Annotated in this window: 185 protein-coding genes, 3 pseudogenes and 1 riboswitch (1 of these 189 cut by a window edge); of the genes and pseudogenes, 117 read left to right on the forward strand and 71 right to left on the reverse strand. The window is 72.0% G+C overall.

Translation table 11 applies throughout. The features are described 5' to 3' along the window. The coding region (locus tag O3X23_RS08410) for an O-antigen ligase family protein (protein ID WP_269270575.1) at positions 1–1,966 on the reverse strand (1,966 nt) is incomplete at its 3' end. 74 nt (positions 1,967–2,040) lie between these two features. On the opposite strand from O3X23_RS08410, the gene O3X23_RS08415 reads away from it, so the two are divergent. Beyond that, positions 2,041–2,724, forward strand: a complete 684-nt coding sequence (locus O3X23_RS08415) for a hypothetical protein (protein WP_269270576.1) — start codon at positions 2,041–2,043, stop codon at positions 2,722–2,724. Positions 2,725–2,756: 32 nt separating this feature from the next. On the opposite strand, the gene O3X23_RS08420 is transcribed toward O3X23_RS08415, so the two are convergent. The 7 genes from O3X23_RS08420 to O3X23_RS08450 all read right to left on the reverse strand — a co-directional run bounded on the left by O3X23_RS08420 (position 2,757) and on the right by O3X23_RS08450 (position 12,664). Next, positions 2,757–3,803 (reverse strand): glycosyltransferase family 2 protein, encoded by a 1,047-nt coding sequence (locus O3X23_RS08420; RefSeq protein WP_269270577.1) that lies wholly within the window; start codon positions 3,801–3,803, stop codon positions 2,757–2,759. A 142-nt stretch (positions 3,804–3,945) separates the two neighbouring features. Beyond that, a complete protein-coding gene (locus O3X23_RS08425; protein WP_269270578.1) occupies positions 3,946–7,278 on the reverse strand; it encodes a DUF4082 domain-containing protein in 3,333 nt (1,110 codons plus the stop codon). A 147-nt stretch (positions 7,279–7,425) separates the two neighbouring features. Beyond that, positions 7,426–8,541 carry a DegT/DnrJ/EryC1/StrS family aminotransferase gene (locus tag O3X23_RS08430; protein ID WP_269270579.1) on the reverse strand — a complete coding sequence of 372 codons (1,116 nt, stop codon included), beginning with the start codon at positions 8,539–8,541 and terminating at the stop codon, positions 7,426–7,428. Next, positions 8,538–9,350 (reverse strand): acetyltransferase, encoded by an 813-nt coding sequence (locus O3X23_RS08435; protein WP_269270580.1) that lies wholly within the window; start codon positions 9,348–9,350, stop codon positions 8,538–8,540. The genes O3X23_RS08430 and O3X23_RS08435 overlap by 4 nt, the downstream gene beginning before the upstream one ends. Further along, on the reverse strand, positions 9,347–10,504 hold the full coding sequence (locus tag O3X23_RS08440; RefSeq protein WP_269270581.1) for a DegT/DnrJ/EryC1/StrS family aminotransferase: 1,158 nt from the start codon (positions 10,502–10,504) through the stop codon (positions 9,347–9,349). The genes O3X23_RS08435 and O3X23_RS08440 overlap by 4 nt, the downstream gene beginning before the upstream one ends. After that, positions 10,501–11,511 (reverse strand): NAD-dependent epimerase/dehydratase family protein, encoded by a 1,011-nt coding sequence (locus O3X23_RS08445; RefSeq protein ID WP_269270582.1) that lies wholly within the window; start codon positions 11,509–11,511, stop codon positions 10,501–10,503. Before O3X23_RS08445 ends, O3X23_RS08440 begins: the two co-directional genes overlap by 4 nt. A gap of 52 nt (positions 11,512–11,563) precedes the next feature. Then, the gene (locus O3X23_RS08450; RefSeq protein ID WP_269270583.1) at positions 11,564–12,664 is read right to left on the reverse strand and encodes a Gfo/Idh/MocA family protein; all 1,101 of its coding nucleotides are present in this window, start codon (positions 12,662–12,664) and stop codon (positions 11,564–11,566) included. A gap of 804 nt (positions 12,665–13,468) precedes the next feature. Between O3X23_RS08450 and O3X23_RS08455 the strand changes: the two genes are divergently transcribed. The 5 genes from O3X23_RS08455 (at position 13,469) to O3X23_RS08475 (ending at position 18,667) form a co-directional block, all read left to right on the forward strand. Next, entirely contained in the window at positions 13,469–14,338 is an 870-nt protein-coding gene (locus O3X23_RS08455) for a glycosyltransferase (RefSeq protein WP_269270584.1), read from the forward strand. Positions 14,339–14,501: 163 nt separating this feature from the next. After that, positions 14,502–15,824, forward strand: coding sequence for an MFS transporter (locus tag O3X23_RS08460; protein ID WP_269270585.1), 1,323 nt, complete (start codon positions 14,502–14,504; stop codon positions 15,822–15,824). Between the two features lie 76 nt (positions 15,825–15,900). Continuing rightward, a complete protein-coding gene (locus O3X23_RS08465; RefSeq protein ID WP_269270586.1) occupies positions 15,901–16,920 on the forward strand; it encodes a TolB family protein in 1,020 nt (339 codons plus the stop codon). Positions 16,921–17,085: 165 nt separating this feature from the next. Next, the gene (locus O3X23_RS08470; protein WP_269270587.1) at positions 17,086–17,535 is read left to right on the forward strand and encodes a hemerythrin domain-containing protein; all 450 of its coding nucleotides are present in this window, start codon (positions 17,086–17,088) and stop codon (positions 17,533–17,535) included. A gap of 175 nt (positions 17,536–17,710) precedes the next feature. After that, the gene (locus O3X23_RS08475; RefSeq protein ID WP_269270588.1) at positions 17,711–18,667 is read left to right on the forward strand and encodes a DUF4352 domain-containing protein; all 957 of its coding nucleotides are present in this window, start codon (positions 17,711–17,713) and stop codon (positions 18,665–18,667) included. Between the two features lie 19 nt (positions 18,668–18,686). Here O3X23_RS08475 and O3X23_RS08480 read toward each other — a convergent pair whose 3' ends face one another. The 4 genes from O3X23_RS08480 to O3X23_RS08495 form a co-directional block, all read right to left on the reverse strand. After that, a complete protein-coding gene (locus tag O3X23_RS08480; protein ID WP_269270589.1) occupies positions 18,687–19,439 on the reverse strand; it encodes a DUF4232 domain-containing protein in 753 nt (250 codons plus the stop codon). A gap of 104 nt (positions 19,440–19,543) precedes the next feature. Continuing rightward, a complete protein-coding gene (locus O3X23_RS08485; RefSeq protein WP_269270590.1) occupies positions 19,544–20,539 on the reverse strand; it encodes an acyl-CoA desaturase in 996 nt (331 codons plus the stop codon). Positions 20,540–20,679: 140 nt separating this feature from the next. After that, a complete protein-coding gene (locus O3X23_RS08490) occupies positions 20,680–21,870 on the reverse strand; it encodes a PucR family transcriptional regulator (protein WP_269270591.1) in 1,191 nt (396 codons plus the stop codon). Between the two features lie 105 nt (positions 21,871–21,975). Next, on the reverse strand, positions 21,976–23,412 hold the full coding sequence (locus O3X23_RS08495) for an MFS transporter (RefSeq protein WP_269270592.1): 1,437 nt from the start codon (positions 23,410–23,412) through the stop codon (positions 21,976–21,978). Positions 23,413–23,639: 227 nt separating this feature from the next. On the opposite strand from O3X23_RS08495, the gene O3X23_RS08500 reads away from it, so the two are divergent. The 4 genes from O3X23_RS08500 to O3X23_RS08515 all read left to right on the forward strand — a co-directional run bounded on the left by O3X23_RS08500 (position 23,640) and on the right by O3X23_RS08515 (position 32,375). After that, a complete protein-coding gene (locus O3X23_RS08500) occupies positions 23,640–25,187 on the forward strand; it encodes an acyl-CoA carboxylase subunit beta (RefSeq protein ID WP_269270593.1) in 1,548 nt (515 codons plus the stop codon). A gap of 87 nt (positions 25,188–25,274) precedes the next feature. Next, complete coding sequence (locus O3X23_RS08505) at positions 25,275–27,035, forward strand: fatty acyl-AMP ligase (protein ID WP_269270594.1); 1,761 nt, start codon at positions 25,275–25,277, stop codon at positions 27,033–27,035. After that, on the forward strand, positions 27,028–31,374 hold the full coding sequence (locus O3X23_RS08510; RefSeq protein ID WP_269270595.1) for a beta-ketoacyl synthase N-terminal-like domain-containing protein: 4,347 nt from the start codon (positions 27,028–27,030) through the stop codon (positions 31,372–31,374). Before O3X23_RS08505 ends, O3X23_RS08510 begins: the two co-directional genes overlap by 8 nt. Then, entirely contained in the window at positions 31,374–32,375 is a 1,002-nt protein-coding gene (locus O3X23_RS08515; protein ID WP_269270596.1) for an alpha/beta hydrolase, read from the forward strand. The genes O3X23_RS08510 and O3X23_RS08515 overlap by 1 nt, the downstream gene beginning before the upstream one ends. Positions 32,376–32,404: 29 nt before the next feature. Here O3X23_RS08515 and O3X23_RS08520 read toward each other — a convergent pair whose 3' ends face one another. Together O3X23_RS08520 and O3X23_RS08525 are read right to left on the reverse strand one after the other, a co-directional pair. Then, a complete protein-coding gene (locus O3X23_RS08520) occupies positions 32,405–33,214 on the reverse strand; it encodes an ABC transporter permease (protein ID WP_269270597.1) in 810 nt (269 codons plus the stop codon). Next, complete coding sequence (locus O3X23_RS08525; RefSeq protein WP_269270598.1) at positions 33,211–34,209, reverse strand: ABC transporter ATP-binding protein; 999 nt, start codon at positions 34,207–34,209, stop codon at positions 33,211–33,213. The genes O3X23_RS08520 and O3X23_RS08525 overlap by 4 nt, the downstream gene beginning before the upstream one ends. Before the next feature lie 281 nt (positions 34,210–34,490). On the opposite strand from O3X23_RS08525, the gene O3X23_RS08530 reads away from it, so the two are divergent. The 9 genes and pseudogenes from O3X23_RS08530 to O3X23_RS08570 all read left to right on the forward strand — a co-directional run bounded on the left by O3X23_RS08530 (position 34,491) and on the right by O3X23_RS08570 (position 48,954). Further along, entirely contained in the window at positions 34,491–34,652 is a 162-nt protein-coding gene (locus O3X23_RS08530; protein ID WP_269270599.1) for a hypothetical protein, read from the forward strand. A 223-nt stretch (positions 34,653–34,875) separates the two neighbouring features. Then, entirely contained in the window at positions 34,876–36,111 is a 1,236-nt protein-coding gene (locus O3X23_RS08535; RefSeq protein WP_269270600.1) for a cytochrome P450, read from the forward strand. A 5-nt stretch (positions 36,112–36,116) separates the two neighbouring features. Further along, positions 36,117–36,983 carry an HlyD family efflux transporter periplasmic adaptor subunit gene (locus tag O3X23_RS08540; RefSeq protein WP_269270601.1) on the forward strand — a complete coding sequence of 289 codons (867 nt, stop codon included), beginning with the start codon at positions 36,117–36,119 and terminating at the stop codon, positions 36,981–36,983. Continuing rightward, positions 36,980–39,031 (forward strand): annotated as a pseudogene (locus O3X23_RS08545) (ATP-binding cassette domain-containing protein); the annotation flags it as partial. The gene O3X23_RS08540 and the pseudogene O3X23_RS08545, both read left to right, overlap by 4 nt. 78 nt (positions 39,032–39,109) lie before the next feature. Further along, a complete protein-coding gene (locus tag O3X23_RS08550) occupies positions 39,110–39,325 on the forward strand; it encodes a hypothetical protein (RefSeq protein ID WP_269270787.1) in 216 nt (71 codons plus the stop codon). After that, positions 39,322–41,577, forward strand: a complete 2,256-nt coding sequence (locus tag O3X23_RS08555) for an ATP-binding cassette domain-containing protein (RefSeq protein WP_269270602.1) — start codon at positions 39,322–39,324, stop codon at positions 41,575–41,577. Before O3X23_RS08550 ends, O3X23_RS08555 begins: the two co-directional genes overlap by 4 nt. Position 41,578: 1 nt before the next feature. Next, positions 41,579–44,986, forward strand: a complete 3,408-nt coding sequence (locus tag O3X23_RS08560) for a type 2 lanthipeptide synthetase LanM (RefSeq protein ID WP_269270603.1) — start codon at positions 41,579–41,581, stop codon at positions 44,984–44,986. 65 nt (positions 44,987–45,051) lie between these two features. Beyond that, positions 45,052–47,376, forward strand: a complete 2,325-nt coding sequence (locus O3X23_RS08565) for a TOMM precursor leader peptide-binding protein (RefSeq protein ID WP_269270604.1) — start codon at positions 45,052–45,054, stop codon at positions 47,374–47,376. Positions 47,377–47,397: 21 nt separating this feature from the next. Next, positions 47,398–48,954: a SagB/ThcOx family dehydrogenase gene (locus tag O3X23_RS08570; RefSeq protein ID WP_269270605.1), complete on the forward strand. Its 1,557-nt coding sequence runs from the start codon at positions 47,398–47,400 to the stop codon at positions 48,952–48,954. 22 nt (positions 48,955–48,976) lie between these two features. On the opposite strand, the gene O3X23_RS08575 is transcribed toward O3X23_RS08570, so the two are convergent. Together O3X23_RS08575 and O3X23_RS08580 are read right to left on the reverse strand one after the other, a co-directional pair. Beyond that, positions 48,977–49,651, reverse strand: a complete 675-nt coding sequence (locus tag O3X23_RS08575) for a response regulator transcription factor (RefSeq protein ID WP_269270606.1) — start codon at positions 49,649–49,651, stop codon at positions 48,977–48,979. 40 nt (positions 49,652–49,691) lie between these two features. Next, positions 49,692–49,913, reverse strand: a complete 222-nt coding sequence (locus O3X23_RS08580; RefSeq protein WP_269270607.1) for a hypothetical protein — start codon at positions 49,911–49,913, stop codon at positions 49,692–49,694. 703 nt (positions 49,914–50,616) lie between these two features. On the opposite strand from O3X23_RS08580, the gene O3X23_RS08585 reads away from it, so the two are divergent. Next, positions 50,617–51,594, forward strand: coding sequence for a LuxR C-terminal-related transcriptional regulator (locus O3X23_RS08585; protein WP_269270608.1), 978 nt, complete (start codon positions 50,617–50,619; stop codon positions 51,592–51,594). Between the two features lie 27 nt (positions 51,595–51,621). On the opposite strand, the gene O3X23_RS08590 is transcribed toward O3X23_RS08585, so the two are convergent. Continuing rightward, positions 51,622–52,194 (reverse strand): histidine phosphatase family protein, encoded by a 573-nt coding sequence (locus O3X23_RS08590; RefSeq protein ID WP_269270609.1) that lies wholly within the window; start codon positions 52,192–52,194, stop codon positions 51,622–51,624. 264 nt (positions 52,195–52,458) lie between these two features. Here O3X23_RS08590 and O3X23_RS08595 point away from each other — a divergent pair, with 264 nt between their 5' ends. The 4 genes from O3X23_RS08595 (at position 52,459) to O3X23_RS08610 (ending at position 56,180) form a co-directional block, all read left to right on the forward strand. Then, positions 52,459–52,680, forward strand: a complete 222-nt coding sequence (locus O3X23_RS08595; protein WP_269270610.1) for a CbtB domain-containing protein — start codon at positions 52,459–52,461, stop codon at positions 52,678–52,680. Positions 52,681–52,695: 15 nt separating this feature from the next. Beyond that, positions 52,696–53,478, forward strand: coding sequence for a CbtA family protein (locus O3X23_RS08600; protein ID WP_269270611.1), 783 nt, complete (start codon positions 52,696–52,698; stop codon positions 53,476–53,478). A gap of 91 nt (positions 53,479–53,569) precedes the next feature. Next, complete coding sequence (locus O3X23_RS08605; RefSeq protein ID WP_269270612.1) at positions 53,570–53,977, forward strand: (2Fe-2S) ferredoxin domain-containing protein; 408 nt, start codon at positions 53,570–53,572, stop codon at positions 53,975–53,977. 118 nt (positions 53,978–54,095) lie between these two features. Beyond that, on the forward strand, positions 54,096–56,180 hold the full coding sequence (locus O3X23_RS08610; protein WP_269270613.1) for an APC family permease: 2,085 nt from the start codon (positions 54,096–54,098) through the stop codon (positions 56,178–56,180). Positions 56,181–56,278: 98 nt separating this feature from the next. On the opposite strand, the gene O3X23_RS08615 is transcribed toward O3X23_RS08610, so the two are convergent. From O3X23_RS08615 to O3X23_RS08625, 3 genes are all read right to left on the reverse strand, one after another. Beyond that, the gene (locus O3X23_RS08615; RefSeq protein WP_269270614.1) at positions 56,279–56,959 is read right to left on the reverse strand and encodes an MAB_1171c family putative transporter; all 681 of its coding nucleotides are present in this window, start codon (positions 56,957–56,959) and stop codon (positions 56,279–56,281) included. Further along, complete coding sequence (locus O3X23_RS08620; RefSeq protein ID WP_269270615.1) at positions 56,956–57,591, reverse strand: ParH-like protein; 636 nt, start codon at positions 57,589–57,591, stop codon at positions 56,956–56,958. Before O3X23_RS08620 ends, O3X23_RS08615 begins: the two co-directional genes overlap by 4 nt. A 98-nt stretch (positions 57,592–57,689) precedes the next feature. Continuing rightward, entirely contained in the window at positions 57,690–58,118 is a 429-nt protein-coding gene (locus O3X23_RS08625) for a helix-turn-helix domain-containing protein (RefSeq protein WP_269270616.1), read from the reverse strand. Between the two features lie 567 nt (positions 58,119–58,685). Here O3X23_RS08625 and O3X23_RS08630 point away from each other — a divergent pair. From O3X23_RS08630 to O3X23_RS08645, 4 genes are all read left to right on the forward strand, one after another. Continuing rightward, positions 58,686–59,891: a hypothetical protein gene (locus tag O3X23_RS08630; RefSeq protein WP_269270617.1), complete on the forward strand. Its 1,206-nt coding sequence runs from the start codon at positions 58,686–58,688 to the stop codon at positions 59,889–59,891. Positions 59,892–59,936: 45 nt separating this feature from the next. Next, positions 59,937–62,024: a tetratricopeptide repeat protein gene (locus O3X23_RS08635; RefSeq protein WP_269270618.1), complete on the forward strand. Its 2,088-nt coding sequence runs from the start codon at positions 59,937–59,939 to the stop codon at positions 62,022–62,024. Further along, positions 62,021–62,539, forward strand: coding sequence for a flavin reductase family protein (locus O3X23_RS08640; protein WP_269270619.1), 519 nt, complete (start codon positions 62,021–62,023; stop codon positions 62,537–62,539). Before O3X23_RS08635 ends, O3X23_RS08640 begins: the two co-directional genes overlap by 4 nt. Before the next feature lie 125 nt (positions 62,540–62,664). Next, positions 62,665–64,728: a restriction endonuclease gene (locus O3X23_RS08645; protein ID WP_269270620.1), complete on the forward strand. Its 2,064-nt coding sequence runs from the start codon at positions 62,665–62,667 to the stop codon at positions 64,726–64,728. Positions 64,729–64,852: 124 nt separating this feature from the next. On the opposite strand, the gene O3X23_RS08650 is transcribed toward O3X23_RS08645, so the two are convergent. After that, on the reverse strand, positions 64,853–65,656 hold the full coding sequence (locus O3X23_RS08650) for a peptidoglycan-binding protein (protein ID WP_269270621.1): 804 nt from the start codon (positions 65,654–65,656) through the stop codon (positions 64,853–64,855). Positions 65,657–65,797: 141 nt separating this feature from the next. Here O3X23_RS08650 and O3X23_RS08655 point away from each other — a divergent pair, with 141 nt between their 5' ends. Continuing rightward, on the forward strand, positions 65,798–66,610 hold the full coding sequence (locus tag O3X23_RS08655; RefSeq protein WP_269270623.1) for an AfsR/SARP family transcriptional regulator: 813 nt from the start codon (positions 65,798–65,800) through the stop codon (positions 66,608–66,610). Between the two features lie 58 nt (positions 66,611–66,668). Here O3X23_RS08655 and O3X23_RS08660 read toward each other — a convergent pair whose 3' ends face one another. Beyond that, on the reverse strand, positions 66,669–68,738 hold the full coding sequence (locus O3X23_RS08660; protein WP_269270624.1) for a phosphocholine-specific phospholipase C: 2,070 nt from the start codon (positions 68,736–68,738) through the stop codon (positions 66,669–66,671). A gap of 299 nt (positions 68,739–69,037) precedes the next feature. Between O3X23_RS08660 and O3X23_RS08665 the strand changes: the two genes are divergently transcribed. The 3 genes from O3X23_RS08665 (at position 69,038) to O3X23_RS08675 (ending at position 71,525) form a co-directional block, all read left to right on the forward strand. Continuing rightward, positions 69,038–69,766 (forward strand): hypothetical protein, encoded by a 729-nt coding sequence (locus tag O3X23_RS08665; protein ID WP_269270625.1) that lies wholly within the window; start codon positions 69,038–69,040, stop codon positions 69,764–69,766. Between the two features lie 269 nt (positions 69,767–70,035). Further along, entirely contained in the window at positions 70,036–70,776 is a 741-nt protein-coding gene (locus O3X23_RS08670; protein WP_269270626.1) for a sigma-70 family RNA polymerase sigma factor, read from the forward strand. Next, on the forward strand, positions 70,773–71,525 hold the full coding sequence (locus tag O3X23_RS08675) for an aspartyl/asparaginyl beta-hydroxylase domain-containing protein (RefSeq protein WP_269270627.1): 753 nt from the start codon (positions 70,773–70,775) through the stop codon (positions 71,523–71,525). Before O3X23_RS08670 ends, O3X23_RS08675 begins: the two co-directional genes overlap by 4 nt. Positions 71,526–71,566: 41 nt before the next feature. On the opposite strand, the gene O3X23_RS08680 is transcribed toward O3X23_RS08675, so the two are convergent. Beyond that, positions 71,567–72,091: a copper chaperone PCu(A)C gene (locus tag O3X23_RS08680; RefSeq protein WP_269270628.1), complete on the reverse strand. Its 525-nt coding sequence runs from the start codon at positions 72,089–72,091 to the stop codon at positions 71,567–71,569. After that, positions 72,088–74,424: a heavy metal translocating P-type ATPase gene (locus O3X23_RS08685; protein WP_269270629.1), complete on the reverse strand. Its 2,337-nt coding sequence runs from the start codon at positions 74,422–74,424 to the stop codon at positions 72,088–72,090. Before O3X23_RS08685 ends, O3X23_RS08680 begins: the two co-directional genes overlap by 4 nt. Before the next feature lie 824 nt (positions 74,425–75,248). Here O3X23_RS08685 and O3X23_RS08695 point away from each other — a divergent pair. The 11 genes and pseudogenes from O3X23_RS08695 to O3X23_RS08745 all read left to right on the forward strand — a co-directional run bounded on the left by O3X23_RS08695 (position 75,249) and on the right by O3X23_RS08745 (position 89,094). Next, positions 75,249–76,667 carry an MFS transporter gene (locus O3X23_RS08695; protein WP_269270632.1) on the forward strand — a complete coding sequence of 473 codons (1,419 nt, stop codon included), beginning with the start codon at positions 75,249–75,251 and terminating at the stop codon, positions 76,665–76,667. 160 nt (positions 76,668–76,827) lie between these two features. After that, positions 76,828–77,862: pseudogene (locus tag O3X23_RS08700) on the forward strand (beta-ketoacyl-ACP synthase III); the annotation flags it as partial. A gap of 42 nt (positions 77,863–77,904) precedes the next feature. Further along, positions 77,905–78,180 (forward strand): acyl carrier protein, encoded by a 276-nt coding sequence (locus tag O3X23_RS08705; RefSeq protein ID WP_269270776.1) that lies wholly within the window; start codon positions 77,905–77,907, stop codon positions 78,178–78,180. A 4-nt stretch (positions 78,181–78,184) separates the two neighbouring features. Then, positions 78,185–79,075: a (3R)-3-[(carboxymethyl)amino]fatty acid oxygenase/decarboxylase gene (scoE, locus tag O3X23_RS08710; protein WP_269270633.1), complete on the forward strand. Its 891-nt coding sequence runs from the start codon at positions 78,185–78,187 to the stop codon at positions 79,073–79,075. A gap of 4 nt (positions 79,076–79,079) precedes the next feature. Then, positions 79,080–79,613 carry a (2E)-enoyl-ACP glycyltransferase gene (scoD, locus tag O3X23_RS08715; protein WP_269270635.1) on the forward strand — a complete coding sequence of 178 codons (534 nt, stop codon included), beginning with the start codon at positions 79,080–79,082 and terminating at the stop codon, positions 79,611–79,613. Positions 79,614–79,681: 68 nt separating this feature from the next. Further along, entirely contained in the window at positions 79,682–81,289 is a 1,608-nt protein-coding gene (locus tag O3X23_RS08720) for a long-chain-fatty-acid--CoA ligase (RefSeq protein WP_269270637.1), read from the forward strand. A gap of 46 nt (positions 81,290–81,335) precedes the next feature. Next, the gene (locus O3X23_RS08725) at positions 81,336–81,626 is read left to right on the forward strand and encodes a phosphopantetheine attachment domain protein (protein WP_269270638.1); all 291 of its coding nucleotides are present in this window, start codon (positions 81,336–81,338) and stop codon (positions 81,624–81,626) included. After that, a complete protein-coding gene (locus tag O3X23_RS08730; protein WP_269270639.1) occupies positions 81,613–86,067 on the forward strand; it encodes an amino acid adenylation domain-containing protein in 4,455 nt (1,484 codons plus the stop codon). The genes O3X23_RS08725 and O3X23_RS08730 overlap by 14 nt, the downstream gene beginning before the upstream one ends. A gap of 102 nt (positions 86,068–86,169) precedes the next feature. Next, positions 86,170–87,234: an ABC transporter substrate-binding protein gene (locus O3X23_RS08735; protein ID WP_269270640.1), complete on the forward strand. Its 1,065-nt coding sequence runs from the start codon at positions 86,170–86,172 to the stop codon at positions 87,232–87,234. Positions 87,235–87,328: 94 nt separating this feature from the next. Then, entirely contained in the window at positions 87,329–88,294 is a 966-nt protein-coding gene (locus O3X23_RS08740; protein WP_269270777.1) for a FecCD family ABC transporter permease, read from the forward strand. Further along, a complete protein-coding gene (locus tag O3X23_RS08745) occupies positions 88,291–89,094 on the forward strand; it encodes an ABC transporter ATP-binding protein (protein ID WP_269270641.1) in 804 nt (267 codons plus the stop codon). The genes O3X23_RS08740 and O3X23_RS08745 overlap by 4 nt, the downstream gene beginning before the upstream one ends. Before the next feature lie 387 nt (positions 89,095–89,481). On the opposite strand, the gene O3X23_RS08750 is transcribed toward O3X23_RS08745, so the two are convergent. Then, positions 89,482–89,727 carry a hypothetical protein gene (locus O3X23_RS08750; RefSeq protein ID WP_269270642.1) on the reverse strand — a complete coding sequence of 82 codons (246 nt, stop codon included), beginning with the start codon at positions 89,725–89,727 and terminating at the stop codon, positions 89,482–89,484. 117 nt (positions 89,728–89,844) lie between these two features. Beyond that, positions 89,845–90,069: a hypothetical protein gene (locus O3X23_RS08755; RefSeq protein ID WP_269270643.1), complete on the reverse strand. Its 225-nt coding sequence runs from the start codon at positions 90,067–90,069 to the stop codon at positions 89,845–89,847. A gap of 386 nt (positions 90,070–90,455) precedes the next feature. On the opposite strand from O3X23_RS08755, the gene O3X23_RS08760 reads away from it, so the two are divergent. The 6 genes from O3X23_RS08760 to O3X23_RS08785 all read left to right on the forward strand — a co-directional run bounded on the left by O3X23_RS08760 (position 90,456) and on the right by O3X23_RS08785 (position 96,529). Next, the gene (locus O3X23_RS08760) at positions 90,456–90,932 is read left to right on the forward strand and encodes a hypothetical protein (RefSeq protein WP_269270645.1); all 477 of its coding nucleotides are present in this window, start codon (positions 90,456–90,458) and stop codon (positions 90,930–90,932) included. 75 nt (positions 90,933–91,007) lie between these two features. Then, positions 91,008–91,166 carry a hypothetical protein gene (locus tag O3X23_RS08765; RefSeq protein ID WP_269270646.1) on the forward strand — a complete coding sequence of 53 codons (159 nt, stop codon included), beginning with the start codon at positions 91,008–91,010 and terminating at the stop codon, positions 91,164–91,166. A 522-nt stretch (positions 91,167–91,688) separates the two neighbouring features. Next, positions 91,689–92,999 (forward strand): ABC transporter substrate-binding protein, encoded by a 1,311-nt coding sequence (locus O3X23_RS08770; protein ID WP_269270648.1) that lies wholly within the window; start codon positions 91,689–91,691, stop codon positions 92,997–92,999. Between the two features lie 147 nt (positions 93,000–93,146). Continuing rightward, the gene (locus O3X23_RS08775) at positions 93,147–94,109 is read left to right on the forward strand and encodes a carbohydrate ABC transporter permease (RefSeq protein WP_269270649.1); all 963 of its coding nucleotides are present in this window, start codon (positions 93,147–93,149) and stop codon (positions 94,107–94,109) included. Beyond that, positions 94,106–95,041 (forward strand): carbohydrate ABC transporter permease, encoded by a 936-nt coding sequence (locus tag O3X23_RS08780; protein ID WP_269270651.1) that lies wholly within the window; start codon positions 94,106–94,108, stop codon positions 95,039–95,041. The genes O3X23_RS08775 and O3X23_RS08780 overlap by 4 nt, the downstream gene beginning before the upstream one ends. A gap of 72 nt (positions 95,042–95,113) precedes the next feature. Beyond that, positions 95,114–96,529, forward strand: coding sequence for a GH1 family beta-glucosidase (locus O3X23_RS08785; protein ID WP_269270652.1), 1,416 nt, complete (start codon positions 95,114–95,116; stop codon positions 96,527–96,529). Between the two features lie 6 nt (positions 96,530–96,535). Here the strand turns inward: O3X23_RS08785 and O3X23_RS08790 are convergent, their stop codons facing one another. Then, positions 96,536–97,792, reverse strand: coding sequence for a phosphodiester glycosidase family protein (locus O3X23_RS08790; RefSeq protein ID WP_269270653.1), 1,257 nt, complete (start codon positions 97,790–97,792; stop codon positions 96,536–96,538). Positions 97,793–97,998: 206 nt separating this feature from the next. Between O3X23_RS08790 and O3X23_RS08795 the strand changes: the two genes are divergently transcribed. Then, positions 97,999–98,778 carry a DUF6227 family protein gene (locus O3X23_RS08795; RefSeq protein ID WP_269270655.1) on the forward strand — a complete coding sequence of 260 codons (780 nt, stop codon included), beginning with the start codon at positions 97,999–98,001 and terminating at the stop codon, positions 98,776–98,778. A gap of 76 nt (positions 98,779–98,854) precedes the next feature. Here O3X23_RS08795 and O3X23_RS08800 read toward each other — a convergent pair whose 3' ends face one another. Further along, positions 98,855–102,865, reverse strand: a complete 4,011-nt coding sequence (locus O3X23_RS08800; protein WP_269270656.1) for a discoidin domain-containing protein — start codon at positions 102,863–102,865, stop codon at positions 98,855–98,857. Positions 102,866–103,204: 339 nt separating this feature from the next. Here O3X23_RS08800 and O3X23_RS08805 point away from each other — a divergent pair, with 339 nt between their 5' ends. The 4 genes from O3X23_RS08805 to O3X23_RS08820 all read left to right on the forward strand — a co-directional run bounded on the left by O3X23_RS08805 (position 103,205) and on the right by O3X23_RS08820 (position 108,693). Beyond that, entirely contained in the window at positions 103,205–104,890 is a 1,686-nt protein-coding gene (locus O3X23_RS08805; protein WP_269270658.1) for a discoidin domain-containing protein, read from the forward strand. A gap of 126 nt (positions 104,891–105,016) precedes the next feature. Continuing rightward, positions 105,017–105,925 carry a LysR family transcriptional regulator gene (locus O3X23_RS08810; protein ID WP_269270659.1) on the forward strand — a complete coding sequence of 303 codons (909 nt, stop codon included), beginning with the start codon at positions 105,017–105,019 and terminating at the stop codon, positions 105,923–105,925. Between the two features lie 106 nt (positions 105,926–106,031). Then, on the forward strand, positions 106,032–108,053 hold the full coding sequence (locus O3X23_RS08815) for an oxidoreductase (RefSeq protein ID WP_269270661.1): 2,022 nt from the start codon (positions 106,032–106,034) through the stop codon (positions 108,051–108,053). An 82-nt stretch (positions 108,054–108,135) separates the two neighbouring features. Further along, complete coding sequence (locus O3X23_RS08820; protein WP_269270663.1) at positions 108,136–108,693, forward strand: PadR family transcriptional regulator; 558 nt, start codon at positions 108,136–108,138, stop codon at positions 108,691–108,693. Between the two features lie 53 nt (positions 108,694–108,746). On the opposite strand, the gene O3X23_RS08825 is transcribed toward O3X23_RS08820, so the two are convergent. Together O3X23_RS08825 and O3X23_RS08830 are read right to left on the reverse strand one after the other, a co-directional pair. After that, positions 108,747–109,988, reverse strand: a complete 1,242-nt coding sequence (locus tag O3X23_RS08825) for a serine hydrolase domain-containing protein (RefSeq protein WP_269270664.1) — start codon at positions 109,986–109,988, stop codon at positions 108,747–108,749. Between the two features lie 336 nt (positions 109,989–110,324). After that, on the reverse strand, positions 110,325–110,585 hold the full coding sequence (locus O3X23_RS08830) for a UBP-type zinc finger domain-containing protein (protein WP_269270666.1): 261 nt from the start codon (positions 110,583–110,585) through the stop codon (positions 110,325–110,327). Between the two features lie 81 nt (positions 110,586–110,666). On the opposite strand from O3X23_RS08830, the gene O3X23_RS08835 reads away from it, so the two are divergent. After that, positions 110,667–112,265, forward strand: coding sequence for a Na+/H+ antiporter (locus tag O3X23_RS08835; protein WP_269270668.1), 1,599 nt, complete (start codon positions 110,667–110,669; stop codon positions 112,263–112,265). Between the two features lie 44 nt (positions 112,266–112,309). On the opposite strand, the gene O3X23_RS08840 is transcribed toward O3X23_RS08835, so the two are convergent. Next, positions 112,310–112,585 (reverse strand): GlsB/YeaQ/YmgE family stress response membrane protein, encoded by a 276-nt coding sequence (locus O3X23_RS08840; RefSeq protein WP_269270670.1) that lies wholly within the window; start codon positions 112,583–112,585, stop codon positions 112,310–112,312. A 165-nt stretch (positions 112,586–112,750) separates the two neighbouring features. On the opposite strand from O3X23_RS08840, the gene O3X23_RS08845 reads away from it, so the two are divergent. Continuing rightward, positions 112,751–113,221 carry an SLATT domain-containing protein gene (locus tag O3X23_RS08845; protein ID WP_269270671.1) on the forward strand — a complete coding sequence of 157 codons (471 nt, stop codon included), beginning with the start codon at positions 112,751–112,753 and terminating at the stop codon, positions 113,219–113,221. After that, entirely contained in the window at positions 113,218–113,742 is a 525-nt protein-coding gene (locus O3X23_RS08850) for an RNA polymerase sigma factor (RefSeq protein ID WP_331283891.1), read from the forward strand. Before O3X23_RS08845 ends, O3X23_RS08850 begins: the two co-directional genes overlap by 4 nt. Here the strand turns inward: O3X23_RS08850 and O3X23_RS08855 are convergent. The 4 genes from O3X23_RS08855 to O3X23_RS08870 form a co-directional block, all read right to left on the reverse strand. Next, positions 113,707–114,231, reverse strand: a complete 525-nt coding sequence (locus O3X23_RS08855; protein ID WP_269270673.1) for an SRPBCC family protein — start codon at positions 114,229–114,231, stop codon at positions 113,707–113,709. The two genes, O3X23_RS08850 and O3X23_RS08855, sit on opposite strands and share 36 nt — an antisense overlap. Before the next feature lie 61 nt (positions 114,232–114,292). Then, on the reverse strand, positions 114,293–115,141 hold the full coding sequence (locus tag O3X23_RS08860; protein ID WP_269270674.1) for an alpha/beta fold hydrolase: 849 nt from the start codon (positions 115,139–115,141) through the stop codon (positions 114,293–114,295). Positions 115,142–115,443: 302 nt separating this feature from the next. Further along, complete coding sequence (locus tag O3X23_RS08865; RefSeq protein WP_269270676.1) at positions 115,444–117,792, reverse strand: AbfB domain-containing protein; 2,349 nt, start codon at positions 117,790–117,792, stop codon at positions 115,444–115,446. A 275-nt stretch (positions 117,793–118,067) separates the two neighbouring features. Further along, positions 118,068–119,309, reverse strand: coding sequence for a glycoside hydrolase family 6 protein (locus tag O3X23_RS08870; RefSeq protein ID WP_269270678.1), 1,242 nt, complete (start codon positions 119,307–119,309; stop codon positions 118,068–118,070). A gap of 330 nt (positions 119,310–119,639) precedes the next feature. Here O3X23_RS08870 and O3X23_RS08875 point away from each other — a divergent pair, with 330 nt between their 5' ends. After that, entirely contained in the window at positions 119,640–121,412 is a 1,773-nt protein-coding gene (locus O3X23_RS08875) for a cellulase family glycosylhydrolase (protein WP_269270779.1), read from the forward strand. Between the two features lie 40 nt (positions 121,413–121,452). On the opposite strand, the gene O3X23_RS08880 is transcribed toward O3X23_RS08875, so the two are convergent. The 7 genes from O3X23_RS08880 to O3X23_RS08910 form a co-directional block, all read right to left on the reverse strand. After that, positions 121,453–122,544, reverse strand: a complete 1,092-nt coding sequence (locus tag O3X23_RS08880; protein WP_269270680.1) for an aldose epimerase family protein — start codon at positions 122,542–122,544, stop codon at positions 121,453–121,455. Between the two features lie 71 nt (positions 122,545–122,615). Next, entirely contained in the window at positions 122,616–123,632 is a 1,017-nt protein-coding gene (locus O3X23_RS08885; protein ID WP_269270681.1) for a LacI family DNA-binding transcriptional regulator, read from the reverse strand. 135 nt (positions 123,633–123,767) lie between these two features. After that, entirely contained in the window at positions 123,768–124,799 is a 1,032-nt protein-coding gene (locus O3X23_RS08890) for an ABC transporter permease (RefSeq protein WP_269270683.1), read from the reverse strand. Continuing rightward, complete coding sequence (locus O3X23_RS08895) at positions 124,796–125,767, reverse strand: ABC transporter permease (RefSeq protein ID WP_269270685.1); 972 nt, start codon at positions 125,765–125,767, stop codon at positions 124,796–124,798. The genes O3X23_RS08890 and O3X23_RS08895 overlap by 4 nt, the downstream gene beginning before the upstream one ends. Next, the gene (locus O3X23_RS08900) at positions 125,764–127,431 is read right to left on the reverse strand and encodes a sugar ABC transporter ATP-binding protein (RefSeq protein WP_269270687.1); all 1,668 of its coding nucleotides are present in this window, start codon (positions 127,429–127,431) and stop codon (positions 125,764–125,766) included. Before O3X23_RS08900 ends, O3X23_RS08895 begins: the two co-directional genes overlap by 4 nt. Before the next feature lie 86 nt (positions 127,432–127,517). Next, entirely contained in the window at positions 127,518–128,600 is a 1,083-nt protein-coding gene (locus tag O3X23_RS08905; protein ID WP_269270688.1) for an ABC transporter substrate-binding protein, read from the reverse strand. A gap of 406 nt (positions 128,601–129,006) precedes the next feature. Further along, a complete protein-coding gene (locus O3X23_RS08910; RefSeq protein WP_269270690.1) occupies positions 129,007–131,151 on the reverse strand; it encodes a discoidin domain-containing protein in 2,145 nt (714 codons plus the stop codon). Positions 131,152–131,348: 197 nt separating this feature from the next. Here O3X23_RS08910 and O3X23_RS08915 point away from each other — a divergent pair, with 197 nt between their 5' ends. The 3 genes from O3X23_RS08915 to O3X23_RS08925 are packed head-to-tail and all read left to right on the forward strand — an operon-like array spanning position 131,349 to position 132,234. Beyond that, on the forward strand, positions 131,349–131,537 hold the full coding sequence (locus tag O3X23_RS08915; RefSeq protein WP_269270692.1) for a hypothetical protein: 189 nt from the start codon (positions 131,349–131,351) through the stop codon (positions 131,535–131,537). A gap of 5 nt (positions 131,538–131,542) precedes the next feature. Beyond that, a complete protein-coding gene (locus O3X23_RS08920) occupies positions 131,543–131,872 on the forward strand; it encodes an ArsR/SmtB family transcription factor (protein WP_269270694.1) in 330 nt (109 codons plus the stop codon). Next, positions 131,869–132,234 (forward strand): hypothetical protein, encoded by a 366-nt coding sequence (locus O3X23_RS08925; protein WP_269270695.1) that lies wholly within the window; start codon positions 131,869–131,871, stop codon positions 132,232–132,234. Before O3X23_RS08920 ends, O3X23_RS08925 begins: the two co-directional genes overlap by 4 nt. A gap of 77 nt (positions 132,235–132,311) precedes the next feature. On the opposite strand, the gene O3X23_RS08930 is transcribed toward O3X23_RS08925, so the two are convergent. Both O3X23_RS08930 and O3X23_RS08935 read right to left on the reverse strand, forming a co-directional pair. Beyond that, positions 132,312–134,915, reverse strand: a complete 2,604-nt coding sequence (locus O3X23_RS08930) for a galactose-binding domain-containing protein (protein ID WP_443047800.1) — start codon at positions 134,913–134,915, stop codon at positions 132,312–132,314. 410 nt (positions 134,916–135,325) lie between these two features. After that, positions 135,326–136,069 (reverse strand): polysaccharide deacetylase family protein, encoded by a 744-nt coding sequence (locus O3X23_RS08935; protein ID WP_443047802.1) that lies wholly within the window; start codon positions 136,067–136,069, stop codon positions 135,326–135,328. A gap of 329 nt (positions 136,070–136,398) precedes the next feature. Between O3X23_RS08935 and panD the strand changes: the two genes are divergently transcribed. From panD to O3X23_RS08955, 4 genes are all read left to right on the forward strand, one after another. After that, positions 136,399–136,824, forward strand: coding sequence for an aspartate 1-decarboxylase (panD, locus tag O3X23_RS08940; protein WP_269270697.1), 426 nt, complete (start codon positions 136,399–136,401; stop codon positions 136,822–136,824). Between the two features lie 135 nt (positions 136,825–136,959). Further along, the gene (locus tag O3X23_RS08945) at positions 136,960–137,937 is read left to right on the forward strand and encodes a helix-turn-helix transcriptional regulator (RefSeq protein ID WP_269270698.1); all 978 of its coding nucleotides are present in this window, start codon (positions 136,960–136,962) and stop codon (positions 137,935–137,937) included. 298 nt (positions 137,938–138,235) lie between these two features. Beyond that, complete coding sequence (locus O3X23_RS08950; RefSeq protein WP_443047803.1) at positions 138,236–142,306, forward strand: carboxypeptidase regulatory-like domain-containing protein; 4,071 nt, start codon at positions 138,236–138,238, stop codon at positions 142,304–142,306. Positions 142,307–142,407: 101 nt separating this feature from the next. Next, positions 142,408–143,259, forward strand: a complete 852-nt coding sequence (locus O3X23_RS08955; RefSeq protein WP_269270699.1) for a hypothetical protein — start codon at positions 142,408–142,410, stop codon at positions 143,257–143,259. 3 nt (positions 143,260–143,262) lie between these two features. Here the strand turns inward: O3X23_RS08955 and O3X23_RS08960 are convergent, their stop codons facing one another. Beyond that, the gene (locus tag O3X23_RS08960) at positions 143,263–144,258 is read right to left on the reverse strand and encodes an ArsR/SmtB family transcription factor (protein ID WP_269270700.1); all 996 of its coding nucleotides are present in this window, start codon (positions 144,256–144,258) and stop codon (positions 143,263–143,265) included. A gap of 278 nt (positions 144,259–144,536) precedes the next feature. On the opposite strand from O3X23_RS08960, the gene O3X23_RS08965 reads away from it, so the two are divergent. Next, complete coding sequence (locus O3X23_RS08965) at positions 144,537–145,127, forward strand: alpha/beta hydrolase (protein WP_269270701.1); 591 nt, start codon at positions 144,537–144,539, stop codon at positions 145,125–145,127. Between the two features lie 84 nt (positions 145,128–145,211). Here O3X23_RS08965 and O3X23_RS08970 read toward each other — a convergent pair whose 3' ends face one another. From O3X23_RS08970 to O3X23_RS08985, 4 genes are all read right to left on the reverse strand, one after another. Next, positions 145,212–145,961 carry an SDR family NAD(P)-dependent oxidoreductase gene (locus O3X23_RS08970; protein WP_269270702.1) on the reverse strand — a complete coding sequence of 250 codons (750 nt, stop codon included), beginning with the start codon at positions 145,959–145,961 and terminating at the stop codon, positions 145,212–145,214. 31 nt (positions 145,962–145,992) lie between these two features. After that, a complete protein-coding gene (locus O3X23_RS08975) occupies positions 145,993–146,796 on the reverse strand; it encodes an SDR family NAD(P)-dependent oxidoreductase (protein WP_269270703.1) in 804 nt (267 codons plus the stop codon). 1 nt (position 146,797) lies between these two features. Then, positions 146,798–148,255, reverse strand: a complete 1,458-nt coding sequence (locus O3X23_RS08980) for an FAD-binding oxidoreductase (protein ID WP_269270704.1) — start codon at positions 148,253–148,255, stop codon at positions 146,798–146,800. 101 nt (positions 148,256–148,356) lie between these two features. Continuing rightward, positions 148,357–148,731 (reverse strand): hypothetical protein, encoded by a 375-nt coding sequence (locus O3X23_RS08985; RefSeq protein WP_269270705.1) that lies wholly within the window; start codon positions 148,729–148,731, stop codon positions 148,357–148,359. A 248-nt stretch (positions 148,732–148,979) separates the two neighbouring features. Here O3X23_RS08985 and O3X23_RS08990 point away from each other — a divergent pair, with 248 nt between their 5' ends. The 6 genes from O3X23_RS08990 to O3X23_RS09015 all read left to right on the forward strand — a co-directional run bounded on the left by O3X23_RS08990 (position 148,980) and on the right by O3X23_RS09015 (position 154,282). After that, a complete protein-coding gene (locus tag O3X23_RS08990; protein WP_269270706.1) occupies positions 148,980–149,753 on the forward strand; it encodes an SDR family NAD(P)-dependent oxidoreductase in 774 nt (257 codons plus the stop codon). 67 nt (positions 149,754–149,820) lie between these two features. After that, positions 149,821–151,044: a cytochrome P450 gene (locus O3X23_RS08995; protein WP_269270707.1), complete on the forward strand. Its 1,224-nt coding sequence runs from the start codon at positions 149,821–149,823 to the stop codon at positions 151,042–151,044. 12 nt (positions 151,045–151,056) lie between these two features. Next, positions 151,057–151,251 (forward strand): ferredoxin, encoded by a 195-nt coding sequence (locus O3X23_RS09000; protein WP_269270708.1) that lies wholly within the window; start codon positions 151,057–151,059, stop codon positions 151,249–151,251. A gap of 111 nt (positions 151,252–151,362) precedes the next feature. Next, complete coding sequence (locus O3X23_RS09005) at positions 151,363–152,325, forward strand: GNAT family N-acetyltransferase (RefSeq protein ID WP_269270709.1); 963 nt, start codon at positions 151,363–151,365, stop codon at positions 152,323–152,325. Between the two features lie 69 nt (positions 152,326–152,394). Continuing rightward, positions 152,395–153,267, forward strand: coding sequence for an ester cyclase family protein (locus O3X23_RS09010; RefSeq protein ID WP_269270710.1), 873 nt, complete (start codon positions 152,395–152,397; stop codon positions 153,265–153,267). 142 nt (positions 153,268–153,409) lie between these two features. Further along, entirely contained in the window at positions 153,410–154,282 is an 873-nt protein-coding gene (locus O3X23_RS09015) for an ester cyclase family protein (RefSeq protein ID WP_269270711.1), read from the forward strand. A 33-nt stretch (positions 154,283–154,315) separates the two neighbouring features. Here the strand turns inward: O3X23_RS09015 and O3X23_RS09020 are convergent, their stop codons facing one another. Beyond that, positions 154,316–154,801: a MarR family winged helix-turn-helix transcriptional regulator gene (locus O3X23_RS09020; RefSeq protein WP_269270712.1), complete on the reverse strand. Its 486-nt coding sequence runs from the start codon at positions 154,799–154,801 to the stop codon at positions 154,316–154,318. 341 nt (positions 154,802–155,142) lie between these two features. Between O3X23_RS09020 and O3X23_RS09025 the strand changes: the two genes are divergently transcribed. The 4 genes from O3X23_RS09025 to O3X23_RS09040 all read left to right on the forward strand — a co-directional run bounded on the left by O3X23_RS09025 (position 155,143) and on the right by O3X23_RS09040 (position 160,191). Continuing rightward, the gene (locus O3X23_RS09025) at positions 155,143–156,120 is read left to right on the forward strand and encodes a quinone oxidoreductase family protein (RefSeq protein ID WP_269270713.1); all 978 of its coding nucleotides are present in this window, start codon (positions 155,143–155,145) and stop codon (positions 156,118–156,120) included. Positions 156,121–156,274: 154 nt separating this feature from the next. Further along, positions 156,275–157,846 (forward strand): MDR family MFS transporter, encoded by a 1,572-nt coding sequence (locus O3X23_RS09030; protein WP_269270714.1) that lies wholly within the window; start codon positions 156,275–156,277, stop codon positions 157,844–157,846. 208 nt (positions 157,847–158,054) lie between these two features. Continuing rightward, positions 158,055–159,308 carry a cytochrome P450 family protein gene (locus O3X23_RS09035; RefSeq protein WP_269270715.1) on the forward strand — a complete coding sequence of 418 codons (1,254 nt, stop codon included), beginning with the start codon at positions 158,055–158,057 and terminating at the stop codon, positions 159,306–159,308. Positions 159,309–159,378: 70 nt separating this feature from the next. Then, positions 159,379–160,191 carry an SAM-dependent methyltransferase gene (locus tag O3X23_RS09040; RefSeq protein WP_269270716.1) on the forward strand — a complete coding sequence of 271 codons (813 nt, stop codon included), beginning with the start codon at positions 159,379–159,381 and terminating at the stop codon, positions 160,189–160,191. A gap of 57 nt (positions 160,192–160,248) precedes the next feature. Here O3X23_RS09040 and O3X23_RS09045 read toward each other — a convergent pair whose 3' ends face one another. Next, a complete protein-coding gene (locus tag O3X23_RS09045) occupies positions 160,249–161,094 on the reverse strand; it encodes a trypsin-like serine peptidase (RefSeq protein WP_269270717.1) in 846 nt (281 codons plus the stop codon). 224 nt (positions 161,095–161,318) lie between these two features. Next, complete coding sequence (locus O3X23_RS09050; RefSeq protein ID WP_269270718.1) at positions 161,319–161,837, reverse strand: DUF309 domain-containing protein; 519 nt, start codon at positions 161,835–161,837, stop codon at positions 161,319–161,321. A gap of 196 nt (positions 161,838–162,033) precedes the next feature. Between O3X23_RS09050 and O3X23_RS09055 the strand changes: the two genes are divergently transcribed. Then, on the forward strand, positions 162,034–162,816 hold the full coding sequence (locus O3X23_RS09055; RefSeq protein WP_443047804.1) for a L,D-transpeptidase family protein: 783 nt from the start codon (positions 162,034–162,036) through the stop codon (positions 162,814–162,816). A gap of 251 nt (positions 162,817–163,067) precedes the next feature. Here the strand turns inward: O3X23_RS09055 and O3X23_RS09060 are convergent, their stop codons facing one another. The 3 genes from O3X23_RS09060 to O3X23_RS09070 all read right to left on the reverse strand — a co-directional run bounded on the left by O3X23_RS09060 (position 163,068) and on the right by O3X23_RS09070 (position 165,903). Continuing rightward, on the reverse strand, positions 163,068–163,289 hold the full coding sequence (locus O3X23_RS09060) for a hypothetical protein (protein WP_138354203.1): 222 nt from the start codon (positions 163,287–163,289) through the stop codon (positions 163,068–163,070). A gap of 458 nt (positions 163,290–163,747) precedes the next feature. Next, positions 163,748–164,752, reverse strand: a complete 1,005-nt coding sequence (locus tag O3X23_RS09065) for an acyl-CoA dehydrogenase family protein (protein ID WP_269270720.1) — start codon at positions 164,750–164,752, stop codon at positions 163,748–163,750. Next, the gene (locus O3X23_RS09070) at positions 164,752–165,903 is read right to left on the reverse strand and encodes an acyl-CoA dehydrogenase family protein (protein WP_269270721.1); all 1,152 of its coding nucleotides are present in this window, start codon (positions 165,901–165,903) and stop codon (positions 164,752–164,754) included. Before O3X23_RS09070 ends, O3X23_RS09065 begins: the two co-directional genes overlap by 1 nt. 105 nt (positions 165,904–166,008) lie before the next feature. Between O3X23_RS09070 and O3X23_RS09075 the strand changes: the two genes are divergently transcribed. From O3X23_RS09075 to add, 4 genes are all read left to right on the forward strand, one after another. Then, positions 166,009–166,806: an SDR family oxidoreductase gene (locus tag O3X23_RS09075; protein WP_269270722.1), complete on the forward strand. Its 798-nt coding sequence runs from the start codon at positions 166,009–166,011 to the stop codon at positions 166,804–166,806. 84 nt (positions 166,807–166,890) lie between these two features. Continuing rightward, positions 166,891–167,478 carry a TetR/AcrR family transcriptional regulator gene (locus O3X23_RS09080; protein WP_269270782.1) on the forward strand — a complete coding sequence of 196 codons (588 nt, stop codon included), beginning with the start codon at positions 166,891–166,893 and terminating at the stop codon, positions 167,476–167,478. 35 nt (positions 167,479–167,513) lie between these two features. Beyond that, a complete protein-coding gene (locus O3X23_RS09085) occupies positions 167,514–168,671 on the forward strand; it encodes an acetyl-CoA C-acetyltransferase (protein ID WP_269270723.1) in 1,158 nt (385 codons plus the stop codon). A 61-nt stretch (positions 168,672–168,732) separates the two neighbouring features. Further along, a complete protein-coding gene (gene add, locus O3X23_RS09090) occupies positions 168,733–169,749 on the forward strand; it encodes an adenosine deaminase (RefSeq protein WP_269270724.1) in 1,017 nt (338 codons plus the stop codon). A 6-nt stretch (positions 169,750–169,755) separates the two neighbouring features. Here add and O3X23_RS09095 read toward each other — a convergent pair whose 3' ends face one another. Genes O3X23_RS09095 through O3X23_RS09110 form a run of 4 tightly spaced genes read right to left on the reverse strand, consistent with a single transcriptional unit; the run spans position 169,756 to position 173,256 of the window. Further along, complete coding sequence (locus tag O3X23_RS09095; RefSeq protein ID WP_269270725.1) at positions 169,756–170,850, reverse strand: NAD(P)H-dependent flavin oxidoreductase; 1,095 nt, start codon at positions 170,848–170,850, stop codon at positions 169,756–169,758. Next, entirely contained in the window at positions 170,847–171,620 is a 774-nt protein-coding gene (locus O3X23_RS09100; protein WP_269270726.1) for a CoA-transferase subunit beta, read from the reverse strand. Before O3X23_RS09100 ends, O3X23_RS09095 begins: the two co-directional genes overlap by 4 nt. After that, complete coding sequence (locus tag O3X23_RS09105) at positions 171,617–172,465, reverse strand: CoA transferase subunit A (protein ID WP_269270783.1); 849 nt, start codon at positions 172,463–172,465, stop codon at positions 171,617–171,619. The genes O3X23_RS09100 and O3X23_RS09105 overlap by 4 nt, the downstream gene beginning before the upstream one ends. Before the next feature lie 14 nt (positions 172,466–172,479). Next, positions 172,480–173,256 carry an enoyl-CoA hydratase family protein gene (locus O3X23_RS09110; RefSeq protein WP_269270727.1) on the reverse strand — a complete coding sequence of 259 codons (777 nt, stop codon included), beginning with the start codon at positions 173,254–173,256 and terminating at the stop codon, positions 172,480–172,482. Between the two features lie 79 nt (positions 173,257–173,335). Here O3X23_RS09110 and O3X23_RS09115 point away from each other — a divergent pair, with 79 nt between their 5' ends. From O3X23_RS09115 to O3X23_RS09125, 3 genes are all read left to right on the forward strand, one after another. Further along, on the forward strand, positions 173,336–174,160 hold the full coding sequence (locus O3X23_RS09115; RefSeq protein WP_269270728.1) for an SDR family oxidoreductase: 825 nt from the start codon (positions 173,336–173,338) through the stop codon (positions 174,158–174,160). Position 174,161: 1 nt separating this feature from the next. Then, positions 174,162–175,076 carry an SDR family oxidoreductase gene (locus tag O3X23_RS09120; RefSeq protein ID WP_269270729.1) on the forward strand — a complete coding sequence of 305 codons (915 nt, stop codon included), beginning with the start codon at positions 174,162–174,164 and terminating at the stop codon, positions 175,074–175,076. Positions 175,077–175,219: 143 nt separating this feature from the next. After that, entirely contained in the window at positions 175,220–176,380 is a 1,161-nt protein-coding gene (locus O3X23_RS09125; protein WP_269270730.1) for a trypsin-like serine peptidase, read from the forward strand. Here the strand turns inward: O3X23_RS09125 and O3X23_RS09130 are convergent. Next, entirely contained in the window at positions 176,377–177,297 is a 921-nt protein-coding gene (locus O3X23_RS09130) for a LysR family transcriptional regulator (protein ID WP_269270731.1), read from the reverse strand. The two genes, O3X23_RS09125 and O3X23_RS09130, sit on opposite strands and share 4 nt — an antisense overlap. A 121-nt stretch (positions 177,298–177,418) precedes the next feature. Here O3X23_RS09130 and O3X23_RS09135 point away from each other — a divergent pair, with 121 nt between their 5' ends. After that, on the forward strand, positions 177,419–177,919 hold the full coding sequence (locus O3X23_RS09135) for a cupin domain-containing protein (protein ID WP_269270732.1): 501 nt from the start codon (positions 177,419–177,421) through the stop codon (positions 177,917–177,919). 89 nt (positions 177,920–178,008) lie between these two features. Here the strand turns inward: O3X23_RS09135 and O3X23_RS09140 are convergent, their stop codons facing one another. Together O3X23_RS09140 and O3X23_RS09145 are read right to left on the reverse strand one after the other, a co-directional pair. Further along, positions 178,009–179,484, reverse strand: coding sequence for a glycine hydroxymethyltransferase (locus O3X23_RS09140; protein ID WP_269270733.1), 1,476 nt, complete (start codon positions 179,482–179,484; stop codon positions 178,009–178,011). Between the two features lie 19 nt (positions 179,485–179,503). After that, a riboswitch (ZMP/ZTP riboswitch) is annotated at positions 179,504–179,598 on the reverse strand. Positions 179,599–179,637: 39 nt separating this feature from the next. Next, positions 179,638–180,321, reverse strand: coding sequence for a TetR/AcrR family transcriptional regulator (locus tag O3X23_RS09145; protein ID WP_269270734.1), 684 nt, complete (start codon positions 180,319–180,321; stop codon positions 179,638–179,640). Positions 180,322–180,455: 134 nt separating this feature from the next. Between O3X23_RS09145 and O3X23_RS09150 the strand changes: the two genes are divergently transcribed. The 3 genes from O3X23_RS09150 (at position 180,456) to O3X23_RS09160 (ending at position 186,019) form a co-directional block, all read left to right on the forward strand. Further along, positions 180,456–181,826 carry a GH1 family beta-glucosidase gene (locus O3X23_RS09150; RefSeq protein ID WP_269270735.1) on the forward strand — a complete coding sequence of 457 codons (1,371 nt, stop codon included), beginning with the start codon at positions 180,456–180,458 and terminating at the stop codon, positions 181,824–181,826. Between the two features lie 437 nt (positions 181,827–182,263). After that, positions 182,264–183,154, forward strand: a complete 891-nt coding sequence (locus O3X23_RS09155) for a PIN domain-containing protein (RefSeq protein ID WP_269270736.1) — start codon at positions 182,264–182,266, stop codon at positions 183,152–183,154. A gap of 603 nt (positions 183,155–183,757) precedes the next feature. Then, entirely contained in the window at positions 183,758–186,019 is a 2,262-nt protein-coding gene (locus O3X23_RS09160; protein WP_269270737.1) for a WD40 repeat domain-containing protein, read from the forward strand. A gap of 1,035 nt (positions 186,020–187,054) precedes the next feature. Here O3X23_RS09160 and O3X23_RS09170 read toward each other — a convergent pair. Beyond that, positions 187,055–188,098, reverse strand: coding sequence for an LAGLIDADG family homing endonuclease (locus O3X23_RS09170; protein ID WP_269270738.1), 1,044 nt, complete (start codon positions 188,096–188,098; stop codon positions 187,055–187,057). A 538-nt stretch (positions 188,099–188,636) separates the two neighbouring features. Here O3X23_RS09170 and O3X23_RS09175 point away from each other — a divergent pair. The 3 genes and pseudogenes from O3X23_RS09175 to O3X23_RS09185 all read left to right on the forward strand — a co-directional run. Next, positions 188,637–188,780, forward strand: a pseudogene (locus O3X23_RS09175) (family 1 glycosylhydrolase); the annotation flags it as partial. 83 nt (positions 188,781–188,863) lie between these two features. Beyond that, complete coding sequence (locus O3X23_RS09180) at positions 188,864–190,117, forward strand: MFS transporter (protein WP_269270739.1); 1,254 nt, start codon at positions 188,864–188,866, stop codon at positions 190,115–190,117. A 77-nt stretch (positions 190,118–190,194) separates the two neighbouring features. Next, positions 190,195–191,205: an enoyl-CoA hydratase/isomerase family protein gene (locus tag O3X23_RS09185; protein WP_269270740.1), complete on the forward strand. Its 1,011-nt coding sequence runs from the start codon at positions 190,195–190,197 to the stop codon at positions 191,203–191,205. Between the two features lie 71 nt (positions 191,206–191,276). Here the strand turns inward: O3X23_RS09185 and O3X23_RS09190 are convergent, their stop codons facing one another. After that, positions 191,277–192,140, reverse strand: coding sequence for a S1 family peptidase (locus O3X23_RS09190; RefSeq protein WP_269270741.1), 864 nt, complete (start codon positions 192,138–192,140; stop codon positions 191,277–191,279). 129 nt (positions 192,141–192,269) lie between these two features. On the opposite strand from O3X23_RS09190, the gene O3X23_RS09195 reads away from it, so the two are divergent. Next, complete coding sequence (locus tag O3X23_RS09195) at positions 192,270–192,983, forward strand: (2Fe-2S)-binding protein (RefSeq protein WP_269270742.1); 714 nt, start codon at positions 192,270–192,272, stop codon at positions 192,981–192,983. Between the two features lie 145 nt (positions 192,984–193,128). On the opposite strand, the gene O3X23_RS09200 is transcribed toward O3X23_RS09195, so the two are convergent. Then, a complete protein-coding gene (locus tag O3X23_RS09200; RefSeq protein ID WP_269270743.1) occupies positions 193,129–193,956 on the reverse strand; it encodes an SDR family oxidoreductase in 828 nt (275 codons plus the stop codon). 206 nt (positions 193,957–194,162) lie between these two features. Here O3X23_RS09200 and O3X23_RS09205 point away from each other — a divergent pair, with 206 nt between their 5' ends. From O3X23_RS09205 to O3X23_RS09250, 10 genes are all read left to right on the forward strand, one after another. After that, the gene (locus O3X23_RS09205) at positions 194,163–196,076 is read left to right on the forward strand and encodes an RICIN domain-containing protein (RefSeq protein ID WP_443047801.1); all 1,914 of its coding nucleotides are present in this window, start codon (positions 194,163–194,165) and stop codon (positions 196,074–196,076) included. Positions 196,077–196,130: 54 nt separating this feature from the next. Continuing rightward, positions 196,131–199,277 carry a DEAD/DEAH box helicase gene (locus tag O3X23_RS09210; RefSeq protein ID WP_269270744.1) on the forward strand — a complete coding sequence of 1,049 codons (3,147 nt, stop codon included), beginning with the start codon at positions 196,131–196,133 and terminating at the stop codon, positions 199,275–199,277. Next, positions 199,274–199,906 (forward strand): SWIM zinc finger family protein, encoded by a 633-nt coding sequence (locus O3X23_RS09215; RefSeq protein WP_269270745.1) that lies wholly within the window; start codon positions 199,274–199,276, stop codon positions 199,904–199,906. The genes O3X23_RS09210 and O3X23_RS09215 overlap by 4 nt, the downstream gene beginning before the upstream one ends. Positions 199,907–199,994: 88 nt before the next feature. Then, positions 199,995–200,750 (forward strand): dienelactone hydrolase family protein, encoded by a 756-nt coding sequence (locus O3X23_RS09220; protein WP_269270746.1) that lies wholly within the window; start codon positions 199,995–199,997, stop codon positions 200,748–200,750. Between the two features lie 307 nt (positions 200,751–201,057). After that, on the forward strand, positions 201,058–203,121 hold the full coding sequence (locus O3X23_RS09225; protein ID WP_269270747.1) for a PQQ-dependent sugar dehydrogenase: 2,064 nt from the start codon (positions 201,058–201,060) through the stop codon (positions 203,119–203,121). 344 nt (positions 203,122–203,465) lie between these two features. Next, positions 203,466–204,446: a lysylphosphatidylglycerol synthase transmembrane domain-containing protein gene (locus O3X23_RS09230; protein ID WP_269270748.1), complete on the forward strand. Its 981-nt coding sequence runs from the start codon at positions 203,466–203,468 to the stop codon at positions 204,444–204,446. Between the two features lie 43 nt (positions 204,447–204,489). After that, positions 204,490–205,212: a response regulator transcription factor gene (locus tag O3X23_RS09235; protein WP_269270749.1), complete on the forward strand. Its 723-nt coding sequence runs from the start codon at positions 204,490–204,492 to the stop codon at positions 205,210–205,212. Continuing rightward, entirely contained in the window at positions 205,209–206,693 is a 1,485-nt protein-coding gene (locus tag O3X23_RS09240; protein ID WP_331283892.1) for a sensor histidine kinase, read from the forward strand. Before O3X23_RS09235 ends, O3X23_RS09240 begins: the two co-directional genes overlap by 4 nt. A 48-nt stretch (positions 206,694–206,741) precedes the next feature. Then, on the forward strand, positions 206,742–207,134 hold the full coding sequence (locus O3X23_RS09245) for a hypothetical protein (protein WP_269270750.1): 393 nt from the start codon (positions 206,742–206,744) through the stop codon (positions 207,132–207,134). Next, the gene (locus O3X23_RS09250; protein WP_269270751.1) at positions 207,131–207,343 is read left to right on the forward strand and encodes a hypothetical protein; all 213 of its coding nucleotides are present in this window, start codon (positions 207,131–207,133) and stop codon (positions 207,341–207,343) included. The genes O3X23_RS09245 and O3X23_RS09250 overlap by 4 nt, the downstream gene beginning before the upstream one ends. 37 nt (positions 207,344–207,380) lie before the next feature. Here the strand turns inward: O3X23_RS09250 and O3X23_RS09255 are convergent, their stop codons facing one another. From O3X23_RS09255 to trxA, 3 genes are all read right to left on the reverse strand, one after another. Beyond that, positions 207,381–209,105, reverse strand: coding sequence for a bifunctional 3'-5' exonuclease/DNA polymerase (locus O3X23_RS09255; RefSeq protein ID WP_269270752.1), 1,725 nt, complete (start codon positions 209,103–209,105; stop codon positions 207,381–207,383). A 52-nt stretch (positions 209,106–209,157) separates the two neighbouring features. Continuing rightward, entirely contained in the window at positions 209,158–210,888 is a 1,731-nt protein-coding gene (locus tag O3X23_RS09260; protein WP_269270753.1) for an AMP-binding protein, read from the reverse strand. Positions 210,889–210,996: 108 nt separating this feature from the next. Beyond that, on the reverse strand, positions 210,997–211,365 hold the full coding sequence (trxA, locus tag O3X23_RS09265) for a thioredoxin (RefSeq protein ID WP_269270754.1): 369 nt from the start codon (positions 211,363–211,365) through the stop codon (positions 210,997–210,999). Between the two features lie 110 nt (positions 211,366–211,475). On the opposite strand from trxA, the gene O3X23_RS09270 reads away from it, so the two are divergent. After that, positions 211,476–211,691, forward strand: a complete 216-nt coding sequence (locus O3X23_RS09270) for a hypothetical protein (protein ID WP_269270755.1) — start codon at positions 211,476–211,478, stop codon at positions 211,689–211,691. A 46-nt stretch (positions 211,692–211,737) separates the two neighbouring features. Here O3X23_RS09270 and O3X23_RS09275 read toward each other — a convergent pair whose 3' ends face one another. Beyond that, complete coding sequence (locus O3X23_RS09275) at positions 211,738–212,604, reverse strand: nuclease (protein WP_269270756.1); 867 nt, start codon at positions 212,602–212,604, stop codon at positions 211,738–211,740. Positions 212,605–212,915: 311 nt separating this feature from the next. Here O3X23_RS09275 and O3X23_RS09280 point away from each other — a divergent pair, with 311 nt between their 5' ends. Genes O3X23_RS09280 through O3X23_RS09330 form a run of 11 tightly spaced genes read left to right on the forward strand, consistent with a single transcriptional unit; the run spans position 212,916 to position 225,820 of the window. Next, a complete protein-coding gene (locus tag O3X23_RS09280) occupies positions 212,916–214,730 on the forward strand; it encodes an acyl-CoA dehydrogenase family protein (protein WP_269270757.1) in 1,815 nt (604 codons plus the stop codon). After that, positions 214,724–216,532, forward strand: a complete 1,809-nt coding sequence (locus O3X23_RS09285; protein ID WP_269270758.1) for an acyl-CoA dehydrogenase — start codon at positions 214,724–214,726, stop codon at positions 216,530–216,532. Before O3X23_RS09280 ends, O3X23_RS09285 begins: the two co-directional genes overlap by 7 nt. A 31-nt stretch (positions 216,533–216,563) precedes the next feature. Further along, the gene (locus tag O3X23_RS43935; protein WP_331283893.1) at positions 216,564–216,971 is read left to right on the forward strand and encodes an acyl carrier protein; all 408 of its coding nucleotides are present in this window, start codon (positions 216,564–216,566) and stop codon (positions 216,969–216,971) included. Beyond that, a complete protein-coding gene (locus tag O3X23_RS09295; protein WP_269270759.1) occupies positions 216,968–219,958 on the forward strand; it encodes a type I polyketide synthase in 2,991 nt (996 codons plus the stop codon). The genes O3X23_RS43935 and O3X23_RS09295 overlap by 4 nt, the downstream gene beginning before the upstream one ends. A 29-nt stretch (positions 219,959–219,987) precedes the next feature. Beyond that, entirely contained in the window at positions 219,988–221,019 is a 1,032-nt protein-coding gene (locus O3X23_RS09300; RefSeq protein ID WP_269270760.1) for a 3-oxoacyl-ACP synthase III family protein, read from the forward strand. 37 nt (positions 221,020–221,056) lie between these two features. After that, the gene (locus O3X23_RS09305; RefSeq protein ID WP_269270761.1) at positions 221,057–221,284 is read left to right on the forward strand and encodes an acyl carrier protein; all 228 of its coding nucleotides are present in this window, start codon (positions 221,057–221,059) and stop codon (positions 221,282–221,284) included. Then, the gene (locus tag O3X23_RS09310) at positions 221,281–222,177 is read left to right on the forward strand and encodes a 2-oxo acid dehydrogenase subunit E2 (protein ID WP_269270762.1); all 897 of its coding nucleotides are present in this window, start codon (positions 221,281–221,283) and stop codon (positions 222,175–222,177) included. Before O3X23_RS09305 ends, O3X23_RS09310 begins: the two co-directional genes overlap by 4 nt. After that, complete coding sequence (locus O3X23_RS09315; protein WP_331283894.1) at positions 222,170–222,997, forward strand: 4'-phosphopantetheinyl transferase family protein; 828 nt, start codon at positions 222,170–222,172, stop codon at positions 222,995–222,997. Before O3X23_RS09310 ends, O3X23_RS09315 begins: the two co-directional genes overlap by 8 nt. Next, a complete protein-coding gene (locus O3X23_RS09320; protein ID WP_269270764.1) occupies positions 222,994–224,265 on the forward strand; it encodes an FAD-dependent monooxygenase in 1,272 nt (423 codons plus the stop codon). Before O3X23_RS09315 ends, O3X23_RS09320 begins: the two co-directional genes overlap by 4 nt. Further along, positions 224,262–225,338: an alpha/beta hydrolase gene (locus O3X23_RS09325; RefSeq protein ID WP_269270765.1), complete on the forward strand. Its 1,077-nt coding sequence runs from the start codon at positions 224,262–224,264 to the stop codon at positions 225,336–225,338. Before O3X23_RS09320 ends, O3X23_RS09325 begins: the two co-directional genes overlap by 4 nt. Further along, a complete protein-coding gene (locus O3X23_RS09330) occupies positions 225,338–225,820 on the forward strand; it encodes a DUF4260 family protein (protein WP_269270766.1) in 483 nt (160 codons plus the stop codon). The genes O3X23_RS09325 and O3X23_RS09330 overlap by 1 nt, the downstream gene beginning before the upstream one ends. On the opposite strand, the gene O3X23_RS09335 is transcribed toward O3X23_RS09330, so the two are convergent. After that, positions 225,810–226,979, reverse strand: coding sequence for a cytochrome P450 (locus tag O3X23_RS09335; protein ID WP_269270767.1), 1,170 nt, complete (start codon positions 226,977–226,979; stop codon positions 225,810–225,812). The genes O3X23_RS09330 and O3X23_RS09335 overlap by 11 nt on opposite strands. A gap of 209 nt (positions 226,980–227,188) precedes the next feature. On the opposite strand from O3X23_RS09335, the gene O3X23_RS09340 reads away from it, so the two are divergent. The 3 genes from O3X23_RS09340 to O3X23_RS09350 all read left to right on the forward strand — a co-directional run bounded on the left by O3X23_RS09340 (position 227,189) and on the right by O3X23_RS09350 (position 230,073). Beyond that, positions 227,189–227,464, forward strand: a complete 276-nt coding sequence (locus tag O3X23_RS09340; RefSeq protein WP_269270768.1) for a DUF6059 family protein — start codon at positions 227,189–227,191, stop codon at positions 227,462–227,464. A gap of 76 nt (positions 227,465–227,540) precedes the next feature. Then, entirely contained in the window at positions 227,541–229,298 is a 1,758-nt protein-coding gene (locus O3X23_RS09345; RefSeq protein ID WP_269270769.1) for a fatty acyl-AMP ligase, read from the forward strand. Between the two features lie 169 nt (positions 229,299–229,467). After that, the gene (locus O3X23_RS09350; RefSeq protein WP_269270770.1) at positions 229,468–230,073 is read left to right on the forward strand and encodes a response regulator transcription factor; all 606 of its coding nucleotides are present in this window, start codon (positions 229,468–229,470) and stop codon (positions 230,071–230,073) included. A gap of 42 nt (positions 230,074–230,115) precedes the next feature. Here O3X23_RS09350 and O3X23_RS09355 read toward each other — a convergent pair whose 3' ends face one another. Then, positions 230,116–230,686, reverse strand: the end of a protein-coding gene (locus O3X23_RS09355; RefSeq protein ID WP_269270771.1) for a sensor histidine kinase. Its footprint extends 587 nt past the window's final position; only the last 571 of its 1,158 coding nucleotides appear in the window; its start codon lies beyond the right edge, outside the window — the gene reads right to left on this strand; it ends in the stop codon at positions 230,116–230,118.

Below are 230,686 nucleotides of genomic sequence, written 5' to 3' on the forward strand. Positions count from 1 at the left end.
CGCCCACGTTCCCGGCCGCGGCGCGCGCCTCGCGCCGGACGAAACCGAGATAGCTGCCGCCGGCGCCGAGCGTCAGGAAGAACATCCCCGCGAACATGGGGAAGCTGAGGGCGTCGAAGGTGGCGCTGATGACCAGGGCGACCACCGCGGAGGCGAAGAACGCCTGCCCCAGCTCGCGGTCGGAGTCGGTACGGGCGAGGCGGCGGATCGCGCCGCCGGTGTGGATCCCGGTGACGAACAGGGTCAGCAGCGCGACCAGCCCCAGGGCGCCCATCTCGGCCAGCGTCAGCATGTACTGGTTGTCGGTGAAGAAGTAGAGGTCGGGGGTGAACGTGCCGAAGCCGCGTCCGAACCAGGGGCGGTCCGAGAGGTACGGGACGATCGCGCTGTACTTCACGGTCCGGGCCTGGGTGCTGCTGTCGGAGTTGTTGAGGAACGTCGCGAACAGGGTGGTGATGGTGCCGATCAGCCCGGGGATGATCACCTTGAAGCAGGCGACCGAACCGATCAGCAGGCCGATCGCGGTCCAGCGGCGCTGCGGCTTCCAGCGCGGCATCATCACCAGGGCGATGAGCAGCGCGCCGATGATGGACGTCCGGGACACCGTCAGCGGCAGGGCGCCGCCCATGATGGCGACGGGTCCCCAGCGGCGGAACGCGCTGAGGTGCTTGCGCGCCGGATCGAACGCTTGCTGGATGGCGAACGGCACGAGGATGGCCAGCATCCCGCCGAACTCCAGGGGTTGGGCGGTGGTGGAGCGGGGCCGGGTGAACGAGCCGCGGTCCAGGGTGGTGATGTGGGCGACACTCGAGCTCAGCCCGGGGATCTGGATCTTGTCCGCGATGTTGGTCGCCGTGAAGAAGTCGTAGTAGCCGATCGCGGCCACCACCGTGCCCATCACGATGACGCGGCGCATCAGCACCTCCAGCCGTCCCCGGTCCTGGATCCCGGCCGAGGCCAGGACCACCAGGGACACCCACACCAGGAGCCCGATGAGCCCCCGGTCGGCGCCCAGCACCTCCTTGTGCGAACTGCTGCGGCTCGCGTTCGCGATGTAGGACAGCAGCACCGCGGCGGCCAGCACGCACATCGCCGCCCGCGGCAGGCGGGTCCCCGGCGCCGGGCGCATCCGGCCGGTGAGCCAGGCCGCGAGGTACCAGAACAGGCCCAGCAGGGCGAAGACGTTGGCCGGGGTGCCGACGCCGCCGAGGCCGGGCAGGGCCAGGTCCGAGGGGATGAGGAGCGCTAGCGCCATGTACCCGGTGAGGATCGCGGTGGCGTCCAGGCGGCGGCCCCACAGCCCCCGGGGCACCTTCTTCGCGGGCCAGGGGTCGATGTCCGACCCGGCGAGCCTGCGGCGGCGGGTCAGCACGGCGCTCTCGGTCACGAAGGAGAGGGCGAACCCGGTCGCGGTGCCCAGGATGACGACGCCCATGACCTGCTGGTACCGGCTCTTGAGCTGCGAGACCGGTACCTGCGGCAGGACGACGGGCGCGGCCTGGACGTAGTACGCGGGGGAGACCTTGGCCGCCTCCTGCAGGGCCCTGAGCTGTTCCCCGGCGAAGAGGGTGATGGTGGTGGTCTCGGCGAGTACCTTGTCCTGGTCGATCCCCGTCACGGTCAGGGTCAGCAGTGGTCCCGAGGTGTTCGCCGCGAAGGCGACCGTGTACGGGTCGGTGACTCCCCGGCTGCGCAGGTCCCGGGCCGCGTCGGTCGAGGCCAGGGTCCTGATCAGCACATCGGCCGTCACGACCAGCGAACCCCCGGCGTTCGAGATGGGATTGCCGAAGGTGGGCGCCAGTTTGGCGACCGCCCGGGAGTCCAGCAGCGCGACGGAGCTCTGCGACTGGTAGGCCACCGGCACCGTCCGGTACAGGTACATGCCCGCGAGGAGACTGAGCAGGGTGACCGGCACCATGAAGTACCAGCGCCTGCGCAGCACCGCGAAGATCTGACTCAGGCTCATGAGGGCACCCCAGGGGATCCGGTAGCGGCTTCCCCGCCGTCCTGCGAGTATCGGTCATGACGGAAGGAAGACCTGTGTCGCCTGGCGAGCTCGTGCGTGTGCTGCTCCGCCGCTGGTACGTCCTGGTACTGGCGGTTCTGCTGACCGCTGTCGGGGCCTATCAGGTGCTCCGGCCGGCCTCGTCGTACCTGAGCACCGCCGTCGTGGTGCTCAAGCCGCCGGTGACCGGGAACCAGCCCAACCAGCTCGCGAACCTGCAGCCGCCGCTCGCCGCGGTCTCGTACGCGATCATCCAGCAGCTGGAGTCGCCCACGGGCGAGGCCGAACTGGCGGCCGCGGGCGTGCGCGGGCAGTACAAGCTGATCCCGCGCAACAGCGGCACCAGCGCCACACCGCGGTATCTGATCCCCTCGCTCCAGGTCCAGGCGGAGCACCCGGAACTGATGGCGGCGGACGCGGCCGTGCGGCAGATCGTCGAGGTCTACGGCAAGCACCTGCAGGACATGCAGTCGGCGCAGAACATCCCGGCGGCGTCCCGGATGAGTGTGGACCTCCTGGTGCCGCCCAGCGCGGCGCCCCAGTCCGGCACCAAGAGCCGGGGACTGGCCGGCGTGGCCCTGCTGGGCACTGTCGGCGGGGTGCTGGCCGCCCTGTGGACCGACCAGTTCCTCAACCGCCGGCGGCAGCGGCGCGCCGCGGACTCCGGCCGGCCGCAACCGGCCGAGGACCGCGTCCGGGCGGTCGCGCTGCCGCACTGAGGCAGCCCGGGTCCACCGGTGTCGGCGTGCCATCAGATGCCCCGGCGCTTCCAGGACTGCCACCACAGCCACTCACGGCCGCGATCGGCCACCGCCGACAGCACCAGTGGTTGCAGATACGGCATCGTCCGCGCGCCGACGCGCTGCCGCAGGCGCAGCGCCCGGTACTCGGGCAGCTTCTCGTAGCCCGGCAGGCACTCGGCGGCGAACGCCACGAGTTCGTCGACGGGGACCACCGCGGTCCGCCCGCGGTCGTAGGCCCGGTAGGCGCGGCGCAGTGCGAAGCGGGCGAGCCGGGTGTGGACCGCGTCGGCCAACTGGTCGGCGCGCGGCAGCAGGTCGGCGCACTTGTCGAGCACCGCGTCGAACGCGACGCGGCGCTGGCGCAGGTCGTCGAGTTGTCCGCCGAAGTCCGTGGTGGACATGTTGTTGCCGTGGACCCGGTAGAAGGCCTGGTCGGCCCCCTGGATGTAGCCGACGTCGGCGTGCGCCGCCAGCCGCATCCACATCTCGATGTCGCCCGCGTGCGGCAGCGCCGGATCGTAGCCGCCCACCTTGCGCTGCAGGCTGGTCCTGACGACAACCTCGGGCGAGGTGATGCAGCCGGTCGCCTCCTGGAAGCGCCGCTCCAGCCACCACCGCCCGGGATAGACGACGGAGCCCGTGCTGTGGGTGCGAGCGGCGGGCAGTGGTCCGCCGTGCTGGAAGCGCAGCGGCCGGCCGTAGCAGAAGCCGGCCTCCGGATGGGCGTCCAGCAGCGCCGCGGCCCGTACCAGCGCCCCGGGCACCAGCCGGTCGTCCGCGGAGAGCAGGACGACGTAGTCGCCGTCGGCCCACTCCAGCAGGCCTTCGTTGTAGGTGGCGATGTGCCCCTGGTTCCGGGCGTGGACCCGGACCTCGATCCGCGGGTCGGCGGCCGCCAGCGCGTGCGCGGCCTGCGCGGAGTCGTCGGGGGAGGCGTCGTCGATGATGAGCACCCGGACGTCGAGGCCCTCCTGCTCGTCCAGCACGCTGCGCACGCAGTCGGCCAGGAAGTGGCCGTACTTGTAGCAGGGGATCACGACGCTGACGGTGCTCATGGTGAGGAAGCCAATCCCCGGTCGGCCTCGGGGGAGGCGGCCCGGACCCACCGGGCCGCCTCCCCCGACCCGGACCGGTGGGTACGGGTGGAAACGTGGTCGGGCGGACCGGTCCGGGGCGCTGCCCCGGACCGGCCGGAACCTACTTGGCGGGTACCACCTCCGTGGACTGGTCCGCCTGGGCCAGGGCCGGCGGCGTCGTGGTGAAGATCGGGCCGACCCAGTAGTTCACGGACCCGAAGGTGCCCGTCGGGAAGGCCGAGGTGGTCCCGTACGCGTAGAGCCCGTTGGACCCGCCGCTGCCGTCGGCCGGTGCGACCAGCGGGTAGGACTGGTGGGCGCCGGTGAAGTAGGCGCCGTCGACCGCGTAGTTGCCGTTCGGCGCGTGGTAGGAGGCCACGTAGTTGGTGCCCGCGGTGATGGGCACCGGGGTGGTGAAGAGCAGTTGCTGCCACCCGGACGTGGTCTCACTGCCGAACGTGCCGGTCGCGAGGAGCGTGCCGGTGGAGGACCACAGGCTGCCGGTGTGGGTGCCGGTGTTTCCCGGACCCTTGTAGAAGGTGACGCCGGTGATGTAGCCGTTCACCGCCGACTGGAACCGGGTGCCCAGCTCAAGGGAGTTGGCGTCCCCGGTCACGTTGACCGTGCTCGGCACCGTGCTGCTGTTCCACAGGGTGCAGGGGCAGTTCACCACCGGTGGCGTGGGACTGGTGGTGAAGTTCCACGTCCTGGGTGCCGTCATGGTGTTGCCCCACAGGTCGGAGGCCTGCACGGACGCCGTGTACGTGGTGTTCAGCGCCAGCTCGGTGGACGGGGTGAACGTCGCGCTGTTCACCGAGGTCAGCACCTTGCTGCCCGGCACGGTGGCGCCGTTCGAGTCCTGCAGCGTGAACACCAGCGTCTCGGCCTCGATGCCCTCGCTGAAGGTGGCCTTCACCGGTGAGGTGATCGGCACCCCGGTCGCCGCGGACTGCGGGGTGGTCACGGTGACCGTGGGCGGAACCGTGCTCGCGGTCGAGGTGTCCAGGACCGCGTCCACCCAGTAGTTGCTGCCCGTCGCGGCCGTGGACGGGAACGCGCTCGTCCCACCGTAGTGGTACACGCCGTTCCCGCCGTCGGTGCCGTTCTGCAGCGCCGTGAACGGCGCCAGCCCCGCGGAGTTCCCGGCGAAGGTGTTGTCGTAGGAGTACCCGCCGCCGGGTGCGAAGTACGACGCCACGTACGTGGTGTTCGCCTTCACCGGCACCGGTGAGGCGAAGTTCAGCTGCTGCCAGCCGGACGCCGTCTCGTTGGTGAAGGTCCCGGTGGCCAGCCGCTGGCCGCCGGCGCTCCACAGGCTGCCGGTGTGCGTGCCGACGTTGGCCGGGGACTTGTAGAACCGGACCGCGGTGATCGCACCGGGCACCGAGGAGCGGATCTTCACGCCGAGTTCCAGCGAACTGCCGTCACCGGCGTTGACGGTGCCGGGCACGGCCGCTGCCGGCCACACGGTGCACGGGCACTGTTGCGGCCCGACCGTCAGCGGAACCGTGGTGGTGGCGCCGATGTTGACGCTGTCGTCCACCGCGCGCACCTTGATCTGTGCCGCGCCGGGGGTGGTCGGCGTCCAGCTGTAGCTCCAGGACGTCAGGCCCGTCGTCGGGTTCCAGGTGCTCCCGCCGTCGGTGGAGACCTCCACCCGGGCCACCACGCCGCCACCCGTGTCGGCGGCGGTCCCGCTGATGGTGATCGGCTTCAGCGCGGGCACCGTGACGTTGGCGGCCGGGCTGGTCACGCTGATGGTCGGGCCGACGGTGTCGGTGGAGGCCGACGCCAGGACCAGGCCGCTCTGCAGGGTCTTGGGCTGCAGGCCCATGTCGGCCAGGATGTTCACCGTGGCCTGCTGCATCCGCTTGTCGGCGGTCACCACGGTGTCGTCCGGATTGCCGGTCGGGATGTTGGTCAGGCCCCACGACCACTGCACGGTTCCGGCGCCGAACACCAGGGCGTGCGAGGTCTGGTCGCGGAAGGCCACCAGGTTGTGGGTCGCGGTCCCGTTGCCGTACGTGTTGCCGTAGTCCAGACGGAACTTGCCGTCGTTGATGTCCACGGTCGTGGACGACATGTTGATCTGCCCCGCCGGCCGGGTGCTGGTCGACAGGTCACTGTCCCACTCGTAACCGAGGGTCCCGGTCGGGAAGGTGGCGGTCTGGGCGGGGGTCAGGTTCGCGACCGTCGTGTTGCGCCACAGCCGCTGCTTGCCGTAGGTGCCGGGCACGGTGATCGCGTCGCTGCGGTAGCCGTTCACGGAGAACAGCGAGCCGGTGAGGATGTTCTGCGGCTGGAAGGGCTGCCCGTTGGCGGTGCTGTTGGGGTCCATCCAGGTCCCGGTCCAGATGCCGCTGGGGTCGGGTATGCCGTCCGGCGCCGCCAGGAACCGCTTGGTCTCCTTGTAGCAGGTCAGCGTGCGGTTGGCGGTGTTGGACCCGTCGTTGCTCGGGGTGAACCGGGTCTTCCAGAAGACCTCGTTGCCGGCGAAGTACGTCTGGTGGACCCCGGCGTGCCGCGCGTTGAGCACGTTCGTGAACTGGTCCTGGGTCCAGTACTCGTCATGGCCCGACGACATGAACATCTTGTGGTTCAGCAGTTGCGAACCCCGGGTCGAGACGTCCAGCCCCGACATGTAGCTGACGTCGTAGCCGTTCTGCTCCAGCCACGAGATCATCTCGTATTCGGATCCGTAGATCCCGTTGTCGCCGCCGATGTCCAGCGGCCGGTTGTAGCTGACCTCGTACGCGCGCCCGTCGGGAGCGGGGCCGGTGCCTCCGTAGAGGTCCTGTCCGCCGTACCCGTTGTACGCCTGCCAGGTCTCGTCATCGGTCTGCACGACGATGTCGGAGTGGCTGGAGTCGTTGCGGACGATGAACGGGTAGGGCATCACGCCTTCGCCGTCGGCCTGGTCGAAGTTGGCGATGTACAGGCCGGAGACCGCGTCGCTCGGCAGCGTCCAGGTGGCGGTGACGGGCCAGTTGCCGCAGTCCACCAGACCGGTGGACGGCTTGGTGACGCACTTGCGCGGCTTTCCGTCCGCCACTCCGTCGACGACCGTGGTGTCGATCGGGGTGTTCGCCGTGCCGTCCTTGGTGAAGTTGGCGGGGTAGGTCACCGCCGCCTGGGCGGGGGTCGACAGCATGCGGGCGCCGTCGCCGCCGTAGTAGCCGAGCCGCAGGACCGAGACGTGGTAGGGCGTCGGCGACTGGACCTTGAACTGGACGGTGTCGCCGGCCTGGTAGCTCTGCTGGGGCGTGTACCCCTGGACGTTGCCGTACGCGTTGGGCGAGAACCAGTCGGACATCGGCGTGCCCGGCTTCGAGTTCTCGCACGCGACGGGGTTGCCGCCCGATCCGCAGGGATCGGCTGCGCTGGCGACCACGGCCAGCGGCAGGACGGCGGTGAGCAAGGCGGTGGCCAGGGTGAACAATCCACCCCGGAGCAATCTGCTCCTTCTGTGCATCTGTACCTCTCAGCGGCAGTGCAGTGACCCGGCTCGGTGAGTCGGGACGAGGCTAGAGCGGGCGAGACGGGAAACGGTGTCTGTTCACACTCGGTGACAGGCGACAGCGAAACGCGCGTACTACGAGCGTCAGCGCAGGGCGGCGGTGAGAGCGTCCACGACCCGTTGCTGCTGCTCGGAGGTGATCTGCGGGAAGAGCGGCAGCGACAGGATCCGGTCCGCCGCCTCCTCCGCGTTCGGGAAGGCACCGCGGCGGTGGCCGAGATGGCCGAAGGCCGGGGTCAGGTGAACCGCGGCCGGATAGTGCACCCCCGCCCCGATGCCTTCGGCGTTGAGCTTGCCCACGACGTCGTCGCGGTCCGCTCCGGCGACCCGCACCACGTACAGGTGCCACACGTGCACGTTGCCGTCGACCGCTGTCGGCAGCACCACGCGCCCGGCGGCCGCCAGGTCGCCGAGCAGCGCGTCGTACCGTGCCGCCGCGGCCCGCCGGGCCGCGTTCCCGTCAGCGAGCCGGGCCAGTTTCGCCCGCAGGACGACGGCCTGCAGCCCGTCCAGCCGGCTGTTGAATCCGGCCACGTCGTGCCGGTACTTGGCGACGCCGCCGTGGTTCGCCAGCGCGCGCACCAGGTCGGCGCGCTCCGGGTCATCGGTCAGCACCGCGCCCGCGTCGCCGTAGGCGCCGAGGTTCTTGCCCGGGTAGAAGCTGGTGGCGGCGATCCCGCCACTGCCCGGGGAGCGGCCGTCCCGCGTCGCGCCCTGGCTCTGCGCCGCGTCCTCGACGACCCGGACGTGCGCGGGCAGCGCCGCGGCCAGTTCGGTCACCGCGGCGCACTGCCCGTACAGATGGACCGGTACCACCGCGCGGGTGGCGGGTGCGACGGCGTCCAGCGCGGCCTGAGGGTCCATCAGGAAGCTCTCGGGCAGGCAGTCCACCAGCACCGGCTTCGCGCCGATCCGCTGGATCGCGCCGGCGGTGGCGATGAAGGTGTTCGCGGGCAGCACCACATCGTCACCGACGCCGACCCCGCTCGCGCGCAGGGCCAGTTCGAGGGCGTCGGTGCCGTTGGCGACACCGACGCAGTGGGCGACGCCGCCGAATTCGGCGTACTCGCGCTCGAACTCCCTGACCTCGTCACCGCCGATGAAGGCGGTGCCGGCCAGGACGCGCTCGAATCCACGGCGGACTTCGTCGGCGACTTCGGCATGTGCCGCTTTGAGATCGACAAGCGGTATCTGGTTCATGTGACTGGACTCCCCATCCGTGTCGCCGGCCCCCTGCCGGCGTCCTGACCCTCGGCACCCCCGGCACTCGCGGCGCGCAGTTCGGCGAGCGCCGGGGCCCCGGCCTCGCGCAACCGCCGCGCCGGGCTGCCGATCCACACCTCGCCCGGCGGTACGTCACCGAGCACCGTGCTCCCCATCCCGATCAGCGACCACGCGCCGACCGTCGTGGCCTCGCGGACCAGGGCCCCCGATCCCACATAGGCGCCCCGCTCCAGCCGCGTCCCCCCGCCGAGCCGGACCCCGGAGGCGATCGTCACGAAGTCGCCGACCACGTCGTCATGGGTCAGGACCACGTGCGGCATCACCGCCACGTGCGCGCCCACCAGCACGGCGGCCGTCAGGACGCTGTGCGCCAGAAGGACCGTGCCGGGCCCGAGGACCGAGGAGTCCGACACCGCCGCGGTGGGGTGCACCACCGTGGCGTAACGGTCCTCCGGCAGCTTCAGGCGGCGCACCAGCCGGGCCCGGGAGGCGTAGTCGCGCGGATTGCCGACACAGACCACCACCCGCGTGCCGGGCAGGTCGTGCACCAGTCCGCTGCCGCCCAGCACCCGCACGCCGTCCACGTCCCGGCCGTGCAGCGCGGGATTCTCGTCCAGGTGGCCGGTCAGCCGCCAGCGCGGGGCGCGGCCCCGGGCCACGTCGTCCGCGTTGGCGGCCCGTACGGCCTGCGCGGTCTCCCGGGCGAACCCGCCCGCGCCGATGATCACGAGGTCGGTGGCGGCGGGCCCGGATCTGGCGGGGTCCGGACCCGCTGCGCCGCTCATCCGCCGGCCTGCTCACGAAGGACCGCCACGACCCGGTCCTGCTGGGCCTCGGTCATGGTGTGGAACAGCGGCAGGATGAGCGAGTCACGGCTGATCCGCTCGGTGACCGGCAGCGGCGCCGACGGGTGCCCCTCGTAGGCGGGCTCCAGGTGCGACGCCATGATCCCGCGCCGGGCCGAGATCCCGGCCGCGGCGAGCGCGGCGAGCAGCGCGTCCCGGCCGACCGGGAAGTCCTCGGCCGGCAGCACCCAGTAGGACTGGAAGTTGCCCTGCCCGTGGGCGGGGTCGCGCACCGGTGACAGGCCGCGAACGTCCCGCAGCAGGGCATCGTAGCGGGCCGCCAGCGCACGCCGGCGGGCCACGATCTCGTCCAGTTTGCCGAGTTGCACCAGGCCGACCGCGGCCTGGATGTCGGTCATCCGGTAGTTGTAGCCGACCTCGAGATAGCTCTCCAGGATCGGTGTGCTGCTCGCGTGCCGCTGGGCGGCGGACGCGTTCATCCCGTGCTCGCGCAACCGGCGCAGCCGCTCGGCCCACTGCGCGTCGTCCGTGGTCAGCATGCCGCCCTCGCCGGTGGTGATCACCTTGCGGGGGTGGAATGACCAGGCGGCGAGCAGCGCGCCGTGGCCGACGGACTTGCCGCCCACGGTCGAGCCGATCGCGCAGGCCGCGTCCTCGACCAGGGCGACGTCCCAGTCGGCGCAGGCGGACCGCAGGGCGTGCACATCGGCCGGCACCCCGCCCTGGTGGACAGCGAGGACCGCCTTGGTGCGCGCGGTCCTGACCGCGTCCACGGTGGCCGCCGTCAGGTTGCCGGTGGCCTCCTCGACATCCGCGAAGACGGGTTCCGCTCCGACGTAGCGCACGGCGTTGGCCGTGGCGATGAACGACAGCGAGGGCACGACGACCTCGTCACCGGCGCCCAGGCCGAGTGCGACCAGCGCCAGGTGCAGGGCGGCGGTGCACGAGCTCACGGCGATGGCGTGCTCGGCGCCCACCCGCTCGGCGAAGGCGCGCTCGAACTCCGCGACCCGGGGGCCCTGGGCGACCCAGCCGGACAGGACCGCCGCGGCGGCCGCGTTCGCCTCCTCCTCGCCCAGCCACGGCATCATCACCGGGACCCGGGCGAGCTCCGGTTCCACCGGGGCGCTCATCGTGCGGCCTGCGTGCCGGAGGCGGCGGCCGCTGCCCTGGCGTCGGCGGCGCGCTCCGACTGCCACCAGTCCACCAGGTCGCGCAGCCCGGTGCGCAGGTCGATCTCCGCCGTGAAACCGAGTCGCTCCGCGGCCTGGGTGGTGTCCGCGAGGCGGCGGGTGACCCCGTTCACCGAGCGGGCGGGACCGTGTTCGGGCTCCAGATCGGCGCCCATCGCGTCGAGCAGGGCGAGCGCGAGGTCGCGCAGGCTCGTCTCGGTGCCGCTCGCGACGTTGAACACCTCGTCGGTGAGGTCCGACTCCGCGGCCAGCAGGTTGGCCCGGGCGATGTCCCGGACGTGGACGAAGTCCATGGTCTGCGTTCCGTCGCCGAGGATCAGCGGCGGCTCCCCGCCGACGATCCGCTCCATCCAGCGGATGAGCACCTCGGTGTACAGGCCGTGGATGTCCATCCGGGGCCCGTACACGTTGAAGTAGCGCAGCGCCACGTAGTCCAGCCCGTACATGGCGTGGAAGCTGCGCAGGACGCCTTCGTTGAAGGCCTTCGCCGCGCCGTAGAAGGTGTCGTTGTTGTACGCGTGGTGGCGTTCGGTCGTCGGGAAGGCCTCGGCCAGACCGTAGACCGAGGCCGATGAGGAGGCGATCACCTTGCCCACCCCCGCCGCGGCGGCCGACTCCAGCACGTTGAACGTGCCGTCGACCATGACCTCGTTGGCCAGCCGGGGCTCCTCCGCGCACTGGGTGATGCGGATCGCCGCCAGGTGGAAGACCAGGTCGGCGCCCTCGGTGACCTTGCGTACGGTCGCCACGTCGCGGATGTCGCCCTCGACGACCTCCACGACACCGCTCGGCAGGGCCTGGGCCAGGTTGGCCATCCGCCCGCGCACGAAGTTGTCGAGCACCACGATCTCGCGTGCCCCGTTGTCGACCAGCAGGTCGACCAGGTTGGAACCGATGGTGCCCGCCCCGCCGGTCACCAGAATCTTCTTGCCTCGTACGGTGCTCAACGCTCTTCCCCCACAGGATCGGTCTTCGTCTGGCGAAAAACAGTCCGTACGCTCACCGGCCGGCGCGCAGCCCGACGACCGCGCCGCGGAACTCCAGGCTCCGGGAGGCCGCCTCGAGGATGTCCAGCACCCGCAGGCCGGCCCGGCCGTCGGTCAGCGGCGCCCGGCGCTCGCGGATCGACGCGGCGAACTCGTCGACCATGCTGCGCAGCGCCTCCTTCTCCCCGATCGCGGGCGCCACCATGTCGCCGGTGCGGTAGGAGATCTGCATGTCCCGGCGCTGGTCGACGCCGATGTCCTGGGGGGTGGACAGCTCGACCCCTCGGTCGAAGACCGCCACGCGCTGCGCGGGGTTGAGGTCGTCCCAGATCAGGGTGCGCTTCGAGCCGCCGACCATGGTGGTCCGCACCTTGGTGGGGGAGAGCCAGTTGACGTGCACGTGCGCGATGGCGCCCGTGTTGAGCTGCAGCGTCAGATAGGCCACGCAGGCCTGGCCGGCGCCTATCGGGTCGGCCCCGTGCGCGGCGACCGCGACCGGCTCGACGTGGTCGGGGAGGATGAAGTCGAGGATCGACAGGTCATGGGGGGCGAGATCCCACATCACGTCGATGTCCTTCTGGACGAGACCGAGGTTGATGCGGACCGAGTCGACGTAGTGGATCTCGCCGAGTGCCCCGGAGCGCACCTGGTCCCGGATGTGACTCACCGCGGGCGTGTAGCAGTAGGTGTGGTCGCACATCAGGGTCAGACCGCGCTCCTCGGCCTCGGCCACCAGTCGCTGGCCGTCCGCGTACGTGGCGGCCAGCGGCTTCTCGACGAGGACGTGCTTGCCCGCGCGCAGCGCCGCCAGCGCGACGTCCAGGTGCGTTCCGGCGGGCGTGGCCACGGCGACGGCGTCCACGGACGGGTCGGCGAGGACCGCCGCGTAGTCCGCGGTCGCCTGGACGGTGGAGTACGTGCCGAGCACCCGGCGGGCCCGCTCCACGTCGAGGTCGCAGAGGTGGCGCAGCCGGAACCCCGGGCTGGACTGGAAGTTGCGGACGAGGTTGGGCCCCCAGTAGCCGGCGCCGACGACCGCGACCCCCAGCGGTTGGTCCGGTCCCGTACCCGGAGCGCCGGTGTCCTTCACAGCGCCCTTCACAGTGTCCGTCACAGTGTTCGTCGTCCCTTCGTGCACGTTGGCTGACGCATCGACAGTTCAGAGGCGTGGGAGGGGTGCGTGGGATCCGCGGGCATGTCGCCGCAGCCGTGCGGCGGCGGCCCGGCGCGGAGCGGGATGCTCCTGGCGCGGTCCGGTGCCCGGCGTACTGTCAGCCGACGGCGGGGCATACGCCCGCCCGGCACGGCGACCGCGGCGGCGAGGCCGTCCGCGACCAGCGGGATGTCCTGGTGTCTCCGAGCCGAACAGCGTCGGCGGATTCCCGGACTCCCGCGTTCCACATCCTGTGACTCATGCGTGACCTGCTCAACGGCCATGCTCCCCCCACCACGGTGCTCTACGTACTCCGCCCGACCGCCGGCGTCCCGCGTTCGTGCCGCCACCCGTGCGGGTGGCGGAAGAGCGGTGCGGACACCGGTGGTTGAACGTGAGTACGTGGGTCTTACACCTGACCGGACGATGACGGATCACCCGCTGCAACGTGCCCCCCGCAGCCGGAGTCCGTGCTGATCTGTTGTGACGGGTACCGCTGTGTCGTCCCCACGACGGAACCCTGACGCGCGTGCGGTGCGACGGGCCCGGTGAAGCACATCCGGGCCCGGTGGAGCCTCTGCTGCACCCAATCCACCCCAAGTTTCCCAGGATTGGCCACAGCATTGCCGGAACCTGTCCGTCCGGGGTCAATTTCCCCGCCCAAACCGGTCCGCCGACGCTCAATCTAGACCACCGGACGCAGCCGGGGGGACAGTTGGACGAAACACTCACCACCGGCCTCGTCCTTGCAGTCATACTGCGCGGGTGACGAGCATCGTGATCCCGGCCCACAACGAGGGCCGGGTCATCGGCCGGCTCCTCGACGCGCTCCTCGCGGAGTCCTGCACCGACGAGTTCGACATCGTGGTGGTGTGCAACGGCTGTACGGACGACACCGCGCAGGTCGCGGCGCACCGGGGCGCCGACGTCCGGGTGGTGGAGATCGCGCAACCCTCCAAGCACGAGGCGCTGCGGGTCGGCGACGAGCACGCGCGCGGCTTTCCCCGGCTGTACGTGGACGCCGATGTGGTGATCACGACCTCGGACGTCCGGGCGCTCATCCAGCCGCTGGACGACTCCTCGGCGATCCTCGCCACCGCTCCCGAGCGCGACCTGCCGCCGGACGGCTGTGCGTGGCGGGTGCGGGCCTACTACCAGGTGTGGCAGCGGCTGCCCGCCGTGCGTCAGGGCCTGTTCGGCAGGGGGGTCATCGCGGTCTCCGAGGCGGGGTACGCCCGGATCGCGGCGCTGCCCCCGCTGATGGCCGACGATCTCGCCGCCTCGCTCGCCTTCGCCCCGGACGAACGGCTCGTGGTCGACACGGCCCGGGTCGTCGTCCATCCACCGCGCACCTGGTCCGATCTGATCAAGCGGCGGATCCGGGCGGCGACCTCGTCCGCGCAACTGGAGCACTACCAGCGGCAGGAGCTGGGCGGGAGGCAGGAGGAGGTTTCGCCGTCGGCGCGGACCGGAAAGGCCGACCTGCTGGCGATCCTGCGGGCGGAGCCGAAGCTGGTCCCCGGCGTCGTGGTCTTCCTCTGGGCGGCCGTCGCGGCCCGGCGGGGATCACGGAGGGCCATCAAGTCCCAGGACTTCGGCACGTGGTTGCGGGACGAGAGCAGCCGGCAGGCCTGACCTGCCGTTAACGCCGGCTCAATACCCCGTTCTCCGGGAAGCACCTCCGGCCTCACATACAACCACTAAAGTGTCATTCGCACGTTCGAGTACAGGGACGGCCTCGGCTGGGCCGGTCGCTCCTCCGCCGATTCGGCCACCACGGCAACGGGAGCTCCTGAGCATGTACCTCGCGGACCGCGCCGCCCCCGCCGAGGGGACCACCGCGCCGGATCGTACGCGCGGACGCCGATTCCCGGGGGTCTCCTCGGTGGTGTTCGCGCTGGGCGCGGTCAGCCTGATCACCGACATCTCCTCGGAGATGGTCACCGCTGTGCTGCCGCTCTACCTCGTCGTCGGGCTCGGTCTCAGCCCGCTGGGTTTCGGCACGCTCGACGGGGTCTACAACGGCGTCAGCGCGCTGGTCCAGCTGACCGGCGGCCACCTCGCCGACCGGGTGCGGAACCACAAACTCATCGCCGGTCTCGGCTACGGACTGTCCGCGGTCTGCAAACCGCTGCTGCTCCTCGTCCACAGCCTGGGACCGCTGAGCGTGGTGCTCGCGCTGGAGCGCACCGGCAAGGGACTGCGCACCGCGCCGCGCGACGCGATGATCTCCCTCTCCACACCGGCCGAGTTCCAGGGCCGCGCCTTCGGCGTGCACCGGGCGATGGACACCACCGGTGCGGTGCTCGGACCCGTCGCCGCCTTCCTGATCCTGCGCGCGGCGACCGACGGTTACGACGCCGTCTTCGGCGTCAGCGCCTGCGTGGCCGTGCTCGGGGTGCTGGTGCTGGTGCTGTTCGTCCCGGGGAAGGCGCGCACGGGAACGGCCGTCCCCGGCTCTCCGGACGCGAAGGACGTAACGGACGGCGCGGGCGGCGCGGCGGCCGGGGATGACGCGGAGAAGCGGCCCGTCGACCTCCGCGAGGCGCTGCGGCTGCTGCGCCTGCCGCGGCTGCGCGGACTCGCCACCTGCGCCGTGCTGCTCGGACTCACCACCGTCAGCGACGCCTTCGTCTACCTGCTGCTGCAGCGCCGCACCGGCATCAGCGAGTACTGGTTCCCGCTGATGCCGCTCGGCACGGCCGCCGTGTTCCTGCTGCTGGCCGTGCCGGTCGGCACCCTGGCCGACCGGGTCGGGCGGCGCGTGGTCTTCCTCGTCGGGCACGCCCTGCTGCTCCTCGCGTACATGCTGCTGCTCTGGGCCCCCGACCTGCCGGCCCTGCCCTACCTCGTGCTCGCACTGCACGGCATGTTCTACGCCGCGACCGACGGTGTGCTGCCGGCCGCGGTCTCCGCCATCGTCCCCGAGCAACTGCGGGCCAGTGGCCTCGCGTTGGTCGGCACCGGTCAGGCGCTGGCCCGGTTCTGCTGCTCGATCGCCTTCGGCGCGGCCTGGACCGTCTGGGGCGACGCCCCGGCACTGGCCGGATCCGCGGTCGGCCTGCTCTGCTGTGCGCTGGTCGCGGGCGTCGTGCTGCGGCCGTCCGGGGGCCGGTCATGATCCCGCGCCGCGCCCCGACGCCGTCCGCGCCCGCCGCTCCGCCACCGCGCCCGACCCGACACCCGCAAGGATCCCGATGACGCCGAAGCGCCGCCTGCTCATACTCGCCACGGCGGTGCTGCTCCTCGCGGGCCTGGGAATCGGGCTCGTGCTGCACGCCGCCGCCAGGGCGGACAGGAAGAACCAGCCACAGGCGGGCGGCCCGTCGGTGAGCGCGGGAAAGGTGGCGCTGACGCAGTCGGGCAAGCTCGCGTTCCTCAACGGCGCGCGGGGCCCGCACCTCACCGATCTCGCCACGGTGCCGGCCACCCACCCCGCGGCGGGCCGGACCGCCTCCGGCGTCAAGTGCCAGCGCTTCTACGCCGCGGCGGGCACCGGCGTCTGCCTCCAGTCCACCCCCGGCGCGCTCGCGCAGAACAACCGGGCCCTGATCCTGGACGCGAACCTGAAGACCGAGCGCAGCTTTCCGCTGGCCGGCACCCCCAGCCGCGCGCGGGTCTCACCCAGCGGCCATCTCGCCGCCTGGACGGTCTTCGTCGGCGGAGAGTCCTACGGCTCCGCGTTCTTCTCCACCCGCACCGCGATCCTGGACACCCGCACCTGGCAGCTCACCACCAACCTGGAGGAGTTCGGCATCCTTCTGGAGGGCCGGAAGTATCACGCCGTGGACGTGAACTTCTGGGGAGTCACCTTCGCGGTGGACGACGACACGTTCTACGCCACGCTGGGAACCGGCGGCAAAACGTACCTCGTCAAGGGGTCCGTCTCCCGCCGCTCGGTCGCCACCGTGACGCAGAACGTCGAATGCCCCTCGCTCTCCCCGGACGGCACCCGCATCGCCTTCAAGAAGCGCGCGCTGCGCGGCGCCGCGCTCTGGCGCGAGTACGTCCTCGACCTGCGGACGCTGCGCGAGACACCGCTCGCCGAGCACCACAGCGTCGACGACCAGGCCACCTGGCTCGACGACCGGACCGTCGCCTACGCCCTGCCCACGGAGGGCGCGGTCGGGACCACCGACCTGTGGAGCGTCCCCGCCGACGGCACCGGCACGCCCCGCCTGCTGATCCCCGGCGCGTCCTCCCCGGCACCGCTGTAGCCACGGCGGACGACGGTTGTTCCGGGGGACGGCCGGCGCGCCCGGTCGGGTGAACCGGTGGGACGCGCCGCCCGGCCTGGGCACCGCACACCGCGACCGGTGCTCCGATGGCGGGGGAGCCGGTCCACGAGGACCCATGGGGGCTCACGAGGGAAGGACCGCGGGGTGTGCCACTACTGCGGCTGCCGTGAGATCCCGCTGATCAGGGACTTCATCGCGGAGCACGAGTCGGTGACCGACCACGCGGGCTCCGTGGTGCGCGCGCTGGACGCCGGTGAACTCTCCGACGCCCGCGCACACCTCGACCGGATGGGCGCCGAGCTGCGTGATCACTGGCGCGGCGAGGAGGACGGCCTGTTCGCGGTGATGGGCCAGGACGAGGAGTACCGCGACTACATCGACGCCCTCAAGGCCGAACACCGGGAACTGGGCGCTCTGCTCGCCGCCGGTGATCTCACCGACCTCCGCTACCAGACGCTCATCCGCGCGGCCGTCCGCGAACTCACCCTGCACATCAGCAAGGAGGAGGAAGGCCTCTTTCCGGCCGCCCTCACCGCGCTCACCGGCGAGCAGTGGAACTTCGCGATGGCGGCCTGGCGCGCGGTGCACACCTGACCGAGGTGCGCGCACCCCTTTTCGCCGCCCTCGCCACCGGCACGCCGGGAACGTGACCCGCCCGGTGCCCGCTCATCTGGTGACGCACGACGCGCGGGGGTGCGTGGAGGAACCTATGGTGAGATAAGGAACGAATTGCGGACCATGCGCAGACGCTTCTCTGGAGGCGGTGACCATGCATCGCGCTCAGCGACTGAGTGCGTCGTCCTGCTTCGGCCTGGTGCTCGCCGTCGTCGTGGCCGTCGGGTGTTCGTCGCCCACGGTCACCACCTCTCCCGCCTCCGGGCGGCCGTCCGACCCCAGCTCATCCGTCCCGGGACCGGCCTCCACCACCTCACCGGCCGACGCGCAGCGGCAGGACGCGCAGGTCGGCGACACCCTGGATCTCACGGGCACCGGTGAGGGGGAACGCATGGCGGTCACGGTCACCCGGGTCGTGGATCCGGCGGCCGCCGGCGTCTTCGGCCCGGATGCGGGAAAGCGTTTCGTGGCCGTGCAGTTCCGGCTGCGCAACACCGGAACGGCCGTGTACGCCGATGCGCCGTCCAACGGAGCTCAGGTGGTCGACACTCTGGGCCAGGCCTTCAACGCCACTGTCCTCGAAACGGCCGCGGGGCCCAGCTTTCCCGGCAGCGTCCGGCTCACCCCTGGCAGCACCGCGCTGGGCTTCATCACGTTCGAGGTCCCGAAGGGGTCCGCGATCGCCAAAGTGCAGTTCACCCTGAATTCCGGCCTCGCCGCCAACACGGGCCAGTGGACCGTGCAGCGCGTGGAGAAGGGCGCACCGGCCACCGGCACGGCCCCGGCGCCCCAGCCGACCGCCTCGACCGCGCCCACCTCCGCCGCCGAGGGGACAAGCCCCCGCCAGGTCGTCGAGAACTACTACGCCGCCATCAACGCGCACGACTACGCGACGGCCTGGGCCCTGGGCGGAAAGAACCTCGACAGCTCCCTGCAGAGCTTCACGGCCGGTTTCGCCGGTACCGCCAACGATGCCGTGACGGTGACCGGGGTCGAGGGCGACACCGTGAGCGTCGTTCTCGACGCCACGCAGCAGGACGGCAGCCACCGCGTCTTCTCCGGGACCTACACGGTGCGCGACGGGACGATCGTCAGCGCGAACATCCACTGAGCCCGCCGGGCCGGCGGGGTCAGGAGCCGACCGGGTTGACGAAAGTGCCTGGGTGGGTGGCGGCGTCCTGGCGGACTATGGAGCCGCCCCAGGGCCATTTCAGGGCGAACTGGGTCTCCTCGTCGGGCGGGGTGATGCGGACGAGGGCGGGTTCGAAGGCTTCGGCGGCGGGGGCCGCGGTGGGGAGGAGGGTGATGGAGAAGCTCGCGGTGTTCGAGGGCTTGAGCAGGATCTTGGTGGGCGACACCGAGGAGCGGGTCAGGGACCAGGTGCCGTCGGTCCCGCGGTCGCCGACTATGTCGACGCCGGGGAAGCCGATCAGCGAGCAGGTGTGGCGGCTGATGTTGGTGAAGTACACGGAGGCACGGGTCTGACGGGTCGAGCTCATGTCCGGCGCCGCGCCGCCGGCGGCGTCGAAGCCCGCTTTGAGGTCGGCGGTGTGGCAGCGGGCGATCGACGTGAGATCGAGGACGGTGGAGGCGCTGGCCGTGGACGTGTCGGCGGTGGACGTGTCGGTGTCCGGCGGGGCGCCGGCGCCCGTCGGCGCGGTGCTGGGTGTCTCGTCGGTGCCGGTCGGGGTGCCGCCGCCGGCGGAGGGGGTGGCTCGCGGGGTGGCCGTGCTGGGGGCCGGGGCGCTCGGGGCGTGGTTGGGGACTCCGCTGGAGCGCGCGCCCTCCACCGAGGTCGCGCACGCCACGGTGCCGGTGCTCAGGGCAGCCATGGCGAGGACCGCGGCCCCGTGGCGGGGCAGACGGTTCAGCAGTGCGGTCATGGGTACCCAGCTCTCTGCGTGCGGCGGCGCGGCGATCTCTGTGGGTGATCACGCGCGGAGCACGGGGCGCGGTTCCAGCGGACCGTCACCTGCCGCCTGTCCGGTCACCCCGCGGGGTCCACCGTGGCCGTCCGCGACGCGAGGCGCCGCTCGTCGGGCCAGTGCACCGCGCGGGCCCAGGAGAGCTTCTCGAAGATCCGGATGAGGCGGGCGCTGGAGTCCAGTTGGCCGCGCAGGACGCCGTGCCGGGCCGAGGTGGGGTCGGCGTGGTGGAGGTTGTGCCAGGACTCGCCGCCGGAGAGCACGGCCAGCCACCAGACGTTGCCCGAACGGTCCCGGGACTTGAAGGGGCGGGCTCCGGCCACGTGGCAGATCGAGTTGACGGACCAGGTGACGTGGTGGAGCAGCCCGATCCGTACCAGGCCGGCCCAGAAGAACGCCGACCACGCGGCTCCGCCGTCCCAGGCGCCGGCCCCCCACAGGCCGCCCGCCACGGCCGGCAGGCCGAACGAGGCCAGCACGATCAGCGGCTGCCAGCGGGCCAGCCGGACCAGGTCCCGGTCGGCGAGCAGGTCGGGGACGTACCGCGCCTGGTTCGTCTTCTCGTTTTTGAACGTCCACCCGACGTGCGCCCACGCCATCCCCTTGAGCAGGGCGCGCACGGACGTGCCGAACCGCCAGGGGGAGTGCGGGTCGCCGGGCAGGTCCGCGAACTGGTGGTGGCGGCGGTGGTCCGCGCACCAGGTGATGACGTCACCCTCGACCGCCATCATGCCCGCGACAGCGAGGGCGATCTTCAGCGGCCGGGCCGCGCGGAACGCCTTGTGGGTGAAGAGCCGGTGGTAGCCGACGGTGACGCCGTGCATGACGACGGCGTACATCACCGCGCCGATCACCACTTCGTGCCAGCCGATGCCCCATCCCCACAGGACGACGACCGAGGCGATCACGGCGACGAAGGGGATGCCGGCGAAGACCCCCACGACCACCCGGTCGGAGGTGCCCATCCGCTCTCCCCACGGCGGTTCGGAAGCTGTGCCGGCGGGGGTGCCGGCGCCGGGGTCGGAATCTGCCTCGGTGCCTGGGTTCGTCCGTGTCATCGGGACCCTCCTTGACGCTGCGCTTCGGGCGCTGTGCGGTCGGGTGGGCGGCACCTTACTGACGAGTAAGCAGCGGTGCTACGCGGTGGCGGCGCAACCGGAAGGAACCGCTCATCACCCGATTGACAACGCGGAAGATGTCAGCGCAACTGCTGGACGCGCAGAGCCAGTTCCATCTCGAAGCGGGCGTCGGGGTCCTGGAGCCGGTCGCCGAACAGCTCGTCGAGCTGGCGCAGCCGGTAGCGGACGGTCTGCGGGTGGATGCCGAGCCGGCCGGCCACCTCGTTGGCGTTGCGGCTGCACTGCAGCCAGCACAGCAGGGTGTCGGCGAGGCGCACCCGGTACGGCGGGCGCATCCGTTCCAGCGGGCCCAGATGGCGTTCCGCGAGGGCGTCCACCAGGGCCTCGTCCTGGAAGAGCAGCATGGTGGCGAGGTTCTCGGAACAGCGCACCACCTCGCCGCCCGGCAGGACGTCGCGGCGTGCGAGGTTCAGCGCGTCCATCGCCCAGCGCAGCGACCGCGCTCCGTCGGTCAGTTGGACGGTCGGGCCGAGGGCGGCGCGGTGGCCCTGGAGCGCCGAGTCGACGGCGCGGGTGCGTCCGGGACCGCCGGGGTCGGGGACGACGATGCAGCCGGGCCGCTGGTCGAAGCGGGCCAGGAAGTCGGGCGGCAGGATCGGGTAGAGGGTGTCCCGTTCCCAGTGGTGGTCCACGACGACCACGGCGAGCGAGGTGGGGACCGGCCAGTGGGCGGCGTGGGCGAGGTCACGGATGGCCTCCTCGGTGGGGGGCTGCTCGGCGATCAGCATGTCGAACAGCCGCAACCGGCGGCGTTGCAACTCGCCCGCCAGGTGCAACTGGGCCTCGGCGTAGCCGGCGGAGGTGGCCGTGGCGATCTCGTCGATGTGGACCAGCGCGGCCTCGCCGAGCAGGCCGAGGACTTCACGCGGCAGGACGTCGGCGTCGGCGAGGCTGACGATGCGGCGCCAGGCGATCCGGGCGGCGATGCGGAGCGCGCCCTGGAAGGAGTCGAGGCTGCGGCCCTCCCGGGCCTCGCCGCGGCCGATGCCGCGGTAGATGCCGATGACCTCCTGCGCGCTGATCCCCGGCGTGGACAGGCGGTCCAGCAGGAGGTTCAGGCCCAGTTCCACGCCGGTGTGGATGGTCTTCGTGTAGGTGTCGTTCGTGGGGCGGTCGTACTCGGGGATCTCGGCCTGGATGGTCGCTACCACCTCCTTCCGGATGGCGTCGAGGAAGGGCCGCAGGTGATCGGCGAGTTGTGGGGGGATCTGGCTGAACGGCTCATCGGCCAGTTCGAGTGTCTGTCGCACCGTGGCGGAGTTCCTTCCGCTTATTGGTTCGAATTCTTGCGACGGTACTCCCCAGTAGCCTCTGCCGCCACGGTGCCTGACGGAGTATCAGTTAATGGCCGATTATCACTTGCGTGACAAGGAGCGCCCGACGCGGCGGTGCGTCCCCATGGCCGATGTCCGGGGGCGCAGCGCCCAGAACGTCACCAGGGCGCCGCACAGCACACAGCCGGCCGCGAGTCGCAGCCCGGACGCGTAACCGTCGAGGAACGCGGTCCGCGGATCGGAACCGGCGGCGATTCCCGCGCGCCGGGTGTGCGTCAGGACGACGCCGACCAGGGCGATGCCGAAGACCCCGGAGATCTCCCGGGCCGCGCTGACCACCCCGGACGCCATGCCGTTGCGGGACGGCGGCACCGCGGCGAGGGAGCGGATCGTCAGCGGTGTGGTGAGCGCGGAGCCCACGCCGATCAGCAACAACCCCGGCTGCAGACCGAGATACGTCGTCCGCAGACCCGTCGCGGACACCTGCACCAGCCCCCACGCCACCAGCACCAGCCCGGCCGATATCACCCGGTGCGCGCCCCAGACCGTGCAGAGCCGCTCCGCGAACGGCGTCAGTGCCAGCAGCGCGAGCGCCAGCGGCAGGAAGGCCAGGCCGGCCTTGGTGGCGGAGAACCCGAGCACCTGCTGGAGGTACAGCGTGGTGAAGAAGAACACGCCGTTGACACCGACGCCCCAGAGCACCTGCGCGGCCGTGCCGCCGCTGAGGAGGCGGTCACGGAAGAGGCCCAGTTCGAGCAGCGGCGACGCCGCACGGACCTCGCGGGCGACGAACAGCCGACCGGTCAGCGCCGCCGCGAACAGACACTGCGGCACCGGCCAGCGGGTGAATCCGTGCGCCCCGCCCTCCAGCAGGCCGTAGGCCAGCAGGTACAGCGCGGCGGCCGACAACACGACCCCGGGCAGATCGAGTCGGCGCAGCGCGGACGGCCCCGGGCGGCGAACGGCGGCCGGCACCGAGCCGGTCAGCAGCAGTCCGAGTGCGCCGAAGGGCACGTTCAGGAAGAACACCCAGCGCCAGCCCCAGTGCTCGGTGATGAACCCGCCGAGCACCGGCCCGAGAGCCAGTGCGACGGCCAGCGCCCCGGTCCACAGCCCGACCGCCAGGGAGCGCCGTGCGACGGGCAGGTGGCCGGTGATCACCGCCAGTGTCGCGGGGATCACCAGGGCGGCCCCTGCCCCCTGCACGGTCCTGGCCAGGATCAGCGTCGCGCCGTCCGCCGCGAGACCGCCCGCCACCGAGGCGACCGTGAAGACCGCCAGTCCCGCGATCAGCACCGAGCGGCAGGCGAGAAGGTCGGCGAGCCGGCCGCCGGCCGGCAGCAGCGCGCCGAAGCTCAGCACGTAGCTGGTGCCCACCCACTCCAGGTCCTGCAGATCGAGGCCCAAGGCCTCCTGCACGGACGGCAGGGCGACGTTGACGACGGTGTTGTCCAGCGTCGTGATGAACCCGGTCACCGCGATCCCCAGCATGATCGGCAGTGTCCTGACCCGGTCCACCGGCGGCTCCTTTCCCGGGGCCGAGGACCGCCGGTCCCGACGGGTCGCGTGCTCGGGGCCGTCCGACCTTAGCCGCCGCGCCCACCGCCCGCCTTGTCATCGGAGTGACAGAACGCGGACGGGCGGCTGTCATGCCCCGCTCTAGTGGCCAGGCACCCGGAAGCGGAACCTGATGCCCCCATGACGCTCAGAATTCCGGATCCCCCCTCCGGTAAGGATGGCCGCGTATGACCCGCTTCGCCGAGTTCGAGTCCCGTCGCGCCCAGCTTCGGCGAGGCGGCTCACCAGCGGCCGTGGAACGTCAGCACGGCCGCGGCCGGCTCACCGCGCGGGAGCGCATCGACCTGCTGCTCGACCCCGGCTCCTTCACCGAGACCGACGCCTTCGTACGGCACCGCTGCACCGCCTACGGGATGGACGCCTCGCGTCCCGACGGCGACGGGGTCGTCACCGGCCACGGCACCGTCGACGACCGTCCGGTCGCGGTGTTCGCGCAGGACGCCACGGTGTTCGGCGGCAGCATGGGGGAGGCCTTCGGCGAGAAGGTCCTCAAGGTCATGGACCATGCGCTGAAGGTCGGCTGCCCCGTCATCGGCCTCAACGACTCGGGCGGTGCGCGCATCCAGGAGGGCGTCGTGGCCCTCGCCCACTACGCGGAACTCGTCCACCGCAACGTCATGGTCTCCGGGGTGATCCCCCAACTGTCCATGATCCTTGGCCCGTGCGCGGGCGGCGCCGCGTACTCGCCGGCGCTCACCGACTTCACGGTCATGGTGAAGGACATCTCCCACATGTTCGTCACCGGTCCCGACGTCATCCACTCGGTGACGGGGGAGGAGACCACCGCCGAGGAACTGGGCGGCGCCCGCACCAGCTCCGTCGTCAGCGGCACCGCCCACTACCTGGCCCACGACGAGGCCGACGCCTTCGACTTCGTCCGCGGACTGCTCTCCTACCTGCCCGCCAACAACCGCGAGGCGCCACCGCGCTACCGGCAGGACTGCGACCCCGGGATCACCGAACGGGACCGGGAACTCGACGAGATCGTCCCCGACAACCTCGGACACGCCTACGACATGCGGGAGATCCTGCGGCGGGTCGTGGACGACGGTGAACTGCTGGAGATCCAGGAGCTGTTCGCGCCGAACATCATCTGCGCCTTCGGCCGCGTAGAGGGCTCGTCGGTGGGCATCGTCGCCAACCAGCCGCTGCACTCCGCCGGCGCCCTGGACATCAACGCCTCGGAGAAGGCCGCCAGGTTCGTACGGTTCTGCGACGCCTTCGGCATCCCGATCCTCTCCTTCGTCGACGTCCCCGGCTACCTCTCCGGCGTCCGGCTGGAGCACGGCGGCATCGTCCGCAGGGGTGCCAAGCTGCTGTACGCGTACGCCGAGGCCACCGTCCCCGCCATCACCGTCGTCGTCCGCAAGGCATACGGCGGCGGGTACGCCGTCATGGGCTCCAAACACCTCGGCGCCGACCTCAACCTGGCGTGGCCGTCCGCGCAGATCGCCGTCATGGGCGCCCAGGGCGCGGTGGCCATCCTGCACCGCAAGGAGCTGCGCGACGCCGAGGACCCGGAGCTGCTGCGCAAGCAGCTGACCACCGAGTACGAGAACGAGTACGCCACCCCGTACCTCGCCGCGGAGCGCGGCTACCTCGACGCCGTCATCCTCCCGCACGAGACCCGCGGCCGGATCACCCGGGGGCTGCGCGCGCTGCACGGGAAGCACCGGCCCGCACCGCAGCGCCAGCACGGCAACATCCCGCTGTGATCCCCATCCGTCCCCCGGCGCCGCGGATCCCCCACCGCCACCCCCTCTGAGAGCGGTCCCCCTCGCGCCCCCACCCTCTGGAGTCCCATGCCCCCCGCGCGTCCCCTTCCGCTGACCGAGTCCCTCCGCCGCTGGTCCACCGAGCGCGGTACCCAGCGGGCCTTCACCTTCGTCGACTTCCCCACCCCCGACTCACCGGGCCGGCACCGCAGCCTGACCTGGAAGCGACTGGACAGCCAGGCCCGCACGATCGCCTGGCGGCTGCGGGCCGACGTGGGCCCCGGTGAGCGGGCCGCGCTGATGCTGCCCCAGGGACTGGGGTACGTGGCGGCCTTCCTCGGCTGCCTCTACGCGGGGGTGATCGCCGTCCCGCTGTTCAGCCCCGACCTGCCGGGGCACGCCGACCGGCTCGCCGCCGTGCTCGACGACTGCGAACCGTCCTGCATCCTGACCGACACCGCGACCGCCCCCGTCCTCGCGGCCTTCGCGTCCGAGCGCGGGATCCCGCACGTGCCGGTCCTGCGCATCGACCGGCCAGCCGGCGCGGAACCCCTCCCGGACCCGGAACGGCCGCTGCCGGTACCGGAACTGGACGACATCGCCTACCTCCAGTACACGTCGGGTTCCACCCGGGTCCCCGCCGGGGTGATGATCAGCCACGGCAACGTCGTCGCCAACGCCCGGCAAGCCGTCACGGCGTTCGACGCGACCGCGGACGGCAACACCAGCGTCGGCTGGCTGCCGCTCTTCCACGACATGGGCCTGGTGCTGAGCGTCGCCGCGCCCGTCCTGGCCGGCCTGCCATCGGTGCTGATGGACCCGGTCTCCTTCCTGGAGCGGCCGGTGCGCTGGCTGCGGCTGCTCGGCGCCTACCCGGGCACCATCAGCGCCGCCCCCAACTTCGCCTACGACTACTGCGCCACCCGAATCGACACGGAGCAGGCCGAACCGCTGCGGCTGGACCGCGTCCACGTCATGATCAACGGCAGTGAACCCGTACGGCCGGGCACCGTCGAGCGCTTCCAGCGCGCCTTCGCCCACGCCGGACTGCCGCCCGAGGCGCACTGCCCCTCCTATGGGCTCGCCGAGGCCACCGTCTTCGTCACCACCGATCCGCCCGCCGACCCGCCGCGGACGCTGGTCTGCGACCGCGAGGCGCTGGCGGCGGGGGAGATCCGGCCGTGCGCGGACGACGACGCCCTGGCCACCGAACTGGTCGGCTGCGGCATGCCGGTGGGACAGGAGCTGCGCATCACGGACCCGGCGACGGGGCTCGTGCTGCCCGAGGACCGGATCGGGGAGATCCGGCTGCGCGGTCCCAACATCGGCCTCGGCTACTGGAAGCGGACCGGCCGTTCGCAGGCGTCCTTCGCCTCCCGCATCCCCGGTGAAGAGGGCGACTGGCTGCGCACCGGCGACCTCGGCGCCCTGCACGAAGGACGGCTCCAGGTCACCGGACGGCTGAAGGACCTGCTGATCGTGGACGGCCGCAACCACTACCCGCAGGATCTGGAGGAGACCGTCCAGTCCTCCCTGGACTGCGTACGCCGCGACCGGCTCGCGCTGTTCACCGTCACCGGCGACGGCCGGTCCGACGAGGTGGTCGCCGTCGCCGAGCACGCCCGCGACCTCGACGTCACCCCGGAGCTGTGCGCCGCGGCGGAGCGGGCCGCCCGCGCCCGGATCTCCGCCCGGCACGGGGTACGGCTGACCCGGCTGCTCCTCGTGCCGCCCGGCGCGGTGCCGCGCACCTCCAGCGGCAAGGTCTCCCGTTCCGCCTGCCGCGAGCGGTACCTGGCGGGCGCGTACGAGGACGCGTACGCGAAGGAGGCAGCGGCCGGTGAGTGACGGCACGGAGGCGGGGGAGTCGGCCGTCGCGGGCGAGCTGCGCCGCACGATCGTCTCGCGGCTCTCCCAGTGGTACGGGCTCGTCCCGGCCGACATCGACGACGACCGGCCGTTCGCGGAACTCGGCATCACCTCACGGGACGCGGTCGCCCTCACCGCCGAACTGCGCGCCCTCACCTCGGTCCAACTGCCCGCGACCCTGCTGTGGGAGGCGCCGACGCTGGGCCGGCTGCTGTCCATGGTCGAGGCCGCGGAGCGGGAGAGCGGCACCGTGGCGCCCGCTCCCCGGATCGCGCCGGCACCGCCGCCCGTGGCCTGGCCGGGTGCGGTCGCCGTCGTCGGTATCGGCTGCCGGCTCCCGGGCGGCATCACCTCCGCGGCCGGTTTCTGGGAGCTGCTGAGCACGGGCGGCAACGCGGTCGGCACGCTGCCCGAAGGGCGGTGGGGTCCGTTCCTCCCCGACGGCGCGCCGCCCGAGGGCATCAGCCGCCACGGCGCCTTCCTGCCCGATGTCGCCGGGTTCGACGCCGAGTTCTTCGGCATCTCCCCGCACGAGGCCACCCTCATGGACCCGCAGCAGCGACTGCTGCTGGAGGTGGCCCGGGAGAGCCTGGACCACGCCGCCATCCCCGCGCCCGGCCTGGCCGGGACCAGCACCGGTGTGTTCATCGGGATCAGCGGCAACGAATACGCCCAGCTCACCACCGCCGACCTGGACGCGGTCGACGCGTGGACCCCGCCGGGCGCCGCCCTGAGCATCGCCGCGAACCGCCTCTCGTACGCGCTGGACCTGCGCGGTCCCAGCCTCGCCGTCGACACCGCCTGCTCCTCGTCGCTGGTCGCGGTGCACCACGCCGTCCGCAGCCTGGTGTCCGGCGAGACCGACACGGCCCTCGCCGGCGGGGTGAACCTGCTGCTGTCGCCCGCGCTGACCCTGGCGTTCCAGCGCGCGGGGGCGCTCGCGCCCGACGGGCGCTGCAAGACCTTCGACGCGGCGGCCGACGGCATGGTGCGCGGCGAGGGCTGCGCGGTCGTCGTCCTCAAGCGGCTGTCCGACGCCGAGCGGGACGGCAACCGCGTCCTCGCCGTCATCCGGTCGACCGCCGTCAACTCCGACGGCCGCTCCAACGGGCTGCTGGCCCCCAACCCCGAGGCCCAGCGCGCCCTGCTGGAGCAGGCGCACGCCGGTGACGGCGGCGAACTGGACTACGTCGAGGCGCACGGCACGGGCACCGCGCTCGGCGACCCCATCGAGGCGCACGCCCTGGGGGCCGTACTCGGCCGGGGCCGTGAACCGGACCAGCCACTGCTCATCGGCTCCGCGAAGACCAACGTCGGCCACCTGGAGGCCGCGGCCGGCATCACCGGGCTGGTCAAGACGGTGCTGGCGCTGCACCACGACGAGCTCCCGCCGCACCGCAACTTCGGCACCCCCAACCCGCTCATCGACTTCGACGCGCTGGGGCTGCGGGTGGTCGACGCCCCGGAGCCCTGGCCGCGGTACTCGGGCCGGGCCACCGCGGGAGTCTCCGCCTTCGGGTTCGGCGGCACCAACGCGCATGTCGTGCTGGAGGAGTACCGTCCCGCGCCGCACCGGGCGCCGCCGCCCGGGGCAGCGCCATCGGTCACCCTCCTGGACGCGCTGTCCGCCGCCCGGCTGCGTGCGGACGCGGCGGGGCTGAGCGACTGGCTGACGTCGTCCGCGGCCCGGGGGGCCACGATCGAGGACGTCGCCCGTACGCTGCACGGCCGCACCGGTCGCGGCCGGTACCGCGCGGCGGTCGTCGCGGGCAGCCGTGAGGACGCCGCGGAGGCGTTCGCCTGCCTCGCCGAGGGCCGGCCCCATCCAGCGGTCGTCACCGGCGGTCCGGCCGTCGAGAGCGCCCGGCCCGTCTGGGTGTTCTCCGGCTACGGCTCCCAGTGGCCGGGCATGGCCCGCCGGCTGCTGACGGCGGAACCCGCGTTCGCCGAGGCCGTGGAGCTGCTGGAACCCCTGCTGCTCGAGCACGCGGGCCTCACGCTGCGCGAACTGCTGGAACCCGGCGCGGAGCTGTCGTCCCCGTCGGTCGTGCAGCCGGTGCTGTACGCGCTCCAGGTCGCCCTGGCCGGGCTCTGGCGCGCGTACGGGATCGAACCGGCGGCCGTCATCGGCCACTCCATGGGCGAGGTCGCCGCCGCCGTGGTCGCCGGAGCTCTCGACGTCGAGACCGGGACCCGCGTCATCGCGACCCGCTCCCGGCTGCTCGACGGTCTGTCGGGCGGGGCGATGGCCGTGGTGGAAATCTCCGCCGCGCAGGTGACCGCGCACGCCGTGGAGTGGCCCAGCCTGCGGGTCGCCGTCCACTCGTCGCCCGGCCAGAGCGTCGTCACCGGTACCGCGGACGACATCGGCGGCCTGATCGCCCGGGTGGAACGGGAGGGCGGGCTCGCCCGTTCGCTCGGGGTCACGGCCGCCGGGCACTCCCCGCAGGTCGATCCGCTCCTCGGCCCACTGGCCGAACAACTCGGCGCGGTGGCGCACACACCGCCCCGCGTTCCCTTCTACGGCACCGTCCTGGACTCGCCCCGCGAGGTGCCGGTCTTCGACACCGGCTACTGGGTGGCGGGTCTGCGCCGACCCGTGCGGTTCGCCCAGGCGGTCGCCGCCGCGGCGGCCGACGGGCACCGGCTGTTCGTCGAGGTCTCCCCGCACCCCACGCAACTGCATCCGCTCGCCGAGACGCTGCGGGCCTCGGACACGGCGGACACAGCGGGCACGGCGCTGTTCGCGACGCTGCGCCGCAACGCCGACGACGCCTTCTCGTTCCGGCACGGCCTGGCGGGGCAGCTGGTGCGCGGGGTGCCCGTCGACGGCGGCGCCCTGCACGGGGGCGGGCGGATCGTGGATGTGCCGAGCGGTGGCTGGCGGCACCGCGACTACTGGGTGAAGGGGCGGCTGGCGGCGCGGCGGCAGGAGCCCGAGTCCCTGCCGGTTCCCGTCGTCGAGGACCCGGTCGCCCGCCCCAGGACCGTCGTCGACCGGCTGCGGGAGCACGTGGCCCAGGTCATGGGGTACGCGCCGGAGCACATCGACCCAGGGACACCGCTCACCGAACTCGGGCTCGACTCCCTGATGGCCGCCCGCATCCTGGCCGCCGTCGCACGGGACTTCGGCACCGTCGTCGAACCGCGGGTGCTGCTGCGGGGCGGCACCGTCGCCGCGCTCGCCGACTGGCTGGAAGCGCCGGACGACGACGGGTCGGAGCCGTCGTCCGGGGACGGGTTCACCGGGGTGCTGCCCCGGGACGCAGCCGAGCGCATGGTCGCCGGCGCCTGGCAGAGCGTCGCCGGCGGCCGGCCGCCCGGCGCCGAGGACGACCTGGGCCTGCAAGAACTGCCCGCGGAGCGGCGGGCGAAGCTGGCCCAGGTGCTGTCCGAGCGCGCCGGCTGGGAGGTGCCGGCAGCGGATCTGCTGCGCGGCCCGGCCACCGTCGCGGGCATCGCCGGACTGCTGCGCCCGCGCCTGGAGGCCCCCGTCAGCGGTCCGCTGCGCGTCCTGCGGGAGGGCGGCAGCCGGCCACCGCTCTTCCTGATCCATCCGGCGGGCGGCTCCACCGCCGTCTACCGCGCCCTCGTCCAGCGGCTCGGCGACGACCAGCCCTGCTACGGGCTGGAGCGGCTGCCCGGCCCCGACGCGGTCCACGAGCGGGCGGCGGCGTACGCGCGGCTGGTCCGGGAGACCCGGCCGCAGGGTCCGTGGCTGCTCGGCGGTTGGTCCTACGGCGGGGTGGTCGCCCAGGAGACGGCGCGGCTGCTGGCCGCCGACGGGAGCGTGCCCGCGCTGATCCTGATCGACAGCGTGCTGCCGCTGCCCGTCCCCGAACTGCCGCCGCTGGAGGAGGCCCGCCGCCGCTTCGCGGACTTCGCCGCGTACGTCGGGCGCACCTACGGCAGCCCGCTGCCGCTGCCCTACGAGGAGCTCGCGACACTCGACGACGCCGGGCAGATCGCGTTGGTGGTCAAGGCGCTGGAGCAGGCGGCGGACCTCCCCGCCGCCGTGCTGGAACACCAGCGCACCTCGTATCTGGACCTGCGCAGCGGCGAACGGCACACCCCGCGCCCCTACGCCGGCCGCACGCTGCTCTACCGGGCCACGCGCAGCGCGCCGCACACCGTCCAGGACGCCCGCTACATCCGTACCGACGAGGCGCTCGGCTGGGACGGGTCCTGCCAGGACCTCTCCGTCACACCGATCGAGGGAGACCACCTGTCCCTGCTCGATCCGCCCGCGGTCGACGACCTCGCCGCACGACTCAACCACGACCTCGGCCTCAACCCGGACACGACAAGAGGGATCTGATGCACACACAGCGCCGCCGCCTTACCTCCCGCGCCGCCGTCACCGCGGCGGCCATCCTCGCGGCGACCGCCGCACTGACCCTCGGCCCCACCGCGCTCGCCCCCGCCGCCACGCCGGCCGCGCCGGCCCGCACCGCCCTGGACGGTGCCTCCATCGTCTCCGAGACGTGGCTCGACAGCCGCACCGTCGACCTGCAGATCAACTCCCCGGCGGTCGGCGGCACCGTCGCGACGCGGCTGCTGGTTCCCGCCGGCTGGTCCGCCCAGGCCACCCGCACCTGGCCGGTGCTCTACCTGCTCCAGGGCGCGCACGACGACTACACCTCCTGGACCCGTGAGACCGACATCAAGCAGTTCACCGCGGACAAGCAGGTCATCGTCGCCATGCCGTCGTCGGGCCCTACCGGTATCCCCAGCACCTGGTGGAACTTCGGCTCCAACAAGCCGGACTACGAGACCTTCCAGGTCACCGAGTTGGTCCAGTTGCTGCAGCAGAACTACCGGGCCGGCACGGCGCGGGCCATCGGCGGTGTGTCCACCGGGGGCTGGGGCGCCATCGCGTTCGCCGCCCGGCACCCCGGGACGTTCAAGGCGGCCGCCTCGTACAGCGGGGTCCTGCACACGACGCTGCCCGGTATGCCGGTCGTCGTGCAGCTCATCGTGGGGCGTGAGGGCCTCCTGCCGTGGGCGCTGTGGGGCTCGCCGATCTTCCAGAGCCCGCTGTGGAACGCCCAGAACCCCTACGCCGTGGCCTCGAAGCTGACCGGCACCAGCCTCTACCTCTCCTCCGGCACCGGCGTCGTCGGCGGGAACGGGGAGCTGAGCGCCGAGGCCCTGGAGACCACCCTGTGGCCCGCCTCCCAGAGCTTCGCCGCCCGGCTCAACCAGCTCGGCATCCCCGCCCAGACCCACTTCTACCTCGGCGGCACCCACAGCTGGACCTACTGGCGCAACGAGTACAAGACGTCCTGGCCGCTCCTCTCCCAGGCCCTGGGACTGTGACCGGCTGAGCGGCCGCACAGGGGCCGGGCTCAGGCGCGCCGCGGCTCCCAGCGGAACAGGCGCCGGGCGGCCAGCAGCACCCCGGCCGTCCACAGAGCGGTGATCAGCAGGGCGGGGACGGCGGACTGCCAGGTGTCCAGGAAGGAGAGACCGGCCAACGGGCCGCCGTTCCAGCTCTCGTGGCCGAAGGTCCGGCCGAACCAGGCGGTGCGCAGCGCCTGTACGACCGGGGTCAGCGGCAGGGCGTGCGCCGGCCCCTGCAGCCAGGACGGCAGGGAGGACAGGGGAGTGGCGACGCCCGCGCCGAACATGCACAGCATGAGGACGGGCGTCGCGACCAGCGGGGACGTCTCGGCGCTCGGCGTCAGCCCGGACAGCGCCACGGCGAGCAGGGCGAACAGCAGATAGCCCGAGGCCAGGGCGAGCAGCAGCAGCGCCGGGTCGGCGGGCGGCGGCGCGTGGAACAGGCCGACGGCGAGGGCGCCCAGGACCACGGTCTGCAGCAGGACGACGATGGCGCTCGCGCCGATCTGCCCGGCGAAGACGGCACTGGGAGGCACTTCCGTGCCGCGCAGCCGCTTGAGCACCAGATCGTCGCGGCGGGCGACGACCGCGTTGAGGAGGTTGACGAAGGAGGTGACGAGCGCCAGCCCGATGAAGCCGACGGTGACGTAGCCAGCCGCGTTGACCCCGCCGATCTCCCTGTCGCGCAGCGGCGCCGCGACGAACAGGTCCAGCAGGACGGGGAGCAGGAAGCCGATGAAGGTGGAGCGGCGGTTGCGCCAGAACACCTTCCAGGACAGCAGGAGCTGGCCGTGGGCGTAGCGGGTCCAGGTCATCGTGCCGCCGCCTTGCTGTGGTGGTCGGGCCGTACGGGGTCGTGGTCGGTCGGAGCTGCCGGAGCTGCCGGAGCTGCCGGAGCCGCCGGCCGGTCGGCCGCCAGGGCGAGGAACACATCCTCCAGCGAGGCCTGCCGCACCTCTATGCCGTCGAGTTCGACGCCGAGCGCGCCGGCCCATTCGTGCAGCACGGCCAGCGCGGGCGCCGTCCGGGCGACGGCGTAGGACACCGCGTCACCCCGTACGGCCAGGTCGGCGCCGGGAAGGCGCGGCAGGTCCGCGGCGGTGGCGCCGAGCGGCAGCGGGAACGTGATCCGGGTGCGCTGCCCGGACAGCACCTCGGCGACGGTGCCGGTGGCCGTGACGCGGCCCGCGTCCATGATGGCGACGCGGTCGGCGAGCTGCTGGGCCTCCTCCAGGTAGTGCGTGGTCAGGACCACGGTGGTGCCGGCCGCGCGCAGCTCCCTGACGAGCTGCCAGGTGGTGCGGCGTGCCTCGGGGTCCATGCCGGTGGTGGGCTCGTCGAGGAAGAGCAGTTCGGGGTCGTTGAGCACGGCGAGCGCGAGGTCCAGCCGGCGGCGCTCACCCCCCGAGAGCTGTCCGACGCGGGTGCCCGCCTTGCTGTCGAGCCCCACCCGGCCGAGGACGTCGGCGGTGGCGCGGGCCCGCCCGGTGAAGCGGCGCCAGGCGTCCACCGTCTCCCGGACGGTCAACTCCTTGAAGAAGCCGCCCTCCTGGAGCATCACCCCGGTCCTGCGGCGGAGCGCGGGCCCGTCCGCGTAGGGATCCAGGCCCAGCACCCGCACGGAGCCCGAGGTGGGCGGCCGGTAACCCTCGACGACTTCGAGGGTCGTGGTCTTGCCGGCCCCGTTGGTTCCCAGCAGCGCGAACAGTTCCCCGCGCCGGACGGTGAACGACACTCCGCGTACCGCCTCGTAGTCCCCGTAGGACTGCCGCAATTCTGCGACTTCTATGACTTCAGGAGTTTCTTTCATAGGCACATGGTGCGCGGTACCAGAGAAGGTCTGCAAGGGGACATGAATTCATTTTACCTTCCTGAGCTGCGGGTTCAGTGAATATGTAGAACGTCATAAGAAAGCGGTATGACATTTTGCAGGCGGTGTTTCTGACATTCTCCACTGATGTGCGGACGGCCCACGGGTGCATATTTCTCTCATCGCCGGAAGCGGCCGGGAAAACCGGAAGCCGAAGGGGACGAGGGAAACGGCGGACCGGCCCACCAGGGTCCGGCGCCGTGAATCGAGAGGAGTCGGCCATGGCTGACGACAAGAACATCACCGAGACCGCCGCTGTCGCCGAGACCGAGCAGTTCGACATCGAGGTCGAGGAGCTGGACACCGTCTCCGGCGGCATCAGCGTCAGCTCGCTGCTCTCCGCGGCCTGCCCGGTCTCGTCCTTCAGCTCGGTCTCCAACTGACCTCACGGTCACGGTTGGCAAGGCCTCCGAGCCTGACGCAGTAGCGGCCGACTGAGGCCGGGCCGGCGGGCGTCACCGCTCCGCCGGCCCGCCACGGCCGCGGGAATCCGCGCCTCGGTGGGACCGACACGGTCCCACCGGGGCGCCCCTCTTCCCGCACCCGGCACCCCACGAAACGAACCCAAAGACCGCCCAACCCACGGACCGACAAGGAGAACCGGGCATGGAAAGCCTCCGCCACCAGCTCACGCGGTTCATCCAGGACCCGGCCGCGCGACGCGACCCCGCCGGGCTCTACCGGCGGCTGCTGACCGAGGCCCCGGTACTGGACCTGGGACGCGTCCACGTCATCTCCGGCTACGAGGAGATCGTCACCGTCCTGATGCACCCCGGAACCGCGGTGGACCCCGCCGCGATCGGGCTCGACCGCCCCGGTTCCTCCGCGCTGGCCCAGGTGATCGCCCGCACCCTGCCGATGCGGGACGGCGCCGACCACACCCGCCTCAAGCGCCTCGCCACCGCCGCGTTCAGCGCCCGCCGGCTCGCCGAGATCCGCGCCAGGATCGAGGCCACCACCGAGGAACTGCTCGCGCCCCTGCTGGCCGCCGGCTCCTTCGACCTGGTCGCCGACCTCGCCGTGCCACTGCCCGTCGCGGTGTCGTGCGCGATCCTCGACGTGCCGCCCGAGGAACGCGAGCGGGTGACCGGCTGGGCCGGACTGGTCGCACGCTCCCTGCTCGACCCCTTCGCCGGCGCGGAGCGGACCGCCGCGCTCGACGCCGAGTTCGAGGGGTTCCGCGACTGGGTCGAGGAGTTGTGCGCCGCCCGGGCGGCGCGCCCCGGCAACGATCTGATCAGCCGCCTCGTCCAGGCCAGGGACGCGGGCCGGCTGGACGACGAGGACCTGCTCGCCTTCGTCGTCATGCTCTTCGCCAACGGACTCGAAACCCTCACCTCCGGCCTCGCGGTCGCCGCCTGGCAACTGCTGAGGAACCCCGGGCTCGCCGCCGGGATCCGCGCGCGACCGGACACCGCCGAGGCTGTCTTCGACGAGTGCCAGCGGCTGGGCAGCCCGGTCCGGGCCAGCGCCCGCGGACTGGGCGGCGACGTACGGGTCGGCGACACCCTGCTGCCCGCGGGACGGGTGGTGCTGCTGCTGTACGCGGCCGCCAACCGCGATCCCCGCCGCTTCCCCGACCCCGATCGATTCGACCCGGCCCGGGCGGAGCGCCGACACCTGGCCTTCGGACACGGGCCGCACCACTGCCTGGGCGCTCCGCTGTCCCTGATGGCCGGCGGAACGGTCCTGGCCCTGCTCGCCGCGGCAGGCGCCGAGCGGGAACTGAGCACTCCGCTCGACGAGAGCACCGCCCGGTGGAGCGAGCAGTTCGTCTTCGGCGGGCTGCGGGAACTGCCCGTCGAGGCCCGGCAGCTCACCGCCCTCGGCGCGGGGGTGTGACGGCGATGACGACCACGGTCCCGACCACCGCGAACACCGCCCCGGCCGTCCCCGACGGAGAACCGCCCGCGCGAGCGGAGCGAACGGGTCCGTCCCCTCAGGCGGTGACGATCGCCGCCGCGGCGGCCGCCGCACAGCTCGAACCGGGCCTCGACCGCCCGGTCCGTGTCATCGGGAGCCGACTCGGCTCCGCGCTCGTCGCACTGGTACTCGCCCTGGGGGCGGGCGGCGCCTGGGCGGGCTGGGGGTCGCTCCCCAACACCCTGTCGCTGCCCGGCGTACTGGCCCACGGGCCCGCACCGGTCCTCGCCCGCGCCGACGTCGCCGGTACGGTGCTCGACCTGCGGGTCCGCCCGGGGGACCCGGTCACCCGCGGACAGCTCCTCGCGCTGCTGCGCACCCCCGGGCCCGGCCAGGGCGGCACCGCCGAGCTCCGCTCCCCGGCGGACGGCACGGTCGCCGCCGTGCTGACCGCGCCCGGCGGCACGCTGACGGCCGGCGCCGCGCTGCTCACCCTCGATCCGGCCGGCGAACCAGCCACGTTGCGGCTCTACACCGGTTCCGCCCGGGACCTGGCACGCCTGCGACCCGGCCAGTCCGTCCTGCTGCCGCTGCCGTCCGGCACGGTGCGCGCCCACATCACCGCCGTGGACCCCTACCCCGCCCGCGCCGACTCGCTCGACGGCGTGCTGCCGCTCGGCGGGGACGACCTGGGGGCGGGCGCGGACCCGGTCTGGACGATCACCGCCGTGCCGGACGGCGGGGCCGCCGCGCTCCCCGCGACGTTCGGCCCGGTGTCCGTGGACGTCTCCGTCGATCTCGGCTCGCGCCGCCCCTACCAGGTCATCCTGGGTACGGGGGCCGGACGATGAGCCTCGACACCCGCACCGCGGAGGAACAGCGGGACCGGCAACCGAAGGCCGCTGCCGTGAGCCCCACTCCTGAGCCGAAAGCCGCCCGCGTGCCGCGCCGGCGCCGCCATCTGCGGACACCCGTCGTCCCGCAGATGGAGGAGCAGGACTGCGGGGCCGCCTGCCTCGCGATCGTCCTGGGCGCGTTCGGCCGCCGCACGACCCTGCACGAGGCGTCACGCTCCTGCGGTGTCTCCCGTGACGGCGTGAGCGCCGCCGCGGTGGCCCGTGCCGCGGGCCGCTACGGCCTGGTGGCACGGGGCCGCCGGGTGGTGCGCGGCGAGGACCGGCTGCTGGGCCTGGAGTCCGTGCCGGTGCCCTCGATGGTGCTCGTCACCGGACCGCACTTCGCGGTCTTCGAAGGCATCAAACGCGGCCGGGTCCGCGTCAACGACCCTTCACTGGGCAGCCATTCGGCGACCCCGGCGGAGTTCTGGGACTCCTTCGCGGGCATCGCGGTCGGCTTCGAACCCGGCCCCGGCTTCGAACGCGGCGGCGCCCGGTTCCCCTTCCTGCGGGGACTGCTGTCGCGAGTGCGGCCCTACGGGTTCGCGCTGTTCGCCGCCGTGCTGGTCGCGGTGGTGCTCACCGTTCCCGCGATGGCCGCGGCGTTCCTGCTCCGGGCCTACCTCACCTCGGTGACGCTCGGCGGAACCGGTGCCTGGGCGACCCCGCTCGTGCTGGCCACCGGCGGTTCGGCCGCCGCGGTGCTGCTCGGCACCTGGCTGCAGCAGAGCGTCGTCAACCGGGTGCTGGCCTCCATGGCGGCCCGCACCTCGACCGGATTCCTGTGGCGCATGCTGCGGCTGCCCGGATCGTTCTTCCACCGCAGGCAGCTCGGCGGCCTGGTCACCAGGGTCCAGATCAACGACGGGCTCTCGGCGCTGCTCTCCTACCGTGCCGCCGGGGCGGCGGCCGCGGCCGCCACCGCTGCCGCGCACCTCACCGCCCTGTTCTGGCTGCAACCCCGGCTGGCCCTGGTGCCGGTGGCGGTGGCCGTCATCGACGTCGCGGCCCTGAAGCTCGCCGACCGGCGGCGCGGCGGGATGCTGCACCAACTCCACTCCGAGCAGCACAAGCGCGACGGGGTGGCCTTCGCCGGGATCTCCGCCATCGAGACGCTGAAGGCCGAAGGCGCCGAGGACTCGTTCTTCCGCTCCTGGTCCGGCTGGCAGGCGCGGGCCATGGACACCGCGCAGAACGTCGCCACCGCCGTCCTCGTACCGCTCTCGCTGCCGACCGCGCTCACCACGGCGGGCACCGCGGCCGTCGTGGTGGCCGGCACCGCGCTGCTGATCGGCGGCAGCGTGAGCGTCGGCACCCTGCTGGCCTTCCTGCTGCTGCTCAACGGGTTCCTCCTGCCGGTCACCCAACTCGTCGGCACCGGCTCCGAGCTGACGATGGCACGGGCGCAGTCCGCGCTCCTCGACGACGTCGAGCTCTCCGAGCCCGACCCCTATCTGACGGCCGTCCTGGACCCCGTGGACGGATCGGCCGGGCCTGTCGCGCTCAGCGGCCTGCTGGAGCTGCGGGACGTGTCCTTCGGGTACGACCCCAACCGGCCGGCCACCCTGGAGGGCATCTCGCTGACCGTGCGGCCGGGGGAGTGGGTCGCGGTCGTCGGATCGAGCGGCAGCGGGAAGTCCACGCTCGCCCGGCTCGCCGCCGGGGTGCTGCGGCCCTGGACCGGCGAGGTACTGCTGGACGGCGTGCCGCGCGAATCACTGCCCCGCGCCGTGGTCACCAGCCAGGTCGCCTACGTGGAGCAGCGGCTGCGGCTCTTCGAGGGCACCATCCGCGACAACCTCACGCTGTGGTAGCCGGCGGCCGACGCGGGCGCCCTGCACCGGGCGCTGGCCGACGCCGAGGCGGCCGATCTGGTCCGCGGACGCGGCGGCCTGGACGCCGGCCGGATCGAGGAGGACGCGCGGAACCTGTCCGGCGGTGAGCGGCAGCGGCTGGAACTGGCCCGCGCGCTGGCCCTCGACCCCCCGCTGCTGGTCCTCGACGAGGCGACCTCCGCGCTGGACGCGCGCACCGAGGCGCTGGTCAACACACACCTCCGCCGGCGCGGCGCGAGCTGCCTGGTGCTCGCCCACCGGCTGAGCACCGTGCGGTCCGCCGACCGGGTGGTGGTCCTGGAGGGCGGCCGCGTCGTCCAGCAGGGCACCCCGGCGGAACTGGCCGCGGTACCGGGCCGCTACCGGACGCTGCTGTCCGAGGCCGGTGCGCCCGCCGAACCGCCCACCGAACCGCCGGCCGACTCGCCGACTCCGAACCGTCCCGTGCAGGAGCAGTCATGACGCCCACTCAGCAGGCGGAGCGCGGCCGGACCGATGCCGCGACGGCCGCACTGAACGCGACGGCGGCGGCCAACCGCGCGACCCTGGCGGCCGCGCTCGACAGCCTGGCCCCGGCCGCCCGCCGGCCGGGCCGGGAGGCCCGCGCGGTCGCCGTCCCGCCGCCGGACCCCGCCGCCCACGCCCGCGCCGTCCTGGCGGCCCTCGGCCCCGCCCTGGGGATCGAGGTGCCGGCCGAACCGCCCGCCGCGGTACGCACGGCCCGCGATCCGCTGGTCGCGCTGCTGCGCCGGCTGGGAGTGCGCTGGCGGCAGGTCACCCTGCCGGCGGGCGCGGACGGTCACGGTGATCCCGGCGGCACCGCCGGTGCGATGATCGCGTTCGCCGCCGCCGACGGCCGCCCGCTGGCCCTCGTGCCGCGCGGCCGCGGCCACCTGCTGTACGACCCGGCGGCCGGGAGCGGCGGCCGGGGACGGCGCCGGCCGGGGCCCGCCTGCTCGCGCCAGGCGCTGCTGCTCTACCGGCCGCTGCCGCCCGGCACCCCGACCCCCGGCTCACTGCTGCGCTTCGCGCTCGGCGCCCCCGGAACCCGGGGCGACCTGGCGGTCCTGGCGGGCACCGGCCTGCTCACCGCCGTCCTGACGCTGCTCGTTCCGCTGAGCGCCGGGCTGCTCATGCCGCGCCTGCTGGCCGCCGACGGCCACCCGCTGCGCTGGCTGGCGCTGCTGCTCGGCGCGGCCTCCGCGGCGGGACTGCTGCTCCTGCTGGTCCGCAACACCGCCGCCGTGCGGCTGACCGGACGCATCCAAGCGGCGCTGGAGCCGGCCGTCTGGGACCGGCTGCTCACCCACGACGCCCGGTTCTTCCGGGACTTCTCCACCGGCGACCTCGTGCACCGGGCCAACGCGGTGGCCGAGGCGCGCCAGGCCCTGTCGGAGGTGCTGGTCTCCGCGGTGCTGGGAGCGTTCTTCTCCCTGTCGGGCCTCCTGCTGCTGCTCACCGTGGACCTGCGGCTCGGCGGGGTGCTGCTGCTCGCCGCGGTCGCCGCCGTCACCGTCCTGCTCCTGCTGGGCCGGCGCAGGCAGCGGTACGAGTCCGAGGTGTACGCGCTGCACGGCCGGCTGCACGGCGTGCTGTACGGGCTGCTGCTCGGCATCGACAAGCTCCAGACGGCGGGCCGCGAGATCCAGGCCTTCGCCCGCTGGGCCGGCCCCTTCGCCCGGCAGAAGCACGCGGACGCCGCTGCCATGCGCGCCGACGCCGCCTCGGGCGCCGTCACCGCCGCGCTGCAGCCGCTGCTGCTCGCCGTGCTGCTGGCGGCTGCCGCCGCCGGAGGCACCGGGAGCGTGTCCGCCGGACACCTGATGGCGGCGGGCATCGCGGCCGGCCAGGTGGCGCTGGCGCTCGGCCAGTTGACCCACGCGGCGGCCACCGCGTACGGCATCGCGCCGGTACTGGACCGGCTGCGGCCGGTGCTCGCGGCGCCCGCCGTCCCCGCCTCGGGACCGCACCGCCGCGACCCCGGCGTGCTGGGCGGCTCGGTCGCCCTCGAAGAGGTGACCTTCCGCTACCCGGGCGCGGCGGTGCCGGCCCTGGACCGGATCAGTCTGCGGGCCGAAGCGGGCGAGTTCGTCGCCGTCGTCGGACCGTCGGGCGCCGGAAAGTCGACCCTGATCCGGCTGATCCTGGGCTTCGACGTCCCCGAGTCCGGCACCGTGCGCCACGACGGGCAGGACCTCGCCGGCCTCGACCTGCGCCTGGTGCGCGGCCAGTTGGGAACCGTCCTGCAGAACGGGCGGACGCTGCGCGGCAATCTGCTGGAGAACCTGGCGGGCACCGACCCCGACGTCACCGAGGACGACGTCTGGGCCGCCGCGGAACAGGCCGGCATCGCGGCCGAACTCCGCTCCCTGCCGCTCGGTTTGGGCACGCGCATCGGTGAGGACGCCCAGGGGTTCTCGGGTGGCCAGATCCAGCGGATCCTGCTCGCCCGCGCGCTGGTCCGGCGCCCCGCCGTGCTGCTGCTCGACGAGGCGACCTCCGCCCTCGACAACGCCACCCAGGCCCACGTCGCCGACGCCGTGGCAGCCCTCGCCACCACCCGCGTCGTCATCGCCCACCGGCTCAGCACCATCCGCCGGGCCGACCGTATCCACGTCCTGGACGCCGGGCGGGTCACCGCCTCGGGGACCTACGACGAACTGCTCGACCACGACCCGCTGTTCACCCGCCTCGTCCGACCCCAGGAGATCTGAGATGACGCTCGACCTGCAGGCCTGGCTCACCACCCCCGCCGTGCCGGGACCGGCCACCGGGTCCCCGGCGGGCGACAGCACGCTCCTGCCCGGCGTGCCCCGCGGCGACGACCGGCTGCGTGCGGTGATCGCCCTGGCCGCCTCCTTCCCCGAACGCGCCGCCGCCTCGGCCACCCTCGTCGAGACACCGGACCACGGCAGCAGACCACCGGTCTTCACCGCCGCCGAGGACGAGCAGCACAGCCGCTCCACGGCCGTCGCGGGCTGGCTGCGGCGCGCGGCGGGTGACCCCGCGGCGGCCGGCGTCCTGCTGGAGCACCTGGCGTCCACCGGCCGCGAACTCGGCGACGGGCTGCGGCCGGTCGCCCTGCGCGACCCGTCCGTCGTCCCGGACTGGGCGCACGCCCTCGTCGGCTTCCTGCGCGCCCAGCCGGCCGCCCCCACCGCCGCGACCACCGCGCCGGGCGCGATCACCGCGTCGTTCCGCACCGCCGCCGGCGCCCTGCTGCCCTGGGACGCCGCGGGGGCCGGGAACACCGCGTCCGTGCTCGGCGTGCAGGTACTCGACTCCGCCCGTGCCGACCTGGCCGAGACCCTGGTGCGACGGCTGACCGAGGCGCTGGACCTGCCGATGCGCTACGAGGTCCAGTCCTCGTCCGCGCACCCCGGCGGCGGCGACTGGGACACGCAGGGTGGCCCCGACGCCTCGCAGGAGGGCTGGCTGGCCCGTCTGGAGCGGCTGCCCGCCCTCGCCTTCCTCGTCGGTACCGCCTGCCGCCACTGGCAGCACGTCTACACCGAGATGTTCGCCCGCCTCGCCTCCGACCGGGACCTGCTGCGCACCCGCATGTGGGGCGGCACGGACCCGGGCGCGCTGGCCGCGGTGCACGGTGACGCGGGCGACCGCCACGCGGGCGGCCGGTCCGTCGCCCTCCTGCACTTCGCCGACGGCCAGGGCCTGGTCTACAAGCCGAAGGACCTGCGGCACGCCACCGCCTACATGGACCTGGTGCGCGACCTCAACGCCGCGGGCCTGTCACCCGAACTCCACGTCCGCACCGTGCTGGTGCGCAGCGACCACAGCGCCCCGGACGACATCGCGGCGACCGGACCGGCCGCCGACCCGGTGACCGAGCACGCGCCCGACCACGGCGACGCCTACGGCTGGGAGGAGCTCGTTCCGGCCCTGCCGTGCACCGACCGCGAGGGCTTCGCCCGCTTCTACCGCCGGCTCGGGATGACCGTCCGGCTGGTGCAGCTCCTCGAAGGCCGCGACCTGTGGTCCGACAACCTGCTGGCGAGCGGCGAGTACCCGGTCATCACGGACCTGGAGTGCCTGCTCTACCCGAGGGTCCAGACCCCGCCGGCGCTGCCCGCCGGGCAGGGCGGGCTGCTGGACGTCCTGGAGTCGACCGTGGTGCGCACGGCCATGGCCGTGCAGCCGTGGGTTCCGTCCAAGGACCGCCCGGTGGTCGACATCGGCTGCCTCTCGCGCGCCGACGACCTGGAGATCGAACCCGGCAAGCCGGCCCTTCCGCTGCCGCCCTACCGGCCGGTGCACGACGGGGAGAAGGCCGACCCGTGGGAGTACACGGACGAGGTCGTCGCAGGCTACCGCGACATGCACCGCACGCTCGCCGGGATGCGGGAGCGGCTGGCGTCCCCCGACGGCCCGCTCGCCGGCTTCAAGGGCGTCTGGGTGCGCTACATCTGGCGGCACACCTGGGACGGGTACAAGATCCTGCGGACCTCGACGAGTCCGCTCGCCCTGTCCGACGGCGCCACCCGCGAGACGGTGATCGCCGGCGCGCTGCGCGGCGCCGTGGCGGCCCGCGCCGGCGACAGCGCACGCGGCGACCTGCTGGAGGTGGTGCTCAGCGAACTCGACTCCTACCGCGTTCTGGACATCCCCTTCTTCCGCTCGCTGACCACGTCGTCCTCGGTGTTCACCGCGCAGGGGCACGAGATCCCCGGCCACTTCCAGAGCACTGCCTGGGACCGGCTGCACGCCCGGATCACCGAACTCGACCGCTTCGACCTGGATCTGCACACCGCGGTCCTGTCCGGCTGCGTCGACGCGGCACGGTCCGGCACGCAGCTCCCCCCGGCCACCACCACCCGCACCCGCACCCCGCTCTCGGTACCGACGTCCGGTGAACTCCTCGACCACGCCGTGCGGCTGGGCGACCAGATGCTGGCCGACCGGCAGCGCACCCCCGCGGGCGGCGGCTGGATCGGACTGAGCTGGTACCCGGCCACCGGGCTGCGCCAGGTCGAGGTGCTCAGCGGCGTGGACCTCGTCACCAGCGGCGTCGGCGTGGCGCTCTTCCTCGCCGAGCTCTGGTCGGCGACCGGTTCGCCGCGCTTCCGGCAGGCGGCGCACGAGACGCTGTGGGCCGCGGCCTCCCTCATCGACCCCCGCCACCCGGCCTCCTTCGGCTTCGCCCGCGACACCCGGCTGGCCTCGGGGGTCCCGGTGCCCGGCGGCCTCGCCGGCCCCGGCTCCCTCATCCACGCCCTGGCCCGCGGGGCCGAGACCCTCGCCGAGCCCGCCTTCCTCGACGTGGCGCGGGCCCTGGTGCCCGGAGCGGCGGCCCTCGCGGCGGCGCCGGCCGGCCGCTCCTCGGCAAGGGACGCCGACCGGCTCCCGTACCAGGACGGCCCGTTGGGAACGGCCGGACTGCTGCTGAACCTGCTGCGGCTGCGCCGCTCCTCGGGCGCCGGCCCGGCGGGCGCGGCCACCGACGCCGACGCGGCCATCCGCGACCTCGCGGAAGCCGCCCGGCAGGCCCTGGCGTCCGACGCCCCGACCGGCCGCCGCACCAGCCCGGCGACCTTCCTCGACCTGGTGCCGACCGGCGCCGACAGCATCGCCGCGGCCCTCGCCCGTACCGTCGCGGAAGCCCCCGGTCTACTGGCCGACCCCGACGCCGCCCGCGCGCTGCTGCGCGCGCACCGGTTCACGACAACCGTCCGCGGCGGACGGCTGGCCTGCCTGGACACCGCCGTCTCGCTGGGCACCGACGCCGTCCACCCCGGTGACCTCGCCGGACTCACCCCGCCCGTCACCGCCGCCGAGATCGCGGCGCTGGGCACCCGCGAACTGGTCGCCGCCGCGGGCGAGGCCCTGACCTCGGCCGAGGCCGGACTGCTGCACACCCTGGACGACGACCTCGGCGGTGCCGCCGCCGGGGCCCTGGTCCCCGGGCCGTTCTTCGACGGCCGGGAAGCGGCCGGCGTCCTCGTCGCCGAACTGCTGCGCCGCCACCGCGCCACCGGCAGCTGGTTCGGGGACCGGGCCGCCGACGACCGCGTCAACCTCGGCGCGCTGGACGGCAGCGCCGCCGTCGGCCTCCTGCTGCTGCGGCTGATCGACCCGGCCACCGCCCCGCTCGCCACCCTGCGCTGACGCCGGCGCCCACCCCGGGGTCGCAGCCCGGCCCGCCCGAACCACCTACGCATCACGGAGTCCTCATGACCAGTACCCGGCCGACGCCCGGCATCGGCTTCAAACGGCACTACACCCCCTACGTCGTCGACGGCGAGGCCGTCTACCTGGTGTCGGAACGTGGCGTCAGCGTCGTCAACGGCGCGCTGGCCGAACGGCTGGCGCCGCTCCTGGACGGCACCAGGAGCGCTGTCGAGATCGGTGCGGAACTCGCGCCCGCGGTGCCCGCCGACCGGGTCGCCACCGCCCTGGACCGGCTCGTCGCCGGAGGTTGGGCCGCCGCGTCCGACCCGGCGACCGACCCCGCCGCCGCCGGATTCTTCGAGATGGCGGGCCGCGACGGCGACACGGCCGTCGCCGCCCTGCGGGACGCCCGGATACGGGTCGAGGTCTACGGGAAGGTGGCACCGGAGCCGTTCGCCGCGGCGCTGCTGGCGGCCGGCGCCGCGCACGTGGAACTGGCACCGGCGTACACCGCCGACGCCACCGGCGCCGACCTCGTGGTCGCGCTGACCGACGACTACCTCAACCCGGGCCTGGCCGCCCGCAACGCGGCCGCCCTCGCCTCCGGCACCCCCTGGATGCTCGCCCGGCCGGTCGGCTCGATCGTCTGGGTGGGACCGGTCTTCGTCCCCGACGCGCCCGCCTCCGCCGGCCCTCCGGCGGCAGCACCCGTCGCGGGAACCGGCTGCTGGGAGTGCCTGGCGCACCGGCTCTCCGCCAACCGGCAGTCGCTCAGCTACCTCCAGCACCGGCTGGGCAGGGACCAGCCGGTACCGACCGTCGGCGCGCACCTGGCGCCGACGGCCGCCCTCGGGGTGCAGTTGGCCGCGCTGGAGGCCGCCAAGTGGGCCGCGGGCGTCCGCCCGGAGAAGGCCCAGGTGCTGACGTTCGACACCGTGCTCGCCGAGGCCGAACGCCACGAGCTGGTCCGCCGCCCGCAGTGCCCCGCGTGCGGCGACGCCGCGACGATGGAGCGCCGCCAACTGGCACCGGTGCGCTTCGAGAGCCGCGCCAAGGCGTTCACCGCCGACGGCGGCCACCGCTCCTCCTCGCCCGAGGACATGCTGCTGAAGTACCGGCCGCAGCTCAGCCCGGTCACCGGCGTGGTCACCACGTTGGTCCCCGCCGAGCGGACCCCCGGCGGCCTGCGGGTCTACGTCGCCGGCCAGAACCTCGCCCGCCAGGTCGGCGACCTGCGTCAGCTCCGCACCGGCCTGCGCAGCATCAGCTGCGGCAAGGGGCGCACGGACTCGCAGGCGCGGGCGAGCGCGATGGGCGAGGCGATGGAGCGCTACTCCGGGGTGTTCCAGGGCGACGAGGCGCGCCGCACCGCCAGTTACGAGCAGCTCGGCGAGCAGGCGGTGCACCCGGAGACCAGCCTGCTCTTCAGCGACCGGCAGTTCCGTGAGCGCGAGCTGTGGAACGCCAAGAAGTCGATGTTCAACACCGTGCCCGAGCGGTTCCGCGAGGACGCCGTCATCGAGTGGTCGCCCGCCTGGTCGCTGACGTCGGAGCGCACCCGCTGGCTGCCGACGATGTCGCTGTACTACGGCTACCGGCACAACGGCCCGTTCTTCGCCATGGGCGACTCCAACGGCGCCGCCGCGGGCACCTCGTTCGAGGACGCGACGCTGCAGGGCTTCCTGGAGCTCGTGGAACGCGACGCGGTCGCCCTGTGGTGGTACAACCGCGTGCAGCGCCCGGCCGTCGACCTGGACTCGTTCGGCGACCCGTACATCGACCGGATGCGCGAGGTCTACGCGGGCCTGAACCGGGAGATGTGGGCCCTGGACCTGACGGCCGACTTCGGGATCCCGGTGGTCGGCGCGTTCTCCCGGCGGACCGACAAGCCGGCCGAGGACATCCTGATCGCCTTCGGCGCGCACCTCGACCCGCACATCGCGCTGACCCGGGCCCTGACCGAGATGAACCAGTTCCTGTCACCGGTGGCCGACGCCGGCCCCGGCGAGACGGCCTACTCCGGCGCCGACCACGAGCAGAAGGCCTGGTGGACGAGTGCGACGCTCGCCAACCAGCCCTACCTCAAGCCCCTCGACGGTCACGCGCCCGCCGCGGCCGGCCGCTGGGACCCGCTGGCCGCCGACGATCTGCGCACGGACCTGGAGACGGTGCAGCGCATCGTGGCGGAGCACGGCATGGAGATGCTGGTGCTGGACCAGACCCGCCCCGACGTGGGCCTGCCCGTCTCCAAGGTGATCGTCCCCGGGATGCGGCACTTCTGGGCCCGCTTCGCACCCGGCCGGCTCTACGACGTTCCCGTGCGGCTGGGGTGGAAGGCCGCGCCCACCGCGGAGGCCGACCTCAACCCCACCGCCATCTTCATCTGACCGCAGGACGGAAGGCGCGCCATGACCATCACAGAACAGCCGCTGACCCCCGCCGCAGCAGAACTGTCGCAGGTGCGACGGATGCTGACGCTCCGCCAGGACGTGAAGGTGGCGGCCGAGGGCGACGACGTGGAACTCACCCACCCCTGGGGCCGCCAGCGCGTCCACGCGCTCGGCGCGCCGACCGTGCACCGGCTGCTGGCGCTCGGCGCCGGCCCGGTCGACGCCGAAGCGCTGGCCGGGGACCGCGAGGCCGCCCGGCTGCTGAGCCTGCTGGGACGCTTCCCCTATCTGGTGACCAGCATCCTCGACGACCCGCTGACCGGGCCGCTGGCCACCGCCGTGCCGATCGCCCGCTCGGCGTCCACGCCCGGCGCGCCGGACCTGGGCGGCACGGCCGTGGTGCTGTCCCGGTTCGCGTACCTGCGCCGGCTGCCCGACGGACCCTCCGACGGCGGCGGGGGCACGATCGGCCAGGGCTGCGTCATGGAGTCCCCGCTGGCGCCCTACCGGGTGACGCTGCACCAGCCCGCCGCGGCGGCGTTCGTCGCGGCGCTGACCACGCCGCGCACCGCGGCGGAGGCCGCCGCGCTGGCCGGGCTGCCCGAGCAGTCGGGCGCCGCGCTGGCGGCCCTGCTGGCGGGGACCGGGTTCATGGAGCCGGCCGCGGTGGGCGCGGCACCGGAGCTGCCGGCGGCGGACCCGCCGCTGTGGGACTTCCACGACCTGCTCTTCCACTCCCGCAGCCGGGCCGGCCGGCACGACTACACCAGCGGCGGCGTCTTCGCCCACCAGGACGTGCCGCACCCGCCGGCCCTGCCGGGCGCGGGCAGCAACGAGGACGGGCCCGGCATCGACCTGCCGGTGCCGGACTGGGACGAGGTGACCGCCCGGGACCCGCGGCTCACCGAGGTGCTGGAGGGGCGGCGGTCGATCCGCACCTACGCGGAGACCCCGGTGACGCTGGAGCAGCTCGCCGAACTGCTCTACCGGGCGGCCCGGGTGCGGCAGGTGATCCCGCGCGACCCGTCGTCCCCGAACTCCTACGACGCGATCGACCGCCCCTACCCGGCCGGCGGCGCCACGGGCGAGCTGGAGATCTACCTGTCGGTCGCCGCCTGCGAGGGGCTGCCCACCGGGGTCTACCGCTACGACGCGGCCGCCCACCGGCTGCAGCCGCGCCGTTGGCACGGCCCGGCTGACGAGGCGGCGTTCAGGGAACTGCTGACGGCCGCCTGGCGGGCGACCAACTGCACGGTGGACCCGCAGGTCCTGCTGACGGTGACCTCGCGGTTCGGGCGGCTGTCGTGGAAGTACAGCCAGATCGCGTACGCGCTGACGCTCAAGCACGTGGGAGTGCTTTACCAGACCCTCTACCTGGTGGCGACGGCGATGGGCCTGGCGCCGTGCGGGCTCGGCTCCGGCGACACCGACGCGGCGGCGCGCGCCCTCGGCCTGGACTGGACGTCGGAGTCCTCGGTGGGGGAGTTCCTGATCGGCAGCCGCCCGGCGTCGGGTTCCGGCAGCCTGCCGCAGGGCTTCTGCGACATCGTCGACACGATGCGGGAGCAGGGCTGAGCGGGGGTCTTCGACGACACGACTACAGCCAGTCGTTCTCGCGGGCGATCCGTATGGCGTCGCACCGGTTCCTGGCGCCGGTCCTGGCGATGGCCGACGAGACGTAGTTGCGCACCGTCCCCGGGGACAGCGACAGCTGGCTCGCGACCTCGCCGATGGTGCTCCCGGCGGCCACCAGGCGCAGCACCGCGAGTTCCCTGCGGGTCGGTGTGCCAGGGCCCGGCCGGATCGCCACCAGGACCAGTTCCGGATCGAAGACCCTTCGTCCCGCGGCGAGTTCGCGGACCGTGCTGATGAGCCGTTCCGGCCGTACGTCCTTGCGGAGCATGCCGTGCACCCCGTCGGCGTAGGCGCGCTGCACCTCGTCGGCGCGGGGCGCCGCACCGAGCAGCAGGACGGCGGTGCGCGGGGAGAGCGACCGGATCAGCTCGGCGGTCCGCAGTCCGCCCGCTCCCGGCACGTCGAGATCGACGACCGCCAGGTCGGGCCGGCCGGCGGCGGCCTGGGCCACGGCGCTGTCCGCGTCGCACGCCTCGGAGCTGACGCTGAGGTCCGGTTCACGGTCGAGCAGGGCGCTCAGACCGGAACGGAAGAGGTGGTGCCCGTCGGCGAGCAGGACGCTGGTGGCCGTGGGCGGCGCGGCCGCTGTGCTCGGGATGGGCGGGAGGTCCTGCGGTCGGTCGAGTGCCGTGGTCATGTGTCCCGTACTCCCTTCGTCCCCGGATGTGAACCGCTGCTCAGCCCCAGCCCCAGGTGTCGGGGTGCGTCGGGTCGGGCGTGACCGGCGGGTGGGTGGGAGCCGGGGTGGGCGTCGGGGCCGGCGTGGGCCCGTCGGCCACGACGCTGACGGAGTGGGCGGGAGCGGTGGCGGGGGACGCGGCGCCCAGGGAGCTCCCCACGGAGACGGACGCACCGAGGATGACAGCGACAGAGGCGATGGATACCGCGAGCTTGCGCATAGGAATGCCCGAGCCTTCCGTTCGTGGGGATCCCGGACTCCCGCCGGGGTCATGGTCGAACCGGTGTGGAACCGGCCGGTGTTGCTGGTGTTTCCCGCTTCGGATGCTCCGGCTGCCGTGCCGTTCTTCCGACACCATGAGAGTGGCCCGCGGGTGGCCCGGCTGTCAGTAGCCGGAGCTGTCACCAAGCTGCACTGGCACTCTCGGGCCAGCCTCGACCGCCGGACGAGCGGCCTGACGCCCCAATCGCCCCTGGGGTAACCATCACCCCACGAACACCACCGGCCCCACCTGGCCACGCCATCGCCCGTACAGCACCCCGTCAATGGCGCATGGCAGGAAGGTGACACCGGCGGGGGGAGGGGGGTGCGGGAGCGGTAGAAGGGGTTCCCTTTACAACCGTCTGAACTGCGTCTTTACCGCGCGCCTGCGGGCGGATCACGATCGATATGTCCGCGCACCCCGTCCGGCCACGCGTTTTCCCCAGAATCCGAGCTTCCGAAGCCCTCACCTAAGGTTGCTGTACGGCTACGCTGACGCCCTGAGTCGTGGTCGAACACCTTCAGCGGGGTGTTCCTCGACGGCGTTTTTGTCACGGGCGGGTGCGTCGAAAGCTGACCACCCAGGGGAGCTCGGGGGGTACCAGTTGAGTGAACGGCTAGTTCTTGACGCGGTTGCCGAGGGGGTCTATCGGACGATGCTCATGCATCCCGAGTTGGATATCCCCGACGTGGCCGACATGTTGGAGCAGTCGGTGGAGGCCATACGCGGTTCGCTGGACCAGCTCGCCGACCTCGCGCTGGTCCGCCCGGCAGGACCGGCCGGGCGCTGGCGCGCGGTCAATCCCGAGCTGGGGCTCGCCGCGATGCTGGCCCGCCAGGAGGCGGAGGCGCAGCGCCGGCAGAACGAGATGGACCGCAGTCGCAACGCGATGGCCAGTCTGATCACCGAGTTCGCGACGACGCGGCCGGCCAGCAGCTCCTCCGGCGTCGAGATCCTGTGCGACCTGGGCGAGGTCCGGGTGCGGCTGGAGGAACTGGCGGCCGACGCGGCGGGGGAGGTGCTCTCCTTCGCTCCCGGCGGTCCGCAGCCCGCGCATGTCATGGAGGCCAGCCGCGACCTGGACCAGGAGACGCTCGACCGGGGCGTACGGATGCGGACCGTCTACCTCGACAGCGTGCGCAACGACCCGGCCACCGTGCAGTACGCCCGCTGGCTGAGCGAGTTGGGCGGCAGCGTCAGGACCACGCCCACCCTGCCGCTGCGCATGATCATCGTCGACGGCCGGACGGCCGTGGTCCCCGTCGATCCCGAGGACCCGCGCAAGGGTGCGGTGCTGCTGCACAGTCCCGGGGTCATCGCGGCGCTGCGGGCCCTGTTCGAGCAGGTGTGGGACCAGGCGCGGGCGCTCGGGGAGACGCCGACCCGGGACCCTTCCGGACTCACCGTCCAGGAGCGCCAGTTGCTGCGACTGCTCGCGTGCGGTCTCACCGACGAGCGTGCCGCGCAGCGGCTGGGCGTCTCGCTGCGCACGATCCGCCGCATGATGGCGGACCTCATGACCCGCGTCGACGCGCGCAGCCGCTTCCAGGCCGGCGTGCAGATCGCCGCGATGGGCTGGCTCGGCGCCCGCGCACCGGCTCCGCTCGGCGTCGACATCAACGCGGTGCCCGTGGAGTGACGGGCGGGGGGGCCGGTGACGCACCGGTCACCGCGTCAGCGGACGCCCGCACCGCAGGTTCCACCGGCCGGCGCGGCCGACCAGCTCGGTGACCGTCAGCGGCGGGACGTCCAGGCGCCAGAACGCCTGCGGCGGCAGGCCGAGGGCATGGACGAGCGCGGCCCGCACGACCGCGGGCTCCACGACCGCCAGCTCTCGCCCGCCGTCCGGCGCCCGGCCGTCCAGCCACCCGCCGACCCGGCCACACAGCTGCGCCAGCGATTCACCGCCGTGCGGGGCCGCGGCGGGGTCCGACAGCCAGCCGGCCACGCCCTCCGGCTCCGCGGCCGAGACCTCATCCAGCCGGAGCCCCAGCCAGCGGCCCAAGTCCCAGTCCCGCAGGGGCGGCTGCTCCTCGGCGGTGACGCCCAGGAGTTCCGCGGTCCGGCGGCAGCGCGCCGACGGGGCGGTCGAGTACCCGCGCGCGCCCGGCAGTTCGGGCGCTCCCGCGCGCGCCCGGAGCTCCCCGGCGCCGGTCAACGGGCTGCTTCCGTCGTCGAACCGCTCCTGCTCGAAGGCCTCGCTCTCCGCCGAAGAGACCAAGAACACACGCACCGTCATCCCCGCCACCCCTCCCTTGGCCCACCAGCCCCGCAATGGAACACATCGTCGCAGGCCGGCGCGTATCGCCTTGCGCACGGCCTTGGCCGCGGGTATCGCTTCACGGTACGGTTCAGCCCGACACGACGACGGTGTGAACGGAAGCCCGGTGAGAATCCGGCACGGTCGCGCCACTGTGAACCCGGCCCAGCCCGGTAAGTCAGACCCGGCACCTTCGTCATCAGCACCACCAAGTGGGACGCGTGTTCCCGAGGAGGCACTGCCATGGCCCAGTCCGCTGCACCCGCGGCCGCCAGTCCGGCCCTACCCATCACCCCGCTGCCGCTGAAGGCGATCCTGCCCTGGGCAGTGTTCTTCGGCATGCTGGCGCTTGTCCTGCTGTACTTCGTCGGTGCGGAGCAGGGCGCCACGTCCCTGGTCGCCGGAACGGACGTTCACGAGTGGGTCCATGACGGACGCCACCTGCTCGGCTTCCCCTGCCACTGATCGGAAGCCGCTCCAATGAACTCCACCACAGTGCGCTCCCTGCTGGTCCGGGGGATGCTCGCCGGCCTCGCCGCGGGCCTGTTGGCCCTCGTCGTCGCCTACTTCCTGGGCGAACCGAGGATCAACGCGGCCATCGCCTTCGAGGACTCCCACTCCCACGAACACGAGATGGAGATCGTCAGCCGCTCCCTGCAGTCCACGGCAGGACTGGCGACCGGCGTGCTGATCTTCGGCGTCTGCCTGGGCGGGATCGCGGCCCTCGCGTTCTGCTTCGCCCTGGGCCGTGTCGGCCGCTTCACCCCGCGGGCGACCGCCGTGCTCATCTCGGGCGCGGCGCTGCTCACCGTCTTCCTGGTGCCGTTCCTGAAGTATCCGGCCAACCCGCCGGCGGTCGGCGACCATGACACGATCGCCAAACGCACCACCCTGTACTTCCTGATGATCGCGCTGAGCGTGCTGCTCGCGGTGGCCGCCGTCATCCTCGGCAAGCGGCTGGCACCGCGGCTGGGCGCCTGGAACGCCAGTGTCGCGGCCGGGGCCGCGTACCTGTTCGCCATCGGGCTGGCCTACGCCTTCCTGCCCGCGATCAATGAAGTGCCCGCGGACTTCCCACCCACGGTGCTCTGGCAGTTCCGGGTGTCCGCCATCGCCGTCCAGCTCACCTTGTGGACCGCCTTCGCCCTGTCGTTCGGCTACCTCGCCGAGCGCGTACTCACTCCCCGGCCCGCCACGAGCGCGGCCGAGGAAGCGAACAGCGAGAGCGACACGGCGGCACGCACCGCCGCGTCCGCCGGCTGACACGACCGACACGACCACAGCCCGCCGGGGCCACCCCGGCGGGCTGCCGTCGCGCCGCGCCCGGAACCGGCACGGCGCCGAAGGAGTCCGCGTGACCGTCCCCCTCTCCCGGCCGTACGGGGCACGACCCTGCACCCTGGTGGTGTGCCGCGGGTGCTGCTGCGGCAACGCGAGCAAGTATCCCCGCGTCGACCACCAGCGGCAGTTGGACCGGCTGAGCGCCGCGGCCTCGGACTCCGGCGGCCGGCTCGCGCTGCGCACCACCGACTGCCTGGGCCCGTGCGACCAGGCGAACATCGTGGTCGTCCAGCCGTCCGCCGAAGGGCGCCGCAAGGGCGGCCGGGCCGTGTGGATCGGCTTCGCCACCGATGACGGTTCCACCGACGACATCCTCGCTTGGGTGGCCTCGGGCGGCCCCGGCGAGACCGAACCGCCCGCCTCCCTCGCCCTGCAGATCGTGAGCCCGCGGCGCGCCACCCCGCTGCGCCGGCGGCGCTGAGCCCCGGCCCGCGGCCGGACACGGCGGCGCGGCGGGCACTGGGCCGCCCGGAGCACACGGGCCGGAGCCGCCGCGCGGCGCTGATCGACTCTCCCGGTCTGCCCCTACGCTCGCCCGCGTGGCGAGAATCGTGGATGCCGTCAAACGGTTGGTGATCGGCCCGGCGCTGCCGAGCGAGGGGCTGCAGGAGACGCTGCTGCCCAAGCGGCTGGCGCTGCCGATCTTCGCGTCGGACCCGCTGTCGTCGGTCGCGTACGCCACGCAGGAGATCCTGCTGGTGCTCACCCTCGGCGGGCTGGCCTATCTGCACCTGACCCCGTGGGTGGCGGTGGCGGTGGTCGGGCTGATGGCCGTCGTGGTGCTGTCCTACCGCCAGGTCGTGCACGCCTACCCGTCCGGCGGCGGTTCGTACGAGGTGGTCGCCGCCAACCTCGGCCCGTCCGCCGGGCTCGTGGTGGCCGCGTCGCTGCTCGTCGACTACGTGATGACCGTCGCGGTGTCGGTCGCCTCCGGCGTCGACAACATCATCTCCGCGGTGCCCTCCGCCAATGAGTACCGGACCGTGATGGCGGTCGCCTTCGTCGCGCTGCTGGCGGCGATCAACCTGCGGGGGACGAGGGAGTCGGGGCGGGCGTTCGCCGCCCCCACCTACCTGTTCATCGCGGGCGTGCTGATCATGTGTGCCACCGGGCTGTTCCGCTGGCTGATGGGCGACGCGCCGGTGGCGGAGTCCGCCGCGTACGGGATCACGCCGGAGCCGGGCGACACCAACCTCGCCGGTCTGGCGCTGCTGATGCTGGGGCTGCGGGCGTTCTCCAGCGGGTGCACCGCGCTCACCGGTGTCGAGGCGATCTCGAACGGGGTGCCCGCGTTCCGCAAGCCCAAGTCCCGCAACGCGGCCTCCACGATGACCGCGATGGGGCTGATCGCGGTCGTGATGTTCTCCGGCATCACCGCCCTCGCGATGATCTCCGACGTCCACATCACCGACGACACCTGCCGGCTGACCGGCGTCCCGGGCGACTGTGCCACCACACCGCAGCGCACGGTCATCGCCCAGCTGGCCGCCGCGATCTTCGGCGGGGAGCACAGCTTCGGGTTCTTCTTCATCCAGGCCGCCACCGCCCTGGTCCTCGTCCTCGCCGCCAACACCGCGTTCAACGGCTTCCCGCTGCTCTCGTCGATCCTGGCGCAGCACCGCTACCTGCCGCGCCAGTTGCACACCCGCGGGGACCGGCTGGCCTACTCCAACGGCATCATCGCCCTGGCCGTCGTCGCCGGCGCCCTGCTGTGGGCTTACCACGCGTCGGTCACGAGCCTCATCCACCTGTACATCCTGGGCGTCTTCACCTCCTTCACGCTCTCCCAGACCGGCATGGTCCGGCACTGGAACCGCGTCCTGCGCACCGAGACCGACCCGGTGCTCCGCCGCCGGCACCGGACGGCCCGGGTGATCAACGGCGTCGGGGCGTTCGTCACCGGCCTGGTGCTGGTGATCGTGCTGATCACCAAGTTCACCGAGGGCGCGTACCTGGCGGTGATCGCCGCGGTGTTCCTGTACGTGAACATGCGCGCCATCCGGCGGCACTACGACAGGACCGCCGTCGAACTGGAGGTGACGCAACCGTCGGAGGAGCTGGCGCTGCCCGTCCGGGTGCACGCCATCGTGCTGGTGTCCAAGATCCACAAACCGACGCTGCGAGCCCTGGCCTACGCGCGCGCCTGCCGCCCCGACACCCTCGAAGCCCTGACCGTCGACGTCGACCGCGACGAGACGAGGACGCTGCAGACCGCGTGGGACACTTTCGACATGCGGGTGCCGCTCAAGACCCTGGCTTCGCCCTACCGGGAGATCACCCGGCCGGTGGTGGGATACGTGCGGTCGCTGAACCGCGCCAGCCCGCGCGACATCGTCAGCGTGTTCATCCCCGAGTACGTCGTCGGGCACTGGTGGGAGAACGGGCTGCACAACCAGTCCGCACTGTGGCTCAAGAGCCGGCTGCTGTTCACCCCCGGCGTCATGGTCATCAGCGTTCCCTGGCAACTCAGTTCATCCCAGCTCCGCCCGCCCCGCCCGTCCCGCCGCGCCCCCGGAGCCGTCCGCCGCGGCGAACCCACCCCGGGGGCGAACCACAACGGTCCCGGGGGAAAGCCGGGGTCCGGACGGCCGGAACAGCGGACGCCCCACGACGGACCGCGCTGACCGGCGGCTCCCGGCTGCGGCTCCGCAGCGGTTCTCGGCTCCGAAGCCGTTCTTTGCACCATGCGATCCGCTCTCGCCGGGCCTCCGTCCGACGGCCGTCAGGAACGGTGGGGCGACGCGGTGTCGGCCGACGGGAACGGGGCCGGGTGCCGGTCGGTCCCGTCGTATCCGGCGTCCAGCCCGGCCCGGACCCGGCGGCGGACCCGTTCGACCGCCGCGGAGCCGACGAAGGCGTCCGAGACCTGCATGAGCCAGGCCGTCTCGGCCTCGACGCTCGCCCGGACCTGGGGCGGGACGTACCCCTCACAGCCGGGCGGGGTGCAGCGGCGTCCCGACCGGGCGGCCTCCAGCGCGGCGGCGATGGTCGCCGCCTCCACGATGGGGGCCAGCCGTTCCGAGGCCGCGTCGAGGCCCGAGCCCTCCGCCTCGGCGGTCCAGGCCGGGACCTCCGGATGGAAGTACGGGCGCAGTGCCAGATGCCCGTCCCGGATCTCGATGATGCGGCGGTACAGCGCGAACCGGGCGCCGAGCGGCAGCATGAAGCCGAGCCGCAGCGCGGGCCCGGTCAGGGCGATCTCCGGCAGCGCGGCGTGCATCGCCGTCCACAGCGGGCCGATCCTCCGGTAGCCGTGCCAGGCGCGCAGCCAGCCGGCAGGGGTGGGCAGCGTCCGTCCGGCGGGCAGCCGTTGCCGCAGCCCGGCGGCCGCGCCGTGCGCCGCGCTCCAGCGTGGGCCGGTCCAGCGGTTGCCGCGCCAGGCGTGCGGCCGGGCGTCGGTCACCTGGCGGTCCCCGGGCCCGGGAACGTCCGGCCGGGGAGCGTCCGCAAGGGGCCGACGACCGCGGTGCTCCGGATCGGGGTGGCGCCGGCTAGCCCGACGATGGGCCCGAGCCGGGCGAACGCGGCGGCGATGTCCAGGTCCGCGTCCGGGGCAAGCCAGGTGTCGCGTGAGCGCCTGACCTTGCGCGCCGGCCGGTGCAGGGCGAGCGAGGCGATGAGTTCCGCCTCCTGCTCCTGGACGTCGGAGTAGACGGTGCGCCCCAGTACCCGCTGGACCAGCTCGCCCGACAGATGGGGCAGCAGCACCCGGGAGGCGGAGGAGCCGAGATGGGCGACGCCGGCGTGGCCGCAGACGAGGTGGCCCACCTCGTGCAGCAGTATGTGCTGCTGGTGCAGGGCGCTGGTGCTGGTGGGATAGCCGATGTAGTCGGCCCGGTCGGTGGTCACGAGCATGCCGCAGGGTGTGCAGGCGTGTGGAGGCAAGGGCACCAGCACCAGCGGTCGTCCCCGCTGTTCCGCCAGCGCGTCGGTGAAGTCGGCGGCGTCGAACGGTCGTGGCAGCGGCAGCTCCGCCACCGTGCGACGACATCGCCGCCATAACGCCTTGTTCTGCTGTTCCGCGTAGTCCCCCATAAGACCCTCCCCGGGCAAGGCACGCACAACGATCAGCATCCGCTCATGAGCGATATGAGCGATGAGCGATCCTATGCCCAGGGGTGGACCAGTGGATATCAGTCCGCGCGGCGCAATCCCGCCTCTCTGCGGGCGATGACCTCGATCATGTCGCTGATGGTGCCGAGCCCTTCGGGCGACAGATTGACCGCGCGCAACGCCACCTCGCGTACTCCCGCGTCCCGCAGTGCCCCGAGGAGCTGGAGCTCCTGCGCGATCTGGGCGCTCTGCTGGTCGTCGAAGAAGTACATCGGGGGCACCTGAAAGAACTGCGCCAGCGCTTCGAGGTGTCTTTTGGTCGGATTGTCTCTTCTGCCCGTGCGCAGTTGCCACAAGTATGTGGCCGAAAAGCTCTCCCCGGTGGCCTCGCGGCACGCCCGCGCCACTTCTTCGTGGGTGTACGGCGTGTGGTCAGGGCCGCGGACGACGTCGAACAGTCGGTCGATCTTGTCCGCCAGCGTCGGGGGGCCGGACGTCGGATCAGGCACCGCATACCTCCCTTGGTCGAGTGCCCTGCGTATCGCCTGTGGTGAGCGCGGGTGGAGTCCGCTCTGCGTCCTCCGCATCCTAGTTGGTGTCGCTCGAGTTCCGACCGCCGCGGCTGTGGAGACCGGGTGCATGTTCGCCGAGCGTAAAGCGTTCACCAAGTGGCCGGATCTGAACGGTTGTTGGCTGGTCAGCGAAGTGGCGTCCTGTCAGATGTACGCCGTGTCCGACTGTTGACGGCCGGGAAGGACGCGTGCCAGCCTGTGAGCGGAGATGAATGGGGGAGTAAATCTCATTCACATCAGTCTCCGTTCCATGTGCCAACCCACGGATAAGGAGCACAACATGAAGAAGATCGTTGTTCGCAAGGCCGGGACCGTTCGCCTGACCTCCGCCGCGGCGTCCTGCTACTGCGGTGGCACGCCCGTCCTCGCCTGACCCTCCCCTTCCGAGCCGCGGCGTGCCGGTGCTGACCGGACCGCCGCGGCTCGTGGAGCTCCTGCCGGTCCGGGCCACGATGTCCGCGGCCCGGACCGGCACCTTCGCGGACCAGTGACAGTGAGGTAGTGATGGACGCCGCGGCAGTGGACCTCGACCGACCCTTGAGGCTGTACCCGCTGACCTTCCTCGAAGAAGGCGACGAGGTCACCGTGGGACGGGCCGACATCGATTCCTACGGCCTCTTCCCCGCCGACGGCGCCGCCCTGCTGCGCCGCCTGGAGACCGGGGAGACCCCGAACGACGCCGCGCGCTGGTACAACACCCAGTACGGCGAGACCGTGGACATGGTCGAATTCCTCGAAGTCCTGGAGGCCTTCGAGCTGCTCGTGCCGGACGGCGAGGAGGTCGTCGAGGCGGGCGCGGTGCGCTGGCAGCGGCTCGGCCGGGCGGTGTTCTCCCCGGTGGCCTGGGTGCTGTACGGGGCGCTGTTCATCGCGGGCATCGTCGCGATGTTCCGCGAACCGGCCGTGGTCCCCACCTACCACAACATCTTCTTCACCACCTCGTCCCTGGTGGCTCTCGCGCTGGGCAACGTCCTCGGCCAGGCGCCGTGGATCCTGCTGCACGAGTCCTACCACGCACTGGCCGGACGCAGACTGGGCCTCAACTCCTCCCTGAGCATCGGCCGGCGCTTCTACTACCTCGTCTTCCTGACCAAGCTGGACGGACTCGTCGCCGTACCCCGGCGCAAGCGCTACCTGCCGATGCTCGCGGGCATGCTCGTCGACGTCCTGGTGGTCGCCGGGCTGACGCTCGCCGCGGTGCCCCTGGCCGCGTCCGACGGATTCGCCGGATTCACCGGCCGCTTCCTGCTCGCGATGGCCTTCGGCACCCTGCTCCGGTTCGCCTGGCAGTTCTACTTCTTCCTGCGCACCGACCTGTACTACCTCGCCATCACCGTCCTGGGCTGCAACGACCTGCAGACCGTCTCCAAGAACATGCTGCAGAACCGGTTCTACGGCCTGATCGGACGCCGCGACAAACTCGTGGACCCGGAGACCTGGACGCCGCGCGACCGCGAGGTCGCCCGCTGGTACGTCTGGCTGATGGTCACCGGCTACGCGATCCTCACCGGGCTGCTGGTCACCGCCGTGATCCCCGCCGCGATCCGGATCACCGAGATGGCCGTCAGGAAGCTCTTCGCCGACATCTCGCCGCTGAACGTCCTGGACGTGACCGTCTTCCTGGTCCTCAACTTCGGCGAGCTGATCCTCGCGGGCATCATCGCCGTCCGCGGCTACCGCCGCCGCGCCATCGCCGTCACCGCCAACTGACCGGACAGAACAGCAGCCCGACAGACCCGCAGAGGAGCAGTCCGCATGAACGAGGTTGTCCCCACTCACCACTGGGTTCGCGGCGGCCTGCGCAGGGACCGTGCAGCCGCCGTCCAGCGGCTCGGCCTGCCGGCAGGACCCGTCACGGTCGTGGACGCGCACCGCCGGCTGCGCGGACCCTACACCGCGGCCGGGACCCTCGTCCGCGCCATGGTCCCCTGCGTCCTGCTCCGCGACAGCAAGCTGGTCGAGCGCTACGACATCGAACTGCTCTCCGCCGCGCCGGACCTCCGCTCCATCGTCCCCGGCTCCCGCGAGACGCTGACCTCCATGGCGCTCCCGGCCGAACGCACCCGCTACTACGCCCGACTGCGCACCACGCGCATCTCCAACGGCCTGGTGGAGTTCGTGCGCGACGGCCTGGCCGCCGACGGGCCGCGTGTCCTCGTCGTGGAGAACACCGACCAGGCCGAAGCCACCGACCTGGAGTTCCTCACCGCCCTGGTACGCCGGATCGACCCCGCGCACCTGACCGTCGTCGTGTGCGGCGGCGCCGCGGGACCCGTCGACGAGGCACTGCTCTCCGTCCTCGCCGCCCGCGCCCAGGTCACCGAGGTCCACGAAGGCGCCCCGGGAGCGGCCGGACCCGACGACGCGCGGGCCTTCGTCGCCTCGGACTGCACCACCGACGAGCCGGCGCCGCACGCGGCCTACGCAGCACTCGACCCCGCCGCGCGCGCCCTGCTGCACGACCGGCGGGCCGCCGAACTGGCCGCACTGGAGGACGAGTCGCTCCGCCTCGGCGCCGTCGCGTACCACCTGGAACACGGCTCCGACCCCGGCGACGCGGGAGTGCGCGCGGTCTTCCACGCCATGGACCACAGCCTGTGCAACGGGTTCTACGAGGCGTGCGCCGACTACGGCCGGCGCGGGCTGGCGCTCGTGGACCCCAGGACGGAACACGACCGCTGGTGGGCCTTCACCAAGGGCGTGACGCTGTGCCTCTCCATCCTCGGCCGCACCTACGAGGCCGAGAAGCTGGACGACCAGGCCCGGCTGAACTCCGTCAAGCCCGCCGTCCACATGGCCGCCGCGTACAACACGGCCATGCTCTACACCCGGCACAACGACCCCGAGGACCGCGACGAGTTCAAGGCCAAGGCCTGGCTGAACTCCGCCATAGCCACCGCCTCGCTGATCGAGAACCGCAGCGACCGGGCCTTCCAGAGCGCCTTCTACAAGAACGGCCTGGCGCTGGTGGAGGTCAACCTCGGCGAGCCGGCCGAGGCGCTGCGCCTGGTCGACGAGGCGATCAGCAGCCTCGACGAACTGCTCGGCCCGGACGAGCACGTCCTGCACCGCTCGGTGCTGAAGAACAACCGCGCCCGGGTCTACCTCAGCCTGGGCCGGATCCAGGACGCCCTCGCGGACTACGCGATCGTCATCCGGGAGGACCCCAACCACGCCGAGCACTACCTGGAACGCGGCAACATCCTGCGCCGCCTGGGCCGCCCCGAGGAGGCGCTCGAGGACTACGCGCGGGCCATGCGGCTCTCCCCGCCGTTCCCGGAGATCTACTACAACCGCGGCGACCTGCGGCTCAACGAGGGCGACACCGAGGGAGCGCTCGCCGACTTCGGCTACGTGATCGAACTCGTCCCGGAATTCGTCGACGCGTACGTCAACCGGGCCGGTCTGCTGCTGGAGGCCGGTGAACTGGACGCGGCCGAGCAGGACGCGAACACCGGCCTCGGCCACGAGCCCGACAACCCCTACCTGCACGCGGTCCTGGGCCAGGTGCACGCCGAGCGTGAGGAGTTCGCGGCCTCCAGGGCCGCCTTCGACCGTGCGCTCGCCGTCGACCCGGACATGATCACGGCACTGTCCGGGCGTGCCGCCCTCGCGTACGACATGGGCGAGCTCGACACCGCCGCCGTCGACCTCGGCCACGCCGTGGAACTGCAGCCGGACGACCCCGCGCTGCGCTACAACCGGGCCTTCGTCCACCAGGACACCGGCCACTGGGACGAGGCCCTCGCCGACCTGGAGATCGCCGCCGGACTGGCGCCCGAGGACCCCGAGATCACCGAGGCGCTGGACACCTGCCGGCGCAAGGCGGCAGCCGCACGATGAGCGCCGACGGTGCGGTGACGACGGATGGGGCGGTGCGCGAACAGCAGCGGCCGCTGCGGTCGGTGCTCGGCCGCTTCGCCACCGGCGTGGCGGTCGTCACCGCCGTCCGCCGGGGGCGCCCTGCCGGACTGACGGTGAACTCCTTCACCTCGCTGTCACTCGACCCGCCGCTGATCCTGTGGTGCCTCGACCGCGCCTCCACCCACCGGGCGGCCTTCACCGCCGCCCCGCACTTCGCGGTCCACCTGCTCAGCGCCGACCAGCGCGAACTGGCGACCCGCTTCGCGGGCCCCGGCGACCGCTTCGACCGGCTCACCACCCGGCCGGGACCGCACGGGGTACCCCTCCTCGACGGCACGATCGGCACCCTGATCTGCCGCCGCGACCGTATCGTCCCGGCCGGGGACCATCTCGTCCTCATCGGTGAAGTACTCGACCACCACGCGGAGCCGGGCGCACCGCTGCTCTTCCTGGACGGCCGCTTCCATCGCGGCCCGGCCCCCGAAACGACGTGAACAGGTAGCAACCGGCCGGGCGCCGACTAGAGTCGGATCACCGCGAAACGTCGTATTGCTGGTGGGTGAGCCAGTGCACAGTTCCGGGTCCGTGAGGCGACCCGGAAGGAGGGGTGCGTGCTCGGATGAGTAGTAGCTCCAACCGGTCCATGGGGGCGTGGGCCGAGGCAGAGCGGCAGCGGCAGCGCCAGTTGGAGGCGTACCAGCGGCAACAGCGCGCCGCCGAGCGGGAGCTCGCCCGCAGCAATCGCGAACAGCAGGTGGCATACCGGCAGCGCCGCGAGGCGGAGGCGATCCGGCTCACCGGGGAACTGGAAGCACGGGTCGAGTCGCTGAGCCGGCTGCTCGCGGCAGGCTGCCGGGCGCCGGCGTTCCGCACGAACGCCCTTTTGCGGAGCGAGCAGTTGGAGCCGTTCACCGCGGGCCGGCTCGCCGTACCGGTGCCGATGCCGAACCCGGGCGCCTACCACCCGGAGTCGAGTTGGGGGTTCGGCTCGGGGCGGCGGGCGCAGGAGGAGGCGAGGTCCCGGTACGAGCGCGACCTGTCCGCGGCCAGGACCGCGGAGGAGCGGCGGCAGCAGCAACTGACGGCGTACGGCCGGCAGTACGACGAGTGGCGGGCCGCGCAACTGGCGGAGATCCGGCGGCACAACGCCGGCATCGCGGAGCACGTGGCCGGGCTGCGCCGCGGTGACCCCGACACGGTCGTGGAGTACTTCTCCGCGGCGCTGTACGCGTCCACGGCGTGGCCGGAGGGGTTCCCGCGGCAGGTGTCGTGCGCGTACGACCCGGCCGCCCGCCGGCTCGTCCTGAACTGGGAGCTGCCGGGGTACGACATCGTGCCCGCTGCCCGGTACGTGCGGTACCTGCCCTCCGTCGACCAGGACAAGGAGACGGCCAGGCCCGTGGGACAGCGCAGGTCCCTCTACCGGGACGTGCTGGCGCAGTCCGTTCTGCTGGCACTGCGCGAGCTGTTCGCGGCGGACGAGTTCGGCACCCTGGACTCGGTCACCCTGAACGGCTTCGTGGACGACCACGACCCCTCGACCGGCCTGCGGGCCCAGCTCTTCCTCGCCACGGTCGCGGCGGACCGCCAGGTCTTCGACCGGCTGAACCTGGTCCAGGTCAGCGCCGTGGACTGCCTCGTCGACGGCCTCGGCGGCAAGCTGTCCGCGCGCCCCGACCAGCGCACGGTGGTGCGGCCCGGCACGGTCCCGGGGGATCTGGGCCGGGCGACGGTCTCGCACGGGGGAGGCGAGGACCCGGACCTGTTCGAGATGGACCCCGTCGAGTTCGAGTCGCTGGTCGCGGAGTTGTTCCGGGCCCGGGGGATGCAGGCCGTCATGACGCAGCGCTCCAACGACGGCGGCGTCGATGTGGAGGCGCTGGACCCGGATCCCATCAGCGGCGGCACGATCATCGTCCAGGTGAAGCGCTACCGCCACACCGTGCCGCCCACCGCCGTGCGCGACCTGTTCGGCACGGTGCAGGGGGCGGGCGCGAACAAGGGCGTCCTCGTGACCACCTCGGGTTTCGGACCCGGTTCCTACACGTTCGCCAACGGCAAGCCGCTGACGCTGATCTCCGGTACCGAGCTCGTCGAGCTGCTGAGACACCACGGGCTGCGTGGCCGGCTCGGCGGCGGCCCGGCGACGGTGCCCGCCCAGCGGACCGTCCCGCCGGCTTCGGCGTCCGCTCCGGAACCCGAGTACAACCTGCTGGGGATGAACTGGTCGGGGAGCGTGGCGCTGGACGTGTGCGCGCTGGTCTGCCGGGGGAACCGCGCGTTGAGCGACGACCACTTCGTCTTCTTCAACAACGCGCGGACTCCCGACGGGGCGGTGCGCGCGGTGTCCCGTCCCGCACGGGACAAGGCTGCCGTCCGGGTCGCGTTCGACGCCCTGCCGGCGAGCGCGGACCGGCTCGTGCTGGCGGTGTCGATCGACCCGGAGATCAATCCGAACGCGGACCTCGCCGGCTTCACCGACTCGTTCATCCGGCTGTCGGACGGATCGGGAGCCGAACTCGACCGGTTGGAGGTCTCGGACGGCCGGGCCGGGGAGACCGCGCTGATCCTCGGCTCCTTCCGCCGCCGGAGCAGTGGCGACTGGGAGTTCGTCATCGGCGGTAAAGGCTATGAGGGCGGACTGGAAGCGCTGGTTCGGGAATACGGCATCGACGTCGGATGAATCCTGTCGCGCCGATCGCCGCCGCGGTGCGCCATTTTCCGGACGGCAATCTCCGACGCGCCGCAGGAAATGCGAACGCATGTACGCGGGACGGAAATTCGACGGAGTAATTCACGGCAAAGGGTCAGCTGTTGGGAACGCGCAGCTTCGCCCAGGAGACGGGACCGGGCCAGCCGTTCGCGTCCGGTCCCCGATAGCCGATCTTGTGCTGGAACCTCGCATACGAGCGCCGGTCGGTATCGGTCCACTGCGGGCCGGGCCCCCGGCTGTACAACGCCACTCCCTCGGCGACCAGCCGGCGCCCCATCGCCGTGATGATCGGGCTGTGCGGTGCGGTGCGGAACCACTGCGCGCCCGGGAACGGCTCCAGGGCGGACGGGCCGGGGGCGGGGACCGGACGGGGCCAGGCCGGGTCGGCGGAGTCGATGCCGCCCGCGTACTTCGGGTACCCGTAGCCGTACACCCGGGGCGAGGTGCGATCCCGCACCCGCCGGTAGACCCCGTCACCCTCCGCGGAGCCGTTGACGTTGGTGTTTCCCTCGATGGTGTAGATGTGCGCGGCGTCGAACCGCTCCACCACACCGGTGTGTTCCGAGCCGCCGGCGCCGTAGAAGACCTGGGCGCCCACCGCCGGATACTCCGAGAACCGCCGGCGCTCCTTGAACCATCCGACGCCGGTGGCGCACGACGCGGTGCGCGGGAAGAGGGCGCCGGCGCCGGCGCGCAGCGCCACCCAGGAGACGAAGGTCGCGCACCAGGGCTGGCCCTGCGACCACTCCAGACCGGGGACCTCGTCGCTGTACCGCTGGATGTTGTTCCAGTCCCCGTTCTCACGGCCCTCATGGACGCCGACCTGTCCTGCCGCGGCCTCCGTGACCGCGTCGGGATCCCCTTGCACCGTCTGGACCAAGAGCGGATCTGCTGACATGCCCATCACCCCCGCGGGCTCCACTGTGGAGCCCGTAAAGTCATGTTCCTCGGGCCGCCTTGCGGAATTCGTGCAATCCGCGTGCAACGTGATTACCAGGTCCACTTCTCATCCATGAGATCCGCGTGTTAAACAATGAACGTGAAAGACGCACCATCGGTCTGGGGGGAGGCGATGGAGTTCCGCCTGCTCGGACCGGTCACCATCGCCGACGAAAACCGTTCGATCAGCCCGGGAGGGCGCAGACAACAGGCTGTCGTGGCGGCCCTGCTGATGCACCGCAACACCTTCGTTCCGGTGCCCCGGCTCATCGACTACGTGTGGGGCGACGACGCGCCGCCCAGCGCGGTCAACAGTCTGCAGAGCTACGTCTCGCGCTTCAGGAAGCTCCTGGAACCGGTCCCGGCCGCCGGATCGGCGAGCCCGGTGCGCAGCGTGCCCGGCGCGTACTCCCTGCACGCCCCGGACGAACAGGTCGACGGAGCCCGGTTCGCGCGGCTCGTGTCGGACGGCCGTTCGCTGCTGGAGGCGGGCCGCGCGATGGAGGCGTACCGCCGCCTGAACCGGGCGCTGCGGCTGTGGCGCGGGCCGGCGATGGCCGGCCTCGCCGATCACGAGCCGCTCGCCGCGGAGATCACGAGGCTGGAGGAGCTGCGGACGTCCGCGACCGAGTACCAGGCGACGGCGGCCCTGGCACTGGGCAGGAACGAGGAGGCCGTCGCCCTGCTCAGGGGCGTCATCCGGGAATGCCCGCTGCGGGAGGGGCCGCGCGCCGGCCTCATGCTGGCGCTCTACCGCTCCGGCCGGCAGGCGGAGGCACTCGCCCTGTTCAGGACGACCCGAAGGATGCTCATCGACGAGCTGGGGGTGGAGCCGGGCCATGAACTGGCCCGGCTCCAGCAGTCGATCCTCCGCCAGGACCCGGCGCTCGCCAGGTCGATCCTGGCCGTCTGACCGACCCTCAGCGTCCGGAGCGGCCGAAGAACCAGGAGGGAACGGAGGGGGAGGCCGGTCAGCGGGTGGCGATGGCCGGGTCGCTCGTACCGGGCCGGCCCGTCTCGACGTGGCCCGCCAGACGGCGCAGGAAACCGCCGTCCTGGTCGGAGGCGACCGTCAGGTCGTACCAGTCGTGGCTGCGGCGCGGGTGCGCGGTGTGGAGGGCGCGGGCGCCGGGCCGCAACCGGTAGACCGCCGGCCGCTCCTTTCCGTAGCCGTCCTTGACGGTGAGCTTGACGGTCGTCGTGCCCGGGTTGCTGAGCACCAGGCGCACCTGGCCGTCGCCCCCGTCATGGGTCGCGGTGACCTCGGGGCCCCGGCTGCCGGCGTGGCCCGCGAACTGCCGCAGGAAGCCGTTGGGGCCGTGCACCGTGAAGTCGTAGGCGCCGCGCCCCGCCGGGGCGACGGCCAGGTGGTCCGACAGCCGCCGTCCCGCCTCGACGGTGTACGTCCACGGGCCGTCCGTGCCGGTCGCGGAGGTCACGTACAACTGTGCCCCGGCCTTGCCGTGGTTGGCGAAGTCGACGCGCAGCCGGTGCTCCTCGACGTCGACCGCCGCATCCGCGGCCAGGTCGTAGGGCAGCGCACGGGCCGGCCGCAGTCCGGGTTCCTGCTTCGGCAGCACCGGGTTGGCCGGGGGCACCGGCACGTAGTCGGGGTGCCGGTCGCGGTCCGGCGGCAGGTAGCCGGCGGTGTCGGGCAGCGCCGGGACCCGGGTGTCGGCCCGGCCGAACTGGAACGCGGTGGTGAGGTCGCCGCAGACCGCCCGGCGCCAGGGCGAGATGTTGGGCTCGTGCACGCCGAAGCGCCGCTCCATGAACCGGATGATCGAGGTGTGGTCGAACACCTGGGAGTTGACCCAGCCGCCCTTGCTCCACGGGGACACGACGAGCATCGGGACGCGCTGCCCCAGGCCGTAGGCGCCGGGGACGCTGTGGTCCGTGCCGGCGGGCGTGAAGAGCTCGTCCGTGATGTCCACGGTCGACCGGCCCTGCGCCGGGGACGACGGCGGGTACGGCGGCACGACGTGGTCGAAGAAGCCATCGTTCTCGTCGTAGGTGATGAAGACGGCGGTCTTGCTCCACACCTCGGGATTGGAGGTCAGCGCGTCCAGCACCTGGGAGATGTACCAGGCGCCGTAGTTGACCGGCCAGTTCGGGTGCTCGGTGAAGGCCTCGGGCGCCGCGATCCAGGAGACCGCGGGCAGCCGGTCGGCCGCCACGTCGGCCTTGAGGATGTCGAAGAAGCCCTCGCCCGCCTTGGCGTCGGTGCCCGTGCGGGCCTTGTCGTACAGCGGGTCGCCCGGCTTCGCGTTGCGGTACTGGTTGAAGTAGAGCAGCGAGTTGTCGCCGTAGTTGCCCCGGTAGGCGTCCTCGATCCAGCCCCAGCCGCCCGCGGCGTCGAGCCCGTCGCCCACGTCCTGGTAGATCTTCCAGGAGACCCCGGCCTTCTCCAGGCGCTCGGGGTACGTCGTCCAGGAGTAGCCGGCCTCGGCGTTGGTGATGACGGGCCCGCCGCCGGTGCCGTCGTTGCCGGTGAACCCGGACCACATGTAGTAGCGGTTGGGGTCCGTCGGGCCGATCAGCGAGCAGTGGTAGGCGTCGCAGATGGTGAAGGTGTCGGCCAGCGCGTAGTGGAAGGGGATGTCCTCACGCGTCAGGTAGGCCATCGTCGTCGCGGTCTTGGCCGGTACCCAGCGGTCGTACTTGCCCTGGTTGAAGGCGGCGTGGCCGCCGTTCCAGTCGTGGTTGAGGTCCTGGAGGAACTGCAGTCCCAGGTTGTCCGCCTCCGGGTGGAAGGGCAGGACGTCCTTCGTGCCGTCGGACTGGTGCCACACCGACTTGCCGCTGGGCAGGACCACCGGGCGGGGGTCGCCGAAGCCGCGGGCGCCGCGCAGGGTGCCGAAGTAGTGGTCGAAGGAGCGGTTCTCCTGCATCAGGACGACGATGTGCTCGACGTCGCGCAGGGAGCCGGTGCGGCGGTTCGCCGGGATCTCCGCCGCTCGGGCGATGCTGTCCGACAGCAGGGAGGCGGCGGCGGTGCCACCGGCCAGCTGCATGAATCGTCGGCGGTCGATGGCGGTCATGAGAAGCCGGCCTCCAGGGTCGTCCATGGCAGTGCGGGTGCGCTGACAGTCTCCTCAGGCGGTGGAGAACCCCCTGCGACCGACGGATGGAGCGACGGTGAACACTCCGCCAACCACGATCACTCGCGGGCGAGCGACATGCTCGCACCGACCGGTACCGAATCCAAGAGGACGTCCCGGCCCGGTGAGGCCGCCGGCCGCGTCGCCGAACCCCGTACCGGCGCATCGTGTGCGTCACAAACAGTCAGGTCCGGGCTATATCGCTCCCACCCGGGGGGCCGGGGTGGCACGATGGCGGCATGACCACCGGGCCGGCGTCCCGCACCGCACGAGCCGCGATGTTCGCGGCCGTCTGCGTGGTGCTGGCAGCGCTCGGACACGCCTGGGCCTCCGGCGCCCCCGTTCCGTGGTGGTCGCTCTGCGCGGCCTTCTCCGGTACGGCCTCGGCCGCCTGGTGGCTGGCGGGGCGGGAACGCGGCGTCCTGGTCGTCACCGGATCCACGGTCATGGCCCAACTCGGCCTGCACGCCCTGTTCGGGCTCGCCCAACCGCCCGGCCCGGGAACGGCCGGCCCCATGGCCCACGACATGCCGGGCATGCCGGGCATGCACGGCGCCGCCGGCCTGTCCGGAGTCATGCCGACCGGCGATCCGCACATGAGCATGGATATGTACGGTTCCGCCGGTCGGCCGATCACCGCCGCCGACCTCATGGGCATGTCGTCCGGCGGCCACGACTCCACCATGATGTTCCTCGCCCACCTGCTGGCCGCCGTGGTCTGCGGGCTGTGGCTCCGGCGCGGTGAGGCGGCCGCCTTCCGGCTCGGACGAGCCCTGTCGGCCCTGATGGCCGCCCCGTTGCGACGCGTCTGGCGCGTGCTGTGCCGCTCCTTCCGCACGGTGCGGGACAACGGCCGACCGAGCCCGCGCCGCACCGCCGACGACGCCCCCGCGCACGCGCTGCGCGGGGTCCTGCTCCACCATGTCCTGTCCCGCAGGGGCCCACCAGTCATCGCCCGGCACTGCTGAAGCCGCTCGATCCCGGGCGCCCGGCCGGTAGGCCGCGCGCCCGGGTGACGGGCGGAGTGCCCGCCTGCCCGTACGCCGCCGCGCTCTCGGCGGGCGACGTCGCGCAGGCCGGTCCCTGACCACGCGGCTCTCTTCCGCCCACCCGCCGACCGCGGGCGGGGGACAGGACCCAGGCCGTCCGTACGGACACCGCCGGTCCCGAGACGCCGTTCGCCGACGGCCGCGTCACGCCGTGGTGCGGCCGTGCAGCACGAGAAGGACCTTTTGCGATGACTCATGCCCTGGTGAGGGGCGCCCCGAGGGCGTCGGCTCGCAAGGACGACGAACAGGTCACCGAGTGGGCGCTCGCCGCGCGCGGCGGTGATCCAGCGGCGGTCGCACGTTTCGTGGAGGCCACCTACGGCGACGTCTGGCGGTTCACCGCCCACCTCAGCGGCGATGTGAACGGCGCCGACGACCTGACGCAGGACACGTTCCTGCGGGCCCTCGGCGGCCTGCCACGGTTCGCCGGCCGTTCCGGCGCCCGGACCTGGTTGCTGTCGATCGCCCGCCGGGCCGTCATCGACCGCTACCGGCACGCGGCCGCCCGGCCCCGCATCTCCGACGCCGTCGACTGGCGCAGCGCCGCCGAGGGGACCCAGCCCGTCGGGGTGCCGGGCTTCGAGGAGGGCGTGGCGATGCTCGAACTGCTCGACACCCTGCAGGCGCCACGCCGTGAGGCGTTCGTCCTCACCCAGCTGCTCGGGCTCTCCTACGCCGAGGCGGCCTCGGCGACCGGCTGCCCGATCGGCACCATACGGTCGCGCGTCGCCCGCGCCCGCGACGACCTGGTCGTCCTGTTGAAGGCGGCGGAAACGGCGCCGCGCCGGGAAGCCGTCACCGGGCGACCCGAGCACCCCGAGTGCCGGGAACACCCCGCGCCGCCCGTGCTCCGCCGCGACGGGCGGCGGAGCGGCACGTACCGCATCCGGCAGAACCGCCTCTCCCAGCCCGTTTGGAGCCCGGCATGACCCCTGAGATCGAAAAGGCCTTCGCCGAACTGCGGGACCAGTACGGAGCGGGGTCCATCGTGCGCGTCGAGCAGATGCTGGACGCGGGGCGGCGGGACCGCCACCCGTTGCAGAAGGGCGCGAAGTGGATCATGCCAGGGATCTCGCAGCGCCCATGGCACGACCCGTACGAGCATCAGGAGCCGGCGCCCGTGGTGCGTGCCCTCGAGGCCGCGCACCCGGCCATCAAGGACGAGCTGGCGGAGGCCTGGTCGGAGCGGCGTGCCGCGTTCTCCGACTACGAGCACTACCTGACACGCCAGGAGAACTGGCAGGCACTGTACCTGTACCGCCGCGGCGGTCTGGTGCGGGAGTCGGCGGACGTCGTGCCGACGGCGTTCAGGGTGCTCGAGGAGTACGCGGTCGACACCGGGACGATCTGCCCGCTCCTGGAGAGCCACTTCTCCACGCTGCTGCCCGGCGCGTCGATCGCTCCGCACCACGACCTGTGGAACTTCAGCATCAACCTGCACCTCGCCGTGGACATCCCGGAGGGATGCGGCATCACGGTCGCCGGTGAGACCAGGAGCTGGGAGGAGGGGAAGTGCCTGCTGTTCGACTACTCCTTCGAGCACGAGGCGTGGAACCGCGGCAACCGGCCGCGCACCGCCCTGCTGATCGACCTCTGGCACCCGGACACCACGATCCCGGAGCGCGCGGCGCTCGTCGCCCTCATCACCGAGATCCGCAAGCTGATGGGGGAGGAGTGACGGCGGACGACGAGGGGTGACGGGACGTCGTCCGCCCGGGATCAGGCTCCCGGGCGGACGACCACGGCCTCGACACGCACCTCGCCGCTGTTGCGGAAGCGCAGGACGAACGGGATCCGCTCGCCCAGCGGCAGCCGCGGCGGACGCTGGATCATGACGTCGAGCCCGGCCGGGTCCATGGTCACGGCGCCGTGCGCGGGAACGGCGACCGGCCCGGCGGGCGTCATCCGGCCGGCTCCGTCGCGGACGACCGTCCGGGTGAGCATCCCCGGCCCCAGGACCGGGGAGTCCACCGACAGCAGGGTGTCGGCCGTACCGCCGGAATTCTGCACGGTGAAGAGGGCCGCGGTCGCCTCGGTGTTGGCGGGCCGGAAGACCCGCGCGTCGGTGACGGTGATCCTGGCCGGGCTCTCACCGGCCGCGCCCGTCGCCGTGTAGGCCGTGAGCAGCGCCAGCACGGCCACGCAGGTGGCCACCGGGAGCAGGGCGGCGCGCAGCGGCCCCGGTACCTCGAGGATGACGCCGGCGGCGGGCCGGTCGGGGCCGTCGTCGAGCTGGGGACTCATCGCGCACCCGCCAGGGACCGTTCGCCGTCCGGGCGCCCGGGCCGTCGACCGGACCGCCGTGGGCCGGACCCGGAACCGGGCCCGGTGTCGTGCGAAGGGGCGCACAGCCGCAGGCTGTTGCCGACGACCAGCACCGAGCTGGCCGACATCGCCAGCGCCGCGAACATCGGGTCGAGCCAACCGGTCGCCGCGAGCGGCAGCGTGAGGACGTTGTACGCGAACGCCCAGCCGAGGTTGACGCGGATCGTGCGCAGGGTGCGGCGGGTGAGGCGGACCGCCTGCACGACCGCCTCCATGTCCTCGCGGACGAGGGTGATGTCCGCCGCGCCGATCGCGGCGTCGGTTCCCGTGCCCATCGCGATCCCGAGGTCGGCGACGGCCAGCGCCGCGGCGTCGTTGACCCCGTCGCCGACCATGGCCACCCGCCTCCCGGACGCCCGCAGTTCGGCGATGATCTCCGCCTTGCCCTGGGGGGCGACGCCGGCGTGCACCCGGGTGATGCCGACCTGCTCGGCGACCGCCGCTGCTGCGGCGGGACCGTCGCCGGTCAGCAGGACCGACTCGATGCCCAGCTCCCGCAGATGGCGCACGGCACGGTAGCCGGAAGGCCGTACGGTGTCACCGACGGCCAGCACGGCGACGGCCCGGCCGTCCATTTCCACGACGACGGCGGTGTGCGCGGCGTGTTCCGCCCGGTCGAGTGCCCGGCGCAGGACCTCGGGGAGGCCCGATCGGTCGCGGGGGGCGATCACCCGGACCTCGTGACCCTCGACCCGGCCGGTCACGCCCACCCCGGGCAGCGCCCGGAAGTCCTCGGCGCCGGGCGGGGCGGCGCCCTCCTCGGCGCGGCGGCGTGCGGCGGCGGCCACCGCCCGTCCGATGGGGTGCTCCGAGCCGTGCTCCACCGCACCCGCGAGCCGCAGCACCTCGGAAGCGGTCGGCCCGTCGGGGACGGTCTCGGTCGCGACGAGGGTCATCCGGCCGCTGGTGAGTGTGCCGGTCTTGTCGAACACGACGGTGTCGACCCGGCGCAGCCGCTCCAGTGCCCCGGGTTCGCGGATGAGGATGCCCAGTTGCGCGCCGCGTCCGGTGGCCGCGAGGAAAGCGGTGGGAGTGGCGAGTCCGAGCGCACAGGGACAGGCGACGACGAGGACGGCGACGGCCGCGGTCACGGCGGCCTCGGCGCCCGCCCCCGCTCCCAGCCAGAAGCCGAGCACGGTGCAGGCGACCGTGACGACGGCGGGGACGAACACGCCGGCGACGGAGTCCGCGAGCCGCTGGATCCGGGCCTTGCCCGCCTGGGCGTCGGTCACCAGGCGGGTGATCCGCTCGAGTTGGGTGTCGGCGCCGACAGCGGTCGCCCGCACCACCAGCAGACCGCCGGAGTTGACGGCCGCACCGACGACCGTGGCGCCGGGGCCGACCTCCACCGGTGTGCTCTCGCCGGTGACGAGGGAGAGATCGAGCGCGGAACTGCCCTCCACCACGACGCCGTCGGTGGCGACCTTCTCACCGGGCCGGACGAGGAACTCCTGGCCGACCCGCAGCTCCGCGATGGGCATCCGCCGGCCGCCCTCGCCGTTCCGGCCCCGCAACTCGACGTCCTTCGCGCCGAGTTCGGCCAGCGCCCGGAGCGCGGAGCCGGTGCCCCGCCGGGCGCGCGCCTCCAGGTAGCGCCCGGTCAGCACGAACAGCGGAACACCGACCGCCGCCTCCAGATACACGTGCGCGACCCCGTCACCCGCCGACGGCAGCCAGCTGAACGGCATCCGCATGTTCTGCTCGCCGGCCCCGCCGACGAACAGCGCGTACACGGACCAGAGGAAGGAGGCGCTCACCCCCACCGACACCAGCGTGTCCATCGTGGCCGCCGAGTGCCGCAGCCCCCGCAGGGCCTGCCGGTGGAACGGCCAGGCGCCCCAGGTGGCCACGGGCGCGGCGAGGGTGAAGCACAGCCACTGCCAGTGGTTGAACTGCCAGGCCGGGACCATGGACAGCAGCATGACGGGCAGCGCGAGCGCCGCGGTGCCGAGGAGGCGGTCCCGGTCGGCGGCGCGGGCGGCACCGTCGGTCGCGTCGGTGACGGTTTCCGTGCCGGCCCGTGCGGGCGGGGGCGGGAGTTCGGCGGTGTAGCCGGCCTGCTCGACGGCGGAGATCAGCCGCTCGGCGGGTAGCTCCGCGGGGTGGGTGACGCGGGCCCGGCCGGTGGCCAGATTCACGCTGGCGGTCACGTCCGGAATCCGCGCGAGCTTCTTCTCCACGCGTCCGACACAGGCAGCGCACGTCATACCGCTGACGACCAGGTCCGTGGTGACCACGGAGGGGGCCGTCATCGTCCGGCCGCCGGAATCTCGGGCCCCTGCGATCCCATACCGCCCATGCCCGGCATCCCCCCGCCGTCGGAGCCCGGGTCCGATCCCGGGTCCGATCCCGGCGAGGAATCTCCCGGGGCCGGATCTTCCGGTGCCGGCGCGTCATTTCCCGTCCGGTGGATTCCGGGGGATACGGGACCGGCCGCCCGGCCCACCGCGAATGAGGCCGCCGTGAGCATCACCAACAACAGCAGGAATCCGAGCAGGGCCGGTGGTGGCGCGGCCCTGGATATACGCCAGGAGTTGGCGGAACGCGAAGGAGTACGGGTTTCTGCCACGGGAGTCGATGCCACTCCCTAATGTTTGCATGCTGTACGGGGCTGGTAGGGCGATCCGCAACCCAGTAAGGTGTGATGAAAAATATCGGAGACGTCGGGAACTGAACGGCTCCGTCATCCGACTACTAGAAAACACCTGTTGAGAGCCGGTTCGGCGGCAACGAGGCGGATTCACGGAAGTTGCGGTCAGAATTCGCCATCTCCTGCGCCCCGCAGTGCTCCGGGAATGGCCAAAAATAGCAGGTTTGATCACCGGCCGGGTTGACAAGGTCCCCGCCGATGCCTATTTGTTTGGCCGGTTTCCGGCGGCACATCCGCCTTGCTCCGCAGCGGCGGCACCGCCGGATCACAACAATTCCGTATGCGCAACGCCATGGTGAGCCAGTCCAAATCGAATGCCTGGTGTTTGCCGCGTTCCGGAGCCTCGGTAAGGATCCAGAACGGGCCGCGCTCCCGGCGTATGACGGACATACGACCAGGGGCGCATCCAAGGGGGAACGTCCGAGCATGTCTGCACTGAAGGCACCACCCGCTCCAACGCGCCAACGTCTTGGACTGTCCTTGTTCGTTCTGGCCACCGCTCAGCTCGTCATCGCTCTCGACTTCAACGTCGTCTACGTCGCGCTCCCGAGCATCGGCAGCGGCCTCGGCTTCTCGGCCCAGGACCTGCAGTGGGTGGTGAGCGCCTACGTCGTCGCCACCGCCGGGTTCCTGCTGCTGGGGGGCCGGGCGACCGACCTGCTCGGCCGCCGGCGGATCTTCACCGTCGCCGCGCTGCTGTACGCCGGCTCCTCGCTCGTCGGAGGACTGGCCGGATCCGCCGCCGTCCTGGTGGCCGTCCGCGCCGTCCAGGGCATCGGCGGGGCACTGCTGTTTCCCGCCACTCTCTCTTTGATCAATACGCTGTTCAGTGAGGGACCCGCCCGCAACCGGGCGCTCGCCGTCTGGGGCGCCGCGGGCGCGGGCGGACTGTGCTTCGGCTCGCTGCTCGGCGGTGTCCTCGTCGACGCGTTCGGCTGGCCGTCGGTCTTCTTCGTCAACGTGCCGCTGGCCGCGCTGATAGCCGTCGCGGGGTGGATGCTCTTCCCCGCCGACGAAGTGCGCGACCGGCGGCGGGCGTTCGACGTGGCCGGCGCGCTCGCGGCGACCGGCGGTATCACCCTGCTGGTCTTCGTGCTGGTGCACGCGCCCGAGGCCGGCTGGGCGAGCGCCTCCGTCCTCGGCTGCTCGGCGGCCTCCGTCGCCCTGCTCGTGGCCTTCGTGGTCATCGAGACCCGTACCCGGGACCCGCTCACCCCGGCCCGGCTGTTCGCCCACCGCAGCCTGGTGGCCGCGATGGCCCTGACCGCGGTCTTCAGCGCCACCTTCAGCTCACTGCCGTACTTCCTGACGCTGTACTTCCAGACGGTGCGCGGCTACAGCGCCCTGCAGACCGGGCTCGCCTTCCTCGTCCCGGCGCTCGTGGTGGCGGCCGGCACCAAAGCCGGCGAGCTGGCGGTCGGCGCGATCGGGATGACGAAGACCCTGCTGGGGTCCCTGCTACTGGGTGCCGCCGGCGTCGCCCTGCTCGCGCCGGGGCTGACCGCCGACGGCTCGTACGGGCGGGTGCTGCCCGGGATCGTGCTGCTCAGCGCCGGGCAGGGCGCCGGGTGGACCGCGATGTGGATCGCGGCGGCCACCGGCGTCGCGCCCGGCGACCAGGGCGTCGCGTCGGGACTCGCGTCCACCACCCTGCAGATCGGCGGCGCGGTCGGCCTCGCGGTGCTGGTGGCCGTCGCCGACACCGGACGCCACGGCGCCCTGCACGGCGCCGCGCTGCGCCTCGCCCTGCTGGGCGACATCCGCACGGCCGTCTACGTGATCGCGGCGGGCATCTGTCTGGGCACGGTGGTGCTGCTGGCCTTCCGCAGAGTGCCGACGTCCTGACCCCGGATTCCTGACCCGGCCCTGACTCCGCCCGCCCGGCCTGTCGCCGACTGCCGTCCTGCCGTCCGCCGCCGCTCCCGCTTCCCTCCCGGCCCCTCGCGGCCGCGCAAGTGCACGCATACCGAGGAGATCCGCCGTGCTCAGCCCGAACATCCCGGTCCTGCCGAACACCCTCACCGATCCGACCCACCCGGACCACCGGCCCGCAGGGTCCGGGCCCGTCGCCGTCGTCTGCGGACTCGGCGGATGGCTGCCGCCCCGGGTCGTCACCAACGACGACCTGTCGCAGCGACTGGACACCACCGACGCGTGGATCAGAACCCGCACCGGCATCGGCCGACGGCACTTCGTGGAACCCGGGCAGGCCACCTCCGACCTGGCGGTCGAGGCGGGCCGCCGGGCACTGGAGTCGGCCGGCGCCGCGTCGGTGGACGCGGTGATCGTCGCCACCACCACGCCGGACCGCTCCTGCCCCGCCACCGCGCCCGTCGTCGCGGACCGGCTCGGGCTGAACGGCGCGGCCGCGTTCGACGTCAGCGCCGTGTGCACCGGATTCGTGTACGGACTGGCCTCGGCTGCCGGGCTCATCGCGGCCGGTGTCGCCCGCCGGGTGCTGCTGATCGGCGCGGACACGTACTCGGCCATCGTCGACCCCGACGACCGGGCGAACGCGATCATCTTCGGTGACGGTGCGGGAGCGGTGGTGCTGCGCGCCGGGCACGCCGACGAGCTCGGCGCGGTGACCCACTTCGACCTGGGCAGTGACGGTGCGAACGAGGAACTCATCATCGTCGCCGCCGGCGGCTCCCGGCAGCGTGCCGACGACGCCCCGCGCGAGGACCGGCACTTCGCGATGCGCGGCCGGGAGGTCTACCGGCACGCCGTGACCCACCTGGCCGACTCGGCGCGCGCGGTGCTGGAGCGCGCCGACTGGAAGGTCGAGGACGTCGACCACTTCGTGCCCCACCAGGCCAATCTGCGGATCCTGCACTCGGTGGCCGACGAGCTCGGGCTCGCCAGGACCGCCTGTGTGTCCAACATCGAGTCCGTCGGCAACACCGGCGCCGCCTCGATCCCGCTCGCCCTCGCCGACGCCGCCGCCCGGCAGGTCGTCCGGCCGGGCCAGCGGATCCTGCTCGCCGCCTTCGGAGGCGGCCTCACCTGGGGCTCCTGCGTACTGCGGTGGCCCGACCTCAGCACTTCCGGCACCCGAAGGACAACGGAGGAGACAACCGATATGAGCACCACCTATGAGCAGTTGATCGCGATCGTCGCGAAGCTGCACGACGCGGACCCGGAACGGGTCCGCCCGGAGGCGACGTTCGCCGAACTCGACGTCGACTCGCTGACGATGGTCGAGATCAGCATGCGCCTGGAGCGTGACCTCGGCATCGAGGTCGCGGACAACGAACTGCGCGGCGGCATGACCCTCGACGAGACCGTACGACTGATCGACGCCAAGCTCGACGGCCCCGTGGGCACGTCGGCGACCACCCACCACACGAAGGGCTGACCCCATGAAGATCACTCCGCAGGCGGACAAGACTCTCGGTGCGAGCGTCGAGGGTTTCGACTACGCCGCCGCCACCGACGAGGACATCGCCACACTCAAGCAGACGGTCTACACGCGCAAGATCGCGGTGCTGAAGGGCCAGGACCTGTCGCCCAAACAGTTCCTCGAACTGGGCAAGCGGCTGGGCCGTCCCGAGACGTACTACGAACCCATGTACCAGCACCCCGAGGTCGAGGAGATATTCGTCTCCTCGAACGTCCCCAAGGACGGGAAGCAGATCGGTGTGCCGAAGACCGGAAAGTTCTGGCACGCCGACTACATGTTCATGCCGGACCCGTTCGGACTCACCCTCATCTATCCGCAGGTGATTCCGCAGAAGAGCCGCGGCACCTATTTCATCGACATGGGCCGGGCGTACGAGGCGCTGCCCGAGGACCTGAAGCGGGACATCGACGGCACGTACGCGCGGCATTCCGTACGGAAGTACTTCAAGATCCGGCCGCACGACGTGTACCGGCCCATCTCCGAGATCCTGGAGGAGGTCGAGACGAAGACCCCGCCGGTGGTGAAGCCCACCACCTTCACCCACCCGTTCACCGGCGAGACCGTCCTCTACCTGAGCGAGGGCTTCACCGTCGGACTGGAGGACGCGGACGGCCGTCCGCTCGACGAGGCGCTGCTGCGCCGGCTGTTCGAGGCCTCCGGGCAGCTCGACGAGGAGTTCACCCACCCCGGCATCCACCTGCAGACCTTCGAGCAGGGCGACCTGCTGGTCTGGGACAACCGCAGCCTGATCCACCGGGCCCTGCACACCGCCGCGCCGGAGCCGACCGTCTCGTTCCGCGTCACGGTGCACGACGAGCGCAAGCTCTACGACGAGATCCCGGCGGCGTAGGGCGATGACGGTCTTCGATACCGACACCGACCTCCTGCCGCTGGTACTGCGGCCCTACAAAGCGCATTGCAAGTACCTCACGTCCGCCGTGGTCACGGCGGAGGACGGCCGGGTCTCGGCCGAGTGCGAGTTCTCCATCGCCGAGTCGTGCTACATCGACGACACCGGCCATCTCAACGCGGTGGAAGTGAACATCAGTTACAACCAGATGATGTATTACGTGGTCGCCAAATCCGTCAAGGAAGGGCTGCTGCCGGAATTCGGCTCCTGGACGCTGGAGGACTACTGGCGGCACCAGCTGCCCGACATCCTCATCGCGCGGTTCGGCGGGAGTTTCCGCCGTCCCATCAACGCCCGCGCCTTCTCCGGCGGATTCGAGATCCGCACCGTGGACCGGCGCACCCCCGGCGGCGGTGATCCGCTGATCATCGCGGACACCTCCTACCGGTACTGGGACGCGGCGGGCGGCCGCTGCGACGGCGAGGTGAAGCTCGCCTTCGTCAACGCCTTCGACGAAGCGGTCGCCGGTACGTCGTGAGGCTCCCACAACCGCCGCGCGCCGCCGCCCGTTCAGCGGCGGCGCGCGGCCCGGAAAGGACAGTGGCTGTGAGCACCGTGGGTCGTCCGCAGGACGACGAACAACCGTATTACCCGTTCCTGCGGACGCTGTGGGAGACCGTGGCGTTCCACGCCGCCCAGCGGCCGGGGACCGTGGCCGTCCGCTGCGAGGACCGCACGCTCACCTACGAGGACCTGCACCGGGAGAGCAACCGCGTCGCCCACGCGATCCGGGCGGCGGGTCTCGCGCCGGGAGCGCGGGTCGCCTACCTCGGCCGGGAGTCCGAGCACTACTACGTGATCCTCTTCGCGTGCGCCAAGAGCGGGACGGTGCTGGTGCCGGTCAACTGGCGTCTCACCGCTCCTGAGGTGAGTCACATCCTTGAGGACTCGGCGAGTGAACTGCTGTTCCTGGAGGACGAGTTCACCCGGGTCGTCGACCGGATGCCGACCGACCCGCCGGGCACGGTGGTCCTTCTCGACGCTGTTTCCACCGAGGACCGGCCGGCCTACCAGGCCTGGAAGGACGGCCGCCCGGACACCGACCCGCACCCCGCGTCGGGCCCCGACGACGCCATAGCCCAGCTCTACACCAGCGGAACCACCGGGCTGCCCAAGGGCGTCGTCCTCGCGCACCGCAGCTTCTTCGCCGTGCGGGACGCTCTCGCCCGGGAGGATCTGGACTGGATCGACTGGCGGACCGGCGACATCGCCCTCGTCGGCATCCCCGGCTTCCACATCGGCGGCCTGTGGTGGGCCACCCAGAACTTCAACGCCGGGGTGACGGTGGTGGCGATGCGCGCCTTCTCCGCCCCCGACGCCGTCGCCCTCATCCGCGACCTCGGCATCACCACCGCCTGCGTGGTGCCCGCGATGCTGCGCATGATCCTCGCCGAACCCGGAGTGCGGCCGGCGGACTTCGGCACCCTGCGGAAGATCGTCTACGGCGGTTCGCCGATCTCCGAGACGCTGCTGGAACAGAGTCTGGCGATGTTCGGCAGCGACTTCGCCCAGATCTACGGCCTGACCGAGACCGGCAACACGGCGGTGTGCCTGCCGCCCGCCGCGCACGTACCCGGCGGGGCGCGGATGAAGGCCGCCGGACGGCCGTACCCGGGCATCGGCTGCAAGGTGATCGACGACCGGGGCGAACCGCTGCCGCCCGGCACCGTCGGCGAGGTGTGCCTGGCCACCCCGGCCCGGATGCTGGAGTACTGGGGCCTGCCCGACAAGACCCGCGAGACGCTCGTCGACGGCTGGGTGCACACAGGGGACGCCGGGTACCTGGACGACGAGGGCTACGTCTTCATCAGCGACCGCATCAAGGACGCCGTGATCGTGGCCGGCGAGAACGTCTACCCGGCCGAGATCGAGTCGGCGCTGGAAGCACACCCGGGTGTCGCGGAGGCCGTCGTCGTCGGAGCGCCGGACGAGCGCTGGGGCGAGAGCGTCCGGGCCTTCGTCGTCGCCGTCCCGGGCCAGGAGCCGCCCAGGCCCCGGGACCTGCACCGCTTCCTGGTGGAACGGCTGGCCGCGTTCAAGCTGCCCGCCACCTACGAGTTCATCGACCACGTGCCCCGCAATCCGAGCGGCAAGATCCTGCGCCGGGAGCTGCGCGACCGTTTCTGGGACGACGCCCGGCGCAAGGTCAACTGACCCCGGCGCCTCCGCTGCGTCCCGCGTGACCTTCGAGAGAGACCACATGACTGTGCCTGAGCCCCTGACGCCCTCACCGTCCCCGACGCCCCTGACCCTCGCGGACTTCCGCGCGGACCTGGCCGAGTTCCTCCACCAGCGGCCCGAGGAGGTCGACCTGGAGGAGAACCCGCTCTACGCCGGCCTGGACTCGCTGCGCATCGTCACCCTCGCCGAGCGCTGGCGCGCGGCCGGATCCGAGGTCAGCTTCGTCGAGCTGGCGGAACGCACCTCCTTCGCCCAGTGGTGGCAGCTGCTGGCGGACCGGCAGTCCGGAGGCGCACATGCCGACGCCTGACACCCGCAGCGCGCCCGGGGGCCGGCGGGCCCTGCTCACCGGGCAGGAGGGCATCTGGACCGGCCATCAGCTCGACGGGGAGAGCCCCGCCTACAACACCGCCGAATACGTGCAGATCCACGGGCCGGTCGACGTGGCGGCGTTCGACAAGGCCCTGCACCACGTCGTCGGCGAGGTCGAGGCGCTGAACGTGCGGTTCACCGAGGTCGACGGCCGGCCGTGGGAGATCGCGGTGCCGGCCGTGGACTGGCGGCTGCACACCGCCGACCTCACCGCCGAGCCGGACCCGCGGGCCGCCGCCGCCGACTGGATGCGGCACGATCTGGCGCGCCCGGTGGACCTCGCGCACGACCCCGTCTTCGGGCACGCGCTGCTGCAGACCGGTCCCGCGGAGTTCCTCTGGTACCACCGCGTCCACCACATCGCGCTCGACGGGTTCGGCCTGTCGCTCGTCGCCCGCCGGGTCGCGCAGGTCTACACGGCGCTGGCCGAGGGCACCCCGCTGGGGGAGAGCGGCTTCGGTACCCTGGAATCGGTCTTCGAGGAGGACCGGGCCTATCTCGCGTCGAAGCGGCGGGAGACCGACGGGGCGTACTGGACCGGGCGCTTCGCGGACCGCCCGACGGTACCCAGCCTCGCCGACCGGTCCGCGCTGCCCGCCCGTACCTTCCTGCGGAGGATGACCGACCTCGGCGCGCCGGAGACCGAAACGCTGCGCGCGGTCGCCCGCGAGCTCTCCGTCACCTGGTCCGACGTGGTGCTCGCGGTCACCGCCGGGTACCTCGGCCAGGTGTCGGGCGAGCCCGAAGTGGTCCTGAGCCTGCCCGTGATGGGCCGGCTCGGCTCGGTGTCGCTGCGGGTGCCCTGCATGGTCCGCAACGTCCTGCCGCTGCGGATCGCGGTCGGCCCGGGCGACACGCTGCGCGAGCTGGCCACCCGCGTCTCGGCGGAGCTGCGCGCCGGGCTGCCGCACCAGCGCTACCGGTACGAGCACCTGCGCCGGGAACTGCGCCTGGTCGGCGGCAGGCGCCGGCTGTCGGGCCCCGGCGTCAACATCATGCCCTTCGAGTACGACCTGCGCTTCGCCGGGCACCGCAGCACCGTCCACAACGTGTCGGCGGGACCGGTCGACGACCTGTCCGTCAACGTCTACGACCGGGCCGAGGGCGAGGGCCTGCGGTTCGCCTTCGACGCGCACCCGGAGCTGTACGACGAGGCCGCACTCGCCCGGCACCAGCACGCGGTGCTGGCCCTGCTGAACGACGCGACGGCCGCACCGGACCGTCCGCTCGGCGAGCTGGGCACCCGCCCGGCCGCCCCGCGGCCCGCCAGGACCGCCGTCACCCTCGACGGGGGACCACTGCCGCGTCCCGCGCGTTCCGTCGTCGACCTGATCACCGCGCACGCCGCCACCCGCGGGGACGCGACGGCCGTCGCGTTCGACGGCGCCACGCTCAGCTACGCGGAACTGCTGGCGGCCGCGGGCGGCGTGGCCGGCCGGCTGGCCGGCCACGGCACCGGGCCCGGGGACACGGTGATCGTCGCGCTGCCGCGTGGCACCGAGGCGGTCGCCGCCATCCTCGGCGTCCTCCTCGCGGGCGCCGCCTACTGCCCGGTGGACCCCGGCGCCCCGGCCGCCCGGATCGACACGCTGTGCGCCGAGTCCGGAGCGGGGGCCGTCATCACCACGGCCGGGTACACCGAGCGGTTCGCGGGCAGCGGTCTGCCCCGGCTCCTGCTGGAGGGAGGGAAGTCCCTGGACGTCGTGGGGCCGCCGCCCTCCCCGGCGGAGCCGGACCCGGACCGCCTCGCGTACGTCATCCACACCTCCGGATCCACCGGCCGGCCCAAGGGCGTCGAGATCAGCCATGCCGCGCTGGCGCACTTCGTCGCGGGGGCGAGCGACCGGTACGGGATCGGCCCGGACGACCGCGTCCTGCAGTTCGCGCCGCTGCACTTCGACGCCAGCGTGGAGGAGATCTTCCTGACCCTCTGCGCCGGCGCCGCGCTCGTGGTGCGCACCGACGCGATGACCGAGTCCGTCCCGGTCCTGCTGCGGTCCTGCGAGCGGTTGGGGATCACCGTCCTCGACCTGCCGACGGCGTACTGGCACGAGCTGGCCTACGCGGTCTCGACCGGCGCCGCGGCGCTGCCGCCGAAGCTGCGGACCGTGATCATCGGCGGTGAGGCGGCGCTGCCGGAGCGGGTGGACCGCTGGCGGGACGCCGTCGGGACCTCGGTGCGGCTGTTCAACACCTACGGGCCGACGGAGGCGACCGTGGTGGCCACCACGGCGGAGCTGCAGGTGCCGGAACTTGCGCGCGGGGACGTCCCGATCGGCCGCCCGCTGGCCGGTACCCGGGCCGTCGTCGTCACACCGTCCGCGGACGACGCCGGCGCGGACTCCGCCGTCGGCGAGCTGTATCTCGTCGGCGACGCGCTCGCCCGGGGCTACCGCGGCGGCGCGGGCGGCGACAGCGCGCGGTTCCAGCCGCTGCCCGAGCTGGCGGACCGGCCGCGCGCGTACCGGACCGGGGACCTCGTACGGCTCGGAGCGGACGGACAGCTCCGGTTCGTGGGCCGCGCCGACGCCGAGTTCAAGATCAGCGGGCACCGGGTACAGCCGGCGGAGGTGGAGACCGTCCTGCTCACCCATGACGCGATACGGGAGGCGGCCGTCGTCGGGCAGGTGCTGGCGGACGGTACGCGCCGCCTCGTCGCGCACGTCGTCGCCGACCCGCCGGCGCCGTCGGCCGCCGAGGTGCGCGAGCACCTGCGAGCCACGCTGCCCGCCGCGATGATCCCGTCCGCCGTCGTCCTCACCGGCCGGCTGCCCCGCACGAGCGCCGGCAAGATCGACCGCAACGCGCTGGCGGCACCGGCGGTGGCAGCGCCCCCCGTGCCGTCCGACGAGGAGGCCGCGGGCGGCGACAACCGTACGGAACAGGTCGTCATCGCCGCCTGGGCCCGGATCCTGGGCACCGCGGACATCAACCCGCAGGACGACTTCTTCGACCTCGGAGCGCAGTCGCTGCAGGCGATCCAGGTCGCCAACCGGCTCGGGGTGGAGCTGGAGACCGACGTACGCGTCGCCTGGCTCTTCCAGTACCCGACGGCCGCCGAACTCGCCCGTCATCTGGACGACCAGCACGGCCCGGCCGTACCCGGAGCCGTGCACCGCGGCGCGGTGCCGGACGCCGTCCTCGCCGACGCGGTCCTCGACGACGACATCACCGTCCGTCCCCCCGGACGCACCGCACCCGCGTCTCCGCCGCGCCGGGTACTGCTGACCGGGGCGACCGGCTTCGTCGGCGCCCACCTGCTCACCGAGTTGCTGACGGCCACCGACGCGGAAGTGGTCTGCCTGGTGCGGGCCGAGGACCGGGCAGCGGCGGAGGGCCGGATCCAGCGGGCGCTCGCCGCGCAGGAACTGACCCTGCCGCCCGGATCCGAGCACCGTGTCGTCGCCGAACCGGGCGACCTCGCCCGCCCGCTGCTCGGACTCACCGAGGGGCGCTACGCGGAACTCGCGTCCGGCTGCGACGCGATCTACCACAACGCGGCGACCGTCAGCATCATGCGCGAGTACGCCAGCCTGCGCGGGCCCAACGTGGAGTCCACCCGGCAACTGCTGCGGATGGCGGCGGCCCGCTCGCTGCCGTTCCACCTCGTCTCCACCCTGTCCGTCGCGCCGCCCGCCGGAGCGAGCCCCGAGGTCGCGGAGACGTTCCTGCCCCCGCATCCGGGCCTTGCCTACGGCTATCAGCAGTCCAAGTGGGCCGCGGAGCGGCTGGTGGAACAGGCGGCGGAGCGCGGGCTGCCCGTCACGGTGCACCGGCTCGGCCGGGTCGTCGGCGCGGCCGGCACCGGCTACGTCAACGAGCGCGACTTCCTGTGGAGCGTGCTGCGCGCCGGCATCCCGGCCGGCATCGTGCCCGACCTGTTCGAGGCCGAGGTGTGGACGCCGGTCGACTACGTGGCGCAGGCCGTCGTACGGCTGTCCGCCGAGGTGACGGCGGCGGCTCCGGCCGAACGGCCGGTGTACAACCACGCTCCGGTGCCGACCGTCCGGCTGGCCGATCTCTACGCCTGGATAAGAGAGTTCGGGTACCCCGTGGAGTGCATGCCCCTCGCGCGGTGGCGGGCGGAACTGCCGCGCGCCGCCGATGTCGCCACCACCACGCTGGCGTTCTTCGACACCTGGACCGGCGACGACTCCGTTGCTGACGAGACGGCCGGCGGAGCCGTCGCCGAACCCGTGCTGGGGCTGGGCCGGGTCGTCGCCGACAACCTGCTGCGCGGGCTCGACGGCAGCGGCATCTCCTGCCCGCCCGTCGACCGGGAGTTGGTCTTCCGGTACCTGGAGCGCTGCGTGGCGACGGGGGCGCTGCCGCCGCCCGCCCGGCGGGGTCCCCGCGTCCCCCGACAGGCCCGCCGCTGATCCGTCGCCGATCCGGAAGATCTGGTTCACGACATCCGGGAACCCGGGCGGACTCCGCTCCGACTACTGAAGCGGAGTCCGCACCCCCCCCGAGGAGCCCGCATGTCATGGAAACGGCCAACCGCCGCATTCGCGGTCGGAGCGCTCTGTCTGGCCACCGCCGCCTGCGGCTTCTCGTCGAGGACGGCGGCCTCCGCGGGCGAAGCGGAACCACCGGGGCCCGGCTACCCGGTCACCGTCACCGACTGCGGGCAGACCACCACCTACACCAAGGCGCCCGGCCGTGTCGTCGTCATGAACGGCGCGTCCGTCGCCGAGGTGTCCTCGATGCTCGCCCTCGGGCTCGGTGACCGCATCGTCGCCAACGCCCAGTCCTACGGCATGTCGGAGGTGCCGGGACGGGTCCAGGAGATCGCGAAGCTGCCCACCGGGGGAGTGAAGCTCAACGACATCCAGGACATCCCGCGCGAGGCGATGCTCAACCTCCGCCCGGACTTTGTGCTGTCCACGACCGGGTTCGGCTTCGACCCGAAGAACGGCTACGCCACCCGCAAGGACCTCGCGACGATCGGTGCGCACACCTACATGCCGGTCAAGGGCTGCGACGACGCGAGCTCCGTCAAGGGCCCGCCGTCCATCGACGACAGCTACTCGATGCTGCGCGACCTCGGCAGGATCTTCGGCGTCAGCGCCCGCGCCGAGAAGCTGATCGCGGACTCCCGCGCGCGCGTCGCCGCCATCAGCGCCAAGGTCGACGCCAAGCTCAGGACGGCGGCCGGCACCGCTCCGCCGTCGAAGGTGATGGTGATCTTCTCCAACATGTCCATGGGCGCCAACGAGTTCAGCTCGATCGCGGGTGTCGGGATCTGGAACGACATCCTCGCGAAGGCCGGGGGAGTCAACGCGTTCGCCTCCGTCACGAGCAACTCCTTCGCCGACCTCAGCAAGGAGAAGGTCGCCGCCGCGCAGGTCGACGCGCTCGTCGTCGTCAGCTACCACGACCCGGATGCCGCCGGCTACGCGCGCAAATTGTTCGCGCAGTTCCCGCAGTGGAACGCCGCCCGGGACAAGCGGTTCACGGTCCTGTCCGACTCCATCTATCTCGGGCCGAGCAACGACGTCGCCGTCGAGCGCGTCGCCCGGATGCTGCACCCCGAAGCCCTCTGACGTGCCGCGGATGACCCCACGCGCGATCGGCCCCCGCTCCCCGCTGTCCGTCCTGGTGCTGCTGCCCGTCCTCCTCGCCCTGCTCGTCCTGGTGATGATGGTCGCTGTCGGCATCGGGGCCGTGAACGTCCCCCTCGGGGACATCTGGCACATCGTCCTCGCCCACCTGGGCGGCGGCACCTTCGCCGGCGACCCCGTCCAGGACCAGATCGTCTGGAACTTCCGCATCCCCCGGGTGCTGCTCGCCGCGCTCGCGGGTGGCGGTCTGGCGGTCGCCGGGGTGGTGCTGCAGGCGGTCGTCGCCAACCCGCTGGCGGACCCCTACGTCCTGGGCGTCTCGTCGGGGGCGTCGCTCGGCGCCGTGCTGGTCATGACGCTGACCACCGGCGCACTCGGCGGCCTGGGCGTCTCCTCGGCGGCGTTCGCCGGCGCTGTCGCGGCCGTCGCGCTCGTCTTCCTCCTCGGGCGGCGCGGCGGCCGGCTGGCCCCCACCCGGCTGGTCCTGTCCGGAGTCGCCATCGGCTACCTGTTCCTCGCGGCCACCAGCTATCTGCAACTGCGGGCCACCCCCAACGAGCTGCGCTCGGTGATGTTCTGGATGCTCGGCAGCGTCGCCGGGGCGCAGTGGAGCCAGCTGCCGCTGGTGAGCGGCGCGGTACTCGGGACGACGGTCCTGCTCGCGCTGTACGGGCGGCGGCTGAACGCGCTGCTGGCCGGGGACGAGTCCGCGACGGCGCTCGGGGTCGAGGTGCACCGGCTGCGGGCCGCGCTGCTGGTGCTGTCCTCACTGCTGACCGGCACCATCATCGCGGTCGCGGGCGGCATCGGCTTCGTCGGCCTGATGATCCCGCACCTGGTGAGGCTCGCCGTCGGTGCCGACCACCGCAGGCTGCTGCCGCTCGCCGCGGTGACCGGCGCGATCTACCTCGTCGTCGTCGACCTCCTGTCCCGCACCGTGGACCGGCCCAACGAACTGCCGCTCGGCATCCTCACCGCCCTCTTCGGCGCGCCGTTCTTCCTGTGGCTGCTGCGCCGCAACAAGAGCTTGGATTCCGTATGAGACTCAGCGTCGACCAGCTCGACATCACCCTGGACCGCCGGCCGATCCTGCGGGACGTGTGCCTGGAGGTGGGGTCCGGGGAGATCGTCGGGCTCGTCGGACCCAACGGCAGCGGCAAGTCCACGCTGCTGCGCGCCGTCTACCGCTCGCTGCGGCCGGAAGGCGGGGCGGTGCGTGTCGGCGGGGACGACATCTGGACGATCCCCGCCCGCGCCGCCGCCCGCCGCACCGCGGCCGTGCTGCAGGACGTCGGCCACGCGACCGGGTTGTGCGTCCGGGAGATCGTGGCGCTGGGGCGCACCCCGCACCACGGCCTGCTCGGCCGGGACGGCCCCGAGGACCACGAGGCGGTCGACCGGGCACTGGACCAGTGCGGTGCCCGCCCGCTGGCCGAGCGGGACTTCGCCTCGCTCTCGGGAGGGGAGCGGCAACGGGTGCTCCTGGCCCGGGCGCTGGCCCAGCGCCCGCACCTCCTCGTGCTGGACGAGCTCACCAACCACCTCGACATCCGCGCGCGCTTCGAGCTGCTCTCGCTGATCCGGGCCATCGGCACCACCACGCTGGCCGTCCTGCACGACCTGGACCTCGCCGTGCGGCTCTGCGACCACCTCGTCGTCCTCCACCACGGCGGGGTCGTCGCGGCAGGGCCGGTGCTGGACGTGCTCACCCCGGCGGTGCTGCGCGACGTCTTCGGCGTCGCGGCGACCGCCGACCGGCACGCCGACGGAGTCGTGCGGATCGTCTACGCCGCCGACCCGCTCGCCCTGCACCTGGCCGAACGGGCCACCGCGGCCGGGTGACGCGGCGCGCGGTCCAGACCGGGCCGATCCCGGGAGGGGTTTGCCGATCTGGGGAGGGTTTTCGGGCGACGCGCCAGAGACCCCGTCGATCGACAGGAATGATCAGGGGTCGGGTGGGCAGGCGTGAGGGGGAGAGGCCGGGTTGAGCAGGAGGTGCTCCCGGCGTCACCATAGAACTGCGCGGTCCGCACCGGGATTCGGTGGTCTCCCCCGTCTGCCGAATCACCTCGGGCGGGCCGCGCGCAGACCAGCAGTGCCCGACTGGTTCCCGGGCGTGCCCCGCCGGACGGCGTTGTGAGGACGCCGACCGGCCCCGTCGGCCCCGCGCTCACCCCCCTCGGGTGCGGGGCCTACGCATGCCCACGGGTGCTCCCGGAGACACACCGCTCACCGGTGGCGACTGCGGTCGGCGTCGGGCAGGTTGCACCACAGGTCGATCTTGGCGGACAGCTCCCGGGCCTGGGTGTCCGTACGGCGCTCGGCCTCCGCCGACGCCTCGGCGGCGGCGTCGAGCGAGCCGAAACCCCGTACGAGGCCGATGAGATCCTCGACGAGGTCCGGGTCCTCACCTACGGCGCGGGCGTGTGCGTGCAGGGCTTGCAGGATGGCGAGTTCGTCGTCTGCGGCGTCCATGTGCACAGTCTGCCGCGTGGGTCTGACACTCCGTAGGCCGTGCGTGCGCGCGGGGCGCGGCGCGCCACGGGTCCGGGCCCGGAAGGGCCGGGTGGACGGCAGGATTCCGCGCGTCGGCTATCGCCTGGCGGCAGGTCGCGACGTGCGCCGGGACCGTGCCTGCGCCGGCGGCGCCGGGGGAGCGGCCTCGCCGGCATCGAGGTCCTCGAGGTCCTCGTCGTCGTATCGCTCGTCCGCCGCGTCGCCCAGGTCGGCCTGGTGGAAGGGGTCGGTCGACGGGACCGGCGAGGTGTGCGCCGCGACCGGCGTGGAGGGATCAGGGTTGGAGAAAAGCGTGGTCATGGCACCTTCGTCAGGTTTCACAGAACGGGGCCACCCGGAACGGACCAGACGGTGGCGATCGCCGCCTCAAGGGCGGCCGTCACTTCCCAGCATCCCACGTGGAGCGTTCCGCGCGGGTACCCGGTAGGTCCCTGGCCCGTCACACCGGGTGTGGGCGGACTCGCCGATTCGGATGAAACCGCAGGCCAAGCGGGGGACGCGCGCCACCGACAGGTGATCGCAGGACGCGATGCGGATAGGACCAGTGACCAGGAGGTCCGATCCATGGATGCCGTTTCGCCGTGCCGCCGTGCCGGAGCCAGTCCTCGCAGTGGCGGCTTCCGCCCGGAGGCGTCCGGTGGGTGCGATCGCACGGCGGAGGGTCGTCCCGGTACTGGAGTACCGGGGTGATCCCGACACCAGGGGGCGCCCCCGGCGGTGGCCGGAGGAGGGCGTGCGGGCCGGGCGTCGCCGGCTGGGCGCGCCTCCCGGCGGTAGCGGGGGGAGCGGCTCCGGCGACGGGCTCCGGGCGCCGCAGCCGTCGCGATGCCGTCCTGGACGCCCTGCTGGCCCTCTTCGCCCTGCTCGTGCTGGTGGGCGGGGCGCTGTCACCGGAGCTGATGGCCGACCGGGGCGCGCAGCCTCTGACGGTGGTGTCGGAGCCGCTGTCCGCCGCGGCCGACGAGCACCCCGACGAGGCCGGCACCGCGGTACGGGGGGTCCGGCCCCACCGGGCCGCCGAGTCGTCGCGGGCGGTACGCCACGCGGCCCGTGCCGGTACCGGTCCTTCCCCGGCCGTCCCGCCGCGCGGTGTCCCGACGCCGGGCGGCCAACGGCCGGGCGCCGGGCTCCTGGGGCTGAGCTGTGTGGTTCTGCGCTGCTGACCGGTCCAGGGGCCGCCTTCCCGGCCCCGTTCCGCTCCGCACGCCGACCCCGCATCCCGACCCCGGAGGACCTTCATGCCCATCGACCCTTTCGCGGCCCTGAACGCCATGCTGCGTGCCGAAGTCGCCCGCGCCTCCGTCCCGGAGAGCGAGCCCGGCCGGCCCGCCGCCCATGACGCGGAGGACATTCCCGAACGCCCGTCCGCGACGCGCGCCCAGAACGACGGCATCTGACCCCAGCCGTCGCCCCGCACCCGGCCGGAGCGCAACCCGGCCGGGTGCCGCCGCGCGGGACACGAGCCGGGTCGCCAACCCGGCCGGGTTCCGTCGTATCGGGCAAGAGATGGACGGGATTGCTGCCCGGAGCGCGATAGCGGTTCAGTAGCTGAACGCCGGCCCGGCGGCCGGGTGCCTGTCGGAGGCACTCGTCGGCGCCGCGAGTGCGCCGACGAGTGCGCTGACCTTGCCACGCCTGGAGGAGAGCGCTCTCCTTCCCGCATCGGCAAGACCGCCGGAACCAGCACGGCGGCGCCCCCGTGACCCGTCCCGGCGGTCGCGTACCGGCCCGGCGCCGGCCGCCGCCCGCGATGCCTCCGGCATGGCTCTTCGGCGGAGCGCCGTTCCCTCCGCTCATGCCGCCGTAAGGCATTTCCGCTTCAACTCTTGACGCCGACCCGATGTCCGGGCACGCTCCTGGCCATCGCTTGAGAGCGCTCTCAAGAACTCGCGTCCGTCCTGAAGCCATGGGAGGCTTCCATGCCCGTTGCCCGAGCCGCCAGACACGTCGCCATCAGATTCGGGGCGGTCGCACTGGCCGGGGCACTCCTCGCCGCCTGTGGATCCAGCTCTTCGGGGAGCGGCTCCACGGACAGTGCCGACGGGGGCAAGATCACGCTCACCGTCGACCTCTTCGGCACCTTCGGTTACAAGGAGGCCGGCCTCTACGCCGAGTACCAGAAGCTCCACCCGAACGTGACGATCAAGGAGAGCGACACCGAGAACGAGGCCGACTACTGGAAGGCGCTGCAGACCCGCCTCGCCGGCGGTGGCGGCCTCGCCGACGTGCAGGGGGTCGAGGTCGGCCGCATTGCCTCGGTGACCCGGCAGCAGGCCGACAAGTTCGAGGATCTTGGCGCGCTGGGCGCCAAGGAGCTGCAGGCGCAGTTCTCGCAGTCCAAGTGGTCGGCCGCGACCGCGCCCGACGGGCGCGTGCTGGGCCTGGGCACCGACACCGGGCCCGAGGCGCTCTGCTACCGCTCGGACCTGTTCAAGGCCGCCGGGCTGCCCACCGACCGGGTCGAGCTCGCCAAGCAGTGGTCGACGTGGGACGGCTACCTCGCCCTGGGCAAGCAGTACGCCGCCAAGGCGCCGGCCAAGAGCCACTGGATGGACAGCATCGCCAGCCTCTACTCGGTGATGGTCGGACAGCAGAAGGAGCGTTACTACGACGCGTCCGGCAAACTGATCTACGACTCCAACCCCGCCGTGAAGGCGGCCTGGAACGCTTCGGTGAAGGCCGCGCAGGACGGTCTCACCGCCAAGCTCGCCCAGTGGGCCCCCGACTGGAACCAGGCCTTCAGCAGCGGCTCCTTCGCCACCATCGCCTGCCCCGCCTGGATGCTGGGCTACATCAAGGGCCAGGCCGCCGACGCGGGCAAGGGCAAGTGGGACGTCGCGGCCCTGCCGGGCGGCGCGGGGAACTGGGGCGGCTCGTACCTGTCCATCCCCAAGGGCGCCAAGCACACCAAGGACGCCTTCGAGTTCATCAAGTGGATCACCGCCAAGGAGCAGCAGGCCAAGCTCTTCACCAAGCAGGGCAGCTTCCCCTCCAACCTCGGTGCGATCGACCTGGTGAAGGACGTGAAGGACCCCTACTTCAGCAACGCCCCGATCGGCACCGTCTTCGGCACGGCCGCCGAGCAGGCGCCCGTCCAGGTACCGGGACTGCGCGACAACGACGTCAACACCCAGATCACCAACGCCCTGGGCGAGGTCGAGCGCAAGGGCACCTCGCCCGACGAGGCCTGGAGCCACGCGCAGAAGGGCGTGAAGAACGTCCTCGGCTGACCCGGGCCGGCCTGACTGTGCCGGGTCCGGACCGCATCCATCTCCCCACCGCGCCCGGACCCGGCGCACCACCCGCCCCACCGTCACCCGCGCTCCGCTCCCGTTCCCGGTACGTCAGCACCGGTCCCCGATACGAAGGCCTGGCACATGACCGTGTCCGTCACCACGCCACCCGCCCGGACGGCGCCCCCGCCACGGCCCCGCGCCGAGCGCCGCACCCGGCTGCTGCGCCGGGTGTCGCCGTACGCCTACATAGCCCCGTTCTTCACGCTCTTCGCCGCGTTCGGGCTCTTCCCGCTGATCTACACCGCGTATGTCTCGCTGTACCGGGTCGAGCTGCAGACCCCGGACCAGATGGAGTGGCGCGGCCTCGACAACTACACCGCGCTGCTGAGCGACAGCTACTTCTGGACGGCGCTGCGCAACACGTTCAGCATCGGTGTCCTGTCCACCGTGCCGCAGTTGCTGATGGCCCTCGGCCTGGCGCATCTGCTCAACTACAAGCTGCGCGGCCGGACGTTCCTGCGGGTCGCGGTGCTGCTGCCGTACGCGACCTCCGTCGCGGCGGCCACGCTGGTCTTCGCCCAGCTCTTCGGCCGTGACTTCGGCCTGATCAACTGGGTTCTCGGGCTGGTCGGCTTCTCGCCGGTGGACTGGCAGTCCGGCACGGTGGCCTCGCAGATCGCGGTCTCCACGATCGTCACCTGGCGCTGGACCGGCTACAACGCGCTCATCTACCTCGCCGGCATGCAGTCCATCCCCGGCGAGCTGTACGAGGCCGCGCAGATCGACGGGGCGTCGCGCTGGCGGCAGTTCCTGCATGTGACGCTGCCGGGCCTGCGTCCGACCATCCTGTTCACCGTCGTCGTCTCGACGATCGGCGCGACGCAGCTGTTCGGTGAGCCGCTGCTGTTCGAGGGCAGCATCTCCGGCGGCATCTCGCACCAGTACCAGACATTGGGCCTCTACATGTACGAGCAGGGCTGGGGCTACTTCCACCTCGGCCGCGCCGCCGCCATCGCCTGGATCATGTTCGTCCTCATCGTGCTGCTGGTCGGCGTCAACACCGCCGTCGCCCGTCGGCGTACCCGCAAGGAGGCCGTTCGATGACCTCGCTCACCACGTCCGCGCACCGCCCGGACACCGGGGACGACCAGGACCGCCCGGCCGCCGGACGGCACGGGAAGGTGCGGAAGGTACGCCGGCGGGTTACCGGCGCCGGCCGCCAGCACCACGCGGGCCGGCTCGCCTACGCGATCCTCATCGTCGCCGCGCTGCTGTCGGCGTTCCCCTTCTACTGGACCATCGTCGCGGCGACCCGGTCCAACGCCGAACTGGCGCAGAGCCCGCCGTCGCTGCTGCCGGGCCCCAACCTGATGCACAACTTCCAGCAGGTGCTGGAGCAGGCGGACATCGGCAAGGCCCTGCTGAACTCCTTCATCGTGTCGGGCTCGGTGACCGTCGGTACCGTGCTGTGCTCCACGCTCGCCGGATTCGCCTTCGCCAAGCTGCGCTTCCGGGGCCGCAACCCGCTGCTCGCGATCACCGTCGGCACGATGATGATCCCGCCGCAGCTGGGCGTCATCCCGCTGTTCATGCTGATCGCCAAGCTGCACTGGATCAATCAGCTGCAGGCGGTGATCCTGCCCGGCCTCGTCTCCGCCTTCGGGGTGTTCTTCATGCGGCAGTACCTGGTGCAGGCGCTGCCGGACGAGCTCATCGAGGCGGGAAGGGTGGACGGCGCGTCCACCGCGCGGATCTTCTGGAGCATTGTCGTGCCCATCGCCCGGCCCGGGATGGCGGTGCTCGGCATGCTGACCTTCATGGCCTCCTGGAACGAGTTCTTCTGGCCGGTCATCGCCCTCACCTCCCAGGAGCCCACCGTGCAGGTCGCGCTGCGCCAACTGGGCGGCGGATACGTGCACGACCAGTCGGTGATCATGGCCGGCACGCTGCTGGGCACCCTCCCCGTCCTGCTGGTCTTCGGACTCCTGGGCCGGCAGATCGTCGGCGGCATCATGCACGGCGCCGTCAAGGGCTGAACCGCCCCGGCCCTCTCCGACCCACCGCGCCACCCCTTCGAATCCTCACGACCGTGTTGGGAGCCTTTCCTGATGACCGCCATCGACGCGTGCCCGGAAGCCGCCACCGCACTCACCTTCCCTCCGGGCTTCCGCTGGGGCGCGGCCACCGCCGCCTACCAGATCGAGGGCGCCGCCCGGGAGGACGGCCGTACCCCGTCCATCTGGGACACCTTCAGCCACACCCCCGGCAAGGTCCGCAACGGCGACACCGGTGACATCGCCGCCGACCACTTCCACCGGATGCCCGAGGACGTCGCCCTGATGTCCGGACTCGGCCTGACCGACTACCGGCTGTCGGTGTCCTGGCCGCGCGTCCAGCCCACCGGGCGCGGCCCCGCCCTGCAGAAGGGCCTGGACTTCTACCGCTCGCTCGTCGACGAGCTGCTGAACAGGGGGATCCGGCCCGTCCTGACCCTCTACCACTGGGACCTGCCGCAGGAGCTGGAGGACGCCGGCGGCTGGCCGGTCCGCGAGACCGCCGACCGGTTCGCCGACTACGCCGCGATCGTCGCCGGCGCCCTCGGCGACCGGGTGCCGACCTGGACGACGCTCAACGAGCCGTGGTGCAGCGCCTTCCTGGGGTACGCGGAGGGCGTGCACGCGCCCGGCCGCGCCGAGCCCACCGCGGCACTGCGCGCCGCGCACCATCTGAACCTCGCCCACGGCCGGGCCGTCGGAGTGCTGCGCGACCTGCTGCCGTCGACGGCGGAGGTCTCCCTCACGCTGAACCTCGCGGCGGTCCGGCCGCTGACCCGGTCGGCGGCCGACCTGGACGCCGCGCGCCGCATCGACGCGCTCGCCAACCGGGTCTTCCTCGACCCGGTGTTCCACGGCCGGTACCCGCAGGACCTGATCGACGACACCTCGGCGCTCACCGACTGGCACTTCGTGCGCGACGGCGACCTCGCCGCGATCTCCCGTCCGCTCGACTCGCTCGGCCTGAACTACTACACCCCCACCGTCGTGGCCGCCGGGACCAGCGCCATTCCGTCGGCCTGGCCGGGGGCCGAGCAGCACGCCCGGTTCGTGGCCGCCCCCGGCCCGCGGACCGCCATGGACTGGCCGGTGGACGCGAGCGGGCTGCACGAGATCCTCACCCGGCTGCGGGCCGAACTGCCCGACGTGCCGCTGCTCATCACGGAGAACGGCGCCGCGTACGACGACTACCGCGACCCGTCGGGCGACGTCCACGACCCCGAGCGCATCTCCTACCTGAGCACCCACCTCGCCGCCGTCCACCGGGCCATCGCGGAGGGCGCGGACGTCCGCGGCTTCTTCCTCTGGTCCTTGCTGGACAACTTCGAGTGGGCGTACGGGTACAGCAAGCGGTTCGGCATGATCCATGTCGACTTCGCCAGCCAGCAGCGCACCCTGAAGGACAGCGCGCGATGGTACGCCGACGTCATCCGCGCCGGCGGGCTGCCGGCCGGAAGCCCGCCGCTGTAGGCGCGGCTACCTGCCGTAGACGGCTACGAAGTCGCGCGTCGCCTTGACGTAGTAGCGGTCCGCCGGGTTCTCGAAGTCGAGGAGATTGGTGGGAGTGGGGTTGGCGGGGTCGCGGCTGCCGTCATAGGCCATGAAGGAGGGCCAGGCGCGGTTCATGTCGAGCGGCATGGCACGGACCGCGCCGGCGCGCTGCATCAGGTCGGCCAGCGTGCGGGCGGTGAGCGCCTGCCCGACGACCATGATGATGTCGCCCGAGGCGGTGACCCCGACACCGGAGCGCTCCACGTACATCTTGCTCTGGTCGGTGACGCCCCATTTGGCGTCGTTGCCGATGTCGGGCACGACGCTGCCGCCGTCGACCATCAGCTCCAGGCACTGCCGGACGCCGACGACGTCCGGAGTCATGGAGACGTCGCGGCCCCACACGCCGATCGCGATGGACCCGTCGCGGTAGAAGACCTCGGAGGCGGCGCCGGACCGCAGCTCACCGGCGGTCCGGCCGTTGAGGTAGAAGCCGCCGTTCGACCCGCCGTCGGTGACCCGGAAGCCGCCGTTCCAGGTCGCGACGAGCCCGGTCCGATGATCCGGGGGAATGGTCGGCGGCACGGAGAAGGTACCGCCCGGCTCGCGGAAGCCCGGGTGGAGCTGGAAGCGCGAGTGCTTCGCACTGATCCAGGCGATCGCCGCCTGGTAGGAGGTGTGCTCGCTGTCGGGACGCACGTACGTCGCCTGCACGATCGGCAGGCCGTGGGAGTCGGCCACCGCACGCCAGACGCCCTCGCCCGGCAGGCCGGGGCTGACGACGGGCTCCATCGGCTCGCGCAGCGGCACTTCCGACTGGTGGACGGCGGCAGCGGCGGTGGTGGCCTTCATCCGGTCCAGCGCGTCGGGCGGCAGGGTGCCGCCCACCTGCGGCGGGTCGAGCTGGTACTCCAGGTCCTCCAGCTTGTCGACCACCACGCCGAGCCGGTGGTCGCGGCTCCATTCGGCGAGCCGTGCCAGCACGCTGTCCTTGCCGGGATAGGTGAGCGCCTGCCCCACCGACCAGCCCACCGTGCCGACGCACACCAGTCCGACGGCCAGGGTGCCCCGGGTGAGGACCTGTCTCCGGCGCAGCTGGGCCGGTGTCAGGTCCCGCCGGTGCTTCCACGGCAGCAGACGCCGCCGCCGGGTGCCGTTCTCGGCCAGGTCGTCGCCGACAGTGCCGCCGTGCTCCGCCGACTCGTGAACGTCCGTGATCTGTCCGCCCGCCCCATGCGTCATGGCGCTCCCTCTCTCATGGGTAATTTAATCCGCTTTATCCCCTCGTCTGTCGGCCTAATCGCATCGGTGGGAGAACCACCCGCGCGCCCGCCGCGCACCACGATCGGCCCAGCCGAACGAACCTCGGAGAACCACTGGCACAGAGCGTGCATGGACCACTACTCTGAGCGCCTGAACGGCCGGGACGTGATCATCAAGAGGGCCACATGACGTACACGGAACCCACCAGGTCGCGAGACGACTTCAACGACCGGACCTCGTCCGACCACCTCGACGGGTTGCTGGCCCGTGCGGGCCGGCCGGCACCGATCTCCGCGGCACTGCTCGCGCGGCTGCGCACCGCCATCGTGCACCGCGCCGAACCGGTCTCGAACCGCTACAGCACGGAGCCCGGCCGGATGCTCGGCCGCCGCACCCTGCGCCATGTCTTCCTGCTGCCGGACGGCACGACTCCGGTCCTCTGGGAACTGGAGCACGACACCGGCCCCCACGCACGACTCGTGCACGAGCTCTTCGCGGACGAGCCGGCCCTGCTGGCGGCCGAACTGGAGGTGGACCTCCGCTTCCGCGACCTGGAACACAGCGCCGCGCTCGGGGACCTGCCGGAGAACCGGCAGGACCTGCACTTCACCCTCTCGGCCACGGGCCGGCGCCACAGGTACCAGGCGGCCGATTCCGCCGACCACGCCATGCGGCTGCTGCGCCGGGCGGTCAACCCCGACCTCCCCGGCGAAACGGTCCGCCTGCGGGTGCTCTCCGCCGTCGGCCACGACATAGCCTTCGCCGGCAGCAACAGCAGGGCGGTCGGCGAGCGCTGCGCCGGGTGGACCCTGTACGAGCACGCGTTCCTGCTCCCCGGCGGCGAGGAGATCAGCCTCTGGGAGGTGGACCACTCCATGACCCCGGACCGCCACCCCGTCTGCGAGGTCTACGACCGCGAGGACACGGCCCGCGACGCGGCGGAGCGACTTCTCGAAGCGCTGTAGGAACGCGAACGCGAGTGCCGCCGGGAGGGTCAGGTCTCCCGGCGGCACTCGCGTCGGTCAGGTGGCTGCGCGCTCCTTACGGGTTCTGGACGATGGTGAAGGTCGAGGTGTTGTTCTTGATGTTCTGGAAGTTGTTGCTCATCCGGAGGTTGTTGAACGTGACCGTGCCGACCGCCGGGCCCTGGCCGGGCTCGGGGAGTTCGTTGGCCCAGATGCCGTAGCCGGACTTGGCGTCGAAGGCGTCACCGCTCTTCTGGGCACCGGTGATGGAGATGTTGGTGAAGATGGTGTCCTTCACCGGGAACTGCGGCTGTTGGCCGACGTAGTTGGTCTGGAACATGATGCCGCTGTACGTCGGATCCACGATGTCGACATCGCTGACGCGGATGCCCTGGAAGATCTTCGAGGCCGAGAAGACCCAGATGGCCGGGAAGACCTGACTGCCCCAGAAGTGCCCGCCGGCCCGCACGATCGAGATGTTCTGCAGGTTGGTCGGATCGGTGCCGAAGCCGTTCATCGGGTACCCGAAGTCCAGCGAGCTGATCGTGATGCCCGAGTAGACCAGGGTGTCGGCGATGTAGATGTTCCGGAAGGTGTTCGCGAAGCCGCCGTAGACCGCGACACCGGCGGCGCGCCAGGTCAGGATCGACGTCAGGTTCTCGAAGACGTTGTTCTTCTCGTCCGCCCCGCCGGCGTCGATGGCGGAGAAGAGCGCGAAGCTGTCGTCGCCGGTGGACCGCGCCTCGATGTTGTTGAGGTGGTTGTCCGTGGAGCCGTTCGTCATGTTGATGCCGTCGGCGAACGTGTCACGGATGCGGGAGTTGGTGATGGTGATGTTGTCGGTGTTGGCGCCCCAGTAGAGGCAGACCGTGTGCTCGTTCCAGACGTTGTCGATGGTGATGTTGGCGACGTTGGAGAAGTCGAAGACCTTGCCGGGGCCGTCGATCCGCGACGTGTAGTTGCCGAAGTAGGCGAACCCGGAGAACGAGGAGCCGTTCGCGGACGCCTCGGCCCGGAAGCCGTTGTCGGTGTTGGCCTGGGTCGAGGGCGCGTTGAAGCGGGTGAACCAGGGACCGGCTCCGACCACCTTGACGGCCTTGCCGTACACCTGGAACTTGCTCGCCGTCTGGTACTCGCCCGGGGGCAGGTAGACGCCGACCAGGGTGCCCGTGGTGTCCATCCGGACCCTGTCGAGCGCGTTCTGCACGTCCTGGTGCGTGACACCGGCCGGAACCGTGTACTTGGCCGGGTCCGGGTTGGCGATCACCGTCGCCTGCTCCAGGTTGATGAAGTCGATCGCGTACTGCGTGGTGTTGGCGGCGTCCTTCTGCAGCTTGATCTTCGATCCGGCCGGGACGGTCGTCCCGAGCAGGATGTTGGCCTCGTCGTAGATGTGACGCGGTCCGCCGGCGCCGGGCGAGTTGCCCGGACCGGTCTCGTTCCCGTACAGCCAGGCGTACTTGGACGTCAGGTCGATCGCCTTGAGGAAGGTGCCGTTGACGTAGATGTTCAGGGTGGAGTTGATGCCGTCGCCGCCCGCGGCATCCGGGATGGAGAAGCGGGTGACCAGCGTGTTGGTGCTGGCCTTGGCGGTGAACTCGACGGAGGAGCCGGTCGAGTTCAGCGTGACGGCCTTGCGGCCCGACGCCTCGCCCGCCACGTCGCCCACGGTCCGGTTCGGCCCGACGACGGCCGCGCCGCCACCGAGGACGCCGTCCTCGGCCTCATACATGTCGTACGGCATGTTGGCGCCGCGCCCGACGAACAGCGGCTGGGTGCTGGTGTTGTTGGCCTGCTTGACCGGCAGTTCGTTGGCGTCGTTGGCCAGGACGGTCTTGACGCTGTACTTGCCGTTGCCGGCCGTCCAGGTGCCCAGGTTGACCGGGGCGGCGGTGGCGCCGGCCGCGATCGTCCCGTTGTAGGCGCCGGTCAGGGTCTTCACGACGGAGCCGGACGTGGTGTCCGTGACCGTGAGGGTGATGCCGTGGGCGCCGCTCGCGGAGGCAATGGTGCCCTGGTTCTTGATGGCCACCGAGAACGTCACCGTGTTGCCGGTCGCCGGGTTGCCCGGGGTCCAGCTGACGGGCGAGGCGATCAGGTCGGAGCTGGCCACCGGGGTGACGACCAGCGGGCTCGGGCTGGTGAAGGCGTTGTTCGCCTCGTTCTGCTCGATGACGGCGTTGGCCTCGTCGACCTTGGCGCTCAGCGGGTAGGAGCCCGCGGTGCGCACGCCGATGCTGGCGGAGACGGTGGCCGACGCCCCGGCCGCGAGGGCGGCGACCGGCGCGGTGCCGGCGAGCGTGGTGCCGAGGTAGAGGTTGACGCTGGTCGCGCCGGCGGCCGCGGGGCCGATGTTCCTGACCGTCGCGGAGAGCGTGATCGCGTCGGTCTCGACCGGCGTGGCGGGCGAGGCGGTGAGCGCGGACACCGTCAGGTCCGGGTTGGGTGCCGGCGTGCCGACCACCTGGAACTCGGCGACCTGGCCACCGCCCGCGCCGGAGTTCGACGTGATCTTGAGCTGGACGTCCGCGAACCGCCCGGCGACCGGGATCGTCGCTGTGTTCCCCGTGGCCGGGTTGAACGTGTAGACGGTCGGTGAGGTCAGGCTGGTGAAGGACGAGGAGGCCTGCTCACGCCCGAGGACCTGGATGGTCTGGGTGCGGGTCGCCCAGGCGCCGTCCGGGTTGAGCTTCACCACGACCGAGTTGACGTCGGCGTTGGAGCCCAGGGCGACGGTCAGCGTGTTGGGGTAGCCGCTGCCGCCCTCCCAGTAGGTCGCCACGTTGTTGTCGTTCGCGTTCGCGGCGACGAAGTTCTGCGTGGTGGACGAGGCGGTGATGGCCTTGCCGACCGCCAGGTTCGAGCCGCCGCCACCGGTGCCCGTACGGGTGACGGTGTTGCTGTTGACCGACTCGTTGCCGGCCGCGTCCTTGGCCTTGACGTAGTAGGCGACGGTCGCCGTGTCGGGCTGGCTGTCGGTGTACGTGAGGACGTTTCCGGCCACGCTGGTGCGCAGCACGTTGTTGGCGTACACGTCATAGCCGGTGACGCCGACGTTGTCCGTCGACGCGTTCCACGTCAGCTTGATCTGGCCCGACGCCGGCTGGGTGTAGGCCAGGCTCGCCGGTGCGGTGGGCGCCTGCGTGTCGCCCGTCGTCGGTCCGTAGAGCTCGAACTCGGACAGCTGGGCCGCGGGCCAGGCGGTGTTGGCGGTGACGTTCAGCCGGACGTACCGGGTGTTGATCGTGTTGAAGTTCACCGTCACCGTGTTGCCGGTGGACGGATTGAAGACATAGCCCTTGGAGGCGGCGATGTCGGTGAAGGCCGAGCCGTTGGTGCTGCCCTGTACCGACAGCGTCTGCGTCCTGGTCTCCCACCCGGTCGGCAGCTTCAGCACCAGCTGGTTCACCCCGACGGTGGCTCCCAGGTCGGCCTGGATCCACTGCGGGAAGGCGCTGTTGTTGCTCTCCCAGTAGCTGGCCTGGTTGCTGTCGTTGGCGTTGCCCGGCACGTAGGGGGAGTTGGAGCTGCTCGCCGTGATGGTCTTGGCGATGGCGAGGTTGTCGGTCGAGGCCACTGCCTCGGAGACCTGCAGTTCGGAGATCTGGGCGGCCGCCTTGGCGGTGTTGGCCGTCACGGCGACCCGGACGAAACGGGTGTTGGCCGCCGGGAACCTGATCTTCACGGCGTTGCCGGAGCCGGGAGCGAAGACGTACTTGGCGGAGCCGACGATCGTCTCGTAGCTCGTGCCGTCGGCGCTGCCCTGCACGGCGAGCGTCTGGGTGCGGCTCGACCAGCCGGCGGGAACCTTCAGGGTGACCTGGTCGATGGTCCTGCTGCGCCCGAGGTCGACCTGGGCCCACTGCGGGAGGGCGGTGCCGCTGCCCTCCCAGTAGGTGGACTGGTCGCCGTCGTTCAGGTGTCCGGCCGTGCTGCCGCCGCTGGACGCGCTGGCCGTGGCCGACTTCCCCGTCGCCGCGTTGGGGGCGGACTCGGCCGCCGCGGCCCGGAGCACCGGCCCGCCGAGAAGCAACAGACTGGTCGCGAGCGAGCCCGCGACCAGCTTGGGTATCCGCTTCGATCTCACTGCGTTCCTCTGTCTCTCGTCCGGAGTGTCAGGAGTGGGGGGCGAGTGAGGCCTCGGCCTCGCTCTCGCCGACGAAGTTGCGGAGAACGGTGAAGAATGAACGTCACTCTGCAATAAATTTGCATTGAGTTAGCAGAGTGTTACAGACGTGCTACGACGGCGTCTACGCCCGTGCAAGATCGGCTTGGGGTGTCCGAAACCGGGTGTGGGACGTATTTTCAGTGCCATCTGCATAATTTGCTGGCTTCGCGCGATCTATTGCGCCGGTGTTTTGTCCTGGCTACGATCTGCCGCTGACCGGTCAACGGCGCGCAACCGTGTACAACGGGAGGAGTCCACATGGGGATCTCACGCCGGGTGTTCATCGGATCGGTGACGGCGGGAGTCGCCCTCGGCGCCCTGCCGGCCACCGGTGCGCTAGGAGGGGCGGCCGTTGCCGCGAGCCCGCCCGGAGACGTGGTCGGGAAGATCACCGTCGGCTACCAGGGCTGGTTCGCCGCGCCCGGCGACGGAGCGCCCATCAACGGCTGGTGGCACTGGAGCCAGAACTGGTCCCAGCCGCCGTCCCCGGCCAACAACGCGATCCGGGCCTGGCCCGACATGCGGGAGTACACCGGTGCCTACCGGACCGCGTACGGCAACCTCGGCAACGGGCAGCCCGCGACGCTCTTCTCCTCCTACGACCAGCAGACGGTCAACGCCCACTTCCTGTCGATGCGGCAGAACGGCTGCGACACCGCCGCCCTGCAGCGGTTCAACCCCAACGGTGGCGAAGGCGCCACCCGCGACGCGATGGCCGTGAAGGTCAGGACCGCGGCGGAAGCCAACGACCGCAAGTTCTACGTCATGTACGACGTCAGCGGCTGGGCGAACATGCAACCGGAGATCAAGGCCGACTGGACCGCCAAGATGGCAGCCCTGACCTCCTCCCCGGCGTACGCGCGGCAGAACGGCAAGCCGGTCGTGGGCGTCTGGGGCTTCGGTTTCGCCGACGACAACCACCCCTGGTCGCCCGCGGCCTGCCTCGACGTCGTCAACTGGTTCAAGAACCAGGGCTGTTACGTCATGGGCGGTGTGCCGACGTACTGGCGCACCGGGATCAACGACTCACGTCCCGGGTACCTCGACGTCTACCGCGCCTTCCACATGCTCTCCCCGTGGATGGTCGGCCGCATCGGCAACGCGGGGGACTCCGACCACTTCTACGACCTGTGCACCGTTCCGGACCAGGCCGACTGCAACGCCCACGGCATCGACTACCAGCCGTGCGTGCTCCCCGGCGACGTGACCGCACGCCAGCGGGCGCACGGCGACTTCATGTGGCGGCAGTTCTACAACGTGGTGCGGGCGGGCGCCCAGGGCATCTACATCTCGATGTTCGACGAGTACAACGAGGGCAACCAGATCGCCAGGACCGCCGAGAACGCGTCGGCCATCCCAGTGGGCTCCGGCCTGCTGGGGCTGGACGAGGACGGGACGGCCTGCTCCGCCGACTACTACCTGCGGCTGACGGCCGACGGCGGCAGAATGCTCAAGGGCCAGCTCGCGCTGACCCCGGTACGCCCGACTGTTCCGGTCCTCGGCGGCGGCCCCCCGCCCGTCGACTCGAACCTCGCGCTGCGCCGGCCGACGTCGGAGAGCGGCCACACGCAGGGCTACGGTGCGGGCAACGCCGTCGACGGCGACGCCAACAGCTACTGGGAGAGCGCCAACAACGCGTTCCCGCAGTGGCTGCAGGTCGACCTCGGCTCGGCGGTCGCCACGAAGCGGATCGTTCTGTCCGTGCCGCCGGCCGCCGCCTGGGGGGCCAGGACCCAGACGCTCTCCGTCCTGGGCAGTACGGACGGCGCGAACTTCACCACCGTGGCCGGTGCGGCCGGCCGCACCTTCGATCCGGCCACCGGCAACCGCGCCACCATCACCTTCCCGGCCACCGCGACCGTCCGGTACCTGCGGCTGCAGTTCACCGCCAACACGGGCTGGCCGGCGGGGCAGGTCGCCGAATTCCAGGTCTTCGCGTCCTGAAGGCCGTTCCGCACGCCCGGTTCGGCGTCGGCGTCCTGGCCGATGCCGAACCGGTGCACCATGGGTCAGCCCACCGCGGCCCATAAGCCCTGGTGATGGATGGCTCGACTGCTAGCGTTATCGGTTATGGAACTGCGCCAGCTCGAATACCTCGTGACGGTCGCCGAAGAGGCCAGCTTCACCAAGGCCGCAGCCAGACTCCATGTGGCACAGCCCGGGGTCAGCGCCCAGATCCGCCTCCTGGAACGGGAGCTGGGCCAGGACCTGCTGGACCGCTCCGGGCGCACGGTCCGGCCCACCGATGTGGGCGCCGCCGTGCTGCCGTACGCGCGGGCGGCGCTGGCCGCGGTCGCCGGCGCCCGGCAGGCCGTCGAGGAGCTGACCGGACTGGTCCGCGGGCATGTCGCGGTCGGTACCGTGACCTCGCTCGGGCAGGCCGTGGACCTGGCCGGACTGCTCGCCGACTTCCACCACCGCCATCCGGCGGTGGAGATCGGCCTCATCGAGGACACCTCGGACCACCTGCTCCAGGCGCTGCTCGCCGGGCGGCTGGATGTGGCGGTCGTCAGTCTGGCGGACGAGCCCCCGCCGGGAATCGGGGTGCAGGTCGTCGTGGACGAGCCGTTCGTCGTCGCCGTCGCCACCGGCGATCCGCTGGCGGGCCGGACCTCGATCGCCGTCGACGCCCTCGGCGGCCTTCCGCTGATGTGCCTGCCGCGGGGCACCGGACTGCGCACCGTCGTCGACCGGGCCTGCGCCGCGGCGGGCTTCCGGCCGCGGATCGCGTTCGAGGCGGCCGATCCCACCGTCCTCGCGCAGTTCGCGGCGCGGGGTCTGGGAGTGGCGATCCTGCCCGAATCCCTCGCCCGTTCCTATCCCGGCGAACTGCACCCCGTGCGGCTTACCGGGCCGGAACTGCGCGGGCGCCTGGCGCTCGCCTGGCGCGCGGAGGGCCCGGCCGGTCCGGCAGCCCGCGCCCTGATCCGGCGGGCTCGCGCGATGCTGCCGGAACGGGCGGAGGAAGCTCCCGCCTGAGCGCCGCGAGCTCATGACCCGCAGCGTGACCTCTATGCAACTTGTTGCATAATCGACTCGACTCGTCTAGAACTTGCCCTACGAGTCCGCGCGAGGAGGCCCCCTGATGAGCGACTACCCCCACCTGCTGAGCCCTCTCGACCTGGGCTTCACCACCCTGCCCAACCGGGTGCTGATGGGTTCGATGCACGTCGGTCTGGAGGAGGCGCCCCGCGGCTTCGAGCGGATGGCCGAGTTCTACGCCACCCGCGCCCGCGGCGGTGTGGGGCTCATGGTCACTGGCGGGATCGCCCCCAACGACGCGGGGCGCCCGTACGAGGGCGGTGCGAAGCTGACGACGGAGGCCGAGGCCGAGCAGCACACCGCGGTCACCGCGGCCGTGCACCGCGAGGGCGCGAAGATCGCGATGCAGATCCTGCACTTCGGCCGGTACGCGCACCACGCCGACCTCGTCGCGCCCAGCGCCCTCCAGGCGCCCATCAGCCGCTTCACCCCCCACGCGCTGACCGAGGACGAGGTCGAGCAGACCGTCGAGGACTTCGTCCGGGCGGCCGGGCTCGCGCAGCTCGCCGGCTACGACGGCGTCGAGATCATGGGATCCGAGGGATACCTGCTCAACGAGTTCATCGCGGCGCCCACCAACCAGCGGCAGGACCGCTGGGGCGGCGAGTACCGGAACCGCATCCGGTTCCCGGTCGAGATCGTGCGGCGGGTCCGCGAGCGCGTCGGGCCGGACTTCATCCTCATCTACCGGCTCTCGATGCTCGACCTCATACCGGGCGGATCCACCCTCGACGAAGTGATCACCCTCGCACGGGAGATCGAGGCGGCCGGCGCGACGATCATCAACACCGGCATCGGATGGCACGAGGCGCGCATCCCGACCATCGCGACCTCCGTCCCGCGCGGCGCCTTCACGTGGGTGACGAAGAAGGTCATGGGGTCCGTGGGCATCCCCCTGGTGACCAGCAACCGGATCAACACCCCCGAACTGGCCGAGCAGCTGCTCGCCGAGGGCCGCGCCGACATGGTGTCGCTGGCCCGGCCGCTGCTGGCCGACCCGGACTTCGTCGCCAAGGCCCGGCGCGGACAGTCCGCCGCCATCAACACCTGCATCGGGTGCAACCAGGCCTGCCTGGACCACACGTTCAGCGGGCAGATCACGTCCTGCCTCGTCAACCCCCGCGCCTGCAACGAGACCGAGCTGGTCCTTCGGCCCACCCGCCGCCGCAAGCGTCTCGGGGTGGTCGGCGCGGGGCCGGCCGGACTGGCCTTCGCGGTCTCGGCGGCCGAACGCGGGCACGCGGTCACCCTCTTCGACGGCGCGACCGAGATCGGCGGACAGCTCAACATCGCCCGCAAGGTCCCCGGCAAGGAGGAGTTCAACGAGACGCTGCGCTACTACCGCGAGCAGCTCGACCTCCACGGCGTCGACGTACGGCTGAAGACCACCGTCACTGTCGACACCCTCACCGCGGAGGGGTTCGACGACATCGTCCTCGCCACCGGCGTCGTCCCGCGCAGCCCGGCCATCGAGGGAGTAGACCACCCCAGCGTCCTCAGCTACCTGGACGTGCTGCGCGACGGAGCCCACGTCGGGCACTCCGTCGCGATCCTCGGCGCCGGCGGCATCGGCTTCGACGTGGCGGAGTTCCTCAGCGACGGCGGCGACTCGGCTAGCCTGGACCCCGAGGCGTTCTTCCGCCAGTGGGGGGTCGACCCCGGCTACGAGGCCGGGGGCGGGGTGCGGAAGCCGCAGCGGGGCACCTCACCGCGCAGCCTGCACCTGCTGCAGCGCAAGGAGAGCAAGGTCGGCGCGGGACTGGGAAAGACGACCGGCTGGATCCACCGCACCGAACTGCGGCACCGCGGGGTCACGATGGTCGCCGGCGCCACCTATCACCGCATCGACGACGCGGGTCTGCATGTGACGGTCGACGGCCGGCGCGAGGTGCTCGCCGTCGACACCGTCGTGCTCTGCACCGGCCAGGAGCCGCGCCGCGACCTGTACGAGGCGCTGCGCGACGCGGGGCACCCGGCGCACCTCATCGGCGGCGCCGACGTCGCCGCCGAACTCGACGCGAAGCGCGCCATCCGCCAGGGCACCGAACTGGCGGCGGCACTCTGACCCCGGGCCGGCGCACACCGCCCCGGCGCACGCCGGGCCGGTGTGCGTCGGGGCGGGATTCCGGGGCCGCTACGTTGGGACCATGTCGCTGCCGCACGCCATCCTCACCGCCCTGCTGGAGAAACCGTCCTCTGGGCTGGAGCTGACGCGCCGGTTCGACCGCTCGATCGGCTTCTTCTGGTCCGCCACCCACCAGCAGATCTACCGCGAGCTGGGAAAGCTGGAGCAGGCCGACCTCATCCACGCGCTGGCCCAGTCGCCGTCCCGGGGCCGGAAGCGCGAGTACGAGGTGCTGCCCGCGGGCCGCGCGGAGCTGACCGCCTGGGTGGGCGCCGGCCAGGATCCCAAACCGATCCGCGACGCCCTGCTGCTGCGCCTGCGCGCGGCGGCGGTCGTCGGGCGGGACGGCCTCGAACCCGAACTGGAACGCCATCTGCTCGCCCACCGGCGGCAATTGGCCGAGTACCTCACGATCGAGGAGCGCGACTTCGGCGCCGCGGACCTCGGCGGCGAGGACCGGCTGCGCCATCTGGTGCTGCGCGCCGGCATCGGGCTGGAGACCTTCTGGATCGAGTGGCTCACCGAGTCCCTGGCGGAGTTCCGCGGACCGGACGCGGCGGCCGGCGCCCACCCGGGCTGATGCAGGGCGCGGCCCCGGCCCCGGTCACACCAGGGCCGGGGCCGGGCGTGGTGTCAGAAGGCCGAGGTGCGGGCCGGGGCGGTCGGGAGCGCCGTGACGGGCGAGGACGGGCAGTACTCCGCCGGGACGGGAGACGGGCCGTCGACCCAGTCCGCGTTGGCGTTGGAGGACAGGCTGTGCCGGCCGTCGCGGGTGGTGACGGCGGCCGACACGGAGCCGAATATCCCGCCGTCGTGGCCCCAGACGGTCACCCCGCAGGGTAGCCGCACGGACATCAGGGCCAGGCCGTACCCGTACTCGGGGGAGTCCGGGCCGGTCGGCACTGTGGTGAGCATCTCGGCGAGCTGGCGTGCCGGGAGCAGCCGGCCGCGCAGGAGGGCGCTGTAGAAGCGGTTCAGGTCGGCGGTGGTGGAGATCATCTCCCCTGCCGATCCGGCGATCGACGGGTTGAACCCGGTGACGTCGTAGACCTTGCCGGGGGTCTGCGCGAAGAGCTGGGAGTAGGCGCGGCCGTGGCGCCCGGGAAGGGTGGGCGAGGTACCGGGCACGCTGGTCGAGCGCAGTCCCACCGGCCGCAGGATCCGCCGTTCGATCTCCTGGGCGTAGGAATGGCCGGTCACCTTCGCCACGACCATGCCGGCGACGATGTAGTTGGTGTTGGAGTAGCTCCAGGACGTGCCAGGAGTGAAGTTCGGCCGGTGGGTGAGAGCGACCGCGACGAGCTGCTCCGGCCGGTAGGTGTCGTATCGGTGGTCGAGGAACCCCTGACCGGTCATCTTCGCGAGAATCCCCGCGTCCTCCGTGTAGTTGAAGAGGCCGCTGGTGTGGTTGAGCAGTTGGCGGAGGGTGATGTGCCGGCCGTCGTTGCCGTTGCCGCGGACCACGCCCGGCAGCAGCCGGTCGACCGTGTCGTCCAGGCTGAGCTTCCGCTCGGCCTCCAACTGCAGCAGCACCGTCGCGACGAACGTCTTGGTGATGCTGCCGATCCGGAACTGGTCACCGGGGCGGAACGGACGGCCGGACGCGAGATCGGCGGTGCCCGCCGTACCGAACCAGGTGTCCCCGCCCGTCTGCGCCTGGGCCTGTATGCCCGGAACGCCCGCCGCGACGGTGCTGTCGAGCGCGGCCTGAGTGGCGGCATGACCGGTGTGGAGCCCCGGCGCCGCGCGGGGTGCGGGCGAGGGGGGTGCGGGTGAGGGGGCGGCCGCGGTCGCGGGCCCGGCCAGGAGGGTCGCGCCTACCGCGAGCGCTGCCGTCAGGCCCAGTACGCCCCGGCCGAGGTGGAGTTTCGACATGGAGTTCCTCTCCATCGATACGGAATCCCTGGCTGTGCGCGGCTTGTGTGCCACGTGAGCCAGGACGCCGTCGACGGCTCCATTCGTTGACAGCCCGGAACCTGTCGGCGCTATTCGGCCAACGGGTTGGCGGGGACCTTTCGGCAGGCGATCCGTTCGATTCAGGCGTGCCTGCGCCGTGTCGTGTATCCGCAGCACGGGTTGCGGGCGAGGCGTCGTCATTTCGTGCGCGGTCTCGCTACCGTTGTTCCACAGGCCCGGCAGGCCGCCACCCCCGTGCGAACCTGCCGGGCCTGCTGCTGTCCCGGGGCGGGTCGTCCTCAGCGCGGACGGGGATCAGACCAGGCGCAGGTCGACGAAGCACCAGCTCCAGCTCTCGCCCGGCTCGAAGCTCCGCATCACCGGATGCCCGGTCTCCTCGAAATGGCCCGTGGCATGCCGGTACGGCGACGAGTCGCAGCAGCCGACGTGGCCGCAGACGAGACACAGCCTGAGCTGCACCGGATGGCTGCCCACGGCCAGGCATTCCGGACATGTGGCGCTCAGCGGAGCCGGCTCGGGGCGCGGCAGGTCGGGAACATGCGGGCACTCACTCATGATTGCCAGGTTAGATCGGGTCGACGGTAATCGAAGAGCACGACCCAGGAACGAGAACCAGATGGGAACAGGCAAACGCTGATGGATGTCATGCCACTGCTGTTGTTGATCGCGGGCAGCGCCGCGGTCGCGGGCGCGGCCCGTCGCACGCCGGTGCCCGCGCCGCTGCTGCTGGTCGCCGCCGGGCTGTTCGCGTCGTACGTGCCGGGCATGCCCGACTACACGCTGGACCCGGAGATCGTGCTGCCGCTGCTGCTGCCGCCGCTCCTGCACACCGCCGCGCTGGAGAGCTCCTACCTCGATCTGCGGGCCAACGCGCGCCCGGTCGCACTGCTATCCGTCGGCTATGTCCTGTTCGCGACGATCACGGTCGGATACGTCGCCTATCTGGTGGTGCCCGACCTGTCGCTGACCGTCGCCCTGGTCCTGGGCGCGGTGATCGCCCCGCCCGACGCGGTCGCCGCCACCGCCATCGCGCGGCGCCTCAAACTGCCCAACCGGATCACCACCATCCTCCAGGGCGAGTCCCTGGTGAACGACGCGACCGCGATCACCGCGTACAAGGTCGCCCTGGCCGCCGTCGTGGGCGAGGGGGCCAGCTGGGGCGAGGGAATCAAGGAGTTCACCGTCGCCGCGGCGGGCGGCGTCGTCGTCGGCCTCATCCTCATGGTGCCGCTGCACTGGCTGCGCACCCACCTGAAGGAGCCGCTGCTGCAGAACACCCTGTCCCTGCTCATCCCGTTCGTGGCCTATGCCGCGGCCGAGCGGGTCGGGGCCTCGGGGGTGCTCGCCGTCGTGGTCGTCGGCCTCTATCTGGGGCACCGCTCCTGGCAGGTCGACTTCGCCACCCGACTCCAGGAGGCGGCGGTGTGGAAGATGGTCGGTTTCATCCTGGAGTCGACGGTCTTCGCCCTCATCGGACTGCAGTTGCGCGTGGTGCTCGGCGGACTCGGCGCATACGGGGTGGCGGAGTCCGTCTGGTACGCCTTCGCGGTCTTCGTCGTCGTGGTGGCCGCCCGCTTCGCCTGGGTCTTCCCCGCGACCTTCCTGCCCCGCGTGCTGTCGTCCCGCATCCGGGAGCGCGAACCCGACACCAACTGGACGGGGCCCGTCATCGTCGGCTGGGCCGGGATGCGCGGCGTGGTCTCGCTCGCCATCGCGTTCTCGATCCCGCTGACCCTGGACGACGGGGAGCCCTTCCCGGCCCGCAACCTGGTGCTCTTCCTGACGTTCACCACCGTGATCGGGACCCTCGTCGTGCAGGGCCTCACGCTGCCGCCGCTGATCCGCCGGCTGAAGATCCCGTCCCGTGACGTGCGCGCCGAGACGCTCGCCGAGGCGCAGGCCCAGAGCGAGGCGTCGGCGGCCGCGGAACGCCTGCTCACCGAACTCCTCGCCGAGGGGCGCAACGACCTTCCGCAACCGCTCGCCGACCGGCTGCGCACGGTGATGGACCGGCGGCGCAACGCCGTGTGGGAACGGCTGGGCACCGTCAACGAGACCACCGGGGAGTCGGCGGACGGCACCTACCGGCGCCTCGCCCGGCAGATGATCGGCGCCGAGCGCGAGGTGTTCGTGGAACTGCGCGACGCCCGGCGCATCGACGACGAGATGCTCCGGACGCTGCTGCGCCGACTGGACCTGGAGGAGGCCGCCGCCTACCGCGAGGAGTCGGCCTGACGGCGGCGCCCCTTCACCCCCAAGAGATCAGCACCCCCGGGAGATCAGCGCCGGGCGGCGCGTGAGTCGCCGAAGAAGATCCGGTAGATGATCAGCAGCACCAGCGAACCGCCGATGGCCGCGCCCCACGTGGCCAGGTCGAAGAACTGGTGGCCGACGGGCTTGTCGAGGAGCCGCGCGGACAGCCAGCCGCCGACGAACGCCCCCGCTATGCCGATCAGCGTGGTGATGATGATGCCGCCGGGGTCACGTCCGGGCAGCAGGACCTTGGCGATGACCCCGGCGATGAGTCCGAGAACGATCCAGGCGAGAATGCCCATGGTGCGTGCCTTCCTTTCGACGTACCGCTTCCGCGAGATCCACCCGCGGCCCCTCCCGCACTGAGAGGGACGCGGTCCCGGAGCGAGCGGTTCCGGGGTGGCACCGCGGACCACGGTCTTCCCTGATGTGCTCCGTCTTCCCCGCGCGCGAGGCAACATGTTCGCGTGCTCCTACGCAGACCCGCCCCCGTCGCGCCCCCGGCCCCCGACGACCCGGTACTGGCCTATGCCCTCCGGGACTTGGACTGGTACGCCCACACCCGCGACCGTGCCCGCAGATGGCACTGGGCCACCGAACTGGGCGCGCTGCTGGCGGGCGCGGCCACCGTGGTTGCGGCCGGCATCCAGGCGCCCGCCGCCGTCACCGCGACCGTGGCGGGAGTCGCCGTCTTCATCGGCGGGTTCCGCCAGGTCTTCAACCACACCGAGCGCTACGTGCTGGCCGCGGAGTCCTGGTCGCGGCTGCGCCCGGCCGTCGAGCGGTACCGGCTGCTGCCGGAGGAGGAGCGGGACGCCGAGGCCCGCCGGGTGCTGGTGGAGGCGATCGAGGCGGTCTCCGCGGCGGAGATGCAGAACTGGGCCGTCCACCGGCGCGGAACGCGGGCGGGTTCGGACGCGGGCCCGGGAACCGTGTGAGCACCGGCCGTTCGGATCCCGCCGCGTTGGCCCGGCTGGTCGCGGGCGCGCAGCGGGGCGACCGGCTGGCGATGGACGAACTGCTCACCGTCCTCGCCCCGTACGTGGGCCGCATCTGCGGCCCGGTGGCCCTCCAGGACGGGGACGACGCGGCGCAGGAGGCACTGATCGCGGTCTTCCGCCACATCCGGCAGGTGAGGGAGCCGGCGGCGCTCTTCGGCTGGGTACGCGTGATCGCCGTCCGCGAGGCGGTCCGGCTCGCCGAGCAGCGGCAGCGGACGGTCCCCGCGGAGCTCTCCGAGGTGCCGGCGCCGGGCGATCCGGAACTCGCCCAGGACATCGGGGACGTGCTGCGGAGGCTGTCGCCGGAACACCGCGCCGTCCTGGTGCTCCGTCACGTCGAGGGGCTGGACGAGCAGGAGGTGGCACGGGTCCTCGCGGTGCCGCTGGGGACCGTCAGATCCCGGCTGTTCCGCGCCAGAACGTCATTCCGCCGCGCCTGGGGCGGCGCCGGGAGATGACCTGGCGTCGATCCGCCGCTGCAGGGCCGCCATCAGGGCGGCACCGCGGGCCCGCGCCCCGGGCCGGCGCAGCCACTGCAGGGCGGCGCCGCCCGGGAAGCGGTACGCGCTGAAGAAGGCGAACCGGGTGCCCGTTCCCTCGGGCACCGCGGCCATGCCACCGGCCAGCAGCCGGCTCTGCATCAGGCACCAGCCCGGTCGCAGAACGACTTCGAAACGCTCCCGGTGGCCCACGGCGCTCACCGCCCGGAAGGACGACCGCTCCCCGTCGGGCCGCCCGTCCCCGATCCCCTCCGGAGTGAACGAGCGCAGCCCGGGGATGAGGTGCGGAAGTTCGCCCTCGAGGTCGGCGGCTACCTCCCACACCTGGTCGGGAGCGGCCTCGAAGTGGTGCTCCACGTACAGGGCGTGCCGCGCGGCCCCCGCGACCACCCGCAGACGCCGCAGCTGATCCAGGTCGGCCCGCGGCCAGCCGGCGTCGTCACTCATCGGGCCTCGCTCATTGGATCGGCTCCCCTTCGCACGGTCTGCGGGAGAGCGTCGCATCAACTCAGCTCGCGAACAATCGCCTGGCCGCCGCCACGACCCGCTCGGGCCGCTCGTGCTGCGGGCAGTGTCCGCAACCGGAAAGCACCTCGACCGTCTGCGCGTCGGAGAAGGGCTCACCGCCCGGCAGGAGACCGGGCGGGACGACGACGTCGCGCTCTCCCGCCAGGATCACGGTCGGGACGGTCAGCCGCAGGGAGTGGAACTCCTTGCGGCGCAGGGCCGCGATGTCGTGGGCCACGAACGCGCGGTGGATCCCCTCACCGGCTCGCGCGCTGTGCGGCCGCCGGGCCGCGGTGCTGAACTCCTCGATCTCGCCCGCCCGCCAGGCCGCCCGGTCGGCCACCCCGCGCCGCAGCAGGTAGCGGGTGAAGGCCGGCCAGTGCCGCAGGACCCGGCGGCCGAGCGGCGGCCACTCCAGCAGCACGGTGTACCAGAAGCGCCAGGCGTGCCGGAGGGTGTTCCGGCGGGTGGGCCAGGGATGGACCATGCTCAGCGCGAGGAAGTGGCTGAAGCGTTCGGGCCACCGGGCGCAGGCGAAGAAGCCCGCCCAGGCGCCCCAGTCATGGGCCAGCAGCCGCACCCGCTCCAGCCCGAGCGCGTCCAGCACCGCGACGAGGTCCGCCGCCCGCCGCTCCGTGCCGTAGCCGCCGGGCGACTCCTGCGACCAGCCGAAGCCGGGCATGTCCAGGCAGATCAGCCGGTACTCGCCGGCCAGTCCCGGCAGTACGTGCCGCCAGGTGTACCAGTGCTGGGGGAAGCCGTGGACGAGCAGCACCGGCGGTGCGTCCGGGTCGCCGGCCTCGGCGTAGTGCAACCGCACGCCGCCGACCGTGACGTGGTGGTGGCGCACTCCCGGCACGGGAGGGAAGGGCCGGGGTGACGCCGTTCCCTCGTCAGGGTCCTGCGGTGCCGCCTGATGTGGTGTGCGGGTTCCGGGTGTCCTGTCGACCGGCATGGGACCGCCTTCCGTGTCTCGTCCCTTGTCCTTGTGCCGGGGGAGAGGGCGGAGGCGGCCGGTGCAATCCCCGGGCCGCCCGGATGCGCGTATGCGGTACGTCACATCCGGGGGCCCCGGGTGGCGGCTGGAGGGGCGAGGAGGGAGCTGAGTCCCCTCCAGCCGCCGGTCAGGGTGTTCCCGGGGCCGTGATCAGCTCACGGTGCCCAGGGCGGGTCCACGGACCAGGTGGTGTCCTCGGTGAAGGTGGCCGGGTTGTCCCAGGTGTGGCCGCCGCCCGGAGTGGCCAGCCAGACCTCGGAGTTGATGTGCCGGATGTAGCTACCGGGGAGGTTGGAGGCGGAGAACCGGACGCCGCCGTTGCCCTGCACGGCACAGAAGGTGGCGTCGGCCTTGAAGAGCGCCGAGCCGTCGCCGGCAGCCCGCCGGACCCGGAAGTCCTGGTGGCGCAGGTACTCCCCGGGGTAGTTGCGCGACTCGAAGGAGTAGCAGGCGCTGTTGGCGAGACCGGCGACGATCTTCCAGGTCGCGTCGCTCTTGAGCAGCGCGCTGCTGTTGCCGTCGACGACCTCGGTGTACGCCAGCGCGTTGGCGTGGCGCAGGTACTTGTTGGTGTGGCCCGGCGTGGTGACCCGCAGGGACTTGTACTGGCCGACGGGCAGGACGACCGGTGGCGGCGGGTTGAGGGAGGCGTTGATCAGGGCCTGGTTGGCGGCCTTCACCCGGGCCGCGTCGACCTTGACGACCTGGCGGTCGTAGGTGAGGAGCCCGTTGACCTCGTTCTCGACGTCGGTGATCTCGGTGTAGACCGACGCGGAGAGTCCGGCGGGCAGTTGATTGAGGCGGAGGGCGTCGAGCAGTCCGACGAACCGGTTGTTGAGGGCAGTCAGGTTCGGCTGGTCCTCGTAGCTGAAGCCGCCGCCCGGATACCACTCGTGGCCCGCCACCTTGAAGCCGAGCCCGCCGTATTCGCCCAGCACCGCGGCCCGGGTCGCGCTGGGGGCGGTGTTGCCCGGTCCGACGTAGTTGTGGTTGTCGACGACGTCCCCGTTGCCGCCGTCGACGGAGCCGCAGCAGTTGACGCCGCTCATGTTGTCGACGAGGCGGGACGGGTCGTAGGCCTTGACGTCATTGGCGATCCGGGCCTGGTCGTACTGGCCCCAGCCCTCGTTCTGGTCCACCCACAGGATCAGGGAGGGGGAGCTGCGGTGCTGGTCGATGACGGCGTGGAACTCGGTCTCCCACTGCGCGCGGGCCGCGGTGTCCGGAGACTTGCCGGTGTCCATGGCGGGCATGTCCTGCCACACCAGCAGCCCGAGCCGGTCGGCCCAGTAGAACCAGCGCTGCGGCTCGACCTTGATGTGCTTGCGGACCATGTTGAAGCCCAGGTCCTTATGCGCCTGCAGATCGGATCGGAGAGCGGCGTCGGTCGGCGCGGTGTAGATGCCGTCGGGCCAGTACCCCTGGTCGAGGGTGCCGGTCTGGAAGACGAACTTCCCGTTCAGGACCGGCCGCATGACGTTGTCGACCTTGGCGAGGGCGATCGACCGCATGCCGGCGTAGCTGCCGGCCGAGTCGACGGTGGTGGTGCCGCTGGTGAGGTCGGCGCGCACGTCGTACAGGAACGGGTCGTCCGGGCTCCACCGGTGCGCGTTGGGCACGGGCACGGAGAACTCCGTGCCGACGGATCCGGTCGCGGTGCCGACCGTGGCGCCTCCGGTGGAGACGGTGACCCGCGCGCCCTGGCCGCTGATGCCGTCGCCCCTGACGGTGACGCGCAGGGTGTTGTTCGCCAGGTTCGGGGTCAGGTCCACGCGGGTGATGTGCGCGGTGGCCACGGGCTCCAGCCAGACGGTCTGCCAGATCCCGGAGGCGGCGGTGTAGAAGATCCCGCCGCCCGGGTGCGTGGCGACGTCGTTGATCCGCTGTTTGCCGACGGCCCCGCCGCCGGTCTGGGTCGGGTCGTAGACCGAGACCACGATGGTGTTGGAACCGCTGGTCAGCAGGGAGGTGATGTCATAGGCGAAGGCGTCGTAGCCGCCCTTGTGCACCGACCCGGCCTGCTGGCCGTTGACCCACACCGTCGTCTGCCAGTCGGAGGCGCCGAAGTTGAGCTGGACGCGGCGGCCGTTCCAGGTCGACGGCACGGTGAAGGTCCGCTTGTACCAGAGCTTGTCGTTCTCGGTGATCTTGCGCTTGATGCCCGACAGCGCGGACTCGGCGGCGAACGGGACACGGATCTGCTCGGTGAACGCCGCGGGCTGACCGGCGTCCCGGCCGGTGACGGCGAAGTCCCAGATGCCGTTGAGATTGGCCCAGTCGGGGCGGGTGAGCTGGGGGCGGGGGTACTCCGGCAGCGGGTTGTCGACCGGGACCTGGTTGGTCCAGGGGGTGGTCATCGGGGAGGGCTTCGGCGTCCAGGCGGCGGCGCTGGCCGGCGCGGGGCCGAGGGCGGCCAGCGCGCCGGCGGCGAGCGCGAGCACCGCGAACGCGGAGACGAGGCGGCGCCGCCAGGGCGGGTGCCCGGCGTCAGGGGAACGTTTCATCAGAGCGGCTCCTTCGTGGGGGCGGGCCGTGCTGTGACGCAGGTCTTCTAACGTTGGAAATCGATTGTCCAGCGGAATGACAGCACGCCGCCAAGTCACTGTCCAGACCTCCGGCAGCAATTGGGCGGGTTGACATTTAACGATGTAAACAAAGCGCCATCCCGCTCGCACCGAACCGCGGAGGTCCGGTCGAACGGGGTGGCGCGGGATGTGCTGGAGGTACGCGGTGCGGCCCGGTCAGGTGCGCCGCACCGCGTACCGGCTGGGGATGCGACCTACGGCCGGCCGAGGTTCCAGGTCAGGGCCGGGAGCGCGCGGGCGGCGAGTCCGTGGGCCTGGTCGGGCCACCAGGCGCCGGCGGCCGGGTCGGTGATGCCGTACTCGGGATCGGTGGGACCGGCGGTGCCGCGCGTGCAACTGCCGTCGGACTCACCGGGGACCTTGATCCACAGATACGCGTCGAGCAGGGGGACTCCGGTGGCGGCGGTGGGCCGGGTGCCCAGCCCGCGTCCCGGAGGGTTGCACCAGGTCTGCGGGTCGCTGTACTCGGCGGTCGGGGTCCACGGACCCTGCCCGTTGCGGCTGCTGTCGATCACGAAGTGCGGCAGCGCGGCCCCCGCGGGGACGTGGCTCGCGTACCAGGCGTCCGCGTCGGCGGGCGGCCAGTACTGGTTCGCGCAGTCGCCGGCCGCCGCGCCGGGAACGTTGCGCAGGTACCAGGTGCACTGGGCGACCTGGGTGCCGTAGCGGACCAGGTCCGCGTCGGTCTGGTAGTTGGAGACGTTCAGGAAGAAGCCCTGGGCCTGCCCGATGCCCCCGTCGACCAGCAACTGGGCCATCGTGCCCACGTTCTGCCAGGCGCTGTGCCCGGCGTCCAGGTAGACGACCGCGCCGGGCTGCCGCTCCAGCCGCTGCACGGCGCCGCTGATCTCGGCGATACGATCCGCCTGCTGGGCGGCGGTGCCGCCGCAGAAGGACGGGCTCAGCGCCAGGCCGTCCGGCTCCAGGACGACGACGGTGCGGCGGTTGCCGATGCCGCGGGCCAGGGCGTCGATCCACGCGGCGTACTCGGCGGAGTTCGACGCGCCGCCCGCCGAGTACTGCGAGCAGTCGCGGCCCGGCACGTTGTAGGCCACCGCAACCGGCACCTGGTGCCGGCGCGCGGCCTTGGCCTGCAACGCCGCCATGTCGCTGGTGGTCTGCTGGGGGGTGCTCGTCCCGTTGAACCACTGCGCCACCGGCCAGGAGGCCAGCTTGGCCATGGACAGGGCGCCGGCGACGTCATGCGCCTTGAGGTCGGCCACCGCTTGGTGCGCCGCTTTGCTGTCGAGGTCGGTGTAGAAGCGGGTGGTCGCCGGGAGCGAGTGGTCGGAGGCCTCGGCTCCGGAGGTGGTGGCGGCACTCGCGGCAGGGGTCGGCAGGACGCAGAGGACGGTTGCGGCGGCGGCCGCAGTCGCCGTGAGGAGCGTCGTCCAGCGGCGTGTATGTGGGAGCGCTCCCACATGTGTTCGGTTCATCTCGCCCATTTCTCTTCGATTCGAATCCGGAAAAAGCGTTCAAGAGATGAACGCTGCTCGGCACCTTGACGCCGTCTACGGGCATCGCTTCTATGGCACGGGCCTCGCTGGTTGATCCTGACTATGGAAACTGAAGGAATCGTGCCGCAGATCCCTTCTTCTGACCAGCCCTAGAACACGCATTGCAGAGGTGATGTTCCGAGAAATGTGGAAGCGCTCCCACGCACAGTCGATCAGAGTCGCACCATCCGAGCTGAACCGTCAGAGAGGAACAGGGACGTGCTCCATCTCTCGCGCAGACTGCGCACGGCCGGTACCGCCGTCGCGGTCATGGCCGCGCTGCTCATCCCGCTCACCGGATCCCAGGGCGCTCAAGCAGCCGACAACGCCTCACCCACCCGTGCGGAGCCGGCCGCCGCGGCCGCCGGTGCGGGCTACTGGCACACCAGCGGACGGCAGATCCTGGACGCCGCCGGTCAGCCGGTCCGGATCGCCGGAATCAACTGGTTCGGGTTCGAGACCGCCAACTACGTGCCGCACGGCCTCTGGTCACGCGACTACAAGAGCATGATCGACCAGATGAAGTCGACGGGCTACAACACGATCCGGCTTCCGTACAGCGACGACATCTTCAAGGGCACCGTGCCGACCGGCATCAGCACCTCCGGTGGCATGAACGCCGATCTCCCGGGCCTGACGTCGCTCCAGATCATGGACAAGCTCGTCAACTACGCCGGGACGATCGGCCTCAAGGTCATCCTGGACCGGCACCGTCCCGACTCCAGCGCCCAGTCGGCCCTCTGGTACACCGCCGCCGTCCCCGAGTCGACCTGGATCAGCAACCTCACCGCCCTGGCGACCCGCTACCGGGGCAACCCCGCCATGATCGGCATCGATCTGCACAACGAGCCGCACGACCCGGCCTGCTGGGGCTGCGGCGACACCTCCACCGACTGGCGGCTGGCGGCCGAACGCGGCGGGAACGCGGTACTGGCGGCCAACCCGTCCCTCCTCGTCTTCGTCGAGGGCGTCCAGACCTTCAACGGCAGTTCGTACTGGTGGGGCGGGAACCTGCAGGGCGCCGGCCAGTACCCGGTCCGGCTGAGCGTCGCCAACCGGCTGGTGTACTCCGCACACGACTACGCGACCAGCGTCGCCTCCCAGCCCTGGTTCACCGACCCCGCGTTCCCCGGCAACATGGCAGGGATCTGGACCAAGAACTGGGGCTACCTCTTCCAGCAGAACACCGCCCCGGTCTGGGTGGGGGAGTTCGGCACCACCCTGCAGGCCTCCGTGGACCAGACCTGGCTCAGGACGCTCGTGCAGTACCTGCGCCCCACCGCCCAGTACGGCGCCGACAGCTTCCAGTGGACGTTCTGGTCCTGGAACCCCAACTCCGGTGACACCGGAGGGATCCTCAATGACGACTGGACCACCGTCAACACCGCCAAGGACGCCTATCTCAGCAGCATCAAGGCGCCCTCGTTCGGCTCCGGCGGCGGAGGCGGCGACACCCAGGCGCCGACCGCCCCCACGAACGTCGCGGTCACCGGGACCACGAGCACCACCGCTTCGCTGACCTGGAGCGCCGCCACCGACGACGTCGGCGTCACCGGCTACGACGTCTACCGCGGTGCCACGCTCGCCGGCAGCGGCACCGGGACCTCCTACACCGACACGGGCCTGACCCCGTCGACCGCGTACGCCTACACCGTCAGGGCCCATGACGCGGCGGGCAACACCTCACCCGCGTCCGGTGCCGTCACCGCCACCACCGCTCCCGGCGGGGGCGGCGGGGGTTCGGGATGCACGGCGGGCTGGCACGTCGACAGCCAGTGGACCCCGGGCTTCAACGCCACCGTCACCGTCACCAACTCGGGAACCGCCCCCACCAACGGCTGGACCGTCAGCTGGACCTGGCTCAACGGGCAGCACCTGTCCAGCGCCTGGAACGCGACCGTCCAGCAGTCCGGTACGGGGGTGAGCGCGGTCAACCTCGCGTACAACGGCCGACTCGCCGCCGGCGCGTCGACCGCGTTCGGCCTCCAGGGCACCTGGAGCGGCACCAACCCGCCGCCCACGCTGACCTGCACCGCGTCCTGACCGGCTGCTGTGGGGCGGCAGCCGGCCGCCCCACAGGGCCTCACCGCAGATGGGTGGAGCGGAACTCCGTGCGGCTGCGGAAGACACTGCCGGGGCGCAGCACGGTGGTCGGGTACCCGGGCCGGTTCGGCGCGTCCGGGAAGTGCTGGGTCTCCAGGCAGACGGCGCTGTGCCGCTCGTGGCGGTTGCCCGCACCGTCGGTGAGGGTGCCGTCGAGATGGTTGGACGTGTAGACCTGGATTCCGGGCTCGGTCGTCCAGACCTCGAGCTCCCGGCCGGACGCGGGGTCGCGCAGCAGCGCGGCGGCCCGCAGGCCGTCGGGGCCTTCCGCCGGGCGCAGCACCCAGCAGTGGTCGAACCCGTCCGCGTCCTTCAGCTGGGGATCGTCCGCCGCCAGGCAGTCGCCCAGCCGGCGCGGCTCGGTGAGGTCGAAGGGCGTGCCGGCCACCTCCTGGACCGGTCCGAGCGGGATCGCGTCCGCCGACACCGGCAGGTAGCCGTCCGCGCCGACGCTGAGCCAGTGGTCCAGCACGGCCCCCGGCTCGGCTCCGGCCCCCGGCTCCGCCGCCCCCGCCAGGTTGAAGTACGCGTGGTTGGTGAGGTTGACGACGGTGGCCCGGTCGGTGACGGCCTCGAAGGTGACGGAGAGCGTGCCCCGGTCGTCGAGTGCGTAGACCGCTGTCACCGTCAGTTCGCCGGGAAAGCCCATGTCGCCGTCGGGGCTGCGCAGCGTCAGCCGCACGGCCGCGTCGTCGCCGACCGCTTCCGCGTCCCAGACCCGGCTGTCGAAGCCGTCGGGCCCGCCGTGCAGCGCGTGCCCGTGGTCGTTGGCCGGTACGTGGTGCTCCCGCCCGTCCAGGGTGAAGCGGCCGTCCGCGATGCGGTTGGCGTAGCGGCCGACCAGGGCGCCGAAGTAGGGGCTGGGCCCGGTGTAGCTCTCCAGGTCGGGCAGTGCCAGGACGATGGAGCGGCTCCGGCCCGCGTGGTCCGGGACCGTGAGGGCGTGCAGGACGCCTCCGTAGGTGAGGACCTCGGCGGTGACTCCGGCCGGGGACCGCAGGGTCCAGCGGTCCACGGCCCGGCCGTCCGGGGTGGTGCCGAAGGGTTCGCGGTGCGCTGCGGGTCGGGGCATGGTCAGTCCTCAGGAAGGGTGCGGTGCTGGGACGGTTGCGCGGCGGGCGGCGCCCGGGACACGGAACCGGATCAGCCGGGTCGGCGCGCGGTGGACTCCCTGGCCACCAGGGTGTAGCCGGGCTGGATCCGCTCCGGCACCAGGTCGGGGGCGCCCGCGAGCCGGGCCACCACCCGTTCGACCGCCAGCCGGGCAATGGCCTGCTTGTCGGGGGAGACCGTGGTGAGGGCGATGGTCGAGAACCGCCCCTCCTCGATGTCGTCGAAGCCGACGACGGCGACGTCGTCCGGCACCCGCAGCCCGCGGTCGGTCAGGGCGCGCATCGCGCCGATCGCGATCAGGTCGTTGTACGCGAAGACGGCGTCGGGCCGTTCCCCGCGGTCCAGCAGGGCGTTCATGGCGGCGGCGCCGTCGACCCGGCCGTAGCCGTCGGTCGCGGCCACCAGGGAGTCGTCGCAGGGCAGTCCGACCGCGCCCAGCTCCTCGCGCCAGCCGCGCAGCCGCAAGTGCGCGGGCTGCCGGGCGCTCTCCCTGCGGGCGCCGAGGAAGGCGATCCGCCGGTGCCCGAGCCCGGTGAGATGGCGTACGGCGGTGCGCGCGGCGGAGATGTTGTCGATGGCGATCTGGTCGTAGGGGGCGTCGTACTCGCGCTCACCGAGCAGCACCAGCGGCGCGTCGTCGGTCCGGCCCAGCAGGTCGGCGGCCTCCAACTCGATCGGGCTGAGGATGAGCCCGTCGATGACGTGGGCGCGGAAGCCCTGCGAGACCAGGATCTCCTTCTGCCGTTCGCCCCCGGTGTGGTCGAGCAGGACGGTGTAGTCGTGCCGGGCGGCGGCGTCGACGACGGCGCCCGCGAGTTCGGCGAAGTACGGGTTGCCCAGTTCGGGGACGGCGAGCGCGATGATCCCGGTCCGGCCCTTGCGCAGATGACGGGCGGTCAGGTTGGGGCGGTAGCCGAGCTCGTCGATGGCCCGCTGCACCTTCGCCCGCATTCCGGGGGTGACGTGCGGATAATTGTTGACCACGTTCGAGACGGTCTTGATGGAAACGCCCGCCAGCTGCGCGACGTCCTTGAGGCTGGCGCCCACGAATGTCCTTCCTTCGGCCGGGCTGCGGAGCTCCGGGCCGTTGTGATCCGGGTGGTTGAGACCCGGCGGTGTCCGGCCCCAGTGTGATGCGTCCGGCTCCGCCCGGTCCACGACCGACGGCGGAGCCGGACGGGTTCAGGTGCCGCGGCGGGCCGTGGACAGGTAGCGCTGGGCGACCACCACGAGGATCAGGAAGCCGCCGCTGACCACCGACTGGTAGGAGGAGTTCAGGGAGCCGATCTGGTTGATCAGGTTCTGGATCACCGCGAGCAGCAGCACCCCCCACAGGGTGCCGGAGACCGAGCCCGCGCCGCCGACCAGCAGCGTGCCGCCGATCACGACGGCGGCGATGGCGTCGAGCTCCATCCCCACCCCGATGATGGTGACGCCCGAGGAGAGCCGGGCCGCGTTGAGCGCGCCGGCGAGCCCGGCCAGCAGCCCGCTCAGCAGGTACACCAGGATCTTCGTCCTGGCCACCGGCAGGCCCATCAGGGTGGCGGCGTCACTGCTGCCGCCGACCGCGAACAGGGCCTGGCCGAACGAGGTGCGCTGCAGCACCAGGCCGCCGACCGCGAACAGCGCCAGCGCGATGAACACCGGGTACCCGAAGCCGCCGATGCTGCCGCCGCCCAGCTCGGCGAATGCCGAGTCGCGCGGCACCAGGTAGGTGGTGGCGCCTTCATGGGTGAGGGCGAGCAGCAGTCCGCGTGCGGCGAGCAGGGAGGCGAGCGTGACGATGAACGGTGCCATGCCGGCCCGTGCGACGAGCAGGCCGTTGATCGCTCCGATCGCCCCGCAGACGGCGAGCGGCACCAGGAGCGCGGGCAGGATGCCCCACTGCGAGGCCCAGGCCGCGAGCACTCCGCCGAGCGCGAAGACGGAGCCCACGGACAGGTCGATCCCACCGGTGATGATCACCAGCGTCATCCCGAGGGCGACGATCGACAGGAAGGACGCCTGGACGGTCACACCGCGCGCGTTGTCCAGGCTCGCGAAGGAGTCGAAGACGAACGAGGAGATGAGGATGACCAGCAGCAGGACCGCGAGGACGCCCTGGCGCTGGAGCAGTTCGGCCGCGCGCTGCCGGCCGGCGGGCCGGGCGGTGGCCGCCAGGTCCGCCGGCGGCACGAAGGCGGGTGCGGAGGTGGCTTTCACGAGGGCTTTCATCGGGATCGACGCTCCCGGGCGACATAGACGGCGACGAGGATGATGGCCGCCTGGGCCATCTGGGCTGTGGAGTCGTGCAGGTTGTGGGTGACCAGGGTGGCGTGCAGCAACTGCATCAGCAGGGCGCCCGTCACCGTGCCCAGGACCCGGACCGAGCCGCCGGTCAGCGGGGTGCCGCCGACGACCACGGCGGTGATGGCGGACAGCTCCATCAGGTTGCCGAGCGCGGAGGGGTCGCTGGCGGTCAGCCGCGCGGTGGCGAGGACACCGGCCAGCGCCGCCAGGACACCGCACAGCACGTACACGCCGATCAGCACCCGCTTGACGGGGAGGCCGGCCAGCGCGGCGGCTGCCCGGTTGCCGCCGACCGCGACCAGTTGCCGCCCGAAGGTGGTGCGCTGGACGAGGAACGCGATGGCGACGGCGAGCACCCCGGCGATCAGGACGACCACCGGGACGCCCAGCGCGCTGTCGGTGCCCAGCCCCAGCAGGTCCTTGTTCTCGATCTGCTTGAGCTGCCCGTCCGCGATGACCAGCGCCAGACCCCGGCCGCCCACGAACAGGGCGAGGGTGGCGACGATGGGCTGCAGTCCCACGAGCGAGACCAGGGAGCCGTTCACCAGGCCGACCACCACCCCCGCGAACAACGCGAGCAGCAGTGCGGGGGCCAGGCCGTAGCCGAGGTAGAGCGGCAGGAGCGCGCTGGCGAGCGCCATGGTGGAGCCGACCGACAGGTCGACGCCCTCGGTGCCGATGACCAGGGCCATGCCGAGCGCGACGATGACGATGGGGGAGACCTGGACGAGTTGGGTGCGCAGGTTGTCGACAGTCAGGAAGTGGTCGGTGAAGACCGCGTTGAACAGCAGGAGCGCGGCGACGGCGCCGTAGACGCCGTACCGCTGGAGCAGCGCCGTGACACGGGCTCGGTCCAGCCCGCGGGGGGCGAGGGTGATCGGGACGTCGGTCATCGCCGGTCCTCCTTCTTCAGGGCCGCGGGTTCGACGGTCGGGACGTCGGCCGGAACGTCGTCGGCGTCCGGGGCGTCCGGGGCGTCCGGGGCGTCCGGTGCGTCGGCCAGGACGGCGAGCAGTTCGCTCTCCTCGACCCGGTCGCCGGTCAGTTCGCCCGCCACCGCCCCGCCCCGCAGGACGAGGATGCGGTCGGAGCCCTCGATGAGCTCCTCGATGTCGGAGGAGATCAGCAGCACGGCCAGGCCCTCCTGCGCGAGGTCGTCGATCAGTGCCTGCACCTCGGCCTTGGCGCCGACGTCGATGCCCCGGGTGGGCTCGTCGAGCAGCAGGACCTTGGGCTCCAGGCAGAGCCAGCGGGCCAGCAGCACCTTCTGCTGGTTGCCGCCGGACAGTTCGCCGACCTTCTGCTCGGGGCTGGACGCCTTGATCCGCAGCCGTTTCATGAACACCTCGACGATGCGGTCCTGCTTCGCGCGCGAGACGATCCCGGCGCGCGAGAGCCGGGGCAGCGCGGCGAGCACGATGTTCTCCCGGACCGACAGGCCGGGGACGATGCCCTCGGCCTTGCGGTCCTCGGGCAGCAGGCTGATCCCGGCCCGGATCGCCGCGGCGGGGCTGAGCCGGCGCAGCGTGCGGCCGCCGACGCTGATCTCGCCGCTGTCCAGCGCCAGCGCGCCGGCGACGGCCTTGGCGGTCTCGCTGCGACCGGAGCCCAGCAGCCCACCCAGACCGAGCACCTCGCCCGGATGCAGTTCCAGGCCGACGTCGTGCAGCACCTGCCCGCTGGTCAGGCCGGTGGCGGTGAGCACGGGCTGCCGCTCGGCCCGGTGGCCCTCACCGAAGCTGGTGGTGCCGTGCCGGCGGACCTCCGCGATCTCGCGGCCGAGCATCATCGACACCAGCCGCATCCGGTCGAGGTCACGCAGCTCGCCGGTGTGCACGTGCTTGCCGTCCCGCAGGACGGTGACGCGGTCGCAGATGCGGTACAGCTCGTCCATGCGGTGGCTGACGTAGAGGATCGCGATGCCCCGCTCGTGCAGGTCGTCGATCACCCGGAAGAGCGTCTCCACCTCACGGGGTTCGAGTGAGGACGTGGGCTCGTCCATCACGACCACCTTGGCCCGCACGGACACCGCCCGTGCCAGGGCCACCATCTGCTGGGTGCCGACCCCCAGTGTGTGCAGCGGCCGGCGCGGGTCGGCGTGGACCCCGAAGCCGGTCAGCAGCTCGGCCGCCTCGCGGTGCATGCGGGGGAAGTCGATCAGACCGAAGCGGTTCTTGGGCTCGCGGCCGAGGAAGATGTTGCGGGCCACGCTCATCAGGGGGACGAGGTTGACCTCCTGGTAGATCGTGGAGATCCCGGCCTGCTGCGCCTCGTAGGGACGGTGGAACGAGACCGGCGCGCCGCCGAGCCGCAGCTCCCCGCCGTCCGGGCGGTAGACGCCGGTGAGCAGCTTGATAAGCGTCGACTTGCCGGCGCCGTTCTCCCCGACCAGTGCGTGGATCTCACCGGCCCGCAGGGTGAAGGACACATCGTCGAGCGCCACCACGCCGGGGAAGCGTTTGCTGACGCCGACGGCCTCCAACACGGCCTGCGTGCCGGGTGGTTCCGCAGTGCCGGCGGGCACGGATGCCGCCTCGACGGCTTCGGATGGTGCCATGGTCGTGGCCTTCCGGGGAGAGCTGGTGGAGGGTGCGGGCCGCCCGCGCCGGTGCGGGGGCGGCCCGTCGCACGGCTGGACCGGGGTCAGTACGCCCCGCCCAGCGACGCCTTGGCGTTGCTGTCGTCGTACGCCCGGTCGGAGATGATCACGTTCTCCGGGATGGACTCGCCGCCGAAGAACTTCTGGGCGGTGGCGAAGGCGAGCGGACCGAAGCGCGGGTTGGACTCGATGACGGCGTTGTAGTCGCCGTTGACCAGTGCCTGGACGGCGTTGCGGGTGCCGTCGATCGACACGATCTTGATGTCCTTGCCGGGCTTCTTGTTGGCGCCCTTGAGCGCGGTGACCGCGCCGAGGCCCATCTCGTCGTTCTCGGCGTAGACGGCGGTGATCTCCGGCTTGGACTGGATGAGCTGCTCCATGACCTGCTGGCCCTTGTCACGGGCGAACTCACCGGTCTGCTGCGCGACGATCTCCAGCCCGGGGGCCTGGGCCTTGAGCTGGTCCACGAAGCCCTTGGTGCGGTCGGTGGTGACGTTGTTCCCGGACGCGCCGAGCAGGATCGCGACCTTGCCCTTGCCGCCGGTCACCTTGATCATCGCGTCGGCCGCGCGCTTGCCCTGCTCGACGAAGTTGGAGCCGAGGAAGGCGACGTAGTCCTTGCAGGCGGTCGCGTTGAGCTTGCGGTCGATGGTGATGACCGGCACGTGCTTGGCCGCGGCGGCCTGTAGCGCCGGCTGCAGCCCGTCGGAGTTGAGCGGAGCGATGATGAGCAGTTGCGCGCCCTGCGCGAGCATGTCCTGGATGTCGCTGATCTGCTTGGGCAGCTGCGACTGCGCGTTGGTGGTGAGCAGCTTCTTCACGCCGAGCTTGGCGGCCTCGTCCTTGATGGACTGGGTCTCCGCGATGCGGAAGGGGTTGGCCTCCTTCTCGGACTGGGAGAAGCCGACCACCGCGTTCTTCAGGTCCAGCTTGGTGGCGCCGTAACTCTGCAGCGTGCAGCCCGCACCGGCGGCTGCGGTGGTGGGCGCGACGGTCTGTGCCCCCGCGCCGGTGTCGCCCGTGGCCTTGTCCGTCGTCTCCGACTTCGAGCAGCCGGTGGCGGCCAGGGTGGCCGTCACGACGAGTACACAGGCGGCGGCGAGGGTGCGGGATCTCTTGGTGGTCATGCTCACGACACTCCTTGGGTACGACGGCGGTGCCGCCGAGCAGTACGTGGTCCGGTCCTGGAGTTTCTGGGGAGCGCACGCCGACGGGCCTCCGCGCAGGGGAGCGCGGCACCCGGACAGCACTGTGACGTGCGCCGATACCGGTGGTCCGGCGGCTGAGGAGGCTCTCCCGCCGCTCGGCTTTACAACGTTATATACGCGCCGCGCGGCCGCCCACAAGCGTTCGACTCCCGCATTTCCAAAATGTGTCCAGCCTGGAACGCGCCATCCGGGACACATCGTTGATTTACCCCGCCGACCTTCTTTCCAACGATGCATGCCGAAGTGCCGGTCGGGCCCCCTCCACGGGACCGACGGGGCCCGACCGGCACCGGGGGTGGCGCGGTCCAGCAGGAGGGGCTGCCGCCTACTGGGAGACGCGCACGTAGTCGATCTGCATCTTCTGCGGCAGCACGGTCGTGGCGTCGGGTGCCCCGGGCCAGTCACCGCCGACGGCGTTGTTGAGGATGAGGTAGAAGGGGTGGTCGTAGACCCACGGACCCCTCGTCGACTCCACCACCGCCTTGTCCGCGGTGAAGAAGGCGTGGCCGTCGACCGAGAACGTCATGTGGGTGGAGTCCCAGTCCACGGCGTAGACGTGGAAGGCCGAGGCGAAGTCGCTGCCCGCGAGGGTGTACGGCGAGCCGTAGCCGTTTCCGCCGTTGTAGGCCGGGGCGTGCAGCGTGGAGTAGACCGAGTCCGCGACCTTGCCGACATGCTCCATGATGTCGATCTCACCGGAGTTCGGCCACGGCGTGCCGGTCTTGAAGTTGGACCCGAGCATCCAGAACGCGGGCCACAGGCCCTGCGTGCCGCTCACCTTGATCCGCGCCTCGACGTGGCCGTAGGTGAAGTTGAAGTGGTCCGAGGTGTTGATCCGGCCGGAGGTGTACTGGCCACTGGCCTCCTTGCGCGCTTCGATGACGAGGTTGCCCGCGCCGTCCATGGCCGTGTTGTCACCGTTGGTGTAGTACTCCAGCTCGCCGTTCTGGCCGTTGCCGACGTCCTGGGTCCACTTGCCGGTGTCCGGCCTGGTGCCCGCGGCGCCGTTGAACTCGTCGCTCCACACCAGGTGCGTGGGGTTGCCGGGGTTCGGCGGCAGGGCGGGCGGCGCGGTGGGGCTGCCGCCGGTGCCGTAGACGTCGAAGGTCCACAGCGAGTAGCCGTAGGCGCTGCTGCGGGCGGTGCCGTACATCCGCACATAACGGCCGGTGCCGTCGACGGTCACGGTCTCCTTGAAGCCCTTGCCGGTGGTGGTGGAGTAGACGCTCGTCCAGTTGGCGCCGTCGGGCGAGGTCTGGATCTGGTACCCGGTGGCGTAGGCCGGGTCCCACTGGAGCACGACCTTGGTGATGTGCGCGGTCGCGCCCAGGTCGACGGCGATCCAGCCGGGGTCCACCCAGCCGTTGGTGTCGCTGGTCGCCCAGCGGGTGGCCGGGTCCTCGTCGAAGGCCCTGGCCGGGGTGCAGCCGGTGCAGCTGTTGGCGTTCTGGTAGGTGGAGGCGGTGGCCGGCTTGTTGTACGAGAGCAGCACCGCGCCGTCCTGGGGCGGCTGGGTGGCGCCGCCGGTGGTGAAGACCTGGAACTCCCACAGCGAGTACCCGTACGCGGTGGCGCGCTGCGTGCCGTACACGCGGACGTAGCGGCCGGTACCCGACAGCGTGATCAGTTCCGTCGCGCCGGGACCGGTGGTCGTGGAGTGAACGGTGGTCCAGTTGGTGCCGTCCGCCGAGGTCTGGATCTGGTACGCCTTGGCGTAGGCGGCCTCCCAGCTCAGTTGCACTCCGCAGATGCCCTGGCTGGTGCCGAGGTCGACGCGCAGCCACTGCGGGTCGGCGGCGGTGCTGGACCAGCGGGTCCCGGCGTTGCCGTCGACGGCCGCCGACGCGGGGGTGCCGGCGTTCTCGGTGGAGGACGCGGTCACCGGCTGGTTCAGGGCGGCGTTGGCGGTACCGCAGGTGGGGGTGGTGGGGCCGGTGGTCCCGTAGACCTGGAACTCCCACAGGGAGTAGCCGTACTGGGTGTGCCGGACGGTCCCGTTGATCCGCACGTACCGGCCGCTGCCGGTGACGTTCAGGGTCTCGGTGCCGCCCGCGCCGGTGGTGGTCGTGTACACCGTGGTCCAGGTGGCGCCGTCCGCCGAGGTCTGGAGCTGGTACGCGGAGCCGTACGCGGTCTCCCAGTTCAGCACGATCTTGCTGATGGTGGCGGTCGCCCCGAGGTCGACGCGCAGCCACTGCGGATCGGCGGCGGCGCTGGACCAGCGGGTCCCGGCGTTGCCGTCGACGGCCGCCGACGCGGGGGAGCCGGCGTTCTCCGTCGAGGACGCCGTCGCCGGCTTCCCCTGCGACAGCAGCGCGTCGGCCGCTTGCGCGGGCGCTCCGGCCGCGGTCAGGGAGAGAGCTGCCACCAGTGCGGCGACGAGCGTCAGGACGAGTGATCGCCAGGGGTGTTGTGGGGGCTGGGCCGGACGGGGCCGGACGGTGCTGGAGGTGCTGGAGGTGCCTTGCATGATGTCTCCCATCGGTGAGGGCGCTCGCGGTGTGCGGGGACGGGTGAGGCGGGAGCCGTCAGTACGTCGAAGAGGGGGGAGAGCGCTCCAACGCGGTGCGCGCGAGCCGGTGGGGACCGAGGGGGCCGGGCGAATTGAAGAAATCTTCACTTCCATACATCATGTCCTCATCAAGAGGTCGGCTTCCGGGAGGTGCGATGACGGAGATGACACCTGATGCGGTCCGTGGGCAGGTGACCGAAGCCCGTGCCGCCCTGGCGGCAGCGGTGGACAGCGGCGAGTACGGGGCCATCTCCGGGGCACTCGACGCACTGGAGGAATCGCTGGGGCTCGCCAGGCTGCACGGCGTGGAGCTCCCTGCGACGGGCGGGAGCGAGAGGACGTGAGGACCGTGCCGGTTCCGCTGTACCAGGCGAAGGCGGAGCTCTTCCGGATGCTGGGGCACCCGGTCCGCATCCGGGTCCTGGAGCTGCTGCAGGACGGCCCGATGCCGGTCCGCGAACTGCTGGCCGCGATCGAGGTGGAGCGCTCCAACCTCTCGCAGCAGCTGGCGATCCTGCGCCGGTCGGGCATCGTCACCTCGAGCCGTGAGAAGGACACCGTGGTCTACTCCCTGTCTGCCGATGTCGCCGATCTGATGCGGGCGTCCCGACGGGTCCTGAGCGGACTGGTCGGTGAAGTGACCGCGGGCCACGTCCCAGGCCCTAGGCTCAGCCCGTGACGACAACCGGCGATGAAGAACTCGACGATCAGCAGTTCGGACAGCGATGGCAGGACGCGACCCCGCGTGAACGGCTCGCCCTGATCCGCGACGTCCGCCAACAGCCGCTGACCCCCCGGCAGGCGCGCCGGATACGCATCGCCGTCGCCGCGTTCTTCATGGCCGTCGCGGCGGCCGTGCTGGTGGTGCGCCTCGGGGACCAGCCGTCGGTCCTGGTCGTGGGGGTGTACGGGGCCGCGCTGATCGTGTGCGGCGTCGTCATCGAGCTGAGCCGCAAGGGCCGGACGCGAGTGGCCATGTGGCTGCTGGGAGCCGGCCTGATCGCGGTCGCGCTCGCGGAGCAACTGCTGCGGAGCCTGTGACCGGCCGCTGAGCTTGCCGGGTGTGGGGCGGTCCGCTTCCGGACCGCCCCACACGCCGTTCTCACACCGTCAGCGGGTTACGGGTAGGACGTCACCGTGGACGGGGTGGTCGAGGTGCCCGACGTCGGCGACCCGACGTCGTTGATGACATGCGCGTACTGGCCCATGCCACCGAGCGACACCACCAGCAGGTCGTGGAACTTCACTCCCGGTTTGTTCGGTGCCTCGAATCCGTGCTCCTGCACGATCGTCGGATCCGCCGTGAAGTTGCAGTAACTGCCGAGGCCCCAGCCCTCATGGGTCGTGACGTTGTCATCGACCTTGTAGGCGGCGTACCCCCTGATGCTGCCGTTCTGGATGGCGGCCTGGTTCGGCGGGTCGTAGGCGATCTCGTTCTGGAAGAAGATCGTCCTGCCGTTCTCGCCGCTCCACTGCACGTTGTACTTCTTGAAGTGCTCGACGAACAGGCCGGTGGCCAGCACATTGGCGCCGTTGACCTTCAGACCGGTGTCCGACGGGTTGGTGTTCCAGCCGACGCCCGCGCCGTGGTCGGCACGCCACAGCCAGGTGTGGTCGATGAGCGTGTCGTTGCTGTTCACCTCGACGGCGGTGGTCGCCGAGCCGGGGCCCGCGCCGCCGATCCGCACGAACACGTCCTGCATGGACGTGGGGTTGACGGAGTGGTTGCCGGACGATCCGGCCGGGCCGAGCTGCAGCAGCACCGGCGAGTTGACCGCACCGGCGTCGATCAGGAAGCCGGCCAGCTTGACGCCGTCGACGTCGGCGACCTTGACCGCCGCCACGCCGTTGTCCGGAACGATGGTGGCCAGGCCCAGACCGAGGACGACGGTGTTGGCACGGGTCACGTTGATCGACTGGTCGACGTGGTAGACGCCCGGGGTGAAGAGCAGGTGGAGACCCTGCGCGAGCGCCGCGTTGATGGTCGCCGCGGAGACCCCCGGCTTCGCCACGTAGAACTGGCTCAGCGGGAGCGAGGTGCCCGGCGTGTTCGGCCAGGACGTGCCGACGGCGTTGACGCGCTTGTTGGGGACAAAGACCTTGTACTCGTTGCCGTCCAGGTACATGTACGGCTTCTCGCGCGACACCGGGGTGGTGGCGAGCGTCGTGTACACGGGGTTCGGGAAGCCCTGCGCCGGAGCGCCCTGGACACCCGAGAAGACCATGTTCCAGACGCCGTTGGTCCAGCCGCCGACCGAGCTGTCGCGGGTGTACCACTGCTGCTGCGAGTACGGGCCGACGGTGCCGTCGATCTTGCTGTCGGCGATGTAGCCGCCGCTCGCCCAGCCGTAGCTGGCGGGCGCCAGGTTCAGACCGCCCTTGACGTGGACCCGGCGGAATGGCGCGGCCTGCGCGACGGCCCACCGGTCGGTGCCGCTGACCGGCGTGATCGCCAGGTTCTCCGCGGAGCGCCAGAAGTTCTGGGTGGCGTTGCCCGCCATCCAGCCGGCGTCGACGGTGATGTCACCGTTGATCTGGGTGTCGTCGGGGTTGAGGCCGAGACCCGAGATCGAGGTGTAGAAGCCGATCTGCGCGTTCAGGCCGCTGTACGTGCCCGGCTTGAAGAACAGCTGGTAGCGGCCGCTGCCGAACTGCGCCGACTCCTGCTGGGTGAAGATCTGGTCCAGGGTCCCCTGGATGTTCGGGGTGGACGGGTCGAAGACCTTCACGTTGGGACCGAGATCGCCGCCGCCCTCGATCGGGCCGCCGGGATCGGTGGGGCCGCCCCCGGTGCCGTACACCTGGAACTCCCAGAGGGAGTAGCCGTATACGGTCGCGCGGACGGTGCCGTAGACCCGGACGTAGCGCCCGGTGCCGGTCACGGCGAGCGTCTGGTTGCCGCCGGCGCCCGTGGTGGTGGAGTAGACGTCGGTCCACGTCGAGGCGTTGTCGGACGTCTGGATCTTGAAGGCCTTGGCGTACGCGGCCTCCCAGTTGAGGGTGACGGAGCTGATGGTCGCGGTGGCGCCGAGGTCGACCTGCAGCCACTGCGGGTCACTGGCGGCGCTGGCCCAGCGGGAGCCGGCGTTGCCGTCGACCGCGGAGGCGGCGGGCGTGCCGCCGTTCTCGGTGGAGGACGCCGTCGCGGGCTTCCCCTGCGAGAGCAGCGTGCCTCCGGTGGGGGGAGTGGTGCCGCCCGTGGTGCCGTAGACCTGGAACTCCCAGAGGGAGTAGCCGTAGCCGGTGGTGCGGACGGTGCCGTACATCCGGACATAGCGCCCGGAAGCGTTTACGGAAAGCGTCTGCACGCCGCCGGGGCCCGTCGTGGTGGAGTACGCGTCGGTCCACGTCGTGCCGTTGGCCGAGACCTGGATCTTGAAGGCCTTGGCGGACGCCGTCTCCCAGTTGAGACCTATCTGGCTGATGGTCGCGGTGGCGCCGAGGTCGACCTGCAGCCACTGCGGGTCGGCGGCGGCGCTGGCCCACCGGGTCCCGGTGTTCCCGTCGACCGCGGAAGCGGCGGCCGTGCCGCCGTTCTCGGTGGAGGACGCCGTCGCGGCCTTGCCCTGCGACAGGAGGGAGTCGGCCGCGTGCGCGGAGTGCGAGGGAACGAAGAGCAGCAACGAGGCGATCAGCGCCGTGATGACCGCCACGGCCGTGGTGCGCGGATTCACCGATGCCGTGGGTCTTGGCGCTGGTGGACCGGTGGGGGGTGCGAGCATGAGCGACTCTCCTGTTTCACGTGCGAGGGCAGGACTCGGCAGCCGTCCGGCCGTGGAGCGGCCGGACGGCGACGCGGGCAGCGACAGAGCGGGTGCGCCTCCACGGGTGTGAGAGAGCGCTCTCCCGGTACACCGCGATGGTTCTCCTTGTGTTTCATGCATGTCAAGAGTTGTGCACGCAGTGCGAAGCGCGACCGGAAGAAGCTCCACCAATAACGATAAATGGCGCGGGAATTTCGACAGATGTTGAAGCTGTGGCGGTGACCAGCGCGTATGGCCGAAAATATCCGCCGCGTCGCTCCTGGCGGCCGCCGCACCTCCACCGCGCGTGATCCGGGCGGTAGCGGCGCGCGACCGGGCTCGGTCTGCCTTCAGGTCATGAACACCAACGGGACGCCGCCGGGCAGGTGTCAGGGCCGGTAGACGCCGCCCGCTTCGGGTGTGGCCGGTGACATCAGTTGAGAGACCGTCACAAAGGTGTAGCCCCGTGCGCGGAGCTCGGGTATGAGGGCCTCGACGGCGGGGATGGTTCCGGCGTAGCGCTCGTGGAGCAGGATGATCCCGTCGCGTTCGGTCTGGTCGAGGACGCGGCTCTTGATCAGGGCGGAGTCGGTGGTGTCGTAGTCCTTCGCGGTGACGCTCCAGAGGATCTGCGAGAGGCCCAGTTCCTTCATGGTCTCGGAGACGGCGTCATTGGTCGCACCGCCCGGCGGCCGCATGATGGTGGGAGCGTGGCCGGTGGCCTTCTCGATGTCTCTCTGGACGGGTTCGATCTCGCTGCGGATCTCGGCCGGGCTGAGTTCGGTGAGGTTCTTGTGCGACCAGGTGTGGTTCCCTATCTCGTGCCCCTCCTTCGCCATGCGGCGCACGGTTTCGGGATAGGTGTCGGTGTGGCCCTCCCCTTGGAGGAAGAAAGTCGCCGGCACCTTTTCGCGCTTCAGGACGTCCAGCAGTTTCGGTGTCGGGGCGCTGGGGCCGCCGTCGAAGGTGAGCGCGATACAGGTGGAAACGCGGCACATCGGCGCGGCCGCCTGCCCGTTCGCGGGAGCGGCGTGATCGCGGGCCGCGGCCGGTGAGGTGACCCCGGTGAGCGTGCTGCAGGAGGTGATAGCCGGAAGGGCGAGGGCGAGCAGGAGCGGCGCCGCCGCTCTCATGATCCGGGTGGTGCGCTTCGTGGCGGGAATGCCGGCCGCCGGTGCCTGCCGCCGTGCAAAGAGGGCGCGGGCCGTGGGTGCCGGGGCAGCGGCCAGGGGGCGGAGAATGCGGGAGGCCCGGTTCGTCATGTGGTGATATCCATCATCTGGCTGGAGTGGCGAATTGATAAGTCACATCGAGGGATGGCCCTGCGAACGGAATACGGACAGACCCCGCCAGGCGGGCTGGTGTCGTCCGAGTATGCCAATCGTTGTAGGCTGCGGAGACGGCCCTGACCGCCCTTGACCTGCGGAAGCAGGCAGGGAGCAGACATTTCGGGAGTTTCTCCGTGTTGCGTACCATGTTCAAGTCCAAGATCCATCGTGCCCGGGTGACCGAGGCCGACCTGCACTACGTGGGATCGGTCACGATCGACGTCGACCTCATGGAGGCGGCCGACCTCCTGCCGGGCGAGCTGGTGCACATCGTCGACATCGACAACGGCGCCCGGCTGGAGACGTACGTCATCGAGGGCGAGCGCGGCTCCGGCGTGATCGGGATCAACGGTGCCGCGGCGCACCTGGTGCACCCCGGTGATCTGGTCATCCTGATCAGCTACGCCCAGGTCGACGACGCCGAGGCGCGCGCCCTGAAGCCGAGGATCGTGCACGTCGGCGAGGGCAACAGGATCGTCGCGCTGGGCGCGGACCCCTCCGAGCCGGTGCCCGGCAGCGCGACCGTCCGTGGTCCGCACGCCCTGAGTTCCGCCGAGTAGTCCGGGGCTGCCCGTCGTACCGTCCGTAAGTGGTGGCTCTCCGTGGGCGCCCCTACACGTCACGCTACGTATCATCTCTGTGACATACCCGCGTTCCGGGGGAGCCGCACCCCGACTCGGACTAGTGTCCCGATCATGACCGAACGTCCGTTTGAGGCCCTGGGGTTGAGCGCCGATGCGGATCGCGCCTACCGGTTACTGGTGGCCACCCGCGGTGTCGCGGTCGGCGGGCTCGCCCGGGACCTCGGGGTGCCGGTGACGCGGGCGGAGGCCGTCTGCGCCGAGCTCGGAGCGCGCGGGCTGGCGCGGTCCAGTGGTGACGGGCGCTGGTATCCGGCGCCGCCGCGGGTCGGACTGCTGCCGCTGGTGGCCCGGACGCAGGAACAGCTGCGGCAGGGACGGGAGCTACTGGACCGGCTCGCCGTCGAGTACCAGCGGGTGCACGAGGGGTACCGGTCCGAGGAGATCGTCCAGGTCGTGGAGGGCTACGGCGCGGCCGGGCTGTGGGCCGAGCAACTGCGGCGCTCCGCGCGGACCGAGGTCGCCGCGTTCGTGCGCGGGCCCTTTCCCGCGGAAGGGGAGTGGCACGACCCGCTGGACACGGCGGAGCGGCTCGACGAGGGAGTCCGCCACCGGGTGGTGCGCGACCGGACGGCGCTGGAGACCCCCGGCGCCCTCGGCGCGGCGGGGGAGAAGCGGGCCTGCGAGGAGGTCCGGGTGGCGCGGAGCCTGCCGATGCGGCTGTGCATCGCCGACCGGTCGCTGGCCCTGCTGCCGCTGGCCCCCGAGGCCGAAGTGCCGGGCCCGGCGATGCTGTTGGTGCGTCCCAGCGGTCTGCTGGACGCGCTCGTCGCGCTCTTCGAGGCGGTGTGGGCGTCGAGTACGCCGTTGCGGCAGCGGGACTCGGGCGGGCGCAGCGCCGTCCAGTTGCGCATCCTGGCGATGCTGGTGAACGGGAGCACCGACCAGGCGATGGCCCGCGCGCTGGGGGTCGCCGTCCGTACGGTGCAGCGCCATCTCGCGGTGATGGAGCGTGCGGCGGGGGTGGAGAACCGCGTCCAACTGGTTTGGCACGCGGCGCGGCACGGCTGGCTGGACGAGTCGGGGGAGTGATCGGCGGGACCGCGGCCGGGCCCCGGCCCGGAGTCGGGGCGTCCGATTGACAGGAACGCGACGCCGAATGCCGGGTCAAGGACTGTCAGGTATCCGACAACCTTGTCACGTTCCGCTGGTACGGCTGAGGCGTAGGTATACGCAAGCGGTCCTTAGGACTCGCCGTCGGCCGGTCGACCCGTGCACCGGCCGGCTCCGGTCAGATTCCAGGAGTCCTGCTTTGCGTATACCCATACAGCGGCGGCCCGGAAGACGCAGAGGCGTGGCGTCGGTGATCGCCGCCGCCGCATCCGCCACCGTGGCCCTGCTCGGCCTGCAACTGCCCGCCGCCGCGACGGCGTCGGCCGCCCCCGCCGCCCCCGTCGCCCGGCCCGACGTCACGGCCCAGTGCGGCGCCGCCAAACCCGGGCAGTTCAGCTGCTTCGCTCTGCGCCGCACCGACCTGAAGGGCACCGTCGGCATCCACGCGGCGACCCCGAACGGCTTCGGTCCCAGTGACCTGCAGAGCGCCTACGCGCTGCCCGCCGACGGCGGGGCCGGCCAGACCGTGGCCATCGTCGACGCCTACGACAACCCCACCGCCGAGGCCGACCTCGCGGTCTACCGGGCGCAGTACGGACTCCCGGCCTGCACCACCGCCAACGGCTGCTTCAAGAAGGTCAGCCAGCGCGGCGGGACCGACTACCCGGCCCCCGACACCGGCTGGGCGGGTGAGATCTCGCTGGACGTCGACATGGTGTCCGCGGCCGCTCCCAACGCCCACATCCTGCTGGTCGAGGCCGACGACCCCAGCTTCGAGAACCTCGGCGCGGCGGTGGACCAGGCGGTCGCGCTCGGCGCCAAGTACGTCTCCAACTCGTACGGCACCGCCTACAGTTCCACGCCCGGCAGCGGCGAGGACCCGTCGGAGACGACGGCGATGGACCCGTACTACAACCACCCGGGCGTGGCCATCGTGGCCTCCTCGGGCGACAGCGACTACGGCGTCAGCTACCCCGCGGCCTCGCAGTACGTGACCGCCGTCGGCGGCACCGCGCTGGCCAGGGACGCCGGCAGCGGGCGCGGCTGGACGGAGTCGGTCTGGCACAACGCGTACGGCGGCCCCGGTTCCGGCTGCTCACTCTACGAGCCCAAGCCGGCCTTCCAGACGGACTCGCCCTGCGCCAAGCGCGCGGTGGCCGACGTCTCCGCGGTCTCCGACCCCCTGACGGGCGTCGCGGTCTACCAGACCTACGGAGCCTCCGGCTGGTCGGTGTACGGCGGAACCAGCGCCGCCTCGCCGATCATCGCGGGCGTCTACGCGGCGGCCGGCACCCCCGGCGCCGGCACCTACCCGAACGCGTACCCGTACGCGAAGCCCGGTGCGCTCAACGACGTGACCTCGGGTATCAACGGCACCTGCACGCCCGCCTACCTGTGCACCGCGGGAACCGGCTACGACGGCCCGACCGGCCTCGGCACCCCCAACGGCCTCGACGCCTTCCGCAGCGGCCCGCACGGCGTGATCTCCGGGACGGTCACCGACCACACCACGGGCGCGCCACTGGCCGGAGCGCAGGTCAAGGCAGGCGACCACAGCGCGGTCAGCGACGCGGCCGGCGCGTACCAGCTCGACATCCCGCCCGGCAGCTACGACGTGTCGGCGAGCGCCTACGGCTACGCCACGAAGACCGTCGCCTCCGTCGTCCTCACCGACGGCGGTACGGTCACCCAGTCGTTCGCGCTGGACGCCGTGCCCCGCCAGACCGTCTCCGGCAAGGTCGCCGACGGATCCGGCCACGGATGGCCGCTCTACGCGAAGATCACCGTGGACGGCGTACCGGGCGGCCCGGTGTTCACCGACCCGGTCACCGGCGCCTACCAGCTGACGCTTCCACAGGGCGTCTCGTACACCCTGCACGTCACCGCGGCCTACACGGGCTACCAGCCGGTGGACAAGGCCGTCGCGGTCGGCACCGCCGACCAGACCGTCAACGTCGCCGTCCCGGTCGACGCGATCGCCGCGCAGGCTCCGGGCTATGCCGTCCACCTGAACGGCCCGACCGAGCCGTTCGACTCCACCAGCGGCGCGCCCGCGGGCTGGAGCGTGGCCAACGCCGACGGCACGACCGGCGGCTGGGGCTTCGACGACTCCGGCAAGCGCACCAACAAGACCGGTGGCACCGGCGGCTTCGCCATCATCGACAGCGACCACATCGGCAGCGGCAAGCACCAGGACAGCCAGCTGCTCTCCCCGTCGTTCGACCTCACCGGGAAGACCAGCCCGGTGGTCGGCTTCGACACCGAGTACAAGGGCTACTCCAACTCGACCGCCGACGTGGACGTCAGCGCCGACGGCGGGACCACCTGGACCACGCTGTGGCACCAGACGACCGCCTCGGTCCTGGGCCCCCGGCACGTGGACCTGCCGCTGACCGCCTACGCGGGCAAGAGCGACGTCCGGCTGCGCTTCCACTACTCCGGCACCTGGGCCTACTGGTGGGAGCTGGACAACGTCTTCGTCGGCCAGCGCTCCTACGACCCGGTCCCCGGTGGCCTGGTGGTCGGCAACGTGACGGACGCCAACACCCACACCGGCGTCAACGGGGCGACGGTCTCCAGCGTCGACGCCCCGGCGGAGAAGACCACCACCGCGGCGACCCCGGACGACGCGGCGCTCGGTGACGGCTTCTACTGGCTGTTCTCGCACCTGACGGGCAAGCACCCCTTCGCGGCCGCGGCGGCCGGCTACTCCAAGGCCTCCGCCACCGCGAACGTGCCGCCGGACGGCACCGTCGAGGCGAACCTCGCCCTGAAGGCGGGCCGGCTGCAGGTCACCCCCGGCGCCATCAACAAGACGGCCGCCTGGGGCGGCACCGCCACCCAGAAGGTGACGGTGAAGAACACCGGCACCGCTCCCGCCACCCTGAAGGTCGGCGAGACCGCGGGCGACTTCGTCATCGCGAAGACCGGCGGAGCCCCGCTGAACGTCGTGAAGAGCGGCACCACCAAGCTCTCCCTGAAGTCGGACAAGTCCGGGCGGACCGCCCCCGCCGCGCAGAACGCGGCCGGCACCGCCTGGCAGACGATCGCCGACCTGCCGGTGTCGACGGGCGACAACGTCGTCGGCGTCGTCAACGGCACCGTCTACTCCGGCTTCGGCTTCACCGGGGCCGCGGACACCCGCGACCTGTACGCCTACGACACGACCGCGGGGACCTGGACCAAGAAGGCGTCCGCGGCCGACACCCGTGAGGCGCCCGCCCACGGAGTCATCGGCGGCAAGTTCTACGTCGCGGGCGGCTGGGGAGCCTCCGGCGCCCCCGACGCCAAGCTGGAGGTCTACGACCCCGCGACCGACGCCTGGTCCACCGGCGCGGCGACTCCCAAGCCGTACGCCGGCTCGGGCAGTGCCGTCGTCAACGGCAAGCTGTACGTCGTCGGCGGCTGCACCGCGACCGTCTGCGGCAGCACCGACGTGTCGGTCTACAACGCGGCGTCCGACAGCTGGTCCGCCGCGGCCGCCTACCCGGAGTCCATCTCCTGGGAGGCGTGCGGCGCCATCAGCGGCAAGCTGTACTGCTCCGGCGGGACCACCGACGCGGGCACCGTCAAGGGCGGCTACGTCTACGACCCGGCGACCGACGCCTGGTCGCCGATCGCCGACCAGCCCACCGACCAGTGGGGCACGTCGTACACCTCCGCCAACGGCCTGCTGCTGATCGCCGGCGGCGCCATCAACAGCGGTGCGGCCATCACCAACCAGGCGTGGGCCTACAACCCGGCCGACAACACCTGGAGCGCACTGCCCAACGCCAACGCGTCGGTCTACCGCGGTGGCGCGGGACCGGGCTTCTACGCGATCGGCGGCCTGGCGGGCCAGACGCCCGTCAAGACGGCCGAGCTGCTGCCCGGCTACGACCAGGCGGACAGCGCCGACGTCAGCTGGCTGAGCGAGAGCACGGACACGCTGACCGTGGCGGCCGGCGCGACGGTCTCCTTCACCGTCACGCTGGACGCGTCGGTCCCGGAGGTCACCCAGCCGGGCACGTTCCACGCCTCGCTGGCGCTGACCAGCGACACCCCCTACCGGCTGGACCCGATAGGCGTCACCTTCACCGTCAAGCCCCCGGCCACCTGGGGCAAGATCACCGGCACGGTGACCGGAGCCGGCACGCCGCTGGCGGGCGCGACCGTCCAGATCAACACCTGGGCGACGCACTACACGCTCAAGACGGGCACGGACGGCACGTACGCCCTGTGGCTCGACGTCCGCAACAACCCGCTCACCCTGATCATCGCCAAGGACGGCTACCAGCCGGCCACGACCACCGTGAAGATCAAGAAGGGAGCGGTCATCACCAGCAACTTCAACCTCCTGAAGAGTTGACGAAAGGTGAGCTGAACCGCTGAGATCCGTGGAGGGGACCGGGCGCAACCGGTCCCCTCCACGCGGGCGGCGGCAGCGCCGCCCCAAGGGAAGGCCGCCGCATGAACACCGCTTGGTCCGGACTGATCGACGACGCCGCGCTGTTCCCGCCGGGGGACGTGCCGCTGCCGCGGGCGCTGCCCGCCCACCTGGGCTACCGGTCGGCGTGGTTCTCGGACCTCGTCGGCCCCTTCGTCTTCCCGGCCCCCCGGCTCGGCGAGCTCGCCGCCGCCCTCGCGGCGCTCCCCGGCGACGACGTCATCCCCATCGGCCTGACCGTGCCCGGCGGCACCCAGGCCCTGCTCCCCGCCCTGGACCTGCTGGCGAAAGTGCCCGCCACCCGGCTCGCGGCCGTGGAGATCGCGCTGCCCGACGGCGCCGCGACCGGCGAGGCGCTCGCCGTCCTGGACCGCGAGCTCCCCGAGGACATCACCGCCCACGTCGAGGTACCGCGCGGCGCCCTCGGCCCGGACGTGGCCGACGCCCTCGCCGCCGGCCGCCACCACGCCAAGCTCCGCACCGGCGGCACCGCCGCCGCGGCGTTCCCCGGCGAAGCGGAACTGGCGGGGGCGATCCTCACCTGCGCGAGCCGCGGACTGCCCTTCAAGTGCACCGCGGGACTGCACCACGCGCTGCGCCACACCGACCCCGCGACCGGCTTCGAGCACCACGGCTTCCTCAACGTCCTGCTGGCCACCGAAGCGGCCCTGGACGGCGCCGGCAGCGACACGGTGGCGGCGCTGCTCGCCGAGCGGACGGCCGCAACGATCCGCGACCGCGTCGAGCGGCTGGGCGCCGAGGGCGTCACGCGGGTCCGCTCCGCCTTCACCTCCGTCGGCTCCTGCAGCGTCCACGAGCCCGTCGACGACCTGACCGCCCTGGGCCTGCTGACCGCACCGGCCGAGCAGGGCTGAGCGCTACCCCGGCGGGGAGGACAGCAGCCGCCCGCCCTGCGGGGTGCGCAGGTACAGCACCTCCCGGCCCGACCGCGTGCTGCTGACCAGCCCTGCCCGGCGCAGTACACCCAGGTGGTACGAGACCGTCGCGGGGCTGAGGAAGCGGGTGGAGGCCAGCGCCGTGGTGGTCGCCGGCCGGTCGAGCGAAGCGAGCAGATCGGCGCGGGTCGGGCCCAGCAGCCGGGCCAGTTCCGCGCTGGGCGGCGCCCCGGCCGCGGCCGGCGGCCGCGCCGGGTAGATCAGCGCCGGCGGCCGGAGCGGCACCCCCCGGACCGGGTCGATGGAGACGCCGATCGCGTAGGCCACCAGGGACGGCACGAGCAGCACCATCGGCACGGGCAGGGCCACCTCGAAGCGGCTGTCGACGCGGAGGGTTCCGCCGTCCCAGCGGATCGCAGGATGCAGCGAGTCGAAGAGGCGGGCGGCGCCGTAGCGGGCCAGGGTCAGGGCCCGCTGGTCGACCTCGGCCTCCAGCACCGCCCGGGCCTGCGGCCAGTGGGCCGCGAAGCCGCTCTCCCAGTAGCGGCCCAACTCGTCCGCGGCACGCTCGGCCAGATACCGGCCGCCGCGGTCCAGCGTCTCGCGCACCACGTCCGGCAGTTCCCGTCCCGCCAGCCCGTTCGCGGGGCGGCCGACGCGCACTGCCTCCATTTCGGCAACGATCCGCTCCGGCGGGGTGGTGCGCACCTGCTCCAGCTCGTCGGCGACATCGGGGGAGGGGACACCCGGATACGGAGTCAGGAAGTCCGGCAGATAGCCGGCCCGGTCCACCGCGAGCGCCGTCAGCAGTGGCAGGTCCTCCCGGCGCAGCAGCCGCCGGGCCCGGTGGACCCAGGGATCCGCGCTCAGCGGTCCCGGCACCCCCCACGGCATCAGGGTGCCGGCCGCCTCGAGCAGCGGTGAGACGGCGAACCTGGACCTGGCCAGCCCGGTGGAGTCCACTGCCAGTCGGATCATGCTCTCCCCCGGGGCCCCGCGGCTCTCGCACCCTTTGAACCTCATCGAATCCTGGCACAAACGCTCGCGGTACGGCGGGGCACGTAGCAGCCTGTGCGGTGCGGGGGCGCACCGTCGGACGGACGGGGGAGTCCGGGCGGCGCGCCCCCGTTCGGCCGGACAACCACGGCGGAACAACGGGGATGGGGGACGGGTCCATGGTCGCAGTGCGGTTCCGCGAACGGGCGGGCGACGGCCACCGCGCCCCAGCGCACGGGTCATCTCATCGGGCAGGCGCCGTGCCCGGGGCCGTCCTGGACATGCTCACCACCTACGAGTTCGTCGACCCGGACTACAAGGGCGTCCCCGAGGCGCTGCACCTGGCGGCGGCGGGCCGGCCGCAGACCCTGCAGGGGTACATCGACGGCACCCGGGAAGGGTCGGCGGCCACGGCCGAGCAACTCAGCCAAGGTCTGCACGCCAGCACGCTGTGCGCCGACTACCGCTACCCGTGGGGCACCTCCGACACGCCGGTCGAGGGCCGGGCCGCGGCTCTGGACCGGGTCGAGCGCAAGCTCGCCCCGGCCCGGACCTGGCCCTTCGACGCGGCCACCGCCACCCGTAACGGCTTCCTCCTGAGCTGCCTGGACTGGCCGCGGGAACCCGTGCCGCAGGCCCCGCCCCGTCACCGGAAGCTGCCCCGGGTGCCGGTGCTGCTGCTCGGCGGCGACCGGGACGTGTCCACCCCGGTGGAATGGCTCCGCCAGGAGGCGAAGATGGCGCCGCTCGGTCAGGTCGTGATCGTGCCCGGCGCGGCGCACTCCGTGCAGACCCGGGCCGCCAGTGACGCCGGACGCCGGGCGGTCTACGACTTCCTGCTGCACGGCTGACGGCGGCCCGTCGAACGCGAGGCCCCCGCCGGCCCCCTTCCCCGGGCACCGGCAGGGGCCTCGTCGGCTGTGCGGCGTCCGCGGTCAGATGCCGCCGTCGACGTTGAGGGTCTCGCCGGTGAGGTACGAGGAGATGTCGCTGAGCAGGAAGAGCACCGGGCCCGCGAGTTCCGGGACGGTGCCCAGGCGGCCGAGTGCGGTCTTCTTGGAGTACATCTGCCGCATCCCGTCGGCGCGTTCCTGCGGCATCGCCGCGAAGGCCTCGGTCTCGATGATGCCGGGGGCCACGACGTTGACGCGGATGCCGCGCGGACCCAGTTCCACGGCCAGCGAGCGTGACAGCCCGATCATCGCGGCCTTCGCCGCCGTGTAGTGCGCCCGCAGCGGGATGCCGGCCGCGGCCCCGCGCGCGCCGATGTTGACCACGGAGGCGCCTTCGCCGAACAGCGGCAGCGACTGCTGGATCACCCGGTACGCCGCCGTCACATGGGAGTCCAGGACCCGGGACCACTCCTCGGCGGGGAGTTCACCGAAGGGGACGTGACTGATGACACCGGCGTTGTTGACGACGCCGTCGAGCCGGCCGAAGCGCTCCTTGGCCTCGCCGACCAGCCCGTCGATCTCGGCGATCTCGAGCACGTCCGCCCGCACCACATGGTGGTCGCCGCCGGTCTCGGCCAGTGCCTTGACCAGGGATTCGACCGCTTCCCCCTCCTGCCGGTAGCAGGTGATCACATCGGCCCCGGCCGCCGCGGCCGCCAGCACGATGCCGCGGCCGATGCCCCGGCTGCCACCGGTGACCAGGATCTTCTTGCCTGTCAGCGTGATTCCCACGTTCCCTGTCCCTCCGCAGTGCCGACGGGGCTCACACGCAGCCGTCGACGTGGATGTTCTGACCCGTGATGTACGTCGAGAGGTCGCTCAGCAGGAACAGCACCGATCCGGCGATCTCCTCGACGCTGCCGAGCCGGCCGAGCGCGGTGAAGGAGGAGAACATCTTGCGCTGGAACGCGGCGACCTGCGGGGGGAGGTCGTCCATCGCCTCGGTGTCGATCCGGCCGGGCGACAGGGTGTTGACCCGGATGCCCCGGGGCCCGAGTTCACGGGCCAGGGAGCGGGTCATGCCGACCAGGGCCGCCTTGACGGCGGTGTAGTGCACTCCGCCGTCGATGCCGATGAACGCCACTGTGGACCCGATGTTGACGATCGAGGAGCCGGGAGCCAGCAGGTCGAGCGAGCGGTGGATGACGAGGTGTGCCGCGGTGAGGTTGCCGTCCACCGTGGCGGCCCACTGAGCCGCGTCCAGCTCCGCGTACGGCGTCGGGACGTAGGTGCCGGCGTTGTTGACGATCGCGTCGAGGCCGCCGAAGCGGGCCTCGCAGGCGTCGGCGATCTCCTCGATGTCCGCCGCCTTGGTGGCGTCGGCGCGCAGCACGAGGTGCTTGCCGCCGGTGGCCGCGAGCTCCGCCTCCAGCGTGGTGACCGCGTCACCGGGCTGCCGGTAGCAGGTGGCGACCTGCGCTCCGGCCCGCGCCGCGGCGAGCACGATGCCGCGCCCGATGCCGCGCGAGCCGCCGGTGACGAGGATGCGCTTGCCCTGCAGGTCCCAGCTGCTGGGGCTCTGCGGGGTCGTGTCGGGGTCGACGGTGTGGTCGTGGTCCAGGGTCATCTCAGCTCCCGATGCTCTGCGAATGCCGGAAGAAGTTGTCCGGGTCGTACTGCCGCTTGATGTCGAGCAGCCGGGGGTGGTTCTCGCCGTAGTACGCGGCGCCCCAGTCCTCCGGAGTGCGGGAACTGGGGAAGTTGATGTACGAGCCGCTGGCGATCGGGGCGAGCGCCGCAGTGGCCCCGTCGGCCCAGGCGGTGATGTCCGCGACGGTCTCCGGCGCCGGTACGTCCTCGCGCACCGCCATCTGGTAGCCCGTCAGGAACTGCGCGTCGCGGTGCACGTACGCGGTGTCGGCCCTGCCGACCTCGTTGGCCACCCCGCCCAGGGCGATGCACAGCAGGTACCGCTCGTTGTCCCGCCGGGGGTCCCACGCGTCGAGCAGCCGGCTCGCCTCGTCCCGGGTCACCGGGCGGTTCGTGAGGGCGTAGCTCTGCCGGGTGAAGGGGTGGCGGTGGCCGATCGCCAGCGGGTTGTGGCCGGTGCGGTGGCACTGGGCGACGGACTTGTCGTCGCACAGCCGCTCGTGCATGACCTCGCTGTACGGCAGGGGTTCGCCCACGGTCCGCTTGACCGGCCGGACGCCCACCCGCTCCGCCAACTCGTCGAGCAGCGTCTCCAGTTCGCCCTTCGGCCCGTGGTAGGCGCCCCAGACGTTGATGATCGGCGCATCGTGCGGGCTGAACATCTGCGGCAGCACGACGAGGGAGGATCCCAGGTCGTTCGGGGCGCTCGCGCACCACTCCTGCCAGGCGGTCAGGACGTCCGCGGCCTGGCCGAAGTCCCACATGGTGTCGTAGCCGACCAGCAGTGGCGCGTCGATCGGGCGGACGTCGAAGTCCACCACGATCCCGAAGTTGCCGCCCCCGCCGCCGCGCACCGCCCAGTACAGGTCCGGGTCGTGGGTGTCGGAGCAGCGGATCACCCGGCCGTCGGCCAGCAGCACCCGCGCCGAGACGACCCGGTCGCTGCCGACGCCGAACTTGCGGGTCTGCCAGCCGAGGCCGCCACCGGACAGGAAGCCGCCGGCGCTCACCGTGGGGAAGGTGCCGGTGACGAGCTGGGTGCCCGTCGACTTCAGGGTGTCCAGCGCGTCCACCGACTGGGTGCCCGCGCCGAGCCGCACCGAGCCGTTGCAGACCAGCACATGGTTGATCCGGGACAGGTCGACGACCAGCCCCGGACCCGTGGACCAGCCGTTGAAGCTGTGCCCGCCGCTGCGGGTGTGCAGCGGCAGGTCGTGCTCCCGGGCGAAGCGCACGCAGGCGCGCAGATCGTACGGCGATTCGCAGTAGGCGACGGCCTGCGGATCGATGACGTCGTACTCCTTGTTCTGCAACTGCCGCGCGTGGTCGTAGCCCGTGTCGGAGGGGAGGACGACGTCGCCGCGGAGCAGGGAGCGCAGTCCTTCCCATACGGCGGAGCCGGGGGCGGCGCGGAGCAGAGTCTGTTCGGTGGCCAAAGTTCGTTCCTCCCGGGAACTGTTCAGGGAGACAGCGGACCGCTCGGCGCCGCGCGCGCCGGTGCTCGCACGGGACAGGGGCTGAGCCGGGCCGGTTCCGGCTACTTGTCGATGCCGTACTTCACGGCGACGACCTTCGAACCGCCGTGGCCGCGCTGCCGGTTGCCCTGCGGGTCGTAGAACGACGCGCCGCCGAGCCCCTCCCAGCGCGTGTCGGAGACGAACTCGCCCTCGACGTTGATGTGCGCCTCGCCGACGAGCTTGCCCGCCTCGTCGGTCGCGAGGATGTGGAAGTTGTACTCGAAGGTGTCCTCACCGGTGAGCGCCCAGTTGCCCAGGCCGATGTTCTTGGTGTTCGTCTGGGTGGAGGTGACCCCGCCGTCGGCGGAGAAGGAGACCAGCCCGAAGGTGGCCTCGCCGTCGTTGTCGAGTTCGGTCGTCCAGGTACCGACCAGTCGTCCGCTCGCTTCACTCATCGCAGCTGTCCTCCATCAGTTCGGCCGGGCCCGGTCAGGGCTCCGCTCCACCCCGCGGGCGGTCGGACAGGACGCTGACAGGACGGTCTTGAGGAGTGGTCGAACCGTCGTGCAGCCCGCCGGCACCGCCCCGCCCGCAGTTGACCGTGATTCGAGCCGCAGGCCTGATGCTCGGGCTCGAGCGCCACTCGCGGGACGCGCTGCCATACGAACGCCGTTGCCCTGACCACGAAAGCGGGTTGTCCCGGATGAAGACGGATCTGCGCGACAAGGTAGTGCTGGTGACCGGGGCCTCCTCGGGGATCGGACGTGCCACGGCGCGGGCCTTCGGCGCCGAGGGCGCCCGGGTCGCGATCACCTACTACTCGAACCTGGCCGGTGCCGAGGAGACGGCGGCGCAGGTCACCGCCGAGGGCGGCACCCCGCTGATCGTCCGCTACGACCTCAACGAGGAGCGGGTGATCCGGGAGGCCGTCGACCAGGTGGTGTCCGCCTGGGGCGGCATCGACGTGCTGGTGAACAACGCCGTCGTGTGGGGGGAGGCCATCCCCCGCCCCGGCCGGCCCATGCCCGCGTTCGAGGACGTCCCCGTCAAGCAGTGGCAGGAGGTCCTGCGGACCTCCGTCGACGCCGTCTACCACACGCTGCAGGCCGCGCTGCCCGCGATGCGCGGCCGCGAATGGGGCCGGGTGGTGATGCTCGGCGCGGGTCTGGCCGAGGCCGGCATGGTCGGCGGCGGGGCCTACGGCGCTGCCAAGTCCGGTCTGTACGGGCTGCTGCGCAGCCTGGCCTGGGACCTGGGGCCGGAGAACATCCTGGTCAACATGGTCGTCCCGGGCCAGACCCTCACCGACACCGTTCTGCGCAACGCCCCCGCCCCGATGCTGGAGGCGAAGGCCAAGACCCTCGCCTCCCAGCACCTGTCCACGCCGGAGGACGTCGCCAACACGATCGTGTTCCTCGGCTCGGCCGCCAACGGCAACATCAACGGCCAGGCCGTCAGGGTCACCGGCGGATCCTGAGCCGCAAAGGGCCTGCCGCCTATCAGTTCGCATTCGGCCACCAGGCCCCACACACAGGAGGTAGACCATGGCGGAAGCCGACACCCGGCAGACCGAGCCGGAGGCCCCCGCTTACCCGATGCAGCGCACCTGCCCCTACCAGCCGCCGCAGGGCTACGAGCAGTTGCGGGAACAGGGGTCGCTGGCCCGCGTGACGCTGTTCGACGGGCGTACGGCCTGGGTCGTGGCGGGGAACACCGAGGGCCGGGCGCTGCTGCCGGACCCCCGGCTGTCCGTCGACGTCCGCAACCCCGACTTCCCGCTCATGGCGCCGCGCATCGAGGCGCAGCGCCAGCGGGCGACGCCGCTGATCGGCGTGGACGACCCGGAGCACGCCCGGCAGCGGCGGATGTCCATCCCGGGCTTCGGCATCCGGCGGATCAACGCGCTGCGACCGGAGATCGAGAAGATCGCGGACACCCTGATCGACAACATGACCGCGCAGGGCTCCTCCGCCGATCTGGTGGCGGAGTTCGCGCTGCCGCTGCCGTCGAAGGCGATCTGCCTGCTGCTGGGCATCCCGTACGAGGACCACGACTACTTCGCGGAGCGCTCGCGGCACGTGCTCTCCTCGTCGGGTGAGGAGCAGGCCGCGCAGGCCCAGCAGGCCTTCGGGGAGATCCTGCAGTACCTGTACGACCTGATCGGCGAGCGGGAGGCCGATCCGCGGGACGGGCTGCTGGACGAGCTGATCACCCAGCGGCTGCTCGAAGGAGCGGTGGACCGCAACGAGTTGGCGATGATCGCCACGGTGCTGCTGGTGTCGGGCCACGAGACGACCGCGAACATGATCGGCATCAGTGTGCTCACACTGCTGGAACACCCCGAGCAACTGGCCGCGCTGCGCGCGGATCCCCAGCTGTTGCCGGGCGCGGTCGACGAGCTGTTCCGCTTCACGTCCATCGGCGACACCCTGCCCCGGGTGGCGACGGAGGACATCGAGGTGGGCGGGCAGCTCATCAAGGCGGGTGACGGCGTCATCGTCTCCAACATGCTGATGAACCGCGACCCGTCGGCGTTCGAGAACCCCGACCAGCTGGACATCCGGCGGGCGGCCGGACGGCATGTCGCGTTCGGCTTCGGCATCCACCAGTGCATCGGGCAGAACCTGGCGCGGGCCGAGATGGAGATCGCCCTGAACCGGCTCTTCTCGCGGCTGCCGAACCTGCGGCTGGCGATCCCCGCGAGCGAGGTGCGGGGCAAGCCCGCCTTCGTCCTGCAAGGAGTGGAAGAACTTCCGGTGACCTGGTGAGGGAGGCATGCCATGCGTGTCAGCGTCGACAGTGAGCGGTGCGTGGGAGCGGCTCTGTGCACCATGACCGCCCCCAGCGTCTTCGAGCAGGACGACGAAGGCGTCAGCGCGGTCATCGCGGGCAGCGAGGACGGCGCCGGGGACCCGCGGGTGCACGAAGCGGTACGGGTCTGCCCGGTGCAGGCCATCTCCGTGGCGGTGGAGTGAGCGAGTCCACCGTGGTGCGGTGAGGCGAGTGGGGTCCGGAATCCCGGACCCCACTTCGCGTTCGAGCGGTCCTCGATCGGAACGATGGAAGTGCCTGGGTAAATAATTGGTATGGAAATCCGCAGCTTGGACGGGGACGACCCGGCCACCATCACCGCTCTCCTCCCCGGTTTCCGGGAGACGATGAGCCACGAACTTCCCGATGATCCACCGGTCACCGAGGCGTTGCTGGCCCGTCTCATGCAGCGCAGACATGGCACGGACCGGGTGGTGCTGGCGGCCTTCGACGGCGGAACGGCCGCGGGCTCGCTCAAACTCGGCCTGGACCTGGCGGAGTCCGCCGACGCAGGGCACGGATCCCTGTGGGTCTTCCCCGGATTCCGGCGCCGCGGCGCGGGCCGGCTGCTCATCGAGGCGGCTCGCAGCGAACTCGCCGACCGCGGTCGCAGCCTGCTGCTGCTGGACGCCCCGCACACCAACGCCTCGGAGAGCTTCGCCGCCGCGATCGGTGCCCGGTGCACCGTCACCAATCTCCGCAACCGGCTGCGGCTCGACGAGGAGGTCCGGGCGCGGCTGGACGGGTACGCCGACGGGAAGGTGCCCGGCTACCACCTCGCGTTCTGGCTCGGCGGCTGCCCCGACAACCTCGTGGACTCCTACGCGCTGGCCTGGGGCGAGCTGGACGTCCAGGTCAACGGGCAGGCCAGGATCGTGGCGCCGACCGCGGCCGATGTGCGCGCCCGGGAGGAGGAGGCGGCCCGTACCGGCCACCGCCAGTACACGGCCGCGGCCGTCGAGAACGGCACCGGAGCGGTCGTCGCGTACAGCACCCTCTACGTCCGCGACAGTCCGATGGCCGACGCCGGGGAGGTGCTGGTCCTCCCGGACCACCGCCGCCGCGGACTCGGCACGCTGACCAAGGCGTTCGCGACGGCCTGGGCGGCGCGGGAGAACCCGCGGCTCGCGCTGGTCCAGGCATGGAACGAGACGGAGAACGCGGCGATCGCCGCGCTCAACGGGAAGCTGGGTTTCGCAGCCGACTCGTCCTGGTCCACCTACGAGCTGAAGACCTGACCAGCTGAACAGCGCAACACCTGAACACAACCATCATGTTCCACCGGTTACGGGGGAGGCAGGGAAATCATGACAGTCGGATACATAGTCGGCGCGACGCCGACAAGGGTAGGTAACGCCGAAGTGGTCCGGGAGCTCTTCGAGGAGCTGCTGGCCGGGCACCGGTTCGAGGAGGCGGCGGAGCGGATCCACCCCGGCTACGTCGAGCACGACCCGCTGATCAGGTCACTGGGCGGAGGGCTGGTCGGCTTCTGGCGGACGATCGCCGCCGAGTTCGACGACCTGGAGGTGTCGGTCGAGAACCTGGTGCCGGACAACGACCGGGTGATGCTCTTCGTGACCTGGCGGGGACGCACCCGCGCCGGGGCGACGCAGGAGCTGCACACCGCTGAGCTCTTCCGTCTGGAGAGCGGCAAGGTGGCCGAGCACTGGGACGTGGTGGACCAGTCGGTGCTCGTACCGCTGGGGATCGGGCCCGTGGAGGGCGGCCAGCCGGCCGGCCCCGGCCTGGTCGGGCCGCACACCGATCTGGAGGAGGCCAACGCGGCGCTGGTGCTGGGCGCGTACCGCCAGGTGTTCAGCGAGCACCGGCTGGACCTGGCCGAGACGTATTACCACCAGAACTACGCCCATCACAATCTCAAGACGGACCAGGTTCCGGCCGGACTCGACGCCTTCAAGGCGTATTTCGCGGACAACATCGCCGCGTTCCCCGACCTGACGACGACGGTCGAGCACATCGTCGCCGACGGCGACCGCGTCATGGTCTTCGTGGTGTGGCGCGGCACGCTCACCGGCGCCTGGAGCGGCGGCGGGCCCTCGGACCAGGTACTGGAGATGCGCACCTGCGACCAGTTCCGTATCGCGGGCGGCAAGGTGGCGGAGCACTGGGAGGTCGTCGACTATCTGGCGCTGGAACAGGCCGGGCTGCCGACTCCGTGACGGGACGGGCCCGCCGGTCTGCCGGCGGGCCCGTTACCGGGCCGGGGGGCCCGGAGCGATATCCGCAAACCGTCCGCACCATGCACAGGACCAAGCGAGATCAGGCATGACCGAGCACGACCAAGGGGGAGGCGGGGGAATCATGACGTCCGGATACATCGTCGGAGCGACGCGGGAACGCGTGGGAAACGCCGAGGCAGTGCGGGAGCTGTTCGAGGAAATGGTGGGCCGGCACCGTTTCGACGAGATCGCGGGGCGGATCTTTCCCGGCTACGTGGAGCACGATCCGCTGATCAGCTCCCTGCCCGGTGGGCTGGTGGACTTCTGGCGGACCGTCGCGGCCGAGTTCGAGGACCTGGAAGTGAGGGTCGAGAACCTGGTGCCGGACAACGACCGGGTCATGCTCTTCGTGACCTGGCGGGGCCGCACCCGCTCCGGGGTGGCCGGGGCGCTGCACACCGCCGAGCTCTTCCGCCTCGAAGACGGTCTGGTGGCCGAGCACTGGGACGTGGTGGACAGGTCGGCGCTCGTCCCGCTGGGTATCGGGCCGGGGGAGGGTGCCCAGCCGGCCGGTCCTGGCCTCGTGGGTCCGCACAGCGACCTGGAGGTGGCCAACGCGGAGCTGGTACTGGGCGCGTACCGGGAGGTGTTCACCGAGCACCGGCTGGACATCGCCGACGAGTACTACCACCGCAACTACACGCACCACAACCTGAAGACGGACACCGTCCCGTCCGGACTCGACGCCTGCAAGGCGTTCGTCGCGGACAACATCGCCATGTTCCCGGACCTGACGGCCACGGTCGAACACATCGTGGCGGACGGCGACCGTGTGATGGTCTTCGTGCTGTGGCGCGGGACGCTGACCGGTAGGTGGAGCGGCGGCGAGCCCTCGGGCCGGGAACTGGTGATGCGCACCTGCGACCACTTCCGTATCGCGGGCCGCAAGGTGGCCGAACTCTGCGAGGTCGTCGACTATCTGCCCCTCCAGCAGGCCGGGTTGCCGACTCCGTGACGGGACGGGCCCGCCGCTCTGCCGGCGGGCCCGCTACCGGGCCGGCGGGCGCAGGTCGGCGACGGCGTCCACGTACTTGATCAGCAGTCGGGCGAAGTGCAGCCGCTCGTGCTCGCTCCACTCGCGCGTGATGTGTTCGAACGCCTCGCGCTGGTGCCGGCGGAAGCGGGCCAGCATCTCGATGCCCTCCGGAGTGAGCTCCAGGATCGTGCGGCGGCCGTCGCGTTGGGAGGCGGCCCGGACCAGGTACCCGGACGTGATGCAGTCGGACACCATCCGGCTGGCGACCGACGGGTCCACCGCGAGGCGTTCGGCGACGACCCCGACGGTGGTCTCCTGGCCGGGGACGTCGGCCGGGTCCTCCACGAGGGCGAGCACCAGGGTTCGGGTCATGTCCTTGCGGGAGACCGGGTTCTCGACGTCCAGCAGCGCGGTGCGCCGCAACCGGGAGAAGGCCGGACCCACGGCGTCCAGCAGCGCCCCGGCCTGCGCCTTCTCGGTTCCGCTCTCGGAAGTCATCCCTCCATGCTAGGCGCTGATCAACCGTGCGGGACCGCATCTGCCTGTCCGAAAGCACGTGTATGGCGTCACGTATGCCGGGCCGGGTTCCGGGCCGCCGCGGTCCAGGCCCGGTCCAGGTGAATTCAAGGCGCGGGTGAAACCGTTGGGTACGCGCGACCCGTGCGCCGCGGCGGCGGGGATCGGCTCCAGGAGAAGGGGGCCGGGTGATTCCGCGCTGTCGTGCATTTCTTGTGGACATGCATACATGTGCATGAGAGCATGTAGTTGCACCCCGTTTCCTGGGCGGAGTCGCCGGCAGACGCCGTGACTCGTCAAGACTTCCTAGTTGGGAGAACACCATGCGAATCGTCCGCCACTACGAACACGGAGCCCCCAAGGTGCTGCGTGTCGAAGAGGCCGATAAGCCGCAGCCCGGCCCGGGAGAGGTGCTCATCCGCGCCGAGGCCATCGGCGTCACCTTCGCCGAGGTCCAGCGTCGGCAGGGCGTGCCGATCGGCGGCCACGCCGAGCTTCCCGGAGCCCCCGGCGGCGACGTCGCCGGCACGGTCGAGGCGCTCGGCGAGGGCGTCACCCATGTGAAGATCGGCGACCGCGTGGTCGGCGATGTCGACACCGGTGCCTACGCCGACTTCTGCACCACCCGGGCCGACTGGCTCATCAAGATCCCGGACAGCATGGACGCCGCCGAGGCGACCGCGCTGCCGAGCCCCGCCCAGACCGCGTACCACGCGCTCAAGGAGGCCGGCCAGCTCAAGCCCGGCGAGACCGTCCTGATCGACGCCGCCGCCGGCGGCGTCGGCCACCTCGCGGTGCAGATCGCCAAGGCGATGGGCGCCGGCAAGGTCATCGCCACCGCCAGCAGCCAGGCCAAGCTGGACTTCGTCCGCGAGCTGGGCGCCGACGTCACCATCAACTACACCGACGACGACTGGGACGAGCAGGTCAAGGCCGCCACCGACGGCAAGGGCGCCGACGTCGTCATGGAGACGGTCGGCGGCGACATCCTCCTCAAGAGCGTCCGGCTGACCGCCACCTTCGGCCGGCTGGTCTTCTACGGATCGGCGGCGGGCAACGTCCCGGAGATCAACATCCTGGCGCTGAGCCGGATGAAGACCATCGCGGGCTTCGCCCTGTACGCGCTGCTCTACTACAAGCCCGAGGTCATCGCAGCGGGCCAGCGCGACCTGCTCGAAATGATCAGCTCCGGCAAGGTCAAGCCCATCATCCACGAGCGCCTGCCCCTCGAGGAGGCCGTGCGCGCGCACGAGCTCATGGAGGCCCGCTCGCAGTTGGGCAAGGTCGTCCTCATCCCGTAACTCTCGTCCCGCGACACTCTTGAAGCTCCCCGACCGGTGTCCCGCCCCAGCCCCCGGCTGCCGCGGGACTCCGGGCCGGGAGTCCGGCGGCCGGCCCGACCTCCCCCGTGGAAGGGCCGGCCCCCGGGGCCACGCCCCAGGAAAGGGCACTCCCGTGAACGACACCGCGAACGAGTCCGGCCCCCCGCCGGCCGGTACCTCCGGTCCGCCTCCCCGCACCGGCCTCATCATGATCGGCTGCCTGACCGCGGTCTTCCTGGCCCTGTTGGACGCCCAGATCATGGCCACGGCGCTGCCCCGCGTCGTCGGAGACCTCGGCGGCCTCAACGTCTTCGCCTGGGTGGCGACGGCGTACATCATCGCCAGCAGCGTCACCACGCCCCTCTACGGCAAACTCGGCGACCTGTTCGGCCGCAAGGGCGTGTTCCTCGTCGCGATCGGCATCTTCCTCGTGGGCTCCGCAGCCTGCGGCTGGGCCCAGTCGATCGAGCAACTGCTCGCCTTCCGCGTCCTGCAGGGCATCGGCGCCGGCGGCCTGTTCGTCTCCGTGCTCTCCGTCATCGGCGAACTCTTCAGCCCGCGCGAAGGAGCCCGCTACTACGGCTACTTCTCCATCGCGTTCGCCGGCGCCGCGCTCGCCGGCCCGCCCATCGGCGGCGTGCTGACCGACGCACTCGGCTGGCGCTGGGTCTTCTACATCAACCTGCCGGTCGGAGCCGCGGCCTTCCTCCTGGTCGCCGTCTTCCTTCGGCTGCCGGTCCGGCCGCGCCGGCCACAGATCGACTACACCGGCTTCCTGCTGCTCAGCGCCGCCATCGTCGCCCTCACCCTGCTCACCAGCTGGGCCGGAGTGCGCTACGCCTGGGGCTCCACGACGATCCTCGGCCTGGCCGTCGTGATCGTCGTCGCCGCGGCACTGTTCGTCCTCGTCGAGAAACGGGCCGCCGAACCCGTCATCCCGCTCCACCTGTTCCAGGACTCGACGTTCAGCATCGCCGCCGTCGTCAGCATCGTCGCCGGCTTCGTCTTCGTCGGCTCGGTGAACTTCCTCGCGCTCTTCCTCCAGGTCGTCACCGGCGCCAGCGCGACCATGTCCGGGGTGATCCTGCTGCCCATGATGCTGGGCCTGGTCGCCTCCTCGATGGTCAGCGCTCGCATCATCCACCGCACCGGCAACTACAAGTGGTACCCGGCGGGGAGCATGGCCATCGGCATCGTCTCCGCGCTGCTGCTCGCCACCATGGACGCGGACACCTCGCGCGTTCTCGCCACCGGCTACATGCTGCTGCTCGGCATCGCCGCCGGCCTCAACATGTCGGTGCTCACCATGGCCGCCCAGAACACCGCTCCGCGCGACGACATCGGAGCGGTCTCGGCGACCGTCTCGTTCAGCCGGATGCTCGGCGCCTCGCTCGGCATCTCCGTCTTCGCGGCGATGTTCTACAACCGCCTCACCGACGAACTCGCCCAGCGCGTCCCGGCCGGCGCACTCGGCACCACCGACAACAACTCGCTGTCGGACGCGGACGTCCTGAGCGAACTCGGCGCCCCGGTGCGGCGGGCGGTGGAGCAGGCGTACGCCGCCTCCCTCACCCCGGTCTTCATCACCGCGGCCGTGGTGCTCGCGGTGGGGCTCGCGTTCTCCGTACTGCTGAAGAACATCCCCCTGCGCACCTGGAACAGCGACGCCGCCGTCGAACAGAAGGAAGGCGCCGAACAGCACTGAACCACCGCTCCGCACGATCCGAGTGCCCTGCCTCCCGCGGCCACGGGAGGCAGGGCACTCCCGCGTCCCGGGAGGCGCCCGCCCGCTACAGCCCGGCGCGAGCGGCGCTCGAAACCGACCCCTGATGGTGGAGCCAGGCCGACGAGCCCCCACCGGGCCGTCACGCCCACGTCAGGAACGCCGACGAGCCGAAGAGGGGAACCGCGCCGTGGATCGGACGGACTCACCGACCAGCGTGATCGAACTGTTCACGCCGGGCTTCTTCCAGGAGCCGCACACCGCGCTCGCCGATCTGCGCGGGCAGGCCCCGGCGCAACCCGTGGCCACCCCGAACGGACTGCGGACGTGGCTGGTCACCCGCTACGAGGACGCCAGGGCGCTGCTCGCCGACCCCCGGCTGAGCAAGGACATGCGCAAGGGCCAGGAACTCATCCCGCGCAACTTCATCGACGACGAGAAGCGCCAGGAGTTCCTCAAGGAGGCCGGCTCGCGCCGGCAGTTCGCCCATGAACTGAGCGAGCACATGCTCGACAGCGACCAGCCCGACCACACCAGGTTGCGCCGCCTGGTGGGTCGGGCCTTCACCACCCGCCGCGTCGAGGCGCTGACCCCGCGGATCGAGGAACTCGTCGACGAACTCCTGGACGCCATCGCGCTCCAGGACCGCACCGACCTCATGGACGCGCTCGCCTTCCCCGTCCCGTTCACCGTGATCTGCTGGCTGCTGGGAGTACCGCCGGACGACCGCGCGGAGTTCCGGCGCTGGTCCAACCTGCTGGTCTCCGGAGTCGGCACCGACGAGGTCCGCGACGCAAGCGTCGCGATGGTCGACTACCTGCGGGCGCTGATCGCCGACAAGCGGGCCAACCCGGCGGACGACATGCTCACCGACCTGGTGAACGCCAGCGAGGGCGACGACCGGCTCAACGAGAACGAGCTGATGGCCATGGCGTTCCTGCTGCTGGTCGCCGGCCACGAGACCACCGTCAACCTCATCGGCAACGGAACGTACGCCCTGCTCACCCACCCCGACCAGCGGGCGAAACTGGCCGCCGACAACTCCCTGTGGCCGAACGCCATCGAGGAACTCCTGCGGTTCGAGGGGCCGGTCACCAACGCGACCTGGCGCTACACCACGGAACCCGTGGACGTCGGCGGAGTCGTCATCCCCGAAGGGGAGTTCGTGACGATCTCGATCGGCGCCGCCGGCCGCGACCCCTCGCACTACGAGGAGCCCGACGAGCTCGACATCACCCGCCGCGCCACCGCGGGCCTGGCCTTCGGCCACGGGATCCACCACTGCCTCGGCGCCCCGCTGGCCCGGCTCGAAGGGAACATCGTCCTGAGCAGGCTCTTCGCCCGCTTCCCCGACCTGAGCCTCGCCGTCGAACCCGGCGAACTGCGCTGGCGCTTCAGCCTGATGATGCGCGGGCTCGAGGAACTGCCCGTGCTGCACGGCTGAGACCTCGCGCCGACCGATCCAACGCCTCACCCGACAGACCGCCCCCGACACAACGGAAAGAGGAAGCGACGTGGAGCGACCGAGCTGGGCACCGGCCGACGTGGACATCGAGACACCGAGCATCGCGCGGGTCTACGACTACTGGGTCGGCGGCACCCACAACTTCGAGGTCGACCGCGCTGTCGCCCGCCAGGTGGAGGAGGCCAACCCCGCTCTCCCCAAGACCTTCCGGGCCAACAGGGCGTTCCTTCGCAGGGCGGGCCGAGAGCTGGCCGGCCTCGGCATCCGGCAGTTCCTGGACGTCGGATCCGGCATCCCCGCCGAGCACAACGTGCACGACGCCGTCTTCGCGGCCGCGCCCGACAGCAAGGTGGTCTACACCGACATCGACCCCGTCGCCGTCGCCCACGGCCGGGCGATCCTCGCCGACGAACCGCGCGCCGCCATCTTCCAGGGCGACCTGTACAAGCCGAAGGACATCTTCGAGGCGCCCGACACCGTGCGGCTCATCGACTTCGACCAGCCGGTGGGACTGATCCTCGGCGCCGTACTGCACTTCGTGCCGGAGCAGAACGACCCGCTCGCGCTCATCCGGCAGTTCACCGACCGCCTGGCGCCCGGCAGCTACCTGGTCCTCTCGCACGCGGGTGCGGACGAGGTGCCGCAGGCCGCGCCGAACGTCGCCAAGTCCTACGGCGGCGCGGTCAGTGAGGTCATCTGGCGCAGCACCGAGCAGTTCACCGCGCTCTTCGAGGGCTTCCAGCTGATCGATCCCGGTGTCACGCCGGTGACCGTGTGGCGGCCCGACGCGGATGCGGACATCGACGGGCTGGGCGCCGGCGCCCCCATGCTGGCGGGCGCTGCCCTCAAGCCCGCCGTCTGACAGCGTGGGCTCCGGGACCCGTGACCAGCTCCGGGTCCCGGAGCCGACGTTCACCACCTACCGGGAATCCGCGACGGCTTCTTCGTAGAGAGCGCCGATCGCACTGTCGAAGGCCGGGCTGTACGACACGTCCGCGGTGTCGCCGCCCTCCTCGTACCCGCCGATCACCCCGATGACGGTTCCGGCACCGGTCTCCGGATCCAGGCCGGTGACCCAGGGGCTTCCGCTGGTCCCGCCGCTGTAGTCGGTACAGGCGATCCGCAGTTGGTCCGCGGTGTACTCCGTGGCGTCGTTGTAGCACGTCAAGGGAGCGTCCGCGGTGGACGGGTAACCGGTGAGCCGCACGGTGGCCGCCGTTGTCCCGTCGCTCCCACTGCTTCCGAACGTGTAGCCGCCGACCACGTCCTGGACCTCGCGCCCGTTCACCGGCGCCACCTCGGCGAACGCCACGTCGAGGTCCTGGTCCGCGCCACTGGTCCAGCCCGGGGCGAGTGTCACGCCCTTCAGCGGCCAGACGCCGTAGGGCGCTTCGCCGTCGTGGTAACCCGGGACGAACACGGTGCCGGCGGTGCCGCCGCTGAGGCAGTGCGCCGCGGTCACCACGACGTTCTTCCCTGCGCTCCGCACCACGCTCGCCGTGCAGTAGTGGCCGCCGGACAGCCCGCCGTCGAAGAGCGCGCCGACCTGCTTGATACCCGCGGTCGCGTGCACGGTGTTCGAGACTCCGGGAACCCCCGCGAACACCCCGGGGCCGCTCACCCCCTCGGAGGCGTCGAACTGCGACCCGCCCGTCGCGACGACCACTCCGGTCCCCGCGACCGTGACGGTCAGCCACGCCACGACCAGGACACCGGTCCTGCCCAGCCGACGGGACAGGGTGCGACGAATCGTTTCACCGCGCATGGGCCGCGGACGTCTCTCCATACGGCGTGCCCTCTCTCGTCGTCCCCGCGACCAAGAGCATTCCCGGCCGGCATGAGAGTCCTGTGAGAGCGCTGTGTGAGCGTTCTGAGAAGAGGCCGGCAGTACGGCCTGGTGGCGGTATCGAATGCTCCACTGGCACGGACGACTCCTTGAACAGACGAGCGATGCCTTACGTCTGTCCTTGGGCGGCGCGGCCAAAACCGTTACGCGCCTCCCTCCACCACCAGCCGCGGAGCCGCGCCGTCCTGCGCGGCGCCGGGATGGTCCGCCAGTTCGCGGGCCCAGCCGACGAGGCCCGCGATGTCGATCCCGTACGGCGCGGCGTCCCGGTAGGGGTCGATGCCCTCCGCCCCCCTGCGCAGCAGGGTCGCCGCGCCCGAGGCGTTGCCGCGCAGCGCGTGGGTGAGCCCCACGGCGAGCTGGGCCAGAGCGCGCCACAGGGCGCGCTGCGGCTCGTCGGCGCCCTTCCACGCGTCCTCCAGCACCTCATGGGCGTGGAACGGCATCCGGGCGTCGAGCAGCCGCTGGGCCTCGGTCAGCGACTCCTCGGGGGAGCGCGGCACCCCCTCGGGCTGCCTCTCCACGCCGGGTGCCCCGTACGGCAGCGGCCGGCCGAGCCCGTCGCGCGGCCGGGCACTGCGGGCCCGCCCGGCGGGGTCGCGGTCGCGGTCGTCGGGGGCACTGTCGTGCTGCGGGGTCTCGTCCATCGTGCGATTGTTCATCAGTTCGCGTCCCGTCGGTGTGCGGGACGAATCAAAACATCTGGGACGGATGTCGGCCGCGGGCCCCCACAGGCCCCGGACTTTGCGAGTATGGCTCGCTGTGAGGCCTGTCACAGTGCCCGAACCACGAACCGGCCATGGCCGCCACCGAGCCACGCACCGATCCCGGCGTCGCGCTCGGGGCCGGACGGCCGCCCTGGCCGGGGTGACGACGGTGTTGTCGCTGGCCACCGCCGCCGCCTGGTTCGGGATCGGTTCCATCGGGCCGGTCGGCCCGGTCATCGGCCCCCGGTCGCAGCACCGGACGGACTCCGTCCCCGCCATCATCGAGGGCGACTCCCGGGCCCCGGCGACCGTGGCGGACGCGGCCCAGGACAACGCACCCGTCCAGCAGCGCATTGCCGGGCTGGGCCCGGCCACCCTGGCCTCGATCCCCACCGGCTCGCGCCAGGTGCTGCTGGCCTCAGGACGGGCGAAGGACTCGTCCGACTCCACCGTCACCCTGTGGACCCGGTCCGCCGACGGCCGGTGGCGGGCCGGCGCCGCCTGGCCCGCGCACAACGCCCTGCGCGGCTGGACCGGCACGCACCACGAGGGCGATCTGCACAGCCCCGTGGGGATCTTCACGCTCAGCGACGCCGGTGGTTTCCAGCCCGACCCGGGCAGCGGGCTGCCCTACCACCGCTCCCGCGGCTTCACCGCGGGCGGCACCGGCTTCCGCGGCGAGGCGCTGGGCGGGTCCTTCGACTACGTCATCGCCATCGACTACAACCGGGTGCCGGGCGCGTCACCGCTGGACGGCAGACAGCCGCTGGGCAGTGCCCGCGGCGGCGGCATCTGGATCCACGTCGACCACGGCGGCCCGACGCACGGCTGCGTCAGCCTCTCCGCGGCACACATGGTCGACCTGCTGCGCGCGCTCGACCCGCGGAGTCACCCGGTGATCGCCATGGGCGACAAGGCCTCACTGGCACGCTGAACCTGTCCCGGGACGGCGCACAGCGAAAAAAATCGTGCCGGGTCCGGGGAACTTCACGACCCTGGAACACGTCTGAACGGTGGGGAGTTGAGGCATGAAGAGCTCGTGCGGCGGCACGGTGGTGCAAGGCCGGTATGCCATGGCGGGCATGCCGGAATTCAAGCCGTCCCTGAGGTCTGAGGTCTCGTGACATCAGGGCGGCAGGCGGAGAGAATCCTGGCCGCGTCCTTGCGGGGGCGCGGCCAGGAGCCTCAGAGCTTGGTCACCTTCGAGTACGGCTTGATGATCCGTACCTGGCGGGAACCGAAGTCGGCGAGCACGGCGACCTCGTCCTCGACACCGATGATTCGGCCGAGTCCGTAGACGTCGTGCGTTACCCGGTCACCCACCTCGAAATTCTCGACGGGAGGGGCGACCGGAATCCGGAAGGGGCTGGCGGGCAGGTGGCGGCGGGTCACGGCTGATTTCGTCATTACCCCCAGTATGGCCCCTCGAAGGCCCCTACGGTCCTCCCAACCGGTGGCCTTTCTTCCGGGCGGCCGTCGCGGAGTACCGCCCGGTAGGCGGCCGATGGTGTCCCGAAGGGCTATCTGCTGAGTTCATCGCGGCATCCGTCACCGAGCGTCATCTTCGGTTACACCCTCGGCGCCGCCGTCCACTCCGAAGATTTCCCCCCGCACGACATCGGTTTACCGCCCAAACGCTCCTGTACAGCGCCCTGTCGGCTACCGTCGGTACCACGTGATCACCTTCGGTAACCAGCCTGGCTGCACGATCCGTTGGAGGTGGCCACTGCCCACCGGTCACCAGTCACGTGACGTGGAGAGCGGCGGGGGAGCCGGGCGCGGGGGCCGCGGCCCATGGGTACCGCGGTCCATAGCCGGGCTGCGGACCGCGGGCGAGCGGCCCAGCCTTGCCCCCACGCACCGCGCTACCGGGAAACCACCCGGGCCCGGCACGACGACGGCGTCCCCCAAGCCGTCCGCAGCGCCCGTGCCTTCCCGATCCACAGCGACAGGTCGTACTCCGCGGTGTAACCGATCGCGCCATGCAGCTGCAGAGCCGTGCGGGCCGCCGCGTACGCCGCTTCGCCGCAGGCGACCTTCGCCGCCGCGATCTCGCGGCCCGCATCCACCGGGCCCCCTGCCGGGGACAGCGCCACCGCCGCGCCGTAGAGAAGCGGCCGGGCGAACTCCAGGCCGACCAGCGCGTCAGCGAGCCGGTGCTTGACCGCCTGGAAGCCGCCGATGGCCGTACCGAACTGGGTCCGCTCCTTCGCGTAGGCCACCGTCCGCTCCACCAGGGCGAGGCCGACGCCCAGGGCTTGGGCAGCGGTGGCGAAAGCCGCCCAGTCGGCCGCCGCGCGCATCGCGTCCCGCGCGGCCGCACCGGCGACGAACACCTCACCCCCGACGGGCCGGGCGAGCCGTCGCGCGGGGTCGAGCGAGGCGCGAACCGGCCCGTGGCCGTCCGCGACAGCGAGACCGACGGCGGCAGCGGGACCGTCCGACCGGACATGGAAGACCGCGTCGGCGATGTCCGCATCGAGGGCGTACGAGCCCGCCGGCGCCAGTGAAACCACCGCCTCACCGGAAGCGATCCGAGGCAGCCACTCCTTCGCCGCCCCCCGGTCGCCGGCCCCCCGCAGCAGCGCGCAGACGGCGACGGTCTCCGCCAGCGGCCCCGGTGCCGCGTGCCGGCCGAGCTCCACGAAGGCGGCGGCGAGTTCCACGGGGAGCGGCCCGAGGCCGTCGTACTCCTCCGGCACGGCCAGGGCGAAGACCCCGGCCGCGGCGAGACGTTCCCACAGGGCGCGGCCCGGTGTGTGGTCGCCCGCCGACCAGGCGCGGACGGTGGCCGGGGTGTCCGCCGCGGTGAGCAGCCGGTCCAGGGTGCGGACGAACTCGGTCTGCTCGGCGTCGAGGAGGAACCGCATCACCGGCGTCCCTTCGGCAGGCCGAGCAGCCGCTCGGCGATGATGTCGCGCTGGATCTCGTTGGTGCCCGCGTAGATCGGCCCGCCGAGGGAGAAGACGTACCCCTCCGCCCAGCCGTCGGCGCCGTCGGCGAGCTCACAGTCGGCGCCGAGCAGGTCGAGGGCGGTCTCGTGCAGCCGGATGTCGAGTTCCGACCAGAAGACCTTGTTGAGGCTGGACTCGGCGCCGAGATCTTCGCCCTCGGCGAGGCGGGACGCGTTGGCGAAGGTGAAGAGCTGGTAGGCGCGGGCGCCGATCACCGCGTCGGCGACCCGGTCGCGCAGCGCCGTGTCGTGGGGGTCCGCCCGTTCCTGCCACAGGGCGGTCAGCCGGTCGGCGGCGGCCAGGAAGCGGCCGGGGCTGCGCAGGGTGAGGCCCCGCTCGTTGCCCGCCGTGCTCATCGCGACCCGCCAGCCCTGTCCCGGGGCGCCGATGACGTCCTCGTCGGGTACGAAGACGTCGTCCAGGAAGAGTTCGGCGAAGGCGGGCTTGCCGTCGAGGCGTCCGATTGGCCGTACCGTCACACCCGGCGCGTCCAGGGCGAACATCAGGTACGTCAGACCGCGGTGTGGCCGGTCGGCCGCCGGGTCGCTGCGGAAGAGGCCGAACGCGCGGTCGGCGAAGGCGGCACGGGACGACCAGGTCTTCTGGCCGTTCAGCAGCCAGCCGCCGTCGGCGCGGGTGGCGGTGGAGCGCAGTGCGGCCAGGTCGCTGCCGGCGTCCGGTTCCGACCACGCCTGCGCCCAGATGGTCGCGCCGCTCGCCATGGCGGGCAGGACGCGGGCGCGCTGCTCGTCGGTGCCGTGTTCGAAGAGGGTCGGGGCGAGCAGGTTGATGCCGTTCTGGCTGACGCGGCCGGGCGCGTCAGCCGCGTAGTACTCCTCCTCGAACACCAGCCAGCGCAGGATCGAGGCGCCCCGGCCGCCGTACTCCTCCGGCCAGGACACCACCGACCAGCGGGCACCGGCGAGTTCGCGTTCCCACGCGCGGTGGGCGGCGAAGCCCTCGGCGGTCTCCAGTGAGGGCAGCGGCGTGGAGGGGACGTGCGCGGCGAGCCAGGCGCGGGCCTCGGCCCGGAACGCGTCCTCGCCGGGCGTGAAGTCGAGGTCCATCGGATTCCGTCCTCCCCTGACGATCCTTCCCTAACAAGTGTTTGGTAGATTAACCTACGCCCCGTCAGCCGTCGAGGAGGAAGCCGCCGAGGAGGAGTCCCGCGTATGACCGTGAACCTGGGTGTCCCGCCCCCGTACCCGCAGGGGCACGACCTCCTGGCCGGCCGCACCGCCGTCGTCACCGCGGCGGCGGGCGCCGGTATCGGCGGCGCCACCGCGCGCCGGCTGCTGGAGGAGGGCGCGAGCGTCGTCATCGGCGACGCGCACCCCCGCCGCGTCAAGGAGTCCGCCGAGGCGCTGGCGGCGGAGTTCGGCGCCGACCAGGTGGCCGGCCTGGCCTGCGACGTGACCTCCGAGGACGACGTCGCCGCGCTGTTCGACCTCGCCGAGGAGCGGCACGGAGGGCTGGACGTCCTCGTCAACAACGCGGGGCTCGGCGGCACCGCCGCCCTCGTCGACATGACGGACGAGCAGTGGTCGAAGGTCCTCGACGTCACCCTCGGCGGCACGTTCCGCTGCACCCGCGCCGCGCTGCGCCGCATGAAGGCGGCCGGCACCGGCGGCGTCATCGTCAACAACGCCTCCGTCGTGGGCTGGCGCGCCCAGGCGGGACAGGCGCACTACGCCGCCGCCAAGGCGGGCGTCATGGCGCTCACCCGCTGCGCCGCCGTGGAGGCGGCCGCGTACGGGGTCCGGGTCAACGCGGTGTCGCCGAGCCTGGCGATGCACCCGCACCTGGTGAAGGTCACCACCCCCGACCTGCTCGCCGAGCTGACCGAGCGGGAGGCGTACGGGCGGTACGCCGAGCCGTGGGAGATCGCCAACGTGATCGTCTTCCTCGCCAGCGGCTACTCCTCGTACCTGACCGGCGAGACCGTGTCGGCCAGCAGCCAGCACGCGTGAGGCGAGAATGACCAGGTGCAGAAAAGCAGCGAGAGCAGCCAGGGCAGCAGCAAGAGCAGCAACAGGAGCAGCCGGAAGACGACGATGAGTGCCGCCCCCGAGCGCCGCGGCGAGCTCCTGGCGACCGCGGCCGAGGTGTTCGCCGCGCAGGGTTACAACGCGACGACCGTCCGGCGGATCGCTGACGAGGCGGGCATGCTCGCGGGCAGCCTCTACTACCACTTCGACTCCAAGGAATCGATGGTCGACGAGATCCTCTCGACCTTCCTCAACGAGCTGTGGGCCGGGTACGACGAGGTGCTGGCCGCCGGCCTCGGGCCCAGGGAGACGATCGAGGCCCTGGTCACGCAGTCCTTCAAGGAGATCGACCGGCACCGCGCGGCCGTGGCGATCTACCAGAAGGAGGCCAGGCACCTGGCCGCCCAGCCGCGGTTCGGCTACCTCGCCGACTCGCAGGTGAAGTTCGAACGGGCCTGGCTGGGGACGCTGGAGCGCGGGGTGGCCGCCGGGGTCTTCCGCGCCGACCTCGACGTCCGGCTCACCTACCGGTTCGTCCGCGACACCGTATGGGTCGCAGCCTCCTGGTACCGGCCGGGCGGACAGCACAGCCCGGAGGAGATCGCCCGGCAGTACCTGTCGATGGTGCTGGACGGCGTGGCCGTCCGAAGTTGACATAGACAAAGCGACAATCACCGTGAGGAGTGGTCATGGCCGAGGCCTACATCGTCGAAGCGCTCCGCACCCCGGTCGGCAGGCGCAAAGGCGGACTGTCCGCCGTGCACCCGGCCGACCTCGGGGCGCATGTCCTCAAGGCGCTCATGGAGCGTTCGGGCGTCGACCCGGCGGCCGTCGAGGACGTGGTGTTCGGCTGCCTGGACACCGTCGGCCCGCAGGCGGGCGACATCGCCCGGACGGCCTGGCTGGCGGCCGGCCTTCCCGAGGAGGTGCCGGGGGTGACCGTGGACCGGCAGTGCGGCTCCTCACAACAGGCCGTGCACTTCGCCGCCCAGGCGGTGCTCTCCGGCACCAGCGACCTGGTGGTGGCGGGCGGTACGCAGAACATGTCGATGATCCCCATCGCCTTCGCCAGCCGCCAGGCCGCCGAACCGCTGGGCCTCACCGAGGGCCCGTTCGCCGGCTCGGAGGGGTGGCGGGCCCGCTACGGCGACCAGCCCGTCAACCAGTTCCACGGCGCCGAGCTGATCGCCGACAAGTGGGGCATCACCCGGGAGGCGATGGAGGAGCTGGCGCTGCGCTCTCATCAGCGGGCGCTGCGCGCCATCGACGAAGGGCGGTTCGACCGTGAACTTGTCGCGTACGGCGAGGTGACGACCGACGAGGGACCGCGCCGGGACACCACCCTGGAGAGGATGGCGGCCCTCAAACCCGTGGTCGAGGGCGGCAGGATCACCGCCGCGGTCTCCTCGCAGGTCTCCGACGGCGCCTCGGCGATGCTGATCGCCTCCGAGCGCGCGGTCGCCGAGCACGGCCTGACCCCGCGCGCCCGTATCCACCACCTGTCCTGCCGCGGCGAGGACCCGATCAGGATGCTGTCCGCGCCCATCCCCGCGACGGCGTACGCGCTGAAGAAGACCGGGCTGTCCATGGACGACATCGACCTGGTGGAGATCAACGAGGCGTTCGCCCCCGTCGTGCTCGCCTGGCTCAAGGAGACCGGCACCGACCCCGGGAAGGTCAACGCCAACGGCGGCGCCATCGCGCTGGGCCACCCCCTCGGCGCCACCGGCACCAAGCTGATGACGACGCTGCTGCACGAACTGGAGCGCACCGGCGGCCGGTACGGGCTGCAGACCATGTGCGAGGGCGGCGGGCAGGCGAACGTCACCATCATCGAGCGCCTGTAGGGCCGGGCCCGGGCGGCAATTCGTTCGACGCCCCCGCACCCCCGGTGGCAGGCTTCCCGGTATGACGTCGACGACCGCCACGGCGCGTGACCTGCGCACGCTTCCCAAAGCGCACCTGCACGTCCATCTGGAGAGCACCGTGCGGTGGTCGACCCTGGCGGAGATCGGCGCCGCCAACGGCGTGCGGATCCCGGCGCATCTGGTGGGCGGCGGGCACGCCTTCGCGAGCTTCGCGGACTTCTTCGCCCAGAACGACCTGGTCCGCTCCTGCCTGCGCCGGCCGGCGGACTTCCACCGCATCGCCTACGAGTTCTGCGAGGACGAGGCGGCCAACGGCACCCGCTACGCGGAGGTCTCCTTCACCGCCGCCGGTCACGGGGAGCGGCTCGGTGATCTCGACATGCCGCTGGTGAGTGTGCTGGAAGGACTGGCGGCGGGCCAGGAGGCGTTCGGCATCGAGTGCCGGGTCCTGCTCGACCACTCCCGCCGCCGCTCCGTGGAGCGCGCCTGGCGGACCGTGGAGCTCGCCGAACGCCACGCCGGGGGAGGGGTGGTGGGCGTCGGGGTCGCGGGTGACGAGGAGCACCCCGTCGAACCGTTCGCGGAGGTCTTCGCCGCCGCGCGCGAGGCGGGGCTGCACATCGTGCACCACGCGGGGGAGGCCTGCGGCCCGGAGAGCATCCGCGCGGCCCTGGACATCGGAGGAGCCGAGCGGATCGGCCACGGCATCCGGATCCTGGATGACGAGGCACTCGTCGCCGAGGTGCGGGAGCGGCGGATCCCGCTGGAGGTGTGCCCGTCGTCGAACGTCGCGCTCGGCTTCGCGGCGTCGCTGCGCGCGCACCCGCTGGAGCGGATGCGCGCGGCCGGGCTGTTCGTCACGCTCAGCACCGACATCCCGTCGATGATCAACGTGTCCCTGGCGCGCGAGTACGAGCTCGTCAGGGACGCCTTCGGCTACGGGGACGAGGCCCTGGCCGAACTGTCCCGCGCGGGGGTGGACGCCTCCTTCGCACCGGACGGGACCAAGGCGCGGCTGCGCGAGGCGATCGACGACTGGCTCACCGCCGGCCCTTGAGGTGTCTCAACGCACCGGCGCCCGCGCCGCGGGCAGCGAGCCGAGCGCCGTCCGGGCCTCCGCCATGATCCGGCCGACGAGTTCCGCGCACGACGGCAGGTCCTCGATCAGGCCCGCGACCTGGCCGGACGCCATCACGCCGAGGTCGGTGCGGCCCTCGACCATCGACGCCTTGAGCATCATCGGGGTGTTGGCGGCCAGCAGCACCTGGCTCCAGGTCAGCTCCTTGCCGTGCTTCATCGCGAGGCCGTCGCGGACCATCTGCCGCCAGCCGAGCCCGGAATCGCGCTTGAACCCGGCCGCGTGCCGCAGGGCACGCAGCAGGGCGGCGGGCCGCCCGGAGCGCTCCAGGGCGTCGACCAGCTCCGAGCGCAGCATCCGGTGCGGCAGACCGTCGACCTTGGTGGTGACGGTGACGTCCTGGACCGACGCCGCCAGATAGCGCGCCTTGACCGCGTCGGGGACCGTGCTGTCGGAGGTGAGCAGGAAGCGGGTGCCCATCGCGATCCCGGCCGCCCCGTACGCCAGGGCGGCCACGAGCCCGCGGCCGTCGAAGAAGCCCCCGGCGGCGATGACGGGGATGCCGACGGCGTCCACGACCTGCGGGAGGAGCACCGTCGTCGCGACGTTCCCGGTGTGGCCGCCGCCCTCGCCGCCCTGCACCAGGACGGCGTCGGCGCCCCACGCCTCGACCTTCTCGGCGTGGCGGCGGGCGCCGATCGACGGGATGACGACCACCCCCGCGTCCTTGAGGCGGGAGATCAGCTCCCGGGACGGCGCCAGGGCGAAGGACGCCACCCGCACCCCCTCCTCGATCAGGATCCCGACCCGCTCCGGGGCGTCACCCGCGTCCGCCCGCAGATTGACGCCGAACGGCGCGTCGGTCCGCGACCTGACCTCCCTTACGGCGGAACGCAGTTGCCGCGGCGTCATGGTGGCGGAGGCGAGGATGCCCAGTGCTCCCGCGTTCGCGGTGGCGGAGACCAGCCGGGGGCCGGCCACCCAGCCCATGCCGGTCTGCACGATGGGGTACCGCACCCCGACCAGTTCGGTCAGCGGGGTCGCGAACGCGGCCGGGGCCTCGTCGGGCGGCCCGCTCATGCCCGCACCTCCCGGTCCCGCAGGGCGCGGGGGTCGATCACCTCGCGGATCAGCCGCAGTTCGTCGTCCGTCGGCTCGCGGGTGACCGGGACGTCGTCGGGGATCACGAGCGGGAAGCCGGTGGCGTCCCGCACCTGCTGGGCGCTCACGCCCGGGTGCAGGGAGCGGATCCGCATCGACCGGTCCGGGGTGTCGAAGTCGAGGACCGCGAGGTCGGAGACGACCCGGCGGATCTCGTGGAACCGGGTCGCGGTCTTCCCGGCCGCCGCCGCCCGGTCGTAGCCGACCCCGCTGACCATGTCGACGTGCGCGACGAAGACCCGGGTGGAATGCCTCGGCACCCAGTAACTGGTCGGATTGTTCAGGGTGTTGACGGGTGCCCCACGGGAGCCCAGGAGCTGGCGCTTAGGCTGTTCCCAATCGCCGATGCACGAGATGTTCTGGTTGCCGAACCGGTCCACCTGGCTGGCGCCCATCATCACGTGCCGCTTGCCTCCGGTGACCATCGCCAGGTGCTGGCGGTACGGCAGCCACCCCTCGATCAGCTCCGACGCGCTCCCGACCGCCGGGACATCGCCGATCAGCATCGCCTCGCCGTCGGTGAGCAGCAGATCGGGCGAGAAGGTGAGCTTCGCCAGCCGGGCGCCGATCGCCGGCACGGTGCCCATCGGGCTGGCGAGGATCTCGCCGTCACCGCGCCACGCCTCGGCGCACGCCACCACGCAGTACTCGGCGCGGGTCACGCCCGCCGCCTTCGCCGGCCCCGTCATGCGCCCTCCTTCGCGAACGCCGCCACCGCGGCCTGGTAGGTGTCCTCGTCGCCGGACAGGAAGCGTTCGGTGAACTCCCGCCATGCCGTCGGGTCGGCGGCGGCCTTGGCGTACGCGCTCTGGAAGGCCTCGTCCCGGTCGTAGTCCGGGGCACAGGAGGTGAAGTGCGCGCCGTTCGGGGTCTCCACGACGCCGGTGACCGCGTACCGCTTGACCAGGAGCGTCTGCGGGGCGCCGGCCCGCAGCAGCTCGGCGCTCCCGACGATGCGTTCGCAGCTGACGTACGCGGCGTCGGCCGCCTCGCAGAACAGGTCGTCGAAGTACGGGTCGGGGCCCAGGTACTGGCCGTTGCCGAACGCGTCGGCCCGGTTGAGGTGCACCAGCGCGGCGTCGAGCCGCAGCGCGGGCACGGCCACCAACTCCTCGCCGTCCTCGTACGGGGAGACGACCGTCTTCAGGCCGGGGTTGACCCGCATCAGGTCGGATCCGAGGCCGGCCCGGATCGGCAGGAAGGGCAGCCGGTGCACGGCCGCGGTCAGCCCCCACATGAACATCGCCTCGTCCAGCTCCGTCATCTCGAAGGCGGCGCTCTCGCGGGCGGCCCTGAAGTGCGGTTCCAGCGGGATCGAGTCCAGGGTGGTGAAGGCCGCGACCAGTTTGCGGATCTTTCCGGCGGCGGCCAGCAGTCCGACGTCGGGGCCGCCGTAGGAGACCACGGTGAGGTCCGTGACGTCCGAGCGGAGCAGCGCCCGGATCAGCGCCATCGGCTTGCGGCGCGAGCCCCAGCCGCCGATGCCCAGCGTCATCCCGCTCTCCAGCCGGCCGACGACCTCCTCGGCCGTCATGGTCTTGTCCGTGCTCACCGCTCCTCCTTCACGGGGGCTGATGATGTCGGCGTCCCGGACACGAAGGCGTCCCGGTGCCGGTCGGCGAGGCCGCTGAGGTTGGCCTCGAAGGTGAAGCCCTGCTCGTAGCGGTAGCTGCGACGGACGTCCACCGGGTCGATGCCGTTGATCGCCGCCTTGGCCAGGCGCAGCAACTCGCCGTCCTTGGCCGCGATCTCGCGGGCCAGCGCGAGCGCGGCGTCGAGCACCTTCGCGCGCGGCACGACCTCCCACACCGAGCCGTGCCGGTGGAGCTCCTGGGCGGTGGCGGTGCGGGAGGTGAAGTACAGGGCGCGCATGAGGTGCTGGGGGACGAGCCGGGACAGGTGCGTGGCGGCCCCGAGCGCTCCCCGGTCCAGCTCCGGCAGTCCGAACGTCGCGTCGTCGCTCGCCACGATGGCGTCGGCGTTGCCCACCAGTCCGATGCCGCCGCCCAGGCAGAAGCCGTGCACGGCGGCGACGACCGGCACCTCGCAGTCGTAGACCGCGCCGAACGCCTCGGCGCAGCCGTGGTTGGCACCGATCAGCGCCTGGTGTCCGGGGGTGCGCTGCATCTCCTTGATGTCGACGCCCGCGTTGAAGCCGCGGCCCGCGGCGGTGAGCACGACGCAGCGGACGGCCGGATCGGCGCCGGCCGCGCGCAGCGCGTGGGCCAGGTCGAACCACCCTTGTACGGGAAGGGCGTTGACGGGTGGGAAGTCGACGGTGATGACGGTGATTCCGTCTTGCGGGGCCGAGGTGGAGACACCCATGATGAGGATCAGCTACCTTTCCACCAAACATTTGTTAGGTAGAAGGTAGCAGCGGAACGAGCGCCGCGGGAGGTGCCAGTTGACGGTCACCGTCGATCTGTCCGGACGTGTCGCCGTCGTCACCGGCGGCACGCGAGGCGTCGGCGCGGGGATCGCCCGCGCCTTCCTGGAGGCGGGCGCCGAGGTGGTGGTCTGCGCCCGCCGCCCCCCTGAGGAGCGGATCGAGGTGGAGGGCCGCACGGCCCGGTTCCTCCCCCTCGACCTGCGGGACCCGGACGCCGTCGACACTTTTGTCACGCGGGTGAAGAGCGAGCACGGGCGGCTGGACACCCTGGTCAACAACGCCGGCGGAACGCCCTTCCGGCTGCTCGCCGACGGCGGCGCCGCCCGGCACGCGCGCGTCCTCGAACTCAACCTCACGACCCCGCTCACCGCGTCACTGGCCGCCTACGGGGTGATGCGCGATCAGGAGCGCGGCGGCTCGATCCTCATGATCGGCAGCGTCAGCGGCGGCCGGCCGTCACCCGGCACCGCCGCCTACGGGGCCGCCAAGGCGGGCCTGGACAGCCTCGCGCGCTCCATGGCTGTCGAGTGGGCGCCCAGGGTGCGCGTCAACACCCTGGTCCTCGGCATGGTCCGCACGGAGCTGTCCCACCTGCACTACGGGGACGACGCCGGCATCGCGGCCGTCGGCCGGACCGTGCCCGCCGGGCGACTGGCCGAGCCCGCGGACGTCGGCGACGCCTGCGTCTTCCTCGCCTCGGACCGCGCCGCGTACATCACCGGGGCGAGCCTGCTCGTGCACGGCGGCGGCGAGCGTCCCGCCTTCCTCGACGCCGCCACCGTCAACCGGGACGCACCACCGCCACCGCCCCGTCCGGAAACCGCGAACAAGGAGAGCTGACATGACCGAAGCCGGAATCTGCGCGGGCCGGGTCGCCGTCGTCACCGGCGCCGGCCGCGGCCTCGGCCGCGCCCACGCCCTCGCCTTCGCGGCCGAGGGCGCGCGCGTCGTCGTCAACGACCTCGGAGTCGGCCTCGACGGCGCCGGGAGCTCAAGTGGCCCGGCGCAGCGGGTCGTCGACGAGATCCGCGCACTGGGCGGCGAGGCGGTCGCCAACAGGGACGACATCGCGACGGCGGCCGGGGCCGCCGCCCTCGTCGCCACCGCGCTCGACGCGTTCGGCCGACTCGACACCCTCGTCAACAACGCCGGATTCCTGCGCGACCGGATGCTCGTCAACCTCGACGAGGACGATTGGGACGCCGTGCTGCGCGTCCACCTCAAGGGCCACTTCCTGCCGCTCAAGCACGCCGCCGCGCACTGGCGGGCCGAGGCCAAGGCGGGACGCACCCCCGACGCCCGGGTGGTCAACACCAGCTCGGGGGCGGGACTGCTGGGCAGCGTCGGGCAGGGCAACTACTCGGCGGCCAAGGCCGGGATCATCGGGCTGACGCTCGTCGCCGCCGCCGAGATGGCCCGCTACGGCGTCCGCGTCAACGCCATCGCACCCGCTGCCCGCACCCGGATGACCGAGCGGACGTTCGCCGAGACCATGGCCGCGCCCGGCGGCGACGCCTTCGACGCCATGGCACCGGAGAACGTCTCCCCGCTGGTCGTCTGGCTCGGCTCCGCGGCCTCGGCCGGCGTCACCGGACGGGTCTTCGAGACGGAGGCGGGCCGGATCACCGTCATGGAGGGCTGGCGGCCGGGACCGACGGCCGACAAGGGCGCGCGCCGGACCCCGGCGGAAGCCGGCGAGACCGCATTGAAGCTGCTCGCCGACTCCGCGTCGCCGCAGCCGGTCTATGGGGCGTGACGATTGCGGGGGCCGTGAAACGGTTCTGTGACAACGCGGGCCCACTGATCGAATCGGGTCGGTGGAACGGCATAGTGGGGCCCGCCCCCGGTGGGGGCATGACAAGAGACGCACGAAATGCACGTACATGGGGGAACAACTCAATGCCATCCATACGACGGTCCGCCCGCGTCGCGGCGGCGGTGACCGCGCTGCTCGCGCTCACCGCCACCGCCTGTGGCCCGGACGACAGCGACGCGGCGGCGAAGCCGACCGCGGCTGCCGGCACCTCGGCCACCACGGACTCCGGTTCCGCCGCCAAACTTCCCAAGGGCCTGCCCACCAGCATCAAGGACCTGGAGAAGTGGAAGCAGGGCGACTGGAAGAACTGGGACAAGTGGGCGCGTGACGCGGCCGACTTCGCCAACCCGGTCATCAAGGACCTGTGGAAGCCGTCCCGGATGTCCGGGGCGAAGGACAACGAGAACACCGTCCAGACGAACTTCGGCTCGGACCAGGGGACCACCGACCCCGCTCCGCGCCCGGTGGCGGCCAAGGAGGTCGCCCGCCCGTACCACCAGCACGCGGCACCGGTCGGCAAGATCTTCTTCGACAGCCCCAGCGGCCCGAAGGTCTGCTCCGCCACCGTCGTCGACGACCCGGCGCACCCGGGCAAGTCGAACCTGGTCTGGACGGCCGGCCACTGCGTCCACAGCGGCTCCACGGGCGGCTGGTACCGCAACATCATCTTCGTCCCGTCGTACAACGACAACGGTCTGTCGGCCTCCCGGGTCGACAGCTCCCCGCAGCGCAACCGCACTCCGTACGGCGCCTGGTGGGCCGACTGGGTGCAGACCTCCTCGCAGTGGATCGCCACCGGCACCCACTCCGGTGGCGGCGGCTCGCCCTACGACTTCGCGGTGTTGCACGTGAGTCCGGAGAGCGGCGGCAAGTCCCTGCAGGAGACCGTCGGCGCCTCCCTGCCGGTGTGGTTCGGTGCCCCGTCGCCGACGCTGTTCAGCGGCATCGGCGCCTGGGGCTACCCGCAGGCGGCCCCGTACGACGGCGCGCGGATGTTCGACTGCATCGGCAAGCCCGGCCGGCTGTCGATGGGCGCGAGCATGCCGACCGAGTACCGGATCGGCTGCACGATGACCGGCGGCTCCTCGGGCGGTGGCTGGTTCGCCACCATGCCGAACGGAAGGACCGCCCTGGTGTCGAACACGTCGATCGGCCCGGCCAACAACACCTGGCTGGCCGGCCCGCACCTGGGCCCCGAGGCGCAGGGCGTCTACAACGCGATCAGCCGGAAGTTCGCCCGCTAGCGGGCAGGGCCACCGGGATCAGTGAGCGGCCCGGCCGGGGACCCGGTCTCGGGCTCGGCCAGGGCGTGGAGCAGGTGTCGCAGGGCGGGCGTCGGCGGTCCCGGTGGTACCGCCAGCGAGGTGGTCATGGCGGGGGCGGTCAGCGGGCGCAGGGCTGCCCGGCGGACCGGCGGCAGGCCCGTCACGTCGTAGAAGACCGTCCAGGACGGCGGACCGGTCCCGATCGCCAGGAGCGTCTCCTGGAAGCCGGTGAACGGTGGCCCCAGGAGCGGTTCGGCCCCGGCCGCGCGCAGGGCGCCGGTGACCAGATCGTGGAACGGCGGATTGTTCTCCCGTGGCGCGAGCCGCAGCGGCAGGTGCGCCAACTGCTCCAGACGCAGGGCCGACTCGGCCGCGAGCGGATGGTCGCCGGGCAGGGCCACGTACAGCGGATCGCTCCAGACCGGGAGGAGTTCCAGCTCCGGAGCGGCGGAAAGGGCCCGCACCAGGGCGGCGTCCAGTTCGCCGGAGCGCACCGCCGCCAATCGCTCGGCGAGGGCCAGGTGCCGCAGTCGGACGTGCAGCCGGGGGGCCGCGGCCGCCAGCCGGTCCACCAGGCGGTAGATCCGGTCGCCCGGACCCCGCACGGTGCCGAGCCGCAGCATCCCGTCGTCCCCCGCGACGATATCGGCCGCCACCTGCCGGGTGCGGTCCACGGCCGTGAGGACGGCGCGCGCTTCGGGCAGCAGCCGTTCACCGGCACCGGACAGGCGCACCTGCCGGGTGGAGCGGGTGAACAGGGGCGACCCGAGCTCGCGTTCCAGGCGGCGGATCTGCTGGCTGACCGCCGACTGGACGATGCCGAGCCGCTCGGCGGCACGGCCGAAGCCGCCCTCCTCGGCGACGGCCACGAAGTACTGCAGCTGCCGCAGTTCCATGGGTCCCTCCGATTGATCACGATCGGTGATGTCTGTGGGGGACAACTGCTCCTGGTTCGCGGGTTCTTCCCCGGCTGGAATGGGACCCGCCCCCAGAACTCGGCAGACAGGAGCCAAGAAGATGATCCGGGACGCCGGCGACACCGCGGACGCACTGGTCGTGCGGTCCGAGGAAGCCGAGCACGTACCTCTGCCGCACGGCGGAGGCTTCCGGTTGCTGGCGGACGCCGGCGCGACCGGTGGCGCGCTGGGCGCCAGCCGCCTGACCCTCGGCGAGGGCGCGGACGGCGCCCGGCCGCACTGTCACGCGCGGTCGTCAGAGCTGTTCTACGTTCTCCAGGGCACGGTGGAGTTCCTCCTGGACGACGCGATGACCTCCGTGGAGGCGGGCGGGCTGGTCGTCGTCCCGCCGGGGATGCCGCACGCCTTCGGTGCCGCCGCCGGTTCCACCGCCGACCTGCTCGCGGTGCTGACGCCGGGCGTCGACCGCTTCGGGTACTTCCGCGCCCTGGGGCGCATCGCGCGCGGCCTGGACTCCTTCGACAGCCTCAAGGGCGCGCAGGACCGCTACGACGTGCACTTCCTCGACCTTCCGGCCTGGCAGGCGGCACGGACGCGCTGACGATCGTGGACGGGCCGGCGGTCGGCGACCGCCGGCCCGTCCACGTCAGCCCTGGCTGCGCGCCGGGTCGGCCCTGACTCCGTCCGGACTCAGCCCTGGCTCAGGTCGACGCCCGGGTAGAGCGGGAATCCGGCCAGCAGGTCGGCGGAACGCGCGGCGACCTGGTCCGCCACGGACGCGTCGATCACATGGCTCGCCTTGGACGGGGTTCCGTTGGCGGTCGTGCCGGGGCGGGTGCTGGTCAGCACCGTGTCGATCAGGCCCGCGATCTCGTCCATCTCCGCCACACCGAGCCCGCGCGTGGTGAGCGCCGGAGTGCCGATGCGGACACCGGACGTGTACCAGGCGCCGTTCCGGTCCTGCGGGACGGAGTTGCGGTTGGTGACGATGCCCGCGTCCAGCAGCGCGGCCTCGGCCTGGCGGCCGGTGAGTCCGTAGCCGGAGACGTCGGCGAGCACCAGGTGGTTGTCGGTACCGCCGGTCACCAGTGAGGCGCCGCGCCGCAGCAGTCCTTCGGCCAGCGCGGAGGCGTTGTCGACGATGCGCCGGGCGTAGTCCTGGAAGTCGGGCCGGCGCGCCTCGGCGAGCGCCACCGCCTTGGCGGCCATCACGTGCGGCAGCGGACCGCCGAGCACCATGGGGCAGCCGCGGTCCACGTGCTCGGCCAGCTCGGCGTCGCACAGGACCATGCCGCCCCGCGGTCCGCGCAGTGACTTGTGTGTGGTGGTCGTGACGATGTTGGCGTGCGGCACCGGGTCGAAGTCGCCGGTGAGCACCTTGCCCGCGACCAGGCCGGCGAAGTGCGCCATGTCGACCATCAGCGTGGCGCCGACCTCCTCGGCGATCTCCCGCATGATGCGGAAGTTGACCAGTCGCGGATAGGCGGAGTAGCCGGCGACGAGGATGAGCGGGCGGAACTCGCGTGCGGTCTCGCGCAGCGCGTCGTAGTCCAGCAGCCCGGTCTCCGGGTCGGTGCCGTAGCTGCGCTGGTCGAACATCTTGCCCGAGATGTTGGGGCGGAAGCCGTGGGTGAGGTGGCCGCCCGCGTCGAGCGCCATGCCGAGCATCCGCTGGTCCCCGAGCTCGCGGCGCAGCGCCGCCCAGTCCTGCTCGCTCAGGTCGTTGACGTGCCGGACCTTGGCCCGCTCGAGCGCCGGGCTCTCCACCCGCTGGGCGAGCACGGACCAGAAGGCGACCAGGTTGGCGTCGATGCCGGAGTGCGGCTGTACGTAGGCGTGGGACGCGCCGAACAGTTCGCGGGCGTGCTCGGCCGCGAGCGCCTCGACGGTGTCGACGTTGCGGCAGCCCGCGTAGAAGCGCCGGCCGATGGTGCCTTCGGCGTACTTGTCGCTGAACCAGTTGCCCATGGTCAACAGGACGGCGGGGGAGGCGTAGTTCTCGCTGGCGATGAGCTTGAGCTGGGCGCGCTGGTCCTCGACCTCGGCGCCGATGGCGTCGGCCACGCGGGGCTCGACGGCCCGGATGACGTCCAGCGCGCTGCGGAAGGCGGTGGATTCGGTGGATTCGCCGGGCTTGATGCTGAAGGACGACGGTTCTGCGGCCATGCGGGCCTCCTGGACGAGAAGGGGCGGCCCAGGCGCGCGGCATCACATCGTCATAGGAGACGGAGCCGCTCCCCGATGGTCGGTCCCATCCAAGCGCCAGTCACGGCTCACGCCGACCCTAGCAGCGCGGCCCGCGCCGTGCGCGGTCCCGGCTCACACCGTCCGACCGGTGAGATAGCGGCGCAGCACCCGCTTGCACTCGGCGATCAGCGCGGGGTCGCCGTCCGGGTCGGTGCGGAAGGCGAGCCGCAGGACGGCGTCGGCGCACTCCAGGGCGACGCGGCCGGCCAGCCGGGAGGCGGCGGGGTCCAGCAGGCCGTCGGTGAGGGCCCACAGCCGGTCGGCGACGGCGGTGTTGTTGTCGATCTCGGTGTCGAGCAGATGCCTGCCGGCGGGGTCCTCGCGGCCGACGGCGCCGAAGTCGACGACCCCGAATCCCGGCACCGCGCGCCGCATCGCGACGAACTCCTCGACGGCCAGGTCCACCAGGGCGGCGACGTCCCGGGGGGACTCGGCCGCCATCCGGCGTGACAGGCGGTCGGTGTACCGCTCCAGGTTGCGGGTGGCGAGCGCGCCGAGCAGCCCGTCCTTGCCGGGGAAGAACTGGTAGAGGGTGCCGATCGGCACCTCGGCCCGGCGCGCCACCTCCTTGGTGGTCAGCGCGGTGTAGCCGACCTCGTCCAGCAGGGCGGCGCACGCGCCGAGGATGCGCTCGACCCGTTCGGCGCTGCGGCGCTGCACCGGGCTGCGGCGAACGCCGGCGGCTCCCGCGACGAGGGCGGGGACTGCGACGAGGTCGGGGACGCCGGGGTCGGCGGTCGGGGGGAGTTCGTGCATGAGCCCACTCTGCCGGATCGGCCGGCCGATCGACGACCAGCTATCGTGAGCATTGCTCATGTTCTACGCCGGCGCGTCGCCATGGCGTGCCTGCTCGCGCGTCACCTCGTTTCTTCCCGCCAAGGAGTGAGCCAGTGCCGGACCCGTCGACACCGCAGCGCCCGCAGCTTCCCGAATCCTTCGTCTGGGGTGTCTCCACCGCCGCCTACCAGGTCGAGGGGGCCGTCACCGAGGGGGGCAGGGGGCCCTCGATCTGGGACACGTTCACCGCGCGCGCCGGGACGGTCCGCGACGGCCACACCGGAGCGGTGGCCTGCGACCACTACCACCGCTACCCGCAGGACGTCGCGCTGATGAAGGACCTCGGATTGGACGCGTACCGCTTCTCCGTCGCCTGGCCGCGTGTCCAGCCGTCGGGCAAGGGCCCGGCGAACGCGGCGGGGCTGGACTTCTACGACCGGCTCGTCGACGAACTGCTCGCCGCCGGCATCGCGCCCACCCCCACCCTGTTCCACTGGGACCTGCCGCAGGCCCTGGAGGACGAGGGCGGCTGGCTCGCGCGCGCCACCGCCGAACGGTTCGCCGAGTACGCGGGGCTGGTGGCCGACCGGCTCGGCGACCGGGTCAGCCGCTGGATCACCCTCAACGAACCCTTCGTGCACATGGTGTTCGGCTACGCCCTGGGTGTCCACGCGCCCGGCCGGGCCCTGATGCTGGACGCCCTGCCGGCCGCCCACCACCAGCTGCTCGGCCACGGGCTGGCGGTCGCCGCGCTGCGCGAGCGCGGCGCCGCCCAGGTCCTCATCGCCAACAACTGCACTCCGGTGCGCGTCGTGGGCGGCTCCGCCGCCGACCACGACGCGGCGGCGGCCTACGACGCGCTGCACAACGGCCTCTTCAACGACCCGCTGTTCCTCGGCCGCTACCCGGACCTGTCGGCGTACGGCGTCGGCCCCGACCTCGGCGGCGCGGTCCTGGACGGAGACCTGGAGATCATCGCGGCCCCGCTCGACGGCCTGGGCGTCAACTACTACAACCCCACCTGGATCCAGGCCCCGGCGGACGACTCCGCCCTGCCCTTCGCGGAGGCCCGGGTCGAGGGCTTCGAGCGGACCGCCTTCGACTGGCCGGTCGTCCCGGACGGCCTCACCGAGCTCCTCTCCGGCCTGAAGGAACGCTACGGCGCCGCCCTGCCGCCGGTGTACATCACCGAGAACGGCTGCTCCCAGACCGACGAGATCGTGGACGGCCGGATCGCGGACACCGCGCGGATCACCTATCTGGAGGGCCACATCGGTGCGGTGGCCGCCGCGGTGGCCCTCGGGGTGGACGTACGCGGGTACTTCACCTGGTCGCTGATCGACAACTTCGAGTGGGCGGAAGGGTTCAGTCAGCGCTTCGGCCTGGTTCACGTCGACTTCGAGACGCAGCACCGCACGCCGAAGGCTTCGTACGCCTGGTACCGCGACACGATCGCCACCCATCGGGCTTACTGGGCCGCGTAGTTGGGGTCTGCGGTGCCCGCAGTATTCGACAGGATCGACCCAGGTTCGTGGGCGCCGTGGAACAGGGTGCTCATAGCCGTGCAACGCAGTCGGGGCGTGAAGACAGGGTGTTCGACAGTTGCGGAGGCCATCCCCAGCGGTTCGGCACGTCTCGACTGGGTGAAAGTTTGGTCCTGACCCGCCAGACGACCCGCCCTAAGACAGGCGAGGGTTCCGAGAGGGCGGCGAGGACCACTCGGCAGAGTCGCAGCCGAGGCTGACCTTCAAGAGTCGGACCCGCCTTCGTAGCCGTTCGCTCACACGTCTCATTGCCAGGCTCTATGCAGCCCAACTCCAGCAGTTCTAGACCAGCGAAAGTTCCGTTTCCTTTGACGCTGATGGTCCCTACCGCTCTCCTGGCCGGCCACAGTGTCGGTGGCGTGCGTCATCATCGGGAGATGTCGCAGAAGAAGCCAGTGCCGCCGACCTACAAGGATCGCCTCCTGGAGCAACTCGCCCTGATAGAGCAGGATTACGTCACAGTCGTGGAATCTTCACAAATCCGCTACGTGAACCCGAACCGGCGGGGCAGCAACGTCTTCGTCGTCGGCGCTGCGAATTGGGGATGGGAGCCGAGCGGGCCGGAAATGGAGGCCCAGCGCATGGATCTGCTGGGGCATCTGCGGGACTGGAAGCCGCGCTTCTGCCTCCTGTTTCCGCACCCCACGCCCGAGGTGAAGAAGAAGCTGAATCGTAGCCTCAAACACATGGAGAACTGGCTGGTCCGCCCCAACAAATGGGATCAATCCATCCCGCAGTACGTTCCCGAAGCCGTTCGGCTCCTGCGCGCCTCGGTTGAGCAACTACGCGAACTCACCGCCCTGCTGCCTGCGGATCCGTGGCCAGTGCGTCTGGTCGTCGACACCAATGTACTGATCGACGACCCCGATCTTGCGATCTTCACGGACCAAATCGGTTCCCGTTACATGGCCCACCTCTTGCCGGTTGTACTGCGCGAACTGGACGATCACAAACGCGCCGGCCGTAACGAGACGCTGCGCGAAGCCGCTAGAAAGGCTGATCGTCGCCTCAAGGGCCTGCGCACCGGAGGTGATGTCACCCGAGGCGTGCGTGTCTCTGGCGACGTCCACGTTGTCTTCGAGCACATCGAGCCCAAATCCAAGTCCTTGCCCGACTGGCTCGACCTGGCCGTTCCCGACGACCGCTTCGTCGCCTCCGCACTTCTCCTGCAGTCCCGGCATCCCGGATCCGCCATGTTCGTTGCCACCAGCGACATTAACCTGCAGACCAAGCTGTCAGCCATCGCGCTGCCCTTCATCGAGCCGTAGACGATCCACAGCTGGACCTGAACGCTGTCTCTCCGGAAGGAGCGCAGCCACGGGGGCCAACGCCGATCTGGTCCAGGAGATCGGAGACCACCAACCACCACCAACCAGGGGCGTTCGAGGGGTACCTCTGCCCCGGGACCGTCGATCGGGCGCGTCCGCCGCGATGGTGGACTCAGCGGGGTGTGCGACCGATGAGGGTACGAAGGACCGGCACGCTGGGACCAGCGCCAGCCAGCCCGGCCAGAACGGCACCGGCGGCCGGGACGCCTGTGAGCGCTGTAAGCCCACCCGTAACGAGCCCGATCACAAGGGCGGTCAACAGAACCACCGTTGTGTGCAAGGTCAGGAAAGGCGGATCGGGGACGAAACCCCCGGGGCTGCTGTGGTGGTTTGGCGGCATCATCTGGGTCATGTGTTCACCCTGACCGTCAGCACTGCTGTGACCTGCACGGATCAGCCAACTCAGCCGGAGCGCGATCACAGTAGGGGCGACATCGAACTTTGCCGTCCAGCCCGTAAGTTTCGTGCAGTTCAGTAGAGTTCGACACTGTTTCACAACCTCGGCTCTACTCTGCTACCGACAGTACGAACGGGGGCAGCAGGATGAAGGATGAGACACCCACAGGCGGCTCGTACGAGGACGCCTTGAGAGACTTGGGCCAGGCTCTCAGTGCTCTACGCGCCGAGCGGGGCGGCCAGTCATACGACCGCATCCGCGCCCGTGGATTGAAGATCCTCGAGAACTCCGCCCAGAGCGCATGCTCCAAGGCCACCATGAGCAAGGTGTTCGGGGGCGAGCAGTACATCTCCCTGGACAAACTGATGTGGCTGGTGCGCGCCGTCATGTCCTGGGACGACTGCGCCGACGAATGTGACCCGCCGGGCCGTCGCGACCCTGAGCTCACCCCGTGGAGGGAGAGGTGGCAAGGTCTCAGCTCGAAACGCGCTGCAGCTCGCCGGCCGCCGACTGCCCGAGAGATCCCGACTCCCTTTGATCTACCCAGCCCACGAACTGTTGCACCTGTCGCGGAGGAGGACGGGAGAAGCCGCCCACTCCTGTCAGTCGGATCACCGGATCTGGCCGGAGTGAAGACAATGGCCTTCTCTCCAACGGGACGGCAGTTTGCCATCGTCAACGCGAGTGGCACTGCGCAGCTGTGGGACAAGGTGACTCACGAACTTCTCGGAGACTTAAGGCCCGACGAAGAACATCCGCACGGCCCTGTCGTCTCGTTAGCCTACTCACCCGACGGGAACCAACTCGCCACCGCGGACGAGGAAGGCCGCGTGCTGCTCTGGAACCAGGCAACCTTGCTTCCGTCTGGTCCCCCGTCAGATGGCGGGGATGTCGTCGAGGCCGTCGCCTACTCACCCGATCAACGGACTCTCGCCACAGTGAGCTCGAACGGTATCGCCCGTTTGCGAGACTCCAAGGACCTCACGACCCGGGCCGTTTTCCACCCGCGGGAGCACCGGCGCTTCATGTCTGTCGCCTTTTCCCCGGACGGGCAACTGCTTGCTCTCGGCTGCGAGACCGGAGAGGTCGTGTTGCACGACCTCGCACAGGACAAGGAGGCAATCTCCCTGGTTCTTGAGCGTGGTCCGGTTGTCTCCGTCGCGTTCTCGCCAGACGGACGTCTCGCAGTAGTAGTAGACGACGGTGCCTTGTTCGTGCTGGCCAGGTCGTTCCGCGACGTCGACGCAGAGCTTCCGCCCGGTGGTGACACGTCTCCCGTCATATCAGTGACGTACTCGCCAGACGGACAGCTAGCCACAATTGGGGCCGACGGAGTTGTCCGCATGTGGCAACAGCCTGCGGATGAGCCCCCTCTGTCCGGGGATGGGGGCCCTCCGGCAGCGATGCCGCTAGCAGCGCGCGCTGTGGTGAACGGCGTCTACCTAGGCCGGCCGGTAGCTCTTGACCCGCCCCTCCACTGCCTTCGAGATGTTCTGTCCGTCGCGTTCGCTCCCTTCGGCGAGTTCGTGGCGGCTGGTGATGCGGTCGGGAATCTGAGGGTGTGGGATGCGGTGTCGCGCGACATCGAGGCCAGTCCCGACCGTGAAACCGGGACGGAACCCGCGGGGATCACATCGCTCGTCTTTTCTCCTCAAGGACACTCCCTCATCACCACAGCTGCGGACGGACGCGTGCTCGCCTGGTCTGCAGACGCTTCCGCGGGAGTTGTGGGGATCGGCCAAGAAGAGCCTCTCGTGCTGGCCTCCGGCACGGGGGTAGCAACCCAGGTCCAACACGGCCACGCCCCTACGTCTACACCAGGCGCTGCGTTCTCCCCAGATGGAACCATTTTCGCCTTCACTGACGAGCACGAAGCGGTAGCCATTCGTACTCGTGGGCACAACGGGACGGCAACACATCCCCTTCACGGATTGGTCAGCAAGGGAGCTTTGGCCTTCTCTCCAGATGGCATGGCGTTTGCCACTGTTGGGGACGGACTTGTGCATTTATGGAACGTCTCGACCGCCAGGGAAATCGCCTACCTGGAACACGACCAGGTGACGTCGCTGGCTTTCTCTCCGACCGGCCGACGGCTCGCCATCACTACAGCAGACGGCAGCGTGTATTTCGCTGAGAGCGTGCATCTCGCTGACGGGGCGACCCGCTCGAGAGCCACTACCAGAATCTGCAGTGAAGGCTCAGGCGCGATCGCCTTCTCACCCGATGAACGAGTTCTGGTAGTTGGCCTGGCCGACGGAAGTGTCGAGATCTACGATGCCGAGACTGGCCGCTCCCTGAGTAGCACTCTCCGCGTCGGAGCGCGGGCACCTGTCGCCGCACTGGCATTCTCCCCGGACTCCTCTGTCCTGGCTGTAGCAAAGGACTTGCACGTACACCTAATCGCATAGGTGCCCCGCATCAGCGAGTCCGAGGCAGTCTCAGGCGTTCTGAGGCATCAGCTCCGACTGCCCCAGAAAGCCTGAGACAGGTACAAGCCGCTGTCATCCAATCAAGGCGTTTGCCAGTGAAGCAGCCGTTCGGGCTCGAAGTAGCAGCACGGAAGACTCGATGAGCGCTGCGCCCGACTGACAGCCTGCGCGGGGCCGTATCGCCGGGAATCCCGGAGCGATGTGGTGCTCTTCGGCGGCGTGCTGCCCTCTTCGCCTCACGGCGGAGTCACCCCGCGGGGGTACTTCATGGACCAGCAGACCGCCGGTCAGTTCCCGGCCGACGCCGAACGCCGCGCCAAGGGCCTTCAATGGAGCCATTGCGCTCGTAGAACGCGACGAGTTCGCTCCAGTCGCCCGCCCAGCAGTCGACCTGCAGCAGCCGCACGGGAGCCCGCCGTGTCTCCTTGGCCGCGTGAGCCAGCAGGGCCGCTCCTGTGCCCCGGCCCGTGTGGCGTCGGTCGGCCACTACCTCTGACGTCGTGAGCTGAGGAGTCTGGGCACCTGTGCGTGGGGGTATCGGCACCATGTTCTGCAAGAGCCGCTGAACGTATGTCGAGTGCGCCGGCTGACGTTCTGCGACTCCCAACGTCTCAACCGCTTACTGCAGCTGCGCCGGGTCGTCGAGCCCGTCGCGTTGCCCTGGTCCGGGTCGCCATCGGTGTCCCGTTGCGACCTCGTCTCGAACTCACCCAAGCCCTGCAGATCTTCGTGCTCGCCGGCACCATAGAGCACTCGCTGCCTGCAACGGGTGGTCTCCGATCAGAGCGGCGCGCCGCTCTAGAACCCGGCGAGTAGCGGTCGCCTCAGGAGCTGCCGATACGGTTCGGAAGGTCGACACCATGCGAGATCACAGCGTCGTAGGTGATGAACAGCTGAGAAGGAGCGGACACCCGGATACTCTGAACCTTCATAGCACCGACGTGCTCCACGCTCATGACCCTACGGGAATAGGCGTCACTCTTCGATGAGTAGGCAAATGACTTTGCTTTGCGTTCACAGCCAGAATGGGTTCGTTGTTAGCCCGCATACTCCATTGAACTGGTAGGCATCCTTTGCTATGCGCATTTCGCCTTGGTATTTGTATGTCTTGGAAATTAAAGATATTTTTGCACGTCCTCCAAGGGACCAGGCGAGCTCTCGAATGCCGAGGGCTAGTTCTTCCGATGCGGTGGAATAGCGTATATTGCCGTCCTTCTTGATTGAACCGTCCCCGTCCATGAGGCCCCGAAGCAGTTCAAGGCGGTTCTCCGTGTCCGCCCGTAGGTAAATCTCCGGAATGAATTTCGTGTCCGACCTAGTTCCCCAGAGCCTCAAGGCTCTGAGCGCGGAGATAATGACATTTCGCCCAGTGGTGTTACGGCCGATCTGCGCCCCGCCCCAGTTCCCGACACTGATTCGAAATTTGATGTTATCTGGCTTGGGATTGGAAGGCTTGACGGTCACGCCTTCCGGTAAGATGGATGCAACACGTTGGACGATGGCTGAGTCACCACTTGCGAAGGTGAGAGTTTCGTCGGACAGGCTGCCCTCGGCGAGCAAGATTCCCATGAGGTAGGGGTGAATGGGAAGTTCGCTAGCAGCATCGTACGTAAACGAAACCGGCTTCGGTAAAAGAACTTGCCAATATTTCTTGTCGACTCTTTTCTTCATCTCCAGCGTAGAGACGATCTCAGTCTTCCGTCGGTTGTTAGAGTCCCGCGCCGATATCTCCCAGGCCTGGCCCAGGCTGGCCAACGCCTCGGTATCGTCCTGAAGTCGGATGCGGTAGATGTCGTTGACACCTCCTCGGTAGAGGGCCACGACCGTGGAGTCCTGGCCACAGGGGTCGATTAGCCGGTCGCCGATCGCGAGGTCCCGGTTGGCCACCCAGCCATGCGTGCTGAGAATCGGCGCCTCCAAGGGCAACCCCGCGGAATCCCGGTGCCTCTGTCGCGCGAGGGTGGCATCAACGGCCGGGCACGGGTTTGGACTGGGGGCGGGGGTGGTGAAGAGTGCCAGCTCCATCTGCCCAGATGCAACCTGTGTTGTTCTTGCCACGCTATCTCCTTGAAGTTGTGCAGCCGGTCAAGTGCGCCAGCCTGATGATGGAACAGGTTCCTCCTCATCTGGCCAGGTGGCCTAAGGTTTCATGATTGTTGTTCGCTCCCATCCGCCATAAGAAGATCACCAGTTGGCTGGCTGGTCGCCGGGTCGGGCAGATCCGGGTACCGGGCCAGGCCTCGGCCTCCACGTCCCGCCGACTTCGAGTGAGGTCGGTGTTTAGTGCGGTGAGGATCGCGGTGGGGCTGAAGTCGGTGAGGTGCTCGGTGATCGAGCAAGCTTGGCCGGGATGCCAATCGGTTGCGACGTGGGGCAGAGGCCAGCAGCCCGCTGGCGGCGTCGACGGTGACCTCGACGGAGGGCGCCGCACCCCGATCATCCGCAGCGGCGTGAACGCCGGAGATCGCTGCCCCTCCACGCTAAAGGCCGTACGTGAAGCCCTCCCCTCCCGAGGGCCTGGTCGACTTCAGCGCCATCGCGGACTGTCCCCTGTTGCGGATCTTGAAGGTGGGCAAGGTGACAGGGTGTTTGACACGCTGAGGGCTACCACCAGCGGTTCGGGCTGGTGCACGTGGACCACGACACCCAGGTCCGCACCCCCAAGGCCTCCTACGCCTGGTACCGCGACCTGATCGCCGCCCACCGGGCGGGCGGTGCGGGCTCCGGCGGCGGCGGGTGAGAACCCTTGGCGGCGCGCGGTGGCGTGGTTACACTCGCGCCAACATGAGCAGTACTCATGTTCTGCTGAACTGAGGAGAACTCATGGGCGCCGTGACCGCACGTCCGCCGGCCGCGCTCGAGGAACCCACGGTCCGGGTGCGGGCCGGCTGGACCGGCGCGCTGAGTCTGGCGAGCCTCGCGGTGTTCATGGCCTTCTTCACCCCGATCCAGATCCTGCTGCCGCTGCAACTGGAACACCTCGACGAGGCGCACAAGGGGGCGAACCTCGCGTGGGTGACCGGCGCCGGCGCGCTCGTCGCCGTGGTCGCGAATCCGCTGGCCGGTGCGCTGTCGGACCGTACGACCGGGCGCTGGGGCCGCCGCCGGCCGTGGATCGTCGGCGGCGCCCTCGTGGGCGCCGCCGGGCTGCTGGTCACCTCGGCGCAGCACACCCTGCCCGGCATCGTCGCCGGCTGGTGTCTGGCGCAGAGCGGTCTGAACGCGATGCTCGCCGGGGTCACGGCGCCGGTGGCCGACCAGGTACCGGTGGGGCAGCGCGCCGTGGTCTCCGGCTGGACGGGCATCATGCAGTCCTTCGGCCTGGTGCTGGGCGCGGTGCTGGTGACCACGGCCGTCTCCGGCGTCGGGCCCGGCTATCTGCTCACGGCGCTGCTGGCCGTCGCGCTGGCCCTGCCGTACGTGCTCTGCTTCCGGGAACCGGTCCTGCCGCGTGCCCTGCGTCCCGCCTTCCGCCTCCGGACACTGGTGGCCGGACTGTGGGTGGATCCGCGCGCGCACCCGGACTTCGGCTGGGCCTGGCTCAGCCGGTTCCTGATCAACCTCGGCAACGCCCTGGGCACGCTCTACCTGCTCTTCTACCTCACCGACGAGGTGCACCACCCGGACCCGGACACCGGCGTGCTGGTGCTGACCGTCATCTACACCGTCTCCGCCACCCTCACCGCGATCCCCGCGGGCATCGCGTCGGACCGCATCGGCCGGCGCAAGGTGTTCGTGGTCGTGTGCAGCGTGATCATGGCGGTGGCCGCCCTGCTGCTGGCCGCCGCCCACACCTGGACGGCGGTGATGGTCGCCGCCGCCGTGCTGGGGGCCGGGTTCGGCGTCTACCTCGCAGTCGACCAGGCACTGATCACCCAGGTGCTGCCGTCCGCCGCCGACCGGGCCAAGGACCTCGGCGTCATCAACATCGCCAACTCGGGCCCGCAGGTGCTGGCTCCCGCCGTCGCCGCGCCGATCGTCGCCCACCTCGGCGGCTATCCGGGCCTGTACGTCGCCACCGCCCTGGTGACCCTGCTCGGCGGTGCGCTGGTGCTGCGTATTGTCGGGGTGGACTGAGGATCACCGACGAACGCCAGAGACCGGACGCGGGCGCAGCGACGCGGCCGCGGAGAACCCCACGGAGCACCAGCACCATGTACCTCCCCGTACAGACGCACGTCGCCAACGGCACGGGCGTCATCGCCCTGGACCGGCCCGAGGCGCTCAACGCGCTCGACCTGACCATGGTCCGGGCGATGACCGAGGCCCTTGAGGCGTGGCGGCAGGACGACGGGATCCGGTCGGTCGTCGTCCGCAGCACCTCGCCGAAGGCGTTCTGCGCGGGCGGAGACATCCGGACGATCCGGGAGGCGAGCCTGCGCGGCGACCACGCGGCCGTGCGGCAGTACTTCGCCGCGGAGTACGGGCTCAACGCGCTGATCGCCGGCTACCCCAAGCCGTACACCGCGGTCATCGACGGGTTCGCGCTCGGCGGCGGGCTGGGGATCTCCGTGCACGGCACGGCGCGCGTGGTGACGGAGCGGGCGGCGCTGGCCATGCCCGAGACGGCCATCGGGTTCTTCCCCGACATCGGGGCGAGCTACTTCCTGCCCCGGCTGCCCGGCTCGGTCGGCCGGTACCTGGGGCTGACGGGCGCGCGGATCTCGGGCGCGGCCGCGGTGGGCTGCTCACTCGCCACGCACTACGCGCACTCCTCCGAACTGCCCGCGCTGGAGGAAGCGCTGACCGGCGGGGATGAGCCGGCCGCCGTGCTCGACCGGTTCGCGGTGGCGGCGCCCGCCTCCGAACTCAGCGCGCACCTCGGCGCCATCGACCGCTGCTTCTCCGCCCCTGAACCGGCGGAGGTCCTCGAGCGGCTGGCGGCGGAGGGCGGCGACTGGGCGGCCGAGACGCTGGCCGGACTGCGGCGCATGTCACCGACGAGCCTGTTCATCACCTTCGAGCTGCTGCGGCGCGGCGCCGGCTCCGACCTCGGCGCGTGCCTGGACAGGGAGCTGCGGCTGGCCTGCCGTACCGCCCGCGCCCATGACTTCACCGAGGGCGTGCGGGCCGCGCTGGTCGACAAGGACCGCGATCCGCGCTGGTCGCCGGAGCCGCTGACGGCCGTGGACCGCGCCGGGCTGCTGGACTGGTTCGACGCTTAGGCCCTGGGGCCGTCACCGCTCCCCGGATCCCAGGTCCGGGGAGCGGCGCTGTGTGCCGGGGTTGCCTCAGGTCACGGCTTGGGCAGGGTGCATCCCGGCAGGCTCAGGTTGATCTTGTTTCCGGCGGCGACGCAGTGGGTGATCTGGTATGTCTCCTCGGCGTAGTTGATGCCCTGGTGGACGGTGATGTTGCCGTTCTGGTCCACCTCGCACGGGTTGTCGAGGGTGCAGCGTCCGCCGTCCTCGTTGCCCGTGTTGTTGATGGCGACGACCTTGCCGGTCGCGGCGTCGACCACCGGGGAGCCCGAGGTGCCGCCGATGGTATTGCACGCCGCGGTGTAGCGGACAGAGTCCTTCCAGACCCAGCTGTCCTCGTGCAGCCGGTAGACGAAGGCGTCGACGTTGCAGCTGTAGATCCGCTTCCAGTAGCCGGACACCACCTTGATGGCGGTCCCGGCGACGGGGTGGGTCGCGGAGAGTTCGAGCGCTGCGATGCCGTAGCTCGACTGGATCTGCGCGTACGTGGTGTTCAGCTGGTACAGCGAGATGTCGGTGTCGGTCATGGTCGCGTAGGCGATCTTGGTGGCCCGCAGGGTGGCGACCTTGGTCCCGGCCGCGTTGAGCAGGCTGAACGTCCGGCTGGACGCGACGTTGACGATGGACTCGCCCGGATCCAGGAAGCCGCCGGACAGGCAGTGCCCGTTCGACATGACGATCGCGGGGTCGGTCGCCGCGGAGGCCGGCATCTTGATGAGTGAGCCCGAACAGTTGCTGAGTGCCACGGTGCCCGCGAAGTTGACCGCGACGGCCGCCTTCGCGGTGTGTGCGGGCGCCGCATCCCGGCTTGTGGCCGATGCGGACGCCGCACCGGTGCCTGTCAGCGCCGCACCGCTGAGCAGCAGGGCGGCCAAGACACCGACGAGAGGTCGTTTCATGTGGGGGTCCTCTCCAGACCGAAGTTCTTTCGGCATTGTCATGAGCATTGTCGGGACTGCTGATGGCCCGGGCAATAGGGCCTTGGGACCGGCCCGTTCGCGGTACGGCGGGTGCGTCATCATCGGTCCATGGACAGGACGCTGCGGGATGTCGCGGAAGTGGGGCCGTTCTTCGCCGTCAGGGCCGGGCCCGGAGAACCGCACGCACTCGGCTACCGGCCGCTCGCCGAGCTCTACGCGACGGATGCCGCGGACGCGCCGGACCCCGTACGGGAGCGGGCCGCGGACGTCGCCGCGCGGCTGGGTACGCCGGAGCTCCGGGTGGGCGCCTCGCTCGCCTTCCAGGGCCTGGCCGCCCGGCTGTGGTCGGTGGCGCTGGGCGCGGCCGTCCTGGCGGGCCGGGTTCCCGACCTGGCCGCCGACCGCCTGTGGTGGAATCCCGCCCTCACCGCCCCCGACGACCTCTGGCTGCCGGACCCTTCGGCCCTCCCCGGCCCCGTCGACCTCGCGGGGCAACTCGCCGACACGGTGCTGGCCGGCCATCTGGTCCCGCTGCACCGCGCGACCCGGGAGGCCTGTCCGATCGCCGACGGCCTGCTGTGGGGGAACGCCGGCTCCGCGCTGGCCGGCTCCGTGCGCGTGCTGCACACCTGGTGCGTCGCGCAGGGCCGGACCGCGCAGGCGCGCAGCGCCCTGAACCTCGCCGCGCGTCTCCTCCGGGAGCCGCCGCTGAACGGCACCGGGACGCTGGACCCCGCGAACGTCGGCTTTGTGCGGCGCAGTTGCTGCCTCTACTACCGGATCCCGGGCGGCGGACTGTGCGGGGACTGCGTGCTGCGCTGACCGGAGGAGGGCAGCCGGGCGGGGACGTCACCCCGCCGCCGATCGCGCGTACGGCGGCGGCGCCGGCCGTGACCGGCGCTCGGGCGGGTCGCCACCGGGGAGCGATCCGTCTTCGCTCGAACCGTACGCCTGGGCGATCCCCTGGTCAGCCGCCGTGCGCGCGCAGTCGTTCGTGGACGGTGCGGTCGGCGCCGGACCCGGCGCGCGCGCCGCGTACGCGGGTGCCGCCGTCGACCACCAGGTCCGTTCCGGTGACCCAGCAGGCGTCGTCGGAGACCAGCCACAGGACGGCGCGCGCGACGTCCTCCGGCTCGCCGATCCGGCCCATGGGCAGACCGGCGGCGATCTGCGGCTCGGCGTCCTCCCAGACGAAACGGGCCATCTCCGTGCGGATCAGGCCGGGGGAGACCGCGTTGACCCTCACGGTCGGGGCGAGTTCGCCGGCGAGCTGGCGGGTGAGGTGGAGCAGGGCGGCCTTGCTGGTGCCGTAGGCGCCGATGTTGGGGCCGACACCGTGTGCCCCCTCGGTACAGACGTTCACCACCGTGCCGCCGTGCTCGCGCATCCAGGCGCGCCACGCGCACTGGACCAGCCGCAGGGGACCGTCCACATTGACGGCGAAGGCCTCCCGCCAGGCGTCCGGATCGAGGTCGACGAGCGGGCCGAAGGGGGTGTTGGCCCCGGCGTTGTTGACCAGGATGTCCACCCCGCCGAACTCCTGGACCGCGAGCGTGACACACGCTTCCAGGTGCGCGGGGTCGCCCACCGACCCCGCCAGGCCGGCGGCCCGGCCGCCGCGTTCCCGTACCTCGGTGACGGCGGCGCGCAGGCCGTCCGGGTCGCGGGCGGTCAGGAGCACCGCCGCCCCGGCCTGGGCCAGGGCGTGCGCGACGGCCAGCCCGATACCGCGGGAGGCGCCCGTGACGAGCGCGGTCCTGCCGCCCAGCGGGGGAGCGGTGGCCTGTGAGGTCATGGTGCACCGTCTCATGACGGTACGTCAGTTCGGAAGCCGTCGGCACGGCCGCCCGGCCGGGACCGTGGCGCGGAAGCGGCCGTTCCTGTGCGAAGTCTTGACGTGCTCAAGGCGCCCGAGTTAACTCACGCCTCGAACTAAGCGCTAAATCAAGTTCTGAATTAAGTCACGCACCAGGGCAAGTGCCGAAGAAAGGCAACCGACCCATGCGCTCACACACCCGTCCCCACACGGGCAGCACCAAGCTTCTCCGTACCGGGCTCGCCCGCGCCGCCACCGTTCTGCTGGCATCGGCCGTCGCTGTCGTCACCCCCATGCTGGCCACTCCGCTCACCGCGCACGCGGCGGGCGAGAGCGTCCAGGTGTGGCTGACCACCACCTCCGACTCCGGCGGCCGCAACGTCGTCAAGGGGCTCGAACAGCAGGCGCCGATCGCCTTCTCCGCCGGCAGCGGTTCCGGCCAGTCCGTCACCGTCGACGAGAACACCCGCTACCAGCAGTTCGAGGGCGGGGGCGCGTCGTTCACCGACACCGCCGCCTGGCTGATGAACTCCAGCGGGGCACTGACGGCCACCACCCGCGACGCGGTGATGAAGAAGCTCTTCGACCCGGTGGACGGCATCGGCGTCGGCTTCCTGCGCAACCCCATGGGCGCCTCCGACCTGGCGCGCTCGAACTACACCTACGACGACATGCCCAGCGGGCAGACCGACGCGAGCCTGGCGCACTTCTCCATAGCCCACGACCTGGCCGACGTCCTGCCCCTCACCAAGCAGGCCCGCCAGCTCAACCCCGCCGTCAAGGTGATGGGCGTGCCCTGGAGCGCGCCGGCCTGGATGAAGGACAACGGCAGCATGAGCCTGGGCTGGCTGCAGGCCCAGTACTACTCCGCCTACGCGCAGTACTTCACGAAGTACCTCCAGGCGTACCAGGCGAACGGGGTGCCGGTCGACTACATCTCGGCGCAGAACGAGCCCACCTGCTGCGGAGGCTACCCGTCCATGCAGTGGAACGGCTCCGGCCTGGCGTCCTTCACCAAGAACAACCTGCTGCCCGCGCTGCACACCGCCGGGCTCCCCACCAAGGTCCTGGCCCTGGACTGGAACTGGGACCAGTACGACGCCTTCGCCGCCCCGACCCTCGACGACGCGGCGATCCGCAACGACCCCAACTTCGGCGGCATGGCCTGGCACGGCTACGGCGGCGACGTCGCCCAGCAGACCACCGTGCACAACAGGTACCCGGGCGTGAAGGCCTTCGACACCGAGCACTCCGGCGGCACCTGGATCGCCAACCAGCAGAAGGAGGACATGCACAACCTGATCGACTACACCCGCAACTGGGGACAGAGCTGGATCAAGTGGAGCCTGGCCGTCGACCAGAACATGGGACCGCACAACGGAGGCTGCGGCACCTGCACCGGCCTGGTCACCGTGCACAACGGCGACGGCCGCAGCGGACAGGTCGACTACACCGTCGAGTACTACACGATGGGCCACCTCACCAAGTTCGTGAAGCCCGGCGCCTACCGGATCGCCTCGACCGCCAACACCTCGGTGCCCAACGTCGTCTGGCGCAACCCGGACGGCTCGAAGGCGCTCATCGCCTACAACGACACGGGCAGCGCCCAGCCCGTCCGCGTCAACTGGGGCAACCAGTCCTTCGCGTACACCCTGCCCGCCGGTGCCTCGGCGACCTTCACCTGGACCGGGACCCCGGGCTCCGGGGGCGGCGGTTCCACCGGCGCGATCACCGGCATCGGCGGCAAGTGCGCCGACGTCGCCTCGGGCAGCAGCGCCAACGGTACCGCCGTCCAGCTCTGGGACTGCAACGGCAGCGCCGCCCAGCAGTGGACCGCCTCCGCCGGCACCTACCAGGCACTCGGCAAGTGCCTGGACCTGGCAGCCGGCGGCACCGCCAACGGCACCAAGGCCCAGCTGTACGACTGCAACGGCACCGGCGCCCAGCAGTGGCGGCCCGGCAGCGGTGGAACGCTGGTCAACCCGGTGTCCGGCAGATGCCTGGACGCCACCGGGGTGAGCTCCGCCAACGGGACCCGGCTGCAGATCTGGGACTGCGCCGGCGGCACCAACCAGCAGTGGACCGTCCCCGCGGCCTGACCTGCACGTAGGCTTCCGGGTGTCACCACAAGCCCAGCAGGAAGAGGCCGCACCGTGTTCGCTCTGCACGCGCAGTGGAGAGCGGATCAGCGGCTCGCCCTGTGGGCCGAGGACTCCCGGCAGCCGCCGGTCCCCGCGCCGGGCCACCCGTACGCCGTCCCCGGATCCGCCGTCGCCGAGCTGCTCGGCGACGGCGGACCCGCGCTCGGCTGGCTCGCCGGACGGGCCGGTGCGGGCGCCACCGGTCTGCTGCTCCCCACCCGTGACGGCGCGCCGCTGCCCTCGCCGGAGCTCGGCGGGCCCACCGCCGTCCAGGGCGTGCCCCTCGCACCGTGGACCGTTCCCTGCCTGCTCTTCGAGCCCGCGGACGCCGCTCTGCTGCTGGGCGAGCTGTCCGCCGCGGGACTGCCCGAAGCGCCCTACGGCGCCTCGCTGCGCTGGCTGATCGCCGCCCACGACCTGGCCTGGCGCACCGTCGGACGGGGCAGACTGCTGCCCGTGCTGGCCGACGAGGCCGGAGCGCCGTACGCCCGCTGGCGCCCGGTCCGCGACGACGCCGGCTGGCAGGAGGCCGGCGAGCTCGCCGCCGCCGCTCCGCGGGAGTGCCACGCCGGGCACCACGACGGCCGGCCCGACGGCCGCACCGCCGCCACGATCCTCACCGACCTGCTCGACGTCCTCACCGACCGCGAGGCCCGCGCGGTCCTCGACGACGAACCCGAGCTGCTGCGCACCGCACGCGGCCGGCGGCCGGCCATGACCGCCACCGAGCTGTGGCTGCGGGCCCTCACCTCACCGACCGGCCGGATCGAGGGCGCCGACCCCGCCGAGCTGGCCGAACTGGCGGATCAGCTCACGGCCTGGCACCGCTCCGAGCCGCCCGTCCACGGCCCGCTGCGGGTCTGCTTCCGGCTCGTCGAACCGGTGGGACCCGACCCGGCGGACCCGCGCGGACACCCGTCCGACGACAACTGGCGGCTGGACTTCCTGCTGCAGGCGGCCGACGAGCCGTCGCTGATGGTCCACGCCGACGACGTCTGGAGCGAGGGCCCCGCCCTCAGCGCCCTGGAGCGCAAGACCGCCCGCCCCCAGGAGGCCCTGCTGTCCGGCCTGGACCGGGCCGGGCGCGCGTACCCCGAGCTGCACCGGGCGCTGCGCGGCAACCGGCCCGCCGGGCTGCCGCTGGACCGGGTCGGCGCCCTCGGCTTCCTGCGGGACGCCGCCCCCGCACTGACCGACGCGGGCTTCGGCGTCCTGCTGCCCACCTGGTGGCAGCGCCCGCAGAAGCTCGGCATGGCCCTGACCGTGCGCACCCCGCAGCCCGGCGCCGTCGACATCGGCAGCCTGGCCGACCAGGACGCCATCGTCGCCTTCCGCTGGCAGGCCGCGCTCGGTGACCAGCCGCTGACCGCCGCGGAACTCACCGAGCTGGCCGCCGCCAAGCAGCCCCTGATCCGGATCAGGGGCCAGTGGACCGAGGTCGACCCGGACCGGATCGCCGCCGCCCTCGCCTTCCTCGAACGCGACGGCAGCGGCGCGACGGACTCCGGGAGGATCCTGCGGATCGCGCTCGACCCGGACGCCACGGCGGGCGGCCTGCCCGTCGCCTCCGTCAGCGCCGACGGCCGGCTCGGAGAACTGCTCTCCGGCACCGCGGACCAGCGGCTGCGCCCGGTCGCCGTGCCCGAGGGGTTCGGCTCGACGCTGCGCCCGTACCAGGAGCGGGGGCTGGCCTGGCTCAGGTTCCTGTCGGAGCTGGGGATCGGCGCGGTCCTCGCCGACGACATGGGGCTCGGCAAGACCGCCCAGGCGCTGGCGCTGCTCGCGGTGGAGCACGCCGAGCGGTCCGAACGCGCTGAGCGGGCCGAACGCGTCGAGCAGGCGGGACGTGCCGAGGGACGTGCCGAGCCCACGGCGCGGGTCCGGCCGACGCTGCTGGTCTGCCCGATGTCGCTGGTCGGCAACTGGCGACGCGAGACCGCCCGGTTCGCCCCGATGCTGCGGGTCTACGTCCACCACGGCGCCGGCCGGCTGTCCGGCCCCGAGCTGCGGGAAGCGGTCGCCGACGCCGATCTGGTGATCACCACGTACGGGCTGGTGCAGCGCGACACCGAGGCGCTCACGCAGACCGCGTGGCGGCGCGTCATCATCGACGAGGCGCAGCACGTCAAGAACTCCGCCACCCGTCAGTACCGGGCGGTCCGCGAACTGACCGCCGACCACCGCATCGCACTCACCGGCACCCCGGTGGAGAACCGCTTGGCCGAACTGCACGCCATCCTGGACTTCGCCAACCCCGGGCTGTTCGGCTCGGCGATCCGTTTCAAGGAGCGGTACGCCGTCCCCATCGAGCGCGACGGCAGCGAGGCCGCCGCGCAGGCGCTGCGCAAGCGCACCCGGCCGTTCGTCCTGCGGCGGCTCAAGAGCGATCCGGCCATCTCGCGGGAGCTGCCCGCCAAGCAGGAGATGACGGTGCTGTGCAATCTCACCGCCGAACAGGCGGCGCTGTACCAGGCGGTCGTGACGGACCTGCTGCAGCAGATCAAGGAGAGCCGTGGCATCGAGCGCAAGGGCCTGGTGCTGGCGTCGCTGAGCAAGCTCAAGCAGGTGTGCAACCACCCCGCGCAGTTCGCGCACGACGGCTCGCCCCTGGCGGGTCGCTCGGGGAAGGTGGCCCGGCTGGAGGAGACGCTGGAGGAGGCGCTCGCCGAGGGCGACAAGACGCTGTGCTTCACGCAGTTCGCCGAGTTCGGCTCCCTGCTGCAGGGCCACCTGGCCGAGCGGCTGGACACCGACGTCCTGTTCCTGCACGGCGGTGTGCCCCAGCGGGCCCGCGACGAGATGATCGAACGCTTCCAGGACCGGGACGGCCCCTCGGTGTTCCTGCTCTCCCTGAAGGCCGGCGGCACCGGCCTGAACCTGACGGCGGCCAACCAGGTCATCCACGTCGACCGGTGGTGGAACCCGGCGGTCGAGGAGCAGGCCACCGACCGGGCCTTCCGGATCGGTCAGCGCCGCGACGTCCAGGTCCGCAAGTTCGTGTGCGTGGGCACCGTGGAGGAGCGCATCGACGCGATGATCGAGGCGAAGCGGACCGTGGCCAGAGCGGCGGTCGGCTCCGGTGAGGGCTGGCTGACGGAGCTGTCGACCGAGGCGCTGTACGACCTGGTCGGTCTCGGCGCCGACGCGGTGAGCGAGTGACGGCGCGGCCGGGGCTTCCCGGCAGGACGCGTTCGTGGTCCGGACGGTTCGCCGAGCGGCTGGAGGCCATCGGCACCACCGTGCCGTCGGGTCCGCCCGCCGCCGGAGTGACCGAGCTGGAAGTGGAGGCCGGCGCCGCGACCGCCCGGGTCAGGGAGCGGCAGGCGCGTTACGACGTGCGGATCGCGCTGGCGGAGTTCACTCCCGCGCAGTGGACCCGCGCCGCGCGGGCCATGTCCGCCGACCCGGACTGCCGGGCGCGGCTGCTCGACAACGAACTGGCCCCCGACGCGGAGGACCTCTTCGCACGGGCCGGCCTGCGGCTCTTCCCCGCGCGGACCCCGGACCTCGTGATGGAGTGCTCGTGCCCCGACTGGGCGCTGCCCTGCGCCCATCTCAGCGCGGTCCTGCGGAGCCTGGCCGACGCGTTCGACGCCGATCCGTATCTTGTCCTGACCTGGCGCGGGCGTACCCGCGAGGAACTGCTGAAGGAGCTGCCGCCCGCGGTGCCGCGGCGCGAGCCGGCGGACTCCGCGCTGCTGCTGCTCGGCCGGCCCGGGATCACCGTCCGCGGCCGCAACCTGACCGAGGTATTGGGTCCGGCCTATGAGGCGTTCACCGGCTGGTGACGCGCGCACGGAAGGGATCGGATATCCGATGTCCCGCTGTGACCGCGGCTATTGGTCGTGGTTCGCGCGCCCGTTCTAGGCTCCGATCATGGCATTCGAGATCGTCAAGGAAAGCATCACCCTTCCGTCGGACGACGGTTCCCTGGCCGCCCACCTGGTCCGTCCGCGGACCCCCGGCGACTACCCGGGCGTGGTCGTCGCCTTCGAGATCTTCGGTCTGACCGCGCACATCCGTGACGTCGCGGAGCGGATCGCCCGGCTTGGATACCGCGTCGTCGTGCCGGACTTCTACCACCGGGCCGGAACGGGCATCGATCTCACCGACGACCCGGACGGCCGTCGCAAGGGCCTGGAACTCAGCGGCCGGCTCACGCGTGAGGAGGCCGTGGAGGACATCGGCGCGGCCGTTCACCACCTGCGGGCCGCAGGTGCCCCGTCCGTCGGGATGATCGGCTTCAGTTTCGGCGGCCACCTCGCCTATCTGGGCGCCACACGGTTCGACCTCGCCGCGGCCGCGGTCTTCTACGCGGGATGGCTGGGCAGCGACGCCATCGGGCTCGGCCGGCCGGAGCCGACCCTCGGCCTCACCGAGGGCATCGCCGAGCACGGCGGCCGGCTGGCGTTCTTCGTCGGCGACGAGGACCACGCGGTCCCCGCCGCGGACCGCGCCGCGATCGCCGCCCGGCTGGCGGAGGCGGGCGTCCGGCACGAGTTCACCGTCTACCCCGGGGTACCGCACGGCTTCTTCTGCGACGTCCGCGACACCTATCGCGAGGAGGCCGCGGACGACGCGTGGCTCCGCGTCCAGCAGCTCTTCGCGGCGGAACTCCCGCGACCCGCGTAGCGCCCCCGCAGCGCCGGCCGGCTGCCGGTGCCCGGGACGTCGTCCCCGAACTCCGGCAGCAGCCATGCCACTTGAGGTCGGATGTGTCCTCACGCCGGCCCCCACGTGTAACGAACTCCCCACCTTCCGTCGAACAATCGGGCTCAACCGGTCCGATCTCTTGACGCAATTGGAAGGTTTCTTTACCGTCCATGGCGGTAGAGGTTCGGCCCATCCGCCGTGGTCCACTCGGTGCTTTGTCATGGCCTGGTTTGTCATGTCTTGATCAAGGACTGGGCCGAGCACGGATCCCGTAGGAGGACGCGCAATGCCGAGGCACCCCACCCCTCGCCGCTTCACCCCGAGAGCCCTGATCGCCGCAGGAGCGGTCACGGCCACCGCTGCCGGACTGCTCGTGGCCGTCGCCGGAACGGGCAGTGCCGCACCCGTACTGCTCAGCCAGGGCAAGCCCGCCACCTCGTCGTCCGACGGCGGCACCGGATACGCCGCGAAACTCGCGTTCGACGGCGACACCGCGACGCGCTGGGCGAGTGTCAAGAACGTCGACCCCCAGTGGATCAGAGTCGATCTGGGCGCGACCGCCGCGATCAGCTCGGTCAAGCTGATCTGGGACCTGTCCTGCGCCACCGCGTACAAGGTCGAGTTCTCGACGGACGGCACCACCTGGAAGAGCGTCTATTCGACCAGTGCGGGCGACGGCGGCACCGACGACCTCGCGGTCACCGGCACCGCCCGCTACGTCCGGACCACCGGCACGGCGCGCTGCCGCTCCACGATGGGCTACTCGCTGCAGGAGTTCCAGGTCTTCGGCGGCGGCAGCGCCGATACCCAGCCGCCCACCACCCCGGGCAGCCTGCACTCCACCGGTACGACGCCGACCAGCGCCGCGCTCGCCTGGAACGCCTCGACGGACGACACGGCCGTCACGGCGTACGACATCTACAACGACGGCAACAAGATCGCGGAGGCGGCCGGCAGCGCCACCACCAAGAACGTCACCGGGCTGACCCCCAACACCGCCTACCGCTTCACCGTCTTCGCACGTGACGCCGCGGGCAATGTCTCCCAGGCCAGCAACCTGGCCACCGTCAGCACCCCGCCCAGCTCCGACACGCAGCCGCCCACCGCGCCCACCGGACTCGCCGTCACCGGGACGACCTCCGGCAGCGCCTCCCTCAAGTGGGCGGCCGCGACCGACGACACGGGCGTGACCGGCTACGACATCTACAACGGCACGGACGTCATCCTGCCCGGCGTCACCGGCACCACCGCAACGGTCTCCGGACTCGCGGCCGACACTTCGTACACCTTCACCGTGAAGGCCAAGGACGCGGCGGGCAATGTCTCGCCGGCCAGCAACCAGGTCACGGCGAAGACCCTGCCCGACAGTGGCAGCGACAAGACCCCGTCCAGCATCAAGACCGTCTCCACCGGCTGGACGATCCCCTGGGGCATGAGCTGGCTGCCCGACGGCTCCGCGCTCATCACCGAGCGCGACTCGTTCAAGGTCTTCAAGCTCACCCAGGCCGGAGCGAAGACCCAGATCGGCACCGTGCCGAACGCCGTCACCACCGGTGGCGAGGGCGGCCTGCTCGGTATCGCGGTCTCGCCAAACTGGAGCAGCGACCACTACGTCTACATCATGCACAGCGCCTCGGAAGGCAACCGGATCGTCCGGATGACCTATGACGGCTCGACGCTGAACGGCTACACCCAGCTGGTCGGCGGCATCAAGAAGAACAAGTACCACAACGGCGGGCGCCTCAAGTTCGGCCCCGACGGCTACCTCTACGCCACCACGGGCGAGGCCCAGACCCCGGACCTCGCGCAGGACAAGAACTCCCTCAACGGCAAGATCCTGCGGATGACCACCGCGGGCAAGGCCGCCCCCGGCAACCCGTTCGGGACCCTCATCTACTCCTACGGTCACCGCAACCCGCAGGGCATCACCTGGGACCCGCAGGGCCGCCTTTGGGAGGCCGAGTTCGGCAATTCCACGTATGACGAACTGAATCTGATCACTCCGGGCGCCAACTACGGCTGGCCCACCTGCGAAGGCAAGTGCTCCACTTCCGGAATGACCAACCCCAAGGTCCAGTGGCCGGTCACCCAGGCGTCGCCCAGTGCCATCGCCTACTCCGACGGCGCCATCTACATGGCGGCGCTCAAGGGCCAGCGGCTGTGGCGCGTCCCGGTCAGCGGGACCACCGCGGGCACCCCGGCCGCGTACTACGTCAACCAGTACGGCCGGCTGCGGACCGTCGAGAAGATCCCCGGCAAGAGCGCGCTGTGGCTCTCCACGACCAACTGCGACAACAACGGCAACGCCGCGGACGGCGCGGACAAGGTCTTCCAGATCGAGCTGAAGTAGCGCGCACGCGCCAACCGGGCCGGGGCCGTGAGGCGCCCGGCCGCAGACCGCCGGGCGGGGAGCAGGGGGCCCCGCCCGGCTTCGCGTTTCCCCGGGCGCGGCGGGCGCGTCACCCCTTTGGCGGTCGGACCGGGTGAACTCCTTCACGGACTGTTCGACCCGCGGGCCCCCGCACTTTCCGCGCACTGGGCATGAATTGAGGCAGTGGCGGGAACGCGCACACCCCGCGCGGCAGCCGGTCGTGCGGGAGACCGGGTGCCGGGACACGCTTACGCTGGGCGGACCGTCGCATCGCCGTTACCCGGTCGTTGCCGTATCGAGACCATCTGCACCGAGGAGGGGCCATGTCACTTGCCCAGGTCGAACGGGTCAAGTGGCAGCCGGGGTGGCAGCGGACCTCGGTACGGTCCATCGCCGTCCTGATCCCGCTGCTCGCCCTCGCGGTCCTCGCGGGCCGCAAGTGGTCCCTCATCGGCTCCAGCGCCGACCAGCTCGGTGCCGCCGACCGCCAGTGGCTGGCCGTCGCGGCGGCCGCCGCCGTCATGACCTGGATCTGCTCGGCCACCGCCCAGCAGGGCGCGGTGGTGGAGTCGCTGCCTCCCGGACGGCTGCTCGCCACCCAGTTCGCCGCGTCCGCCGCCAACCACCTGCTGCCGGCCGGGGTCGGCGGCAACGCCGTCAACCTGCGGTTCCTGCTCCGCCGCGGACTGCCGCCCGGCCGCTCGGCCGCCGCGCTCGCGGTGCGCGCCGTGGCCGCCGCGGTGGTGCGCGTCGCCATGCTCCTGATACTGCTCGCCGTCTTCCCGCACGCCCTCAAGGTCGACCGGGTCGCGCCGACCGGCCCCGCCCACCCCTTCCTCATCGTCTCGGTGGTGGCGGGCTGCGCCCTGGGCGCCGCCGTGCTGCTGCTCCTTGCGCGCCGGGTCCGGCAGCGCGTGCGCGCCTTCTTCGGCACCGTGGCGGTCGACGTGCGGGCGCTGCACTGCAAGTCCGCGCGGGTCGCGGCCCTGTGGGGCGGATCGCTGGCCTTCCCGGTGATGCACGCCGCCGTGCTGGTGGCGGTGATCCAGGCGCTGAACGCTCCCGTGCCGGTCAGCGGAGTCGTCCTCGCGTACCTCTTCGCGAGCACCGCCGCCGCCTGGCTGCCCGCCCCCGGCGGCCTCGGTTCCCTCGACGCCGCCCTCGCCTTCACCCTGGTGACCGCCGGCGCCTCCGCCGTCATGGCCACGTCGGCCGTCCTCGGCTACCGGCTCGTGACGGTCTGGCTGCCCCTGATCCCCGGCGTCCTGGTACTCGCCGCGCTGGTACGGCGCCGCGTGCTCTGAGCCCCTGCGGGGCCGGGGACGGCCGGGAGTAGGGTGCCTCCTCATGGGGGAAGCACGGGGCGACGCGGCAGGCCGGGGGCGGGTCCTCGTCGTCGACGACGACGCGGCGATCCGCCGTTCGCTCGGCCGCGGACTGCGCCTGGACGGCTTCCGCGTCACCGAGGCGGACGGCGGGCGGGCGGCGCTCGCCGGGGTGCGGGACGACCCGCCGGACGTGGTGGTGCTGGACATCTCCCTGCCGGACATCAGCGGCATCGAGGTGTGCCGGACGCTGCGCGAGGACGGCAGCGACCTGCCCGTGCTGATGCTGTCGGCGCTGGACGAGGTGGCCGACCGGGTCGCCGGGCTGCAGGCGGGCGGCGACGACTACCTCGTCAAGCCGTTCGCCCTCGACGAGCTGGTGCTGCGGCTGCACGCGCTGCTGCGCCGCCGCCCGCCCCGGCCCGCCGACACCGTGCGCGCCGGCGGGCTGCTTCTCGACCCGGCGGCCCGCACCGCGCACCTGGACGGCGCCGAGCTGCACCTCACCCGCCGTGAGTTCGAGCTGTTGGAGATCCTGGCCCGCAACGCGGGGATCGTGCTCACCCGCGACCAGCTGCTCGACCGGGTCTGGGGGTACGACTTCGAGGTGCGGACCGACGCCGTCGACACCTTCGTCAGCTATCTGCGCCGCAAACTGGAGGCCGGCGGCCGGTCGAGGATCCTGCACACCGTGCGCGGTGTCGGCTTCGTGCTGCGCGACAGCCCGGCGGACGGCCGGCGATGACCCTGCGGCTCTCGACGCGGATCGCGATAGCCGTCGGCGTGCTCGTTCCGCTCCTCGTGCTCGCGTCGGGCTGGCTGCTGGTGCGGCTGGTCGCGAACGACCTGCACGCCCAGGCCGACGCCCATCTGCGGGAGCGCGCGGCGGCGATGGCGCAGGACGCCCGCAACCTGCTGCGCGTCACCGCGGCGGACCGGTCGGCCGCCGCCGAGCAGGCCAAGGAGAAGCGGCTGTTCACCTCGGCGCTGGACGTCGGCATCCGGCTCGTCGGCCCGGACGGCACCGTGTCCGGCGGCCCGCAGCCCGGCCCGTCCTTCACGCTGCCCGCCGACGCTTCCCGTCCCGCCACGGTCCGCGACGGGCAGCGCGGCTGGCGGGTGCTGTCGGTGCCGGTGGTCTCCAAGCGCCCGGCGGCGACCGGCACCCTCTGGGTCTTCTCGCCGGACACCGCGAGCCAGTCGCAGATCCAGCTCGTGCGGCGGCGGGTGGTGACGGTGGCCCTGCTCGGCGCACCCCTGGCCGCGGCCGTCACCTGGCTCGCCGCCACCGCCGCCGTCCGCCCGCTGCGCCGGCTCCAACGGCGGGCCGCGGGGCTCGACCCGGACACCAGCGCGGTCCGGCTCGACCACGAACCATCCCGGATCACGGAGGTCGACGACCTGGCGCGGACGCTGCGGACGGTGCTGTCCCGCTACGACGAACAGGCCGCGCGCACCGCCGAGGCGCTCGCCACGGCCCGTTCCTTCTCCGCCGCGGCCTCGCACGAACTGCGGACCCCGCTGATGAGCATGCGCATCGACCTGGACGTCCTGGGCGGCCATCCGGATCTCGACCCCGCCGAGCGCGCCGAGATCGTGGCCGACCTCAGCCGGGAGCACGCCCGGCTGCTCGACCTGCTGGTGATGCTCCGGGCGCTGGCCCAGGGCGACCTGGTGGAGGCCGACGCGTTCGGTCCCGTCGACCTCGCCGAGGTGGTGGAGTCCGCTGCCGCGGCGCTGCGCGGCAGCCGGTCGGGAACGGCGCCGACCGTGCGGAGCGGGCCCGGGCTCGTGGTCCACGGATGGGAGCCGGGGCTCCGCTCGGCCGTCGACAACCTGCTGGTGAACGCGTTGACGCACGGGGGCGGCGCCGTCGACGTGACGCTGCGCGCCGAACGGGAGGCGGTGGTGCTCACCGTGGACGACGACGGGCCCGGCGTGCCGCCGGAGTCCCGCCAGCGGGTCTTCGAGCGCTTCCGGCGCGGACCCGACAGCCCCGGGTCCGGCCTCGGTCTGACCCTCGTCGCCCAGCAGATCGCCCTGCACCGGGGCACGATCCGCGTCGTGGACCGGCCGGGCGGCTCCGGCGGGGCCCGCTTCGAGGTGCGGCTCCCGCTGACCGTGGCCGGCCGGCCCGGCTCCGGACTCCCGTCGCGCAGGGACTGGTTGACGGCGGAACCGGCGGACCTTCGGGGTCCACAAGGTTTCCACAAAGACCGCTCCTAGCGTCGTCCCGCGGCCGGGCACCCTGCCCGGCCCGTCGAGGAGGACACCATGCGCACCACTCGTACCACCCGGACGGCGATCGCCGCGTGCGCGGCCGTCGCCGCGCTGCTCGGCGCCGCGGGAAGCGCGGCCGCCACCCCGTCCGGGCCCCCGACCGGTGACGGCGCCGAAGCGGTCTGCAAGCGCGCCCCCAAGGCCGAGGCGCGGATCGACAAGGCGCTCGCCCGGCTCAACGGGAACGCGAGCACGAAGGGATCCGTCGCCCGGCTCACCCAGCGCGTCGCCAACGCCAAGTCGGCGGGCCACACCGAGATCGAGACCTACCTCAACAACCGGCTGACCTTCCGGAAGTCGCTGGTGCCGACGCTCCAGCAGCGCCAGAAGGACCTGAAGCCGGTCCTCACCTGGTGCCAGGCGAACCACAACGGAACCGCGAAGTGACCACGAGGCCACGCGCGGCGGCGTTCGCCGCGACCGTCCTGCTCTGCGCCGCGCTCGCCACCGGCTGCGGAGGCAAGGACGGCGCCGCCGACGGCCCGGCCACCACCCCCGCGCCGTCCGGATCGCAGCTCTCGCACCTCGACCGGGTGGTCGGCGACGCGGAATCAGCGGCGAACGCGGCGGAGTCCGACGCCGCGTCCGACAACTGACCGGCGGCGGACGGCTGACGTCATCGGGCGGCGGCCGCTACTTGGCGTCGGCGTAGCACCGCACGACGTTCGTCTCCAGCGGGAAGCGCACCGGGGTGTTGCCGAAGACCAGGTGGCGGGCCTCCTCGCCGGCTGCCGCGATGGCGGCCTCGACGGGGCCCGCGAGGTCGGTCGGGGTGTGCACGATGATCTCGTCGTGCTGGAAGAAGACGAGCTGTGGTGCGGGGCCGATCGCGGCGAGCCGGCGCCGGGTGGCGGCGAGCATCGCCAGGGCCCAGTCCGAGGCGCTGGCCTGGATGACGAAGTTGCGGGTGAAGCGGCCCCAGGAGCGGGCGGCCCGCCGGTCCGGCGAGGAGCCGTCGTCGGAGCCCGATCCGGAAGGCGAGCTCGCGGCCGGGTCGGTGTACTCCGCGTCCAGCCACCCGGAGGACGGTGTCGGAGAGGTCCGGCCCAGCCGGGAGCGGACCACGCCGCCGCCCTCACCGATGCGGGCGGCGGATTCGACCAGGCCCATCGCGTCGGGGAACCGGCGGCGGAGCACCGCGAGGAGCTGCCCCGCCTCGCCGCTGGTCTGTCCGTACATGGCGGCCAGCAGCCCGATCTTGGCGCGGCCGCGGTCGCCGCCGAAGGCGGTGCGCGCGATGCCCGCGTAGAGATCGCCCTCGGCCGCCGCGGCGGCCAGGCCCGTGTCGGCCGACATCGCGGCGAGCACCCGCGGCTCCAACTGCCCGGCGTCGGCGACCACCAGCCGGTGGCCGGGGTCCGCGACCACGGCGGAGCGCAGCAGCCGGGGGATCTGCAGGGCGCCGCCGCCACGGGTCGCCCAGCGGCCGGAGACCACACCGCCGACGACGTACTCGGCGCGGAACCTGCCGCCGCGCACCCACGACTCCCGCCAGGCCCAGCCGTGGGCGGCGTGGATCCTGGACAGCTCCTTGTAGCGCAGCAGCAGGGCCGCGGCCGGATGCCCGACCTCGCGCAGCACGTACGAGCGGGTCGACGGCAGCTGGACGCCGACCCGCGCGAAGGCGGGCAGGACCTGGGCGGGGGAGTCCGGGTTGACCGGGCTGCCGAGCGCTTCCTGGACCTGCGCGGCGAGCTCGCCCAGGAGTTTGGGGCGGGCGCCGCCCGCCGGGCGGGGGCCGAGCAGACCGATCAGCAGCTCGTCGTGCACGGCGGCGCTCCACGGCAGCCCGCCGCGGCCCATCTCGGCGGCGGCCAGCGAGCCGGCGGACTCGGCGGCGCACAGCAGCCGCATCCGCCCCGGGTGCTCGCCCTCCTGGAGCCGGCGCTGCTGCTCGGCGTGCACGGCGACGACGGCCGTCAGCGGATCGGCGTCCTGCGGCAGGTGGTGACGGTCGGCCGCGAAGAGCACCGGCTGGTCGTCGGCCGCGCCCTCCCGGGCGTCCTCGGGAACCGGCAGGTCCTTGAGCCGTGCCCAGGCGGCGCCCAGGGAGCGCGGCTGGCCGTGCCGGCCGTCGCGGCCGAGCAGCAGCGACTCGACGAGCTTCAGGTCGTGGCAGCGGGCCGGCCGCACCGGCAGCCGGTCGAGCAGCCGGGGATACAGGTCCTCGGTCGCCGCCCACACCCAGCGGGGACCGCCCGACGCCTCGCGGGCGGCGATGGCCGCGGCGAGGTCGCCCACCCGCTCGGCGGAGCCGGCCGGTACGCCCTCCTCGTCCAGCGCCAGCAGCCGCCCGCCGTGCCCCACGGGATCGGGTGCGACGGCGACGCGTGGCGCGGAGGAGGCGGGAGTGGTCACGTGTCGAGCCTAGAGCGGGACACTGACATCGCACGCTCGGCGGCGCCGCCGGTCAGCGGTCCAGGAGGGCCGCGCGGTCCTGGGCGCGGTACTGGTCGAGCAGCGCCGTCCGGTCCGCGGCAGTGAAGGGCCGGTACACCGTGCCGCACGGGCCCGCGTCCGGCGGGGACCACCAGACGGGGTCGGCGCACCGGAAGCCTGTGCGGCGCAGGCCGACCCGGTGGACCTTGTTGGTGGCGGTGACCGGCATCCCCGGGGTGACGCGGACGAAGCGCGGCGGCATCTTCGTCCCCAGGTCCGGCTGGGCGGCGAGGAAGGCGGCGAACGCGTTCGGGTCGAAGGCGGCGCCGTCGTGCAGGGCGAGGGTCGCCATGACCTGGTCGCCCGCGACCGGGTCGGGGACGGCGTAGACGGCGGCCGAGGCCGCGTCGGGGAACCGGGCCAGGATGTTCTCGATGACGGCGGCGGCCAGGTTCTCGCTGTCGACGCGCAGCCGGTCGTCACTGCGCCCGGCGAAGTGGAAGAACCCCTCGGCGTCGCGGAAGAACAGGTCGCCGGTCCAGTACCAGTCGCCGCGCAGCCGGGCGGCGACGGCCTCCTCGTTCTTCCAGTACCCCTCGAAGGTGCTCCGGGCGCGGTTGACGAGCTCGCCGATCGCCTCGTCGCCGTTGAGCAGCCGGCCATCGGCGTCGAAGCGGGCGGGCGGGCGTTCCCGTCCGGTGCCGGGGTCCACGACGGCGAGGTCCGCGCCGGGCGCGGCGCGGCCGATGGCGCCGGGCGGGGTGCCGGGGGAGCGCTGGATGGCGGCCCCGCCCTCTGAGGAGCCGTACCCCTCGATGAGGGGGGCGCCGAATCGGGCCGCGAAGCGGGTGGCGTCGACGGCCCCGGCCTCGGTGCCGAAGCCGTGCCGCAGCGGGTGGTCGCGGTCGTCGGGACGCTCGGGGGTCGCGAGCAGGAACTGCACGGCGCGCCCCACGTAAGTGAAGTAGGTGGCTCCGTAGGCCCGGATGTCGGGCAGGAATCCGGACGCGGAGAATTTGCGGCGCAGCGCGACGGCGGCGCCCCCGGCCAGTGCCGGGGCCCAGTTGGCCATGACGGCGTTGCCGTGGAACAGCGGCATGCAGATGTAGTGGACGTCCTCGGGCACCACGTCCAGGAAGTCGACCAGGGCCCGGCCGGCGTGGGCGAGGCGGCCCTGCGAGCAGATGACGGCTTTGGGGGCGCCGGTCGAGCCGGAGGTGAAGTAGAGCAGCATCCGGGTCCCGGGCGTGACGTCCGGGGCGGGTTCCGGCTCGGCGCCCGCGTAGGGGGCGAGCAGCGCGTCGTACGCGGGGTCGTCGACGACCAGGACGCGGTCGCGGGAGAGCGAAGGACCCCAGTCGAGGCCGTCGAGCAGCGGGAGGTGGGCGCGTTCGGTGACCAGCAGGGCGCACTCGGTGTGGGCGATGTCGCGGGCCAGCTCGGGACCGCGCCGGGTCGGGTTGACGCCGACCACGGTGGCTCCGGCGAGGGCGGCGGCGCCCAGCCACAGCGGGTACTCCGGGACGTTGTCCAGCAGGACGCCGACGTGCGGCTGCGCTCCGGGCGGGAGCAGGTCGCGCAGCAGTGCGGCGCGGGCCGCCGACGCGGCGGCGGTCTCGTGGTGGGTGAGGACCAGGTCGCGGTACTTCAGGCCCGGCCGGTGGTCCTTCCAGCGCGCGCGCACCAGCTCGGCGACCGTGGTGCCGGCCGCTGACGCGGTCTGCGGGGTGTGTGCGGCCCCCGCCGTGTCCCTGCTCCCCATCGCCGCTCCCGTCCGTTGGACAGCAAGCGGCACCATAACTGACTGGTCGTCAGATGTGGAGGGGGCGGTCGGCGACGGGGGCCGGGGCGGGCCGTCGGGGTCGGTCGGTCAGGAACCCTGCTGGGACTCCTCGACGGACTTGCGGACCTCGTCCATGTCCAGGGCGCGGGCCTGGCCGATCACGTCCTCCAGGGCGGCGGCCGGCAGGGCGCCCGGCTGCGCGAAGACCGCGACGCGGTCGCGGACGATCATCAGCGTCGGGATCGACTGGATGTCGAACGACGCCGCCAACTCGGGCTGCGCCTCCGTGTCCACCTTGGCGAAGACCAGGTCCGGGTTGGTCTCGGCGGCCTTCTCGTAAACCGGCGCGAACGCCCGGCACGGCCCGCACCAAGCGGCCCAGAAGTCGATGAGGACGAAATCGTTCTTGGTCACGACCTCGTCGAAGTTGTCCTTGGTCAGCTCGACAGTGCTCATGGTGCGCATAACGGGGTGTGCCGAGCGGATATTCCAGCTCCTTCACTCATCCGGGTGATGACGTGACCGGGTGCAGTGGCGATCACCGGGTGGGTCTCGTTGGTCCTGTCATGGGAACGACGGAATGGACCCGGGACAGCGGCAGCGCGGACGGCGGAACGGTACGGCGTCCGGCACGGGGCGCAGCGGGTTCGCACCGCTCCGACGTCCCGGTGTACGCCGCCCTGGCCGACCAGTGGCGGTCGGCCGGGCGGATGGTACCCGGGCAGATCGATGCGGAGTGGGCCGAGCTGGTCGGACGGATCCCGCGGTTGACGGGGGTGTGACGGCCGGGGCGGAACCCAGGGCCCGGGGCCGGGGCCCGGGGACGCCTCAGCCCTCGTCGAAGACCAGGTCTTCGGGCGGACGGTTCATTCGCACCGTCTGCCCGGACACCTCCACCACCGTCTCGAAGCCGGTGTACTGGCCGCGCGACACGATCAGCACCCGATCGCCCCGCTGCTCCAGGAACGCGGCGAAACCGGCCAGTGACGGGTCGTCGGCGCCCAGCGTCAGGTAGTCGGCCAGCCGCCGGAAGAGCTTCGGCATGATCACCGACTCCGTGGTGATCGACTCCAGGCCGGTGATCGGCGCCCCCGACTGGGTGACGTCCCGTGACCACAGCCCGGCGCCCTTGCCCTTGGCCCCCTCCGCCGCCGAGGTCAGCGCCCGGCGCAGATCCACGTACAGGTTCCGGTAGTACGTCGGATGGGCCAGCCCCTCCGCGAGCTGGTGGAAGTTGGCCGTCTCCTCCAGCAGCCCGGTCTCCACCCGGATCCGCTCCCCGCTGGTGCCCGGCGCCGCGCCCTTGCCGACCAGGGCCACGCACCGCCCGTACAGGTCGGCGCCGCGGGTGAGGAGGTAGCCGGGCAGCCGCGCCGGCTCCGCCGCGCTCACGGTGCCGTGCCCGTCCCGGGTGACACCGGAGAAACCCAGCCACGACAGCAGTTCCGCGGCGGCCAGATCGGCGTACGGCGCCGGCTGGTGCAGCTCGCGGCCGTGCGCCGGTATGTAATGCGTCTCCAGCGCGTCGATGGCGTCCAGCCGCAGTTGCGCGCCGCCCGACGCGTTGCGCTGCACCCGGTGCTTGCCCCCGACCAGGTTCCACTGGGCGGGATCGGTGGGGTAGAAGCGGATGGAGTCCCCGTCGGGACGGGCTCCGTTGATCCGGTACGTGCCTTCGATGACGAGCATGGGCATGGCGACGCCTCCTCAGCGTGTCCCCGTCTCCGCCCGGCGGCGCGGCCGGCTGTCCGCCGGGGGGCCGCCCGCGGATCCTCGGTGAGCGTTCCGCGCGATCGCGTTGGCCCCAGCGTGACGCAGAATCTCCGGCGGCACCGGGGTCCGGCCGGTATCGGCGGGCTGAATTCTTCTCATCGCGCCCGCGCGTGGACGCCCCCTTGAGCTGGATTCGAGGGCCCGTGCACATCCTCGGACGCATCGCCCGGAGTGACCCGAAAGGAACCTGCTGTGAACGTACGCGCGACGTTCCTCGAGCCGGGACGGCGGCCATGGTGACGGTCCTGCGGCGCGCCGGTGCCGGGAAGAGCGCCCCAGAGGTCCCGCAACCGCGCCATCCGTCCTGGGAGCTGGCGGCCCGCCTCGACCGGGAGCTGGGGGACCCGCGCGACCCGGCCACCGTCTTCTCCTACCGCGAGGCGGTCCGGCTGGACGACGCCGAGGAGTTTCCCGACGAGGCGTGTGCCGCCCTCGATGCCTGGGGCCTCGCCGACTACTACGTGCCCGCCGACTACGGCGGGGTGCTCACCGGCTTCGAAGACCTGCAGCAGCTCATCCGGATGCTGGCCCGGCGCGACCTGACGGTCGCCGTCGGACACGGCAAGACCTTCCTCGGCTCGGTGTCGGTGTGGGTCTCCGGCGACCACGCGGCCGCGACGCGGCTCGGCGCGCTGGTCAAGGGCGGTGCCCGCGTCTCGCTCGGCCTCACCGAGCGCACCCACGGCAGCGACATCATGGCGGGCGAGCTCACCGCGGAACCGCTCGGCCCCGGCTACCGCGTCAACGGCGAGAAGTGGCTGATCAACAACGCCACCCGCGGCCGGCTGCTCAGCCTGCTGGCCCGTACGTCGCCGGTCGGCGGCCCGCGCGGCTTCACCCTGCTGCTCCTCGACAAGGAGGAGCTGCCGGAGGAGACCTACCGCTGCCTGCCCAAGGTGCCCACCCACGGCATCCGCGGCGCGGACATCAGCGGCGTCGTCATCCAGGACGCCGTGGTGGGCCCGGAGGCGGTGGTCGGCGGGGCCGGCGGCGGTGCGGAACTGCTCCTCAAGTCCCTCCAGCTCACCCGCACGCTCTGCCCGTCGCTGTCGCTCGGCGCGGCGGACCACGCGCTGCGGCTGGCCGTGGAGTTCGCCGAGGAGCGGGTGCTGTACGGCCGGAGGCTGACCGAACTCCCGCTGACCCGGCGCACCCTGGCCGAGGCCTACGCCGACCTGCTGGTCTGCGAGGCGCTCAGCACGGTGGCGACCCGCAGCATCCACGCCCTGCCGAGCGAGCTGAGCGTCACCTCCGCCGTCGCCAAGTACCTGGTGCCGACCATCATCGACGGGCAGGTCGCCTCCCTGGGATCGCTGTTGGGGGCGCGGTCCTTCCTGTCGGGCGAGTTCGCGCACGGCAGCTTCCAGAAGGTGGCCCGCGACCACCGCATCGTCGGCATCTTCGACGGCAACACCCTGGTCAACCAGTACTCGCTGGTGGCGCAGTTCCGGTCGCTGGCCCGCAACTACCTCGGGCCGCTGGACCACCGCCCGCGGCTGGGCACCCTGTTCAACCTGAGCCGTCCGCTGCCGCAGTTCGACCCCGAGCGGCTCACCCTGCTCTCCCGCTACGGCAGCAGCGTCCTGGGGACCCTGCCCGCCTCGGTGACACGGCTGGCGGACGCGGCGCTGCTCAACCCCGCACTGGGCGGAGCCGCCGGGTGCGCCGCGGAACTGCGGGTGGCGGCCGACGCGCTGCACCGCAGGATCGCCCGCCGGATGGAGACCGTGGCGGCCGCGTCACCCGAGAGCTTCACGGACGCACGCAAGTACGCGCTCTGCTTCGCCGGAGCCGCCTGCCTGGGCCTGTGGCTGCACAGCCACCGCGAGGCGGAGGCGGGCGGGACCGGCGGGCTCTGGCAGGACGGCCTGTGGCTCGAAGCCGTCCTGAACCGGCTGCTGGCCCGCCTGGAAGCACGTCCGACCGCGGCCGCCGCGGACGACCCGCTGTTCGAGCGGCTCTACACCCAGCTCACCCAGCAGTACCAGGGCGGCAGTCTCTTCTCGTTGCTGCCCTGCCCGATAGCCGAGGGACCGCCATCATGCTGAAGGACAACACCTCCCGCCCGCAGCCGGGTCTCGACCCGGACGCCGCGCCGGCGCAGCCGGCCGGGCTCCGGTCGGTTGATCCGGCGGAAGTCGCCATCCAGGCCAGGGTCTCCGAACTGGAGCGACTGCTCGGCGACCCCCGCGACCCGGACAACCCCTTCGGGCACGACGCGCTGCTCGCCGCCGACGACCGCAGCGAGCTCCTTCCCTCGGCTGAGGACGCGCTCACCGGCTTCGGACTCAACCACGAGTTCGTGCCCCTGGAGCTCGGCGGGCGGCTCGCCCGGGTGGACACCCTCGCCCGGGTGCTGCGCCCGGTCTTCCGCCGGGACGCCTCGCTCGCGCTGGGGTACGGCGTGACCTCGTTCCTCGCCGCCGTCGCGGTGTGGGCGGCCGGCACACCGGAGCAGCGCCGCTGGACCGCCGACCTGCTGATGGGCGGCGGCCGGCTGGCCATCGCCTACCACGAGCTGGCCCACGGCAACGACTTCGTCCGCAACGAGTTCACGGCGCTGCCCGACGGCGCCGGCTTCCGCCTCGACGGCCGCAAGGAAGTGATCAACAACGCCGGGCGGGCCGAGGGGCTCGTCCTGTTCAGCCGCACCGCGAAGGAGGCCGGCGCCCGCAGCCACTCCGTGCTGCTCGTCGACAAGAGCGTGCTGCCCGCCGACCGGTTCGAGCACCTGCCGCGCTACCGCACGGTCGGGGTGAAGGGCTGCGAGATCGGCGGATTCCACTTCCACGACTGCCCGCTGCCCGGCGAAGCGCTCGTCGGCGGCCTCGGCGAAGGCGTGGAGATCGCCCTGCGCTCCTTCCAGATCACCCGCAGCGCCATCCCCGCGATGGTGCTGGCCGGCGCAGACACGGCGCTGCGCACCGTGGTCGGCTTCGCCGTCGACCGGCAGCTGTACGGCCGTTCCGTGCTGGAGATCCCGCACGCCCGGTCCACCGTGGCCGGGGCCTTCACCGACCTGCTGATCTGCGACTCCCTCGCGCTGGCCGCTACCCGGGCGGTCCATCTGCTGCCCGGCCAGACCAGCGTGTACGCGGCGGTGGTGAAGTACCTCGTGCCCAAGTTCCTGCAGGACGCCACCTACGACCTGTCGATCGTGCTGGGCGCCAACTTCTACGTGCGCAACGGCGAGTACGGCATCTTCCAGAAGCACGTGCGCGACCTGCCGATGACCAGCCTCGGACACGCCGGGACCGCCGCGTGCCAGGCCACGATCATCCCGCAACTGCCGCGGCTGGCCCGCAAGTCGTGGTTCGCGGGCGAGCCCGCGCCGGCGTCGCTCTTCCGCAGCTGGGAGGGGTTGCCGCCGCTCGACACGAGCCGGCTGACCCTCGCGGCGGAGGGCGACGCCCTCGCCGCCTCCCTGGTGGCGGGGTACGACTGGCTGCGGGCCACCGGCAGCGGTGGCACGGACGCGGCCGCGCTGATCGAACTCGTCCGCTCGCTCGTCGAGGAACTGCGCGAACTGCAGGGCGAGTGCACGGAGATGCCGCCCGAGGACCGCACCGTACTGGCCAGCCCGCACGCCTACGCGCTCGCCGACCGGTACGCCCTGGTGCTCGCGGGATCCGCCGTGCTCAACGTATGGCGTGAGCAGTCGGGGGGCGGATCGCCCTTCCTGGCCGACCCGGCCTGGCCGACGGCCGCGCTCGCCCGGATCGCCCGGCGGCTGGGCCTGCCCGTACCGGAACGCACCCGGGACGAGGTGGACTGGCTGCTCGGCGAGGTCCTCGACCGCTACCACGGCGAACGCAGCTACGACCTCTACGACAGTCCCCTGGCCGGTTGAGCGGCACCGAGACACACAAGAGGAGTCGGACATGGTGGTTCCCGGCAGCGGTGTCCAGGAGCGGGAGTTCCGCGGATGGCTCCTGGAGAAGCTCGGCCAGTACCTGCGACGGCCCGCGGCGGACATCGACATCAGCGTGCCCTTCGCGGAGTACGGCATCGACTCGGTGGCCGCGCTGAGCATCTTCGGTGACATCGAGGACGGATTCGGGCTCTACCTGGAGCCGACGGTGGCGTGGGACCACCCCACGGTGCAGTCCCTCGCCCGCTATCTGGCCTCCGAGTCCGCCCGCACCGCCACCGGCCCGCTGACGCAGGCCCCCTACGGCGAACCGACCGGCGGCAACCGGGCGGGCGGCGATCCGACCGACCCGCGCGACAACCCCGGCCCCGGCACGGCCGGCTGGACCCGGAACACGCCAGGAGGTGGACCGCGGTGAACCCGATCGCCGTTCTCGGCCTGGACTGCCGCTTCCCAGGAGCCCCCGACCCGGGGGCTTACTGGGACCTGCTCGCCGCCGGAGCCGACGGCGTGGGGCCGAGACCCGCCTCCCGCCGGGTCGGGGACACCCGACGGGCGAACGGACCCGTGGCACGGCCCGACGGTGGATTCATCGACGACGCCGACGCGTTCGACCACGCCTTCTTCGGCATCGGCCGCGCCGAGGCCGCCGCCATGGACCCGCAGCAGCGGCTGCTGCTGCAGACCGCCTGGCGCGCCCTTGAGGACGCCGGCATCAACCCCAGGAGCCTGGCCGGCAGCGGCACCGGCATCTACGTGGGCGCCATGGCCGACGACTGGTCCCGGCTGCGGCTGGCCGACGACGCGGCGATCACCCCGCGCACCGGCACCGGAGCCGGCCGGGCGATCCTGGCCAACCGGCTCTCGTACCAGCTGGACCTGCGCGGCCCCAGCCTCACCGTCGACTCCGCCTGCTCCTCCGCGCTGATCGCCGTGCACCTGGCGATGGGCGCGCTGCTGTCCGGCGAATGCGACATCGCCCTGGCCTGCGGGGTCAACCTGGTGATGTCCGACGTCCTGGACGAGATCTACGGACAGTCGGGACTCGCCGCCCCGGACGGCCGCTGCAAACCCTTCGGCGCGCAGGCCGACGGCATCGGCCGCGCCGAGGGCGTCGGCGCCGTCGTGCTGCAGCGGCTGGCGGGCGCCCGTGCGGAGGGCCGTCCGGTCCGGGCGCTGCTGCTGGGCAGCGCCGTCAACCAGGACGGTCGCAGCAACGGCATCATGGCCCCGTCCCGGCGCGCCCAGCGCGAGGTGATCCAGGCCGCCTGCCGGCGCGCCGGGGTCGAACCGCAGCGGGTCGGCTGGGTCGAGGCGCACGGCACCGGCACCCCGGTCGGCGACCTCATCGAGGCCCGCGCGCTCGGCGACGTGTACGGCGGAATGCGCCCGGAGCCCTGCGCGATCAGCTCGGTGAAGGGCAACATCGGCCACGCCGAGGGCGCGTCGGGCATCGCGGGCCTGATCAAGGTCGTGCTGGCGCTGGAGCACCGGCTGGTCCCGCCGGTCAGGACCGCAGGGGGCGAGCACCCGGGACTCGACCTGTCCTCGCACGGCCTGCGGCTGCTGACCGACCCGCTGCCGCTGTCCGAGGGCGAGATGCTCGCGGCCGTCTCCAGCTTCGGCATGGGCGGCAGCAACGCCCATGTGGTGCTGTCCTCCGTGCCCCGCCCGGCCCCCGCGACCGTGCGGAACGGCGACGCCGAGGACGCCAAGGACGCCGAGGACAGCGAGAGCGGCGAGAGCGGCGAGAGCGGAGAGCACCCCGGCGTGTTCACCCTGACCGCGCCCAGCGCCGAGGCGCTGCGCCGCAACCTCGTGGTCCAGGCCCGGTCGCTCGCCGCCCGCGCCCAGGAGCCCGTCACCCCGCTGTGCTGGACCAGCAACCTGACCCGTACCGGTATGGCGCACCGGATCGCGATCCCCGCCGAGGACACCGCCGGACTGGCCGCCGCCCTGGACGCCGCCGCGGAGGCGGGGGAGGGCGTGCAGGAACCGCCGGAACCCCCGGTCGTGGCGTTCCTCTACACCGGCCAGGGCGCCCAGTACCCGGGGATGACCGGACGGCTGTACCGCGAGTCGCCGCTCTACCGGCACTACCTCGACGAGGCCTCCCGCGCCCTGGAACCGCACCTCGGCGAATCGATCACCGAACTGCTGCTCGGCCGCGACGAGCGGGTGCACCGCACCGGCTGGACCCAGCCGGCCGTCTTCGCCGTGCAGTACGCCCTGACCGGATATTTGCAGGAGCTGGGCGTGCGGCCCGGCGCCGTACTGGGGCACAGCATCGGCGAGTTCGCGGCGGCGGTGGCCGCCGGTGCGCTCGGTCTGCGGGACGCGGCGGCGCTCGTCGCGGCCCGCGGAGCCGCGATGGAGGCACTGCCGGAGGGCGGTGGGATGCTCGCGGTGCGGGCACACCCCGACGACCTGCGCGAACTCCTGGCGGGCGAACCGCTGGTGGGCCTGGGAGCCGCCAACGGCGCCGCCGCGTCGGTGCTCTCCGGCGACCTGACGGCGCTGGCCCGGATCCGCGAGCAGCTCGCGGCGCGCGGGGTGGGCTGCACCCCGCTGAAGGTCTCGCACGCCTTCCACTCGGTCCTGATGGACCCAGTGCTGCCCGGCTTCCGCAGGACGGCCGACCGGATCACCGCGGGGGAACCGCGGCTGCCGTTCTTCTCGACCGTCCGCGGCGCGCTGCTCGCCGGCCGGCCGCTCGACGCCGACTACTGGTGCGAGCACATCACCGGCACGGTCCGCTTCGCCGACGCCGCCACCGCGCTGCTGGGCTCCGAGGCCACCCACCTCGTCGAGATCGGCCCCAAGCCCGTCCTGCTGCCGCTGGCCCGGCGGCTGCCCGGCGGCAGCGGGCTGTCCGGGATCTCGGTGGTCCGCGACGCCCACAGCGGTGCGCTGGCCGCGGCCGAGGCGGCGGCCGCGCTCTACACGGCCGGGGTCGACATCCGCTGGGAGCGGCTCTACCGCCGTGAGGACAAGGTCCACGCCCGGCTGGCGCCGCAGAGTTTCGACACGACGGCCCGGTTCTGGCACGAGCCCCCCAGGCCCGCGGCGGCGCCGGCCGGTGAGCCGGGGAGCCCGGTCCTTTCGCTGGTGCGTGCGGAGCCCGGCTCACGGGCACCCCGGCGCGACGGCGGCGGGCTCGCCGAGGCGGTGCGCGGGACGGTCGCCGGCATCACCGGCGCCGAGGAGGGCACCCTGCGCGACGACGACCGGTTCTACGACGACCTGGGCTTCGACTCGGTGATGTTCATGGAGCTCAAGTACCGGCTGGAGGAGGCCGTACCGGCACTGGGCGAACTGTCGATCCCGGAGATGATGTCGAGCCTGGTCTCGGTGACGACCCTCATCGGCTATCTGCGCGAGCAGCTCGCCCGGGTCCCCGCCTGATGGCCGGGCGCCCGCCCGTGGAGCCCGGCATGCACCTGCTCGCGGCGGCCACCGCGCTGCCCGGCCCGGCGATCGGCAACGAGGTGCTGGCCGGGCGGCTCGGGCTGTCCGCCGAGTGGGTGGAGATGTTCATCGGCACCCGGACCCGGCACTTCGCCCGGGACCTCGCGGGCGGCGTCGGCTTCCTGCTGGCCGACCTGTGCGAACAAGCCACCCTGCGCTGCCTGGAGCGGGCCGGTCTGACCGTGCGGGACCTGTCCTTCGTGGTGCTGGCCACCGCGACCCCGGACGCCCTGATGCCCACCACGGCCGCCGTCGTCGCGGACCGGCTGGGCGCCGCGGGCATCCCGGCCTACCAGCTGCAGTCGGGCTGCTCCGGCGCCGTCCAGGCGTTCACCCTCGCCGAAGCGCTGCTGGCCCAGCAGCCCACCGGGGCCGGCGGCGGGCCGTACGGGCTGGTGCTCGGCGGGGACGTCTGCGCCAAGCACCTCGATCTGGAGCAGGACTTCCGGCGGATGCCGCCCGCCCAGCTCGTCAACTACGTGATCTTCGGCGACGGTGCGGGCGCCGCCGTGGTGAGCGCCGCGCCGGGACCCGGCAGCGCCGCCTTCCACGGGCTCGGCAACCGCCTCGCCCTGCCGGGACAGCCGCCGGGCCAGCACGTCGAGTGGTACGGGGCCGCCGACCGCGACAGCGCGCTGCCGCCGGTCTCCGAGGACTACAAGGCCGTCGAGTGCCTGGTCCCGGAGCTGGGCCAGCGGGTCTGCGCCGACCTGCTGGACTCCCTCGGCTGGTCCGCGTCCGACCTCGGCTACCTGCTGCCACCGCAGCTCGGCGGGCTGATGACCCGGCGGATCACGGCGGCGCTCCGCGAGCGGCTCGGCGTGGAGAAGGCGGTCGAGATCTCCTGCGTCGCCGACACCGGGAACACCGGCAACGCCCTCGTGTTCAGCCAGTTGGAAGACCTGCTGCCGCTGCTGACCCCGGGCGCGCGGGCGCTGTGCGCCTGTGTCGAGTCCAGCCGCTGGATATCGGCCGGCTTCGCCCTGGAGGCGTCATGAGGACCGTGCACCACACACGGGTGAAGGAGGAGGCACAGTGACAGGAGTCGAGGACATGATCACCCTGCTCAACCGGGAGCTGGGACTCCTCCTGCGCCCGGAGGACGCCGGGGAACCCCTGGAATCCCTGCCGGGCTGGGACTCGCTGCTGCTGTTCCGGCTCGTCGCGGTGCTGGAGGAGGAGGCCGGGCGCCCGCTGCCGGTCGCCGAGGTCGTCACGGCCGGCAGTCTCGCCGAGATCCACGCGCTGGCGGTGGGGCTGTGACGCGGCGAGCCGCGTCCGGCCGGGACACGGCACGCCAGGACACGGCGGGGGCCGACCGGGCCCGCCGCCACACCCGGTACTTCCTACGGTGGGCCCGTGCCGCCGCGCCCGTGCACCTGGGCGCGGACATCGACATGTCCGGCGTCCAGGAGCACCGGGCGGCGGCCCGCGCCGACGGCCGCCGGTACTCCGTGGTGAGTTATCTGCTGTACGCGGCGGGGCAGGTACTGGCCGCCCACCCGGAGGCCAACGCGACGACGGCCGGCGGGATCGTGCCGCGCACACTGCGCTACGAACGGGTGCACGCGAAGCTTGCCCTCGACAGCGGAGCCGCCGACGAGGGCCGGCGCGCGGTACGGGTGGCGGTGCTGCCCGACGTGGACCGGCTGGACCTGGCCGCGATCCAGCAACTCGTCGACCGCTACCGGAACGGAGCCGCCGAGGACCTGCCGGGGGCGGAGGGGGTGCGCCGGCTCGGCCGGCTGCCGCCGCCGCTCGGGCACCTCGCCTTCCGGACGGCCGTGAGCAGCCGGGCCCGCCGGGCCGAGCTGCTCGGGACCGTGGCGGTCAGCTCTCTCGGCCACCGCAGGGTGGACACCTTCCACTCCTACGGTGGTACCGCGGTCACGCTGACCGCGGGCCGGATCGCCGATGTTCCGGTGGCCCGTGCGACGCGAGTCGCCGTGGCGCCGGTGATGCGCCTGGGTCTGACCTTCGACCACCGCGTGCTCGACGGCGCGGCGGCCGCCGATGTACTGGACGACCTGGCACTACTCCTGGAGGCATGCGATGCCGCTCTTCCCGGGGGGTGGGACGCCCCCCAACGCCGTTCCGGTGATCGGCCGGCCCATCAGGGTGACCAGTCCGGAAGGCCCGTGGCACCGCGTGGTTGAAGCGCTCAACGAGCGCGGCAGCGTCATGGTCCACGCCCTGCTGTCGGACTGGGTTCCCGAGAACCTCGACGACCCGGAGCTGCGCCCGGTGCTCGGCCGGGACTGGCACCGGTACCAGGCGATGCGCCACCACCACGTGCGCGAGCGCTTCGCGGCCTCCCGGCTGCTGCTCAAACACGTGGCGGCCCAGGCGATCCAGGCCCCGCCCGCCACCGTGGAGCTGGCCTACAAGCCCGGCGGCCGCCCCTACCTGCGCGGCTGCGACCAGATCGACATCAGCCTCAGCCACACCGAGGAACTGCTGCTGGTCGGCATCACCCGGCGCGGCTGGATCGGGGTGGACGCCGAGTTGGAGGACCGCTCCATGCTGGTCTCGGGCATCGAGCGGCAGGTGTGCACCCCGTACGAGCGCACCATGCTGTCCCAGGTCCGGGAGAGCGACCGCAACCAGGAGATGGTGCGGCTGTGGACGCTGAAGGAGGCGTACAGCAAGGCCATCGGGCAGGGCATGCGGTTCCGGTTCAACGAGTTCGGCTTCGGCCCCAGCGGCCATCCCGTCCAAGTACTCAGACCGGACGGGTCGCCGGGAACCGGTGAGGAGTGGGCGTTCGGCACCTGCCGCGTCGAAGGCCGCTACACCGCCAGCTGGGCGCTGTACGACGCGGGATTCGGCGACACCGACGACACCCGCGCCGGCACCATGCTCGACGAGGGGCTGGTCACCACGCTGCTGCACCAGTCGTCGGAGTCGCCGCAGCCGGCCGTCGAACCCACCACCGCGACGGACGTGCCGCTGACCGGAGCCGGAGTGGCGGCATGAGCGGTCCGCCGCCCGTCGAGACGGACGTCGTCGTGGTCGGCGGGGGGCCGGCCGGACTGGCGCTGGCCCTGGCGCTGCTACGGCTCGGGGTGCGCACGACCGTGCTGGAGCGATCCGCCGGCGGCCGCCGCGACTTCCGCGGCGAGTCGCTGTCCCCGGACGGCGTCCGGTTACTGGACCGCTGCGGTGTCCTGGACCCGCTGCGCGCCATCGCCTTGCGGGTGCGCCGGCTGGAGGTCGCCGACGGCGGCAGGACCGTACTCGACGTCGGCTTCGAGTCCTTCCCCTACCTGTACCGCTTTCCGCTGGAGATCCCGCAGTCCCTGCTCCTCGCGGAGCTCGAGGCCGCGGCAGGGCGCGAGGAGGGTTTCCTGATGCTGCGCGGGTGGACCGCGAAGGGTCTGCTGACCGCGGACGGCAGGACCACCGGCGTGCGGGCCGCGGGGCCCGGCGGGGCGGAGTGCGAGATCCGCGCCCGGCTCACCGTCGGCGCGGACGGCCGCTACGGCAAGGTCCGCAAACTCGCCGGACTCGCCGCCCACGTGCGGCCGCTGGACCGCGACGTGATCTGGATGCGACTGCCGCGCCCCGAGGAGTGGACGGACGCGGCCTACCGGATCCGGATCCGCGGCGACCGGCACGCCCTGCTGCTCCCCGACTCCGGCGGCACCGTCCGGGTGGGCCTCAACATCCCCAAGGGCGGCCTGCGTGAACTGCGCCGGTCGGGGCTGGACGCGCTGCACGAGCGGCTCGGCGAACTCGCCCCGGAACTGGCCGGGCCCGCCCGGCAGACGCTGCGGGACTGGTCCGACACCGCGCTGCTGGACATCTTCAGCACCACCGTGCCGCGCTGGTCGGCGCCGGGCGCCGTCCTGATCGGCGACGCCGCGCACACCCTGTCGCCCGTCCTCGGCCAGGGCGTCAACCACGCCCTCGCCGACGCGGCGGCCCTCGCGCCGCTCGCGGCCGCCGCACTCCACAGCGGGGAACCAGCCAACCTCGACCGCGCCACGGCACAGTTCCAGCGACAGCGGTCCCGCGAGGTGGCCCGCTCCCGGCGGCTGCAACTGCGCCAGGAACGGATCTTCACCTGGTCGGCGCCGGCCGCCGTGGCGGTGCGCCGCCGCGTCTACCGGGCGCTCGACGCCTCCGCCCTGCTGCGCGCCCGGATGCTGGAGCCGGCGTACTTCGCCGGCCAGCGGGCCGAACGGGGAAGCGGCGCACGGCGCGACGACCACGACGAGCACGAGCAGGAGGCACGGACATGACCACACGGCTCGGTGCCGACGACGCCATCGGCCTGGACGAACTGCGCGCACTGTCCCTGCTGCACGCGCAGGCCCAGGGCATCGAACCCGGCGCCGCCCGGGAGCTGCTGGCCCGGATCACCGAGCCGTGGGGAGAGCGGCCGGGCTCCTGGGGACGCGTCTGGTGCGCGGAGGGCGACCGGCTCGCCGGTCAGGGCCTGCACCTGGAGGCCTCCCGCCACTACGCGATGGCCCGCTTCCCCTACCCCGGGGACGGCACCCGCCAGGAGGCACAACTCCGCTGCGTCGCCGCGTTCGACACCTGGCGCGCCGAGCAGAACGCCGGCATCGAGCGGCTGGAGGTCCCGCTGGAGGACGGCACCGCCGTCTGCTGGACCGCGGGGCTGTCGGCCACGGACCCGAAACCGCTGATCGTCGTCATGGGCGGCATCGTCAGCGTCAAGGAGCAGTGGGCGCCCCTGCTGGTCCACGCCGAGGCGTTCGGCGTCGCGCTGGCCGTCACCGAACTGCCCGGCGTCGGCGAGAACACCGTGCCCTACGGGCCGCGCTCCCCGCGCATGCTCTCCGCGATCCTCGACGCGCTGTCCGGGAGGGCGAACGTGGGCCGCACCGCCGCCATCGCGCTCAGCTTCGGCGGCCATCTCGCGCTGCGCTGCGCCCTGGTGGACTCCCGGCTGGCCGGTGTCGCCACCGTCGGCGCCCCGCTGCGGCTGTTCTTCGAGGACGAGGCCTGGCAGCGCCAGGTACCCCGCACCACCCTCGCCGCGCTGGCCCACACCACAGGGGTGCCGCCGTCCCTCGTCTTCGGCTACACCCGGGGCTGGGGGCTCACCGACCAGGAGCTGGGCGCGCTGCGGATCCCCGTCCACTACATCGCGGCCCTGCGCGACGAGATCGTCCCGCTGGGCGAGGCCGCCGTGCTCCGCAGGGCGTCCGTCCCCGGCGAGGTGACGGTCCTCGACGACGTGCACGGCGCGCCCGCCCACCTCGATCAGACCCGCGGACTGCTGCTGGGAGCCGCGCTCGCCGCCGCCGCGCCCGCGCCGGCCGGCGCGGTACCGGAAGCCGCCTGATGTCCCCGAACCCCGGCAGCGGAACCGTCCCGCCGGTCGCGCCCGCCGCCTCGCGGGGCCGGCTCCCGGACCGGTCGCCGGCCCCCGCCACCGCCCGCTGGAGCGGCGCCCCGGCCACCTGGGCGCACCGCCACCCGGCCGGGCGGGCGGTGAGCCTGGCGGTGGGCCTGGGCGCACTGGGCGGGGCGCTGGCGCTGGGCGGCAGGCGCGACCGGCTGCTGTGGTTCTGCGCGGTGGCCCCGGACAGCGCGCTGCTGCTCGGCATCGCCGGCGCGCCCACCTGGAACCGGATGCCGTCCTACGCGGTGCGCCCGTACAACGTGCTGCACTCGCCCGCGGTCCCCGCCGTCCTGCTGACGGCGGCGGCGCTCACCGGGCGCCGCCGCCTCGCCGTCGCGGGCCTGGCCTGGCTCGGACACATCGGCTGGGACCGTGCCTGCGGGTACGGACCGCGGGACGCGGCGGGCTACGTCACCAGGTGACCGGCAGCGCTGTCAGCCGGTTGACCAGCAGACCGGTGTGCAGGGTGATGTCCTGCTCGGGAACGGCCAGCCGCAGCTTCGGCAGCGCGCGCGCCAGGGTCGTCAGGGCGATCTCCAGCTCGGCGCGGGCCAGCGGCGCTCCCAGGCAGTGGTGCACGCCGTGACCGAACGCCAGGTGCGAGGGGCCGGGCCGGCCGGGGTGGAAGGTGTCCGCGTCGGGGAAGACCTCCTCGTCCCGGTTGGCGGAGCAGATCGAGGCGATGACGGCGCTGTTGGCGGGGATCGGCACCCCCGCGACCTCGGTGTCCCGCAGGGTCACGCGCAGCGGGCCGCCGTCGCCCATCGGGTTGTGGCGCAGCAGCTCCTCCACCACGGAGGCGGGCCGGTGCAGCAGCGTCGCGAAGCCGTCCGGTTCGCGCAGCAGGGTGAACGCGCAGGTGCCGATCATCCCGGCGGTGGTCTCGAGTCCGGCGACCAGCAGCGTCATCGCCATCGTGAGCAGTTCCAGGTGGCTGAGCGCGCCGTGCTCGTCGTGCGCCAGCACCAGTGCGCTGAGCAGGTCGTCGCCGGGTTCGCGGCGCTTCGCGGCGACCAGGTCCGCGAGATACCCGATCAGTTCGTCGCGGTTGGCCTTCATCACCTCGGGGGCGTGCGCGGTGAGCGACAGCAGCGCGTCGGACCAGCCGCGGAAGCGGTCCCGGTCCGCGTACGGCACGCCCAGCAGCTCGCAGATGACGAACGCGGGCAGCGGGAAGGCGTAGGCGCCGATGAGGTCGACGCCCTCGCCCGCGGCGACCATCTCGTCGACGAGCCGCTCGGCGGCGCGCTCGATCCTCGGCCGCAGCGCGCGCACCCGGCCCGCGGTGAACTCGGCGGCGACCAGCGCCCGCAGCCGGGTGTGGTCCGGCGGGTCCAGGGTGAACAGTCCGCCCGCGTCGAACGGCATCGCGGTCAGTTTCGGGGCCTGCGGCAGGACGGTGGCCGCGCGGCTGAACTCGGCGCCGGCGAGTACTTCACGCACGTCCTCGTAGCGGGTCACCAGATACCCCGGGTCGCCGCTGGGCAGGGTGACCCGGGCGACCGGGCAGCCCGCGCGGAGTTCCTCGTAGGCCGGCGGCACCTGGGTCGCGGACGGCCTGGGCGGCGGGTAGGTGGTCACAGTGACACTCCTCGGGGGCGTCGGAGCGCCGGAGCGCGCCCCGGCCCGAGCGTCCGCCGCCGGGCTCGTGATCCGGTCGACGTCCCGTCAAGGAAATCCGGTGGCAGCGGATCACACAGTCCATGACTCGTGCTGGAGCCGTCCTTGAGCGGCCGCGGACACCATGGACGCAGCGCCGGACAGAGGCGCGGAATCCCACGGAGGCCTTGATGAGCCAGTTCGCCAAGTGGTCCGTCACCTACTTTCTGGGCCCGGTCTACCGGGCGTTGGTGACCTACGGGTCGTTCTACGTGCCCATCACCCCGTACCTCTACCCCTCCGGCCGCACCGCGGGACTGGGACGCCGGCAGCAGCGAACGGTCCCCACTTTCGGCGGCCCCGTCGCCGGACACCCGGAGGCGCTCCGTCCGGATGTCCCGCTGACCTCCTTCGAACGCGAGGCGGCCCGCCAGCTGGGCCTTGTGCACGGGTTCGAACGCTCCTGACCACTCAGGTTCGAGGAGGGTTTGAGGCGACACGCCCATTCTGACCCCGTACGGCGACGCCAACGGGGGAGCAGCCTTGTCTGGACAAGCGGACTTCGCGGAATTAGTGCGGCAGCAGGCCGAGGCGCGGACCGGCCAAGAGGCCTTCGCCTTCATCGGGGAGACGAGGGACGGGGCCGCGACGGTCGATCGGCTCACGTACGGCAGGCTCGATCGGGAGGCGCGGCGGCTGGGCGCCTGGTTGCAGGAGCACAACGCGGCCGGCAAGAGGGTGTTGATCCTGCAGGACCAGGGTCCGCTGTTCATCGCCTGCTTCCTCGGCTGTCTGTACGCGGGAGCGGTCGCGGTGCCCTCACCACCGCCCGGCGGCACCCGCCGGCACATCGAACGCGTGATCGGCATCGTCAAGGACTCGGCCGCGTCGTTCGCGCTGACCGACTCCCGGCACGCGCCGGTCATCTCCCAACTGCTGGCCGAGGCCGGCTACGGCGACGTGGTGTGCCTGGCCACCGACGTGCTGCCGGCCGACGCCGTCGCGCCGGCCGAGCCGGACGACTGGCGGCGCCCCGACCTGTCGCTGGACGACCTCGCGTTCCTGCAGTACACCTCGGGCTCCACCAGCGAGCCCAAGGGCGTGATGATCTCGCACCGCAACCTGCTCGCCAACCAGCGGGCGATCCAGCGGGCGATGGGCACCGGCGCCCGGTCCCGGATCGGCGGCTGGCTGCCCTTCCACCACGACATGGGCCTGGTCGGCCACCTGCTGCACCCGCTGTGGCTGGGCGCGCAGGGCGTGATCATGCCGGCGATGAGCTTCGTGCGGCGGCCGGTGCGCTGGCTGCAGATGGTCTCCGAGTACGGGATCACCACCGGTGGCGGCCCCAACTTCGCCTATGAGCTGTGCGTGCAGCGCGTCACCGACGAGCAGGTCGCCGAACTGGACCTCTCCCGCTGGGAGAACGCCGTCAACGGCGCCGAGCCGGTGCGCGCGGAGACGCTGTGCGCCTTCGCGGAGAAGTTCAAGCCCGCGGGCCTCGACCCCTCGGCGCTCTACCCCTGCTACGGCATGGCGGAGGCGACGCTCCTGGTCTCCGGCGGTATCCCGGGCAGCCGGGCGCCGCAACTGGCGGCCGACGCCGACGCGCTGGAGCGCCACCGGCTGGAGGACCCGACGCCCGGCCGGCCCGTCCGCACCCTCGTCGGCTCCGGCCTGGTCCGCGACTTCGACCTGCGGATCGTCGACCCGGAGAGCGGCCGGGTGAAGATGCCCGGGGCGATCGGCGAGATCTGGATACGCGGCGACAGCGTCGCCCAGGGCTACTGGAACCGGCCGGCCGAGACCTCGTACGCCTTCCAGGCGGTCACCGCGAGCGGCGAGAGCGGGTTCCTGCGCACGGGGGACCTCGGGGTGGTGCGCGACGGGGAACTGTTCGTCACCGGCCGGCTGAAGGACGTCCTGATCGTCGCCGGACGGAATCTCTACCCGCAGGACGTGGAGCGCACCGTACAGCGGGTGAGCGCCCTGTTCAGCTCGACGGTGGTCTTCGGGGTCGACTCCGACCGCGAGCACGTGGTGGTCGTCCAGGAGGTGCGGTCCGGACGCACCTTCGACGCCGACCTGCCCGGCCTGGTGTCGCAGGTCCAGCAGAAGGTGTCGCGGGAGTTCGCGATGCCGGTGCGGAACGTGGTGCTGGTCAGGCCCGGAACGGTCCGCAGGACCACCAGCGGCAAGGTGCAGCGCTCCGCCATGCGCCAGCTGTTCCTCGCCGACCGGCTCCGGCCGCTGCACGAGGTCGTCGATCCGGACCTCAAGCGTCTGGTGCGGCACGGCTGAGTCGTCGCACGACGGGTCCCGGCCGCGTCCTCGACGCGGCCGGGACCACCTGTCGTGTGTCCTTCGGCACCTGCCCTCCACGTAATCTGCTCATCCGTGTGCTGAACGTGCCCGAATCTGCGATCCTGTGACCCAGAAGTGGGCAGTTGGGAGCCGGGAGGCGCGAGGCATGATTCACGTTCTCCTCGCGGAGGACATGCACATGGTCCGCGGTGCGCTCGTCGCCCTGCTGAACCTCGAAGTCGACATCAAGGTCATCGCTGAGGTCGAGTCCGGGGACGAGATTGTGCCGACGTCCGTACGCGTGCGCCCCGATGTAGCGGTGATCGACATCGATCTGCCGGGCATCGACGGGCTGACCGCCGCCGCGGAGCTGCACCAGCAGATGCCGGCGTGCCGGACGTTGATCCTCACGAGCCTCGGCAGACCGGGCAACCTCCGCCGGGCCCTGGACGCGCATGTCTCCGGATTCATCCTCAAGGACGCGCCGCCGGCCAAACTGGCGCAGGCGATCCGCAGTGTGCGCGCGGGGGAGCGGGTGATTGACTCGCAACTCGCCCTGGCCGCCTGGGACACCGGCGAGAACCCGCTCACCCGGCGGGAGGTCGAGGTCCTGCGGCTGACCGCCAACGGCGCGGAAGCGGTGGAGATAGCCGCCCGGCTGTTCCTGTCGGTCGGCACCGTGCGCAACTACCTGACGACCATTCTCGCCAAGCTCAACGCGCGCAACAAGGTCGACGCCATCAGGATCGCCCGGGATGCCGGCTGGCTGTGAGCCTGCCGGTAGCGCGACGGTAGGGTGCTCGGCCCGCCGGGCCTACGCCCCGGAACCGGCGAGCGGCACCAGGGCGACCAGCCGGAACCAGCCGTCCTCGGCGGCAGCGGCGTTGAGCGTGCCGCCCAGCTCCCCGAGTCGCGTACAGAGGTTGTCGAGCCCCCTGCCGTCCCGCCGGGTCGGCACCGGCGGCGGGCTGCTGAGCCCGTCGTTCTCCAGACGCAGGCGCACCGCGCCCTTGTCCAGGACCACCTCGATGACGCAGTGCTGCGCCTTGCTGTGCCGCAGCAGGTTCGACACGCCCTCCCGCAGCACGGTGGACAGCACTGTGTTGACCCGGTCCTGCAGGGGACCGCAGTCGACCGTCACCATGGTGGCGATGTCGGCGGAGACCAGCACGGCCCGGGTGGCGGCTATCTCGGCGGCCAGCGACATGTCGCGGTAGCTGCTGGCGACCATGCGCACGTCGGACAGCGCCTGGCGCGAGATGGCCAGCATCGTGGAGATCTCCTCGCAGGCACGTTCCGGCTGGCTGCTGACCAGCCGGTAGACGAGCTCTCCCTTGAGGGTGATCGCGGAGAGGCTGTAGCCGAGCAGGTCGTGCAGATCCCGG

The organism is Streptomyces sp. H39-S7 (assembly GCF_027158205.1).
Taxonomy (GTDB): domain Bacteria; phylum Actinomycetota; class Actinomycetes; order Streptomycetales; family Streptomycetaceae; genus Actinacidiphila.

Bases quoted from the DNA above. Each gene is read 5' to 3' on its own strand.
- O3X23_RS08420 (WP_269270577.1), bottom strand. From the start codon at position 3,803: ATGAGCACCGTCAGCGTCGTGATCCCCTGCTACAAGTACGGCCACTTC.
- O3X23_RS08430 (WP_269270579.1), bottom strand. From the start codon at position 8,541: ATGAACCAGATACCGCTTGTCGATCTCAAAGCGGCACATGCCGAAGTC.
- O3X23_RS08435 (WP_269270580.1), bottom strand. From the start codon at position 9,350: ATGAGCGGCGCAGCGGGTCCGGACCCCGCCAGATCCGGGCCCGCCGCC.
- O3X23_RS08440 (WP_269270581.1), bottom strand. From the start codon at position 10,504: ATGAGCGCCCCGGTGGAACCGGAGCTCGCCCGGGTCCCGGTGATGATG.
- O3X23_RS08460 (WP_269270585.1), top strand. From the start codon at position 14,502: ATGTACCTCGCGGACCGCGCCGCCCCCGCCGAGGGGACCACCGCGCCG.
- O3X23_RS08465 (WP_269270586.1), top strand. From the start codon at position 15,901: ATGACGCCGAAGCGCCGCCTGCTCATACTCGCCACGGCGGTGCTGCTC.
- O3X23_RS08475 (WP_269270588.1), top strand. From the start codon at position 17,711: ATGCATCGCGCTCAGCGACTGAGTGCGTCGTCCTGCTTCGGCCTGGTG.
- O3X23_RS08480 (WP_269270589.1), bottom strand. From the start codon at position 19,439: ATGACCGCACTGCTGAACCGTCTGCCCCGCCACGGGGCCGCGGTCCTC.
- O3X23_RS08485 (WP_269270590.1), bottom strand. From the start codon at position 20,539: ATGACACGGACGAACCCAGGCACCGAGGCAGATTCCGACCCCGGCGCC.
- O3X23_RS08500 (WP_269270593.1), top strand. From the start codon at position 23,640: ATGACCCGCTTCGCCGAGTTCGAGTCCCGTCGCGCCCAGCTTCGGCGA.
- O3X23_RS08505 (WP_269270594.1), top strand. From the start codon at position 25,275: ATGCCCCCCGCGCGTCCCCTTCCGCTGACCGAGTCCCTCCGCCGCTGG.
- O3X23_RS08515 (WP_269270596.1), top strand. From the start codon at position 31,374: ATGCACACACAGCGCCGCCGCCTTACCTCCCGCGCCGCCGTCACCGCG.
- O3X23_RS08520 (WP_269270597.1), bottom strand. From the start codon at position 33,214: ATGACCTGGACCCGCTACGCCCACGGCCAGCTCCTGCTGTCCTGGAAG.
- O3X23_RS08525 (WP_269270598.1), bottom strand. From the start codon at position 34,209: ATGAAAGAAACTCCTGAAGTCATAGAAGTCGCAGAATTGCGGCAGTCC.
- O3X23_RS08530 (WP_269270599.1), top strand. From the start codon at position 34,491: ATGGCTGACGACAAGAACATCACCGAGACCGCCGCTGTCGCCGAGACC.
- O3X23_RS08535 (WP_269270600.1), top strand. From the start codon at position 34,876: ATGGAAAGCCTCCGCCACCAGCTCACGCGGTTCATCCAGGACCCGGCC.
- O3X23_RS08540 (WP_269270601.1), top strand. From the start codon at position 36,117: ATGACGACCACGGTCCCGACCACCGCGAACACCGCCCCGGCCGTCCCC.
- O3X23_RS08555 (WP_269270602.1), top strand. From the start codon at position 39,322: ATGACGCCCACTCAGCAGGCGGAGCGCGGCCGGACCGATGCCGCGACG.
- O3X23_RS08560 (WP_269270603.1), top strand. From the start codon at position 41,579: ATGACGCTCGACCTGCAGGCCTGGCTCACCACCCCCGCCGTGCCGGGA.
- O3X23_RS08565 (WP_269270604.1), top strand. From the start codon at position 45,052: ATGACCAGTACCCGGCCGACGCCCGGCATCGGCTTCAAACGGCACTAC.
- O3X23_RS08570 (WP_269270605.1), top strand. From the start codon at position 47,398: ATGACCATCACAGAACAGCCGCTGACCCCCGCCGCAGCAGAACTGTCG.
- O3X23_RS08575 (WP_269270606.1), bottom strand. From the start codon at position 49,651: ATGACCACGGCACTCGACCGACCGCAGGACCTCCCGCCCATCCCGAGC.
- O3X23_RS08580 (WP_269270607.1), bottom strand. From the start codon at position 49,913: ATGCGCAAGCTCGCGGTATCCATCGCCTCTGTCGCTGTCATCCTCGGT.
- O3X23_RS08585 (WP_269270608.1), top strand. From the start codon at position 50,617: ATGCATCCCGAGTTGGATATCCCCGACGTGGCCGACATGTTGGAGCAG.
- O3X23_RS08590 (WP_269270609.1), bottom strand. From the start codon at position 52,194: ATGACGGTGCGTGTGTTCTTGGTCTCTTCGGCGGAGAGCGAGGCCTTC.
- O3X23_RS08595 (WP_269270610.1), top strand. From the start codon at position 52,459: ATGGCCCAGTCCGCTGCACCCGCGGCCGCCAGTCCGGCCCTACCCATC.
- O3X23_RS08600 (WP_269270611.1), top strand. From the start codon at position 52,696: ATGAACTCCACCACAGTGCGCTCCCTGCTGGTCCGGGGGATGCTCGCC.
- O3X23_RS08620 (WP_269270615.1), bottom strand. From the start codon at position 57,591: ATGGGGGACTACGCGGAACAGCAGAACAAGGCGTTATGGCGGCGATGT.
- O3X23_RS08630 (WP_269270617.1), top strand. From the start codon at position 58,686: ATGGACGCCGCGGCAGTGGACCTCGACCGACCCTTGAGGCTGTACCCG.
- O3X23_RS08635 (WP_269270618.1), top strand. From the start codon at position 59,937: ATGAACGAGGTTGTCCCCACTCACCACTGGGTTCGCGGCGGCCTGCGC.
- O3X23_RS08640 (WP_269270619.1), top strand. From the start codon at position 62,021: ATGAGCGCCGACGGTGCGGTGACGACGGATGGGGCGGTGCGCGAACAG.
- O3X23_RS08645 (WP_269270620.1), top strand. From the start codon at position 62,665: ATGAGTAGTAGCTCCAACCGGTCCATGGGGGCGTGGGCCGAGGCAGAG.
- O3X23_RS08650 (WP_269270621.1), bottom strand. From the start codon at position 65,656: ATGTCAGCAGATCCGCTCTTGGTCCAGACGGTGCAAGGGGATCCCGAC.
- O3X23_RS08660 (WP_269270624.1), bottom strand. From the start codon at position 68,738: ATGACCGCCATCGACCGCCGACGATTCATGCAGCTGGCCGGTGGCACC.
- O3X23_RS08665 (WP_269270625.1), top strand. From the start codon at position 69,038: ATGACCACCGGGCCGGCGTCCCGCACCGCACGAGCCGCGATGTTCGCG.
- O3X23_RS08670 (WP_269270626.1), top strand. From the start codon at position 70,036: ATGACTCATGCCCTGGTGAGGGGCGCCCCGAGGGCGTCGGCTCGCAAG.
- O3X23_RS08675 (WP_269270627.1), top strand. From the start codon at position 70,773: ATGACCCCTGAGATCGAAAAGGCCTTCGCCGAACTGCGGGACCAGTAC.
- O3X23_RS08680 (WP_269270628.1), bottom strand. From the start codon at position 72,091: ATGAGTCCCCAGCTCGACGACGGCCCCGACCGGCCCGCCGCCGGCGTC.
- O3X23_RS08685 (WP_269270629.1), bottom strand. From the start codon at position 74,424: ATGACGGCCCCCTCCGTGGTCACCACGGACCTGGTCGTCAGCGGTATG.
- O3X23_RS08695 (WP_269270632.1), top strand. From the start codon at position 75,249: ATGTCTGCACTGAAGGCACCACCCGCTCCAACGCGCCAACGTCTTGGA.
- O3X23_RS08705 (WP_269270776.1), top strand. From the start codon at position 77,905: ATGAGCACCACCTATGAGCAGTTGATCGCGATCGTCGCGAAGCTGCAC.
- scoE (WP_269270633.1), top strand. From the start codon at position 78,185: ATGAAGATCACTCCGCAGGCGGACAAGACTCTCGGTGCGAGCGTCGAG.
- scoD (WP_269270635.1), top strand. From the start codon at position 79,080: ATGACGGTCTTCGATACCGACACCGACCTCCTGCCGCTGGTACTGCGG.
- O3X23_RS08725 (WP_269270638.1), top strand. From the start codon at position 81,336: ATGACTGTGCCTGAGCCCCTGACGCCCTCACCGTCCCCGACGCCCCTG.
- O3X23_RS08730 (WP_269270639.1), top strand. From the start codon at position 81,613: ATGCCGACGCCTGACACCCGCAGCGCGCCCGGGGGCCGGCGGGCCCTG.
- O3X23_RS08735 (WP_269270640.1), top strand. From the start codon at position 86,170: ATGTCATGGAAACGGCCAACCGCCGCATTCGCGGTCGGAGCGCTCTGT.
- O3X23_RS08740 (WP_269270777.1), top strand. From the start codon at position 87,329: ATGATGGTCGCTGTCGGCATCGGGGCCGTGAACGTCCCCCTCGGGGAC.
- O3X23_RS08745 (WP_269270641.1), top strand. From the start codon at position 88,291: ATGAGACTCAGCGTCGACCAGCTCGACATCACCCTGGACCGCCGGCCG.
- O3X23_RS08750 (WP_269270642.1), bottom strand. From the start codon at position 89,727: ATGGACGCCGCAGACGACGAACTCGCCATCCTGCAAGCCCTGCACGCA.
- O3X23_RS08755 (WP_269270643.1), bottom strand. From the start codon at position 90,069: ATGACCACGCTTTTCTCCAACCCTGATCCCTCCACGCCGGTCGCGGCG.
- O3X23_RS08765 (WP_269270646.1), top strand. From the start codon at position 91,008: ATGCCCATCGACCCTTTCGCGGCCCTGAACGCCATGCTGCGTGCCGAA.
- O3X23_RS08770 (WP_269270648.1), top strand. From the start codon at position 91,689: ATGCCCGTTGCCCGAGCCGCCAGACACGTCGCCATCAGATTCGGGGCG.
- O3X23_RS08775 (WP_269270649.1), top strand. From the start codon at position 93,147: ATGACCGTGTCCGTCACCACGCCACCCGCCCGGACGGCGCCCCCGCCA.
- O3X23_RS08780 (WP_269270651.1), top strand. From the start codon at position 94,106: ATGACCTCGCTCACCACGTCCGCGCACCGCCCGGACACCGGGGACGAC.
- O3X23_RS08785 (WP_269270652.1), top strand. From the start codon at position 95,114: ATGACCGCCATCGACGCGTGCCCGGAAGCCGCCACCGCACTCACCTTC.
- O3X23_RS08790 (WP_269270653.1), bottom strand. From the start codon at position 97,792: ATGACGCATGGGGCGGGCGGACAGATCACGGACGTTCACGAGTCGGCG.
- O3X23_RS08795 (WP_269270655.1), top strand. From the start codon at position 97,999: ATGACGTACACGGAACCCACCAGGTCGCGAGACGACTTCAACGACCGG.
- O3X23_RS08805 (WP_269270658.1), top strand. From the start codon at position 103,205: ATGGGGATCTCACGCCGGGTGTTCATCGGATCGGTGACGGCGGGAGTC.
- O3X23_RS08810 (WP_269270659.1), top strand. From the start codon at position 105,017: ATGGAACTGCGCCAGCTCGAATACCTCGTGACGGTCGCCGAAGAGGCC.
- O3X23_RS08815 (WP_269270661.1), top strand. From the start codon at position 106,032: ATGAGCGACTACCCCCACCTGCTGAGCCCTCTCGACCTGGGCTTCACC.
- O3X23_RS08820 (WP_269270663.1), top strand. From the start codon at position 108,136: ATGTCGCTGCCGCACGCCATCCTCACCGCCCTGCTGGAGAAACCGTCC.
- O3X23_RS08825 (WP_269270664.1), bottom strand. From the start codon at position 109,988: ATGTCGAAACTCCACCTCGGCCGGGGCGTACTGGGCCTGACGGCAGCG.
- O3X23_RS08830 (WP_269270666.1), bottom strand. From the start codon at position 110,585: ATGAGTGAGTGCCCGCATGTTCCCGACCTGCCGCGCCCCGAGCCGGCT.
- O3X23_RS08835 (WP_269270668.1), top strand. From the start codon at position 110,667: ATGGATGTCATGCCACTGCTGTTGTTGATCGCGGGCAGCGCCGCGGTC.
- O3X23_RS08840 (WP_269270670.1), bottom strand. From the start codon at position 112,585: ATGGGCATTCTCGCCTGGATCGTTCTCGGACTCATCGCCGGGGTCATC.
- O3X23_RS08855 (WP_269270673.1), bottom strand. From the start codon at position 114,231: ATGAGTGACGACGCCGGCTGGCCGCGGGCCGACCTGGATCAGCTGCGG.
- O3X23_RS08865 (WP_269270676.1), bottom strand. From the start codon at position 117,792: ATGAAACGTTCCCCTGACGCCGGGCACCCGCCCTGGCGGCGCCGCCTC.
- O3X23_RS08870 (WP_269270678.1), bottom strand. From the start codon at position 119,309: ATGAACCGAACACATGTGGGAGCGCTCCCACATACACGCCGCTGGACG.
- O3X23_RS08875 (WP_269270779.1), top strand. From the start codon at position 119,640: ATGGCCGCGCTGCTCATCCCGCTCACCGGATCCCAGGGCGCTCAAGCA.
- O3X23_RS08880 (WP_269270680.1), bottom strand. From the start codon at position 122,544: ATGCCCCGACCCGCAGCGCACCGCGAACCCTTCGGCACCACCCCGGAC.
- O3X23_RS08890 (WP_269270683.1), bottom strand. From the start codon at position 124,799: ATGAAAGCCCTCGTGAAAGCCACCTCCGCACCCGCCTTCGTGCCGCCG.
- O3X23_RS08895 (WP_269270685.1), bottom strand. From the start codon at position 125,767: ATGACCGACGTCCCGATCACCCTCGCCCCCCGCGGGCTGGACCGAGCC.
- O3X23_RS08900 (WP_269270687.1), bottom strand. From the start codon at position 127,431: ATGGCACCATCCGAAGCCGTCGAGGCGGCATCCGTGCCCGCCGGCACT.
- O3X23_RS08905 (WP_269270688.1), bottom strand. From the start codon at position 128,600: ATGACCACCAAGAGATCCCGCACCCTCGCCGCCGCCTGTGTACTCGTC.
- O3X23_RS08910 (WP_269270690.1), bottom strand. From the start codon at position 131,151: ATGCAAGGCACCTCCAGCACCTCCAGCACCGTCCGGCCCCGTCCGGCC.
- O3X23_RS08915 (WP_269270692.1), top strand. From the start codon at position 131,349: ATGACGGAGATGACACCTGATGCGGTCCGTGGGCAGGTGACCGAAGCC.
- O3X23_RS08930 (WP_443047800.1), bottom strand. From the start codon at position 134,915: ATGCTCGCACCCCCCACCGGTCCACCAGCGCCAAGACCCACGGCATCG.
- O3X23_RS08935 (WP_443047802.1), bottom strand. From the start codon at position 136,069: ATGAGAGCGGCGGCGCCGCTCCTGCTCGCCCTCGCCCTTCCGGCTATC.
- O3X23_RS08945 (WP_269270698.1), top strand. From the start codon at position 136,960: ATGACCGAACGTCCGTTTGAGGCCCTGGGGTTGAGCGCCGATGCGGAT.
- O3X23_RS08955 (WP_269270699.1), top strand. From the start codon at position 142,408: ATGAACACCGCTTGGTCCGGACTGATCGACGACGCCGCGCTGTTCCCG.
- O3X23_RS08960 (WP_269270700.1), bottom strand. From the start codon at position 144,258: ATGATCCGACTGGCAGTGGACTCCACCGGGCTGGCCAGGTCCAGGTTC.
- O3X23_RS08975 (WP_269270703.1), bottom strand. From the start codon at position 146,796: ATGACCCTGGACCACGACCACACCGTCGACCCCGACACGACCCCGCAG.
- O3X23_RS08985 (WP_269270705.1), bottom strand. From the start codon at position 148,731: ATGAGTGAAGCGAGCGGACGACTGGTCGGTACCTGGACGACCGAACTC.
- O3X23_RS08990 (WP_269270706.1), top strand. From the start codon at position 148,980: ATGAAGACGGATCTGCGCGACAAGGTAGTGCTGGTGACCGGGGCCTCC.
- O3X23_RS08995 (WP_269270707.1), top strand. From the start codon at position 149,821: ATGGCGGAAGCCGACACCCGGCAGACCGAGCCGGAGGCCCCCGCTTAC.
- O3X23_RS09000 (WP_269270708.1), top strand. From the start codon at position 151,057: ATGCGTGTCAGCGTCGACAGTGAGCGGTGCGTGGGAGCGGCTCTGTGC.
- O3X23_RS09005 (WP_269270709.1), top strand. From the start codon at position 151,363: ATGGAAATCCGCAGCTTGGACGGGGACGACCCGGCCACCATCACCGCT.
- O3X23_RS09010 (WP_269270710.1), top strand. From the start codon at position 152,395: ATGACAGTCGGATACATAGTCGGCGCGACGCCGACAAGGGTAGGTAAC.
- O3X23_RS09015 (WP_269270711.1), top strand. From the start codon at position 153,410: ATGACGTCCGGATACATCGTCGGAGCGACGCGGGAACGCGTGGGAAAC.
- O3X23_RS09020 (WP_269270712.1), bottom strand. From the start codon at position 154,801: ATGACTTCCGAGAGCGGAACCGAGAAGGCGCAGGCCGGGGCGCTGCTG.
- O3X23_RS09025 (WP_269270713.1), top strand. From the start codon at position 155,143: ATGCGAATCGTCCGCCACTACGAACACGGAGCCCCCAAGGTGCTGCGT.
- O3X23_RS09045 (WP_269270717.1), bottom strand. From the start codon at position 161,094: ATGCGCGGTGAAACGATTCGTCGCACCCTGTCCCGTCGGCTGGGCAGG.
- O3X23_RS09050 (WP_269270718.1), bottom strand. From the start codon at position 161,837: ATGAACAATCGCACGATGGACGAGACCCCGCAGCACGACAGTGCCCCC.
- O3X23_RS09060 (WP_138354203.1), bottom strand. From the start codon at position 163,289: ATGACGAAATCAGCCGTGACCCGCCGCCACCTGCCCGCCAGCCCCTTC.
- O3X23_RS09065 (WP_269270720.1), bottom strand. From the start codon at position 164,752: ATGCGGTTCCTCCTCGACGCCGAGCAGACCGAGTTCGTCCGCACCCTG.
- O3X23_RS09070 (WP_269270721.1), bottom strand. From the start codon at position 165,903: ATGGACCTCGACTTCACGCCCGGCGAGGACGCGTTCCGGGCCGAGGCC.
- O3X23_RS09075 (WP_269270722.1), top strand. From the start codon at position 166,009: ATGACCGTGAACCTGGGTGTCCCGCCCCCGTACCCGCAGGGGCACGAC.
- O3X23_RS09080 (WP_269270782.1), top strand. From the start codon at position 166,891: ATGAGTGCCGCCCCCGAGCGCCGCGGCGAGCTCCTGGCGACCGCGGCC.
- O3X23_RS09085 (WP_269270723.1), top strand. From the start codon at position 167,514: ATGGCCGAGGCCTACATCGTCGAAGCGCTCCGCACCCCGGTCGGCAGG.
- add (WP_269270724.1), top strand. From the start codon at position 168,733: ATGACGTCGACGACCGCCACGGCGCGTGACCTGCGCACGCTTCCCAAA.
- O3X23_RS09095 (WP_269270725.1), bottom strand. From the start codon at position 170,850: ATGAGCGGGCCGCCCGACGAGGCCCCGGCCGCGTTCGCGACCCCGCTG.
- O3X23_RS09100 (WP_269270726.1), bottom strand. From the start codon at position 171,620: ATGACGGGGCCGGCGAAGGCGGCGGGCGTGACCCGCGCCGAGTACTGC.
- O3X23_RS09105 (WP_269270783.1), bottom strand. From the start codon at position 172,465: ATGACGGCCGAGGAGGTCGTCGGCCGGCTGGAGAGCGGGATGACGCTG.
- O3X23_RS09110 (WP_269270727.1), bottom strand. From the start codon at position 173,256: ATGGGTGTCTCCACCTCGGCCCCGCAAGACGGAATCACCGTCATCACC.
- O3X23_RS09120 (WP_269270729.1), top strand. From the start codon at position 174,162: ATGACCGAAGCCGGAATCTGCGCGGGCCGGGTCGCCGTCGTCACCGGC.
- O3X23_RS09125 (WP_269270730.1), top strand. From the start codon at position 175,220: ATGCCATCCATACGACGGTCCGCCCGCGTCGCGGCGGCGGTGACCGCG.
- O3X23_RS09130 (WP_269270731.1), bottom strand. From the start codon at position 177,297: ATGGAACTGCGGCAGCTGCAGTACTTCGTGGCCGTCGCCGAGGAGGGC.
- O3X23_RS09135 (WP_269270732.1), top strand. From the start codon at position 177,419: ATGATCCGGGACGCCGGCGACACCGCGGACGCACTGGTCGTGCGGTCC.
- O3X23_RS09140 (WP_269270733.1), bottom strand. From the start codon at position 179,484: ATGGCCGCAGAACCGTCGTCCTTCAGCATCAAGCCCGGCGAATCCACC.
- O3X23_RS09145 (WP_269270734.1), bottom strand. From the start codon at position 180,321: ATGCACGAACTCCCCCCGACCGCCGACCCCGGCGTCCCCGACCTCGTC.
- O3X23_RS09155 (WP_269270736.1), top strand. From the start codon at position 182,264: ATGTCGCAGAAGAAGCCAGTGCCGCCGACCTACAAGGATCGCCTCCTG.
- O3X23_RS09160 (WP_269270737.1), top strand. From the start codon at position 183,758: ATGAAGGATGAGACACCCACAGGCGGCTCGTACGAGGACGCCTTGAGA.
- O3X23_RS09180 (WP_269270739.1), top strand. From the start codon at position 188,864: ATGGGCGCCGTGACCGCACGTCCGCCGGCCGCGCTCGAGGAACCCACG.
- O3X23_RS09185 (WP_269270740.1), top strand. From the start codon at position 190,195: ATGTACCTCCCCGTACAGACGCACGTCGCCAACGGCACGGGCGTCATC.
- O3X23_RS09190 (WP_269270741.1), bottom strand. From the start codon at position 192,140: ATGAAACGACCTCTCGTCGGTGTCTTGGCCGCCCTGCTGCTCAGCGGT.
- O3X23_RS09195 (WP_269270742.1), top strand. From the start codon at position 192,270: ATGGACAGGACGCTGCGGGATGTCGCGGAAGTGGGGCCGTTCTTCGCC.
- O3X23_RS09200 (WP_269270743.1), bottom strand. From the start codon at position 193,956: ATGACCTCACAGGCCACCGCTCCCCCGCTGGGCGGCAGGACCGCGCTC.
- O3X23_RS09205 (WP_443047801.1), top strand. From the start codon at position 194,163: ATGCGCTCACACACCCGTCCCCACACGGGCAGCACCAAGCTTCTCCGT.
- O3X23_RS09220 (WP_269270746.1), top strand. From the start codon at position 199,995: ATGGCATTCGAGATCGTCAAGGAAAGCATCACCCTTCCGTCGGACGAC.
- O3X23_RS09225 (WP_269270747.1), top strand. From the start codon at position 201,058: ATGCCGAGGCACCCCACCCCTCGCCGCTTCACCCCGAGAGCCCTGATC.
- O3X23_RS09230 (WP_269270748.1), top strand. From the start codon at position 203,466: ATGTCACTTGCCCAGGTCGAACGGGTCAAGTGGCAGCCGGGGTGGCAG.
- O3X23_RS09235 (WP_269270749.1), top strand. From the start codon at position 204,490: ATGGGGGAAGCACGGGGCGACGCGGCAGGCCGGGGGCGGGTCCTCGTC.
- O3X23_RS09240 (WP_331283892.1), top strand. From the start codon at position 205,209: ATGACCCTGCGGCTCTCGACGCGGATCGCGATAGCCGTCGGCGTGCTC.
- O3X23_RS09245 (WP_269270750.1), top strand. From the start codon at position 206,742: ATGCGCACCACTCGTACCACCCGGACGGCGATCGCCGCGTGCGCGGCC.
- O3X23_RS09260 (WP_269270753.1), bottom strand. From the start codon at position 210,888: ATGGGGAGCAGGGACACGGCGGGGGCCGCACACACCCCGCAGACCGCG.
- trxA (WP_269270754.1), bottom strand. From the start codon at position 211,365: ATGAGCACTGTCGAGCTGACCAAGGACAACTTCGACGAGGTCGTGACC.
- O3X23_RS09270 (WP_269270755.1), top strand. From the start codon at position 211,476: ATGGGAACGACGGAATGGACCCGGGACAGCGGCAGCGCGGACGGCGGA.
- O3X23_RS09275 (WP_269270756.1), bottom strand. From the start codon at position 212,604: ATGCCCATGCTCGTCATCGAAGGCACGTACCGGATCAACGGAGCCCGT.
- O3X23_RS09280 (WP_269270757.1), top strand. From the start codon at position 212,916: ATGGTGACGGTCCTGCGGCGCGCCGGTGCCGGGAAGAGCGCCCCAGAG.
- O3X23_RS09285 (WP_269270758.1), top strand. From the start codon at position 214,724: ATGCTGAAGGACAACACCTCCCGCCCGCAGCCGGGTCTCGACCCGGAC.
- O3X23_RS43935 (WP_331283893.1), top strand. From the start codon at position 216,564: ATGGTGGTTCCCGGCAGCGGTGTCCAGGAGCGGGAGTTCCGCGGATGG.
- O3X23_RS09300 (WP_269270760.1), top strand. From the start codon at position 219,988: ATGCACCTGCTCGCGGCGGCCACCGCGCTGCCCGGCCCGGCGATCGGC.
- O3X23_RS09320 (WP_269270764.1), top strand. From the start codon at position 222,994: ATGAGCGGTCCGCCGCCCGTCGAGACGGACGTCGTCGTGGTCGGCGGG.
- O3X23_RS09325 (WP_269270765.1), top strand. From the start codon at position 224,262: ATGACCACACGGCTCGGTGCCGACGACGCCATCGGCCTGGACGAACTG.
- O3X23_RS09330 (WP_269270766.1), top strand. From the start codon at position 225,338: ATGTCCCCGAACCCCGGCAGCGGAACCGTCCCGCCGGTCGCGCCCGCC.
- O3X23_RS09340 (WP_269270768.1), top strand. From the start codon at position 227,189: ATGAGCCAGTTCGCCAAGTGGTCCGTCACCTACTTTCTGGGCCCGGTC.
- O3X23_RS09350 (WP_269270770.1), top strand. From the start codon at position 229,468: ATGATTCACGTTCTCCTCGCGGAGGACATGCACATGGTCCGCGGTGCG.